The 176,699-nt window shown below is 63.5% G+C and carries 168 protein-coding genes and 2 pseudogenes (1 of these 170 cut by a window edge); 85 read left to right on the forward strand and 85 right to left on the reverse strand.

What is annotated here, in order from left to right; genetic code table 11:
* Window positions 1-617: the 5' portion of a pirin family protein gene (locus tag PCO31010_RS09555; protein ID WP_150664030.1), read on the reverse strand. 103 nt of this gene lie to the left of the window's left edge; the window shows 617 of its 720 coding nt (coding positions 1-617); its start codon is at window positions 615-617; the stop codon falls past the left edge of the window.
* Window positions 618-996: 379 nt separating this feature from the next.
* On the opposite strand from PCO31010_RS09555, the gene PCO31010_RS09560 reads away from it, so the two are divergent.
* Together PCO31010_RS09560 and PCO31010_RS09565 are read left to right on the forward strand one after the other, a co-directional pair.
* Window positions 997-1,866, forward strand: a complete 870-nt coding sequence (locus PCO31010_RS09560) for a PhzF family phenazine biosynthesis protein (RefSeq protein WP_150664031.1) — start codon at window positions 997-999, stop codon at window positions 1,864-1,866.
* 15 nt (window positions 1,867-1,881) lie between these two features.
* Entirely contained in the window at window positions 1,882-2,466 is a 585-nt protein-coding gene (locus PCO31010_RS09565) for an IMPACT family protein (RefSeq protein ID WP_150664032.1), read from the forward strand.
* Between the two features lie 52 nt (window positions 2,467-2,518).
* On the opposite strand, the gene PCO31010_RS09570 is transcribed toward PCO31010_RS09565, so the two are convergent.
* The 7 genes from PCO31010_RS09570 to PCO31010_RS09600 form a co-directional block, all read right to left on the reverse strand.
* Window positions 2,519-2,944, reverse strand: a complete 426-nt coding sequence (locus PCO31010_RS09570) for a cupredoxin domain-containing protein (RefSeq protein ID WP_425495011.1) — start codon at window positions 2,942-2,944, stop codon at window positions 2,519-2,521.
* An 89-nt stretch (window positions 2,945-3,033) separates the two neighbouring features.
* Window positions 3,034-4,380, reverse strand: a complete 1,347-nt coding sequence (locus PCO31010_RS09575; RefSeq protein ID WP_150664033.1) for a multicopper oxidase family protein — start codon at window positions 4,378-4,380, stop codon at window positions 3,034-3,036.
* Window positions 4,377-5,993 (reverse strand): TolC family protein, encoded by a 1,617-nt coding sequence (locus PCO31010_RS09580; protein WP_246184522.1) that lies wholly within the window; start codon window positions 5,991-5,993, stop codon window positions 4,377-4,379. The genes PCO31010_RS09575 and PCO31010_RS09580 overlap by 4 nt, the downstream gene beginning before the upstream one ends.
* A complete protein-coding gene (locus tag PCO31010_RS09585; protein ID WP_150664034.1) occupies window positions 5,990-6,550 on the reverse strand; it encodes a hypothetical protein in 561 nt (186 codons plus the stop codon). The genes PCO31010_RS09580 and PCO31010_RS09585 overlap by 4 nt, the downstream gene beginning before the upstream one ends.
* 324 nt (window positions 6,551-6,874) lie before the next feature.
* Window positions 6,875-7,477, reverse strand: coding sequence for a hypothetical protein (locus PCO31010_RS09590; protein ID WP_150664035.1), 603 nt, complete (start codon window positions 7,475-7,477; stop codon window positions 6,875-6,877).
* A gap of 1 nt (window position 7,478) precedes the next feature.
* On the reverse strand, window positions 7,479-7,883 hold the full coding sequence (locus tag PCO31010_RS09595; RefSeq protein WP_039395094.1) for a hypothetical protein: 405 nt from the start codon (window positions 7,881-7,883) through the stop codon (window positions 7,479-7,481).
* Window positions 7,884-8,079: 196 nt separating this feature from the next.
* Entirely contained in the window at window positions 8,080-8,481 is a 402-nt protein-coding gene (locus PCO31010_RS09600; RefSeq protein WP_039395097.1) for a hypothetical protein, read from the reverse strand.
* Between the two features lie 565 nt (window positions 8,482-9,046).
* On the opposite strand from PCO31010_RS09600, the gene PCO31010_RS09605 reads away from it, so the two are divergent.
* The 4 genes from PCO31010_RS09605 (at window position 9,047) to PCO31010_RS09620 (ending at window position 12,828) form a co-directional block, all read left to right on the forward strand.
* Complete coding sequence (locus PCO31010_RS09605; protein WP_150664036.1) at window positions 9,047-9,565, forward strand: hypothetical protein; 519 nt, start codon at window positions 9,047-9,049, stop codon at window positions 9,563-9,565.
* A 352-nt stretch (window positions 9,566-9,917) separates the two neighbouring features.
* Window positions 9,918-10,193, forward strand: a complete 276-nt coding sequence (locus PCO31010_RS09610) for a hypothetical protein (RefSeq protein ID WP_039395103.1) — start codon at window positions 9,918-9,920, stop codon at window positions 10,191-10,193.
* 488 nt (window positions 10,194-10,681) lie between these two features.
* Window positions 10,682-11,731, forward strand: coding sequence for a porin (locus PCO31010_RS09615; protein ID WP_150660987.1), 1,050 nt, complete (start codon window positions 10,682-10,684; stop codon window positions 11,729-11,731).
* A 248-nt stretch (window positions 11,732-11,979) separates the two neighbouring features.
* Window positions 11,980-12,828, forward strand: coding sequence for a 3-hydroxybutyryl-CoA dehydrogenase (locus PCO31010_RS09620; protein WP_150664037.1), 849 nt, complete (start codon window positions 11,980-11,982; stop codon window positions 12,826-12,828).
* Between the two features lie 57 nt (window positions 12,829-12,885).
* On the opposite strand, the gene PCO31010_RS09625 is transcribed toward PCO31010_RS09620, so the two are convergent.
* The 14 genes from PCO31010_RS09625 to PCO31010_RS09690 all read right to left on the reverse strand — a co-directional run bounded on the left by PCO31010_RS09625 (window position 12,886) and on the right by PCO31010_RS09690 (window position 30,878).
* The gene (locus tag PCO31010_RS09625; RefSeq protein ID WP_150664038.1) at window positions 12,886-15,111 is read right to left on the reverse strand and encodes a hypothetical protein; all 2,226 of its coding nucleotides are present in this window, start codon (window positions 15,109-15,111) and stop codon (window positions 12,886-12,888) included.
* 40 nt (window positions 15,112-15,151) lie between these two features.
* The gene (locus tag PCO31010_RS09630; protein WP_150664039.1) at window positions 15,152-17,194 is read right to left on the reverse strand and encodes a hypothetical protein; all 2,043 of its coding nucleotides are present in this window, start codon (window positions 17,192-17,194) and stop codon (window positions 15,152-15,154) included.
* Between the two features lie 93 nt (window positions 17,195-17,287).
* On the reverse strand, window positions 17,288-18,868 hold the full coding sequence (locus PCO31010_RS09635; RefSeq protein WP_150664040.1) for a hypothetical protein: 1,581 nt from the start codon (window positions 18,866-18,868) through the stop codon (window positions 17,288-17,290).
* Window positions 18,869-19,505: 637 nt separating this feature from the next.
* Window positions 19,506-21,647 (reverse strand): hypothetical protein, encoded by a 2,142-nt coding sequence (locus tag PCO31010_RS09640; protein ID WP_150664041.1) that lies wholly within the window; start codon window positions 21,645-21,647, stop codon window positions 19,506-19,508.
* A gap of 213 nt (window positions 21,648-21,860) precedes the next feature.
* The gene (locus tag PCO31010_RS09645; RefSeq protein WP_150664042.1) at window positions 21,861-23,885 is read right to left on the reverse strand and encodes a hypothetical protein; all 2,025 of its coding nucleotides are present in this window, start codon (window positions 23,883-23,885) and stop codon (window positions 21,861-21,863) included.
* A gap of 218 nt (window positions 23,886-24,103) precedes the next feature.
* A complete protein-coding gene (locus PCO31010_RS09650; RefSeq protein ID WP_150664043.1) occupies window positions 24,104-25,051 on the reverse strand; it encodes an NAD(P)H-dependent flavin oxidoreductase in 948 nt (315 codons plus the stop codon).
* 381 nt (window positions 25,052-25,432) lie between these two features.
* A complete protein-coding gene (locus PCO31010_RS09655; RefSeq protein ID WP_150664044.1) occupies window positions 25,433-26,356 on the reverse strand; it encodes an MBL fold metallo-hydrolase in 924 nt (307 codons plus the stop codon).
* A 50-nt stretch (window positions 26,357-26,406) separates the two neighbouring features.
* Complete coding sequence (locus PCO31010_RS09660; protein WP_150664045.1) at window positions 26,407-26,838, reverse strand: MaoC family dehydratase; 432 nt, start codon at window positions 26,836-26,838, stop codon at window positions 26,407-26,409.
* 68 nt (window positions 26,839-26,906) lie between these two features.
* A complete protein-coding gene (locus tag PCO31010_RS09665; protein WP_150664046.1) occupies window positions 26,907-27,149 on the reverse strand; it encodes a DUF1289 domain-containing protein in 243 nt (80 codons plus the stop codon).
* Between the two features lie 31 nt (window positions 27,150-27,180).
* Complete coding sequence (locus PCO31010_RS09670; RefSeq protein WP_150575266.1) at window positions 27,181-27,618, reverse strand: thioesterase family protein; 438 nt, start codon at window positions 27,616-27,618, stop codon at window positions 27,181-27,183.
* 51 nt (window positions 27,619-27,669) lie between these two features.
* On the reverse strand, window positions 27,670-28,188 hold the full coding sequence (locus PCO31010_RS09675) for a YbaK/EbsC family protein (RefSeq protein ID WP_150664047.1): 519 nt from the start codon (window positions 28,186-28,188) through the stop codon (window positions 27,670-27,672).
* Between the two features lie 42 nt (window positions 28,189-28,230).
* Window positions 28,231-29,166 carry a hydroxymethylglutaryl-CoA lyase gene (locus PCO31010_RS09680; RefSeq protein ID WP_150664048.1) on the reverse strand — a complete coding sequence of 312 codons (936 nt, stop codon included), beginning with the start codon at window positions 29,164-29,166 and terminating at the stop codon, window positions 28,231-28,233.
* A gap of 88 nt (window positions 29,167-29,254) precedes the next feature.
* On the reverse strand, window positions 29,255-30,199 hold the full coding sequence (locus PCO31010_RS09685) for a 2-hydroxyacid dehydrogenase (RefSeq protein WP_150664049.1): 945 nt from the start codon (window positions 30,197-30,199) through the stop codon (window positions 29,255-29,257).
* 127 nt (window positions 30,200-30,326) lie between these two features.
* Window positions 30,327-30,878, reverse strand: coding sequence for a YaeQ family protein (locus PCO31010_RS09690; RefSeq protein WP_150664050.1), 552 nt, complete (start codon window positions 30,876-30,878; stop codon window positions 30,327-30,329).
* A gap of 168 nt (window positions 30,879-31,046) precedes the next feature.
* On the opposite strand from PCO31010_RS09690, the gene PCO31010_RS09695 reads away from it, so the two are divergent.
* Window positions 31,047-31,883, forward strand: a complete 837-nt coding sequence (locus tag PCO31010_RS09695; RefSeq protein ID WP_150664051.1) for an alpha/beta fold hydrolase — start codon at window positions 31,047-31,049, stop codon at window positions 31,881-31,883.
* Between the two features lie 97 nt (window positions 31,884-31,980).
* On the opposite strand, the gene PCO31010_RS09700 is transcribed toward PCO31010_RS09695, so the two are convergent.
* The 3 genes from PCO31010_RS09700 to PCO31010_RS09710 form a co-directional block, all read right to left on the reverse strand.
* Window positions 31,981-32,364 (reverse strand): helix-turn-helix domain-containing protein, encoded by a 384-nt coding sequence (locus PCO31010_RS09700; RefSeq protein ID WP_150664052.1) that lies wholly within the window; start codon window positions 32,362-32,364, stop codon window positions 31,981-31,983.
* A gap of 606 nt (window positions 32,365-32,970) precedes the next feature.
* The gene (locus PCO31010_RS27075; RefSeq protein WP_281357724.1) at window positions 32,971-33,708 is read right to left on the reverse strand and encodes a helix-turn-helix domain-containing protein; all 738 of its coding nucleotides are present in this window, start codon (window positions 33,706-33,708) and stop codon (window positions 32,971-32,973) included.
* A 128-nt stretch (window positions 33,709-33,836) separates the two neighbouring features.
* The gene (locus PCO31010_RS09710; protein ID WP_150664053.1) at window positions 33,837-34,760 is read right to left on the reverse strand and encodes a DMT family transporter; all 924 of its coding nucleotides are present in this window, start codon (window positions 34,758-34,760) and stop codon (window positions 33,837-33,839) included.
* Window positions 34,761-35,115: 355 nt separating this feature from the next.
* On the opposite strand from PCO31010_RS09710, the gene PCO31010_RS09715 reads away from it, so the two are divergent.
* The gene (locus PCO31010_RS09715; RefSeq protein ID WP_150664054.1) at window positions 35,116-36,384 is read left to right on the forward strand and encodes a diguanylate cyclase; all 1,269 of its coding nucleotides are present in this window, start codon (window positions 35,116-35,118) and stop codon (window positions 36,382-36,384) included.
* A gap of 18 nt (window positions 36,385-36,402) precedes the next feature.
* Here the strand turns inward: PCO31010_RS09715 and PCO31010_RS09720 are convergent, their stop codons facing one another.
* The 4 genes from PCO31010_RS09720 to PCO31010_RS09740 all read right to left on the reverse strand — a co-directional run bounded on the left by PCO31010_RS09720 (window position 36,403) and on the right by PCO31010_RS09740 (window position 40,407).
* Window positions 36,403-36,648, reverse strand: coding sequence for a hypothetical protein (locus PCO31010_RS09720; protein WP_150575275.1), 246 nt, complete (start codon window positions 36,646-36,648; stop codon window positions 36,403-36,405).
* Window positions 36,649-37,348: 700 nt separating this feature from the next.
* Window positions 37,349-37,534 carry a hypothetical protein gene (locus tag PCO31010_RS09730; protein WP_150664055.1) on the reverse strand — a complete coding sequence of 62 codons (186 nt, stop codon included), beginning with the start codon at window positions 37,532-37,534 and terminating at the stop codon, window positions 37,349-37,351.
* 306 nt (window positions 37,535-37,840) lie between these two features.
* A complete protein-coding gene (locus PCO31010_RS09735; protein ID WP_150664217.1) occupies window positions 37,841-39,055 on the reverse strand; it encodes a porin in 1,215 nt (404 codons plus the stop codon).
* 221 nt (window positions 39,056-39,276) lie between these two features.
* On the reverse strand, window positions 39,277-40,407 hold the full coding sequence (locus PCO31010_RS09740; protein ID WP_343039141.1) for an NAD(P)-dependent oxidoreductase: 1,131 nt from the start codon (window positions 40,405-40,407) through the stop codon (window positions 39,277-39,279).
* Between PCO31010_RS09740 and PCO31010_RS09745 the strand changes: the two genes are divergently transcribed.
* Complete coding sequence (locus PCO31010_RS09745) at window positions 40,406-41,209, forward strand: AraC family transcriptional regulator (protein WP_150664056.1); 804 nt, start codon at window positions 40,406-40,408, stop codon at window positions 41,207-41,209. The genes PCO31010_RS09740 and PCO31010_RS09745 overlap by 2 nt on opposite strands.
* Window positions 41,210-41,265: 56 nt before the next feature.
* On the opposite strand, the gene PCO31010_RS09750 is transcribed toward PCO31010_RS09745, so the two are convergent.
* From PCO31010_RS09750 to PCO31010_RS09825, 16 genes and pseudogenes are all read right to left on the reverse strand, one after another.
* Window positions 41,266-43,287, reverse strand: coding sequence for an acetyl/propionyl/methylcrotonyl-CoA carboxylase subunit alpha (locus PCO31010_RS09750; RefSeq protein WP_150664057.1), 2,022 nt, complete (start codon window positions 43,285-43,287; stop codon window positions 41,266-41,268).
* A gap of 199 nt (window positions 43,288-43,486) precedes the next feature.
* A pseudogene (bioB, locus tag PCO31010_RS09755) lies at window positions 43,487-44,476 on the reverse strand (biotin synthase BioB); the annotation flags it as partial.
* Window positions 44,477-44,612: 136 nt separating this feature from the next.
* A complete protein-coding gene (gene bioD, locus PCO31010_RS09760) occupies window positions 44,613-45,416 on the reverse strand; it encodes a dethiobiotin synthase (protein WP_246184525.1) in 804 nt (267 codons plus the stop codon).
* Window positions 45,409-46,617: an 8-amino-7-oxononanoate synthase gene (gene bioF, locus PCO31010_RS09765; protein WP_150664058.1), complete on the reverse strand. Its 1,209-nt coding sequence runs from the start codon at window positions 46,615-46,617 to the stop codon at window positions 45,409-45,411. Before bioF ends, bioD begins: the two co-directional genes overlap by 8 nt.
* Window positions 46,614-47,984, reverse strand: coding sequence for an adenosylmethionine--8-amino-7-oxononanoate transaminase (gene bioA / locus PCO31010_RS09770; RefSeq protein WP_150664059.1), 1,371 nt, complete (start codon window positions 47,982-47,984; stop codon window positions 46,614-46,616). The genes bioF and bioA overlap by 4 nt, the downstream gene beginning before the upstream one ends.
* A 319-nt stretch (window positions 47,985-48,303) precedes the next feature.
* Entirely contained in the window at window positions 48,304-49,095 is a 792-nt protein-coding gene (locus PCO31010_RS09775) for an enoyl-CoA hydratase/isomerase family protein (RefSeq protein ID WP_150664060.1), read from the reverse strand.
* A 72-nt stretch (window positions 49,096-49,167) separates the two neighbouring features.
* Entirely contained in the window at window positions 49,168-50,775 is a 1,608-nt protein-coding gene (locus PCO31010_RS09780) for a carboxyl transferase domain-containing protein (RefSeq protein WP_150575285.1), read from the reverse strand.
* A gap of 86 nt (window positions 50,776-50,861) precedes the next feature.
* Complete coding sequence (locus PCO31010_RS09785; RefSeq protein WP_150664061.1) at window positions 50,862-51,269, reverse strand: YchJ family protein; 408 nt, start codon at window positions 51,267-51,269, stop codon at window positions 50,862-50,864.
* A gap of 29 nt (window positions 51,270-51,298) precedes the next feature.
* A complete protein-coding gene (locus PCO31010_RS09790) occupies window positions 51,299-51,904 on the reverse strand; it encodes a 2-hydroxychromene-2-carboxylate isomerase (RefSeq protein WP_150664062.1) in 606 nt (201 codons plus the stop codon).
* A 113-nt stretch (window positions 51,905-52,017) separates the two neighbouring features.
* Complete coding sequence (locus PCO31010_RS09795) at window positions 52,018-52,695, reverse strand: SDR family oxidoreductase (RefSeq protein WP_150664063.1); 678 nt, start codon at window positions 52,693-52,695, stop codon at window positions 52,018-52,020.
* A gap of 85 nt (window positions 52,696-52,780) precedes the next feature.
* Window positions 52,781-53,965, reverse strand: a complete 1,185-nt coding sequence (locus PCO31010_RS09800; protein WP_246184526.1) for an acetyl-CoA C-acetyltransferase — start codon at window positions 53,963-53,965, stop codon at window positions 52,781-52,783.
* Between the two features lie 141 nt (window positions 53,966-54,106).
* Window positions 54,107-54,787 carry a carbonate dehydratase gene (gene can, locus PCO31010_RS09805; RefSeq protein ID WP_150664065.1) on the reverse strand — a complete coding sequence of 227 codons (681 nt, stop codon included), beginning with the start codon at window positions 54,785-54,787 and terminating at the stop codon, window positions 54,107-54,109.
* Between the two features lie 63 nt (window positions 54,788-54,850).
* A complete protein-coding gene (gene aceK / locus PCO31010_RS09810; RefSeq protein ID WP_150664066.1) occupies window positions 54,851-56,671 on the reverse strand; it encodes a bifunctional isocitrate dehydrogenase kinase/phosphatase in 1,821 nt (606 codons plus the stop codon).
* A gap of 94 nt (window positions 56,672-56,765) precedes the next feature.
* Window positions 56,766-57,947, reverse strand: a complete 1,182-nt coding sequence (locus PCO31010_RS09815; RefSeq protein WP_039395188.1) for an isovaleryl-CoA dehydrogenase — start codon at window positions 57,945-57,947, stop codon at window positions 56,766-56,768.
* 101 nt (window positions 57,948-58,048) lie between these two features.
* Window positions 58,049-58,507 carry a PaaI family thioesterase gene (locus tag PCO31010_RS09820; RefSeq protein WP_246184527.1) on the reverse strand — a complete coding sequence of 153 codons (459 nt, stop codon included), beginning with the start codon at window positions 58,505-58,507 and terminating at the stop codon, window positions 58,049-58,051.
* A gap of 283 nt (window positions 58,508-58,790) precedes the next feature.
* Window positions 58,791-59,225, reverse strand: a complete 435-nt coding sequence (locus PCO31010_RS09825) for a MerR family transcriptional regulator (RefSeq protein WP_150664220.1) — start codon at window positions 59,223-59,225, stop codon at window positions 58,791-58,793.
* A gap of 154 nt (window positions 59,226-59,379) precedes the next feature.
* Here PCO31010_RS09825 and PCO31010_RS09830 point away from each other — a divergent pair, with 154 nt between their 5' ends.
* Window positions 59,380-60,462 (forward strand): MBL fold metallo-hydrolase, encoded by a 1,083-nt coding sequence (locus PCO31010_RS09830; protein ID WP_150664068.1) that lies wholly within the window; start codon window positions 59,380-59,382, stop codon window positions 60,460-60,462.
* A gap of 118 nt (window positions 60,463-60,580) precedes the next feature.
* Here PCO31010_RS09830 and PCO31010_RS09835 read toward each other — a convergent pair whose 3' ends face one another.
* The 6 genes from PCO31010_RS09835 to argS form a co-directional block, all read right to left on the reverse strand.
* Complete coding sequence (locus PCO31010_RS09835; protein WP_150664069.1) at window positions 60,581-61,900, reverse strand: MFS transporter; 1,320 nt, start codon at window positions 61,898-61,900, stop codon at window positions 60,581-60,583.
* A 244-nt stretch (window positions 61,901-62,144) separates the two neighbouring features.
* The gene (locus PCO31010_RS09840) at window positions 62,145-62,624 is read right to left on the reverse strand and encodes a hypothetical protein (protein ID WP_150664070.1); all 480 of its coding nucleotides are present in this window, start codon (window positions 62,622-62,624) and stop codon (window positions 62,145-62,147) included.
* A gap of 90 nt (window positions 62,625-62,714) precedes the next feature.
* Complete coding sequence (locus PCO31010_RS09845; RefSeq protein WP_150664071.1) at window positions 62,715-63,536, reverse strand: SDR family oxidoreductase; 822 nt, start codon at window positions 63,534-63,536, stop codon at window positions 62,715-62,717.
* 55 nt (window positions 63,537-63,591) lie between these two features.
* Window positions 63,592-64,290, reverse strand: a complete 699-nt coding sequence (locus PCO31010_RS09850) for a thiol:disulfide interchange protein DsbA/DsbL (protein WP_150664072.1) — start codon at window positions 64,288-64,290, stop codon at window positions 63,592-63,594.
* A 279-nt stretch (window positions 64,291-64,569) separates the two neighbouring features.
* A complete protein-coding gene (locus PCO31010_RS09855) occupies window positions 64,570-65,253 on the reverse strand; it encodes an SPOR domain-containing protein (RefSeq protein ID WP_150664073.1) in 684 nt (227 codons plus the stop codon).
* 60 nt (window positions 65,254-65,313) lie between these two features.
* Complete coding sequence (gene argS / locus PCO31010_RS09860; RefSeq protein ID WP_150664074.1) at window positions 65,314-67,077, reverse strand: arginine--tRNA ligase; 1,764 nt, start codon at window positions 67,075-67,077, stop codon at window positions 65,314-65,316.
* A gap of 232 nt (window positions 67,078-67,309) precedes the next feature.
* Here argS and PCO31010_RS09865 point away from each other — a divergent pair, with 232 nt between their 5' ends.
* Complete coding sequence (locus PCO31010_RS09865) at window positions 67,310-67,636, forward strand: DUF1840 domain-containing protein (protein WP_150664075.1); 327 nt, start codon at window positions 67,310-67,312, stop codon at window positions 67,634-67,636.
* A 222-nt stretch (window positions 67,637-67,858) separates the two neighbouring features.
* On the opposite strand, the gene PCO31010_RS09870 is transcribed toward PCO31010_RS09865, so the two are convergent.
* From PCO31010_RS09870 to PCO31010_RS09885, 4 genes are all read right to left on the reverse strand, one after another.
* Entirely contained in the window at window positions 67,859-68,185 is a 327-nt protein-coding gene (locus PCO31010_RS09870; RefSeq protein WP_150664076.1) for a hypothetical protein, read from the reverse strand.
* Between the two features lie 198 nt (window positions 68,186-68,383).
* Complete coding sequence (locus PCO31010_RS09875; protein ID WP_150664221.1) at window positions 68,384-69,094, reverse strand: MgtC/SapB family protein; 711 nt, start codon at window positions 69,092-69,094, stop codon at window positions 68,384-68,386.
* 249 nt (window positions 69,095-69,343) lie between these two features.
* Window positions 69,344-72,049, reverse strand: a complete 2,706-nt coding sequence (metH, locus tag PCO31010_RS09880; protein ID WP_150575808.1) for a methionine synthase — start codon at window positions 72,047-72,049, stop codon at window positions 69,344-69,346.
* Between the two features lie 54 nt (window positions 72,050-72,103).
* Window positions 72,104-73,204 carry a homocysteine S-methyltransferase family protein gene (locus PCO31010_RS09885; RefSeq protein WP_150664077.1) on the reverse strand — a complete coding sequence of 367 codons (1,101 nt, stop codon included), beginning with the start codon at window positions 73,202-73,204 and terminating at the stop codon, window positions 72,104-72,106.
* 144 nt (window positions 73,205-73,348) lie between these two features.
* On the opposite strand from PCO31010_RS09885, the gene PCO31010_RS09890 reads away from it, so the two are divergent.
* Window positions 73,349-73,741 carry a rhodanese-like domain-containing protein gene (locus PCO31010_RS09890; protein WP_150575302.1) on the forward strand — a complete coding sequence of 131 codons (393 nt, stop codon included), beginning with the start codon at window positions 73,349-73,351 and terminating at the stop codon, window positions 73,739-73,741.
* 143 nt (window positions 73,742-73,884) lie between these two features.
* Here PCO31010_RS09890 and PCO31010_RS09895 read toward each other — a convergent pair whose 3' ends face one another.
* From PCO31010_RS09895 to PCO31010_RS09910, 4 genes are all read right to left on the reverse strand, one after another.
* Complete coding sequence (locus tag PCO31010_RS09895) at window positions 73,885-74,142, reverse strand: BTH_I0359 family protein (RefSeq protein ID WP_039395232.1); 258 nt, start codon at window positions 74,140-74,142, stop codon at window positions 73,885-73,887.
* A 196-nt stretch (window positions 74,143-74,338) separates the two neighbouring features.
* Window positions 74,339-75,133, reverse strand: a complete 795-nt coding sequence (gene pcaD / locus PCO31010_RS09900; protein WP_150664078.1) for a 3-oxoadipate enol-lactonase — start codon at window positions 75,131-75,133, stop codon at window positions 74,339-74,341.
* Between the two features lie 231 nt (window positions 75,134-75,364).
* Entirely contained in the window at window positions 75,365-76,450 is a 1,086-nt protein-coding gene (locus PCO31010_RS09905) for a DUF3108 domain-containing protein (RefSeq protein WP_174984550.1), read from the reverse strand.
* 177 nt (window positions 76,451-76,627) lie between these two features.
* Entirely contained in the window at window positions 76,628-77,494 is an 867-nt protein-coding gene (locus tag PCO31010_RS09910; protein ID WP_150664080.1) for an IclR family transcriptional regulator, read from the reverse strand.
* 187 nt (window positions 77,495-77,681) lie between these two features.
* Here PCO31010_RS09910 and PCO31010_RS09915 point away from each other — a divergent pair, with 187 nt between their 5' ends.
* The 6 genes from PCO31010_RS09915 to PCO31010_RS09940 all read left to right on the forward strand — a co-directional run bounded on the left by PCO31010_RS09915 (window position 77,682) and on the right by PCO31010_RS09940 (window position 84,449).
* Window positions 77,682-78,668 carry a fumarylacetoacetate hydrolase family protein gene (locus tag PCO31010_RS09915; protein WP_150664081.1) on the forward strand — a complete coding sequence of 329 codons (987 nt, stop codon included), beginning with the start codon at window positions 77,682-77,684 and terminating at the stop codon, window positions 78,666-78,668.
* Between the two features lie 292 nt (window positions 78,669-78,960).
* Window positions 78,961-80,112, forward strand: coding sequence for an ABC transporter substrate-binding protein (locus tag PCO31010_RS09920; RefSeq protein WP_150664082.1), 1,152 nt, complete (start codon window positions 78,961-78,963; stop codon window positions 80,110-80,112).
* A 146-nt stretch (window positions 80,113-80,258) separates the two neighbouring features.
* Window positions 80,259-81,080: an enoyl-CoA hydratase/isomerase family protein gene (locus PCO31010_RS09925; RefSeq protein ID WP_150664083.1), complete on the forward strand. Its 822-nt coding sequence runs from the start codon at window positions 80,259-80,261 to the stop codon at window positions 81,078-81,080.
* Window positions 81,081-81,167: 87 nt separating this feature from the next.
* Window positions 81,168-82,145: a PhaM family polyhydroxyalkanoate granule multifunctional regulatory protein gene (locus PCO31010_RS09930; protein ID WP_150664084.1), complete on the forward strand. Its 978-nt coding sequence runs from the start codon at window positions 81,168-81,170 to the stop codon at window positions 82,143-82,145.
* A 79-nt stretch (window positions 82,146-82,224) separates the two neighbouring features.
* Window positions 82,225-83,511, forward strand: a complete 1,287-nt coding sequence (locus PCO31010_RS09935; RefSeq protein WP_150664085.1) for a patatin-like phospholipase family protein — start codon at window positions 82,225-82,227, stop codon at window positions 83,509-83,511.
* Between the two features lie 71 nt (window positions 83,512-83,582).
* A complete protein-coding gene (locus PCO31010_RS09940) occupies window positions 83,583-84,449 on the forward strand; it encodes an AraC family transcriptional regulator (protein WP_150664086.1) in 867 nt (288 codons plus the stop codon).
* A 16-nt stretch (window positions 84,450-84,465) separates the two neighbouring features.
* Here PCO31010_RS09940 and PCO31010_RS09945 read toward each other — a convergent pair whose 3' ends face one another.
* From PCO31010_RS09945 to PCO31010_RS09955, 3 genes are all read right to left on the reverse strand, one after another.
* A complete protein-coding gene (locus PCO31010_RS09945; protein ID WP_150664087.1) occupies window positions 84,466-85,053 on the reverse strand; it encodes a LysE family translocator in 588 nt (195 codons plus the stop codon).
* Between the two features lie 129 nt (window positions 85,054-85,182).
* Window positions 85,183-85,620 carry a nuclear transport factor 2 family protein gene (locus tag PCO31010_RS09950; RefSeq protein ID WP_150664088.1) on the reverse strand — a complete coding sequence of 146 codons (438 nt, stop codon included), beginning with the start codon at window positions 85,618-85,620 and terminating at the stop codon, window positions 85,183-85,185.
* A 24-nt stretch (window positions 85,621-85,644) separates the two neighbouring features.
* Window positions 85,645-86,241: a chalcone isomerase family protein gene (locus PCO31010_RS09955; protein ID WP_150664089.1), complete on the reverse strand. Its 597-nt coding sequence runs from the start codon at window positions 86,239-86,241 to the stop codon at window positions 85,645-85,647.
* A 712-nt stretch (window positions 86,242-86,953) separates the two neighbouring features.
* Between PCO31010_RS09955 and PCO31010_RS09960 the strand changes: the two genes are divergently transcribed.
* The 3 genes from PCO31010_RS09960 to PCO31010_RS09970 all read left to right on the forward strand — a co-directional run bounded on the left by PCO31010_RS09960 (window position 86,954) and on the right by PCO31010_RS09970 (window position 89,610).
* Window positions 86,954-87,823 (forward strand): ferritin family protein, encoded by an 870-nt coding sequence (locus PCO31010_RS09960; RefSeq protein ID WP_174984604.1) that lies wholly within the window; start codon window positions 86,954-86,956, stop codon window positions 87,821-87,823.
* 279 nt (window positions 87,824-88,102) lie between these two features.
* Entirely contained in the window at window positions 88,103-88,606 is a 504-nt protein-coding gene (gene rfaE2, locus PCO31010_RS09965; RefSeq protein ID WP_150664090.1) for a D-glycero-beta-D-manno-heptose 1-phosphate adenylyltransferase, read from the forward strand.
* On the forward strand, window positions 88,603-89,610 hold the full coding sequence (locus tag PCO31010_RS09970; RefSeq protein WP_150664091.1) for an asparaginase: 1,008 nt from the start codon (window positions 88,603-88,605) through the stop codon (window positions 89,608-89,610). Before rfaE2 ends, PCO31010_RS09970 begins: the two co-directional genes overlap by 4 nt.
* 124 nt (window positions 89,611-89,734) lie before the next feature.
* On the opposite strand, the gene PCO31010_RS09975 is transcribed toward PCO31010_RS09970, so the two are convergent.
* Genes PCO31010_RS09975 through PCO31010_RS09985 form a run of 3 tightly spaced genes read right to left on the reverse strand, consistent with a single transcriptional unit; the run spans window position 89,735 to window position 92,719 of the window.
* The gene (locus PCO31010_RS09975) at window positions 89,735-90,616 is read right to left on the reverse strand and encodes an SPOR domain-containing protein (protein WP_174984553.1); all 882 of its coding nucleotides are present in this window, start codon (window positions 90,614-90,616) and stop codon (window positions 89,735-89,737) included.
* The gene (locus PCO31010_RS09980) at window positions 90,588-91,703 is read right to left on the reverse strand and encodes a type III pantothenate kinase (RefSeq protein ID WP_150664093.1); all 1,116 of its coding nucleotides are present in this window, start codon (window positions 91,701-91,703) and stop codon (window positions 90,588-90,590) included. The genes PCO31010_RS09975 and PCO31010_RS09980 overlap by 29 nt, the downstream gene beginning before the upstream one ends.
* Complete coding sequence (locus PCO31010_RS09985) at window positions 91,703-92,719, reverse strand: biotin--[acetyl-CoA-carboxylase] ligase (RefSeq protein ID WP_174984556.1); 1,017 nt, start codon at window positions 92,717-92,719, stop codon at window positions 91,703-91,705. Before PCO31010_RS09985 ends, PCO31010_RS09980 begins: the two co-directional genes overlap by 1 nt.
* A 239-nt stretch (window positions 92,720-92,958) precedes the next feature.
* Between PCO31010_RS09985 and PCO31010_RS09990 the strand changes: the two genes are divergently transcribed.
* The 11 genes from PCO31010_RS09990 to PCO31010_RS10040 all read left to right on the forward strand — a co-directional run bounded on the left by PCO31010_RS09990 (window position 92,959) and on the right by PCO31010_RS10040 (window position 103,595).
* On the forward strand, window positions 92,959-94,080 hold the full coding sequence (locus PCO31010_RS09990; protein ID WP_373275355.1) for an MlaE family ABC transporter permease: 1,122 nt from the start codon (window positions 92,959-92,961) through the stop codon (window positions 94,078-94,080).
* Entirely contained in the window at window positions 94,080-95,015 is a 936-nt protein-coding gene (locus PCO31010_RS09995) for an ABC transporter ATP-binding protein (protein ID WP_246184529.1), read from the forward strand. Before PCO31010_RS09990 ends, PCO31010_RS09995 begins: the two co-directional genes overlap by 1 nt.
* Window positions 95,005-95,970, forward strand: coding sequence for an MlaD family protein (locus PCO31010_RS10000; RefSeq protein ID WP_150664095.1), 966 nt, complete (start codon window positions 95,005-95,007; stop codon window positions 95,968-95,970). The genes PCO31010_RS09995 and PCO31010_RS10000 overlap by 11 nt, the downstream gene beginning before the upstream one ends.
* Window positions 95,967-96,821, forward strand: a complete 855-nt coding sequence (locus PCO31010_RS10005) for an ABC-type transport auxiliary lipoprotein family protein (protein ID WP_150664096.1) — start codon at window positions 95,967-95,969, stop codon at window positions 96,819-96,821. The genes PCO31010_RS10000 and PCO31010_RS10005 overlap by 4 nt, the downstream gene beginning before the upstream one ends.
* Before the next feature lie 15 nt (window positions 96,822-96,836).
* A complete protein-coding gene (locus tag PCO31010_RS10010) occupies window positions 96,837-98,009 on the forward strand; it encodes a VanZ family protein (protein ID WP_150664097.1) in 1,173 nt (390 codons plus the stop codon).
* 274 nt (window positions 98,010-98,283) lie between these two features.
* The gene (locus PCO31010_RS10015; protein WP_150664098.1) at window positions 98,284-99,825 is read left to right on the forward strand and encodes an MFS transporter; all 1,542 of its coding nucleotides are present in this window, start codon (window positions 98,284-98,286) and stop codon (window positions 99,823-99,825) included.
* Window positions 99,826-99,981: 156 nt separating this feature from the next.
* Window positions 99,982-100,314 carry a (2Fe-2S) ferredoxin domain-containing protein gene (locus PCO31010_RS10020; RefSeq protein ID WP_039395291.1) on the forward strand — a complete coding sequence of 111 codons (333 nt, stop codon included), beginning with the start codon at window positions 99,982-99,984 and terminating at the stop codon, window positions 100,312-100,314.
* A gap of 63 nt (window positions 100,315-100,377) precedes the next feature.
* Complete coding sequence (locus tag PCO31010_RS10025) at window positions 100,378-101,016, forward strand: alpha/beta hydrolase (protein ID WP_150664099.1); 639 nt, start codon at window positions 100,378-100,380, stop codon at window positions 101,014-101,016.
* Window positions 101,017-101,144: 128 nt separating this feature from the next.
* Window positions 101,145-102,461: a D-alanyl-D-alanine carboxypeptidase family protein gene (locus tag PCO31010_RS10030; protein ID WP_425495010.1), complete on the forward strand. Its 1,317-nt coding sequence runs from the start codon at window positions 101,145-101,147 to the stop codon at window positions 102,459-102,461.
* Between the two features lie 19 nt (window positions 102,462-102,480).
* Complete coding sequence (locus PCO31010_RS10035; protein ID WP_150664101.1) at window positions 102,481-103,329, forward strand: D-amino acid aminotransferase; 849 nt, start codon at window positions 102,481-102,483, stop codon at window positions 103,327-103,329.
* Entirely contained in the window at window positions 103,326-103,595 is a 270-nt protein-coding gene (locus tag PCO31010_RS10040) for an HP0495 family protein (protein WP_150575326.1), read from the forward strand. The genes PCO31010_RS10035 and PCO31010_RS10040 overlap by 4 nt, the downstream gene beginning before the upstream one ends.
* A 71-nt stretch (window positions 103,596-103,666) precedes the next feature.
* On the opposite strand, the gene PCO31010_RS10045 is transcribed toward PCO31010_RS10040, so the two are convergent.
* Window positions 103,667-104,707, reverse strand: coding sequence for a transcriptional regulator GcvA (locus PCO31010_RS10045; RefSeq protein WP_150664102.1), 1,041 nt, complete (start codon window positions 104,705-104,707; stop codon window positions 103,667-103,669).
* Window positions 104,708-104,807: 100 nt separating this feature from the next.
* On the opposite strand from PCO31010_RS10045, the gene PCO31010_RS10050 reads away from it, so the two are divergent.
* The 12 genes from PCO31010_RS10050 (at window position 104,808) to PCO31010_RS10105 (ending at window position 118,137) form a co-directional block, all read left to right on the forward strand.
* Entirely contained in the window at window positions 104,808-105,140 is a 333-nt protein-coding gene (locus PCO31010_RS10050) for a DUF2917 domain-containing protein (RefSeq protein ID WP_150664103.1), read from the forward strand.
* Between the two features lie 205 nt (window positions 105,141-105,345).
* A complete protein-coding gene (locus tag PCO31010_RS10055) occupies window positions 105,346-106,281 on the forward strand; it encodes a DMT family transporter (RefSeq protein WP_150664104.1) in 936 nt (311 codons plus the stop codon).
* 109 nt (window positions 106,282-106,390) lie between these two features.
* Window positions 106,391-107,104, forward strand: a complete 714-nt coding sequence (gene lipB / locus PCO31010_RS10060; protein WP_150664105.1) for a lipoyl(octanoyl) transferase LipB — start codon at window positions 106,391-106,393, stop codon at window positions 107,102-107,104.
* A gap of 24 nt (window positions 107,105-107,128) precedes the next feature.
* A complete protein-coding gene (gene lipA, locus PCO31010_RS10065; RefSeq protein ID WP_039402093.1) occupies window positions 107,129-108,136 on the forward strand; it encodes a lipoyl synthase in 1,008 nt (335 codons plus the stop codon).
* A 409-nt stretch (window positions 108,137-108,545) separates the two neighbouring features.
* Entirely contained in the window at window positions 108,546-109,430 is an 885-nt protein-coding gene (locus PCO31010_RS10070) for an N-formylglutamate amidohydrolase (RefSeq protein ID WP_150664106.1), read from the forward strand.
* 1 nt (window position 109,431) lies between these two features.
* On the forward strand, window positions 109,432-110,211 hold the full coding sequence (locus tag PCO31010_RS10075; protein WP_046290609.1) for an IclR family transcriptional regulator: 780 nt from the start codon (window positions 109,432-109,434) through the stop codon (window positions 110,209-110,211).
* A gap of 420 nt (window positions 110,212-110,631) precedes the next feature.
* The gene (locus PCO31010_RS10080; RefSeq protein WP_150664107.1) at window positions 110,632-111,600 is read left to right on the forward strand and encodes an ABC transporter substrate-binding protein; all 969 of its coding nucleotides are present in this window, start codon (window positions 110,632-110,634) and stop codon (window positions 111,598-111,600) included.
* Window positions 111,601-111,614: 14 nt separating this feature from the next.
* Complete coding sequence (locus PCO31010_RS10085) at window positions 111,615-112,451, forward strand: ABC transporter permease (RefSeq protein WP_052252453.1); 837 nt, start codon at window positions 111,615-111,617, stop codon at window positions 112,449-112,451.
* Between the two features lie 10 nt (window positions 112,452-112,461).
* Complete coding sequence (locus PCO31010_RS10090) at window positions 112,462-113,256, forward strand: ABC transporter ATP-binding protein (RefSeq protein ID WP_150664108.1); 795 nt, start codon at window positions 112,462-112,464, stop codon at window positions 113,254-113,256.
* A gap of 44 nt (window positions 113,257-113,300) precedes the next feature.
* Window positions 113,301-114,587 (forward strand): dicarboxylate/amino acid:cation symporter, encoded by a 1,287-nt coding sequence (locus tag PCO31010_RS10095; RefSeq protein ID WP_150664109.1) that lies wholly within the window; start codon window positions 113,301-113,303, stop codon window positions 114,585-114,587.
* A gap of 191 nt (window positions 114,588-114,778) precedes the next feature.
* On the forward strand, window positions 114,779-116,788 hold the full coding sequence (locus PCO31010_RS10100) for a sensor histidine kinase (RefSeq protein ID WP_150664110.1): 2,010 nt from the start codon (window positions 114,779-114,781) through the stop codon (window positions 116,786-116,788).
* On the forward strand, window positions 116,788-118,137 hold the full coding sequence (locus PCO31010_RS10105) for a sigma-54-dependent transcriptional regulator (RefSeq protein ID WP_150664224.1): 1,350 nt from the start codon (window positions 116,788-116,790) through the stop codon (window positions 118,135-118,137). The genes PCO31010_RS10100 and PCO31010_RS10105 overlap by 1 nt, the downstream gene beginning before the upstream one ends.
* Window positions 118,138-118,210: 73 nt before the next feature.
* On the opposite strand, the gene PCO31010_RS10110 is transcribed toward PCO31010_RS10105, so the two are convergent.
* From PCO31010_RS10110 to PCO31010_RS26945, 3 genes are all read right to left on the reverse strand, one after another.
* On the reverse strand, window positions 118,211-118,921 hold the full coding sequence (locus tag PCO31010_RS10110; RefSeq protein ID WP_246184530.1) for a carbonic anhydrase: 711 nt from the start codon (window positions 118,919-118,921) through the stop codon (window positions 118,211-118,213).
* 346 nt (window positions 118,922-119,267) lie between these two features.
* A complete protein-coding gene (locus PCO31010_RS10115) occupies window positions 119,268-119,792 on the reverse strand; it encodes a TlpA disulfide reductase family protein (protein ID WP_150664112.1) in 525 nt (174 codons plus the stop codon).
* Between the two features lie 98 nt (window positions 119,793-119,890).
* The gene (locus PCO31010_RS26945) at window positions 119,891-120,550 is read right to left on the reverse strand and encodes a thioredoxin domain-containing protein (RefSeq protein WP_246184531.1); all 660 of its coding nucleotides are present in this window, start codon (window positions 120,548-120,550) and stop codon (window positions 119,891-119,893) included.
* A gap of 170 nt (window positions 120,551-120,720) precedes the next feature.
* On the opposite strand from PCO31010_RS26945, the gene PCO31010_RS10125 reads away from it, so the two are divergent.
* A complete protein-coding gene (locus PCO31010_RS10125) occupies window positions 120,721-121,269 on the forward strand; it encodes a hypothetical protein (RefSeq protein ID WP_150664113.1) in 549 nt (182 codons plus the stop codon).
* 142 nt (window positions 121,270-121,411) lie between these two features.
* On the opposite strand, the gene PCO31010_RS10130 is transcribed toward PCO31010_RS10125, so the two are convergent.
* Both PCO31010_RS10130 and PCO31010_RS10135 read right to left on the reverse strand, forming a co-directional pair.
* Entirely contained in the window at window positions 121,412-123,013 is a 1,602-nt protein-coding gene (locus tag PCO31010_RS10130; RefSeq protein ID WP_150664114.1) for a YifB family Mg chelatase-like AAA ATPase, read from the reverse strand.
* Between the two features lie 304 nt (window positions 123,014-123,317).
* Window positions 123,318-123,566, reverse strand: a complete 249-nt coding sequence (locus tag PCO31010_RS10135; RefSeq protein WP_150664115.1) for an accessory factor UbiK family protein — start codon at window positions 123,564-123,566, stop codon at window positions 123,318-123,320.
* A 395-nt stretch (window positions 123,567-123,961) separates the two neighbouring features.
* On the opposite strand from PCO31010_RS10135, the gene PCO31010_RS10140 reads away from it, so the two are divergent.
* From PCO31010_RS10140 to ptsP, 9 genes are all read left to right on the forward strand, one after another.
* Window positions 123,962-124,807, forward strand: coding sequence for a TorF family putative porin (locus tag PCO31010_RS10140; RefSeq protein WP_150664116.1), 846 nt, complete (start codon window positions 123,962-123,964; stop codon window positions 124,805-124,807).
* A gap of 13 nt (window positions 124,808-124,820) precedes the next feature.
* The gene (locus PCO31010_RS10145) at window positions 124,821-125,159 is read left to right on the forward strand and encodes a P-II family nitrogen regulator (RefSeq protein WP_010804740.1); all 339 of its coding nucleotides are present in this window, start codon (window positions 124,821-124,823) and stop codon (window positions 125,157-125,159) included.
* 25 nt (window positions 125,160-125,184) lie between these two features.
* Window positions 125,185-126,711: an ammonium transporter gene (gene amt, locus PCO31010_RS10150; RefSeq protein WP_150664117.1), complete on the forward strand. Its 1,527-nt coding sequence runs from the start codon at window positions 125,185-125,187 to the stop codon at window positions 126,709-126,711.
* 489 nt (window positions 126,712-127,200) lie between these two features.
* A complete protein-coding gene (gshA, locus tag PCO31010_RS10155) occupies window positions 127,201-128,490 on the forward strand; it encodes a glutamate--cysteine ligase (protein ID WP_150664118.1) in 1,290 nt (429 codons plus the stop codon).
* A 512-nt stretch (window positions 128,491-129,002) separates the two neighbouring features.
* Entirely contained in the window at window positions 129,003-130,259 is a 1,257-nt protein-coding gene (locus PCO31010_RS10160; protein ID WP_150664119.1) for a helix-turn-helix transcriptional regulator, read from the forward strand.
* A gap of 59 nt (window positions 130,260-130,318) precedes the next feature.
* On the forward strand, window positions 130,319-131,257 hold the full coding sequence (gene gshB / locus PCO31010_RS10165) for a glutathione synthase (RefSeq protein ID WP_150664120.1): 939 nt from the start codon (window positions 130,319-130,321) through the stop codon (window positions 131,255-131,257).
* 234 nt (window positions 131,258-131,491) lie between these two features.
* Window positions 131,492-131,905 carry a PTS sugar transporter subunit IIA gene (locus PCO31010_RS10170; RefSeq protein WP_046290624.1) on the forward strand — a complete coding sequence of 138 codons (414 nt, stop codon included), beginning with the start codon at window positions 131,492-131,494 and terminating at the stop codon, window positions 131,903-131,905.
* A gap of 3 nt (window positions 131,906-131,908) precedes the next feature.
* Window positions 131,909-132,178 carry an HPr family phosphocarrier protein gene (locus tag PCO31010_RS10175; RefSeq protein ID WP_046290625.1) on the forward strand — a complete coding sequence of 90 codons (270 nt, stop codon included), beginning with the start codon at window positions 131,909-131,911 and terminating at the stop codon, window positions 132,176-132,178.
* A gap of 160 nt (window positions 132,179-132,338) precedes the next feature.
* The gene (ptsP, locus tag PCO31010_RS10180) at window positions 132,339-134,075 is read left to right on the forward strand and encodes a phosphoenolpyruvate--protein phosphotransferase (RefSeq protein WP_150664121.1); all 1,737 of its coding nucleotides are present in this window, start codon (window positions 132,339-132,341) and stop codon (window positions 134,073-134,075) included.
* A gap of 142 nt (window positions 134,076-134,217) precedes the next feature.
* Here ptsP and PCO31010_RS10185 read toward each other — a convergent pair whose 3' ends face one another.
* The 3 genes from PCO31010_RS10185 to gpmA form a co-directional block, all read right to left on the reverse strand.
* Window positions 134,218-134,970 carry a HesA/MoeB/ThiF family protein gene (locus tag PCO31010_RS10185; RefSeq protein ID WP_150664122.1) on the reverse strand — a complete coding sequence of 251 codons (753 nt, stop codon included), beginning with the start codon at window positions 134,968-134,970 and terminating at the stop codon, window positions 134,218-134,220.
* A 70-nt stretch (window positions 134,971-135,040) separates the two neighbouring features.
* Entirely contained in the window at window positions 135,041-136,597 is a 1,557-nt protein-coding gene (locus tag PCO31010_RS10190) for a S41 family peptidase (RefSeq protein WP_150664123.1), read from the reverse strand.
* Window positions 136,598-137,091: 494 nt separating this feature from the next.
* On the reverse strand, window positions 137,092-137,838 hold the full coding sequence (gene gpmA, locus PCO31010_RS10195) for a 2,3-diphosphoglycerate-dependent phosphoglycerate mutase (RefSeq protein WP_039395373.1): 747 nt from the start codon (window positions 137,836-137,838) through the stop codon (window positions 137,092-137,094).
* A gap of 232 nt (window positions 137,839-138,070) precedes the next feature.
* On the opposite strand from gpmA, the gene PCO31010_RS10200 reads away from it, so the two are divergent.
* From PCO31010_RS10200 to PCO31010_RS10220, 5 genes are all read left to right on the forward strand, one after another.
* Window positions 138,071-138,478, forward strand: coding sequence for a rhodanese-like domain-containing protein (locus PCO31010_RS10200; protein WP_039395376.1), 408 nt, complete (start codon window positions 138,071-138,073; stop codon window positions 138,476-138,478).
* A gap of 16 nt (window positions 138,479-138,494) precedes the next feature.
* A complete protein-coding gene (gene grxC, locus PCO31010_RS10205; RefSeq protein ID WP_039395378.1) occupies window positions 138,495-138,755 on the forward strand; it encodes a glutaredoxin 3 in 261 nt (86 codons plus the stop codon).
* Between the two features lie 65 nt (window positions 138,756-138,820).
* Entirely contained in the window at window positions 138,821-139,327 is a 507-nt protein-coding gene (gene secB / locus PCO31010_RS10210; RefSeq protein WP_039395381.1) for a protein-export chaperone SecB, read from the forward strand.
* A gap of 63 nt (window positions 139,328-139,390) precedes the next feature.
* On the forward strand, window positions 139,391-140,410 hold the full coding sequence (locus tag PCO31010_RS10215) for an NAD(P)H-dependent glycerol-3-phosphate dehydrogenase (RefSeq protein ID WP_150664124.1): 1,020 nt from the start codon (window positions 139,391-139,393) through the stop codon (window positions 140,408-140,410).
* A 123-nt stretch (window positions 140,411-140,533) separates the two neighbouring features.
* Window positions 140,534-141,082, forward strand: a complete 549-nt coding sequence (locus PCO31010_RS10220; RefSeq protein ID WP_150664125.1) for an O-acetyl-ADP-ribose deacetylase — start codon at window positions 140,534-140,536, stop codon at window positions 141,080-141,082.
* Here the strand turns inward: PCO31010_RS10220 and trmL are convergent.
* The gene (trmL, locus tag PCO31010_RS10225; RefSeq protein ID WP_150664126.1) at window positions 141,064-141,534 is read right to left on the reverse strand and encodes a tRNA (uridine(34)/cytosine(34)/5-carboxymethylaminomethyluridine(34)-2'-O)-methyltransferase TrmL; all 471 of its coding nucleotides are present in this window, start codon (window positions 141,532-141,534) and stop codon (window positions 141,064-141,066) included. The genes PCO31010_RS10220 and trmL overlap by 19 nt on opposite strands.
* A gap of 9 nt (window positions 141,535-141,543) precedes the next feature.
* Window positions 141,544-142,188, reverse strand: coding sequence for a ComF family protein (locus tag PCO31010_RS10230; protein ID WP_174984559.1), 645 nt, complete (start codon window positions 142,186-142,188; stop codon window positions 141,544-141,546).
* Window positions 142,189-142,528: 340 nt separating this feature from the next.
* Here PCO31010_RS10230 and PCO31010_RS10235 point away from each other — a divergent pair, with 340 nt between their 5' ends.
* The 9 genes from PCO31010_RS10235 to PCO31010_RS10275 all read left to right on the forward strand — a co-directional run bounded on the left by PCO31010_RS10235 (window position 142,529) and on the right by PCO31010_RS10275 (window position 152,396).
* Window positions 142,529-143,449, forward strand: a complete 921-nt coding sequence (locus tag PCO31010_RS10235; RefSeq protein ID WP_150664128.1) for a methyltransferase domain-containing protein — start codon at window positions 142,529-142,531, stop codon at window positions 143,447-143,449.
* 270 nt (window positions 143,450-143,719) lie between these two features.
* Window positions 143,720-144,850, forward strand: a complete 1,131-nt coding sequence (sbnA, locus tag PCO31010_RS10240) for a 2,3-diaminopropionate biosynthesis protein SbnA (RefSeq protein WP_150664129.1) — start codon at window positions 143,720-143,722, stop codon at window positions 144,848-144,850.
* The gene (gene sbnB, locus PCO31010_RS10245) at window positions 144,847-145,881 is read left to right on the forward strand and encodes a 2,3-diaminopropionate biosynthesis protein SbnB (RefSeq protein WP_150664130.1); all 1,035 of its coding nucleotides are present in this window, start codon (window positions 144,847-144,849) and stop codon (window positions 145,879-145,881) included. The genes sbnA and sbnB overlap by 4 nt, the downstream gene beginning before the upstream one ends.
* Window positions 145,878-147,359: an adenylosuccinate synthetase gene (locus PCO31010_RS10250; protein WP_150664131.1), complete on the forward strand. Its 1,482-nt coding sequence runs from the start codon at window positions 145,878-145,880 to the stop codon at window positions 147,357-147,359. The genes sbnB and PCO31010_RS10250 overlap by 4 nt, the downstream gene beginning before the upstream one ends.
* Window positions 147,349-148,311 (forward strand): diiron oxygenase, encoded by a 963-nt coding sequence (locus PCO31010_RS10255; protein WP_150664132.1) that lies wholly within the window; start codon window positions 147,349-147,351, stop codon window positions 148,309-148,311. The genes PCO31010_RS10250 and PCO31010_RS10255 overlap by 11 nt, the downstream gene beginning before the upstream one ends.
* A 136-nt stretch (window positions 148,312-148,447) precedes the next feature.
* On the forward strand, window positions 148,448-149,461 hold the full coding sequence (locus PCO31010_RS10260) for an ornithine carbamoyltransferase (protein WP_150664133.1): 1,014 nt from the start codon (window positions 148,448-148,450) through the stop codon (window positions 149,459-149,461).
* Window positions 149,461-150,729 carry a threonine synthase gene (locus PCO31010_RS10265; RefSeq protein ID WP_150664134.1) on the forward strand — a complete coding sequence of 423 codons (1,269 nt, stop codon included), beginning with the start codon at window positions 149,461-149,463 and terminating at the stop codon, window positions 150,727-150,729. The genes PCO31010_RS10260 and PCO31010_RS10265 overlap by 1 nt, the downstream gene beginning before the upstream one ends.
* A complete protein-coding gene (locus tag PCO31010_RS10270) occupies window positions 150,726-151,694 on the forward strand; it encodes an FAD-dependent oxidoreductase (RefSeq protein WP_174984562.1) in 969 nt (322 codons plus the stop codon). The genes PCO31010_RS10265 and PCO31010_RS10270 overlap by 4 nt, the downstream gene beginning before the upstream one ends.
* A 57-nt stretch (window positions 151,695-151,751) precedes the next feature.
* The gene (locus tag PCO31010_RS10275) at window positions 151,752-152,396 is read left to right on the forward strand and encodes a flavin reductase family protein (RefSeq protein WP_150664136.1); all 645 of its coding nucleotides are present in this window, start codon (window positions 151,752-151,754) and stop codon (window positions 152,394-152,396) included.
* Here the strand turns inward: PCO31010_RS10275 and PCO31010_RS10280 are convergent.
* Entirely contained in the window at window positions 152,347-153,261 is a 915-nt protein-coding gene (locus PCO31010_RS10280; protein ID WP_174984565.1) for an autoinducer binding domain-containing protein, read from the reverse strand. The genes PCO31010_RS10275 and PCO31010_RS10280 overlap by 50 nt on opposite strands.
* Before the next feature lie 637 nt (window positions 153,262-153,898).
* On the opposite strand from PCO31010_RS10280, the gene PCO31010_RS10285 reads away from it, so the two are divergent.
* The 7 genes and pseudogenes from PCO31010_RS10285 (at window position 153,899) to PCO31010_RS10310 (ending at window position 159,131) form a co-directional block, all read left to right on the forward strand.
* Entirely contained in the window at window positions 153,899-154,378 is a 480-nt protein-coding gene (locus PCO31010_RS10285; protein ID WP_150664138.1) for a DUF2244 domain-containing protein, read from the forward strand.
* Window positions 154,379-154,421: 43 nt separating this feature from the next.
* Window positions 154,422-155,648 (forward strand): annotated as a pseudogene (gene coxB, locus PCO31010_RS10290) (cytochrome c oxidase subunit II); the annotation flags it as partial.
* 37 nt (window positions 155,649-155,685) lie between these two features.
* The gene (gene ctaD / locus PCO31010_RS10295; protein ID WP_150664139.1) at window positions 155,686-157,278 is read left to right on the forward strand and encodes a cytochrome c oxidase subunit I; all 1,593 of its coding nucleotides are present in this window, start codon (window positions 155,686-155,688) and stop codon (window positions 157,276-157,278) included.
* Window positions 157,279-157,280: 2 nt separating this feature from the next.
* Window positions 157,281-157,400, forward strand: a complete 120-nt coding sequence (locus tag PCO31010_RS26770) for a cytochrome oxidase small assembly protein (RefSeq protein WP_211279338.1) — start codon at window positions 157,281-157,283, stop codon at window positions 157,398-157,400.
* The gene (locus tag PCO31010_RS10300) at window positions 157,400-158,017 is read left to right on the forward strand and encodes a cytochrome c oxidase assembly protein (protein ID WP_150664140.1); all 618 of its coding nucleotides are present in this window, start codon (window positions 157,400-157,402) and stop codon (window positions 158,015-158,017) included. The genes PCO31010_RS26770 and PCO31010_RS10300 overlap by 1 nt, the downstream gene beginning before the upstream one ends.
* Window positions 158,010-158,231 carry a DUF2970 domain-containing protein gene (locus PCO31010_RS10305; protein ID WP_150661054.1) on the forward strand — a complete coding sequence of 74 codons (222 nt, stop codon included), beginning with the start codon at window positions 158,010-158,012 and terminating at the stop codon, window positions 158,229-158,231. Before PCO31010_RS10300 ends, PCO31010_RS10305 begins: the two co-directional genes overlap by 8 nt.
* 39 nt (window positions 158,232-158,270) lie before the next feature.
* Complete coding sequence (locus PCO31010_RS10310; protein ID WP_150664141.1) at window positions 158,271-159,131, forward strand: cytochrome c oxidase subunit 3; 861 nt, start codon at window positions 158,271-158,273, stop codon at window positions 159,129-159,131.
* Between the two features lie 205 nt (window positions 159,132-159,336).
* Here the strand turns inward: PCO31010_RS10310 and PCO31010_RS10315 are convergent, their stop codons facing one another.
* The gene (locus tag PCO31010_RS10315) at window positions 159,337-159,540 is read right to left on the reverse strand and encodes a twin transmembrane helix small protein (RefSeq protein WP_039395424.1); all 204 of its coding nucleotides are present in this window, start codon (window positions 159,538-159,540) and stop codon (window positions 159,337-159,339) included.
* A 144-nt stretch (window positions 159,541-159,684) separates the two neighbouring features.
* Here PCO31010_RS10315 and PCO31010_RS10320 point away from each other — a divergent pair, with 144 nt between their 5' ends.
* The 5 genes from PCO31010_RS10320 to PCO31010_RS10340 all read left to right on the forward strand — a co-directional run bounded on the left by PCO31010_RS10320 (window position 159,685) and on the right by PCO31010_RS10340 (window position 164,002).
* Complete coding sequence (locus tag PCO31010_RS10320) at window positions 159,685-160,410, forward strand: SURF1 family protein (protein WP_150664227.1); 726 nt, start codon at window positions 159,685-159,687, stop codon at window positions 160,408-160,410.
* An 18-nt stretch (window positions 160,411-160,428) separates the two neighbouring features.
* Window positions 160,429-161,061: an SCO family protein gene (locus PCO31010_RS10325; protein WP_150664142.1), complete on the forward strand. Its 633-nt coding sequence runs from the start codon at window positions 160,429-160,431 to the stop codon at window positions 161,059-161,061.
* 94 nt (window positions 161,062-161,155) lie between these two features.
* On the forward strand, window positions 161,156-162,346 hold the full coding sequence (locus PCO31010_RS10330) for a COX15/CtaA family protein (protein WP_150664143.1): 1,191 nt from the start codon (window positions 161,156-161,158) through the stop codon (window positions 162,344-162,346).
* 19 nt (window positions 162,347-162,365) lie between these two features.
* A complete protein-coding gene (cyoE, locus tag PCO31010_RS10335; protein WP_150661057.1) occupies window positions 162,366-163,271 on the forward strand; it encodes a heme o synthase in 906 nt (301 codons plus the stop codon).
* A 125-nt stretch (window positions 163,272-163,396) separates the two neighbouring features.
* Complete coding sequence (locus PCO31010_RS10340) at window positions 163,397-164,002, forward strand: SCO family protein (RefSeq protein WP_150664144.1); 606 nt, start codon at window positions 163,397-163,399, stop codon at window positions 164,000-164,002.
* 114 nt (window positions 164,003-164,116) lie between these two features.
* Here PCO31010_RS10340 and cydX read toward each other — a convergent pair whose 3' ends face one another.
* From cydX to rpoH, 5 genes are all read right to left on the reverse strand, one after another.
* Window positions 164,117-164,233, reverse strand: coding sequence for a cytochrome bd-I oxidase subunit CydX (gene cydX / locus PCO31010_RS10345; RefSeq protein WP_042114280.1), 117 nt, complete (start codon window positions 164,231-164,233; stop codon window positions 164,117-164,119).
* A gap of 15 nt (window positions 164,234-164,248) precedes the next feature.
* Window positions 164,249-165,385, reverse strand: a complete 1,137-nt coding sequence (gene cydB / locus PCO31010_RS10350; RefSeq protein ID WP_150664228.1) for a cytochrome d ubiquinol oxidase subunit II — start codon at window positions 165,383-165,385, stop codon at window positions 164,249-164,251.
* A gap of 26 nt (window positions 165,386-165,411) precedes the next feature.
* Window positions 165,412-167,016: a cytochrome ubiquinol oxidase subunit I gene (locus PCO31010_RS10355; protein WP_150664145.1), complete on the reverse strand. Its 1,605-nt coding sequence runs from the start codon at window positions 167,014-167,016 to the stop codon at window positions 165,412-165,414.
* Entirely contained in the window at window positions 167,006-167,308 is a 303-nt protein-coding gene (cydP, locus tag PCO31010_RS10360; protein WP_150664146.1) for a cytochrome oxidase putative small subunit CydP, read from the reverse strand. The genes PCO31010_RS10355 and cydP overlap by 11 nt, the downstream gene beginning before the upstream one ends.
* A gap of 449 nt (window positions 167,309-167,757) precedes the next feature.
* On the reverse strand, window positions 167,758-168,696 hold the full coding sequence (rpoH, locus tag PCO31010_RS10365; protein WP_150664147.1) for an RNA polymerase sigma factor RpoH: 939 nt from the start codon (window positions 168,694-168,696) through the stop codon (window positions 167,758-167,760).
* Window positions 168,697-168,919: 223 nt separating this feature from the next.
* On the opposite strand from rpoH, the gene PCO31010_RS10370 reads away from it, so the two are divergent.
* Complete coding sequence (locus PCO31010_RS10370; protein ID WP_039395446.1) at window positions 168,920-169,309, forward strand: nuclear transport factor 2 family protein; 390 nt, start codon at window positions 168,920-168,922, stop codon at window positions 169,307-169,309.
* A 151-nt stretch (window positions 169,310-169,460) separates the two neighbouring features.
* On the opposite strand, the gene ybiB is transcribed toward PCO31010_RS10370, so the two are convergent.
* Window positions 169,461-170,429: a DNA-binding protein YbiB gene (gene ybiB / locus PCO31010_RS10375; protein WP_150664148.1), complete on the reverse strand. Its 969-nt coding sequence runs from the start codon at window positions 170,427-170,429 to the stop codon at window positions 169,461-169,463.
* A 222-nt stretch (window positions 170,430-170,651) separates the two neighbouring features.
* Here ybiB and maiA point away from each other — a divergent pair, with 222 nt between their 5' ends.
* Together maiA and PCO31010_RS10385 are read left to right on the forward strand one after the other, a co-directional pair.
* Entirely contained in the window at window positions 170,652-171,305 is a 654-nt protein-coding gene (gene maiA / locus PCO31010_RS10380; protein WP_150664149.1) for a maleylacetoacetate isomerase, read from the forward strand.
* Between the two features lie 7 nt (window positions 171,306-171,312).
* Entirely contained in the window at window positions 171,313-171,939 is a 627-nt protein-coding gene (locus tag PCO31010_RS10385; RefSeq protein ID WP_150664150.1) for a LysE/ArgO family amino acid transporter, read from the forward strand.
* A gap of 91 nt (window positions 171,940-172,030) precedes the next feature.
* Here PCO31010_RS10385 and ftsY read toward each other — a convergent pair whose 3' ends face one another.
* Window positions 172,031-173,299, reverse strand: coding sequence for a signal recognition particle-docking protein FtsY (gene ftsY / locus PCO31010_RS10390; protein ID WP_217426154.1), 1,269 nt, complete (start codon window positions 173,297-173,299; stop codon window positions 172,031-172,033).
* A gap of 396 nt (window positions 173,300-173,695) precedes the next feature.
* On the opposite strand from ftsY, the gene PCO31010_RS10395 reads away from it, so the two are divergent.
* On the forward strand, window positions 173,696-175,114 hold the full coding sequence (locus PCO31010_RS10395; RefSeq protein ID WP_150664152.1) for a M16 family metallopeptidase: 1,419 nt from the start codon (window positions 173,696-173,698) through the stop codon (window positions 175,112-175,114).
* A 14-nt stretch (window positions 175,115-175,128) separates the two neighbouring features.
* Complete coding sequence (locus PCO31010_RS10400; RefSeq protein ID WP_150664153.1) at window positions 175,129-176,568, forward strand: M16 family metallopeptidase; 1,440 nt, start codon at window positions 175,129-175,131, stop codon at window positions 176,566-176,568.
* Window positions 176,569-176,699 lie beyond the last annotated feature (131 nt).

Raw genomic sequence — 176,699 nt, forward strand, 5'->3', positions numbered from 1 at the left:
TCCCCTTCACCCAGCGCCACACCGTTCACGCTCACACTACCGCGTGCAACGTGCACATAGGCGTAGCGGTTCGGCGCGAGTGTCAGCGTGGCCGATTCGTCACCGTCGAACAGCCCGGCATACACGCGCGCATCCTGATGGATGTGCAGCGAGTTGTCGCTGCCGTCCGGCGAGATGATCTTGCGCAGCTGGCCGCGCTTTTCTTCTGCCGTAAAGCGTTGTTGCTGATACTCCGGCGCGATGCCCGTCTGGTTCGGCACGATCCAGATTTGCAGGAAGTGCACCGAATCGGTCTTCGAGTGGTTGAACTCGCTGTGCGCCACGCCACGTCCTGCGCTCATCAATTGCACGTCGCCCGGCTCGATCACGGAGCCCGTGCCCATGGTGTCCTTGTGTTCGAGCGCGCCTTCGAGCACGTACGAAAAGATCTCCATGTCGCGGTGCGGGTGCTTGCCGAAGCCCTGTGCCGGCGCCACGCGGTCGTCGTTGATCACCAGCAGGTCTGAGAAGCCGACTTGCTTCGGATCGTAGTAATTAGCGAACGAGAACGTGTGGTGCGAGTTCAGCCAGCCATGGTTGGCAACGCCTCGGTCTGCAGCTTTTCTGATGTCCAGCATGATGGGCTCCTGTCACTTCTTCGTTAAGTTGGGAGGCTGTGTTGGCCTCGATGAATGACATTTTAGAGTCCCCAACGAGAACCACAATCCGTCTGATTTGAGAATTATTGTCTCGTTATGGTTGTCAATAGAGGGCGACCGATCCGGCGAGTTTTCCGCCCGGACATCGGACGATTCCGAACGCAGGGGGTACAAAACACCGAAAGTGGGCGTGAGCGCCGCGCGGGACGCGCGTGCTGTGGCGCGATGTGCGAGACTACGAGCCTTCTTTCGAAAGGCCAGACGACCGGCCGTCCGGCGGCGGCCCGCGCTCACGAAGCATGGGCGACCGTGCCAATGTTCGATTCCGTCACGATCCACCTCTTACTGGAGCATCGCCATGAGTCGCAGTTACGCATTCCGTATCGTCAATGTCTTCGCCGAATCCACGTTCGGCGGTAATCCGCTGTGCGTGTTCGAAGACGCCCGGGGCATGAGCGACGACGAGATGCGATTGCTGGCGCGTCAGTTCAACCTGTCCGAGACGACGTTCATTCTTCCCTCGGAGACGGCCGACGCTCATGTGCGCATCTTTACTCCCGGCTACGAAATGCGTTTCGCGGGCCATCCGACGCTAGGGACCGCGCACGTGCTGCGTTCGCTGCGCAGCCTGGGCGATAACGTCACGCTTCAGTTCGCCGCCGGTCTTGTGCCCGTGCAGGCGCAGGGCGACCACTGGACGTTGACCGCACCGTCGTCGGGCGAGCCGAAGATCCAAAAGGCCACCGAAGCGGATTCGGATATCGCAGCGCTCGTGCGACTGAGCCGTGACGATCTGGCGCAATCGCCGCAGTGGGTCGATACGGGGGCTGATCAGTTGCTGATCCCGGTGCACGATGCCGACGCGGTTGCACGTGCCCAGCCCGACAGCGCCAAGCTGGAGCGCTGGCCGCTCTCGAGCCTTGAGCGCAAGACCGGATACGTGTTCTCCATCGACGACCGCCAAGGCAACGAGTTGCAGGTCACGGCGCGTTACTTCTTCACCACGCAGGGTGGCGGTGTCAGCGAAGATCCGGGCACGGGGTCGGCATGCGCCAATCTGGGCGGCTGGCTGATCGGGCAAGGCTATCCGTTGCCTGTGCGTGCGCGCGTGTCGCAGGGCGATGCCATCGAGCGTGCGTGTCGTCTGACGCTCGAAGTCACGGCGGACCGCGAGATTCGCGTGGGCGGCAACGTGATCGAAATCGCGCGTGGCGAGGTCACGCTGTAAGGGGAATATCGTCGTATGTACGCTTTGGCAGCACCGGTCGAGACCGAGCTGGAAATTAGAAAGAGCCGGTTTATAGGCATCGTTATGCCTGTGGCATCGCGCGAAGCGGCCATGCGTGAACTGGATGCGCTGCGGGTGCGTTTTCCGAACGCCACGCATTACTGCTGGGTGCTGTTGTGCGAGGGAGCGTCGGGATTCGATGACGACGGCGAGCCGGGAGGCACCGCCGCCAAGCCGATGTACAACGTCCTCATGCACAAGGGATTGGCGAACGTGTTCGCGGTCGTGGTGCGCTACTACGGCGGGATCAAGCTGGGCGCGGGTGGGCTCACGCGCGCGTACGGACAAGCGGTGAGCGAAGCGCTGAAGCTCGCAACGCTCACCGCCGTAGAGCCGACGATCGAACCTCGTTACCGCTGTTCGTTTGCCCATGAGGCGATGTTGCGCCGGTTGGCGGAACGTCACGCTGCCGAGGTGCTCGACGCCGCTTACGACGACGCCGTCACCTTGCGCCTGCGGCTCAAAGTGCGCGACGTCGAAGCGTTCGAGGCCGACGCCACCGAAGCGCTCAGCGGCGGCCTTGTGCGAAGCGACGACTAACGAGACACCTCGTCATCGCCCATCGTCGCTTGCCGTCGCTTCTCATCGGGCACTAGCGCACGTTCACAACCCCTCGCATGCCTGCTTCGAAGTGCCCCGGCTCGAGGCACGCGAAATCTACCGTTCCGGCTTGCGTGAAGTGCCACACCAGCGTCTTGCGCTGACCGGGCTCGACCGTCACTGCATTCGCCTCGGCGTGGGTCATGCCCGGCATCTGCTGCATCATCTTTGCGTGCTCAGCGAGCGACGCCGCCGTGCCCAGCGTCAGTTCGTGACGGATCTTGCCGTTGTTCGTGACGACGAAGCGCACCGTGTCGCCACGCTTCACGGTCAGCGTGGCCGGTGAGAAGCGCATGGTGTCGCGCATGTCGACGTCGACCGTGCGCGTGGCTTGCGCATCGTTGCCAGGCTCGCCGATCGCAGCCGCCTCGCTGCTGTGGCCGTGCTGCATATGCATGGCGTGCGGGTCGTCGGCCATCGCGGGCAGACTGAGCACAAGCGTGGCGGCGCCAAGGACGAGAGGGGCGGCGACCGAGCGGGTGAACATCGATGTGAAGTGCGGACGAATCATGATTTGACTCCGGTTTTGCCTGCGCTTGCGGGCGGGCGATGGGTAGAGGGTAACGCTGAAGTGCTGCCTTGCCACGGACTTGCGACGGTACCGCGCGGCGCGCGATACCAGCCTGGATCGCGATAGCTGTCGCACGGCAGGTCTTGCCGCACTTTGAGCGTGGTGAACATGCCGCCCATTTCGATGGGGCCGTAAGGGCCGGTGCCCGTCATCATCGGTAGCGTGTTTTCGGGAATCGGCATTTCCATACCGTTCATCGATGCGCCGGTTTCGCCCATCGCCATGTAGTCGGGAATGATGCGGGTGATCTTTTTGGCGATCTCACGCTGATTCACGCCGAGCATGGTCGGCACGTCGTGACCCATCGGGTTCATCGTGTGGTGCGACTTGTGACAGTGGAAGGCCCAGTCGCCGGGTTCGGTGGCGTCGAACTCGATGGCGCGCATCTGGCCGACGGCCACGTCGGTGGTGACTTCCGGCCATTGCGCAGTGGGGGGCACCCAGCCGCCGTCGGTGCCTGTGACCTTGAACTCGTGTCCGTGCAGATGAATCGGGTGATTCGTCATCGTGAGGTTGCCGATGCGAATACGCACCCGATCGCCCTGACGCGCCACCAGCGGATCGATGCCCGGAAACGCACGGCTGTTCCACGTCCAGAGATTGAAGTCCGTCATCTCGTTCACGCGCGGCGTGCGCGTGCCCGGGTCGATGGCGTAGGCGTTGATGAGGAACACGTAGTCGCGATCCACTGGCATGAACGACGGGTCTTTCGGATGCGTGACCCAGAAGCCCATGAGGCCCATGGCCATCTGCATCATTTCGTCGGCGTGCGGGTGGTACATGAACGTGCCGGGACGCTTCGCTTCGAACTCGTAGACGTACGTCTGGCCCGGCGCGATGGCGCGCTGATTGAGGCCCGCTACGCCATCCATGCCGTTGGGCAGACGCTGGCCGTGCCAGTGCACGCTCGTGGCCTCCGGCAGCCTGTTCGTCACGTAAAGGCGAACGCGGTCACCTTCGACGACCTCGATGGTCGGCCCCGGACTCTGGCCGTTGTAACCCCACAGGTTGGCCTGCATGCCGGGGGCGATTTCACGCACCACGGGTTCGGCGACCAGGTGGAATTCCTTGACGCCGTTGCGCATGCGCCAGGGGAGCGTCCAGCCGTTGAGCGTGACGACGGGGCGGTAGGGGCGTCCGTTGGGCGGAGCGAGCGGTTTGGCGGTGCTGGCGTCGCTGCGGGTGGCGGCGTCCGGCAGCGCTGCGAGGCTGGTGCGTTCGACGGCCGCCGCGCCCACGACGGCGAGGCTGGCGTCACGCAGGAATCGTCGGCGCGAAGTCATGCGCCACCTCCGTGTTGGTGAGACGGGTGAGATGAAGCAGGCTGCGCGGGGGCAGGCGGTGTGGTGGGCGTTGATGGCACGGCTGACGAGGGCGATGCGATCGGTGCGACCGGTGCGACCGGTGCGGCAGCTTCCGCTGACGAGCGCGATGGCGACGATTCGGGCATGCCGCCGCCGAGACTCTCGCGAAACGCTGCATCGGCCAGCCAGTAATCGGACGTTGCGTCGATGTAGCCAAGGACGGTATCGCGTTGCTCGCGTGCGTCCGTCAGCAAGTCGAAGACGCTGGCGAGCATGCCGTTGTAGCGCAGCAGCCATTCGTCGGACACGCGCTGACGCATCGGCAAAATGGTCGTGCGGTAATGCTCGGCGATGTCCCACGCAGCGAGCGTCTGCGCGCGACGTGTGCGAACTTCCGCGCGCGCGGCAACGGCCGTGTCGGCCAGATGGTCGACGCTTTGGCGATACCGCGCTTCGGCCCCGGCAATGCGTGTCGAACCCCAGTCGAATAGCGGCACTTCCAGCGAGATCTCGTAGCCGCGCTCGCTGGGTGAACCGGTGGCGCTGTTGTTGCGATACGCCGTGTCCAGCACGTTGACGAAGCGCGTGACGCGGGTCAGGCCGAGATCGCTCGCAGTGGCATCGAGCGCAGCGCGTGCGGCGCGCACGTCGGCACGTTCGCGGATCGCCTGCGCTTCGGCGTCGGGCCATGCAGGGCGGTTCGCGGGCAAGGTGGGCAGACGTTGCGGCAACGTGAAGCTCAGTTGCTGGCCCCAGAGGCCCATTTGCCGCGCGAGCTGTTCGCGTGCCGTGTTCGCCTGTTCGCGGGCGCGTGCGAGACGCGCGGCTGTATCGGCATAGACGAGGTTCTCCTGCGTGCGCCGCATGGCGCTGAAGTTACCCGCACGCGCCATGCCGTCGGCGAGTTCGCTGGCAGCCTGTGTGGCGAGGCTCGTCTGCTCAAGGATCTGCACGCGTTCCTGTGCGGCAACGGCGTCGATCCATGCGCGGCGTGTGAGCGTCGCCTGCTCGACGATGGCTTGCGTCACCTGCGCCTGCACCTGCGCGAACCGACGCGCTTCGACGCGCGAAGCGAGCGGCATCGTGAGGACACGGACGAAGTCGATGCCCCACGTGCGCTCGATGCTGACGTCTCCACCGCCCTGCACGCGCTGAAACGAGAAGCGGGGATTGGGCAGACGTCCCGCCTGAACGAGTGAGGCTTCGGCAATGCCGAGTTCGGCGTATGTGGCTTGCAGGCCGCGATGGTTCAGTAGCGTGAGCTGGACGGCGGTGTCGATGTCGAGCGGGCGCGCCAGCAAGTCGTCGCGTCGTTTGGCGAGCGCTTGTGCAGTGGCGTCGTCGCGCGCCCAGACGGCCGATTTGCCGAGGCGCTGTTGCGTGGCGTCGGCGACCGGTGTGAAACCGCCGTCGTCGCTGAATGTTGCGCAACCGGACAGCACCAGTGTGGCAATCGCGACGACGACCAGCGGCGTCCGACGGGGCCGATGTGCCGTTCGTGCGACGCGATGATGCGGCCGGGATGCTGTGGCGTCGCGCGTAAGAGACGTGGAAGCCGTCGCTGTCATGAGCGACAAATGAGCGCTTGTCATTGCAGCCCTCCCTGTCCGCCGTGACCGCCATGGCGGCCATGATCGGCGTGCGGATCGACGGGCACGCCGGGAGGCGACGTCATGGGCATGGTGTGCCCCATGCCTTCGTGGCCCGACGGTGTTGGCGTAGCGGTGGGAGCGGACGTCATGGGCATCGTATGTCCCATGTTTTCGTGGCCCGGTGCCACGGGGGCGGACGAAGGAGCCATCGGCATGGCATGCCCCATCGCTTCGTGGCCTGTCGTGGCGGGTGGACTCATGGCATGCCCGCTATGGCTCGCCATGTCATGACCCGAACCGGACATCCCGGGCATGCCCGACACGCTGGCGTTCACCATGCGCCAGTCGCTTGTCGCGACGGATAGCGCGGGCCGGGCGAAGTCGCTCAGCACGGCGGCGGGTAATGGTCCGGCAGGGGCGTCGGCAGACGCGGGATCGTCGGAGACGACCATTGTTGTCGCCGGTTCAGCGGCGACGGCGGGTAGCGAACTCACGCCCCACAGCGATAGCGCGACGGGTACACACAAGGTGTGCCGTCGAATGGAAAGAAACATCATCGAAAGACTCGTCGATCTGGCGATGCCGGGCGTGGAGACACGCGCCTCGGAAGGCAGCGCGTACGGCACGGCACCGCATGTTCATCGGGCAGACGGACTTACGACGCGCGTGACGAATGTGACGCAAGCGGCAGTCGCCTCAATAGCAGCGACCGCAACGGACACATCGACGGCAACTGGCAGATCAGGCGTAGTCATGCCAGTCACGAGGCGGTTTGTAAATCAGTCTGACGGAGAGCGGAGACGGCGGCATCCGACGGGAGCGCACGGGCGTCAGAGGGCGTCAGATAACGCTGCCGCGACGCGTGTCGCAATGCGAAGCCGTCAGATGGCGAGGGCTTTCGGAGGACGTTCGAGGACGGCGACGATGGCGCTGGCGGCCGACGTGCGAAGGAACGGAATGGCGGCGGACGGCTGTGCGTCCGGTAGGCGCAGCACGACGCTTTGCGGCAGGGCGGTGCAGACGACGCACGCCGCGCAGGCCGAGCAACTGGCGTGTTGACTGTGCGATTTCTGCGAGGTCTGTGATGACGCATGCGTCGCGTCACCCGTGTCGCTGGTCGCGCCTGTCGCCGCGCTTTCGTCGCTGTGATGATGCATGCCGGACATGTCGTCACCGGACATCATGGCGTGATGCATCGCCATGATTGCCATGGCGTCGACCGTCGCAACGGCCGGGCTCTGCATCGAAGCCGCGGGCGATCCCGGTGCACAATGCGTACGCAGTGCGGCCATAGCCTGTAGCGGCATGGTCACGCACAACAGCAACAGCACGAGGAGTTTGCGCCAGCGATTCATGCTGCGAAGTCTAGCATCGCCCGCGCGTCGCTCGCAAATCGACGTGTGGCGCACCATCGTGCACATCGACGTCCGCCGACTGCCACGCAGGCTTCCACCAACGTCGACGCCACCTGCTACGCCGTCCATCTCAATGCTCGAATAGATGGAACGTCTCGAAGTGCGTGCGCCGTCTCGAGAGCGCGACGAGGTTGACGACGCATACCAGCGCGACGAGCACGAACAACGGTGCGGAGACCTCGATGGTGTCGCGCGCGAGCAGCGAGACGAGCGTGAGCGCGACCATAAGCGTCAGCAGCACACGATGGAGCCACGCCGCGAGTTTCAAGTGCCGCTCGGACTGTGCGACGAGCACGACCAGCGAGACGTAAAACGGGGCCGCAATGACGGCGAGCACGCAGAGGGCGAGCAGCACGCCCAGCACGCTGGTCAGCAGTTCGTGCCCGTCGGCGGCGCTCGATTGCACGCCCACAACGGTTGCCGCCGCCAGGTAGAGCAGCATCAGTCCATCCAGAACGATCGCGAGTCGGTTCATGACATCTCTCCGGCGTAAAGAGTGCGGAGGTACAGAGGTGCGCAGGCTTAGCGCCCCGCGCAGTCAAATCGTCTGAGTCATATAAGAAAGCGGGCCGAGATCCCGCCGGTGTCATGAATCGGTCACCGGCGGCAGGCCAGACTAGCCGCGAGTCACGATATTCCTGTGACAGCGGCCGACGACGCGAGTGCCGTCGTCAGCGTGGCGGCGCAGGCGTGGCGGAGGGGCGAGGTCGACCGTCCGTTTGCAGCGCCTCGGGGAGCATCAGACCCAGCCAGATGGCCGCAGCGTCGACTTCGGCCGGATCCGACGCCACCTGAACGCGGTAGATCGCGACGTTGCCGCAATCGTCCCCGCAAAACAGATCGCGCTCCAGATCGGCGATGACGTCGAGCCGCTGCTGAACGCGGTAAAAGCCGAGCGGCGTGAGATCCTGCACCAGCGCAGCAAGCGTTTCGGGATAGAGAAACAGGCGCGACGGCCAATGGCCGTGACGATGGCGAAATTTACCGAGCGCACCCAGCACGTGCGCGAGCGTGCCACCGTGACCGCGAACGAAGTCGATCAGGTGCGGCGTGCCGTAACCATTGGTGTACACAAACGCTCCGTTGACTTCCCGAAGGTGAGTGCCCGGTAAATATTGGTCTTGTGATTCGATAGTTGCAGACCGGCACGCGCGGCGAAATCCGCACTTTCGCTTAATCCTTCGGCATGAGGGTCGGCGCAGAGGCGTCAGCACAAATGGAAACCGGCGGGCTAAGCCGCCGGTTGAGGCCCCATCGGGGCATCGCCAGCCGCGTGTACCGGCGCGGCATGGTATGGGCCAAGGAGACTTGGCACCGAGGGGCATTGCCGTCATGCATCGGACCACCATCGGTCCCCGGCCGTGCCTATGCAGTTTGACTGCGCTTTGAGTATAGGTCGCGAGCGTCGCTCGCCAATCGGCTTTTTGGATGAGCGCGCCCTCAACCCACAATGCGAACTATCAGGCACTTCCGGACTCGAAATGGCGCACGATTTCCCTTGTGACCGTGGTTTCGTCCGCGCACACTTTGCGTTCTAATGTCACCATTCCAGGCGATATCGAAAGTGGTCCGCGCCCGCACGACCCGGTCACCCCCGGTCATCGCTGACGCGCCGTACCCCAGTCAAACATTCCAATAATGGCAACGAAATCTTTTCAACGATGGGCTTTGCTGGCATGCCTGTGTACTGCACAGTCGGCGTTTGCCGCCGACCAGTGCGAAGGCATTCTGATGCTGGCCAAGAGCGCACAAACCGGCTTTGAAGACGTCTCCGGTCCGCTGGTGGCGAAGAACGAGCGTGGCGAGAGCTATCAGGCGACGTATTCGGTGCCCGGCGGCGATTGCAAGGTGTTCCGTGCGACCGGACTCGCCCCGACCTACGAGTGCATCTGGGATTACCAGAAGATCACGCCGATGGATTTGCGCAATCAGGCGCAGAAGTTCGCGACCGACATGGCGCGCTGCACGCGCGGCGTGACGACGATGCGCACGACCACGACGAACCCGGCCGGGCTGCCCGCCGAATGGCAGAGCGCGAGCCGGAAGTACGCGCGTCCGGTCAATTTCACCATCACTGCGCAGGATCTCGTCACGCCGCGCGGCGACCGCATGCGTGAGATTTCGTTGTCGGTGGAAAAGCAGGTCGGCGACAAGTGATCCGACGCGCCGTCGTCTGGCGCGTCAGACCGCTTCAAGACGAGTGCGTAGCGGCAAGATGTGGTGACACGGCGTGCGCTTTGAGGTCGTGCGGCGCAACCGCCGTCGCCCGCGCAGGCATGCTGGGCATGGGTTTGTGCTGATTCATTCGGCAAGTCCGAATCGCATTCGTCGCCCGGTTACAAACGGTTGCAGACCGCATCGCGTATTAACATCTTTTCAGTCGACGCTCATTCGACTGTCCCGGTAAAGTCATTCATGAGGTGTATGGCGCATTGGCAATCCGCCGATGCGGGGCGCACCTCGTGCAACCGGCCCCACCGTAGCGGCCGGGAGATGTGGCTGAACCCAAATGAGTGCGCGACTTCGCTGTTGTTTCCTGTTACTGCTGGTGTGTGCCTACCCTGCCTGGGCCGATGGCGGGCGTGGGCGCGAAATGCTGGACGTGAACAAGGCGTCGTTGCGCGAAGACATCAGCCGTTTCAACGCGGACCGTGGCCGTGGACAGGCGGCTTACCCGAACTGGGCGTCGCCCGCCGAACCCCGTGAGCGTCAGTACACACCGCAAGGCGAACCTCGCGGCCAGCGCGGCAATGAAGGCGGCGGACGCCGAGGACGCGGCTTCTAAGGCGACTGCACCACGCGCACCTGCGCACCCGATGAGTGCACCCCCGACGCCTTGCCAGTTCCACCGCTCAATCCTGTAGTACCCCTCCGTAGCCATCCCCGATCTGCACCGAATGTTGCACATGTGCAACATTGGATACGTTCCTCCCTCCCCAAAGACATCCGTCAGTCGCACTTGAGCGACGTCCATGATTCGCGCATCACACGGCGAATGTGAGCGGTTGCTAACCCCGAAATATACGCCTTATATCGATCCCGTTATACCGGGATTAATTGTGGCGCGGATGGTCGTCTGAATTTTGTCTCCCCACCATTTCCCAGCCACTTCGTGTGGTGCATTTTTCCTTGCCGTTCCGGTCTTTCTGCGCACGGCGGGGCTGTGCGAGAATCACGGCCGTTTATCAGGGAGGCGCTTCTCGAAAGGGCGCCAGCAGGGTCCCGTGCAGGGCGGGAGCAGGCACACAAAATACATAAACCAAGGAGAAGTCAATGAAGCGCAGTATGGCCAAGGGCATGGGTGGGGCACTCGTTCTGGGCGCGTGCATGGGGGCGGTGAGCGCACCGGCACTCGCACAATCGAACGTCACGCTTTACGGTCAGGTCGACGCCTGGGTGGGCGCGGTCAAGAACCCGGGCGGCGACCGGGCATGGACGCAGGGCGGCGGCGGTATGTCCACGTCGTACTGGGGCATGAAGGGTAACGAAGACCTCGGCGGCGGCCTGAAGGCTGTCTTCGTGCTAGAAGACTTCTTCCGTCCGCAGAACGGTCAGTACGGCCGCTTCCAGGGCGACTCGATGTTCTCGCGCAACGCCTACGTCGGCTTGCAGTCGGACACGGCCGGAACCGTCACGATCGGTCGTCTGACCACGTCGTACTTCGTCTCGACGATTCTGTTCAACCCGTTCGTCGATTCGTACACCTTCAGCCCGATGGTGTTCCACACCTTCATCGGCCAGGCCGGTCAGGGCGTCGTGGGCGACTCCGGCTGGAGCAACGCCGTGATGTACACCACGCCGAACTTCAAGGGGCTGACGGGCGCTGTCTCGTACGCCTTCGGTAACAAGGCAGGTGAAACCGGTCAGAACAAGTGGAGCGCCTCCGCGCTGTACTTCAACGGGCCGTTCGCGGCGACCGTCGCTTACCAGCAGGTCAAGTTCGACTCCGTGCCGGACGACATGGCCGGTATCACGGGCTTCCGCAGCCAGCAGGCGCTGCAACTGGGCGCGACGTACGACCTGCAAGTCGTGAAGTTCTTCGGCCAGTACCAGTACATCCGCAACAACATCACCGGCGGCGGTGTGTCGGAGAACGGCGGCCAGCTCGGCGTGTCGGTGCCGTTGGGCAACGGAAAGGTGCTCGCCTCGTACGCGTACACGAAGAGCTCGGGCGCGAGCAACGTCAACCGCAAGACGTGGGCGCTGGGCTACGACTACAACCTGTCCAAGCGTACCGATATCTACGCCGCGTACATGAACGACAAGGTCAGCACGATGTCGGGCGGCGACACCTTCGGCGGTGGCGTTCGCATGAAGTTCTGATGCCACGGCGTGCGCGCATCGCATGCACGTGACGGTGGAATCGGCGAAGGGGCGAAGGGGCAGACCGTGGGGTCTGCCCCTTTTTCTTTGGGTGACGACGACGTACAGGAAGCACCCCGTCAATCGCATCGGCCATTCCGCACAGCGGTTTCATGTGTCACCGATTCGACGTGTCCGCGCTATGATTTGTGCACCGCGCAAGACGGTATTCCCCGCCACCTTTCAAGCACAAACGGAGCAGAGACGACATGACGATTCAACACGTAGGCATCATTGGCGCTGGCACGATGGGTAACGGCATCGCACAGGCCTGTGCGGTGGCCGGACTGCCGGTGACGATGGTCGACATCAGCGACGCGGCCGTGCAAAAGGGCGTAGCGACGATTGCCGGTAGCCTCGAGCGCCTCATCAAGAAAGACAAGCTCACCGCTGCCGACAAGGACGCCGCCCTCGCGCGCATTACGACGTCCACCGATTACGCCGCGCTGGGCACGGCCGACATCGTGATCGAAGCGGCCACCGAGAACTTCGACCTGAAGGTGAAGATTCTCAAGCAGCTTGAAGGGGCGGTGAAGGACGGGGCGATCCTCGCGTCCAATACGTCGTCGATCTCGATCACGAAGCTGGCGGCCGTGGTCGCCAATCCCGACCGGTTCATCGGCATGCACTTCTTCAATCCGGTGCCGCTCATGGCCCTCGTGGAGCTCATTCGTGGACTGCAAACGAGCGACGAGACGCATGCGCGCGTCGACGCGCTGGCGCGACAGTTGGGCAAGTCCCCGATCACGGTGAAGAATGCGCCGGGCTTCGTCGTCAACCGGATTCTGGTGCCGATGATCAACGAAGCGTTCTTTGTGCTCGCGGAGAATCTCGCGTCGCCGGAGGAAATCGACGAAGGCATGAAGCTGGGTTGCAATCATCCGATCGGCCCGCTCGCATTGGCCGACATGATCGGCCTGGACGTCTGCCTGTCGGTGATGAACGTCTACTTCGAGGAGTTCGCGGACTCCAAGTATCGTCCGTGCCCGCTGCTCAAGGAGATGGTTGCGGCCGGTTATTTGGGACGCAAGACGGGACGGGGCGTCTACACGTACTGAGTGACTTGAATCCGGCGCGTGCAACGCGCGCCGGAGGTGGCGAGCGACGGGCGGCGCTCATGCGCCGTGCGCTTCCTCGTGCCCGTTCGCAAGCGGCAAGTTAGGGGCGTCGAGAGACGTCAGCCCGCTTGACGAACCCGGTGTCCCTGACGATCCCCCCGTACTTGACGTTCTCGATACCGATCCGGCACTTCCCTGGCTGGCCAGACTTCCTCGTCGGCTTACCCCGGTGCGGCGCGGTCCGAGCGGGCGCGTGAGCGAGACGCGGTAGGCCTCGCCCGGCCGGTGCCCGACGTCGACAAGGGCCTCGTCGAGCACGCGCCGCGTTTCCTGCGGGTTTTTCGACATGGCAAAGCCGACAGCCTTCACCCGGCTCCAGGGATCGAGCAAAAGCGTCGTGTCGTGCGCATTCATGATGAGTCCGGCGAAATTGTCGCCGGAGATGCCGTCGGCACCGGGCCCCTCGTATTCGACCGGTGTTGCAATTTCCAGGGCATCGATTAATTCTTCGGATTCCGTATAAAGTACGAGCGCGTGAGGCGAGCGCCCCTTCGGATGAATGGTGATCATGCGGATGCAGTCGCCGTGAACGCCGTTTTCGATCAGGAAGTGAAAAAGAATCTCCGCGTTCTCCTGACAAAACGCTTCCGTGCCCAGATTCAGACGGTAATGACTTGCGGTGATGACCGCGGCGAGTCGTTGCTGTTCGTAGAGAGGCGTGTCGGGCGGAATGTGTCCGAGGGCGGTGCGGATCGCCTCCCGATTCGGGATGATCGAGTAGTCGCGATATTGCCGGAGGTCCGGCCGGTTGGAGCGCATCAGCTTCAAGCGTGACACATCGTTGTAGGCCGAGAGAATGGCGTTTTGCGCGTCGTCGTTACGCAGATGACTGAGTACCGCGTCGACTTCGTGCCGATTCAGGGCGATGCTGTCGGGCGTTGTGATACGGCTGTTTCCGCAACCGCCACCGCACAGTCGCAGTGCCTCATGCGCGACCCACAGATCCAGATGTGGGTCGTACGTGACCGGCACCTGCGCCTTCGCGCGGCGCGGCGCGTCCACGAGCCAATGGTCGGTGTTCGATGCCTGACTCGCGAGGTAGAAGCCGTTCTGGCCGCGCAGGTATTGTTGACCGTCGATGGTCACCAATCGCGTAGCGTGACCGGGCGGGAGGCGGTGTGCAGGAATGTGTTGCGCATATCCCTGCAAATACGTTTGCTCACCGGCGATGAACAAGTCGGGCGTCCCGTTAGACACATCGCCGAGCGAAACCTCCTGCGAGGGGGCGTCGACGCTGGCAGGGTCGAGCATGCGCTCCAGATCGTTCGCAGCCGCCTTCTTCTCGACATCCTTCAAGGCTTTCTCGGGAGACTCCATGTGGACTGCGGGCGACGGCGCGCCAGGCTTTTCCACCGTCGCTTGCGCGGCCTTCTTGCCCGCCGTACTCAGCCTCGCCGGTCGCAGGGCACTGCCGAGCGGACGCGCCAGCACGCGCGGATCGGCGCTCTGCACAATGGAAATGATCCGATCTGCGGTGATGGGTTTGCCGTCGATACCATCGGCCACGGCATCCGCCACCTCCGAGGGAAGGCGCAACATCGCGACTTCGGGAATCAGGCCCGTGGCCACATCCACGAGATGAGCGCGCTGCTGAATCTCTTCGCGCATCTGTTGGCCGACCGGGTTGCCCGTCAGTAGGGAATACATGTCCGCGACCGAATCGCCGAAGTGCCGGAACGGGGCGCTGCCGGTGCCGATCGATCTGAGCACGTCCTGTGGCGAATACTGATCTTTGAGCGTCATCGGCGCATCGACCGGCTCGACGCGAACGGCCGCGCCGACGTCGCTTGGCATAGGCTGCGCCTGATCTGGCAGCGACTGTGGCGCGCCGCCGGGCGCATTGCCTTCCGCGTCATCATTTCCGTGGCAGGGACGCGGGACTTTCGGCACGAAGGCGGAGACCGGACCGACGGATGCGACGGGCGCTATCAGATTGGCGACGAGCATGAGCGCGAAAGCGGCGGGCCAGACGGTCGGCGTGGCCGAGCCTGCGGCTTTACGCCGCGCGCGACCTTGCAGCAGTGGCGAATGTGTTTGCGATGTGTACGAAGCATCTGATTGCGTCGCGAGCCGTGCGTGAGTGAACGCGGTACTAAAGTGTCGTTTCGTTTGCACATTCACACCGCCGTCGGCGCGCGCCGACGCCTTGCGGTGCTGCACGGCGTGCGAAAGCGAATAGGCGGGTGCACTGGAGGTGGCACGACGATACGAGGCGTAAGGCATAGCAACGTCTCCGAAGAAAATGGATGAAGCGGGCGATGCGTCAGTCGGCTTGCGATACAGGTTCGGACGATTCACTTCCGGGTGGTTCGATATCCCACTGTGCGGACGCGCGACGCTGTCCCGCCGCAGGCCGGACCGAGGCGCTCAGTCGAGGGCTTGAGGACGACAGCAGCGAGCTGCGCGAGGTACCCGAACTCGCCCCGGAACTACCGGGACTCCCCAGACTGGACTGACTGCCGGGCGAGCTTCGACGTGAGGCAAGCGGCCGGGTGAGCGATACCGTGTATGGACTACCGGTGCGATGGCCGATGTCCGCGAAAGCGACGTCCAGAATGTCGACGACGTCCTGTGGCTCGTTGGCCCACACAAATGAGATGGCCTTGTTGCGGCTCCACGGATCGAGCAGCAGGGTCGTGTCGCGCGTCATGTAGGCGGCCCACGCAAACTGTCCCGACGAGAGGCCGTCCAGACGCAGACTCTCGCGAAGGCGCGGCGTCGACGCGTCGAGCATGTCGATGAAGCGGTGCGACTCCGTGAAGAGCACCATCACGTGTGGCGAACGATTCTTCGGCTGCACGGTGATCATGCGAAGCTGGTCGCTGCTCACGCCGTCCTGAAGCAGGAAGTGATAGAGAATTTCGGCGTTTTCCTGACAGAACGCCTCGGCGAACGGATGAGAGTAGTAGTACCGTGCCGTGGCTTCGGCGACGAGACCTTGCTGTTTGACGAGCGGCAGTTGCGGGTCGATGTCGCGCATCGCCACGCGTAGCGCGGCACGGTGATCGATGATCGAGTTGTCCCGCAGCATGCGCAGATCGGGACGATTGGAGCGCACCAAATGCAGGCGGCTCAGATCGGCGAAGGCGTTATGAATGGCTTCCTGTGCACCTTCATCGGTCACATGCATGGTGGCCGAGAAGATGCTGTCGAAACTCGTGGCGATGCTGTCGGGGCTGATCGGGCGGCTCGGCCCGCACCCACCGCCGCACACGCGCAGCGGCTCGTGCGCCCGCCATTGATCGGTCACGGGATCGTAAGTCACGGGCACCTGCGCGCGCGTTTGACGAGGCGCGTCGATGAGCCAGTGATCGCCGCTGAGGCCCTGCGATATGCGGTAGTAACCCGCCTCTCCGCGCAGGTAGCGATGGCCACCGACGAGGGCTAGACGTGTCGCTTTGTCGGTGGGCAACTCGGCCTGCGTGAACGTTTGCTCGTAGCCGTCGAGATGGTCGAACTCGCCCCGGATAGCGAAGCGGCTCGTCGGCTTTTCTGCGGCCAGATTGTCCTGCAAGTCGACGACCCCGATGCGTTCGTCTTTCGGGGCTAGCCACAGCGGGGACTTCGGCGGACGGCGGACGCCCGACTTTGCGGCAAGTCTCGGCGGCGCGGGCTCGGGCGCGGCAGGTGAGCCACTGCCGCGCGGGGACGCGAACTGCGTGAGTCCGATGATCCGGTCGATGGTTGGCGGCTTGCCGTCGATGCTGTCCACGGCCATATCCGAGACCTCCGCCGGTAGTCGCAACATCTGGACTTCGGGAATGAGGCCGGAGGTGATGTCGATGGCCGTCCCCCACGCTTTGACCGTCTCACGCGTCTCGTGCGGGATATCGCGGCCGGTCATGAGCGAATAAACGTCGGTCATCGACTCGCCGGTGCTCGCGAACGGCGTCCGCGCGGCAGCGACTGCCCGGAGGACATCGACTGGCGTGTACTCGGATTTGACCTGGACTTGTGGCAAGGGCTCGGCGACAACCTCGCCGGGTATTGACGCGGCCTGGGCGTCGTGATGCCCGTCCGGTGTCAACGCGGGCTCGAAGCGATCGCGATATCCTCGCGGCAGCGATGCGGTGGCGTAAGCACCGTAGTTCGTCACCAGAAGAATCGCAAAGGCGACGGTCCACGGCGCGCTGTGGGACGAGCGCGACGGTGCGTGCGGTTCGATAGCGTTGTCGAAAGCTCGCGCGGTGCGCGCGCGACGAAATGCACGGGGGAAGCCGGCGGCATCGCATTTACGCATCACGGTGTGCGATGGGCCATAGCATGGTGTCGTGCGCACGGCGCGACGATGGGTTGTCAAAGACACGGCGAGATCTCCGAAGGACGTGCTGCGTTAGTGACATTCTCGGTATCGACGATCAGCGCGCTACAGGGCGCTCCCCGTTCCCGTAGTACGAACTTAGGCGATCAAGCCGCCGACCGAACTCCCGGACCCGCCGGACGAGCCACCGCTGCCCGCACTGCCAAGACTGCTCGCGCTGCCTCGGCGTTGCCCCAGAGGACGGGTAATGGAGACCCAGTACAGGCTGCCCGGTCGATGTCCGATCTCGGCGAAGGCGCCGTCGAGTGTGTCGACCATCGCGACGGCATGTGTGGCAAGAGCGAACGATGTGGCGCGCGAGCGGCTCCACGGATCGAGCAGCACAGTGGAATCGCGGGCTTCATAGGCTTCGCGGGCGAAGAGCATGTCGATCAGGCCGTCCGGTCCCACGTTGAGTGGCGGGTGCGGCGTCGCTTCTTCGAGCAGTCCGATCAGGCGCTCCGACTCCGTGTAAAGCACCAGCACGTGCGGCGGCCGGTTCTTGGGTTTCACTGTAATGATGCGAAGGTTTTCGAGCGGAACGCCGTTCACCCGCAAGAAGTGAAAAAGGATCTCTGCGTTTTCCTGACAGAACGCCTCGGCGTACGGGTTCCAGTGATAGTGCATTGCGGTGATCAGGGCCGCTTCTTCTTGTTGTCTGGCCAGCGGAAGGTTGCGTTTAATTCGCTTCATCGACGAGCGCAATGCCGTCCGGTGATTGACGATGGAGTTGTCGCGTCCCGCTTGAAGATCGGGACGATTGCTGCGAGACAGGTGCAGGGCGGCGAGATCGTCGTATGCGAAGACGATCGCGTCGCGTATGTCCTCGTTGCGCAGATGCGCGACGGCGTCCCGGACTTTCTCCCGGTCGAGTGAGATGCTGTCGGGGGTGGCCTCCCGACTAGGCCCGCAGCCGCCGCCGCAAAGCCGTAGCGGCGCTTCTGCGTGCCAGCGCCCGGTGGCTGCGTCGAAATGCACCGGCACGAGCGCAGCACGGCCGCTGCCGCGTGGTGCCGAGACAAGCCAGTGGTCGAGGCTCCGGCCACGGGTCGCACGGTAGTAGCCGGTCGCGCCTCGAAGGTGGAGGTACCCGTCGATCGTGACGATTCGACGTTGCTGATCGCTCGGCAGTTTGTCGGGCGCCAGAGACCGCGCATAGCCGTCCAGATGCGTGTCCTCGCCTTCGATGCGCCATTCCTGAGGTGAGTACGGCTGGTGGTGAGCCGGGGTGTCGTCGGGGGAATTCGCGGCGAGCTGCATGTCCTCTTCCAGGGCGGCCGTAATGCGATCTCTCTCTGCGTCGATCTGCGCTTCGTTTCGGCGGCGCGCGATGGCTTCCGCCCGGGCGACCGCCGCGCGGCGTGATTCATCGGCGTGCGCTTTGCCTTTCGACGTTTGACGCCATTTGGCTTCAATTGCGGAAAAATCCGGTGGCTTGCGCATGACGCCCCGGCTCGCCAGATTGCGAGAGTCGGACGCCTGAATCATGCTAATCAACCGATCCGGGGCTACCGGGCGCCTCTCCATCTGATCGGCGGCAATGCCGGCCGCATCGCCCGGGATTCGCGATATCCCGACATCCGGCACCAATCCGGTCGCAAGATCGAGTGCTTCGGTCCATTGACTGATTGACTTGCGCGTATCGATACGGACCTCCTCGCCAGTGACGAGCGTGTACATCTGAAGTAGCGATTCACCTGTGTTTCGGAAGGGCTCGCTTGACGCTGCAACGGCGTACAGGAATTCCGACAAGGTGTAGTTCGACTTGATAGCGGGCGTCTGTACAGGCTGAACGGCCACGACATCCGGCGCTCGGCAATGCATCGGTGCGTCACCCGTATGGCCCCCGACGCAAACCTGGAGCGAACCGCCTTGCGTGCCAGGTCCCTCTGGTGCCGATTCGCGCATCGCGCCCCAGGGGACGGCGCTCCTTGCCGGTGCCGTCAGATTGGCGACGAAGAGGAGGGCGAATGCTGCGGGCCATGCGCCTCTGGCCACCGGGGCTGCCGACGCAGCCGGGGCAGAGTGAGGGGGGGCCCTGCGCGATATCCGAGTGCGGTCTGCACGACCGGTGTCGAGGGCGCGGGCCGTATGAGCATGGCGGAATGTTCTGGCGAGCGGGTTGCCGGACGCACCCCGCGTTCGCGAAGAGAACTCCGAAGCACGCAATCCGTAGCGAGGCACGGACCCGATGACATGGCAATGTGATGGATAAAGCATGGCAACGTCTCCGAAGGTGCGTCCAGTCACGACGCGCGATGAGCATGAATGGGGAAATCGAACAGTGCGCGTCGCGTGATGACGCAGACATTCACGTTCAGCGTTCCGGCACGCCTGCCGCCGGCGCCTCGTCCGGCGACGATGGCGTGTCCGGTGGTATCAGCATGTTGAGGATGCTGTTGCTCTCACTGCCAAAACTCATCGGGCTGTTGCCGCTACTGCCGCTGCTGCCACTGGCGGCGCTGGCCGCGCTACGCGGCCGCGAGCCTTGGTGCGATCCCGTCAGAGGGCGCGTGATCGAGACGGTGAAGGGATGACCTTCGCCGTGCCCCATCGTGGCGAGGACTTCATCCAGTTGGCGCTGAATGTCGAGGTCGCTGTCCGATTCGATGAACCCCGTGGCTTTGGCTCGACCCCAGGGGTCGAGAATGAGTGTGGAGTCGCGTGTAAGAAGGATCGCGCGCGCAAACACGCGTCTGCCGATGCCATCCGGACGGCCATAGATCGCCGGTTGCGGGGTGGCCAGATGCAGCATGTCGATGAGCGCCTCCTCTTCCGTGTAGAGCACGACGACGTGCGAGGCGCGGTTCATCGGATTGAGCGTGATCATGCGAATCCTCTCTTCGGGCACACCGCTTTCGATCAGCAGATGGAAGAGTATCTCGGCGTTCTCCTGACAGAAAGCCTCGGCGTGTGGATTGTCGGAGTAATACATTGCGGTGGCCGCCGCCGTCTCCCGCTGCTGTTGCAGCAACGGCGCTTCGCGGTCGATGTTGCGCATCGCTTTGCGCAGTGCGGCGCGGTGTCCGACGATCGAATAGTCGCGTGTCGCGCGCAGGTCGGCACGGTTGCCGCGCAACAGTTGTAGGCTGCTCAGACTGCCAAAGGCGGTGTGAATGGCGTCTTGTGTGTCGATTTCGGGCAGATGCGAGATCGCCGCTGCGATGGTCATCCATTCGTCCACGATGCTGTCGGACCCGGGTATGTTCTTGCTTTGCCCGCACCCGCCGCCGCATAGCCGCAATGGGGCATCGGCGCGCCACTCGCGGGTCTCGGGGTTGAGCGTCACCGGCACCTGAGCCTTGTCGTGACGCGGGGCATCGACGAACCAGACGTTTTCGTGCGCTCCCTTCGTCACGCGGTAATAGCCGTTGTCACCCGAGAGATAGTGGTGCCCGTCGATCAACGTCACGCGTCTGGCGTCGCCGGGCGGCAGGCGATCTGCGGAGATGGTCTGCTCGTAGCCGACCAGATACTCACGTTCGCCTGCAATCGTCGGGGATGAGGCCGGTGCTTCGATAGGTGCCGCCGACAAAGTGTCCGCTTCGCGTCTGAGACCGTCGACATCCAGCGCCTGCGCATCTGATGGGGGCGGACGACGAATGACCTGAGCCTGGCCTTGACCGGCATGCGGCTTCGGTTCAATGGGTAGGTGAAGCGTCTCGGCGTCCGAGGCCGCCACGCGAGGCGCCGCGACTTCCGTCTGTTGGCTGCCTTGCCACGCGCGCGGATCGAGCACTCGCGTCAACATCACCATGTCCTCCCCAACGGGCGGCTTGCCTTCGATCTGCTGGGCCGCGACATACGAAACGTCGCCGGGTATGCGGCTCAGGCGCACCTGGGGAATCAGGCTCGTGGACAAGTCCAGCACCTTGCCGCCGCGCTTGACGGACTTGCGTGTTTCGCGCGCAATCGATTCGTCGGCGAAGACCTCGTATGCGTCGCCCAACGAAGCGCCGAATTCCTCGAACGGCGCGCGCGATGCGGCGATGATCCTCAGCAAGTCCAGCAACGTGTAGTCGGTCTTGAGGTATGTGCGCTCGACGAGACGGATGTCGACGTCGTCAGGCGTGGACGTACCGTTCGCCGACGCTTCGGTCTGCGGCGCGAGTGCCTGGCCTGATCCAGGTTGCGAAAGAAAGTAGTTGTCGTCATTCGTATCGGCGACGAGATGTCGACGCGGAATGGCGCCAGCGCCCGGTGACACAAGATTTGCCACGAACAACACGGCGAATGCGGCCGGCCAGATGCCGGGCGCACGCTGCGCCGCGCTCGACGCGCAGGTCGTTTGTGGGACATCGTGAGTGTGATGGGCGGTACGATGTGCATATCGCGCCCGACGGAATGTGACATGAAAGCTGTCGGACACTCCGGCCGACGACGCACGATGCTGACGTGCGGGTGACAGCCCGTAGTGGGGTGTGAAGTGCCGGGGACTGTGATGCAAGGCGTGCGGCATGGCGTCCTCTCCCGAAGTAGTGGGCCACCGTTTTCGGCGCATGTGCAGCACCATGACGTTTCGGTGGCCCGGGAGATGAAGACTGCCATCGCACCGATGCGCAGGGCTTACGCATCGGTCAGAGCGTCTGTCGTTTTTGGATGCTAGTTATTTCGGATGGCGATGTAAATGATGGATACCCGCGAAGCGTTTCATCCGGTGAAAGAGACCGCTTCACGTCGCCGTCGACGCCGGATTTCCGCTACTTCCGGAACTGCTGGACCCTTTCGAACCCCGCGAGCCACGTGATTCGCTCGGGCTCGGCCGCTGTGCGCGTGCACGATCACGAGGGGCCGGATAAGGGCGCGTCAGCGAGACCCGGAAAGGCTTCCCGGGCCGGTGTCCAGTGTCGGACAACGCAATATCCAGCTCGCTCATCAGTGCCTCGATACTGTCCGCATCGACGAACGAGGAGGCTTTGACACGGCTCCACGGGTCGAGAAGAACGGTGGAGTCGCGCGTCAGGAACAGCGCCGCAGTGAAGCGCTCTCCACTGATGCCGTCGACGTAGCCCTCGACCGGTGGTTGCGGCGTCGACAGATCGAGAAGATCGATGAAATGATCCGACTCGGTATAGAGCACCATGACGTGCGCGGGCTGACTCTTGGGTTGCACCGTCATGATGCGGATGTGATGACTGGGAACGCCACGCGCGAGCAGATAGTGGAACAGAATCTCGGCGTTCTCCTGACAGAACGCTTCCGGACTGAGGTCATAGATACCGGTGTCGATATAGGTGTCGTAATGAATCGCCGTGATCTCGGCGGCTTCGCGCTGTTGCTCAAATAGCGTCGCGTACGGATCGAGACGCATCAACTGCGGCACCAGAATCTTCCGGTGGCCGACGATGGAGTTGTCGCGTAGCGACCGCAAGTCTTCACGATTGGTGCGTAGCAGATGCAGGTGACTGAGATCGTGATAGGCAAGCTGAATGGAGTCCCGCACGTCGCGGTCGGGAATGTGGCGAATCGCATCGGCGATCTGGTTCTGACTCATCGCAACGCTGTCGGGCGTCGACTCCCGGCTCGGACCGCAACCGCCGCCGCATAGCCGCAGCGGTGGTTGTACCTGCCATCGCCCGGTCTGCGGATCGTACGTCACGGGCACCTGAGCGCGGGTGCCGCGTGGCGCGTCGACCAGCCACTGATTCGCACGCGGTGAATTGGTCAGACGATAGAACCCGGCCTCTCCGCCGAGATAGTGGCGAGCATCGACGACGAACAACTGTGGATGTGACGTGTCTGGGTGCGCCCCGGGCGGGAGCGCCTGTTCGTACCCCTGGAGATGATCGCGCTCGCCTTCGATGCGGGGTTCGTCAAGTCTCTCCGAGACACTGGCGTCAGCAGGCGCAGCCGCAACGACGTCGCCTTCGGCGCTGCCTGCGACATCGAGAACCTCGTGAGCCGACGCGGGACGCTCAGCGACCAACACTTCCGAAGCCACGAGACCTGCCGAGGAATCACCCGTGCGTGTCGGCAATGACGCACCTAGCGTGCGTGGATCGCTCATCTGGATCAAGGAAGCGATGCGTTCGGCATTCGTAGGTTTGCCCTCGGCCGCATCGGCCGCCGCTTCCGCTAGATGGCCGCCGAGACGCGCGCTTTGCACCGACGGAATCAACGCAGTCACCATGTCGATAAACGCGCCGACGTCCTTCACCGTCTCCAGCGTTTCCCGGTCCAGTTCTTCGCCAGCGACGAGGACATGCATCTCGTTGATCGCCTTCCCCAGATTCTGGAACGGTGAGCTCGATGCGCCGAACGCGCGCATCAACTGCGGCAAGGAGTAGTCGGACTGGATGGCGGCGTGTTGGACGGGCGCGCGTTGCACATCGTCCAGGGTGCCTGCGGCGACATCGGAGATATGGAGCGCAGCATCACCGCCGATGTCCTCTGCGGGGCGGCGATCGTTACGCGAGAAGGGAAGTCGCGGCCCCGCCAATGTGTGGGGCACGAGATTGGCGACGACGGCCAGTGCGAATATCGTCTGCCATTGGCCGACGGACGACGCTCGCCCCGATGCGCTGCGGCACGGACCGGTCGCCGCTGCGACGTGCGTACGCGGCGAGGCGCGCGTCCCGCGAAAATGACGCGGAAACTCATGTCCACCGTAGCGGCTGCTCTGGCGACGGTTGGCGGTAGGGGAAAGTCTGTAGCAGGGCGCGGAACCGATCGCGCGATGGTGTGGCATATGCGACATGGGATGGCCTCCTTAAACCACATAAGGGCACAAAAGGCGGGCCGTGCATGTATTGCCGAAGACAGTGTCATGCGCCAGCCCGGGTGGAGGAGCTTGCCACTGGCAGGCGCGCGGATGCTTGCGTTTCGTTGGGTCGCGCTGTCGATTCTGCGAATTTGCGAGGGGATGCCGATGTTGTCATACGGCGCGAGACGAAAGCCGCCTCGCGCCGCGATACATCAGCCTGCCAGACGCTTGCGCGTGTCGTCGTACTCCTGCTTCAGGCGCGCAACGATGTCCGCCGCCGGACGCACATCGTCCATCAACCCCACGCCCTGACCCGCACCCCAGATATCCTTCCACGCTTTCGCCTTGGAGAAGTTCATCGCGGTCTTGTCGGCGGTGGGCAGGTTCTCGGGATCGAGACCCGCATTCAGAATGCTCTGGCGGATGTAGTTGCCCGACACGCCGGTGAAGAGGTTCGTGTAGACAATGTCGTTGGCGCTGGCGTCGACGATGGCTTGCTTGTAGGTGTCGCTCGCGTTCGCCTCGGTGGACGCGATGAAGCGCGTGCCGATGTAGGCGAGGTCCGCGCCCATCGCCTGCGCAGCGAGAATCGACCCGCCGTTGGCAATCGAGCCGGAGAGCACGATGGGGCCGTCGAAGATCTTGCGCACTTCGCCCACGAGCGCGAACGGCGAGAGCATGCCTGCATGACCGCCCGCGCCGGCGGCCACGAGAATCAGACCATCCACACCGGCTTCGAGCGCCTTGTTGGCATGACGCAGATTGATGACGTCGTGCAGCACGATGCCACCGTAGCTGTGCACGGCGTCGAGCACTTCCTTGGGCGGTGCGCGCAGGCTCGTGATGAAGATCGGCACGCGATGCTCGACACACACGCGCACGTCATGCTCAAGCCGTTGATTCGACTGATGCACGATCTGGTTGACGGCGAGCGGGCCGACGACGGCGTCCGGATTCGCCGCCTTGTACGACGCAAGTTCTTCGGTGATGCGCGACAACCAGTCTTCGAGAATCTGCGGCTCGCGCGCGTTGAGCGCGGGGAACGAGCCGACGATACCGGCCTTGCATTGCGCGAGCACCAGTTCCGGGTAGCTCACGATGAACATCGGCGACGCCACGACAGGCAACGCCAGGTTTTGCAGAATCTTGGGAAGGGCCATGAAGTCTCCTGAGGCAGGACGTTCGGTGTGCGCTCGCCGGTACGTGAGAGTCGGGTCGCGGCATGGCTGTCACGGCAATTTCGCGAACGATCGTTCGATTATAGGGGGATTCGGACGTCGCCCGGTGAGCGGTCACTCGAAGAAAGCTTCGGTTCCGATGCGCTGATTGCCGCCGTATCAGGGAAAGTCCTCTTGGGTCGATGCCCTGTGCTGACTACGATATAGACGCGTGCCCGGGGGACACCGGTAGCCGGTGTCGCAGGACGAGCGCCGCGTTAGCGACCGCAGCGCTCGTCCGGCACGTCACGTCCTCAAACGCCGCTTGCCGTCACTGGCGAGCGGCGTTATTTTTTTGCCACCGAAAAGGGGGCGTGCACCCGCTCACACGGCGTGCAACGTGTCCGTCTCGGCGTCGTAGCGCAGCGCACCGGCTTTGACCAGTTCCGCGACGAGCGTGTCGAGTAACGCAGGCCACCCGGAAGGCGGAGCGAGCATCGCTGCCGCATTACGCCAGGCGCGCGCCGTGTCGAGCGTCGCTTTGAGCATTGCGCCCGTCATCTGTCCTTGCGCCATCAACTTGAACACGATCAGCACCTTCAGCGCGTTGCGGGCATTGCGGGCGGGATCGCTTTGCAGATAGTCGAGTCGTCCGCGCGCGGCGGCGAGCGCACCGTCGATGTCGTCGAACGGCTTGCCATGTCCGGGAATCACCAGCGAGACGTCGAACTGCTCGATGAGGTCGAGCACGGCGGCCTGCTCGGTGAATCCCGACTCGCCGTCGAGTTCCGGGAAGATCACGCCGAAGCCGCGCTCCCAGAGCGCGTCGCCGGAGATGAGAATGCCGTCGGCGGCGTTGTAGAGCATCAGCGCGTGCGGATCGTGTCCCGGCGCGCCGAGTACCAGCCATTCGTGCTCGCCGAGCGCGATGGTGTCGCCGGGCGAGAGCGTGTCGTCGAACGTAAAGCGTGCGCATTGCTGGCCGGTCGCGTCGAACGACAGGCGGTGCTCGTCCCAGTGACGCACGGGATCGGCCTCGGCGGCGGGCACCCACGTGCGGCAGCCGTAGCGGGCCTGCAACGCCGCATTGCCGCCACAGTGGTCGGAATGCAGGTGCGTGTTGATGAGGCGGGCGAGGGTTCGGCCTTCGGGCAGCGCGTGCGCCACGAGGGCCAGCGTTTGCTCCGAGTGACTGACGTAGCCGCTGTCGACGAGCGCGGGCTCGTCGCCGAGGAACAGCACATTGTTCGATGAGAGCCAGCCGCGCTCGAACACGCGCAACCCGGCGGGCAGGGTAAGCGAGGTCATTGGGCGTATCTCGTTAGGCGTTGGAGATGTTCTTTAGCTTGCGCCAGCGATCAGGCGGGCTTGGCGCAGACGAGGATCTTGGCTGTCGCCGCAATCACCGTCTCGCCGTGCTGATTCACGGCCTCACCGTCGAGCGACACGATGTCGCCTGCCAGCTTCTCTTTCCACAGACTGTCGGTGACCGTCCAGCGCACGGTGATGTCGTCGCCCGCATGCACGGCGCGGCGAAGCTTCATGTCGAACTCCAGACCGAGCGGTTGCGCCGTCTTCGAGTAGTGCGTAGCGAGGAGTGCTGCGAGATACGACATCTGCTGCGTACCCGACGAGATCAGTCCCCCGAAACGCGGATCGGCTGCGGCGTACTCGGCGTCGAGATGCAGCGGATTGAAATCGTGCGCAAGCGTGGAGAATTCGCGGATCGAATCCGGCGAGAAGTGGTGGCTGGCGGAGAACGTCTCGCCGACGGCAACGATTTTTCCCATGAGTAATGACGATAGTTGGGCAGAAATTGCGTGAGTGGCGTGAGTGGCGGTGCGTATCGCGAAATGGGCTAGGCGTCGCCCGCGCCCGGCTTGCTCACGACCACGCGACGATGCATCTCGGGCGGCGCTTCATGCTCCGCGCGGCGTGCGGGCAGCAGCGACCAGACGAGGCGTTTGGCGTCGTCCGCCATCGTTGACCATGCGGCGATCTCGTCGAGGGTGCGCCAACAGCCCGAGCACCAGCCCGTCGCAGGATTCATGCGGCAGATGTTGGTGCAGGGCGACGGGACAGGAGAGTCGAACGAGGTCATGAGCGTGCGTCGGGCGCGTGAGGTATCGGTTTCAGATGGGCAGGCCGAGCTTGGCCGCTTTCTCGCGCAATTTGCCGTGAAAGCGTTCCTGATCGACGATCACGCGCTCATGCGTGCCTGAACTGACCTTGTCGAGACCGTCCCAGGCGGCGACTTCGAAGCGCAGCGTGCGCCCGTCGACGTCGATCAGCTTGCCCCGGATGCGCAACGTGTCACCCGCAGGCGTCGCCGCCAGATGCGTGAAGGAGACGAGCGTGCCGAGCGATTGCTCGCGCGGCCAGTCCAGATACGGACGGATCGCCTGGAGACACGCGCACTCGAGAATGCCCGCGAGATAGCCCGTGGCCAGCACCGCAGGCATGTCGCGGCAGAGTTCGACATCGTCGTAGAGTTCGGGGACCACGGCCTTCTTCGGCACGCGATACGTCCACTCGAATGTCAGGCCCGGCACAAGTTCTGGGCTCGGCATGGCAGGTCTCCTTGTTCTTGTGAGCGGTGACGGGGCGTCGACCGTGCGTCGTCAGCTACGCAGCGCGACGTCGACGACCGGTGCGCCCGTCATTGCCACCAATTGCTGCGGCGTGAGGTTGAACACGGCGTGCGGGTGCCCGGCGGCGGCCCACAGGCTCGCGAGCTTCAGCAGGTCTTCGTCGATCAGCGTGACGGGGGAGACGACGTGCCCGATCGGGCTCACGCCGCCAATCGAGTAACCGGTCTTTTCCTTGACGAAGCGGGCGTCGGCGCGGGCCAGTTCGCCCACCTGCGCGGCGACCTTCTTCTCATCCACGCGGTTGATGCCGCTGGCAATGACGAGCACCGGCGTGTCGTCGGCCGCGCGACGGAAGATGATCGACTTGGCGATCTGTGCGACTTCGCAGCCCAGGCCTGCGGCCGCTTCCGCCGAGGTCTTGCCGGTGGCGGGCAGCAGCACGATCGGCTGGTCGTGGCCCATGCCCGCGAGCAGCCGTGCGACGTGGCGCGCACCTTCGGGCAGTTGATGTTCGTCGGCGGATTCGGGGATCTGTGGCGAGTCGCTCATGGTCGGGTCGGTCGGGTCCGTGGGGCGCTTCAGGGGGCCGCGTTAATTAGTCGAGGCAGCGGCGTCTTTCAGCTTCGCGAGCATTGCGCGGCCCACGCGCGAGGCGTTCGGGCGGCCGATGGCTTGCGAAATGAAGTCGCCCGTGTGCACGACCGCTTCGAGATCGATGCCTGTTTCGATGCCCAGCCCTTGCAGCAGATACAGCACGTCTTCCGTCGCCACGTTGCCGGTCGCACCCTTGGCGTACGGACAGCCGCCGAGACCGGCGACGGACGAATGGAAGATCGAGATGCCCGAAAGCAGCGCGGCGTAGATGTTAGCCGTCGCCTGACCGTAGGTGTCGTGGAAGTGTCCCGACAGACGCTCGATGGGGAACACCTTCGCGCAGGCGTCCATGACTTCGCGCGTGCGGGTGGGCGTACCGACCCCGATGGTGTCGGCAATGTCGATCTCGTCGCAACCGAGTGCGGCAAGTCGCTTGACGACGTCCACCACGCTCGCGACCGGCACTTCACCCTGATACGGGCAGCCGAGTGCGCACGAGATGCTGCCGCGCAGACGCAGACCTGCCTCTTTGGCGGCGCGGGCGACCGGCTCGAATCGCGTGATGCTCTCTTCGATGGAGCAGTTGATGTTGCGTTGCGAGAAGGCTTCGCTCGCGGCGGCGAAGATCACCACTTCGTCCGCCTTCGCGGCGACCGCGCCTTCGAAGCCGCGCATGTTCGGGGTGAGCACCGAATAGATCGTGCCCGGACGACGCGTGATGCCAGCCATGACTTCGGCCCCATCGGCCATCTGCGGCACCCACTTCGGCGACACGAACGACGTCGCCTCGATGTTGGCGAAGCCCGCGGCCGAGAGACGGTCGATCAGCGCGATCTTGATATCCGTAGCGACGGGCTGCTTTTCGTTTTGCAGGCCGTCGCGCGGGCCGACTTCGACCACTTTCACACGTTGCGGCAGATGAGATGCGGACATGGGGATCGGTCTCCTCTAATTCGTCTGGTGGGATCGGCCGCGACGCGCCCGGCGGCGGCTCAGTCGTTTTGTTGGTTCGCTCGTTCGCTCAATAGCCGCGCGTTAGGTCGACGATGCCGGTAATGGCTTCGCCGCGTGACATCGCGGCAATCTTTCCTGCGATCTGCGCGACCGTCTCGTCACGTAGCGTCAGCGCCGAGATGTGCGGCGTGACGGTGACCTTCGGGGCGCGCCAGAACGGATGCTCGGCCGGTAACGGCTCGGTGCGGAACACGTCGAGCGTGGCACCGGCGATCTGGCCGCTGTCGAGGGCGGCCAGCAGGTCGTCGTCGACCAGATGTGCGCCGCGTGCCACGTTGATCAGGTACGCGCCCTGCGCGAGCTTCGCAAACAGGTCGGCGTTCAGCGCGTCTACCGTTTGCGGCGTGAGCGGCAGCAGGTTGACGAGAATGCGTGCGCCCGACACGCAGGCGTCGAACCCTGCATCGCCGTGATAGAGAGTGATGCCCGTGTCGTCCTGACGCTCGCTACGGCTCCACGCGCGCACCGGAAACCCGAACGTCTTCAGCGCTTTGGCCACGTGCGCGCCGAGCGTGCCGTAACCCAGTACCGCGACGGGGAAGTCGGCGAGCCGGTTCGGCTTCTGGAATTTCCACTGGCGTTCGGTTTGCTGGGTCTGGAAGTCGTCGAGGCGGCGGAAGTACCGCAGTGCGGCGGCGCTGACGTATTGCGCCATCTGGTCGGCCATGCCCGCATCTTCGAGGCGCACGAGCGGAACGCCCGGCGGCAGACGGTGCGCGCTCTCGCCGTGCGCACCGAGCACGCCATCGACGCCCGCCCCCATATTGAAGATCGCCTTCAGGCGCTCACGAGGTTGCAGGACTTCGGCGTTCGGCTTCCACAGCACGATGTAGTCGGCGGGGGCCGTGTCGCCCGGCTGCCAGCCACGGATGTTGGCCTGCGGCAGATGCTCGGCGAGGCCGGTTTCATAGGCGGCAGTCTTGCCGTCCGGAGAGAAGATCAGGATGTCCATGAGGTGCGCGGCAGGCGTGGGTGGACGCGTGCCGTCGCAACAGCTGCGTTCACTCGATTTACGTTAACGTCAAGTGTAACGCAGCTTCGGCTCGCCCATGTATTGGGGCGAGGCCTGAGCCAGAGGCTCAGTCGCGGGCGGCCGCGCGCAGGGTTTCGAGCTTGACCGCGAAATTGTGGTTGTCGTCCGCGACCCAGACTTCGCCGTCCTGAATCGTGCATTGCAGGCGCATCGTGCGCGAGGCCAGCGCCGTCAGGGCTTCGGCGGATTCGTCGTCGAGCATCCGCACGGTGAGGTTCGACAGACGGTTGATCTCCTTCTCGGTCGCCTGCCACCACACGGCGGCGGGCTTGCCGCCGTAGGCGATCACGTCGACATGCTCGGCACGGCCTGCTGCTTTGACCAGACGACGGGCATCCGGCTGGCCGACATCGATCCAGCGAACGATATCGCCGCCGAAATCGTGCTCCCAGAGGTCCGGCTCGTCGGCCGTGGAAATGCCCTTGCCGAACGAGAGGCGCTCGCCCGCATACAACATGAATGCGAGCACGCGCACCATCATGCGCTCGTCGGTTTCCGACGGATGACGGGCAATCGTGAGGTTGTGGGATGCGTAGTAGTGACGGTCGAGGTCGGTGATTTGCACCTCGGCCTTATAGATAGTGGCTTTGAGCGCCATGCAGGGAAACCGCAGGATTGAAGAAAGTCGCAAGCATACACCAGGCGGTGTGGCGTTCTGTGTGAGGCCCCGTCACGTCCGTCACGTCCGTTACGCCCGTGGCGCACCGCAGCAAAGGGTTTGCAAGCTCGGTATACTGGCGCCTTCGTCTTACCTGATGTATCCCCCATGCCGGTTCCTGCACCGCAAACGATCGACGTCAACGGCTACCCGATGGCCTACGTCGAAACCCCCGCCCCCGCCGACGCTGTCGGCGCGCCGCTAGTGCTGGTTCACGGATCGCTTTGCGACTACCGATACTTCAAACCGAATATGGCCCCGCTGGGGCAGCGTCGGCGCGTCATTTCGGTCAGCCTGCGTCACTATTTTCCCGAAGCCTGGAATGGCCACGACGGTGAGTTCTCCGGTGAGCAACACGCCGAAGACCTCGCGGCCTTCATTACGGCGCTCGGGGTCGGCCCCCTCCACGTGCTGGGCCATTCGCGCGGCGGCTATGTCGCGCTGCGCACCGCGTTGCTCGCACCCGACACCGTCCGCTCGCTGATCCTCGCCGACCCGGGCGTAGAAATCAGCGGCGGCCCGGTGCAGATTCCGCTCGACAGCGAGCGCGGCAATTTCCGTGAAGCGGCATTGAAAGCCATCGAAGCGGGCGATATCGACGGTGGTCTCGCACTCTTTATCGATACGGTGAGCGGTCCGGACACTTGGCGTCGCATGGTGCCGTGGTTCAAACAGATGGTGCGCGACAATGCGCGCACCCTGATCGGGCAGGTCGCCGAACCGCGCACGCCGCTGCCGATCGACGCCCTCGGCGCACTCCACGCGCCGGTGCTGCTGATGGGCGGCGCCGAAAGTCCCGCGCCGTATCCGGACGTGCTCAATGCGCTGGCGTATGCGATGCCCGAAGCGCGTCGCATGGTGATTCAGGACGCGTCGCACGGCATGAATCTCGCCAATCCGATCGCATTTCACCGCGCGGTCGACGCCTTCCTCGGCACCGACTGATCCGGCGAGCGCAGCGTCGGGCCTGGCGTCCTGCCCTCGCGCTGCCTCACGCGCATTGCCTGTCGTACGCGCTTTCTGCCGGTCGCGACTTCCAATTTCATTCGTCACGCAACAACCCGTGACCCAGCCGCAGGCTCAGGGTGCGGACCAGATCGGCCATCCATGCCTGATCGCGATCGGACAACTTCTGCATGGCACGATTGAGCGACGGATACGGATCGCAGGGGACCGACACGCTCGGGCCGATGTCCGCCGCCATGCCGCTCGACGCGTCGAATGCCAGCAACTCATGCGGGGGCAGTCCCAGCGTGTCGGCAAGAATACAGATGTTGCGCAGCGAGATGTTGCGTTTGCCGCGCTCGACACCACTCAGATAGGAACGTGCGAGACCGCTCTCCAGCGCAAGTTTGTCCTGCGCCCAGTTGTACTTCTTGCGCAAACCGGCGAGATGTCTGCCGAATCGAAATAAATTGGTGTCCATAAAAAAGTTTCCTTGTTCGGGACGAGAAGATTGGAACAAAAAGTCCGGCATCGGGGACGGTGCCTCGGGTGTCCCTCGTTTGTGAGGCACGAACTACCGGGAGCGTCGCGCAGATTTTTTGCGGACTTTCGGAGAAGGCACAACGAGTGCAGTCGCTCTGACGGTGACGGCGGCGCTATTTCGCGTACCGCCGTACTGCACCGACGCGCTGTGAGGTGTCGTGTCGCTCTCCCGTCAACCAGCGCCGCGCAGTGTGACACTGGTCTGACCGGTAGAAGTAGAGCGGGGATTCTGAAAGGTTCCGCGTTGGGATGTCACTCGATGATGACGAGCCGAGCCGGATATTGTGTCCAGCGTCGTGGAATTGCGGTAGGCGTCGACTCGCTGTCGCTCCTGTCGTCGTTGACGCGCACGTCGCCGCGTTCTCTTCGTTCGGTGACGACGCGGTCCGCGCAAGAGCGGCTATTTTTAATAGGTTAATCAGTCACTTTTACGAGACGAATCATCGCGCAACGCCCCCCGTGTGGCAGAGGGACTTTGCGCGATGTCCTAAGCACTAATGGCGTGGCGATGGCACACGCTTTCGACCATGCCTCGTTCGCGCACTCATTCGCGTTCTTCTCTGCTGGCAGGCCAGCGCAGTGGGTCCTCTTGCGCCACGACGTTCGTGCCCGGCGCTGTGGCCGCGCGGGGCGATCGATCCATTTCGCCGTCCTGTCGACGGTCCGGATCGCCGATGCGGTGAGAGACCTCGCTCGCCTGCGCGTCGGCATGCGTCACGTTGACTTCTGAAGACGCTTCCGAGATGGCCGGGTACCGGGTGGGCGAGGTAGAGGGGGGGTGATGGTGGACGGGAAATCCGGCGTCCAGGTCCCCACTGTCGTCGGGCGTGTCGTCGTCGAATGCACCCGCATGCGCGCCGACGGACGTCGTGCCGTGGGAAGACTGCGCGTAGGCGCTCGTGGCGGACGGCGGCGCCGCGTGACTCAGGCGTGAGCTGAGACTGCGGATGATCTCTGCGAGCCAGACCTGATCGCGGTTCTCCAGCTTGCACAGTGACCGGCTGATCTGCGGCAGCGGCGTGCGCTCGGAGGCCACCGCCACGTCTTCTGCACCGCCTGCGGCGGCCTGAGCGAAACGCAGCATTTCGGACGTTGGCACGCCCAGCGTGTCTGCCAACACGCAAATGTTGACGAGAGCGACATTGCGTCTGCCCCGTTCGATACCGCTGACATACGAGCGTGCCAGACCGCTCTCTAGGGCAAGCTTCTCCTGCGACCAGCCGCGCGCCTTACGCAAGCGGGCCAGATGGTCTCCGAACAGGGCGAGTGGATTGGTTTGCATGGCGAACTCCGTTGACGAGTCACACAGCGTAATCAATCCCCCCGCGCCCTGCGACGTTATATCGCTCTCCTCCCCATGCGTGACGGGCGGGCCTCTATAAAGAGTCGGTGACGCTAATAGCGCAAAATTTATCGGACGCTTCCCAATTCATCCGCCACAGCGGGCATCGGTTCACGCGCTTTGCGAATCGGCAGATGCCAGTTTTCGCCGAGTGCCACCCCCGCGAGAATCAGCGCGCCGCCCAGAAGGTGATAACCGGCGAGATGCTCTCCGAGACCGAAGGCTGCGATCAGGGCCGTGAAGATCGGCACCAGATTGATGACGACGGTCGCGCGACGCGGGCCGATGCGCGCAACGCCGATCATCCAGATGAACGGGGCGGCGATGGACACCGGGATCGTCGCGAAGGCCAGCTCCGGCAGGTTGTCCATCGAAATGCCTGCCTTCTCCGAGATCAGATAGAACGGCAACAGCGCGATGACCGCGAACATGATCTGCGCGTACAGCGACGGCAGCGGGGCGAGCGGCAGATGCCATTTGCGCAGCAGCACGCAGTACACGGCGTACGCGAGCATGGCGGCGACCATCATGGCGTCGCCCACACCGATGCCCTGATCGGCGAGATGCAGCAGCGAGCCGTGTCCGACGACCAGCAGCACGCCACCGATCGACATCAAGCCACCGGCCAGCGCACCGGCGGTGAGGGCGTCGCCCAGCAGCATGACCGCGAGCGTGAGGGTCGTGAGGGGCAGCAGCGCCAGAATGATCCCCATATTGGTGGCACTCGTGTAATGCGCTGCCGAATAGGCTAGGCCCTGATAGATCGCCATACCCAGCACGCCAAGGGTGGCGTATTGCGCCATATGGGGCGCAAATTGACGGCGGGCGCGCCACAACGCGGGCAACGCAAACGGCGTGAGCAGCAACGCGGCGGCGAACCAGCGCAGGAACGCAATCTCAGCAGGGAAGATGTGACCGACGGCAAGCTTGTTGACGATCACGTTGGCCGACCAGATAAGCACTGCGGTCAGCGGCAGAATGAAATTAGCCATGATGTATGCGATGTGCCGGTCGGGGGGCGACCGGCGGGTGTCTTACGAACTGAGGCAAATTGTCCGCCCTAAAGGTATCCGTCGCATAGCGAATTTCAGACAAACGATAAGGGATTTCGGACGTGACGTCCGTGGCTATATTGACCACCCTCAACGTCAGGCGCTTCGGAATCGCTCGCCGACGTTGCCGCAGGTAGAATGGCGCCATCGGGTCCTTGCGGTGACCGTAAGCCAATGTGTTCGCACGCACAAAGCGCGATGCCCGGCCCCACGGTGCGATGACATCGTGCGCGTATTTCGTAGTCCGTCGTTCTTGATTCGTGGTCCGTGGTTCGTGCAGGTTGATCGGAGCAGCATGGTGTCAGTGAGTCAGCAAGACAGCAACGCGCGCGCCGACGGCACGCTACAACACCGAAGGACGGGGACCGCCGCTTCGGCGTCTGCCGCTGCCGGTGTCGATCCCGCCGTCGCAGGCAAGGGCAAGCGTTTCGTACGACGCATCTACCGTCTGCGGACCATCGGTCTGGGCATCGGATTCTTCTGTGTCGCAGGCGTCTTCTATCGACTCGATCCCCCCACGCCGCTGTGGCTGTGGGCGCTTGTGATCTTCCACGGTTTCGTCTGGCCGCATCTGGCCTGTGTACTCGCGCTGTCGCGCCCGGTCCCTTACCGCGCCGAGCGCACGAATCTGATGATCGATGCGGCATTCGGTGGCTTCTGGGTCGCTGCAATGCAGTTCAATCTGCTGCCGAGCGTCGTCGTCCTCGCGATGATGTCGATGGATAACATCGGCGCGGGCGGCGTACGGCTTTTTCTTCAGGGGCTGCTGGCCAATGTCGTTGGCGGACTGATCGGGATCGCCTTGCTTGGCTTTGTCTGGGCCCCCGCGTCCGATACCTTCAATGTCATCACGAGTTTGCCGATGGTGATTCTGTATCCCGTCGCACTCGGCAAGGTGACGTATGACCTCGCGCAGAAGCTGTCGCAGCGCTCTCGGGAAATGGAGCATCTGTCGCGACACGATGGCCTGACGGGCCTGCTCAATCGGCGGGCGTGGGAGCAGCGGCTGGCCGACATCCACGAGCATTGCGCACACACGGAGCAACCGGCGTGTCTGGTGCTGATGGATCTGGATCACTTCAAGCGCATCAACGACACGCTTGGCCACGCAGCGGGCGACTCGGCGCTACGGCGCTTTGCCGGACTGCTGCGTCAGCGTCTGCGAGAGATCGACGCGGTCGGGCGATATGGTGGGGAAGAGTTCGGTGCCGTGCTGGTCAACACCGGCGAAGTCGCGGGACGCGATCTGATGCATCGGCTGCTCGCCGATTTGCGCGCCCGTGTGGCGCAGGCAGAAGCGCAAATGCGACAGGACGAAGCGCTTCGCGTGTCGCTCACGGAGTGCACGGTGAGTATCGGGCTGGTGCCTTTTTCGAGCGCTTTCGACACCCCGCAGGCATGGCTTCAGCAAGCCGATCGTGCGTTGTATCGGGCTAAACGTCAGGGGCGCGACGGGATGGTGGTGCTTGAAGCCGGTGCCTTCGGTATGTCCGGCGCAGGGGCTGCGCCGAATCGCGAAGACGCTACCGGCGGTACAGATGCAGCAGGCGCCAAAGACGTATAGCGCCTGATGCTTACCGGCTCAACGCGTGCACAGGCGTGCAAACGCGCCACGCAGCGCCGCAGGCAGACCAGCGGCGAAATTGAACGGACGGGCCAGTGCGGCCAGACCCTCGCCATTGAGTACTCGCGCGCCTTCCAGATGCGTGGCCAGCACGCAGAAATCTTCACGGCGCATGCCCACACGCTGACACGCGTGATCGAGTTGCTTCAGGTCGTTCGGATGCAGACTGATGGTGAGGGTAATGCGCTCTGGGTCGGTGTTCATGACTTTCAATTTTCTCTTTTTCGATACATCGGGCATGACGCACGGGTAGGCGCATGCCAAACGCCCACGCGATAACGCGGGCGAGCCGGATCCGACTGCGTGGGATCGGGCCTGTAGGGCGCACATGGCGGACACGTCGGGCGAACGAAACGTCGTCAGGGTAAAGACGATTTCGGTCCGCCGATGCACGCGATGTCTGATCGTGGCGTCGGGTTGTTTTAAGTAACGCGTGGGCAATACGAGGCTGTGGGCGCGTAATCCGCCGCCTGAGTGCTGCGCGGGCGGCGGTACGGCACTAACGCGTGAGAGCGATGCCTCGTAACAACAGGGAGGGCTGACTCTCCATCCGGCCATCGCACAAGCGCCGGAATACAGCATGAGTACTGCGGGACTGCGAATTGCAACTGCGGTATTGCTTTGATGTTGCTTAGATATTGCTTAGATATTGCAGGGTACTGCGGTGATGCGAGACCTTCTGAACTACAGGACTGCGATTGATGCGTGTACAGCGATGCAGACTTCAAACGACCAATACTGCGACTTGCTGAACTGCTACTGCGGATAAAGCGGAACTACGAGTAATACAAGACTTCCGAACTGCTACTGCTACTGCTACTGCTACTGCTACTGCTACTGCTACTGCTACTGCTACTGCTACTGCTACTGCTACTGCTACCACCTGCTGCAAGACGACGCTGAGTTATGCGGCGTCCTTAAACTGAATACGGGGGCACGGCGTGATACGGTGGCTGCGGCGGTAGCGCAACACGCGGTCCATATGCGCTGCCGAGGCGTTGCGCACTGCACGGCGGTGCAACTGCTTCACACGTGCTGCCGACACCGAAACGGCCAATGCCGCGACAACCAACCAACTGACGAAAACCACAACACTTCTCCCCGTTGAGTGCAGCGCCGAGACGATCCGGGATGAACCAGTACGCATCGAATTCGAAGGGAAATCAAAAAGCGTGGTGAGCGCCGGTCGCTAACTTCAATGGAGTGAATTCTAAATAGATTCCCGAATAGGGTAAACCCTTAAAATCGTAAATAGTGTATTTTTTTAGACTCATTAATCCAATATTCCAAACGGTCGTTTGAATGTGGATGCCATTGAATCCGGGGAGAAAACGGCTCAAACCCGCATGCCTTCACGGGTTCGAGCCGATTGGCCGATTTGGCCGGAGACGGACGATCAGAAGCTGTGCTTCAGCCCCATGCCCAGCAGTAACTGCGTGCGGGCACCGGCGTCGATCCCATAGGAGCCGACCGAGGCCGTCGCTTCCACGGCCTGTCCCTGATTCAGCGTTTTGCCGACCGCTTGCTGATAGCCGCCAATCACATAAGTGGACGTGCGCTTGGACAACGCATAGGTGACGCCCGCGTTGAACTGGTTGTAATGCGCACCGAGGGTGCCGTCGGCGCGCATGCGCGTGTAGCTGTAGCCGATACCGGTGTTGATGGCTGGCGTAAGCGCATAGGTGGCGAACGCATTCACGCTGTCGAACTTCGCAGTGCCGGTGAACAGCGACATGGCGTCGCTCGCGTACTGCGCGTTCGAGAACGTCACGCCGAGAATCGCCGGACCGATCGCGTACTTACCGCCCACCCGTGCAATGCTCACCTTGCTTGCCGTGCGGAAGCCGGCGTTGATCGGCGAGTTGAACAGCGACCCCGCGCTGCTCGTCCATTCGCGATATGGCCAGTCACCGTTGGTGAGCGGGTTGCCGCGGTTGCTGCCGCCATCTGCGAAGAAGTAGCCGGCCGCGAGAGCGACCGGGCCATTGCTGTAGGCTCCCGCGAGGCCGTATGAGCGTCCTGCGCCTGTCTTCCCTGCGACGTTGCCGGTCGCATACATCCCTTCGAATTGCAGACCACCGAAATTCGGCGTGGCGTAACGGATCGAGTTGTTGATGCGTGCGCCGTTGTCGTAGTTGTCTACGTCGCCCGGCGTGGCGAAGAAGCCGCCGAAGTAGCCGTCTGCGGTCAGGCCCTGCACGAGATTGACGACCGGATCGTACTGACGGCCGATCGTCACTTCGCCCCATTCGCTGCTGCGCAGACCGACGATGGCTTTGCGCCCAAACGCGAGACCGCCGTTGCCCATCGATCCGTTGACAGCGTTGAAACCGCTTTCGATCTGGAACAACGCCGAGAGGCCGTTCCCCAGCGATTCCGTGCCGCGCAGGCCCCAGCGGCTGCCGCCGATGATGTTGCTCGTGATGCCGGTGAACGACTCAGGGCCGTTGGCGACCGCCGTGTGATTGGCGTGCACGATACCGGAGTCGATCGTGCCGTAGAGCGTCACATTGCTTTGTGCGCTGACGCCGCACGGCAGTGCGAGCAACGCGAGCGTCGCGGCGAGCGCGAGGGTGCGCAGGCCGGTGTTCAGGTGTGGACGTTGGTTCATGATGTCGAGCGCGTTGGCGCGCATGGTTGAAATCGACATCGAGAATATTGGCGAACACCTATTCGGATTCCTTATGAAAATTCCGAAACCCCGGAGATCCGCATGGCAGCGACCATCGTCCGAGGCCGCTGCCAGATTTTCTAGGAACCCTCCTTAGGCGCCTCGTGCAAACACCGCGATAAGCGTGCTGACGAAGCTCCCCGCTGGACGCGTAGCTGACGTCAGGATCCGTCGTTACCTTCCTCGCTGCCTTCACCCTGACCTCGCGGCAAACCCGCACGCCGCAAGGCGACACGTGAAAGCGCGGCCCAGTCGAGTTGTCCTTCATCGTGCGCGAGGCTGTCGAGGTGGTTGTCGCGCAGCACGCTCGCGAACGGCATGGGAACGTTCGCGGCTTCACCTGCGAGCAACGCCAGGCGCACGTCCTTCGCGCCGAGCGCGAGCTTGAAGCCCGCGGGTTCGAACACCTGCTTCGAAATCGCCCCGCCGTATCCGGTGTAGGCGGGCGTGTTGAAAACCGTCGACGTCACCATCTCGAGGAAGTCGCTGCCTGCAACCCCGTGACCTTGTGCGAGCGCGGCTGCCTCGCTCATCGACTCGATGGCGCTGGCGATCATGAAGTTCGACGCGAGCTTCACGACGTTCGCCTGCTCGGGCGTGTCACCGAATCGCCAGGTGCGCTGACCGAGAACATCGAACAGCGGCTGCACCGTATCGATGACCGACGCCTCGCCCGCCACCAGCACGTTGAGCTTTCCGGCCTCGGCCACATTCACGCGTCCCAACACCGGTGCGGCCAGATACCGCAGACCTAGCGTTTCGCACTGCGCGTGCATCTCGCGGGCGAAGTCGAGCGAGACCGTGGCCATGTTCACCACGATGGCACCGCGCGTGAGGGCATGAAGCGCACCACCGTCGCATAGCACCGTGCGCGAGGTGTCGTCGTCGGCCAGCATGGCGATCAGCACGTCGACACCGAGCGCGGCCTGCGCGGGGCTCGCCGTCGGCGTGGCGCCCTCAGCGGCGAGGGCGTCCACGGGGGCGCGCGAACGGTTCCACACGCGCAGCGCGTAGCCTGCCTTCAATAGATTGCGCGCCATCGGGGCGCCCATCGTGCCGAGTCCGAGAAATCCGATATTCATACTTTCTCCTGATGTAAAGGAATGTGTTGCAGCGCGTGGCGCTAAGGGCCACCGGCCGGTCGAGTCCATCGAGCACCCGCACGGGTGACGCGCGTCAGCTAGCAGCATGACACCGGAAGCGAGTTTTCGCAGAGGAGACCGGCGAACGGTAAGATGGACGCCATCGACCCGCACAGGCAGGCTGCCCCTCAACGTCTGCGCCCTCACCATGACCGTTCGCTACAACTGGCCGACCTTCAAGACGCTGCCTTACCCGGTCTACTTCCGTTACGACGAGTTCGACGCGCAGACCGCCTGGGTGCCGCATCGCCATGACTGGGGGACGTTCAGCTACGTGGCGAACGGCGTCATGCAGATCGAGATCGAGGGCGCGCGTTTTCTCTCGCCGCCGCAATACGCCGTGTGGGTGCCACCCAAGGCGACGCACGCGAGCTTCAACGCGAACGCCGTGATCTACCGATCCGTGTACATCGACGCCTCGCTCGCGAGTGCCCTCCCGACGAAGGCGGCGACGTTGCGCATTAGCGGCTTGCTGCGCGCGATCCTGCTGGACTTCGCGGAGCGCGGCGTCGCGTGCCCGCAGACCGATGCCGACCGACGGCTTGCACAGGTGCTCATCGACCAGATCGCGCTGGCCCCGGCGGAGCCGCGCTTCTTGCCGCAGGCGAGGTCGCCCTCGCTGGTGCGTGTGCTGGATGCGTTACAGAGCGAGCCTGCCGATAACCGCACACTCGCCGCGTGGGCGAAGACGATGTCGATGACGGAGCGCACGCTGGCGCGTCACTGTCTGACGGAGCTGGGGATGACGCTGGGGCAATGGCGGCAGCGCATGCGCTTTCTGCGGGCCATCGAGGGGTTGGAGGCGGGGCGGACGGTGAAGTCGATCGCGTTCGATCTGGGCTACGCCACACCGTCGGCGTTCATCGAGATGTTCACGCGCCAGTCGGGACTGACGCCGGAGCAATTCCGGCGTCAGACGATCCTCAGCGCGTCCGCGCACGATTCGGCATGATTTCAGCGTGATACCTGGCCTTCGTGTGCGAGATGGTCCTTACGACGCGATAAAACTCACCGCTTGAACGCCAGCAACTGCGCGCCTTCCGGCACCTGATCGCCCACGGCGTACAGCACTTCTTCGATCTCGCCGTCGGCCGGTGCGCTGATGGTGTGTTCCATCTTCATCGCTTCCATCACGAGCAGCGGCGCGCCTTTCTCGACCTTCGTACCGACGGCCGCCAGCACGGCGATGACCTTGCCCGGCATCGGTGCGGTCAGACGGCCTTCGCCGCCTTCCTGCGCGCCTGCCTGTGCGAGCGGATCGTGCCAGCGCAGCGTCCACGACTGACCGTCGGCGAAGACGTGAGCCGTCTCGTGTTCGAAGTCGACGTGGCCCTGCACGCGGCGCTCGCCGAGCGTCACGCGGTACACGCCCGCGTCGTGGGCATAGCGGTACGGGTAGGTCTGTCCGTCGACCGTCAGCGTGCTGGCCTGCGCACCGCTCGTGAGCACGACGTCAAGGCGCGTCTCGCCATGATCGAACGAGAGCGTGCGCTGATAGTCGCCGTTCAGCCGCCAGCCCGTCGCGAGTTGCCACGGCGAATGACGGTCGATGCTGTCCTGATACTTACGGAAGCCGACGACCGTCTCGCGTGCGAGTTGTGCCGCAACAGCCAGCGCGAGCGTCGTGGCGGGCACTGGCGCTGCGGCCGGGAACAGCGTGTCGCGATGGCGTTCGATGAGGCCCGTGTCGAGATCGGCCCCGGCGAACGGTTCGCTCGCCACGAGACGTCCGAGGAATGCGATGTTCGTCTGCACGCCGACCACACGGTACTGGCCCAGCGCACGACGCATGCGTGCGAGCGCTTCGTCGCGGTCCTGTCCCCACACGATCAGCTTGGCGATCATCGGGTCGTAGAACGGGGAGATGGTATCGCCCTCGCGCACACCCGAGTCGATACGCACACCCGCCGGGGACGTTGTGCCACCGATTTCGAACTGCACCGCTGCGGGCGGACGCAGCGTCGAGAGCGTGCCCGTCGACGGCAGGAAGTTGTTATCCGGATTTTCAGCGTAAATACGCGCTTCGAGCGCATGGCCGTGAATGCGCAGCTCGTCCTGCTTGCGGGGCAGCACTTCGCCTGCGGCCACACGCAGTTGCCATTCGACCAGATCGAGGCCGGTGATCATTTCGGTGACGGGGTGTTCGACCTGAAGACGCGTATTCATCTCCATGAAGTAGAACGAGCCGTCCTGATTGGCGATGAACTCGACGGTGCCCGCACCGACGTAGCCCACGGCGCGCGCGGCATTGCACGCCGCTTCGCCCATCGCACGGCGACGTGCTTCGGGCATGCCCGGCGCGGGCGCTTCTTCCAGCACCTTCTGGTGGCGACGTTGCACCGAGCAGTCGCGCTCGAACAGATAGACGCAGTTGCCGTGGGTGTCGGCAAACACCTGAATTTCGATGTGACGCGGACGCGTCAGATACTTCTCAACGAGCACGCGTTCGTCGCCGAAGCTACTCGCGGCTTCGCGCTGGCAAGAAGCGAGCGCGGCGCGGAATTCTTCGCTGCGCTCGACCACGCGCATGCCTTTGCCGCCACCACCAGCGCTGGCCTTGAGCAGCACCGGGTAGCCGATCTCGTCGGCGCGTGCGTGGAGGAAGGCGGCGTCCTGGTTGTCGCCGTGATAGCCCGGCACGAGCGGCACGGCCGCGCCTTCCATCAGCGTCTTGGCGGCGCTCTTGCTGCCCATTGCGTGGATGGCGCCGACCGGCGGGCCGATGAAGACGATGCCGGCCTCATGGCAGGCAGCGGCGAACGCTTCGTTCTCGGACAGGAAGCCGTAGCCCGGGTGGATGGCCTGAGCACCGGTGGCCTTGGCGGCTGCGATGATGGCGTCGATGCGCAGGTAGCTCTCGCGAGCGGCCGCACCGCCTACGTGCACCGCTTCGTCGCACACGGCGACATGCTTGGCGTGCGCATCGGCGTCGGAATAGACAGCGACCGTGCGGATGCCCAGCCGTGCGGCCGTGGCAGCCACTCGGCAGGCGATTTCGCCGCGGTTGGCGATGAGGATTTTGTCGAACATGTTGCCTCCGGAAAATGATCGATTTGGGCGGCGTTGGTGACTAACGTCTCCGCTTGTGACGGAGGGGCAGCGCACTGACACCATTCTCTTTGCTATTCAGCTCTGCCGCCACAACGGATGGAGCGGATCGTCTGTTGCGATCTGGTCGTTGTGGTGGCACTTATCCTTCAACACCTGCGCGGCGACCGCGTTGCTCCGCTTAGTGGGTCGCGCAGGGCTTCAATGCGTCGCACTCGCTCGCGTCGCCCGCATTCTCCGCACCGAGCTTCTCTTCGGTCGACGTGCGCATGCCGAGGCGTGCGAGCAGCGCGCGGTCGGCTTCGGCTTGCGGGTTCTGCGTGACGAGCAGCTTCTCGCCGTAGAACATCGAGTTCGCCCCGGCGAGGAAGCACAGCGATTGCAGTGAGTCGTCCATCATTTCGCGCCCAGCCGACAGACGCACCATCGCGCGCGGCATCGTGATACGTGCCACGGCGATCATGCGCACGAAGTCGAACGGATCGACGCTCTCGTTGTTCTCCAGCGGCGTGCCCTCGACCTTCATCAGGTTGTTGATGGGCACCGACTCCGGATACGGCGACATGTTCGCGAGTTGCGCGATCAGACCGGCGCGCTCACGGCGCGTCTCGCCCAGACCGACGATGCCGCCGCAGCACACCTTGAGACCGGCGTCGCGCACGCGGGCGAGCGTGTCGAGACGGTCCTGATACGTGCGCGTCGTGATGATCTGACCGTAGAACTCGGGCGACGTATCGAGGTTGTGGTTGTAGTAGTCGAGACCTGCGTCGCGCAGTTGCTGCGCCTGACCGTCGCGCAGCATGCCGAGCGTCACGCACGTCTCCAGACCCAGCGCCTTCACGCTGCGGACCATCTCGCCCACGGCGTCGACCTGATGCGGCTTCGGGCTGCGCCACGCAGCGCCCATACAGAAGCGCGTAGCACCGGCTTCCTTGGCGCGTTGTGCCGCGGCGACCACTTCCTCGACTGGCATTAGCTTCTCGGCTTCCACGCCGGTGTCGTAGCGCGCCGACTGCGGGCAGTACGAGCAGTCTTCCGGGCAACCGCCGGTCTTGATCGAGAGCAGCGTCGAGAGCTGGACGGCATTGGCGTCGAAATGCTCGCGGTGCACTTGCTGCGCGCGGAAGATCAGGTCGTTGAACGGCAGGGCGAACAGCGCTTCGATGTCGGCGACGGTCCAGGGCGTGTCGTTACGGCGCAGGGCTTCGTCGTGGCCGTGGGCGGCGGTGTGGGCGTGAACTTGCATGGTGAGATTCCTTGAATTCTGTGTGTTCGGTGTTGGCGCGATGTCGGTGTGTGGATCGCGCTCAGGGAGCGGTATGTGGGCGAGGGCCGGACGATGTCTGCGCAGTGCGATGCAATGCGGTATCGACCAGCGGCGCAATGTCGAGATAGCCGGAGGCGGTCGCCGCGTCGGGGTGCGGCAGATGTGGCACGCGCCCCAGTAACGGCGCACCCAGTCGCGCGGCAATCGCCTCGACGTTGGCATCCACATGACGCATGTCCGGATCGACGTGGTTCGCGACCCATCCGGCAATCGTGAGTCCGCGCGACGTAATCGCCTCGGCGGTGAGCAGCGCATGGCTGATGCAGCCCAGACGCAGGCCGACGACGAGGATGACCGGCAGGCCGAGCTGACGCGCCAGATCGGCGGTGTCGGGCGCGCTGGCGTCGGGGCCGAGCGGCACGCGGAAACCGCCGACGCCTTCGACGATCACGAGGTCCGCGCGCGCGGCAACCCGCGCATAACCTGCCCGGATCACGCTGCAATCGAGGTCGATGCCCTCAGCGGCGGCCGCGATGTGCGGTGCGGTCGCGTCCTTGAGCACGTACGGGCAGTACCAGTCGTCGGGCAGCTTCAGATTGCTCGCGTCGTGCAACTGCTCCACGTCTTCATTGACGAAGCGACCGTTGTGTTCCGACGCGCCTGCGGCCACCGACTTGAGCCCGGCGCACACCAGCCCGCGACGCGCGGCGGCATGCAGCAACGCCGACGAGACGAGCGTCTTGCCGATCTCGGTATCGGTGCCGGTGACGAAGAACGCGTGACGCGCGGGCGTTGCACGCTCGGTCGGGGCATCGGCGGCGGTGATGAGGTTGCGTTCAGCCATGCGCGTGCTCCGTCCAGTCGTTGTCGAGTCGATTGATGGCGCGGGTCAGGCGCGTGACGTCCTCGGCCGTATGCGCGGCGCTGAGCGTGAGGCGCAGGCGCGACGTGCCAGGCGCTACCGTCGGCGGGCGAATCGCGGGGACCCACAATCCGGCCTCGGCCAGCCCGGCCTGCGCATGCAGTGCAGCCGCGTTCTCGCCGAGGATGATCGGCTGCACGCCCGTCGGCGAGACCATGTGATGCCAGTGCTTCAGCGTGAGCGAATCGCGCAGTTGCGCAATGCGCGCCTGCAACGTCGCGCGACGCTCGCGACCTTCGTCACCCGCGATGATTGCGAGACTCGTGAGCAAAGCATGCGCCTGCGAGGGCGCTGCCGCCGTCGTGAAGATGTACGGACGGGCGCGATTGATCAGCCACTCGATCACGCTGCGATGGGCCGCGACGAACGCGCCGCCGACACCGGCGGCCTTGCCGAGCGTGCCGATGATCACCAGATTCGGCGAGCGCATGTCGAAGTGTTCGAACACGCCGCGTCCGTTCTCACCGACCACGCCGAAGCCGTGCGCATCGTCCACGATGAGCCACGCGTTATGACGCTCGGCGAGCGCGAGCAACTGCGGCAGCGGCGCGATGTCTCCGTCCATTGAGAAGACACCGTCGGTGACGATCAGCTTCGTCTCGGCGGTACTGGCTTCGAGCAGGGCGGCGAGGGCGTCGACGTCGCCGTGCGGATAGACGTGCGTCTTCGCGCGCGAGAGTCGTGCGCCGTCGATCAGTGAGGCGTGGTTGAGCGCTTCGGAGAAGATTTCCGAGTCCTTGTTGGCGAGTGCGGAGATCGTCGCCAGATTGGCCATGTAGCCGGTGCAGAAATACAGCGCGCGACCGTCGACCAGATGCGGCGACATGAAGTCGGCGAGGGCGTCTTCGAGTTCCGCGTGCGCCTGCGAATGGCCGCTGATGAGGTGCGAAGCACCGCTGCCAGCGCCGTAACGTTGCGCACCTTCGATGAGCGCTTCGACGACCTTCGGGTGTGCGGCCAGCCCGAGATAGTCGTTGCTCGCGAAGGCGAGGACGTCGCGCCCGTCAGCACTCAAATGCGGCTGGCACGGCGTGCTCACCACGCGATGACGGCGACGCAGGTGCTGACGGTCGATCTCGGCGAGTCCGGCGTCGAGGCGGTCGAGCAGGGGATGGGTCGTCATGCGGCCACCTCCTGTTGCATCGTTGCGTCGAAAGCAGCGAGCGTTTGCGTCGCCAGCCAGTCGGCGGTGCCGTCGTCGAGCACGTACGGCGGCATCAGGTAGACCGTCGCGCCGATCGGACGCAGCAGCACGCCGCGCGCGCGAGCTTCGGTGTAGAAGCGCTTCGCGAAGGCACCCGCCGCGCCGGGGGCATCCGGCAATACGGCGTCGAACGCCCAGATCATGCCGCGATGACGGAAATGCTTCGCGCGCGGATCGTCGGCCAGCGGTGCGAGGGCTTGCGTCAGACGCGCAGCGCGCACGGCATTGCTAGCGAGGACGTCGTCGTCCGCGAAGATGTCGAGCGTGGCCAGCGCGGCACGGCACGCGAGCGGATTGCCGGTGTACGAGTGCGAGTGCAGGAAGCCACGCGCGGTGTCGTCGTCGTAGAAGGCGTCGTAGATCGCGTCGCGCGAGAGCACGAGCGAGAGCGGCAGATAGCCGCCGCTGATGCCCTTGGAGAGCGTGAGCAGATCGGGCCAGATACCGGCCTGCTCGCTCGCGAAGAACGTGCCGGTGCGGCCACAACCGACGGCGATTTCGTCCGCAATCATGTGTGCGCCGTGCTTGTCGCACAGCGCGCGTACGAGGCGCAGGTATTCGGGGTCGTGCATCGCCATGCCTGCGGCGCACTGCACCAGCGGCTCGACGATGACGGCGGCGATGCGTCCTTCACGTTGCGTGAGCAGCGTGTCGAGTTCGGCAGCGGCGCGGCGGGCGACGTCGATGGCCGTCTCGCCATCGCACGCCTGACGCGCATCGGGCGATGCCACGACGTGCGCATGCCGCAGCAGCGGATCGTAGGCGTCACGGAACAGGGCGACGTCGGTGACGGCCAGCGCGCCGAGCGTTTCGCCGTGATAGCCGTTGCGCACGCAGACGAATTCGCGCTTGTCGCTGTGGCCCTGATTGCGCCACGCGTGAAAGCTCATCTTCAGCGCGATCTCGACGGCCGACGCACCGTCCGACGCGAAGAACGCATGACCGAGCACGCCGCCGGTCAATGCCGACAGACGTTCGGACAAGGACACGACGGGCTCATGCGTGAAGCCCGCGAGCATCGCATGTTCGAGGCGGCCCAACTGATCGATCAGCGCCGCGTTGATGCGCGGGTTCGCGTGGCCGAACAGATTGACCCACCACGAACTGATGGCATCGAGGTAGCGTTCGCCGCCGGTGTCGACGAGCCAGGGCCCTTCGCCGTGAGACAGCGCGACGAGGGGCAGCTTTGCCTGTTGCTTCATCTGCGTGCAGGGGTGCCAGACCTGTCGCAGACTGCGCGCGGCGAGATCGCCGGGACCGTTGGGGGGGCGCGGGGAGGCGTCCATCTTTGACTCCTTGGAGGGCCATGACGGGCGAGAAGCCGGGCAAGATGCCCGATGCTCGTCGTCCGTCTGGCTGGCCGGTGCGGGGCATTGCGCGCTGCGCTGCTGCACGTGGCCGGAGGTGGGGGATGGGCGCATGGTAGGCAAAGCGATTTGGCAGGGCAATAGGCGGATTTGGTGCGAAAACTCGCTGTTTTGCGAGCCGTAAAGAGACGTTATCGACAATTTCGTAAAACCCGCCGATAACGTTCAGGCATCTCCGCCGTCACCCCTCCCAAAAAAATTTTGTAACCGTCGAAATGGATGATTTTCGTGCGTTCGCTCAGGAGGCGTCGCGCCATGACGGCGAACGCTTCTCCAGGAACGAACGCACCCCTTCGCGACCCTCGTCGGAGGCGCGGATCTTCGCGATGCGCTCGGCCGTGTCGGCGATGGCCGCCTCGTCGATGGCGCGCCCGGCGAAGTCCTGCACAAGGCGCTTGCACTCCTTCACCGCGTTCGGGCTGTTGTCGACAAGCGCCTTCGCCAGCGCGCCGATGGTGCTGTCGAGCGCATCGGCGGCAACGACCTCGTGCACCAGGCCGAGACGCTGCGCCGTGGCGGCCGTGAAGCGTTCCGCCGTCACGAAATAGCGACGCGACGCCTGCTCGCCCAGCGCGCGAATCACATACGGGCCGATGGTGGCAGGAATCAGGCCGAGCTTGGCTTCGGACAGGCAGAAGTGCGCCGTGTCGACGGCGACCACAATGTCCGCCACGGCCGCGAGTCCGACACCGCCCGCGTACGTATCGCCCTGCACGCGCGCGATCACCGGCTTCGGGCAGCGGTAGATCGTGTTGAGCATGACGGCGAGCGTCATGGCGTCGGCGCGGTTCTCGGTGTCCGAGTAACCGGCCATCTTCTTCATCCAGTTCAGATCGGCGCCGGCGCAGAACGCGACGCCTTCAGCGGCGAGCACGATGGCGCGCACGTCGTCGTTCGTCGCCAGCGCGCGAAACGTGCCGGTCAGTTCTTCGATGACGGTTTCGTTGAACGCGTTGCGCACGTCCGGACGGTTGAGCGTAACGGTGGCGACGTGGGCGTCGACACTGAACTTGAGCGTTGCGAGTTGCATGACGGAATTCCTCGATGGACCGGTGTGGGCGATGACGCTCGATTACATGCGATTACATGCGATTACATGCGATCACATACGGAACAGGCCGAAGCGCGTTTCCGGAATCGGCGCATTGAGCGCAGCCGACAGGCCGAGACCGAGCACCGTGCGCGTGTCGGCCGGATCGATCACACCGTCGTCCCACAGGCGCGCGCTCGCGTAGAACGGATGCCCCTGACGTTCGTACTGATCGCGGATCGGCTGCTTGAAGGCGTCTTCTTCCTCGGCGCTCCACTGACCGCCCTTGCCCTCGATGCCATCGCGCTTGACCGTGGCGAGCACCGACGCGGCCTGCTCGCCGCCCATCACGGAGATGCGCGCGTTCGGCCACATCCACAGGAAACGCGGCGAGTAGGCGCGACCGCACATGCCGTAGTTACCCGCGCCGAACGAGCCGCCGATGATGACGGTGAACTTCGGCACGTTTGCGGTGGCGACGGCCGTCACCATCTTCGCGCCGTGCTTGGCGATGCCTTCGTTTTCGTACTTGCGCCCGACCATGAAGCCCGTGATGTTCTGCAAGAAGATCAGCGGGATCTTGCGCTGGCAGCACAGTTCGATGAAGTGCGCGCCCTTTTGCGCGGACTCCGAGAACAGAATGCCGTTGTTCGCCACGATGCCGACCGGATAGCCCCACAGATGCGCGAAGCCGCACACCAGCGTGGTGCCGTAGCGCGCCTTGAATTCATCGAATTCGGAGCCGTCGACGAGACGCGCGATCACTTCGCGCACGTCGAACGGCTTCTTCGTGTCGGCGGGAATCACGCCATACAGTTCACGCGCGTCGTACTTCGGTTCGACCGGCGTCTTGGTGGCGACGGTCGCAGGCTTGCGACGATTGAGGTTCGCGGCGATGCTGCGCGCGATGGACAGCGCGTGTGCGTCGTTCTGCGCGAAGTGGTCGGCGACACCCGACAGACGCGTGTGGACATCCGCACCGCCGAGATCTTCTGCGCTCACTTCTTCGCCGGTGGCAGCTTTCACCAGGGGCGGGCCGCCGAGGAAAATCGTGCCCTGTTCCTTGACGATGATCGACTCGTCGCTCATGGCGGGCACATACGCGCCACCTGCCGTGCACGAGCCCATCACCACGGCGATCTGCGGAATGCCTTGCGCCGACATTTGCGCCTGGTTGTAGAAGATGCGGCCGAAGTGATCGCGATCGGGGAAGACGTCGTCCTGATTCGGCAGGTTCGCGCCGCCCGAGTCGACCAGATAGATGCACGGCAGATGGTTCTGCTCGGCGATCTCCTGCGCGCGCAGGTGCTTCTTGACCGTCATCGGGTAGTACGTGCCGCCCTTGACCGTGGCGTCGTTGCACACGATCACGCATTCCTGGCCGGACACGCGGCCGATGCCCGTGATGATCCCCGCGCCCGGTGCGTCGTCGTGATACATGCCGGTCGCGGCGAGTTGCGAGAGTTCGAGAAAGGGGGAACCCGGATCGAGCAGTTGTTGCACGCGATCGCGCGGCAGCAGCTTGCCACGACCGGTGTGCTTCTTGCGCGCAGCCTCACCGCCGCCACCGGCCAGTTGCGCGATACGGGCGCGCAGTTCGTCGACCACGGTCTGCATGGCGGACGCGTTGCGTGCAAAGTCTTCGCCGCGCGGGTTGAGTTTGCTTTCGAGAATCGGCATGTGACGAAATCCGGTGGAGTGTGAGTTTTAGTTGAGTGCTTGTGCTTGGCGACGTGGCGAGCGATGTGCTGAATGACGTCGCGAGATCAGTCGAACAGGTCGCCGTCGATGTAGCGCCAGCGGCCGTCGTCGGTGCGCTCGAAGCGACTGCGTTCGTGCAGCCGGTGAGCGCGTCCGCCGACCTTGTAACGGGCGACGAATTCGACTTCGGCGTGGTGCTCGTCTCGTTGCAGATGCGCCTTGACCTGAAGGCCGAGCCACTGCGGGGCGTCGCCAAAATCGAGCGTCGCGGGACGCGTGCGTGCCGCCCACGTATCGAGCAGATACGGTGCGTTCTGACGCACGAACGCCGTGTAGCGCGAGCGCATCAGCGCTTCGGCCGTGGGCGGAATCTCGCCGTGTTCGAGATAACGTGCGCAGCAATCCTCGAACGCGAGGCCGCCGCACGGGCAGCCTTCACGGTCCTTGTTTTGCGGCGATTGGGGGCTTGCCATCGTATGTCGTGCCTTGTGGTGTTTCAGTGTCAGATCTTGCCGTGCTTCAGACAGGCCTCTACCTGTGCGAAACGGTCGAAACCCCAGAACGGTTCGCCGTCCACGATCACGAACGGCGAGCCGAACACGCCGCGCGCCATCGCCAGATCGATCTCGGCTTTGAGATGGTCCTTGGCGGCGGGCGAGTGCATGCCGGTGTCGAGGGCTGCGCCATCGATACCCAGCGCTTCGCCGAGCCGTACCAGTTCCGCCGGGTCGCCGATGTTCACGTCGTCGACATAGAGCGCGCGAAAGATCGACTTCGCGAACTCCGCCGACAAGTCGCCGCCGCGATGGTCCTGTACCCACAACACGGCGCGCTCGGCGGCTTGCGTGGGGATCGGGAAATGCGTCGGCCGCTTGTAGTCGATGCCGTGAAAACGCGCGGTGCGCGCCACGTCGTTCTTCAGATACTCCGTCTTGATCGGATGCTGCACCGGTGCGCCCGTGCCGTTCACCTTGTAGACGATGTCGAGCAGGATCGGATGCCACGCGACGCCACGCCCGTTGCGCGAAGCGATGTCGTCGATGCAGGTGCTCGCAAAATACCCATACGGGGATGCGAAGTCGAAATAAAAGTCGATGGCGGACGTCATGTTGGCTCCGTTTCCGAGTGACGTTTCTGGCCCGCGAATCAAAAGATACGGCGGTGTGGCAACAGCGTTTTATGGGTGCTACCGGTGATGCAAGTGCTACGGTACTGCGTGGCTTACCAAGGGAACGGCGTGCCGTCGTAGTTGTAAAAGCCGCCGTTGTGCGTCGCGCGTTCGCCTGGGGCGCGAGCCAGCACGCGACGCATGCCGGACACGCTCGTCTCGACATCGATGTCGGCGTTCTCGCCGCCCATGTCGGTGCGCACCCAGCCCGGGTGCATGGCGACGCACGTCGCGCGCTGGGCTTCGAGCGACACCGCTTTGACGACCGAATTCACGGCGGCTTTACTCGCGCGATACAGCCAGCTACCGTTCGACTCCATCAATTCGACACTGCCCATGCGGCTCGACAGAAAGCCGAAGCTGCCGCCCGCCGCTTCCACGAAAGGCAGCACGAGCGGCGCGACCTGCATCGCGCCGAGGACGTTGGTGTGGAACACGCGGTCGAACTCGTCCTTCGTGATCGGTGCGAGACCGGTCGTGCGTTCGGAGTTCACGCCTGCGTTGTAGACCGCCACGTCGAGTTCCACGCCGTCGAGTTGCCACGACAGGCCGGACAGCGACTCCACGCGCGTGACGTCGAGTTTCAGGGCTTCGGCATCGAGCTCGCGCAGCGCGGCCAGACCGTCTTCGTTGCGTGCGGTGGCGAACACGCGCCAGCCGTCTTCGCGATACTGCCGTACGAATTCCATGCCGATGCCGCGTGAGGCACCGATGATGAGCGCTGTTTTCATGACGTCGATATGTCCCCGTAGAAACGGTGAACCGGCGTTGGACGCCGGTGTGAGTTCAGACGCGTGAGCCGGTCGAACGCGTCGGTCAGACGAGCTCGATGGCCATCGCGGTTGCTTCGCCGCCGCCGATACACAGGCTCGCTACGCCGCGCTTGCCACCGGTCTTGCGCAGTGCGCCGATCAGTGTGACGAGAATACGTGCGCCGGACGCGCCGATCGGGTGGCCGAGCGCACACGCGCCGCCGTGAATGTTGACCTTGTCGTGCGGCAGATCGAATTCATGCATCGCGGCCATTGCGACGACGGCGAACGCTTCGTTGATCTCGAACAGATCGACGTCGGCCGTCGACCAGCCGGTCTTCTCGAACAGCTTGCGCATCGCACCGACCGGGGCGGTCGTGAACAGGCCCGGTTGTTGTGCGAAGGTGCTGTGACCGGCGATGCGGGCGAGCGGCGCGAGGCCGAGGCGCTTGGCCGTCGATTCGCGCATGAGCACGAGCGCGGCAGCGCCGTCGGAGATCGACGACGAGTTGGCGGCCGTGACCGTGCCGTCCTTGCGGAAGGCGGCCTTGAGCGTCGGAATCTTTTCGGGATTGGCCTTGAATGGCTGCTCGTCCTGCTCGACGACGGTGTCGCCCTTGCGGCCCGGCACCGTCACAGCAGTGATTTCCCACGCAAACGAGCCGTCTTTCGTGGCGTTCTGCGCGCGCTCGAGGGAGGCGATGGCGAAGGCGTCTTGCGCTTCGCGGGTGAAGGCGTAACGGTCGGCGCACTCTTCGGCGAAGGTGCCCATCAGGCGACCTTTGTCGTAAGCGTCTTCCAGACCGTCGAAGAACATGTGGTCGATGACCTGACCGTGACCCATGCGCATACCGGCGCGCGCTTTGGGCAGGAGATAGGGGGCGTTGCTCATGCTTTCCATGCCACCGGCGACGATGACGTCGGCACTACCGGCGACGAGCATGTCGTGGGCGAACATCGCGGCACGCATGCCGGAGCCGCACATCTTGTTGACGGTGGTCGCACCGGCTGCGAGGGGCAGCCCGGCGCCGAGCGTGGCCTGACGCGCAGGCGCTTGCCCCTGACCGGCGGGCAGCACGCAGCCCATGACGACTTCGTCGACCTGCTCCGGCTTCAGGCCAGCGCGTTCGACAGCCGCGCGAATGGCGGCGGCACCGAGTTGCGGCGCGGCGACATCGCCGAATACGCCTTGCAGGCCACCCATCGGCGTGCGGGCAGCGGAAACGATGACGATCGGGTCTTGTTGCATGGCAATCTCCATAAAAGGGGTTGCGTGGCTGACGCTGCGTCCTTGCGGATCGGTGCGTCAGCCCCGAATATCCAATGCTTCAATCTTCCGTCGTCCACGCGCCCGCTTGCGCGCCTGACTGGCCTGGGTTCGCCTAAGCGATCAGGCGCGTGGATGACGTAATTCGGCCATCGCTTCCACGCAGCGATCATAGATACGCGGCAGGGATTCGAGGCTATTCACCGACATGCGCAGGTCGCGCACCAGACCGTCGCGCAGGCCGTACACCCAGCCGTGCACGGTGACCGGTTGGTTGCGGGCCCAGGCGTCGCGCAGGACGGTGGTGTGACAAATATTCACGACCTGTTCGATGGCGTTCAACTCGCACAGGCGATCGTGACGGGCGTCGCGCGAGGGCAGCGCGTCGATCTGGTCGACGTGGCGCTCGTAGACGTCGCGCACGTGGCGCAGCCAGTTATCGACGAGGCCCATCTTCGCGCCGTCGAGTGCTGCGCCCACACCGCCGCAGCCGTAGTGGCCGACGACCATGATGTGACGCACTTTCAGCACTTCGACAGCGAACTGCAAAACCGACAGGCAGTTCAGGTCGCTGTGGACCACCACGTTCGCAATATTGCGGTGGACGAACACTTCGCCCGGTGCCAGTCCGGTGATCTGGTTCGCGGGCACGCGCGAATCCGAGCAGCCGATCCAGAGGTATTCTGGCGTCTGTATCTTGGACAGCCGCTCGAAAAACGCGGGATCTTCCGCGTTCACGCTGGCAACCCAGGCGCGGTTGTTATCGAGCAGATGGATGAGAGGTTGGTCTTTGTCTTCGGTCATGATCGTGTCATCCGGCGGGCATGTCGTGAGCTGGGAGGCGTCAATGGCGAGGAAGTCCGGCGCTCAGGCGGCTGCCGCGCGAGGCGGAGCGGCCGAAGCACCTGAATCCGTGATGCCGCGGGCGGCACCGTAGCGATTGACGAAACGCAGCGAGACATCGTACGGATAGAAGTCGTGCATCTGTCCGGCTCGCACCCGATCCTGAAAGCCTTGCCACAGGCCGGGGTCGAAGAAATCCGGATGATGCTGGCTCAGATAGTGCCGCACGCGCGCGTCTCCCGTCAGAAACGTCTCAAACGTCTGCGGAAACACGTCGTGCGGGCCTACACGGTACCAGACTTCCCCTGACATCGCCTCTTCTTCGTTACGTGGTTCCGGCACTCGACGGATGTGGCAATCCGTCAGATATTCCAGTTCGTCGTAATCGTAGAAGACCACCCGGCCGTGACGCGTCACACCGAAATTCTTGTACAGCATGTCGCCCGGAAACACGTTCGCCGCCATCAGCTCCTTGATCGCGTTGCCGTATTCGCGCATGGCGTGGTCCACCTGGTCGTCCGAGGCGGATTGCAGCCACAGATTGAGCGGCGTCATGCGACGCTCGATGTAGCAGTGGCGGATCACCAGCGCGTCGCCGTCGAATTCGAGCAGCGAGGGCACTTCGGTACGGAGCTGGGCGAGCAGGGCATCGTCGAAGCGCGAGAGCGGGAAGGCGACGCTGGAGAACTCCAGTGTGTCGGCCATCCGGCCCACGCGATCGTGCTGCTTGACCATCAGATACTTCGCTTTCACTTGTTCGCGTGTCGTCTCCTTGGGCGGCGCGAAGCGCTCGCGAATCAGCTTGAAGACGTACGGATACGAGGGCAGCGTAAACACCAGCATCACCAGTCCGGGAATGCCCGGTGCGCTCACGAACTTGTCGCTCGAATGCTTCAGGTGATGCAGAAAATCGCGATAGAACAGATTCTTGCCGTGCTTCTGCAAGCCGACCGACGTATAGATCTCGGCCTTCGGCTTTCCCGGCATGATCGTGCGCAAAAACTGCACGTAGGCCGACGGCACCTCCATGTCGACCATGAAGTACGCGTGCGAGAAGCTGAACATCACACGCAGTTGCTCGCCGCGCAGCAAAGCGGCGTCGAGCGCCAGCTTGCCGTGGGCGTCGTGCATGATCGGGACGGCGAAGGGCGTCGTGGTGTCGCCGTTCACGATGCGTCCTACGATATAGGCCGCCTTGTTGCGGAAGAACAGCGACGCCAGCACGTGAATCTGAAAATTCGGCGCAGCGTCGAATGTGCCGAACGCCTCTTCGATGGCGCGCATCACATAGCCCACGTCGCGCGACAGATCGGCGAACGGGCGCTTAAGCTGGAAATTCGTGACGATGCGCGCGAGCGTGGCGGCCATGCCGTCCTGCGCGGGATAGTAGACGCGGTACGTCGGCTTCGCGGCGGGCGCGTCGTTCTCGATGTACTCCGTCGCCACGGCGGGGCGCACGAAGATGAAGCGGTTATTGAAGTACGAGCGGTGCAGGATCTTGCAGCACACCGAGTTGAAAAACGTCTCGGCCAGTTCGGGCTGACGATGCTCCGTGAGCAAGCCGATGTAATGCAGCTTCACTTGCTGCCAGACATCGTCGTCTAGCGACTGTGCGTCGAACTCGTCTTCCAGCGTCACGATGCATTCGCGCACGCGCTCGTCGTAATAGGCGATGCGGTCGCGCTGGAGCTTCTGGATGCCCATGAAGTCACCGGCTTCGAAACATGCCTGCGCCGCGACACACACCTCGCGGAAGATGCGGTAATGCTTGTCGAAGCCGTCCAGCATCGTGCGGGCGACGTCGAAAGCAAACTGCGACGACAGGAGTTTCGGGAAGTGATTCATACCGGTCGGGACAGGCGCAGGGCGAGGCTTGTGAAGATTGTAGCGCCGCTGCCTGCGTCTGAATGTCCGTCTCTTCTGTGGGCTTTCCTTGTGGTTACATCGTCTCGGAGAACAATTCGCGGCCGATCAGCATGCGGCGGATCTCCGACGTGCCTGCGCCGATCTCGTACAGCTTGGCGTCGCGCCACAGACGACCGACCGGATACTCGTTGATATAGCCGTTGCCGCCGAGAATCTGGATCGCTTCACCGGCCATCCACGTCGCCTTTTCGGCCGTGTAGAGAATCACCCCGGCGCAATCCTTGCGTACCTGACGCACGTGATCGCTGCCCAGCGATTCCAGCTGACGGCCCACGGCGTACAGATACGCGCGGCTTGCCTGAAGGATCGTGTACATATCGGCGACTTTGCCCTGAATCAGCTGGAATTCGCCGATGGACTGACCGAACTGCTTGCGGTCGTGGATGTACGGCACGACCACGTCCATGGCGGCCTGCATGATGCCGATAGGACCGCCTGCGAGCACGGCGCGCTCATAGTCCAGACCGCTCATGAGCACCTTCACGCCGCCGCCGACCTGACCCAGTACGTTTTCTTCCGGCACTTCCACGTTCTCGAACACCAGTTCGCCCGTGTGCGAGCCGCGCATGCCGAGCTTGTCGAGCTTTTGCGCGACCGAGAAGCCCTTCATGCCTTTCTCGACGATGAACGCCGTCATACCGCGTGCACCGGCTTCGATGTCCGTCTTACCGTAGACCACCAGCGTGTCGCAGTCCGGGCCGTTCGTGATCCACATCTTCGTGCCGTTGAGCACATAGCGGTCGCCGCGCTTCTCGGCGCGCAGCTTCATGCTGACGACGTCCGAGCCAGCGTTCGGCTCGCTCATCGCGAGGGCGCCTACGTGTTCGCCCGACACCAGCTTCGGCAGGTACTTCGCCTTTTGCGCGGCCGTGCCGTTGCGGTGAATCTGGTTCACGCACAGATTCGAGTGTGCGCCGTACGACAGGCCGATCGAGGCGGACGCGCGCGAGATTTCTTCCATCGCGATCATGTGGGCCAGATAGCCCATGTTCGCGCCGCCGTACTCTTCGGAGACTGTCATGCCGAGCACGCCGAGGTCGCCCATCTTGCGCCAGAGATCCATCGGGAACTGGTCGGTGCGATCCACTTCGGCGGCGCGCGGGGCGATCTCCTTCGATGCGAAGTTCGCGACCGATTCGCGCAGCATGTCCAGGTCTTCGCCGAGCATGAAATTGAGGCCGGGCAACGTCGTCATGACACAGTCTCCAGAGGTGGCGCGTGGCGGTTGGCCCGCGCGTATGTTCGATGGTGCTTGAAGGTGCTTGAAGATGCTTGGTAAGCGGTGTGAAGCGTTCGTCAGGCGGACGGATTAGGTGCCAGCACGAAAAGCGTTTGTTGCATGAGGGCGCAGAGCGTCCATTTACCGTTATCGATGGCGAACAGTTCGGCGGTGGCGACGATGAGCGTGCGTCCGGATTTGACGACCTGACCGCGTCCGACCAGTGTATCGCCCTTGCCGGGCGCGAGAATGTTCAGTTTGTATTCGGCGGTGACCAGTTCCTGATCGGGCGAGATGCGTGTGTAGCCTGCGTAACCGCCTGCCGAATCGGCGATGGCACCGATGACACCGCCGTGGAAATAGCCGAGCTGCTGATTCACCTTGTCGGAGAACGGCAGCGAAATCTCGCAAAAACCGTCGGAGATATGCGTGAGTTGTGCGCCCCAGTGGGTCATGACGCCTTGTTTGTCGAAGCTGGCGCGGATTTTCGCGTCGACGGCGGGGTCGACGGGGGCGGCATGAACAGCATGAGACAAGGGGACGTTGTGCATGATCGTCGGGGTGCAAGCGGCTGAAAAACCAGATTCGCAGATACTACTTAACGTTTACGTAAACGTAAAGTAAGGACTTTCCTGAGTCCGGAAAATGAGCTGGGATCTCAGCCAAACGGGCGGTGTGGGGAAATGGATGGGCGGGGATCGGTGCTGCCCTGACGCAGTGACTTTCAGGTGGAACGGAGTCAGGGTAGTGCCGATTCCCGCGGCCCTGGGGGTGAGACAGGGCTGGGGGAGGTTGGAGCGGGATGTGGTGAAAAAAAAGTCAGTGAGAAGCCGCAGCAGCCTTAACCCGTCGAGCAGAAGGCGGCACAGTTTCGCCAGCGGCCTCGAGCAAAGCGAGGCATTGCGCTTCGTGCTGGGAGACTTCGTCGAGTGTGGCGTGGAGGTCTTCGAGTTGCTGCTCCAGCACCTGACGGTGTTGGGAGAGCGTGTCGAGAAACACCTTGAGCTGCGGCACGGTGTCCTTGGGCGACTCATAGAGATCGAGAATCGTCTTGATCTCGGAGAGTGTGAGGCCGAGGCGTTTGCCGCGCAGCGTGAGCTTCAGGCGCGTGCGGTCCTGTCCGGTGTAGACGCGGTGACGTCCGCCGGGGCCTTCACGGGCGGGCGTAAGCAGACCCTGATCCTCATAAAAGCGGATCGCGCGGGGCGTGATGTCGAACTCGCGGGCGAGGTCGGTGATCGTGTATGTGAGCATCGGATCGGCAGGGGATCGGATTGGCAAGTTTAAGCGGGTGCTTACCATTGCAGATAGAATTGCCGTTTACGTTAGCGTCAACTTGCATCGTATGCAATCGGTGATGGCGTCAACCTGACAACAAGAGAACAAGCCCATCTGGAGCGTGGCCCCCGTGAATGCCCTTGAACAGCAACTGAACTATCCCCTTGGCGAATTCCTGCCCGATGGCGGCACTGTGCATGAAGTCGTGCCGGGCGTCTTCTGGGTGCGCATGCCGCTGCCGTTCGTGCTCGATCACATCAACCTGTGGTTGTTGCGCGATGAAGTCGATGGGGTGAGGGGCTGGACGGTCGTCGATTGCGGGATCACGCATCCGCAGATCAAGGCGTACTGGGAGCAGGTGTTCGACAGCGCGCTCGGCGGCGAGCCGGTGCTGCGGGTTGTCGTCACGCACTGCCACCCGGACCACCTCGGCCTCGCGCACTGGATTTGCAAGGGCGGCGACAAACAGCGCTGGCAAGCGCGGCTCGCCATGTCGCTCGGCGACTACGCGTGGGGACGTCTCATGTCCGAGGGCGATAACAACAATGCCGCCAACGCCGGTGGTGAGTTCGCCGTCGCGCACTTCATCGCACATGGTCTCGCCGACGAAGCCATGATCGACCAGATTCGCAATCGCAAGTCGTACTTCAGCGACCTCGTGCCCGAAGTGCCGTCGCGCTACTTCCGTCTTAAGGATGGCGACACGCTGCGCATCGGCGGCAGCGACTGGCGTCTGATTGCGGGCTACGGTCACTCGCCCGAGCATATGGCGCTGTACTCCGAGCAGCACAACGTGCTCATCTCCGGCGATATGGTGCTGCCGCGTATTTCGACCAACGTCAGCGTCTTCGACATTGAGCCGGAAGCCAACTCGCTGCAACTGTTCCTCGACTCACTGGGCGTTTATTTGGATTTGCCTGCCGACTGCCTCGTGCTGCCGTCGCACGGCCGACCGTTCACGGGCTTGCACACGCGCATCGGTCAGCTTCGCGATCACCATGCGGCGCGCTTGCAGGAAGTGCGCGATGCGTGTGCGAAGTCGCCGCAAAGCGCGGGCGATATCGTGCCCATCATGTTCCATCGCAAGCTCGACGCGCATCAGACCACGTTCGCAATGGGTGAAGCACTGGCGCACTTGCATATGCTGTGGCGCTCGGGCGAACTCAAGCGTGAGCGTGATGCCAGGGGCGTCTGGCGCTTCTCGCCTGTGTAAGGATCACGTAGTCCTGAGCGGCTGACGCAAGCGTGTTGCTCAGAAGACAAAAAAACGCCCCGGAGACGGAAGTCCCCGGGGCGTTTTGCATTGCGTGGCGAGCGTGTCGCCAAAGCACTCAGGCGTGCTGCGTCGAGGCTTGCATATTGCGTCCCTCACGACCGAGCAGACCGTACGTCACGAGACTGATCGCGACGGTCATCAGAATGTAGTACGCCGGGGCGAGCGGATTCTGCGTGACCTTGATCAGGTACGTGATCCAGAACGGCGCGAGGCCGCCGAAGAGCATCACCGAAACGTTGTACAGAATCGAGACGCCCGTCGAGCGAACGCCGACCGGGAATACTTCTGTGACGGCGGTCGGGAATGCGCCCCACACGAAGCCCATGCACACCGCCGGGAGAATCTGCGCGAGCAGCAGATTGCCCATCGACGGCGAACCGTGCAGACGCGTGAACATCCAGAACGACGTCAGACCGTAGAGCAGCACGAACAACAGAATCAGCGGCTTGCGGCCGACACGATCCGAAATCCATCCCGTGAGCGGGCAGAGCGCGGCGATCAGCATCGCGGAGATGAACGTCGACAGGCTGGCAGAACCTTGCGTCAGGCCGAGTTGCTTGACGGCGTAAATCGGCGTGTAGATGAGCGTGACGTAGAACGACGTCGTGGCCGCCACCGTCAGACCGAAACCGGCGATCAGCGAGCGATAGTGCTTCGAGAATACGTCGGCGAGCGGCGTGCGACGCGTCGGTTCGCGCGTCGCGGCGTAGGCCAGAAACTCCGGCGACTCCGTCATGCGGCGTCGAATGTAGAAGCCCACCGGCCCGATCAGAATCCCGAACAGGAACGGCAGACGCCAGCCCCACGATTCGAGCGCTTCTTTCGACAGTCCCGTCGTGAGTACGTAAGCGCACAACCCAGCGAGCGCTACGGCCAGCGCCTGCGAGCACATCTGGAAACTGCCGTAGAAGCCGCGCAGATTCGGCGGCGAGAACTCGATGAGCATGGCCGTCGAGCCACCGAATTCGCCGCCCGCCGAGAAGCCCTGAATCACGCGGGCCAGCAAGATCAGCAACGGCGCCGCGAAGCCGATGGTCGCGTACGTCGGCGCAATGCCGATCAGACCCGTACCGAGCGCCATGAGCAGCACCATGACCGACAGCGCCGACTTGCGACCCGCACGGTCGGCATACAGACCGAAGGCCAGCCCGCCGATGGGGCGGAAGAAGAACGCGACGCCAAGCGACGCCACGCTCGCGAGCAGCGACGTCGTATCGTTATCTGCAGGGAAGAAGAGTTTCGCGATGACCACCGCGAAGAGACCGTAAACCGTGAAGTCGAACCACTCGAACGCGTTGCCCAGGGTAGAACCGATCACCGCTTTGCGTCGCAACGCCGGATCGATGACCGGCGTACCGGCGGGGGTTGTCTGCATGTGCCTCTCCTGCTTGGTTGGGAGTGCCGCAGTCGGATCGGTATGGACCGGCGCATCGCCGTCTGCACACGCGTCCGCTCTATGGCGGCGAATCCGGTTTAACGTCGTGTATACCTCTGTTCAAGTTACACGAGCACTCTAACGCAGGTTTGGAATGCACCACAACGGGTCAAAATTACGACCGAATCTTGCGTGAGACGGCGCATTTTACGCATGGAATGCGATAGCTGAGGTCAGCGGGGTGTCAGCGATTCCCCCTACTGCCTTTCCATCGATAGTCGCGCTGACCGACCCAGCCCCAGGTGCCCGTGGACGGATCGAACGCGTAGCCTTCCCGATACTCGCTCGTATAGCAGCCACCCTTCTCGAGATAGCAGCGCTCGCGCAGGAAGTGCGCCGCGTCGCGCGACGAACGGGGTTGCGCTGGCACGATGACGACCGGTGCAGGCTGCACGATGACGGGCGCGGGTCGAACGATGGCAGGGGCGGGCGTGACGAGGACGGGCGCAGGTTGAACCAAGGCGGGAGCGGGTGCCACGATGACCGGCGCAGGGTGAACGATGGCCGGTGCCGGGCCGACGATGACGGGTGCAGGCCGGACGTATGAGGATGGCGGTCCGAAGACCTGCCAGTTGCCCGGATCTGCGGCAGCGCAACCCGTCAGGATCGCTGCGGCCGTGAGTCCGGCAAGACGCAATGTGATGCGAGAGAGGACGACATTCATTGGGGCACCGCGTGTTAAGAAGGCGGGGCACTCTAACGCGCGAGGTCATGCATTTCCCCGTTTCGTCCTGCATTTTGGGGGATGTCCGAGTCAGCTGTCCCGGTCTTTTGCCGCCTCGCGTGCCTGTCGTTGCGCCATCGTCGGCTTGCGCGGGGCGCGGGCGAACAGCATGTCGTAAAGCCAGCGCGGCAGGCATCGCATGCCAAAGGCCGCAACGCCCATCTGCCAAGGCAGCACAGCGAAGCGCTTGCCGCGTGCAATGGCCGCTGCCGCCTTGCGCGCGAACTTGTCCGCGTCCATCAGGAACGGCATCGGGAACGGATTGCCGTCGGTCATCGCTGTGCGGATGTAGCCCGGCGCAATCGTCACGACTGCCACCTTGTCCGCGCGCAGTTCGACGCGCAGGCTTTCGAGATACGTCATCGCCGCCGCCTTGGAGGCGCTGTACGCGCCGTGCCCCGGAAGACCGCGCACACCGGCCACGCTGCCGATGCCCACGAGCGTGCCGCGCTTGCGCTGACGCATCGGACCCACGAAGGGACTGAACGTCGCGACCATCGCCATCCAGTTGGTGTCCATGACGGAGGCGAAGTGCGGCAGATCCGCAGGGTCTTCCGTGTTCACGCCGTGGCTGATGCCCGCGTTGGCGATCACGATGTCCGGCACGCCGTGGCGCGCCATGAAGTCGCCCGCTGCCGCGCGCAGTGCGAGGGCGTCGCGCACGTCGAGCGCGTAGCAATGCACGGCATGCGGATGCGGCAACGTGGCGGCGAGATCGGTGAGCTTGTCGCCACGGCGTCCGACGAGCCCGAGAATCGCCCCCTGCGCCGCGTAGTGACGCGCGAGCGCCTGCCCCAGCCCGCTGGACGCGCCGGTGATGAAAACCTTCGGTGATGTCGTATGTGCTGCCATTGTCGCCATAGAACGCAAAAGCCCGGCCGGGGCCGGGCTTCAGGAGCCGCGAAGCTTACATCTTCTTCGCGCGGATCTGATTGATGATCGAGTCGGCCGTCTTGAGCGCCGCGTCGAACGTCTGCTGTTCGGTCGTCGCCGGTTTGCCCTGCTTTTGCAGTGCGTCGCCCGACGTCGCCGGGGAGACGAGGTACTTGCCCTGGATCGCGATCGTCGGCACGCCGTCGATCTTGTAGTCCTGCCAGGTCTTGTTGGCAATTTCCACCGGAGATTCCTTGCGTGCCATCGCCGGCTTGCCGGCAGCGTCATAAGCGTTGCCGTATGCGACCTTGTCGACGCCGAGCGTTGCGAGGAAGTCTGCTTGCGAGTCCTTGGTCAGCAGGTAGTTGTGCTTGACGTGGATTTCGTTGAAGACCTTCGGCGTGAGTTCTGCATCCTTACCCATGGCCACGAGCGCGAGGTACATGCGCGTATGCGGCTCGAAACGGCTCTGGAAGGCGACCGGCACGCGCTTGAACACGACGTCCTTGCCCTGCGCCTTGACCCACTTCTCCAGCGACGGCTCCAGCGCATTGCAATGCGGGCAGCCATACCAGAAGAACTCGGTCACTTCGATCTTGCCCGGACCCGCCGTCAGCGGTTGCTGGGAAATCGTCAGATAGTCGGTCCCCGCGACCGGTGCTTCAGGCGACGCCGAGGCGACACCCGAGAGGAAACCGAAAGAAATCAGAACGGCACCAAGAAGTTTTTTCATGATCTTTGTATAGGAGTGAGTCCAACACGCCGGTTTGTCCATCATCGGTGAGCGGCGCGCCAGCAAAACCATATCCCGGATTCAGCCAAATTAGCTAGTGCGTATGACCGGCGATGTCTCGCCGGGTTCAACGTCTCGTCAGCGTGGATATCGCCGGGCCCCCAATGATGCGGGCTTTTGCGAATCCTTGCCGGGCGGCGCTGAGCGAATGCTCAGGCAGTGCCCATGCGATGCGGCAGAAACAAAAGGCGTTGCCTTGTGGGGCAACGCCTTTCGCGTTCATTGCTTCGTGAAGCGGATCACTGCCGTGTCGTACCCGCCGTCCTGCAGGCGTTGACGCACGTGATTCATTTCGTCGAGCTTGCCGTACGGGCCGAGGCGCACACGATAGAGCGTGAGGCCGTTGGCGTCGCGCTGCGTGACCTTTGCCTCGAAGCCTGAGAGGGCCAGCTTGGCGCGCAGTTGCTCGGCGTCCGTTTGCGATTTGAACGCGCCGACTTGCAGGTAGTAACCCGTGCTGGCGTTATCCGTGGCGCTCGCGGGCGGCGTGGTCGGCGGAGCGACCGGCACCGTCGACTTGCCGTTGAGAATGTCGGCAGGCGAGGGCTTCGCCGGCGCGGTCGGGGCCGTCGGTGCAGAGGCGGTCGGCGGCGTCACTGGTGTTACCGGATTGCCCGGCACGAGCGGCGACGTTTCGGCTGCCGAAGGCGCTTCCGGCGCGGTGGAACCCGATGCGGCGCCCGGCAGCGGGGTGCGCGGCTGCAGCGACTTGTTCGGGTCCGGCGCCTGCGAGGCCGGCGAGTTCTCGGCCGGACGCGGCGGCGTCTTTTCGACGAACGGGGTTGGCGTCTTCGTAATGTAGAGCGCGACGACGACGGCAACGGCCAGCCCAACGATCAGGCCGAGCACGATGCCCAGAAAAGTACCGCCCCGCTGGCGGGGTGGTCGACGTGTGTTTGCCATCGAGTCGATTCCGTCCTTACAGAGTTCCGATGCGTTTGCCGTTCGGAGTGGTTGGATAACTTACATCTTGGCCGGGGCCGACACGCCCAGCACGGCAAGCCCGTTGCGCAGCACCTGACGCGTCGCCGCGAGCAGCGCGAGACGCGCATGCTTCACGGTCTCGTCGTCGACCAGCACGCGATCCGAGTTGTAGAAGGAGTGGAACGCGCCGGCCAGATCCCGCAGATAGAAGGCCACGGCGTGCGGCGCAAGTTCCTCGGCGGCACGCGTGAGCATGTCCGGGTACTCGGCGAGCAGTTGCAGCAGCGCGAGCGCGCGTTCGCTGTCGAGCGGCGCGAGATCGGTATTCGCCAGCGACGCCTCGTCACCCGCCCACTGCGTGAGGATCGAGCAGATGCGCGCGTGGGCATATTGCACGTAATACACCGGGTTCTCGTCGTTCTGCTTGAGCGCGAGATCCACGTCGAACACGAATTCCGTGTCTGCTTTGCGCGAAATTAGGAAGAAACGCACGGCGTCGCGGCCACGGCGCAGGGCATCTTCACGCTCGGCGGGGTCCGTCACCGGCGTTTCTGCCGTAATGCCGCCCGACCATTCGATCAGATCGCGCACCGTCACGTAGCTGCCTGCACGCTTGGAGATCTTCACCTCTTCGCCATTGCGCATGACGGTGACCATCTTGTGCAGCACGTAGTCGGGGTAGCCCTTCGGAATGCCGATGCCCAGTGCCTGCAGACCGGCGCGCACGCGCGCGATGGTGCCGTGGTGGTCCGAGCCTTGCACGTTGATGACCTGATGGAAGCCACGGTCCCACTTGCGGGTGTGATACGCGACGTCCGGCACGAAGTACGTGTAGGTGCCGTCGGACTTGCGCATCACGCGGTCCTTGTCGTCGCCGTAATCGGTCGTGCGCAGCCACAGCGCGCCTTCCTGTTCGTACGTCACGCCTGCATCGATGAGCGCCTGCACCGTGCGCTCGACGCTGCCGTCGGCGTACAGGGACGATTCGAGGTAGTACTGATCGAAGATGACACCGAACGTTTGCAGATCGATGTCCTGCTCGCGACGCAGATAGGCTACGGCGAAGGCGCGGATCGAGTCGATGTCTTCGACGCTGCCGCTGCCCGTGACGGGCGCGCCGTCGGAGGCCTGCACCGTCTTGCCCGCGAGGAAGTCCTGCGCGATGTCGCCGATGTAGTCGCCGTTGTAAGCCGATTCCGGCCATTCGGCGTCGCCCGGCTTGAAGCCACGGGCGCGTGCCTGCACGGAAGTCGCGAGCGTCTGGATCTGCACGCCGGCGTCGTTGTAGTAGAACTCGCGGTGCACCGGGCGGCCTTGTGTGCCGAGCAGTGCCGAGATCGTGTCGCCGAGCGCGGCCTGACGGCCGTGGCCGACGTGCAGCGGGCCGGTCGGGTTGGCCGAGACGAACTCGACGAGCACCGGAGCGGCTTCGTTGCTCGCGGCGCGACGACCAAAGGCAGCGCCTTCGGTCAGGATAGCGCGCGCGACCGATTGCTTGGCGGCGTTGGCCAGACGCAGGTTGATGAAGCCGGGACCGGCGATTTCGACGGCGTCGACGAGGCCTTTGGCGCGGGTGTCGGCGAGGATGGCGTCGGCAATCTTCTGGGCCAGTTCGCGCGGATTGGCGCGCAACGGCTTGGCGAGCTGCATGGCCACGTTACAGGCCAGATCGCCGTGGGCGGCCACTTTGGGGCGTTCGAGCAGGATGACGGGCGCGGCAGGCGCGGTGCCGTCCGCAGGCATCAAACCGGCGACGACGTCGCCGATCAGCGCGACGAGAGCATTCTTTTGTGCGGGTAGCATTGGCGGGTGTTTCGGGTGCGTCCGGACGCGTCCGGACAGGCAATTGAATCGTCAGCACCGGATTTTAACAGGTGTATGATGAAGTCACGGTGCCCGCCGGTACCCCTCATTGCGTAACAGGCTCACTCAGGCCACACTCAGGTGCCACGCAAGCGCCACACGACCCTCAGGCAGACGACGGGCCGTGGAGGTTCGGGGCGGCGGTGGTGATAACTCGAAAAGGGAGCCAACCATGCTGGTAACGTTTAAGGCGCACTCATCGCAGAGGATCGACATGCTCGAGAATCTCGCGCAATGGCTGCTGGGTATCGTCGGCAAGAAGCTCGGCGAGCGCGGTGCGATCGGATCGGACGAAACAGGCGAAGCCATCGCCAAGCTGGAAGCCGCGATTGCCGCGGACAAAGCCGTCGCCGACAAGGAAAACGAGGGCAAGAAGTCCGACGATCGTGACGATGACAATCGTCTGCGCCTCTCGCAGCGCGCCTACCCGCTGCTGAACATGCTCAAGGAAGCGCAAGCTGAGAACTGCGCCGTGATGTGGGAAGTGAGCGCTAGATAGTCGTCTGGCGTCGCAGGCGGCATCGCCTGCGACGGCTACAAAAAAAGCAGGCCGCGAATCGCGGGCCTGCTTTTTTTATGTGCTTCGAGACATGATCGGACCGGGCCGCCCCCGGGCGAGGGGTTTGAATCAGGCCGCGAGGGCCTGAGCAGTGGCGGCGCGGGTGCCGGTCCGAGGGAGGCGACGCCTGAAGCTACGACGTCGGTCCCGCTGGATACTCGCTTACTGGGCCTTGCCCGGAGCGTTATCCGGCGCGTTGGTCGCACCGTTGCCGGTGTTACCGTTACTCGGCGTCTTCTTGGTGCTGTGACGCGGCTTTTGGGCCTTCGAATTCGGGTGCGGATCCGACGGCGTCATCGTTTGCGCGCCCGGCGTCGGGGCCGACTGCCGCGCATTCGGGTTCGCCTGGCTAGGCATCGTGGCCGACGGGTCCGTCGTCGTGCCGCCGCCAGGACCGGCAGCGCCACCGCCCGCAGAGCCTTGAGCGAAACTCAGTGCCGAAGCACCGGCGAGGGTCAGGGCAGCAACCGAAATAATCAGCTTCTTCATCAGATGGACTCCTTTGCTTTGCGTTGCACTGGGTAGGAACGTCTTTCGTGCAGGCATCACTTGCGTTAGTGAGATTCCAGTCTAAGAAGCTGCGACGTGCGGTGCTGTAAGGGTTTGTAATTGAATGTAATTCGGCTTTTTCCTAGGCCATTTCCCACGCATATGCGCGGGAGACGTCCCATCGTATTCGCCTATTGATTAGTCATCCGAACGGCTTGACCAGAACACCTGATTCACGCCGGGCAGCGTTTCGAGATGATCGGTGAGGGCGTCGAGTTCGCCCGCCTTGACGGCCGTCGGCAACAGCAGTGCTTCGATTTCGACTTCCGCTTCGCCGAACGGATGGATGTCGAGCGCGCGCACCGGATAGTTCGACGCTTCGAGCCACGCTTCCACCTTGTCGAGCACTTCACGCTGCGTAGTGCGGGCGCAGATGACGGACAACGCATAGGTGGCTTCCGAGGTCGCCTCGTTGATCGGCGCGCGGTTGATACGGTTCACGACCGGGCGCAGCAGCGTGTTGGCGGCCAGCACGAAGAACGCCACGACGACCGCTTCGACGATCAGACTTGCCCCGGCGGCGGCCCCTACGGCGGCCGAGCCCCATAGCGTGGCGGCGGTGTTCAGGCCGCGTACCGACGCGCCGTCTTTCATGATCGCGCCCGCGCCGAGGAAGCCGACGCCCGACACCACATACGCAATCACACGCGTATCGCCCGGCATGAGCCGCATCGACAGATCGACGAAGGCGGCCGCACCGACCGCCACAAGCACGTTGGTACGCAAACCCGCCGTTCGCTGGCGCACTTGCCGTTCCACGCCGATGATCGTGCCGAGGATAAACGCGACGGCGAGCGAGATAAGCGTGTTGAGCAGCGGGAGGAGATGGAAATTCTGGATGCTGTGCAGTGCTTGCATGGAACGTCTCGACTTGAGGCGGCTGACATGGGCGGGTGCAACGGGCCAGGCGGGCATGTTGCGCCGCCGCATTATGGCATTGGGTTCTGACGGACGGAAGTCATCCCGCCGGAATGGCGTTCAGGTATCACATGGCGAAACATGGGCCACACCGGGAAGGTGGGGCAGATGGGGCGGCGGTGCGCGGGACCGGCCATCGGACGTCACGTTCGACGATGGCCGGTCTTGATGACAGTGTTGTTACGACAGTTGCGGTGCCAGCAGACGTCGTGCCGTCGCTTCGTCCACGCCGGTGCGTTCCATGAAGTCTTCGACCTGATCGGGGCTGATCTTGCCGACGCTGAAGTAAGTGCTGTCCGGATGCGAGAGGTAGAAGCCCGACACGCTCGCCGCAGGCAGCATGGCGAGGGATTCCGTCACGCTCATGCCGATTTCATGCGCTTGCAGATAGTGGAACATCGGCCCCTTGACCGAGTGCTCGGGGCAGGCCGGGTAGCCCGGTGCGGGGCGGATGCCGACGTACTGTTCCTTGATGAGCGCATCGTTGTCGAGCTGTTCGTCGCTCACGTAGCCCCAGAAGTCGCGGCGCACGCGTGCGTGCATGCATTCGGCGAACGCTTCGGCCAGCCGGTCGGCCAGCGCCTTGAGCATGATCGCGCTGTAGTCGTCGTGCGTGGCAAGGAAGCCCGCTTCTTTAGCATCGACACCCAGCCCTGCCGTCACGGCAAACACACCGATGTAGTCAGCCACACCGCTGTCCTTGGGGGCGACGAAGTCGGCCAGCGAGCGGTTCGGACGACGCACGCCGTCCACCACCGGGCGCTCGGTTTGCTGGCGCAGGTTGTGCCACGTGAATGCCACTTCCGAGCGCGACTCGTCCGTGTAGATCTCGATGTCGTCGTCGTTCACGACGTTCGCGGGCAGCATCGCGATCACACCGTTGGCCGTCAGCCAGCGGCCCTTGATCAGGCGATCGAGCATCTCTTTACCGTCGGCGAACACGCGTGTTGCCGACTCGCCGACAATCTCGTCCTTGAGAATCGCAGGGTACGGACCGGCGAGGTCCCACGTCTGGAAGAACGGACCCCAGTCGATGAATTCGGCCAGCTCGGCCAGATCGTAATTCTTGAATACGCGCCGACCGATGAACTTCGGCTTGGGCGGCACGTAGCTCGACCAGTCGATCTTGTACTTGTTCTCGCGCGCGGTCGCGAGCGACACCATCGGCGTGGCCTTGCGGTTCGCATGCTGCTGACGCACGCGTTCGTAATCCGTCTTCACGTCTGCGAGATAGCGCTCGGCGGCTTCGTCGGAGAGCAGGTTCGACGCCACGGAGACGGAGCGCGACGCGTCCGGCACGTAGATCACCGGGCCTTCGTAGTTCGGTGCGATCTTCACGGCCGTGTGCACGCGCGAGGTCGTGGCACCGCCGATGAGCAGCGGAATGTTGCGCAGGCGGAAGTAATCGTCGCGCTGCATTTCTGCGGCGACGTAAGCCATCTCTTCGAGACTCGGCGTGATCAGGCCCGACAGACCGATGATGTCCGCTCCTTCTTCCTTCGCCTTGGCGAGGATTTCGGCGCACGGCACCATCACACCCATGTTGACGACTTCGAAGTTATTGCACTGAAGCACCACGGTGACGATGTTCTTGCCGATATCGTGCACGTCGCCCTTGACCGTGGCGATCACGATCTTGCCCTTGGAGCGGACGTCTTCGCCGGCGGCGGCCATGCGCGCCTTCTCTTCTTCGATGAACGGCACCAGATGCGCCACGGCCTGCTTCATCACGCGGGCGCTCTTCACCACCTGCGGCAGGAACATCTTGCCCGCGCCGAACAGATCGCCCACGACGTTCATGCCGTCCATGAGCGGGCCTTCGATCACCTGAATCGGACGGCCGCCCGCGTCGGCGATCTTCTGACGTACTTCCTCGGTGTCTTCGACGATGAATGTCGTAATGCCGTGCACCAGCGCGTGGGCGAGGCGTGCCTCGACCGGCTGATTGCGCCATTCCAGATTCTCTTCGCGCTTGGCCGCGCCGCCCTTGAAGCGGTCGGCGATTTCCAGCAGCCGCTCGGTGCTGTCGTCGCGACGGTTGAGCACCACGTCTTCCACGCGCTCGCGTAGTTCGGGGTCGAGGTTCTCGTACACGCCGAGCTGACCGGCGTTGACGATGCCCATGTCCATGCCCGCCTGAATCGCGTGGTACAGGAACACGGTGTGGATGGCCTCACGCACGAGGTCGTTGCCACGGAACGAGAACGAGACGTTCGACACGCCGCCGCTGATCTTCGCGCCGGGCAGGTGCTCCTTGATCCAGCGCGTGGCGTTGATGAAGTCGACCGCGTAGTTGTTGTGTTCCTCGATGCCGGTGGCCACCGCGAAGATGTTCGGGTCGAAGATGATGTCTTCGGGCGGGAAGCCCACTTCGTCGACCAGCACGCGATAGCTGCGCTGACAGATTTCCGTTTTGCGAGCGTAAGTGTCGGCCTGACCTTGTTCGTCGAACGCCATCACGACGGCGGCTGCGCCATATCGGCGAATGCGCTTCGCGTGGTGCACGAACGCTTCGTGGCCTTCCTTGAGCGAGATCGAGTTGACGATGGCCTTGCCCTGCACGCACTTCAGACCCGCTTCGATCACTTCCCACTTCGAAGAGTCGATCATGATCGGCACGCGTGCGATATCCGGCTCGGACGCGATCAGGTTCATGAAGCGAACCATCGCGGCCTTGGAGTCGAGCATGGCCTCGTCCATGTTGATATCGATGACCTGCGCGCCGTTTTCGACCTGCTGACGGGCGACCGCGAGCGCTTCGTCGAACTGGCCGTTCAGGATCATGCGCGCGAACGCTTTCGAACCGGTGACGTTGGTGCGCTCACCGACGTTCACGAAAAGCGTGCCCTCGCCGATGTTGAAAGGCTCAAGGCCGGACAGGCGCATCGGCGGGACCGGCGCATTGAGAGACGTTTGGCTCATGGGGCAATCCGTTCTGTATTAGATGTTCGCGTCGGCGTCGATGGCGCTGCTTGCGTCGTTGCGATACTGCGAGGGCCAGCGGCGCGGCTTGACGTCCGACAGCGCCTTCGCGATCTCGGCGATGTGCTCCGGCGTCGTGCCGCAGCAGCCGCCTGCCAGATTCACCAGACCCGCCTGCGCGAACTCCCGCAGCAGGCCGGACGTCACATCGGGCGTCTCGTCGAAGCCCGTGTCGCTCATCGGGTTGGGCAGACCGGCGTTCGGGTAGACCGACACGTACGTGTTGCACAGCTTGGCCAGCTCGGCGATGTACGGACGCATGAGCGTCGCGCCGAGCGCACAGTTCAGGCCGAACGTGAGCGGGCGCGCGTGACGCAACGAATTCCAGAACGCCTCGACCGTCTGGCCGGACAGAATGCGCCCGGAGGCGTCCGTCACGGTGCCGGAGATCATGATCGGCAGAATCTCGCCGGTGTCCTCGAACAGTTCGTCGATGGCGAAGAGCGCGGCCTTGGCATTGAGCGTGTCGAAGATGGTTTCGACGAGGAACAGATCCACGCCGCCTTCCATCAGCGACTTCGCCTGTGCGTAGTACGCGTCGCGCAGCTGATCGAAGTCGACGTTGCGCGCGCCGGGGTCGTTCACGTCCGGGCTGATGCTCGCGGTCTTGGGCGTCGGGCCGATGGCGCCGGCGGCGAAGCGCGGCTTGTCCGGTGTGCTGTACGCCGCGCAGGCTTCACGCGCGAGACGCGCCGACTCGCGGTTCATCTCGTCGGCCAGGCCTTCCATGTGGTAGTCGCCCTGCGCGATCGTCGTTGCCCCGAAGGTGTTCGTCTCGAGGATGTCGGCACCGGCGGCCAGATACTTGCCGTGGATTTCGCTGATGACGTCCGGGCGCGTGAGCGAGAGCAACTCGTTGTTGCCCTTCACGTCGTGGGCGAAGTCGGCAAAACGCTCGCCACGGTACTGCGCTTCGTTCAGCTTGTACTGCTGAATCATCGTCCCCATCGCGCCGTCCAGGATCAGGATGCGCTTCTCAAGCAGTGCGGGCAGCGCCTGACCGCGCGTGTATTGCAGTGCCGATCGTGCGATCGAGGCGGGTGGGGTTGCGGTGGTCATGACGGACGTCGCCCTGGAGTGGCCGGAAAACCTATAATTGTAATGGTTTTCGTGCGTATCGCCTCGCGCTGCCGCCGGATGGGCGGGGCCGTCGGACGATTCGCTATTTTTCCGCCAACTTCTTGCCAGTGTTTGCACAACGACATGGAATTCTTGCTCCCGAGCGCCGCACACAAGTTCCTGCAAGCCAACGCCAACGCGCTGTTCGTCGATTGCCGCAGTGAAATCGAGCATCTGTTCGTGGGGCACCCGGTGGGGGCGATCCACGTGGCCTGGAACGACGGCCCGGACTGGGAAGTCAATCCGCACTTCGTGCAGAGCGTGCGCAAGCTGGCGGGCGCAGGCGGTGAGCGCCCCGTGCTGCTGATCTGCCGTAGCGGCAATCGCAGCACGGCGGCCGGCGAGGCGCTGGAGGCGGCCGGTTTCCTGAACGTCTACGGGGTGTTGCACGGCTTCGAGGGCGATCTGGACGCCTCGCATCACCGAAACGCCGTGAACGGCTGGCGGTTCGACGGTCTGCCGTGGCAGCAGTGCTGAGCGGGACGTCGCGATGAGGTCGTGGCCGTCACCCGTCTTTCCGCCGGACCGCCAAACCCTGACATCGCGTCAGGTTCCCGCACCATGAAAAAACCCTCGCCTTGGCGAGGGTTTTTCGTGGGTACTACCGAATGGAGTCGGTATCAGTGGAGCACAACCGGGTTCGTCATGAAGGTGTCGAACTGCCCGAGGAATTCGTCGACTTCGTCCTCCGACGGTTCGCTGGCGATCAACTTCTGCACTTCTTCACGGAATTGCCGGGCAAGCGAGCCGTCGAGGAAAATCTCGCGGCCGGCGGATTTGTCCACGATTTCATAGCCGCCGGCGGACAGCGAGTGATTGCCGTTATCCGCGGCAAACTCAACGACACAGTAGTTCGGGCTGTTGTAAATCATGAGCATGGCAACTCTCCTGGTGTTCCTGCATGGTCCTGAGTAACCCACATAGGGGCGACGCGGCGCGATTTCAAGAGGCAACGCCCCATGATTCGCTTATCGGCACACCGGCTGACGAATTCAATGGTTTTGGCCCTCCTTTTGTAAAGGTCACGCTACAAGTCCTGCAAGTACCCCCTGCAAGTCGTTCTTTTTGCAGGGTTCAGACGTTAGATGCGGCCCCGAGCAAAAACGTTGCAAGGGCATTCGTTACGAACTGTTTCTGCTCGACGATCGACAGATGGGCGGCGTCCGGCACGATCTCCAGCTGCGCGCCTGGAATGCCGCTGGCGATCCGGCGCGCCACGGCGGGCGGCGTCGACGGGTCGTTTTCCCCGACCAGCACCAGTGTCGGCACGTCGATCTCGGACAGGCGTGCGCGCACGTCGAACGCCGCGAGCGCCTCACAGGACGCCGCGAAGCCCTCCGGGGAGGCTTGCGCGACGAGGGCGCGGATGCGCTCGGCCTGCGCGGGGTGATGCTTGCGAAAGTGCGCGCCCAGCCAGCGTTCCAGCGTACCGGCCGCAAGATCCTTCATGCCGTGCGCGCGAGCCGTCGCCGCGCGCTCCAGAAATACCTTGGCATCTGCCTCGTCGTAACCGGCCGTGGTATCGATCAGCGTCAGGCTGGCGATGCGCTCGGGCGCGTCCAGCGCCACTTGCTGCGCCACCGCGCCGCCCATAGAGATGCCGACGAAATGCGTCGAGGGGATCTCCAGCGAATTGAGCAGGGCGGTTGCATCGGCGGCCAGTTGTTCAATGGAGTACGGGCCGTGCGTAATATCGCTGCGGCCGTGGCCACGGCTGTCGTATCGGAGTACTCGGAAGTGGGCCGTCAGTTCGGGGACGAGGTCGTCCCAGACGGTGAGATCTGCACCCAAAGGGTGCGCCAGCGTGAGCCACGGACCGTGGCCGTCCACCGCGTAATGAATCGATGCTCCGTTGGCACTGACTTTCATGGGCGGCCCCCTGGGTTCGTCGATGCGTTGCGAGGTGATGTCGATGGGCGTCGATGCACTGGGATGACTCTGATTATGTCAGGAACATCGGGATTTTGCAGACCGTTTCGTCGTAGTTGGGCAACACTTCGCTGCCCACCCGCATGCCGCCTGCATCACTCAAAATTCTAAGGAATTTTGCGTCGATTTTCGGGACGGAAAACCCTGTGTCACGAGGGGTTTAGTCCTTCATTACGGGGCCGATTTCTCCGTGAAGATCAGCTCGAACTCGTTGCCGGACGGTTCCGTCTGCTTTACGCGCACCGGCAGCCAATCGAGCGATGGCGCGAGCCAGATATCCACGCGCCGCTCGTCGCCCGCCTTGCGCGGCAGACGCGTGAAATGGCGCGTCTCGACGTAGCCGTTGGGTGTGGCCATCGTCTCGCTGCCGACGTACTGCACCGGCCACACCTCGCTACTGTCGGTGTCGACCACGGTGAACTCGTGCGTCACCCCGACCTGGGTATAGCGTTCGGGATTGCCCCGCGCGTAGCTCGCCAACTGCATCATCACGCTGAACCGGTCCTGGGCGCCGGGTGCAAGCGGCACCGACTGCCCCGAGCGGGAGAAGTGGAGTGTGGGCGTGGCGTCACGATGGAAATCGGTGATGTATTCCGCGCGCCGCCCGCGTTTTTCCACATAACGGGACGGCGCGATGCCGTTCGCGTCGTAGCCGCCTTCGCTGATGAACTCGAACGTGCCGAAGAAGATGATCGGCACGGCCACCCGTAGCGCGTAATGCCCGTTCTCGTTGATCCAGTGGAGCTGACCCGTCTGGTTGCGCACGCCGTTCATGAGCGCGTCGTAGGTCAGCGTGACGGAGGGCGGCGGATCGAACTTGTCGCCATTCGCGGCGGCGGCCGTGAGCGGCACGCTGGGTGCGGCTGCGGCGTCCGAAGCCTTTGCGCCGGGCGTATCGCCTTCGCCCGCCACGGTCTCCGACGCCGCCATCGGCCCGGGCGTATCCGTCGCAACCGGTGCGGCGAGCGTGTCGGGCGGCGCAGGGGCATGCGGACGTGGCTTGGCGACCGGCTTGGGTTTGGGTGGCGGCGGTGCTGGCGGTTCAGGTGGCGCGACCGGCTTGAGCGGAATCAGCGTGATCGGAATGCTGGGGATCGGCGTGTCGTCGAGCATCGTGCGATGGACGGCGACCCAAAACGCGATGAGCACGTGTGCGACGAACACCGCCGTGAGCACGGCGGCCCACAGACCCCAACGTCTGCCCGGTCGCTTAGCGCCCGACGGCCGCGCAAGCGTCTGCCCGGCGACGTCAGTCATGCCCGGGGTCGCCGAGGAATCGGTGACCGCAGGCATGTCGGGTGTCGCTTGAGGCGGCGTACCAGTGGGCGGCAAAGACACGAGATGGAATCGATCGGGACGTCAGAAGCTCAGGATCTCATATTGCGATGAACTGAGTTCGACAGTCCCTGCTGTCTGCCGTTCATCCCTCAACTCTCAGCGCTTTCCCCCGGGCGCCTGCGCGTGTCCGAGGTCGGCGGACAGATTCTGCGCGAGCGTGCGCAAGGCCGTGTCGATGGGGCCGCCCCAGCGCGCGTCGAAGCGACTCTCGGGGCCGAGCGCCATGAGACCCATCACGAGTTGTCCCGTCGCGTCGAACACCGGCATGCAGAACGCATTGACGGATGGCAGCACCGTGCCTTCGACGCGCGCCGCCCGATGCGCGCGCACGTCGTCGAGTACCGCTTCGTATTCCGCGCGCGTCGCGGGCAGATGATGACGCGACGCATGTTGCAAATCAGCGAGTGCGGCGTCGATGAGCGGCGCGGTCTGACGCTCGGGGAGATAGGCGGCGAAGAGCCGACCGGCAGCCGATTCGAGCATGGGCATCACGTCGCCCAGACGCAGCGGCACACGCATCGGGAACGTCGATTCGAGCCAGTGCACCACGGTCGGCCCCTGATTGCCCCAGACGGCCAGTCCCACGGTCTGATCGATGGCGTCGCGCAGTTCCGACATGGCGAAGCGCGCGGCCTTGAAGGCGTCGATGCGCGCGAGGTGCGCGAGTCCCATGCGCAGCGTGAAGGGGCCGAGGTCGTAACGTCCGCTAACCGGGTCCTGAACGATGAGTCCGAGCCGTTGAAAGCTCACCAGATAGCGGTGCGCTTTGGCAGGGTTCATGCCTGCCGCGTGCGCGAGGTCGCGCAGCATCATGGCGTTCGACGCTTCGGTGAGGACTTCGATCAGACGGAAGCCCACTTCGATGGACTGAATGCCCGAGCGGGTCTTCTCCTCGTCGGGGGCTGCGCTGCCGTCCTTCTCACGCTCGATCTCGCTCTCGTTGTGTTGTTCAGGCGCTGTCATGTGTCTCTTGAATAGTTGTCATGGCCGCTCGCCGGGGCGCTGCTCGACCCGTGCCCGGTCGATGCGCTCAGGTAGAATCGTCGGCGTCAAGCGCCATTCTATCGGGCCAAAATCGCCGGGCCTCAAATTGGAATCCGCTTTATCCGAATCCGCTAAAACTCCCGTAATTGCCTGCAGACGCCATCACATGAAACTCGCTACCCGTAAGGACGGCACGCGCGACGGTCAACTGATCGTCGTCTCGCGCGACCTGTCGACCGCCTGCATCGCCGACGCCATCGCCCCCACGCTGCAACGCGTACTCGACGACTGGACGTTCTACGCGCCGCAACTGCACTCGCTCTATACCGAACTCAACCACGGCCGCGCGCGCAACACCTTCGCGTTCGATCCGGCGGATTGCATGGCGCCGTTGCCGCGCGCGTATCAGTGGGCCGACGGCTCGGCCTATGTGAATCACGTCGAGCTGGTGCGAAAGGCACGCGGCGCGGAAATGCCTCCCGAATTCTGGACCGACCCGCTGATGTATCAGGGCGGCAGCGACGACTTCATCGGGCCGACGGACGACATCGTCTGCGCCTCGGAAGACTTCGGCATCGACTTCGAAGCCGAGATCGCCGTGGTGACGTCGGACGTGCCGATGGGCGCGAGCCCGGCGCGCGCGCTCGAAGGCGTGCGTCTGCTCATGCTGGTCAACGACGTGAGCCTGCGCAACCTGATCCCGGCCGAACTCGCCAAGGGCTTCGGGTTCTTCCAGAGCAAACCGGCCAGCGCATTCTCGCCGGTCGCCATCACACCCGACGAACTAGGCGATGCCTGGCGCGACGGTCGTGTGCATCGTCCGCTGACGGTGAAGTGGAACGACAAGAAGTTCGGCGCACCGGAGTGCGGCGAAGACATGGTGTTCGACTTCGGTCAGCTGGTTGCGCACGTGTGCAAGACGCGTAACGCGCGCGCCGGGACCATCGTCGGTTCGGGCACGATATCGAACAAGGATCGCAGCCGTGGCAGCGCGTGCATTGCCGAGAAGCGCATGCTGGAGACCATCGAGAAGGGTGCGCCCGTGACCGAGTTCATGCGTTACGGCGACCGTGTGCGCATCGAGATGTTCGACACGCAGGGCAAGACGATCTTCGGGGCGATCGATCAGGCGGTCGCACCGCTGGACGAGTAATCGTAGTCCGAACGGTACGGCCAACGAGTACACCAACCGCGCGGACGGGAAAAGTAAAGATGGCTCCAAGCCATATCCGGCGTGACTTCACGGGGTATCGGACGATACGTCCATAGGGTGAACCCGGATATGGCGGGGAATTCTGCCTCCGCTATTCTTTGTCTCCTTGAGTCGGTGCGCATGCTTGGCAGGTTTGCGCACCGGCCGTTACTTTCGCCGGCGCGGCGCGAGGTGTCCGTCCCGGGATGCCCGCGTTACAAAAATCCAGCGCAGGCCAGACCAGGAGAATTCCATGCGAAACCCCGTGCGCACTGCCCTGCTGGGTGCGATGTTGCTGGCGTTGGCCGGCGGCGCTGCCGCTCAGGTCAAGATTGGTGTGAACATCTCGCTCACCGGCCCGGCGGCCTCCCTCGGCCTGCCCGCGCGCGACACTGTCGCCATGCTGCCGAGGGAAATCGGCGGACAGAAGGTCGATTGGATCGTGCTGGACGACGCGTCGGACACCACGACCGCCGTTCAGAACACCAAGAAGCTCATCTCCGAAAACCACGTCGACGCCATCATCGGCTCGTCGATCACGCCGAACACGCTGGCGATGCTCGATGTGATCGCTGCCGGCACCACGCCGACGATCTCGCTCGCCTCGTCCGCCCGCATCATCGAGCCGGTCGACGCCAAGCGTTACTGGATGTTCAAGACCCCGCAGACCGACGCGCAGATGGCCTCTGCGATTGCCGAGCATGCGAGCCGTCACGGCGTGAAGACGATGGCCTTCATCGGACAGGGCGATGCGCTGGGCGAAGCCTTCTATGAAGAAGTCGCCAAGTTCGCCGGTCTGCACAAGATCAAGATGGTCGCGAGCGAGCGCTTCGCACGCACGGATGCGAGCGTCACCGGCCAGATCCTGAAGATCACGGCGGCCAACCCGGATGCCGTCGTCGTGGGCGCCGCCGGTACCCCGGCAGCGATGCCGCCTAAGGCACTCGCCGAGCGCGGCTACAAGGGCCTCGTGTATCACAACCACGGCGTGGGCAATAACGACTTCCTGCGCGTGTGCGGCAAGGACTGCAACAACACGTACCTGCCGGCCAGCCCGGTGCTCGTGGCATCGCAACTGCCGAACGATCATCCGGCCAAGGCGGTCGCGCTCGACTACATCAAGAAGTTCGACGCCAAGTACGGCGCGGGCAAGGTGGCGGCCTTCGGTTCGTACGCCTGGGACGCGGGTATCCTGCTTGAGCGCGCGATTCCGATTGCGCTGAAGACGGCCAAGCCGGGCACGCCGGAATTCCGCAAGGCGCTGCGCGACGCGCTGGAAACGACCAAGGACGTGCACGTCTCGAACGGCATCACCAACATGAGCCCGACCGATCACCTCGGCCTCGACCAGCGCGCCCGCGTGATGGTCAAGATCGAAAACGGCAAGTGGGTGATCGCCCCGTAATCACTGCGACTTCCGAATGCGGGACGTCATGTCCGTCCTGCATCATCCTCGCATTTGACCTGTTGACCGTCGGTGGCGCTGGCATGTCCGGTGCCGCTGTTTCCCATCCCCGCCTGTGCGGGGATATTTTTTTGGAGCGGTAAGCCATGTCGCAAGACCCGTATCAACACTACCAGTCGCTGCAATTCAAGCGGCATCCGAACGGCGTGCTCGAACTCATCATGGGCGCCGGGGCGAACAAGAGCGGTCTGTCGACGGCCGACCATCGCATGCATCAGGAACTGGCCGACGTGTGGCGCGATATCGACCGCGACGCCGAGACGCGCGCCGTCGTCATTCGCGGTGAGGGCAAGGGCTTTTCCGGCGGCGGCGATCTGTCGCTCGTCGAAGACATGGCCGACGACTTCGCCGTGCGAGCGCGAGTATGGCGCGAGGCGCGCGATCTCGTCTACAACGTGATCAATTGCAGCAAGCCCATCGTCTCCGCGATGCACGGCCCGGCGGTCGGCGCGGGGCTGGTGGCGGGCTTGCTCGCCGATATCTCGATTGCCGCGAAGACGGCGCGCATCATTGACGGACACACGCGTCTGGGGGTGGCAGCGGGCGACCATGCCGCCATCGTCTGGCCGCTTTTGTGCGGCATGGCGAAAGCGAAGTACTACCTGCTGCTGTGCGAGCCGGTGACGGGCGAGGAGGCCGAGCGCATTGGACTCGTGTCGCTCGCCGTGGACGAGGCGGACCTGCTGCCGAAGGCGTTCGAAGTGGCCGACAAGCTCGCGCGCGGTTCCAGCACGGCGATTCGCTGGACGAAATACGCACTGAACAACTGGCTACGCAGCGCCGGACCGGCGTTCGACGCGTCGCTGGCGCTCGAATTCATGGGTTTCTCCGGACCGGACGTGCGCGAGGGTCTGGCGTCGCTGCGGGATCGCCGCGCACCGGACTTCGGTGGCGACGCCCCGTTTTGACACACCGCTGGCGCAAGCTCGGCGTATGATCGATAGCCATACGCCCTGTGTGCTTCACCTGCCGTCCGTGCCCGACTGGAGACTGTAATGAGCGATTCGACGAGTGCCATGCCCAACGGCTTCGACATTCTCAAGAAGATGTGGGAGGCGTTCAGTCCGCCCGCGACATTCACCTCGCCGCTGACGCAGTTGATGCAAAGCGCCGCGCCGTTGCTCGATCCCAACGAAATCGAAAATCGCATTGCCGAGATGCGTGCGGTGGAACAGTGGCTCACACTCAACCTGAACGTGCTGCGCTCGACGATTCAGGCCTTCGAAGTGCAGCGCGCCACGTACGCGACGCTGCGCGCGTTCGGCACGGGCAGCTTCGGTGCGACGGGCACGACCGACACCGGGGCCGCCGACACCGGTGCATCCCCGTTCGGACAGGCGGACGCTGCCAACCTTTGGCGTTCGCCGTTTGCCGCCTCCGAACCGGCGCAGGACGTCGAGCCGGAACCGCAGGCGAGTGCGCCCGAACCTGAACCGCAAGCCGAGCCGGGCGCTGCACGTGAAGCCGGTGCCGAGAACGAAGCCGCGTCGGCATCGCCTTTTGGGCAGGCGAGCAGCGCCTACGGCGCGCTGGACCCGTCGATGTGGTTCAACGCCATGCGCGCGCAGTTCGACCAGATTGCCGCTGCCGCGCAGGCGGCAGGCGTCTCGGCCGCGCAGATGACCGAAGCCGCAGCGGCACAAATGTCCGACGCAGCGGCCAAGGCAACGAAGGCCTCGGGAGCCACGAAGGCCGCAGCGAAGGCAGCCGACAAGACGGCGGCACCCGCAAAGCGCGCCGCGACGGGAACGAAGGCAGCACCGAAGACGGCGGCTAAACGCGCACCGGCCAGCAAGAAGACGTCCGCCAAAACGGCGACCAAATCCGCTGCGGCCAAGACGTCGGCCAAGACATCCGCTAAAACGCCGGGACGCACGTCGTCGGCAAAGGCCGAGGGCGATACCCCGACGCAAGCGTCCGCCAAGGGCCGTGCATCGGGCAGCACAGGGAAACAATCCGCCTGGAAGTGGTAGGGCGCGCGACTTCGGTCGCTTGCCCGGACGGCTGACGGCGAGGGAAAAATAACGACAGCGAAGGCAGAGGAGGCCCCCCATGATCTCAGGCGAACGTACCGGTCTCGTCCTGATGGGCGGAGGCGCACGCGCCGCGTATCAGGTCGGCGTGCTCGCGGCGATTGCCGCGATACAACGCGAGGTCCTGCCGTCGCGACGGGCGATCCCGTTTCCGATTGTCTGCGGGACGTCGGCGGGCGCGATCAATGCCGCTGCACTCGCTTCGCATGCTGACGATTTCCAGCACGGGGTCATGAAGCTCGATGCCGTCTGGCGTCAGTTTCACGCCGGTCAGGTGTTTCGCGCCGATTCGCTGGGCATGGCGGGCACCGGTGCGCGCTGGCTCGCCGCCATCTCCCTCGGCTGGGCGTTGCGCCGCTCGCCGCGCTCGCTGTTCGACTGGTCCCCCCTGGCGGATATGCTGCGCCAGGCTATTCGTCTGGACCGGTTGCCTGATGTTTTCGCCTCCGGTGCGCTCGAAGCCCTGTCGGTCACTGCGTTGTCGTACTCCTCGGGCAAACACGTCACCTTCTATCAAAGCGCCGAGCCGATTCAGGCGTGGAAGCGCTCGTTACGGCTCGCGCGCGCTGTGCCACTCACTGTCGAGCACCTGCTGGCATCGAGCGCGATCCCGTTCCTCTTTCCGGCCATCGAACTCGATCTCGACGGGCAGCCCGAGTATTTCGGCGACGGCTCGATGCGTCAGATCGCGCCGCTCAGTCCGCCGATTCACCTGGGGGCCTCGCGTGTGCTGATCATCGGAGCGTCGCACGGACAGTACGGACTCGATAGCAGCGGTGAGCGCATCAGCGGTTATCCGAGCCTCGCGCAGATCGGCGGGCAGGCGCTGGCGAGCGTGTTCATCGACGGGTTGTCGGCGGATCTGGAGCGTCTGCAACACATCAACAATGTGCTGCGATACGTGCCGGAGGCGCAACGGGAGTCGAGCGGATGGCGTCCTATTGAGACGCTGCTGATTTCGCCGAGCCAGCGTCTCGAGCCGATTGCGGCACGACATCTGAAGCAACTACCGCGCGCAGTGCGCACGATGCTGGGCGCGATCGGCGCGGATGCCGAGCGTGGTGCCGCGTTTGCGAGTTACTTGCTGTTCGAGTCGTCCTACACGCAGGAGCTGATCGCGCTCGGCGAAGCGGACGCGTACGCGCAGCGCGACGCGATTGCCGCGTGGCTCGTCGCCGAAGCCGATGGCACCAGCCCGCTCGACGACGTCGAATCCGGTGCGGTCGGCGGTGCCGCGCCACCGGCCAACTCGCCGCTGTCGATCGATCCCGACACCGTGGCGGATACCGGGAAGCCTGCGGCATGAGACGGACGGACGCCACGTCTCCCACGTCTCCAATGTCCCGCTATCATTGCCGTCTTCACTGAGCCGCGCGTATGTCGAAATCGTCCCGTTCCGCTGTCGCATGCCCCGCTGTTAAATGTCCATACCCGTCGACGTTCTGGCGCGACCCGGCGTTGCCGTTCATCGAAGCCCGCGAAGTGCTCGACGGGCGGCGCGTGTGCTACGCGTTGCACAGTCACGAGACGTTTTCCATCGGCGCGGTGACGGGCGGTCGAAGCACGTATCTGAACGGTCACGCGCGTGAGACGGTAGGGCGCGGCAGCGTCGTCGTGATGAACCCCGACGCGGTACACGCCTGCAATCCCATCGGCGACGAGGCATGGGCCTATCGCATGCTATTCGTCGACACCGCGTGGTTGGGCGATCTTCAGCGCGAGCTGGGGTTTGCGCGCGGGCAGGATTTGCATCTTTTCGACCCGATGTCGTCAACCGACCCCTCGCTGTATGACGGACTGAACCGGCTTTACGATGTTTGCACCGACGCGTCGCGTGATCGGCTGGAACGCGAGAGCGTCGTGCAGCAGTTCTTCATCGATGTGCACGAGCGGTTGAATCCTGCGCCGAAGCCGATGCGCGACGACTCGCACAAACTGCGCGACGCTGCGGATTTCATCCGCGCGCATTGCTGCGAGGCGTTGACGCTGGCGCAGATCAGCGCGGCGGCGGGCTTGTCGGCGTCGTATCTGACGCGGGCATTCCGTGCGCAGTTCGGCCTCGCGCCGCACGCGTTTCTCATGAACCAGCGCATTCAGTATGCGCGGGCGCGTTTGCGGCGCGGACACGCCATCGCCGAAGTCGCGCTCGATGCGGGCTTTGCCGATCAGGCGCATTTCCAGCGGACCTTCAAGCAGTTTCTCGCCGCGACGCCGGGACATTATCGCGAGACGCGTGTGGTCTGAGCGTCATGCCACCGCATCATCCCGCCGCGACCAGATACACCGCACTTCCCGCCAGCAGCGCGGCCATCACGCGATTGAGCCGTCGCACCCGTTTCGGATCGCGCATGCGATGGCGCAGCATCGCGCCCGCCGCCGCCCAACACCCGACCGACAACCAGCACACGACGAAGTAGATCGCGGCGAATTGCCAGATACGTGTGGGGTCGCCGCCCGTGTAAGCGCCCATGCCCGCGAGCGCGGCAAGCCACGCCTTCGGATTGAGCCACTGCATGACGGCACCGTGCGACACGGTCGGGCCGCGTTGCGTGCTTGCGTCGCCGAGTTCGCCGTCGTCGACGGCGAGCTTGTACGCCATGTACAGCAGGAAGGCCACGCCGAACCATTGGATAGCATGCAGGAGTACCGGCGCGCGTTGCAGCAGTTCGTACACGCCGAAACCCACGGCGACGAGCAGCGCGACGAAGCCGACGGTCGCCCCCGTCACGTGACGCAGACTCGGCACGAGCCCATAGCGCGCGCCCGAGCCGAGCGCTACGACGTTGACGGGGCCGGGCGTGATGGAGGCCGCCAGCGCGAACGCGGCCATCGAATAGAAAACGGTCATCGGAATCCTCATTGCGAACGAGTTCACAACATCACGTCCGCCACGTGGCGGCGTGTGTGAGGTTCCGACTGTAGGCGGGGGCTTGCGCGGTGTATTGAAGAAAACTGCTCTATGCCGGGCGGTGGCGGCTCAAAGAAACATGCGCTCACGCAGCCAACGTATCAAACGTCCCACAAAAGGGAGTTTCAGATAGACGTCTTCAGTCGCATCCCAATAGTCGCGCTGATAGGCGACGCGACCGTCGACCGCGAGCCGAAGATGCGACGCGCCATGGATGACCTGTTCGTCGTCGAGCCAGCGTTTGGCGTGAAAGTGGAGGTTCCAGACGAGTAACGCCTGATTGTGCTGGAGCAGTTGCGCCGTGATTTCGAAGCGCGGCACGTCGAGGCGCTCGAACAGATGCGTGAGGAGCGACGCGACTTCGGCGGCGCTGCGTACTTCGTGCAGCGGTGTCTTGACGTAGACGTTGGGGGTGTAGAACTCCCCCAGATTCCCGAGGCTCTGGCGGGTCAACGTCTCGAAGTAGTGGGTCAGGCGCGTGAGCGCGGCAGCGTGATCGATGTCCATAGGCACGCGTTTCCGGGCGCGGGCTCAGCGGGCGTCGCTGATCAGTTCCGCGCGAAGGTCGGGCGCGCTGGTGCGCGGGTCCAGCCAGATGGCGAAGAAGGCGCGTCCGAAGGCGTCGCCTGCGATCTGACCGATGAGCTTGCCGTCCGAGAAGAAACGTGTGCCATCACCCGGGCGGAAGACGCCGGTGAGATGCTGCCCTGCCGAGACGTCGGGCAAGATGCGCGCAAGTTCTTCGGCCCAGTGCTGGCGCTCGGCGTCGGTTCCCACTTGCAGCTTGCTCATCTCGATGAGGCTGCGTTGTACGAGCGTGTGGGACTTGAAACTTCGCGCGTAGCGCACGTCGAGCACGAGCGGATGCGTACTCCAGTTGGCGCTGAGGGGATTCGCTCCGGAGAAGAGGGCGGCGTCGTATAGATGGAATCCCATTCGCGAGAACGATCCCTGCCCGACGAGATGTGCAGACGGGATTTCCTGCGAGGCGAGTTGCCCGGCGTCGAACGCCAGAGCGCCAGGCGCTGCCGCCACTGCCATCAAAAAGCAGGCGGTGCGCAACCAGGCGGCAAAGTGGGGACGATGAACTGCGTGCGCCCGGTTTGCCCGATGTGCTTGAAGTGCCATGCTCGGCTCCCTATCGGTGAAGGGATCAAGGATTAAGTCGAGTCGGTAGGCCCATTGGCGGCGCCCGGTTCGTTCAGCCGGTGCGTCTGCCCGTCATACGTGTTGCGTAATTGCGACTGAGAACTATCCTCAAAGTGACGCGTGGCGAGCGGTGGTTGCCGGGGCGGCCTGAGGTGGTGTCGTCGCGAATTCGGAACGATTGTTTTCAGCGTAGACCATGAGCGCGGCCTGCGCAGGCCCGTGGCACAAGGACATACCCTGACGCCTCACCTGAAATCACCCTTTGGACGGCCGGGGCAGGGTAAGCATCGACTGCGTGCAACCGTCTATCAGGAGGTGCGCTGGGAATTCTCTCGTTCCCTCAGCTTAGGAGGTTTGCGTGACAATTTGACAAGCGTCAAAATTACGACGCATTACCGTCACGCGAGTGTCAGACGTCACGGTAATGAAGGGGAATTATGTTATGATTCAAGAGTTTGCCCATATTTTAGTAGGGTCGCTCTAAGCCATTTTGCCAGGATGCGGCCAGAGAACAGGCGTGAAATCGCCGTCCTTCTGCGACGGCAGGGTTCAAGACGTGGAACCGGACGGCGGGGGCCGACCGAGACCCGCTCACCGTTTTGTCTGTCGAAATTCGGCGTAAACTTTCACAATACTATCTTGAGTCCTGGTGTAAGGTCTCGCGACCTTGGGGGTAATTGAAATGACCGAAATGCTGTATCCCGAACTGTACAAGTCGCTGGAGGCAGTGCGTTGGAACATGGAGAAGGACATTCCGTGGGACAAATTCGACGCCAGCCAACTCACCGACGATCAGGCGCGCACCATCAAGATGAATGCCATCACGGAATGGGCCGCACTGCCGGCTACCGAGATGTTCCTGCGCGACAACCGTGACGACAGCGATTTCTCCGCCTTCATGAGCGTGTGGTTCTTCGAAGAGCAGAAGCATTCGCTGGTGCTCATGGAGTACCTGCGCCGCTTCCGCCCGGAACTCGTGCCGACCGAAGCTGAACTGCACGCTGTGCGTTTCCCGTTCGACCCGGCACCGCCGCTCGAGACGCTGATGCTGCACTTCTGCGGCGAAATCCGCCTGAACCACTGGTATCGCCGTGCTGCCGAATGGCACACCGAGCCGGTCATCAAGCACATCTACGAAGTCATTTCGCGCGACGAAGCGCGTCATGGCGGCGCTTACCTGCGCTACATGAAGAAGGCCATGACGACCTTCGGCGACAACGCACGTGCTGCGTTCGCGAAGATCGGCGTGTTGATGGCTGCGGCGCGTCGCACGGAAAAGCCGCTGCACCCGACCAATCTGCACGTGAACAAGGAACTGTTCCCGAACGATACGGTGCAGTCGCGTCTGCCGGAGCCGGAGTGGCTCGAACACTGGCTCGACGAGCAAATCAAGTTCGACGACAGCTGGGAAAAGAAGGTTGTCGAGCGCATTCTGCACAACATGTCGCTGCTGTTCGAGCGCACGTTCGCGACGGCGCAAGACCTGAACCGTTACCGCAAGGAAATCACCGTCCGCCTCGCGGCCGTGACCGCACCGGCACCGGTCGCGGCGTCTGCATAAGCTGCTTAGCAGACGAACTTCGCTGTATCGGTATCAACAAGAAAGGGGCTTCGGCCCCTTTTTTGTTGCGTTGGCGGTTCGTGGCTCGGCGTATTGCCAGGCTGCGCCCATCGAACGAACCCCGACCTCGACGCCTGCGCCGTCCCGTATACAGCGACGGTGTTGCTGCGCATGAGGCGGTGTACCAACAAGGCGTTCGACATCAACGACGCCGGCCCGGTCGCTCGTGGGACAATAGCGGCCATCTTCGCGAATGCGCGTCCACTTCGAGCGAGCGTCATGTCAACTCCCCAAGTCATTCCTCCGGCCGATTTCGAGGCCAAGATCCTCTCGCGCGAAGCGCTTGCCGCGCTGGCGCCGACGCTGCCGCGCCCGCTGGTGTTCACCAACGGCGTATTCGACATTCTGCATCGCGGTCATGTGACCTATCTGGCGCAAGCACGCGCGCTCGGCGGATGTCTGATCGTCGGCGTGAATACCGACGCGTCTGTGCGCACGCTCGGCAAGGGCGACGATCGCCCTATCAACAATGAGAACGATCGTGCTGCCTTGCTCGCGGCGTTGCAAAGCGTCGATTACGTGGTGACGTTCGGTGAAACGACGCCCGAAGCGCTGATTGCCGCAGTGCGCCCCGACATTCTGGTAAAGGGCGGCGACTACGACATGGACAAGCTGCCGGAGTCTGCACTGGTGCGCGGCTGGGGCGGCAAGGCAGTGGCCATTGCGTTCGAACATCAGCGCTCGACGACGTCGCTGCTCAAGAAAGTGCGGGCCCAATCATGAGTCTCGCGCCTCTCGTTGAAGTCACGCGCGGTGCGAACGGTGTCGACACCGTCGAGTGCATTCATTACGGTTCGGTGGCTGTCGTCGACGCGCAGGGGCGCTTGCGCTATGCCGCAGGCGATCCGTCGTTCCTCACGTTCTCGCGCTCTACGCTCAAGCCGTTTCAGGCGCTGCCCTTCGTGGAAGGCGACGGCGTGGCGCACTTCGGTTTGACGCAAGCTGAGCTTGCGCTGCTGTGCGCGAGCCATTCCGGTGAGTCGTTTCACGTCGACGGCGTGAAAAGCCTGTTGAGCAAAGCCGGGTGCGACGAACACCACTTGCAGTGCGGATGCCACGTGCCGACGTTCTATTCCGCGACAGGCAAGCGCGCACCGGCCGATCTGAAGCCGACGCCGTTGCACCACAACTGCTCGGGCAAACACGCGGGCTTCCTCGCGTACTGCGCGCAACACGGCTTGCCGCTCGACACCTATCTCGATCCTTCGCACCCGTTGCAGCAGCGCATTCGCGCACGTGTGGGCGACGTTGTCGGCGTTTCGGGCGATGCGCTGCCGCTGGGCATCGACGGTTGCTCCGCGCCGAACTACGCGTTGCCGCTCGACAAACTGGCGGCGGCCTACGCGCGTCTCGCGGCAAGTGACGACGCGGCGCTCTCGACGCTGTTTGACGCGATGACGCAGCAGCCGGAGATGGTGTCGGGGACTGCACGCAACGACCTGGCCTTCATGCGCATGGCACCCGGTGACTGGGTGGCGAAAATCGGCGCGGACGGTGTGCAGACCATCGGCGTTCGCTCCGCTGGCCTGGGCATTGCCATCAAGGTGGTCGACGGCAACATGCGTGCGCTCTACACCGCAGCGGTAGCCGTTCTCAAAGCGCTGGGCCTCGTCGATGCCCCGGAAACCACCGGTCTTGCCCCGTGGGTGTCGCCTGTCGTCAAGAACGCACGCGGTACGCAAACCGGCGTTGTGCGCCCGGTCGTTGACTTGAAGCGGGTGAGTTGACTCTGACAAGTTGACGAATGGCGGGCGGGACGATGCGTCTGCGCGGCGTGCGGGACGTTTCGCCACTGCGCGTACTCACATCCGCCATTTTCCGCGAGTGACCGTCGATTCGCGCGCAGGCCTGCTAATGAACCCCGGCGGGTGGACTTCCCGCCGGTGCCGGGCATGCTTTCACCAGTTGCGCCGACCATTGCTGCGTGACGACGCCACGCACCTGCGTTGCCGCGTTCGCATTAATACCGGCAATGCGATAGATGATCCGGCTCTTGGCATTCGGCCTTTCGCTCAATTGCGGCGTCAGGCCTTTCTTTTGCGCGGTCGCCATCAGACGCGTCGCACGATCCTTGTCGTTGAACAGCCCGAGCGAGACGACGATATTCGAACCCTCGTCGTTGAGCAGGAAGTATTCGGTCACACCTGCCGAGCGCAATTGCGCCACCTGTTTGTCTGCGGCGGCCTTGTTCGGTACTGGATCGAGATGCACCCAGTAACGTTTGTCGACGGCGACCGACTGAATGTCGCCCTGACCGGCGGGCAACGCGGCGAGCAGCAGACCGCGCGCCTGTTGTGCGTCGTTTGCGGCAAACGGGCCGATATCTAGGCAGGAAGACGTCGCGGCGGCTGCGGCCGCCTGCGCCGCGCTGGCATCGCTCGCGACGACGCTTGGCGTAGCCGCCGCCACCGCCTGAGTTGCTGCCGATGCGGCTGCCGATGATGCGGCGGTGTCGGGAGACGCGGCACTTCCGCTTGCGTTGCCCGGTGCTTCTGCCGCAGCAGACGACGCACGTACCGGCGTCCCGCCGCTGATGTCCGCGCCCGTCAGCCGGATGTGCGTAGGGTCGAGTTGCGTCTTGACGCGGGCCGGTTCGCGGCCGGTTTCCGGCAACACGTCACGCCATTTCAGCCAGCCCAGTTGCACGGCCGCAAATGCTGCGTTTGCCGCGAGAAACATGACGAGCAACAACGCGCGCAACATCTCAAACGCCTCCTCGTGCTTGTCCGGCATCGTGTGAAGCGTCTGCCGGGGTATGGGGCTCGGTGGCTTTTGCCGCCGACGATTCAGCCGCATGTAACGCGACTTCATAGAGTCCTGCTGGCACAAGCTGATCGTGCTCGGTAAAGGGCAGTGCGAGCGTTTGTGCGAGCGCATGACGCGCACCGCCGGAAAGCACGCAGCGCACGGGCGCGCCGAGCTGTGCTTCGAGCTGTGCGTAGCTGCGTTCGACGAGACCGGCCTGAGCGGCAGCGCATCCGCGAAGAATGGCCTCGGTCGTGCTACGCGCGAATGCCTGGCCACCCGAAGGCATCATGGCGTCGAGTGTGGGCAACTGCGCGGTGCCCTGCGCGAGCGATTGCAGCATCAGGGCCGGGCCCGGGGCGATCAGCCCGCCGAGATAGTCGCCGTCGCCGCGCAACGCTTCAATGGTCGTGGCGGTACCCAGTGTCACGATCAGGAGGTGTTCGCCCGGCCATGCCGCATGCGCGCCAATCAGGCTGGCCCAGCGGTCGCTGCCGAGCTGTGAAGGCGTGTGATAGCCGTTGCGCACGCCTGCCCGCGCGTCGCTCGCGCGCAGCACCTGAAGCCAGTCGGACGACGCCATGCCCCACAACGTCTGCAACGTCATGCGGACGGCTTGCTCGGCAGCATCGCCCGCGACATTGGTGAGCCACACGCCGGCGGGTGCCGGGCAGATGAATCCGTCGTGTTGCCCGCCCTGCCCGATGGCGAGCGGCGCAGCGTTGGGCGCGAAGTGTCGACCGCCGGTTTGGCTCCCGTTGCCGTCGGGATCTGACGTCGCAGAGGTATCCGCTGCCAATGCCGACCAGCCTGCACGAATTTGTGTCGCTAGCGTGCGCCACTCGGCGTGATCCACCGCGCCGCTGGCGAGGAAGGACGGCGAGGCAGCACGCCAGTGTGCGGGTCGCACGGCCGGTGCCAATGCCCACTTGATGCGGCTGTTCCCGGCATCGACCAACAGCCAGGGGGCGGCACTGCCATAGACGCCGCCGTTCGATGCGGCAGGCATGCCGTCCGCGCCCTGCATGCTTGCGGGTGTCGGTGATGCTGATGACGCTTTACGGGGCGCGGACATCAGCGGCCTCCCTGCGTTCCGGGAAGCGTCGCTGCGGTAGACGGGTCGAGCAAACGTACCGAGACTTCTCCGCTGGCGATCGTGCGCTCGCCTTCGGTCGTCGCGACACGCAGGCAGCCCTGTGAATCGACGCCGAGTGCGACGCCGTGCAACACGTCGCGTCCGTGTTCGATCACACGAATCGACGACCCACTGTAGGCATGCATCGCTTCCCAGTCTTCGCGGAACGCGTCGAAGCGCTGCGCGTCGAAACGCGCAAGCATGGCCGCAAGCCGCTGAACCAGGGCGACGAGGACCGACGACATATCCGGATCCACGAGGACCGACTCGAGCGCAGCGGGCGGCGTGGCAGGGACCGCTGGCGTGGCGGTGCTGGGCGTGGCCGTCGCCGCGCTCTGAACAGCTGCGCTGTCGATGCGCGTCGCCACATCGCCCGCATGACGAAGATTGACGCCAATGCCGATGACGACGCCGATGCGCCCCGGCCCTGCCGGGACCGTCTCGATCAAAATGCCCGCGAGCTTGCCGCCGCGCAGCAGGACGTCGTTGGGCCATTTGAGGCCGAGCGCCTGCGGAGCGGATACCGGTAGATCCGACAATCCTTCCACGACCGCGACGCCGGTTGCCAGCGACAATCCGGCCAGTTGTGCCGGACCGCCGGTCATGACGTACGCCAGTGAGAACGTCAGGCTGTCGCCCGGCAAGCTCTGCCATGCGCGCCCGCGTTGGCCGCGACCGGCGGTCTGCTGCATGGCGGCGCGCACGACCGGCGCACACGTTGCGTCTTCACGAAGGCGCGCGAGCAGGTCTAGATTGGTGGAGCCCGTGGTGTCGACGACTTCGATCTGCCAGTCGCGGCAAACCGCCGTCAGACGCGAGCGAATGCGCTCACCGTCGAGCCGACGCGCGGCGGTGTCGTGGGCGGACGTTGCCCCCGCGCTGGCGCGGCTTTCCGGCGAACCGGGAGCCATGGCGTCGAGCGGAGCGGGGGGCGAAGAAGGTGCGGCGTTATTCATGGCTGCTATTGTAGCGGCGAGGTTGGCGCCGCGCCGGTCTGTCCTGCGTCGACGGCCGTATTTCGGCATCATCCGATGCGCGCGTCGGACAATTCCGGCAGGTTTTCAGCCGCCACCGGGTTGCCATCGTATGGCCGCGCCTGTACCGTACAATGACCGCGTTTTGCCGCGCATTTTGCTGGATCCATGCCGGATCCACGCTGGATTCCGGCGAGTTTGTTGTCAGGAGATCCTCAGTTTTGAACCTCGATGCCGTACCCACTCTCGAGCTGACCACCTCGGCACAAGGCCCGGTGGTCATGCTGCGTGGCCTGTGGACGGCGTTGGCGCTTTCGCAGCGCAAGAAGACGCTCATCGGGCTGGTGCGTGCGTTGCCTCACGGCGAGCTGGCGTGGGACCTCACTTGTGTGGAGCGGCTCGATCACGTGGGTGCGCAGGCGCTGTGGCGCTACTGGCAACGCAAGTACCCTCAGCGTATCGCGCTGACCGCCACACAGCGTGCGCTGTTCGATCACCTCGCCGAATTCGACCGCACGCGTCAGAGTGCGGTGCCCAAGCGCCGCGTCGATCCCGTCAGCCAACTGGGCTATTCGCTGTTCACGTTAGGTGAGCATTTGCGCGACGGCATCTCGATGTTCGGCCGATTCGTGATCGACCTCGGCCGTGTCGTTCGCCATCCGTCGCGCGCGCCATGGCTGGAAATGTCCGCGAACATCTACAGTGCCGGGGCGAAGGCGCTCGGCATTACGGCGTTGGTCGCGTTCCTGATCGGCATCGTTCTGTCCTATCTTTCTGCCCAACAACTGAAGTTGTATGGGGCAAGTACGTTTATCGTGAACATTCTCGGCCTGTCGGTGATCCGGGAACTGGGGCCGGTGCTTTCCGCGATTCTCGTCGCGGGGCGCTCAGGATCGGCGATCACGGCGCAACTGGGTGTGATGCGCGTGACCGAAGAGCTGGATGCCATGCGCGTGATGGATATCCCGCACGGTTTGCGACTCGTGCTGCCAAAGGTCATCGCGTTGGCCATCGCCATGCCGTTGCTCGTGATGTGGACGAACATCGTCGCGCTGCTCGGCGGCGCCATCGCAGCGAAGTACGAACTCGGCATCGGACTGCATTATTTCTTCACGACGCTACCCAACGCGGTTCGTATCGCGAACTTGTGGATCGGTCTGGGCAAGGGCGTGGTCTTCGGCATGCTGATTGCGCTGGTGGCGTGTCACTTCGGCATGCGCGTCAAACCCAACACACAGAGCCTTGGCGAGGGCACGACACAATCGGTCGTCACGTCGATCACCGTGGTGATTCTGGCGGATGCCGTCTTCGCCATCCTCTTCCGCAACGTGGGGATCGGCTGATGAGCGAACCTATCGTGCGCGATCCTGCCAACACCGCTGCGGTCTCGTCGCCGCTGGCCCAGAGCGATGTGCTGTTCGGTGCGTCGGCCAGTTGCCCACCGGTGTCGTCGACGTTGCCGGGCGAAGCCGAGCCGGTCATCGAAGTTCGCGATCTCACGAAACGCTACGGCACGCACACGATTCACGAACATCTGGATCTCACGGTGCGTCAAAGCGAGATCATTGCGCTGGTCGGCGGGTCGGGGTCGGGCAAGACCACCCTGATTCGGCAGATCATCGGCCTTGAAGGTCCGACCAGCGGCCATATCAGTATCTTCGGGCACGACATCACGATGATCGACCGGCGCACGGCGCATCTGCTGCGTCGTCGCTCGGGCATGTTGTTTCAGCGCGGCGCGCTGTTCTCCGCGATGACGGTGTTCGACAACATCGCGCAACCGCTGCGCGAGCTGCATACGCTTTCGGAGGATTTGATTCGCGATGTGGTGATGTACAAGCTGGAGATGGTCGGGTTGTCGGGGCGCATGGCCAATCGCATGCCGTCGGAATTGTCGGGCGGCATGATCAAACGTGTCGGCATTGCGCGCGCCATCGCACTGGAGCCGGAGCTGCTGTTCCTCGACGAACCGACGGCCGGGCTCGACCCGCAGGCGTCGGACGAGTTCGTGGACATGGTTCGCGGCCTGCATCGCTCGCTCGGCCTGACGGTCGTGATGGTCACCCACGATCTCGACACGGTAATGATGCTGGCGACCCGAGTGGCAGTGCTGGCTGATCGCAAGGTACTCGTGAACGCGCCGGTCGAAGACGTGGTGCGTGTCGATCACCCGTTCATTCACAGCTTCTTCCTCGGTGAGCGCGGCAGACGCGCGTTGCTGGCTTTGCCTGCGGCACGGCGCGCCAAGATTTCGGAGTTACTCGACGATGGAAAATAAATCGCACGCTTTCATGGCGGGCCTCTTCACACTGGTATTGCTCGCCACCGTCGCCGCTTCGGTGTACTGGTTCAATCGCGACAACCGCGTCCGTGTGCCCTACGACCTGGTCTCGCGCACGAACGTGACGGGCCTCAATCCGGAGTCGGCCGTGCGTTATCGCGGTCTGGGCGTCGGCAAAGTCGAGTCGATCAAGTTCGATCCCCGCACGCCGGGTCAGATCCTGATTCGCATTCTCGTGAATGAAGGCACGCCGATGACCAAGTCGACGTTCGCCACGCTGAGTTATCAGGGCGTGACTGGGCTGGCCTTCGTGCAACTCGATGACGATGGCCACGACCGCACCCTGCTGTCGTCATCCGAGACACAGGTCGCGCAATTGCGTTTGCGTCCGAGCTTCGTCGACGAGCTTCAGCGACGTGGCAACAACCTCGTGCACCAGCTTGAGGAAGCGACGTCGTCGGTCAACAAGTTGCTCGATCCCGAGAATCGGCAGGCGATCGTCGATTCGATCAATAGCGTGAAGACCGCCGCCCAGAGCGTGAACCGTGTGGCGACGCAACTCGAGCCGGTCACCAAGCAACTGCCGGAAACGGTGCGCGAACTGAATGGAACGCTCGCTGGCGCGCATCGTCTGACGAACCAGCTGACGGATCCGCAGGGGCCGCTGGTGCGTAATCTGGATAGCGTGGGGCGGGCGGCGGATCAGGCTGCGTCGAGCCTCGCAGCGTTCCAGGGCACGATGCAGACGTTCGAAGGTTCGTTGCAACAGGAAGCGCTGCCGCGTCTGAATCGTCTGTCGGACGATCTGCGCTTCACGTCGCAGGCGGTGGGGCAAGCCGCAGAGACGATCAACCGCAATCCGCGCGCATTGCTCTTCGGCACGTCGCCGCCGCCGCCGGGGCCGGGCGAAACCGGTTTCGCGTGGCCGAGTGGGGCCGGGGCAGGTCAATGATGCGCGACACCGTCACGCAAGGGGATATCGAGATGAATAACGGTAAGGGCGGCTTCGTCACATGGCTGTTCGGTCTTGGGGCCGCGCTGGGGACTGTGGTGCTGGTCGCCGGATGCGCCGCACCGACACCGTCGGGTGCATTGGCGCGCTTCGATCTGGGTCCACCGACGATTCCTGCGTCGGCCGTGGCCGGCGCGAATGGTGCGAATGGTGCAGCCGGTGCAGCCGGTGCTAACGCCCCCGCCTCCGACGTCGCGGCTGCCGGTGCGCAGCAACTGTCGCCCCTCAAGGTCGTGGTCAACGCACCGAGCTGGCTCGACTCGGACATGATTTATTACCGCTTGCCCGCCAGCGAGGGCGATCAGGCGCGCGTGTATGCGAACAGTCGCTGGCTTGCGTCGCCCGCACGGCTCTTTGGTGATCGTCTGCGAGCGGCGCTGTCCGTCGACCGTGTGGTGCTCGCCGCGGGCGACCCGGCGGCGGCCCCCGCGCTGCGTGTCGAGCTTGAAGAGTTCGCGCAGTACTTCGACAGCACGTCGGCCAGTCATGGCGTGGTGCAGGTCCGTGCGACGTTGTTCGACGGGCCGAAGCTGCTCGCGCAGACGACGTTGCGCTCCCAAGCCCCCGCCGCCACGGCGGATGCTGCCGGTGGCGCGCGTGCGCTGGCTACCGCGAGCGATGCGGTGCAGAAGCAGTTGATCCAGTGGCTCGCCGGACGTGTACCGGCACCTTCGGCAACAACACGTGCGCCTGCGCAGTCGCGTGCGTTGCCCGCCGCTTCTTCCGCCGCTTCTTCCGCAACTTCTTCCACAGCCTCGTCGTCGGTGAGCGCTTCGGCGCCGTCGCGATAGCGGGTCGTCTCGCCGATGCCCGAGCACGAAGTCAAACCCTGGCAACGACGCGCTTCTCCGCTTACGCGTCAGGCGCTGCTGTGCCTGATTCTGCTGATGGCCTACGCCAGCCTCTACCCGTTTGAGTTTCAGCGGGCGGCGGTCGGGCCGTTCGACTACCTGTTCGCACCGCTGCCCCGCTGGATGACGATGTTCGATGTCGTCACCAACGTGCTGGGCTACATCCCGCTGGGTGTGCTGACCGTGTGGGCGTTGCACCCGGCATGGCGCGGCACGCGCGCGGTGATCGCGGCGTTCGTGCTGGGCACGCTGTTCTCGTGCGGCATGGAGGCGTTGCAGACGTATCTGCCCACGCGCGTAGCGTCGAATGTCGATCTCGCGACGAATGCGCTGGGCGCGCTCATTGGCGGTGCGATGGCCGTACCGCTCACCAGCCCGTTGCTCGATCGCGGATGGCTCCGTCATTTGCGCTTCGCGTGGTTCGAGCGTCATGCGAGCCTGCTGCTCGTGTTGCTGGCGCTGTGGCCGTGGGCGCAGGCGTACCCGCAGCAGTTTCTCTTTGGCGACGGCGACCTTGTCCGGCAAATCTGGCTCTGGCAGGACCCGGATGTCACCGATCTGGTCTTGGACTGGGTGCCGAAGCTCGGGGAATTGCAGGACTATCTGTCGGCGCTGGATGCCGTCGCAAGCCACGCCCTGTGGGAGACGGTCGTGACCGCGAGCGGCACGATTCTCGCGGGGTTGCTCGCGACGCTGGCCATGCGTCGCACAGCGCCGCGTGTGCCGCTGCTGTGCGCGATGTTCATCAGCGCTTTCGCGATCAAGGCCATTGCGGCCGCGTGGCAGTTCTCGCCCGCACAGGCGTTCGACTGGGTGACGGCAGGCGCGATTTACGGATTGGTCGTCGGCGCGCTCGTGCTGAGCGTCGCCGGGCGCGGACCGCGTTTTCTGCGGGGCGCCGTTGCGCTCGCGGCGCTGGTCGTCCTGCTCGTCTTCGTCAATCTTCTGCCTGCGAATCCCTATTACGAGGCGGCGCTTCAGTCGTGGCGTCAGGGGCAGTACGTGCACTTCAACGTGCTGGCGCGCTGGCTCGCGTGGACATGGCCGTATCTCGTGCTGATCTACCTACTCGCGATGTTCGACCCGAGCCATCGCGGTCCGGCGCGTCGCGGCGGCAAGCCGGACTGACGCCGACGAGCGCCCGGAAATTCGGCATTTTTTGCGGGCGCATCGATGCGCCCGCCTGAAGGGTGAAATGTCCGTCAATGCCCGTCCGATAAGCGTTTCCGGTCGATTTCCCAGCGCCATTGTTTCCAAATTGGAAATAGCGTATTGGCCGTCTGCCCATTGGTGAGGCCGCCCTCGACTCCTAAACTCTCATGTAAGGCGTACTGACACTGGCGCGCCACGACCGCCCGGCATCTACAGGCAGATCCCGGGCGGTTTTCATTGGGGAGCGAAGATGAGTACCTGGGGATTGGTGTTTGCGCACAAGACACGGCAGCGCGTGCTGATGGCCGTGATCGCGGCGGCCACCGGCATCGAGATGCTGGAGAACGGCATGTTCGTGTTCGCGTCGTCGCATATCGCGGGCGGCGTCGGTGCGGCCCCGGAAGAGTACGCCTTTGTCTCAACGCTTTACGCCGTCGCTGGCATTCTCGTCATTCTCAAACAACGCTGGCTCGCGTCGCGTCTGGGTTATCGCGGTTTTCTGACCGGTGCGCTCACGCTCATGGCGTTCGGCGCGTGGATGTGCGGCATGGCGCACAACCCGGTGGAGCTTGCCGTGGCGCGCTTCGTGCTCGGACTGGGCGCAGGGTCGCTGTTCACGGCGAGCCGCATTCTGATTAACCTGTGTTTTGCGCCCGAATTGCGGCTGCGGGCGTTGTTGTTCTTCACTTACGGCTTCTTCGGCGCGCAGATTTCCGCGCCCTTGCTCGCGAGCTATCTCGTCGATCATTTCATGTGGTCGTCGGTATTTCTTGTCATGGTGCCGATTGCGCTGGCCGGGGCACTGGCGTCGTGGCTCGTCATTCCGGATTTTCGCGAACGTCTGCGCGACGAAGGCGAATTCGAAATGCGCGGCATCGTGTTCTTCGCGGCGGGTGTGCTGTTCGTCGAAGTCATGATGCAGCGCTCGCGCTTCGACTTCTTCTCCAGCCCGCTGCATCTGCTCGAACTCTGTCTGGTCGGGGCAATCTGCGCCATCGGCTACATGTGGCATCAGTATTCGCATCACAAGCCGCTGATCGACTTTCGCGTGCTCGTGCGCAACCCCGTGTATGTGCTCGGGCTGGGCGGGTATGCGGTGTACTACTTCTTTTCGTATTCGACGTCTTACTTGTTCCCTATCTACATGCAACAGGGGCTGAACTGGAGCGTCGAGCACACGGGGTATCTGCAAGCGGTGGCGTCGGTGACGAGTCTCGTCGTGGCCGTGATTTACACGATGGCGCGTCCGAAGTTCGTGAAACTCAAACCGTTCGTGCTGCTCGGCTATCTGTGCCTGCTCGGCTACGCATTCCTGCTGTCGCAGAGCTATCAGGGCGTGTCGAGTCAGTGGCTGATTCTGCCGATGGTGCTGAGCGGTCTCGGCGGTGTGTTCGCGATGATTCCGATTGCCGAGCTGACGTTTCGCGGCATGGACGAGTACGTCTTCCAGCATGGCTATCAGACGAAGAACATCGTGCGTCAATTGGTGAGTTCGATGTCGGTGTCCGTCATGGCCGTGCTGATGCAGGACCGTCAGGCCGTCTTCATGCATCAACTGACGCCCGCGATGACGCCGCTGAACCCCGCCTACAATGCGGCCGTCTCGCAGGCGCAGCAGACGTTCGGCGCGAGTGTCGATGCGACGACGGCGGCGCATATGGCGTCTGCGTGGGTGGGCAATCTCGCGTCGCAACAGGCGCTGGTGCTCTCGTGTGTGAACGTGTTCTTCGGCTTCGCGTGTCTGGCTGCCTTCTGCGCCTTGTTCATGGCGGTACAGCGGCGTCTTCGCTGATCTGTGTCCAGGTGTCCCGGAATCTGCATTTCCTCGTCTCTTCGGTGCGGAGCGCTGAGTGCGCCCGCCGGGGCCGCCCGCAAGCCTTAAGCAGGTCGGTTAGAATGCCCGCAACACGTCGTTACGTTGCCAATTCCCCCACATAAAAGCACCGACATGGCCACCACCCAGTCGCAGTACTACAAGCATCACGTGTTCTTCTGTCTCAACCAGCGCGAAGCGGGCGCCGACCGTCCGTCGTGCGCGAACTGCAATGCGCAGTCGATGCAGGAATACGCCAAGAAGAAGGTCAAGCAACTCGGTCTGGCCGGTCCCGGTCAGGTGCGTGTGAACAAGGCCGGATGCCTGGACCGCTGCGAGCTGGGGCCGGTCGTCGTGATCTATCCCGAAGGGACCTGGTACACGTACATCGACGAGACCGATATCGACGAAATCGTCGAGAAGCACCTGGCGCAAGGCGAGATCGTCGAGCGCCTGTTGATCGACTGATCGACTGACCAGCCGCATTGTCGATGCATGCGTGCGGCTTCGCACTCCAGACCTACTTCGCTCATGAACGCTCAGACTGAACGCTTCACCATCGACGGCCCGGTCGGCGCCATCGAAATCGCTATCGACCGCCCGGCCGGTGGGCCGGAAAATCTGCGCGGCATCACCCTCGTCGCGCACCCGCATCCGTTGTTCGGCGGCTCGCTCGACAATAAGGTGGCGCAGACGCTCGCGCGTGCTTTCGTCCAGCTCGGTTACGCCGTGGTGCGTCCGAACTTCCGTGGCGTGGGCAAGAGCGAAGGCGAGCATGACAAAGGCATCGGCGAGCGCGACGACCTGATGGCCGTCATCGCCTGGATGCGTCAGCAACCGGGTTGGGAAACGGTGCCGCTCGCACTCGCTGGTTTCTCTTTCGGCACGTTCGTGCTCTCGCACGTGGCCAAAGCGCTCGAAGCCGCAGGTACGCCTGCCCAACGTCTGGTGTTCGTCGGCACGGCCGCGAGCAACTGGGACGTAGCGACCGTGCCCGCCGACACGCTCGTCATCCACGGCGAGAAGGACGACACGGTGCCGTTGCAATCGGTGCTGGACTGGGCGCGTCCGCAAACCTTGCCCGTCGTGGTAATCCCCGGCGGCGAACACTTTTTCCACGGCCTGTTACCGCTGCTGAAACAGATCGTGGTGGATGCGTGGCGTCATTGATACATCTGGCCCGAATTTCGGGCCGTTTCGTCTGACAGCGACCCGCTTCGCTGGGGACGTCGGATGGCGACGGGTATAATTCGCCTCTGAACCTTGTCGTGCCGTGACGGGTCTATTTCCCGAACGGCATGGCTCCGGCGCTCCGGTGCCGCCGTCTTCTTCGCCGTGCCGCGCTCGCCAAAGCGTGGGTTGCACGGTGCCTTCAAGCGCAGATGCCTCTGAGTTTTGCTTCGCTCACTTCGTTTTTCTCATCGCCAATGAAATTCAACGCTTCGCTGTCCCGTGCCGCCGCCGCCGCGGCGATTGTCGCTTATGGCTCGCTCGCTACGCTTCCCGCCCGCGCTCAACAGATCCCGCCGCCGCCGATGTCGGCCAAGGCGTGGACCATTGTCGACGTCACCAGCGGTCAGGTGCTCGCCGCCGGTGACCCGGATGCCCGCGTGGAGCCGGCTTCGCTCACGAAGATCATGACGACGTATCTGGTCTTCGAAGCCCTTCGCGACAAGCGCATCTCGATGGATCAGACCGTCATTCCGGGCGACTCGGTTCGCAAGGTGGGTCGCGACGAATCGCGCATGTTCATCGAAGCCGGCAAGCCGGTCTCGGTGCGCGATCTGGTCTCGGGCATGATCATCCAGTCGGGCAACGACGCCTCCATCGCGCTGGCCGAACTCGTCGGCGGCTCGCAGCCGGGCTTCGTCGAGCTGATGAACCGCGCCGCGCAGCGCATGGGCCTGAAGAACACCCATTACACGAACGTCGACGGTCTGACCGACCCGCAGCACTACACGACGGTCGCTGACATCGCCACGCTGTCGACGCACATGATTCAGGACTTCCCCGAGTACTACAAGATTTACTCGGAGAAGAGCTTCACGTACAACAACATCCGACAGCCGAACCGTAACCGTCTGCTGTCGCTCGACCCGACGGTCGATGGCCTGAAGACCGGCCACACCAAGGAAGCGGGCTACTGCCTCGTGTCGACGGCATCGCGTCCGTTGCCGGGCGCAGCGGGCGTGAACCGTCGCGTGTTGTCGGTGGTCGTGGGCGAGCCGACCGAACGCGCGCGCGTTCAGGACAGCCTCTCGGCGCTGAACTACGGTTATCAGAACTTCGACACACTGCGCGTGTACGGCGCGAATCAGGTCGTGGCCACCCCCAAGGTCTGGAAGGGTAAGGACAGCGAACTGAAGATCGGCGTGAAGAAGGACACCTTCATTACCGTGCCCAAGGGCATGGCCGACAAGATCAAGCCGCAACTCGAACTGCGTGAGCCGCTGATCGCACCGATCGCCAACGGCGCGCAGGTCGGCACCGTCAAGGTCATGGCCGATGGCAAGCAACTGGCCGAATTCCCGGTCGTGGCGCTGGCCGACGTGGCGCAGGCCAGCTTCATCGGCCGTGCATGGGACGCCCTGCGTCTGATGTTCGTGAAGAAGTAACCGGGAAGCCATTCGCATCATGAACAACCCCACCGTCTGGCTCAACGGCGAACTGATTGCGCTTGCCGACGCGAAGATTTCCGTCCTCGACCGAGGTTTCCTCTTCGGGGACGGAATCTACGAAGTCGTGCCGGTCTATCACGGCAAGCCGTTCCGTCTTGCGCAGCATCTCGACCGCCTGGAGCGCAGTCTCGCGGAAATCCGCATCGCGAACCCGTACACGCGTGCCGAATGGGAAGCGCTGTTCGCGCGTCTGTCGGCCACGTGTGCGGCCGATCCGCACAGCGTCTACGTGCAGGTCACGCGCGGTGTCGCGCCGCGTCAGCACACGTTCCCGAAGGACATCACGCCGACCGTGTTCGGCATCGCCACGCCGCTTACGCTGCCGAGCCGCGAGAAGGTGGAGCAGGGCGTCGGCGCGGTCACGCATGAAGACCGTCGCTGGCTGAACTGCCACATCAAGTCGACGTCGCTGCTGGGCAACGTGCTGATGGCGCAATACGCGGCCGATCACGATGTGCAGGAAACGATCCAGTTCCGCGACGGGTTGCTGACGGAAGCGTCGTCGAGCAACGTGTGGGTGATCAAGCACGGTGTAATGGCCGCGCCGCAGCGCGATAATCGGATTCTCGAAGGCATTCGCTACGGCGCGCTCGAATCGTTCGCGCAGGAATGCGGGATCGCGTTCGAGGAGCGTGCGGTGAGCGAAGCGGAAGTGCGCGACGCCGACGAACTGCTGATCACGTCTGCCACGAAGGAAGTGCTGGCTGTCGTCACGCTCGACGGCAAGCCGGTGGGCGACGGCAAGCCGGGCCCCGTCTTCCGCGCGCTTTATGCGGCGTATCAACGCGCCAAGGAGGCACTATGACGGAAGAGAAGAAGAGCCTGATCGAGTTTCCGTGCGACTTTCCCATCAAGGTGATGGGACATGCGCAGGACGGCTTCGCGCAGGCCATCGCGGAGCTGCTGCGCGAGTTCGATGCGCAGTTCGACGCGGCTACGATGGAAATGCGTCCGTCCAGCACGGGCAAGTATCTCGGTCTGACCGTCACGGTGCGCGCGCATTCGCAGGCGCACCTCGACGACATCTACCGCAAGCTGACGTCCCATCCGATGGTGAAGGTGGTGCTGTAAGCGACGTAGTACCGACGCGTGCCCGAGCTTGCCTCAGGCGCGCGTCTTCCGACTTCCGATCCCCGGATCGATCAGGCGTGCGTCGGTGCCCCGTCGTCGGGCAGCTTCGCAGGGTCGAGACCCAGTTGCGCATCGGTCGCCATCTCCCCGGCCGTCGCGGCCATCCCGGCCGCCAGCGCAGCACGGCTCGGCTTCGTCGGACGCTGCCGCGTGTCCTTCACCAGCTCGAACGCCGCCACTTCCTCCAGAAACCACGTCCTGAACGCCTGCACGCGTTTCGTCTCCAGCACGGCTAGCGGACACACGAAGAAGTAATCCCATTCGCACGGCGTATCGACGTCGGACAGCCGCACGAGGCGTCCCGCCATGATGTCGCCGACCGCGAGCGAGCGACGCACCAGCGCCACCCCCTGACCGACGATGGCGGCCTGCGAGAGCATGCCGGAATCCTCGTACATCATCCCTTGCATCGGCTCGGGGATATCGAAACCTGCGGACGCGAACCACGGGGCCCACGGCTCATCTTGCGAGCGCAGCAGCGTGCTTTGGCGAAATTCGTCGGCGGTCTGCGGCAGCTTGCCGTCGTTATAGGATGGACTGCACGCGGGGAAGAAGACGTCGTCGAGCACCTTCTCGATGTGCAGCCCCGGCCAGTTACCCTTGCCCATACGAAGGGCGATGTCGACGTCGTCGCGCTCGAAATCGGTCAACTGCGCGCTGCATCGCAACTCCACTTCCAGTTCCGGATGCCGGTCGATGAAGCGGCCGATGCGCGGGGTCAGCCAGCGACTGGCGAACGACGGCATGGTGGTGAGCACCAGGCGCCGCTCGCTGCGCGTGCCCGCTTGCAGCTTGCGCGTGGCCTGCGCAATGTCGGTGAGGGCGGCCCGGATCGACGCAGCGTACTGACGCCCCGCAGGCGTGATGCTGATGCGCTTGCCGTTGCGGGCGAACAGGATGGTGCCCAGCTCCTGCTCCAACGCGCGAATCTGATGGCTGATTGCGCCGTGTGTGACGAACAACTCTTCCGCCGCACGGGAAAAGCTCTCCAGGCGGGCAGCCGCCTCGAAGGCGCGCAAGGCGCTAAGGTTGGGAAGTCTCCGAAGGTCCATGTGAGTTCTATTCGCAAGGCCGTGAAAATATGTCGTTTGATACGGCGCCTGCCAGTCCCTATGATTCAGTCATTGTCTCGCACTGAGTGGGGGTCGTAAAATGCAAAACAATTTGACAAAGGTTCAGTACTTCTACGGTCTTCGCCCGGGCGAAGTGATCACGCTCGATCTGCACCATGAGCATACGCTCGTCGCACGTGGCTCGTCGGTCTGGGTGACGCGTGCCGGCGATCCGCGCGATTACTGGCTCGCGCCGGGGCAGCGCCTGGCCGTTGAGCCGGGACGCCGCTACTGGGTGTCTGCGGATACGCCCGCCGAGGCTCAACTGGAGCGCGAAGTCTCGCGTCGCTTTCCGGTGATGCGCCTGCTTCGCAAGTGGCTGGCGGGCCGTCGTGCGGCGCGTGAAGCGAATTCCTGCACCTGCGCCGCCTGATATCACTGGCAATCCGATCGATGTGCCGGGCTTCGGCCCGTGAAACCCACGCGCTCCAAGGCGATAGTCGCCGGACGAGCGCGTGTTTCGTTTGGGCCATCGAAGTCCGACCCTCGGTGCTGTTAATCGAATTCACAACAAGACGCGCAATAATCGAATCAAAAGCACAGCGATAACGCGTCGAAACAAGAGAAGTCGTCCCCCGATGAGCCAAGCTTCGCCCCCTGCACCGATGCCGTCCTCCGCCACACCGAACCCGCAAGCCGACGAACGCCTCGGGCGTTTGCTGATGATCGCCGCGATGGTGATCTCCGGCACGATCGGTTACTTCGTGCTGATGTCGGGCCAGCCCGCGCTCAATGTGGTGTTCTTTCGCTGCCTGATCGGCGCGCTCAGCCTGTGCGGCTGGTGTGCGCTTCGCGGTTACTGGCGCGGCTTGCGCATGACACGCTGGCAAGTGGTGAACGTGACCCTTGGGGCGATTACGCTCGTCTCGAACTGGTATTTCCTGTTCACGGCTTACCGGCTGACCTCGGTCGGCATTACGACCGTCGTCTACAACGTCCAGCCGTTCCTGCTGGTGCTCGCCAGTGTGATCGTCACGCGCGAGCGGCCGTCGCTGGCCACGCTGGGCTGTCTGGGTGTGGCGTTCGCCGGGCTGGTGATCCTGGCCGAGCCGGGGGGCGTGCATGGCGCGGGTTATCTGATTGGCGTGGCGAGTGCGCTGGCGGCTGCGTCGCTTTACGCCGCGACCACGCTTTTCACCAAGAAGCTGGCCGGGACGATTCGTCCCGAGATCATCGCTGCGCTGCACATGGTCATCGGGGCGGTCGTTTTCGTCTGGATGGCGGACTTCCAGCATTTGCCGTCTGCACCGCGTGAGGTCGGCGCCATCGTCACGCTGGGCCTTTTCCACACGACGTTCATGTATTTGTTGCTCTACGGGGCGTTTCAGAAGGCGTCGACGTCGAGCCTGGCTGTATTCGGCTTCGTCTACCCCGTGGTCGCCGTGGCGGTGGACTTTCTGGCGTTCGGCATCGTGCTGCACCCGACGCAGTGGCTGGGCGGCGTGATGATTCTGCTCGCGGCCGGGTGGTATGCCCGAGGTCTGGGCGCGGCACCTGCCCGAAAGGCGGCCTGAGGCTGCGGCGCTGACGCCGGTGACCGTTGCGGCCGGGCAACACCGGGCGCCGCGTCCTGCCGGACATGGCTTCGAGCAAGACTGGCGTGGTTTCGCTAAAATTGCGTCCATGACCTCCCCGATCGAAGTTTGCTGGCGCGGCACAGAAGACTACGCCACCTCGTTCGACGCCATGCGCGCGTACACCGATGCGCGTGGCTCGCACGGCCCCGACCAGCTCTGGATCGTCCAGCATCCGCCCGTCTACACGCTCGGACTCGCTGGCGATCCCGCTCACCTGCTCGTTGCCAACACTGGTATCCCGCTCGTCAAAGTCGACCGCGGCGGCCAGATTACGTATCACGGCCCCGGTCAGGTGGTGATCTATCTGCTCGTGGACCTGCGACGCCGCAAGCTCGGCGTACGCGAAATGGTGCGTCTGATCGAGCAGGCGGTGATCGACACCCTTGGGGCGTATAATCTCGACGTTGAGCGCCATGCCGGCGCGCCGGGGATCTATGTGAGCCCGGGCGACGGCACTGTGGCGCATGCCGGCGCGAAAATCGCTGCGCTCGGGTTGAAAATCCGCAATGGCTGTAGTTATCACGGCGTTTCGCTGAACGTCGCGATGGATCTGCGTCCGTTCGACTGGATCAATCCGTGCGGTTACGCCGGTTTGCAAACCGTAGACATGGCCACGCTTGGCGTGGCTCCCCGCTGGGATGAAGTGGCCGCGCGACTGGCGCAGCAACTCGGTCATCACCTCGAACAGCACCCCGCGACGACAGTTGCCGCGCCGCAGGCCGATACGAATTCGGCCGCCAGCGCAGACGCCGCCGCCTGATTGGACGCCTGGAAAGCCCCCATCATGACCACCGTGACTCAGAACGACAGCACGAACAAAGAAGTTCGCACGATCGACGGCGATTACGACGCCACCGCGAAGCAGAAGTCGCAAGCCAAGACGGCGCGCATTCCGATCAAGATCGTGCCGATCGAGCGCCTGAAGAAGCCGGACTGGATTCGCGTGAAGGCGGCCACTCATACCTCCCGTTTCTACGAGATCAAGCAGATCCTGCGCGAGCACAATCTGCACACGGTCTGTGAAGAGGCGAGCTGCCCGAACATCGGCGAGTGCTTCGGTAAAGGCACGGCTACGTTCATGATCATGGGCGACAAGTGCACGCGCCGTTGCCCGTTCTGCGACGTCGGCCACGGTCGCCCGGACCCGCTGGACGTCGACGAGCCGCTGAACCTCGCGAAGACCATCGCCGCGATGCGTCTGAAGTACGTCGTGATCACCAGCGTGGACCGTGACGACCTGCGCGACGGCGGTGCCCAGCACTTCGTCGATTGCATCCGCCACGTGCGTGAGCTGTCGCCGTCGACCCGCATCGAAATCCTGACGCCGGACTTCCGTGCGCGTCTGGACCGCGCTCTGGGCATTCTCAATGCCGCACCGCCCGATGTGATGAACCACAACCTCGAAACGGTGCCGCGTCTGTATAAGGAAGCGCGCCCCGGCTCGGACTACCAGCACTCGCTCACGCTCCTCAAGGAGTTCAAGGCGCAGCATCCGGACGTCTCGACGAAGTCGGGCCTGATGGTCGGTCTGGGCGAGACGGACGAAGAAATTCTTCAGGTGATGCGCGACATGCGCGCACACAACGTCGACATGCTTACGATCGGTCAGTACCTGCAACCGTCGGAGCACCACCTGCCGGTGCGCCGTTACGTGACGCCCGACACGTTCAAGATGTTCGAGGAAGAAGCGTACAAGATGGGCTTTACCCACGCGGCCGTGGGCGCGATGGTGCGTTCGAGCTATCACGCCGACGTGCAGGCGCACGAAGCAGGTGTGGCCGACGCCATCTGAGCGGAGTCCTTCCGGCACCCGTCCGGACGAAAGCATCACGAAAGCGGATCGTCGAAAGACGGTCCGTTTTTTTTCGTCCGTTGTTAGCCCGACCCCCATACTCAATTACGGGACGTCACAAGTCGCGCCCGGTTTAATAGCCGATACGCACCACGGGCATCCCCGGATGCCGACTAACGCGTTCGAATGCCTACGATACGCACCGCCATTTGCAACGATCGTCGCCGAACGGCCAGCGTTACCCCCTCCCGCCAGCTTCATCTCCCTCGAAATATGTTGTAACAACCGTCACCTTGTGGCGCCGGGTGCGTTGTTCCAGAATATTGAAACTTTGTTTTGCTTGGCAAAACACTGCGCACGTCATGGTTATTGGGCGAGCGGATGTTCCGGATGCACGCCAGGAGGCAGCATGTCCCGTCAGGTCACTGAGGGCCGATTTTTCGTTGAAGCACCGCAAGGTGGCGCAGTGCGCCACGGGGGGCACTTGCCTCTGGTGATCGACGCGCCTCACAGCGGCCATGTGCTCCCGCCGGACTTCGACACCATCGCCCCGACCGCCGCGATCCTCGCTTGCGGCGACGCCTATGTCGACGAACTCTGGTCCGTCGCGACGCATCATGGCGCCACGCTCGTCGCAGCGCTTTTCCCGCGCGCCTATATCGATCCGAATCGCGCCGAGCACGACATCGACCCCGAATTGCTGGCGAGCCTGTGGCCGCACGATGCGCGTCCGCAAGGCTATAGCGAGCGTGGCGTCGGTCTGCTGCACCGGTTTGCTGCTCCCAACGTACCGCTCTACGACCGCCGCCTGACGGTGGCCGAAGTCGAGCGACGGATTCACGACTACTACGTGCCGTATCGCCACGCGCTGCGCGATGCACTCGATTCTGCGTGGCAGCGTCACGGCGTGGTCTGGCATCTGGACTGCCATTCGATGCGCTCGCGCGGCGGCGCACTCGATCCCGATGCCGGTATGGCGCGCCCCGACGTACTGGTGAGCGACGGCGACGGCACCACCGCAGACCCCGCGTTTTCGCGCTGGGTGATGGCCGAATTCACGCGTCTGGGATTGCGCACCGCATACAACGTGCCGTACCGAGGTGGCGATCTGGTGCGTCATTTCGGACGCCCCGCCGAGCGACGTCACAGCGTGCAGATCGAACTGAATCAGGCGCTTTATCTGAACGAATCTAGCGGCGAGAAGCATGACGGCTTTTCGACGCTGCAATCGCAACTTGGCCAATTTGCGGCGGCGCTTGCCGCCTATGCCGAACAACATAGCGAGGAAGTTTGAGATGGACTACACAGTCGCTTCGGTCGACACGGCGCTTTCGCTGCTGTCGCTGGTCGGGGAGTGCCCCGGCCTGGGTGTGACGGAACTGGCGCAGCGCGCCGGCCTGAACAAGTCGCGGGCGTTTCGTCTGCTGGCGACGCTCGAACAGCACCGCTGGGTGGTTCGCGAGGGCAGTCCGGTGACCTACGTGCTGGGTGCGCAGGCATTGGTACTCGGCGTGGCAGGCCATGAACAGGTCAACCTCGTGAAGGTCGCCCATCGTCACCTGCAAGCACTCAACCGTGCGCTCAACGAGAACATCCAGTTGCGCGTGCGCGACGGTCTCGAATCGCTGTGCGTTGCCCGCGTGGAATCGACGCACGAACTGCGCGTGCATGGCGTGGTCGGCAACCGTCGCCCGTTGTACGTCGGCGCGTCGGGCCGCGTGCTGCTGGCTTTTGCGTCGGACGACGTCCGTGCGCAAGTGCTGGGTCGTCCCCGCAAGCGCTTCACGGCGGGTACGCTGATCGAGCGCGACGAACTGGCGGCCGAACTGCTGAACGTGCGTCGTCAGGATTGCGCGGTGAGCTTTGGTGAACTCGCGCCGGAAGCCGTCTCGGTCGCGGTGCCGGTGCGCGACGCGTCGGGTGAGGTGATTGCCTCGCTGTCGGCCTCGGGCCCGTCGTCGCGCATGACGCGTGCGTTGCTACCCGATATCTCGTCGCGTCTGTCGGCCTGTGCCGCAGAGATCTCGGCCGCACTGGGCTATCACACGCCGGTCCCGGAAGCGCTTTCCGCCTAAGTGCGCTGAGCGCAACCTGCGGGGCGAGCAACCGATGACGGTTGCGCAACCCCGCCGGAATCAGAACCTCCCATCGAAGGCCCTGCCGCCACAGGCAGGCGCTTTCAAGGGAGGTTTGTCTATTTCAACGGTCCGTTGTGACGCATCGAGCCTCGGACTCACCCGGCCTTAACGCGTGATAACGCGTGAAATCTCCCAATTCCCCGAGATTTTCCGGAAAACCAGAAACAATCTGTGCTTGCTTTCCGATTTTCCGTATAAGCGATCATCGGGTTTTCCACAGCTTCCCACAATAAAATCAAGCACTTGCATCGCTAGCATAAGTATTGCTTTCTATCGCGCGTGCTGCCGTCGTTTCCGAATTCCCATGGGAATTCCGGAAACCCAGAGCAAGCCGTTCTAATAAAGAGAGGAGACCTTATGTTCAAGCAATGCCTTGCCGCCGCTGCGCTGTGTGCAGCTTCGCTACACGCTTTTGCCGACGATCTGGTGCGTCTGGGGAACCTGAAGTTCGCCCACTACGGCGCCGTGTCGTACATGAAAGTGATTGGACCGAAGTACGGCCTGAAGATCGAGGAACGGATGTTCGCCAAGGGCGTGGACATCATGCCGGCCATCGTGGCCGGTCAGATCGACGTGTCGGCAAGCGCGCTTGATGCCGCTATCGCAGGTCGCGCTCAGGGCGCACCGATCTACGCGGTGGCCGGTTTCGCCAAGGGCGGCGTGCGTCTCGTGGCGAAGAAGGGACTGCCGGTCACCAAGGTGGCCGATCTCAAGGGCAAGAAGGTGGGCGTGGCCCGTGGCGGTGCTCAGGAAATGATTCTGTACGCAGAACTGGCGAAGGCCGGTCTGACGTGGTCGGATCAGCCGGGCAAGGACGTGCAGATCATGTTCATGGCCTTCGCCGATCTGAATCAGGCACTGGCCGCTGGCAGCATCGACGCGATGTGCCAGTCGGAGCCGCAAGCCTCGCAAGCCATCAACAAGGGCTTCGGCGTGGAAATGCTCAAGCCGTACGACACGCCCATCGGCGAGCCGGTGCGTGCGCTCGTGATCACCGAGAAGCTCTATAAGGAAAAGCCGGACGTTGCCCAACGTCTGATGTACGCGTTCGTCGAAGCGACCGATTACTTCATCAAAAACCCGAAGGCGGCCGAGAAGTACGTTCGCGAGGACATGTTCAAGAACCAGATCACGGAGCAGGACTTCACGGACGCCATCGGCAACTCGCCGTATAGCTACGACCTGAGCCTCTCGCACGTGCAACTCACGACCGACCTGATGAAGAAGTACGGCGTGGGCAAGTTGCAGGATCCGGTGCCGCAGGCGGGAGACTGGGTCAAGCTCGACCTCCTCGCCAAGGCGAAAGCCAAGCTGAACATTAAGTAAGGCGAGGCGAAAGGATGTCCGCAGTGCTCCCCCATTCGGGTGCTTCACGCGCCGCGCGTATGCTGCGCGGCGTGCTGATCCCTGTCGCGGTCGTGGTGATCTGGCAGATCGTCACCGGCCTCGGCTGGATCAACCCGATCATTCTCCCGTCGCCGCTCGCTGTTGTGACCAAGTGGTGGCAATACCTCAAACCTACCGTGGCGATGGCCGAAGGCTTCGGCGCGTGGCTCGAATCGAGCGAACTGCTCATGGACGCCACGCATAGCCTTTACCGCGTGATCATGGGCTTCATCGTGGGCGCAGGCATTGCGCTGCCGCTCGGTCTGCTCATGGGCACGAGCACGCGCGTCTACGGCCTGTTCAACCCGCTGGTGCAAGTGGTGCGTCCGATTCCCCCGATCGCGTACATTCCGCTGGCCATTCTCTGGTTCGGTCTGGGCAATCCCCCCGCGTTCTTCCTGATCGCACTGGGCGCGTTCTTCCCGGTGCTGATGAACACGATTGCCGGTGTGCGTCACGTCGACGGCATCTATCTGCGTGCCGCGCGCAATCTAGGCGCGGGTCAGCTCACGATCTTCCGTCGCGTGATTCTGCCTGCGGCCACGCCCTACATCCTGTCGGGCGTGCGTATCGGTATCGGCACGGCGTTCATCGTTGTGATCGTGGCCGAGATGATCGCCGTGAACAACGGTCTGGGCTATCGCATTCTGGAAGCGCGCGAGTACATGTGGTCGGACAAGATCATCGCCGGGATGCTGACCATCGGTCTGCTCGGTCTGGTGATCGACCTCGGCATGGATCGTCTCAACAACCACCTGCTCAAGTGGCACCGTGGTCTGGAAACCAAGTGAGGCGACTGACATGCTGATTCAAATCGATCACGTCAACAAACAGTTCCCGATTCCCGGCGGCGTCGTCGACGCGCTCAAGGACATCGACCTGAACATCAACGCAGGCGAGTTCGTCTGCCTGCTCGGCCCGTCGGGTTGCGGCAAGTCGACGTTGCTCAACGCACTCGCCGGCTTCGTGCAACCGACGTCGGGTGCGATTCGCATCAACGGGCGTGCCGACGCCGCCGCCGAGCCGGGCCCGGATCGCGGCATGGTGTTCCAGGAGTACGCACTGTTCCCGTGGATGACCGTGGCGCAGAACGTGGCGTTCGGTCTCGAAATCAAGGGCATGAAGCGCGCCGAGATCAACGAGCGCGTGAACCTGCTGCTCGGCAAGCTCAACCTGCGCGAGTTTCGCGACCGCTATCCGCGCGATCTCTCGGGCGGCATGCGTCAGCGCGTGGCGATTGCCCGCGTACTCGCGCTCGACAGCCCGATCATGCTTATGGACGAGCCGTTCGGCGCGCTCGACGCCCTCACGCGTCGCACGTTGCAGGACGAGTTGCTGCGCATTTGGGAGGAATTCAGGAAGACGATCATTTTCGTCACACACAGTATCGAGGAGTCGATCTATCTGGCCGACCGGGTCGTCGTCATGACGTACCGGCCGGGCACGGTCAAGCGGGACGTGGTCATCGAACTACCCCGTCCGCGCGACACGGCAGGCAGCGAATTCAATGAATTGAAGAAGGAGCTGGCCCAGATGGTGATGGAGGAGCAAATGCGCTTTGCGCAAAGCGAGATTCGCGGCGTCACCGCGGATTAATAAGAAGGGCGGTGGCTTGCCCCGCCGCCTGAAGAGGAAACAACATGCAAACCCAGACCAAAAAACCCTTTTACCGCATCCTGTACGTGCAGGTGCTGTTTGCCATTGTCGTCGGCATTCTGCTCGGGCACTTCCGGCCCGATCTGGCCGTCGAGATGAAGCCGCTCGGTGACGCGTTCATCAAGCTCATCAAGATGATCATCGGTCCGGTGATCTTCTGTACGGTTGTGACCGGTATCGCCGGTATGGAAGACATGAAGAAGGTCGGCCGCGTTGGCGGCAAGGCGCTGATCTACTTCGAAGTCGTCTCGACGCTCGCACTCGTGATCGGCCTGGTCGCCACGCACGTGCTCAAGCCGGGCGCTGGCTTCAATGTCGACATCAGCACGCTCGATCCGAAGGCAATCGCGGGCTACGCCGCGAAGGCTGCACACGGCGACACGTTCACCGACTTCCTGCTGCACCTGATTCCGAACACGATCACCGACGCGTTCGCCAAGGGTGAAATCCTTCAGATCCTCGTGATCGCAATCCTGTTCGGCGCAGCGCTGGGCATGATCGGTGAGCGTGGTCGCGTGGTGACGGGCTGGATCGACAGCGTGTCGGGCGTGCTCTTCCGTGTTGTGCACATCATCACCAAGGTCGCTCCGCTGGGCGCTTTCGGTGCGATGGCCTTCACCATCGGCAAGTACGGTATCGCCTCGCTGGTGCCGCTCGCCAAGCTGATGGGTACGTTCTACCTGACGTCGTTCCTGTTCGTGATCGTCGTGCTGGGTCTGATCGCCAAGTTCACCGGCTTCTCGATCTTCCGCTTCCTCGCGTACATCAAGGAAGAACTGCTGATCGTGCTGGGTACGAGCTCGTCGGAAGCTGCGCTGCCGCACCTGATGGAAAAGATGGAAAAGGCCGGTTGCTCGAAGTCGGTGGTGGGTCTCGTGATCCCGACCGGTTACTCGTTCAACCTTGACGGCACGAACATCTACATGACGATGGCCGTGCTGTTCATCGCACAAGCGACGAACATCGACCTGACCTGGGGCCAACAGCTCACGCTGCTCGCCGTGGCGATGCTGACGTCGAAGGGTGCTTCGGGCGTGACCGGCGCAGGCTTCATCACGCTGGCCGCAACGCTGGCTGTGATCCCGACGATTCCGGTCGCCGGGATGGTGCTGATTCTCGGTATCGACCGCTTCATGAGCGAATGCCGTGCGCTGACGAACATTTGCGGCAACGGTGTCGCGACGATCGTCGTGTCGGCCTGGGAAAAGGAACTGGACCGCAAGAAGCTGGCCGAAGCCATGTCGGGCAAGCAAGGTCCGGAACTGGCCTGACGGCCGGCGGCAGGGGCGGGCGGTGCTGCGCGTGATGTGTTTCGCGCGACACTGCCGACCGGTTCGCCGGCTCCCTGCCAACCTGTATCGACCGTACGTTCGCCACCGGGCGGCGCGGCACAGGCACAATAGCGCCTGAGCTTCGCCGCCCGGTGGTCCTTTGAGCATCTCACGCAACACCTTGTGCCCCAATGGCCACCCCGCACGACAACACGATCCGCGCCCGCCACGCCCACGGCAGTCACGCACCCCAAGGTGCCGCTGCGCCCGTGAGCCATAAGGACGGGAAGGACGCAGTGGGCAATCGGCGCGACGAAGTCCCCATCGATCTCGAGAGGACCGTCCCGATGCGCCGTTGGTCATGGATCGTCGTCATGTTGCTGGCGAGTGTCCTGTTTTGCTGGTTGACGTACGCCCTGAGCTGGCAGCGGGGTGTGGCCGACCTGCGCGTGAATGCCGGCGCGCGCGTCGAGCGTTACGCAGGCAGCCTGCGTAGTACCGTCGACCGCTACGAATTTCTTCCGTATCTGCTCTCGCTGCACCCGTACGTGCACGACCTGTTGCTCAATCCGAAAGACAAGGCCGTCGTGCAGCGGGCCAACGATTATCTGTTCGACGTCAATCAACGCGCCAAGGCATCGGCCGCGTACGTGATCGACGCGAACGGTCTGGCACTCGCCGCGAGCAACTGGCGAGAGAAGGCCACGTTCGTCGGACAGGAGTACCGCTTTCGTCCGTATTTCATCGACGCTATCAAAGGTGCTTTCGGCCGCTTTTACGGTGTGGGGACGACCTCCGGTGAGCCAGGGTATTTCGTCTCACAGCCGATTCTCGTCGATGGTCAGATCCACGGCGTGGTCGTGGTAAAGCTGAACCTGGAGTGGTTCCAGCGCGCGGGGGCAGATGCCTCCGAGCCCGTTGTCGTGGCCGACGACCACGGCGTGATTTTCCTGTCGTCCGAGCCGCGCTGGCAATATCGTTCGCTCACGCCGCTCGCCCCGGCCGTGAAGGCCGCGCTCGACAGCACGCGCCAGTATTACAACCAGAACGTCACGCCGCTCGCATGGAGCGAGGACGAACGGCTCGATGCCGACGGCGAGGTCGTGACGGTGCACGACGGCAGAGGCGTGGGCAAGAACCGGCGCTTTCTCGCCGTGCAGCGCAAGCTGGGCGAGCCCGACTGGACGCTCATGTACTTCGCGCCGCTCGATCAGGTGATCGCCAATGCACGGATCGCGGCGGTAGCCGCGGCGTGTCTGGCGGCGTTTACTTGTTTGCTGGGCGTGGCGTGGAATCAGCGACGTCAGCGTGTGCGCGACATGCTCAAGAGCCGCGAACTGTTGCAGTCCGCCTATGCCGAACTGGGCGAGCGTGTCGCCGAGCGCACGGCCGATCTGCAATCCGCCAACGAGCGTTTGCAAACGGAAGTGCAGGAGCGCTCGCGCACCGAACACGAATTGCGCGAGGCACAGAGCGAACTCGTGCAGGCATCGAAACTCGTGGCGCTGGGGCAGATGGCCGCCGGTATCACGCATGAACTCAACCAGCCGCTCTCGGCGCTGCGCAGTTTCTCGGACAATACGCGCGTGCTGATCGAGCGCCGTGAGTACGACGCCGCGCAGGAGAACCTCGAAGCCATCGCGTCGCTCACCGACCGTATGGGCAAGATCACCGGGCAGTTGCGTCTCTTTGCGGGGCGCGCGCGGCGTGGTGACATGGAAGCTTCGGTGCAACGAGCGCTGGACAATACGCTGATGCTGCTGCGCGTACGTCTGGCCGGTATTCAGGTGACGACCACCTTCGCGCGCGGCCTGGACGATGTGCAGGTGGCGTGCGAGGGCTTGCGCCTTGAGCAGGTGTTGATCAATCTGGTCGGTAACGCCATCGACGCCGTGGTGGGGGCAGCTCACCCGCAAGCCTCGCCGTCGATATGGATCGACGTGGACGCGGACGACCTGTGGGCGCGCATTTATGTGCGCGACAACGGGCCGGGCATTTCGGAGGCACATATGCCGCGTCTGTTCGAGCCGTTTTTCAGTACCAAGGAGGGCGGTCAGGGCATGGGGCTCGGACTCGCAATTTCGTCATCCATCGCACAAGAGAACGGCGGCCAGTTGGTCGCCCGCAACGTTCCGGGCGGTGGGGCTGAATTTCTCGTGACGCTGCGCCGCGTGCAACGCACCGGCGCGACAATCGCATGATGTACAAGAACCTCCAGATCCTATTTGTCGAAGACGACGAACTCGTGCGGCGTGCCACGCTGCAAAGCCTGCAACTCGCCGGGCTCGATGCCTTCGGACTTGCCTCGGCAGAGGCGGCGCGAGAGCGCATCACGCCGGACTTCGCCGGTATTGTCGTGTCGGACATTCGTCTGATCGGCATGAGCGGGCTCGAATTGCTCGCGCATCTGCGTCAGCACGCGCCGGAAGTGCCGGTCATTCTCGTCACAGGTCATGGCGATATTTCGATGGCGGTGCAAGCCATTCGCGACGGCGCTTACGACTTCATCGAGAAACCCTTCGCGCCGGACCGTCTGATCGAGTCGGCCAAGCGTGCGCTGGAAACGCGCAAGCTCATGCTGGAGAATCAGGCGCTGCGTCGTGAGTTGGCGGAGCAGGGCGGACGCGCCTCGCGCATCATCGGACGTAGCCCGTCGATGGAGACGTTGCGCACGTTGATCGCCAACGTCGCCATGACGGATGCCCCGGTGCTCATCAACGGCGACACCGGCACCGGCAAGGAGCTGGTCGCGCGTAGTCTGCACGAGTTGTCGCGTCGCCGCGATGCACCGTTCGTCGCGCTGAACTGCGGCGCATTGCCCGAGGCGATCTTCGAGAGCGAGATGTTCGGTCACGAGGTCGGCGCGTTTACCGGCGCGGCGAAACGTCGTATCGGCAAGCTGGAACATGCGTCGGGCGGCACGTTGTTTCTCGACGAGATCGAGAGCATGCCCGCCGCGTTGCAGGTGAAGTTGCTGCGCGTGTTGCAGGATGGCGTGCTGGAGCGCCTCGGATCGAACCAATCGATTCGTGTGGACTGCCGCGTGGTGGCGGCCGCCAAGGGCGACATGGAAGCGCTCGTGCGCGAGGGGACGTTCCGTCGCGACCTTTACTACCGTTTGAACGTGGTGACGCTTGCGCTGCCACCGCTGCGCGAGCGTCGTGAAGACATCCTGCCGCTGTTCGAACATTTCATGCTCGATGCGGCCGTGCGTTACGGACGCCCCGCGCCGGTGGTGTCGGACCGGATGCGTCAGGAGTTGCTGCAGTCGGACTGGCCGGGCAACGTGCGCGAGTTGCGCAACGCGGCCGACCGTCTGGTGCTGGGTGTGGCGAGCGCGCCCGAAGGGGAGTCGCTCGCACCGCTGCCGCTCAAGGAGCAGGTGGAACGGTTCGAGCGGGCCGTGCTTCAGGAGGCGCTGGAACACAGCAAGGGCAACGTGGCAGCGACGGCCGAGGCGTTACATGTGCCGAAGGCAACGCTGTACGAAAAACTCAAGCGCTACGGCTTGCATACGCGCGGGCACGGCGAGGGGGGAGACGGGCGCTGAGTCGTTGTTGGCGCGTTTCAGTTCCCGTATCCCCGGCATCCCAGGTATCCCCCCTATCGACGTCGCAGTGAGGTCAAATCAGGTCGACCTTTCCGCTACCGAGGCGGTACACGCCGCCTATGATCTTTAGCGCGCCTTTCGCCTCCGCATCTCGCAAGATGGTCGACGCGGCACGCAGCGCGCTCACGTTATCCGACACGTTTTGCGAGACGGCTGCTGCCAGTCGGTCGGGTGCCTTATCGACTTTGCGCACCGTCGGCAGCATTTGTTCAACGATAGCCTGGATGCTGCCCGGATAGGTCGTCCCTTTGGTGTGCGCGCTGAGTGCGGCATCGACGGCGCCACATTTGTCATGCCCCAGCACGACGATGAGCGGCACCTTGAGCACAGCGACGGCGTATTCGAGACTACCGGTCACGTCGGTGCTGACGATATTGCCCGCGACGCGCGTGGTGAACAGGTCGCCGCGCACGCTATCGAATGCGTACTCCGGCGCGACGCGCGAGTCTGCGCAACTCAGCAGCGCTGCATAAGGGTTTTGTCCTTCCGTGAGCGCTTTACGCTCGGACGCGAAATCATGACGACGCATGAGCCCGGCGACATATCGCGCGTTGCCCTCTTTTAGTCGGGCGATGGCGTCGTCCGGTGAGACGATGTTATGCGGTTTGGGGGGCGTCTTGGCAGCCCAAGCGGAGGTCGAGATGCTGCTCGTCAATCCTGTGATCGTGGCGGCCAATGCACTCGAACCGCGAAGGAAAAGACGTCGCGTCGAAGGTTGCGCCACCGGGGATTTCGTCTCGCACATCTTGCACCGTCCTAAAAGCAGGTATTGGGGGGAGATGCATTTTTGCATGCGTCTTGTCCGGTGAATTGCCACCGGTTGTGCGACGTTTTGAGTGCATCGCCGGGACAAGATGTACCGGCAAGTGTTTGAGACTTTGCGTCCGTCCCGACGCGCTGAGAAATTTGGGAAGTTGCTTGCGTATTTCGTCCCAGTCTTCTGCTTTTGTGCAATGACGGGCGAACAATGCATGTGCTGCCGGAAAACAAAAAGCGCCCTATACGACTATAGGGCGCTTTTTTGTCTTCAGAGAATCGCGCGGGTGGTGTCCCGCAATCAAGCCGATGATTTAGGCTTGTTTTGCGAGTGCGGTCTCGATGAGTTTGTTGAGTTCCGCATACTCGGGCTCGCCGACGTATTGCTTGAGCACCTTGCCGTTGCGATCCACGACGAACGTCGTCGGCGTGAGCTGGACGTTGCCGTATTGTTTGGCGACGCTGCCGTCGGAGTCCATTGCGACCTTGAACGGCAACTGACGCGACTGCGCGTAGTTCATCACGTACATCGGCGGGTCATAGCTCATGGCCACTGCGACAAACTCGAGCCCCTGGCCTTTGTACTTCTCGTACGTCTTCACCATCGTCGGCATTTCCTTCATGCACGTGACGCAGCTCGTCGCCCAGAAGTTGACCAGATAAACCTTGCCCTTGAGTTGTTCGGTGCCGAGCTTCTGACCCGAGAGCAGCGTGAACGTCGCTTCGGGCGCACGCTTCTGACCGGCGAACGTGAAGTACGCGGCGATCGCCACGGCGGCGATAACCACGACGGCGAGGATCTTGCCGATGGGAGACTTGCGGGAGGTCGTAGCGCTCATGACACAGCCGTGTGGGTAGTGGAGTTCGTTGGGGGGGCAGAGATACGCCGTTTTGACGTCGATCCGCCCTCGAATTGCCACCGATTCTACTCTGAATCTCAGCGCGTCGTGGCGCCGCTGCCCGGGTGCAGACGGGTGCGTCCGCGTTCGATGGCGTCGTCGAGATACGCGCCGTAGAAGTCCGGCAGACCTGCGCCGATCAACGGGTCTGCGACGGGGCGTCCGCTGGTATCGAGGAACAAAACCGTCGGCGACACCTTGACGCCATGGGCACGCGCCCACGCAACGCCGGTGGTCGTCGTGCCATCGAAATTGCGCACGGGTGTCGTGCTGTCCATGCCGATTTCGCGCACTTCATATTTGCCGCTGCGCACGAGCGGGGCCAACTCACGTTGACGGATCGGGCCGCAATAGACGCAGTCCCGCAACGACACGAGCACGATCAGCGGCGCGTCGAGCGAGGCCGCGCGACGCGCGTGCGCCGCGAAGTCGGTAGCCAGCGGCACGGCCGCCTGCTGTTTGGCCGCTGTCTTGTTGTCGAGCGGTTTTGCCGCCGCGCCCTCATGCGGATAGGTGACGCCGGTTGCCTGTGCGAGAACCAACGTCGAGGCGGGGGACGTCGGGTGTCCTACAGACGGGTTGACGCCGTCGTTAGCGCTTGGCGTGCCTGGTGACGCGAAAGCGGTGACCGTCGCGATGATCGGCAGTGTGATCACAGCGCTGGCGATCAGGGACTTCAGCGCCCGTGCGCGTCCCATCGCCCGCGGTAAAGCAGCCGGGGCCGTTGGGGCGGACGAGGTAAGGGACTCGGGAGCGCAGGCGTGTGTCATGCCGCAGATGATACCGGGAACCGCGCCGTGCCGTTTTTCCCTGCTGCACCGCATGGCGGATAATGGCGGCTCCCCTTTCTCCAACCTCACTGACGTCTATGAACCGCGTTGTCCGTGTCTGCGCTCTGCTTGCCGTGACCGTCGCGACCCTCGTGATGGCCGCGTGCTCCCCTCGCTACGATTGGCGTGAGGTCCACGACAAGGATGGCGCGTACGCCGTGACCTATCCCGCCAAGCCGACGCAAGACGAGCGCGAGGTGAAGTTCGCCTCCGGGCCGCTGCCGATGCGCATGCAGGCCGCGCGCGTCGACGCTGCGCTCTTCGCGGTGGGTGTGGTCACGCTTCCCAGCGATGACGCCACGCTGCGCCAGACCGTCGTCGACGAACTGCAACACGGCTTGCTTGCCAATGTGAACGAGCGGCAGGTGTCGCCCTCGCAAGTGATGGTGCGTCAGGCGGGCGATGCGCCGTCGCTTCCCGGCATGGCGGTCTCTGCGCAGGGCATGGCGAGCGACAAAGCGGAACGCTACGTCTCTGCCCGTTTCGTCGGACGTGGCAACCACGTCTATCAGGTTGTCGTCATGGGAACGAAGGCACCCGGCAAGGAACAAGTCGACCAGTTTCTGGACTCTTTCACGCTGGAGTGAGTCGAGGCGTACAAGTCCTCGTCACGGCGACGCGAGTTACGAGCGAGGAACAGATCGCCCCGTTTCCTGATTCGTTCGTGTTTGTGCTGGGCACCTCCTGCTATTCCTCCGTCTGCGCTTGGCTGCGAGTGGGTATCGTCGTTCACCCCGGTGCCTCTCGATATTGCACCGCCTCGGCGATGTGAAACGCATCGATCGCGTCGCACCCGGCGAGGTCCGCGATGGTGCGCGCCACGCGCAACACCCGGTGGTAAGTGCGTGCCGACCAGTGATGTTGCGTCACCGCGCGGTGCAGAACCTCCTGCGCTCCCGGTTGCAATGGACATTGCGCTTCAAGCGCTCGATTCGACAGACCGCAGTTCAACTGACCCTGACGCGCCAGCTGGCGCGTCTGCGCTTGCCTCACGCGCATCGCCACGACTTCGCTGTGCTCGCCGGTGGCCGGGGCGGCGAACGTCTCCGCGCTAAGCGCGGGTACTTCCACATGCAGGTCGATGCGATCGAGCAGTGGGCCCGACAGGCGATTGCGGTAACGGGCCACCGCGTCGCTCGTGCATCGGCAGTTGCTCGACGGGTGCCCCAGATCCCCGCATGGACACGGGTTCATCGCCGCCACGAGTTGAAAGGCTGCGGGAAACGTGGCGTGTCCCCCTGCGCGAGAAATCGTGACGTGCCCCAGTTCCAGCGGTTCGCGCAGCACTTCCAGGACACGACGCTGAAACTCCGGCAATTCGTCGAGGAACAACACGCCGCGATGCGCCAGACTGATCTCTCCCGGACGCGGCGTGCTACCGCCACCTACAAGCGCCGCTGCCGATGCCGTGTGATGCGGTGCCCGAAAGGGACGTCGTCCCCAATGCCGCATGTCGAAGCCCTGTGCGCTCAGGCTCGCGAGCGTTGCCGCCTCCACGGCCTGCGATTTGGTCAGCGGCGGCAACAGTCCGGAGAGCCGCGTAGCCAGCATCGATTTACCTGTACCGGGTGGCCCATAAAGCAAAAGATGATGGCCGCCCGCAGCCGCGACTTCCAACGCTCGTTTGGCATGCTCCTGTCCCTTGATATCGATCATGTCGGCGATTTCGCGCTCCGGGGGCGCTGCGCCGTGCACGTCCGCGCGCGCAACGTTGCGCATTCCTGAGCGCTTACCGCCGCTGTCGAAGGCTGTCGTGTCATCGGTCGCGTCGGGCGATGCCGTCACGACGGCACGTGGGAGCGGTATCGCGACATCCGGCTCCGCGAGGTGGGCACAGACGTCGAGCAATGCGCGCGCGCCATAGACCGTGGCGTCTTCCACGAGCGCTGCTTCCTGCGCGCTCCCGGCAGGAAGCACCAGCGCGCGTGACGATGGCTCCGACGCCATCGCGCTCGCCATCGCCAGCCCGCCGCGAATGGGGCGCAACTCGCCAGTCAGCGACAACTCCCCCGCGAACTCGTGCGTGCGTAGCCCAGCCTCCGGCAACTGACCGCTCGCCGCCAGAATGCCGAGCGCAATCGGCAAATCGAAGCAACCTGAGGCCTTGGGCAGATCGGCGGGGGCCAGATTGATGGTGATGCGTCGCGCGGGGAATTCGAATCGGCTGTTCTGCAAGGCGGAGCGCACCCGCTCGCGGCTTTCCTTCACTTCGGTATCGGGCAGCCCGACCAGCGACAGGCCCGGCAAGCCGTTTGCCAGATGGACCTCGACCGTCACCGGTCGCGCCGACATTCCCGTGATCGCACGGCTACTCACCACTGCCAATGACATGACATCCCCCCCGAAAGCGCAGATCGCGCCGATTTCAGATTGCAACGCGTCAGACGTGTTGCCTCGATGTCGTCGATGGTCGGCCTTTAGCGCGGTAATGCGCAATGCTATATCCGCGCAAATGCGCGACTGCGGAACGTTTTGGGGAGGGAGGCGATGGGTACCCGGAATTGCCCGTCAGTCAGCTAAGACAATTCCGATAGTGATTTGCGAATGTGTGAGATTCGCGAGGACGGGGCGGGCAACGCGCGTACGAGCGAGCGTCCCCATGTAACAAGGGGCGCTTTCGCGCCCCTTTGGATCGTCAGTCTTGCGCTTCGCTGCGCAGGCTTTCGAGCTCGGCCACGCGCTTTTCCAGCGCTTCGAGCTTTTCGCGTGTGCGAGCGAGCACTTGCGCCTGCACGTCGAATTCCTCGCGCGTCACCAGATCGAGTTTGGTGAAGCCCTGACCCAGCAGGCTTTTGACGTTGCGCTCGATATCCTTGGCGGGCGATTGCTTGAGCATCTCGCTCACCTTGGCTTGCATGTCTTGCAGGATCTCGTTCGGTTTCATAAGCCTTCCTCTCGTCGTTTCTCTGCACCGATGTGGTGCTTGCACCGTCAACGTGCTTCGTCGTGCCAGCCAGACCGGTGCAACGTGGTGCATTCCGGCGCGGCCTCTCAATGTTGGCGCAACTCTAACACCGTTTTTTGCGCCCAGCCACTCAAGCGGCCCGGCCAGCCGCGCCCGCGTGCCCTTTTGACACGATTTACCGCGCTTTGTTGTTCCTGGCTGTCGTTTGCACGCCTCACGTCCCCCCGAATTTTGCCAATTTTTTATCCCGAAATTCGTATCTTGCGCGTCGCAGCATACGCGGTCGAAGGACCTGGCACGGGAGTTGCTCTACCCAGTTCAGAACCTGCCGCACGCTGTACTAAGACGTGGAACGTCAACTTAAGGGGAAAGTGATGAGAAAAGTGTCAACTGCGATGGCTGGCTTTGTGTTCCTTGGTGCAATGACGGCGTCTGCCGGCGCATTTGCGCAAGCGGCCGCCGAAGGCGCCGCACCGGCAGCAGCACCCGCAGCACCACCGGCCGACGCAGCTGCGGCTGCCGCCGAACCGCTGACGATTACCGCCAACGTCGGTCTGTTCTCGGATTACCGCTTCCGCGGCATTTCGCAAACGGCCAAGCGTCCGGCGATTCAGGGCGGTTTCGATATCGCGCACGAGTCCGGTCTGTACGCCGGTGTGTGGGCGTCGAACATCAGCTGGATTTCGGATGGTAATCCCGCCGTCAGCGCACCCATCGAGATGGATTTCTATGGTGGCTGGAAGAAAGAAATCATTCCCGACTGGACCATCGATGTCGGTGGTTTGCAGTACTACTACCCGGGCACTTATCCGTCCGGCCAGTTTTACGCACGCCCGCATACGTTCGAGCTGTATGCCGCGGTGGGCTGGAAAACCGTAACGCTGAAGTATTCGCACTCGATGACCCGTCTGTTCGGTCTTACGAGCCCTGACGGTCAGGACACGACCAACAGCGGCTATCTCGACCTGACGGGCACCTACGATATCGGCTTCTGGGGTCTCTCGGCCGTCGGACACGTGGGTCATCAGTGGGTGCACAACTTCAGCGCCGCAAGTTACACCGACTGGAAGATCGGCCTGTCCAAGGACCTGGGCAAGAACTTCAGCGTGTCGGTCTCCTACATCGATACGAACGCCGACGAGAAGTACTACACCGCCGCGAATTCCGGCAAAGTGCTTTCCAAGGCGACGGTCGTCGTAGGGTTGTCGAAGACATTCTAAGGAGCGACTCATCATGAAGCTGATTACCGCAATTGTGAAACCCTTCAAGCTCGACGAGGTGCGTGAAGCCCTCTCGAACATCGGCGTGGCAGGGATTACGGTGACCGAAGTCAAAGGCTTCGGCCGCCAGAAGGGCCATACCGAACTGTATCGGGGCGCAGAGTATGTCGTCGATTTTCTGCCGAAGGTGAAGATCGAGGCGGTAATCGGCGACGCCTTGCTCGATCAGGCGATCGACGCCATCGAGCAGGCGGCCCGTACCGGCAAGATCGGCGACGGCAAGATTTTCGTGTCCAACGTCGAGCACGTGGTCCGTATCCGTACTGGAGAGACCGGCGAAGACGCGCTGTAAAGGTCCCACATAAGAGACAACAATCATGAAAAAACTACTTGCCAAACTCCTGCTCGCCGCCGCCTTCACGGGTGTCGTGGGCCTCGGCGCCAGCGCCGCACTGGCCCAGGACGCTTCGGCGCCTGTCGCCGCTTCGGAATCCGCTGCACCCGCACCCGCCGCGGCTGCCGCAACGCCAGCGGCCGCACCCGCACCTGCTGCACAAGCCGCTGCGCCGGCCGCTCCTGCGGCTGCGCCCGTGCCGCCAAACAAGGGCGACACGGCCTGGTTGCTGACCTGTACCGCGTTCGTGATTCTCATGACGCTGCCCGGTCTGGGCCTGTTTTACGGCGGTCTGGTCCGCTCGAAGAACATGCTTTCAGTGCTGATGCAGTGTTTCATCATCTTCTCGCTGGTAGTCGTCCTCTGGGCGATCTACGGCTATAGCATCGCGTTCACCGAAGGCGGGGCGTTCTTCGGCGGCTTCGATCGCTTGTTCCTCAAGGGAATGACGCCGGACTCGGTGGCGGCCACGTTCAGTAAGGGCGTGAATGTGCCGGAGTATGCGTACATGGCGTTCCAGGCTGCGTTCGCCGCGATTACCTGCGCGCTGATCGTCGGTGCTTTCGCTGAACGCGCCAAGTTCTCGGCCGTGCTGTTGTTCACCGTCATCTGGTTCACGTTCTCGTACCTGCCGATGGCGCACATGGTCTGGTTCTGGGCCGGTCCGGATGCCTACATCGACGCGGCAGCGGCTGACGCGGCCAATGCCCACGCTGGCTGGCTGTTCCAGAAGGGCGCGCTCGACTACGCTGGTGGCACGGTGGTGCACATCAACGCGGCTATCGCAGGGCTTGTGGGTTCGTACATGGTTGGCAAGCGCGTCGGTTTCGGAAAGGAAGCCTTCAAGCCGCACTCGCTCACGATGACGATGATCGGCGCGTCGCTGCTCTGGTTCGGCTGGTTCGGCTTTAACGCCGGTTCGGGTCTGGAAGCGAACGGCGGTGCCGCACTCGCCTTCGTCAACACTTTGCTCGCCACCGCTGCTGCCACGCTGTCCTGGACGGCAGGTGAATGGATCGGCAAGGGCAAGCCGTCGATGCTGGGTGGTGCGTCGGGTGCCGTGGCCGGTCTGGTGGCGGTGACGCCGGCAGCGGGCTTCGTCGGTCCGATGGGCTCCATCGTGCTCGGTTTGATCGCCGGTCTCGTATGCCTTTGGGGTGTGAACGGTCTGAAGCGCCTGCTCAAGGCCGACGATGCGCTCGACGTGTTCGGCGTGCATGGCGTGGGCGGCATGCTCGGCGCGATTCTGACGGGCGTGTTCGCCGCGCCGTCGCTCGGCGGCACGGGGATCTACGACTACGTTGCCAACAAGGTCGCACCGGATTACTCGATTGCGGGGCAGGTCTGGATTCAGTTCCAGGGCGTGCTGACCACGCTCGTGTGGTCGGGGGTCGTCGCCTTCATCGCCTTCAAGATTGCCGACATCGTGCTGGGTCTGCGTGTGCCGGAAGACGAAGAGCGTGAAGGTCTGGATATCACCTCGCACGGCGAATCGGCTTATCACAACTGAAGCAACAACTGATGCAACAACTCAGGCCGCTGAATTCGCCTGAGTGACATCTGTCTCATCGCACCGTTTAGCCCCGGCTTTCGTCCGGGGAAAGCCCGGGAGCGTCGGCGAGTCGGCAAGGACTCGCCGACAACGGCCAGACGGCCCGTCCCGGGTGACGCGAGAGGAGTTGCCGGAAGCCGGTCGGACAGCCGGCCCCGGCATTGCGCGGGCACCCAGGCGGTGCCCGTTTTTTTCGGCCCGCCTCCGGAAATCGTCCCCGCGCTTGTGATTCTCGGTTTTGCCCCCATGTCTTCTCACCGCGGCATCGCGCCGCGCTCCCCATAAACGTTGTCGACGCGTGCTCGTACGCCGGAAATCGTCGCCTGATCGACGGTGTTCCTGCGTGATCGGCCCCGCGTCCCGGTGCCCCTTCCCGGGGCATGGCGAAGGGCGGGGGCGCTGAGCGTATGCTCTACAATCGATATTCCATCTGGATATGAGAGAAGCATGGTTCCGCATCTCGTCACGGCCCTGAAAGGCCCCTTGCTCGACCTGGAAAAGAAGATCCTCGATGCGACGCCCGCCATCGAGCGCTGGTTCCGGCTTGAGTGGCAGGAACATACGCCGCCGTTCTACTGTTCGGTCGACCTGCGAAATGCCGGCTTCAAGCTCGCTCCCGTCGACACCAATCTCTTCCCCGGTGGCTTCAATAATCTGGCACCCGAAGTGTTGCCGCTCGCTGTGCAGGCCGCGATGGCCGCCATCGAGAAGATTTGCCCCGATGCGAAGAACCTGCTCCTGATCCCCGAACGCCATACGCGGAACTCGTTCTATTTGCAGAACATCGCGCGGCTATCGACGATCATGCGTCACGCCGGACTGAATGTGCGTCTGGGTAGTGTGTCGGACGACATCACCGAGCCAACGACCATCGAGTTGCCGGACGGGCAGCACGTCGTGATCGAACCGCTGGAGCGTACGCCGCGCCGTCTGGGGCTCAAGAACTTCGATCCCTGCTCAATTCTGCTCAATAACGATTTGTCGGCGGGCATTCCGCCGATTCTCGAAAATCTGCACGAGCAGTATCTGCTGCCGCCGCTGCACGCCGGTTGGGCGGTGCGTCGCAAGAGCCAGCACTTTTCGGCCTACGACGATATCGTCAAGAAATTCGCCAAAATGATCGACGTCGATCAATGGATGCTCAATCCGTACTTCGCGAAGTGCGAGGGCGTCGATTTCGACGAAGGCGTCGGTGTGGAGAAGCTTGCCGATACCGTCGACGCCGTGCTCAAGAAGATCAACAAGAAGTATCGCGAGTACGGGATCACCGAGAAGCCGTTCGTCGTCATCAAGGCCGATGCCGGGACGTATGGCATGGGCGTGATGATGGTGCACGACGCCGCCGAGCTCAAAAACCTGAATCGCCGTGATCGCTCGAAGATGAGCGTGGTGAAGGAGGGGCTCGAAGTGCACGACTTCATCGTGCAGGAAGGTGTCTACACGTTCGAGCGCATCAACGAGGCGGTCGCGGAGCCGGTCGTCTACATGATCGATCGCTACGTGGTGGGCGGCTTCTACCGTGTCCATACCGGGCGCGGCACCGACGAAAACCTCAACGCCCCCGGCATGCACTTCGTGCCGCTTGCGTTCGAGCATACGGCGCTGCCGGATGTCCACGCGAAGCCGGGGGCAGCACCGCCCAATCGCTTCTATATGTACGGTGTGGTGGCGCGTCTCGCGCTGCTGGCGGCGTCGGTCGAACTGGAGCGTACCGATCCGGATCCCGAAACGTACTGATCGATCCCGACGGGTGTCGCGCAATGCGGCACGTTGCGCGGCGAGTGACAACTTGCCGCGCGCTATCGGTTTCGGCGGGCTTCGGCGTCGCTTTGAGAAGTTTCTGAATTTGGCGTGAGACGACGTCCGCTTGACGATGGTCTCAGACGCCTCTCGTCCTGAGAGGCGAAAAGAAAAAGACGCCCGGCTGGCCCCCCGACTAGCCGGGCGTCACATTTACCGGTCGCCTCATGCAACGACCGGAAATCGGGGCTTCCCTGGGCGGTCCACCCCGCAAACTGGCTCCCTGCGCATCCCCTTCACCTCCTGGATCGGTGTACTGTGCCGATCCGTCCCGGTTCGCGTCAGCAATGGAGCGATGATGCGGCCGTTTGACGCAACAAACATCCCCCGAATGGGGGATGTCCGTCTGTGTTCACGTGGAATAGGAAATTTCCCCGGAATCAACTTTGATTGGGAGTCGCATGGGAGTGCAGGGGGACTTGCGCGCGTGCCTTCGCCAAATACATCAATTGCCAGTCCACACACTCGGCTACCTGCCGCTGTGGCTGGAGACGCTGCGCGTGTGGCTCTCGGCCGACAGCGTTGTCGCGCTCTGGTGCCATGCGCACGACGGTGCGAGTCCGGTGAGCGATCCATCAGGTGCCGCACAGGTTACGTGTGGGTACGCCCCGCACGCACCGTTATCGGCGTGTGAGCGGTTGGCATCGTGCGGTTGGGCGATGCCGTCTGCGGCCGAGTTGCGACGGTCGTCGATTCAGTCGCCGCACCACGGTGGCGTGCTGTTCGGGCACGCGCGCAAGCGTTCCGGTGCGGCGAGACGTTCGTCGTTGCCGAGCCATCTTCACCGCCCGCCGGAGCTTGATGCTTGTTTGGCCGATGGTGATGTGCTCGACGCCTATCTGCTACCCACGAGTCGCGTGGCCGACGAACGCCTGCAACAGACGCCTTCCCACGGGGGCGAAGGGGCCAGTCCGACAGGGCAGACGCCTCCCCTCGGCGCGTTGCGGTTACTCGTGTCGCGCAGCCGGACGCGACAGGCGTTCAGCGCGCGAGACGTCGCCGCGTTCGAGGCGGTGGCCGCCGAGTTTGCCAAAGCTCCGGCACGTCCGCATTTCCCACCGCTTCCGCCGCTCTCATCTCTCGCGAGCGCGATGCATGCCGTCGAGGGGCAGGCGATGCCGGAGGGGGCGGGGACTGTCTGTGCCGACGTATCGGGCACGCTCGTGTGGCACCGGCGTGAGCCCGAGTGGGCCGATCCGGGCGCGTTGGCACTTATGCGACGCGTCTGGCAACTGGTGCCGGGGCGTGCATGGCCCGATGCCTGTGTGGTCGTGCGGGCTTGCCAGCGGCTGGCCGACGAATTGACGCTGCATCCCTGCGGTATGTCCGGTGCGGTCGTCCCGGGGGCGCAAATCGGTACGACGTTGTCGGTGCCGGGCGGCACGTTGCACCTGCACGCCACTTATCTCTGCGGCATGGGCGGGCGCGCCACGGAGCGCGTACGCATCTCCCTGCATCTCGCCGTGCCCCCCGTCATTCGCCTGCTGGCGCGGTTGTGGGATACGGCGCTGACGCCCGTGCAGCGGGAGATCGCGATGCGCTTGCTGGCGGGGCAGTCTCGCACGCAGACGCGCGAAGCTTGCGCGATAGGCGTGCAGACGCTCAAGACGCATCTGTCGCTCATGCGGGCAAGGCTGGATCCGGTGCGCGACGCGTCGCTGCTCCTGGGACTGCGCAGCGGCAAAACGACGCCTCGGCTAGAATAGACGCCTGTCGCCGCAGCTTGCGGTGTGTGCATCCGAACCCCCAAGACTCCCTCCGATCGATGCAGATTCTCTTTATCGCCGACCCGCTCGACCAGTTCAAGATTTATAAGGACACCACGTTCTCGATGATGCGCGAGGGCGCACGTCGCGGGCACCGCATTTTTGCGTGCGAGCCGCACGAGATGGCATGGCAAGGCGCTACGGTCGATGCGCGCGTGAAGGAGATTCGTCTGACGGGTGACGCCGACGCCTGGTACGAAGTCGTCGACATTCGCGTGGCGGCGCTTACCGAGTTCGACGCGGTGATCATGCGCAAGGACCCGCCGTTCGACATGGAGTACATCAACTCCACGTGGTTGCTTGAGATTGCCGAGCGCGCTGGCGCTCGTGTGTTCAACAAGCCGAGCGCGATTCGAGATCATTCCGAAAAGCTGGCGATTGCCGAATTCGGCCAGTTTGTCGCACCGACGCTGGTCACGCGCGACGCTACACGTCTGCGCGCGTTTCACGCCGAACATGGCGACGTCATCTACAAGCCACTCGACGGTATGGGTGGCACGGGCGTGTTCCGTATCGGTCCGGACGAGCGCAACCTCGGCTCGGTCATCGAAATGCTCGGCGAGAACGGCGCACGTTCAGTGATGGCGCAGCGTTTCATTCCCGACATCAAGCTGGGTGACAAGCGCGTGCTGGTGATTGGCGGCAAGGTGGTGCCGCATTCGCTCGCCCGGATTCCGCAAGGCACCGAAGTGCGCGGCAACCTCGCGGCCGGTGGCCTGGGCGAGGCGCGCGATCTGACGGCACGCGATCGCGAGATCGCCGAGACGCTGGCGCCGGTCCTCTGGCAACGCGGCTTGCTGCTCGTGGGTCTCGACGTTATCGGTGACTACCTTACGGAAGTGAACGTCACGAGCCCGACGTGCTTCCAGGAAATCACCGATCAGACCGGTTTCGACGTGCCGAAGATGTTCATCGACGCGCTGGAACTGGCGGTCTGAGACGTCCGGATCGTGGCAGCGCGCGGCGACGCATGGGATTGCCGCACGGAACTCGCGTTATTTGGGCCGGCCCTGCGGAGAACCCGCTTGGGGCGGTCCCTAACCCAATGAAATTTCAGGGTTAATTCGGGATTTTGGCGCGCCTGCTAAAATAAGAATCCCAAAATCGACAGGTTCGCGTTCGTCGTTGTGTTTGTATCCCGAACACCCGCGGCGCCCGGCGTGCCTAGCATCATGGCTGGAATTCTGATCATTGCCCACGCACCGCTGGCTTCGGCCCTTCGCGAGTGCGTTTCGCACATCTACGGTGGTTGTCCGTCGCGCATCGGCGCGATCGACGTGGTCCCCGACCAGGACACGGCGGCGCTCGTAGACGTCGCAAAAGAGCGCCTCGCGCAATTGCGCGAAGAGAACGGCGTGCTGGTCCTCACCGATTTGTTTGGCGCGACGCCGTCGAATGTGGCGGCACAACTGGTGGGTCCGAAAGTGCGCGTGCTCGCGGGGGTCAACCTGTCGATGCTCATCAAAGCGGTGTGCTACCGCTCGGTGCCGCTCGATACGCTGGCGGAGAAGGTGCTTTCGGGCGGATCTAAAGGTATTCTGGAAGTCGGCGCGGGTGCGCCGGCCACACACACTACGTCACACTGAAACATGCTTCGACAAGAAACGACGATCGTAAATAAATTGGGCTTGCACGCCCGGGCATCCGCAAAACTGACGCAACTGGCGGCGAAATTTCAGAGTGAGGTCTGGCTGACCCGGAACGGTCGGCGTATCAACGCGAAGAGCATCATGGGCGTCATGATGCTGGCAGCCGGCATCGGCTCGACGGTGGAAGTCGAGACCGAAGGCTCGGATGAGGCTCAGGCCATGAAGGAAATCCTCGACCTCATCGCGAACAAGTTCGGCGAAGGGGAATAAGGCCTTGCGGAAGTGATGTGGCGTCGGCAGGCGCGCCGCATCTTGCAGCACACCGGCATCTTGCGGGCCGTGCTGTCGCCGCACCGCCGCTCGCTGTCCCGAGGGCAGTAATACACATAGAATTCGGTCGAATCACCGCCTCTGAACTGGGGAGACTTCCTTGTCTTTCACCCTGCACGGCATTCCCGTTTCCCGCGGCATCGCGATCGGACGCGCTTATTTGCTCGCGCCCGCCACGCTCGATGTCCCGCACTACCTGCTCGATCCCAGCCAGATCGATGACGAAGTCGCGCGCTTCCAAAGTGCTCAGGCGACTGTCCAGCAGGAACTCGACACCCTCAAGGAAGAACTGCCCGACGATGCGCCCGGCGAGATGGGCGCGTTTCTCGATGTTCACTCCCTGATTCTGAACGACACGCTGCTGGTCGACGCCGTCGTCAAACTCATTCGCGAGCGTCGCTACAACGCGGAGTGGGCGCTGACGACGCAACTCGAAGTGCTCGTTGCACGCTTCGAGGACATTGAAGACGAGTATCTGCGCGAGCGTCGCGCCGACATCGAACAGGTCACGGAGCGTGTGCTCAAGGCCCTTGCGGGTGCACCCGGCATTCGCCATGCTGTGGCCGAGACGCCACGCGACGACATGATCGTCGTGGCCCGCGACATCGCCCCGGCGGACATGCTGCAATTCAAGTCGCAGACGTTCAAGGGGTTTGTCACGGATCTCGGCGGCAAGACGTCGCATACCGCCATCGTTGCCCGAAGTCTCGGCATTCCGGCGGCGGTCGGCGTGGCGCAGGCGAGTCTGCTCGTCAAGCAGGACGACGTCATCATCATCGACGGCGATCACGGCATCGTCATCGTTGACCCGGCGCCGATCGTGCTCGAAGAGTACAGCTACCGGCAAAGCGAGCGTGCGCTGGAAGAGCGTCGCTTGCAGCGCCTGAAGCACTCCCCGGCACAAACCATCGACGGCACGCCCATCGAGCTGTTCGCCAACATCGAATTGCCGGAAGACGCCAAGACGGCCGTCGATGCGGGCGCGGTCGGTGTGGGCCTGTTCCGCACCGAGTTCCTCTTCATGAACGAGGAGGAAGCGCCGGAGGAAGAGGCGCAGTTCGAGGCGTACAAGCGCGCGGTGGAGGCGATGCACGGTCTGCCCCTCACGATCCGGACCATCGACGTAGGGGCCGACAAGCCGCTCGACAGCCACGAGACGTACGAAACCGCGCCGAACCCGGCGTTGGGACTGCGCGCGATTCGCTGGAGTCTGTCGGAGCCGCGTATGTTCCTCACGCAACTGCGCGCGATTCTGCGGGCATCGGCGTTCGGCAAGGTGCAGATTCTGTTCCCGATGCTGGCCCACGCGCAGGAAATCGATCAGACGCTCGAACTCGTGCGTGAAGCGAAAGCGCAACTCGACGCCGCCGGTCTGCTCTACGACCCGAACGTGAAGCTCGGCGCGATGATCGAGGTGCCCGCCGCCGCCCTCACCGTGCCCATGTTCCTGAAGCGGCTCGACTTCCTGTCCATCGGCACGAACGACCTGATTCAGTACACGCTGGCGATCGACCGCGCCGACAATGCCGTCGCGCATCTGTACGACCCGCTGCATCCGGCGGTGCTGCGTCTCATCGCCATGACGATTCGTGAAGCACACGCTTTCGGCGTGCCGGTCGCCGTGTGCGGCGAAATGGCGGGGGATCCGACGGCGACGCGTCTATTGCTCGGCATGGGGTTGCGCGAGTTTTCGATGCACCCGAGTCAGTTGCTTCAGGTCAAGCAGGAGATTCTGCGTGCGCATTTGCCGGATCTGGAGCGGCCGGTGCAGGAGCTGCTCGCCGCGACCGAACCTGAAGAAATGCAGGCCGCACTGGCGAGACTTGCGGTGGCCTGATCGGCCGACGTGCGTCGCACAACGCAAAAGCGGACGCTCCCGTGAGGAAGCGTCCGCTTTTTCTTTCTCGCTGATCGATGGCGAGGCGCGTGGCCGAAATTTAGGACGACGCCGGGCGCGTCCTCAGCCATTCCCCAAGCAATCAGTGCCGCTGCCCGCAGACTTTACATTCCGGATTGCGGGCGCAATGCATGGTGTGCCAACTCATCTTGCGACCGTCGAGCATCTGAAGACGGCCCACGAGCGGCGTGCCGATGCCAGTGATCAGCTTGATCGCCTCGGCGGCCTGCATGCTCCCGATGATGCCGACGAGCGGTGCGAGCACGCCCATCGTGGCGCAGGCTTGCTCGGGGAACGGCTCGTCCGCCGGGAAAATGCACTCATAGCAGGGCGACGCGTCGTTGCGCACGTCGAACACGCTGATCTGTCCGTCGAAGCGCAGCGCTGCGCCCGAGACCAACGGCACACCGGCAGCGACGCAGGCGCGATTGACCGCGTGACGTGTCGCGAAGTTGTCTGAGCCGTCGAGCACGACGGTGGCACCGCGTGCGATTGTCGTCAGACGGGCTTCGTCCACGCGCTCGTTGATGACGTCGACGACCACACCCGGATTGATGCGCGCGATGCGCTCGCGACCGGATTCAACCTTCGGCTGTCCGACGCTCTGCGTATCGTGAAGAATCTGGCGTTGCAGATTGGTGAGATCGACGGTGTCGTCGTCGATCAGCGTGATGTGTCCGACGCCTGACGCTGCGAGATAGAGCGCAGCGGGCGAGCCGAGACCGCCCGCACCGACGATGACCGCGTGCGCGGCAAGCAGACGCTCCTGGCCCTCGATGCCGAGTTCGTCGAGCAAGATATGGCGGGAGTAACGCAGCAACTGATCGTCGTTCATCGCAAAACGGAAAGGGATAAAAAAACCGTGCCGGCTTTCGCGGGCACGGTTTGTAGTGTAAAGCCGTTGCTTATTTCTTGTCCGCAGGCTTGGCCGGCACGACGGTGTCCGTCTTCGGATCCGTCTTGGCACCGGCAGCCGGTGCTGCGGCCTTCGAAGCGTCCTTCGGCAGCGGGCCGGCGTTGGCTTCGAGGCGCGACTTGGTGCGCTGGACCGGTTCGCCCTTGATCTGGTGAACGGCCTGCTGGAGCATGAAGTCGTCGGCACTGCCCAGATCCGGCAGACGTTCTTCGCGTTCCTTCTTGCGCTCGTCCGGCGTCTTCTTCGCGTTCTCTTCTTCGAGGCGGCGCAGTTCTTCCAGACGGCGGGCTTCGCGTGCGTCGATTTCCTTCTGCTCGTCAGGCGTTTGCGTGTTGTGCAGGTGGTTCTGGTAATCGATTTCGCGCGTAACCAGCACGTCGTCCGGATCGCCCTTCGGATTCTGGTCGACCGGCACGTCCGGCTTGATACCGATGGACTGGATCGAGCGGCCGCTCGGCGTGTAGTAGTAAGCCGTGGTCAGACGCAGTGCCGTGTCCGGGCCCATCTGACGTACGGTCTGGACCGAGCCCTTGCCGAACGTCGTCTTGCCCATGATGATGGCGCGCTTCGAATCTTGCAGGGCGCCGGCCACGATTTCCGAGGCGGACGCCGAGTAAGCGTTCACCAGCACGACCATCGGCACCGTCTTCCAGATCGGGGCTTCGCCCTTGAGCGGATCGTCCGGGCTGGCCGACAGACGGTAGTTGTCGAAGGTCGCCTTGTACGTCTGCTTGGCGTCTTCGATCTGACCGTTGGTGGACACGACCACCGCGCCTTCCTTCAGGAATGCAGCGGACACGCCGACAGCCGACTGGAGAATGCCGCCACCGTTGTTACGCAGATCGAGGATCAGGCCCTTGAGCGGTTGGTCCTTGGCCAGTTCCTGGAGCTTCTTGGCCAGATCCGGCACGGTGCGTTCCTGGAAGCTGGTGATGCGCACGTAACCGATACCCGGTTCGAGCAGCTTGCCCTTGATGCTCTGGACACGAATCTCGGCACGCACGATCGAGACCGGGAACGTGCGCTCTTCCGACTTGCGGAAGATCGTCAGCGTGACCTTGCTGCCCGGGGCGCCGCGCATGCGCTTGACCGCCTGATCGAGCGTCATGCCGCGCACGGGCTTGTCGTCGATGCGGGTGATCAGGTCGCCGGGCTTCAGGCCGGCCTTGAACGCGGGGCTATCTTCGATCGGGGAGATGACCTTCACGAGGCCGTCTTCCTGCGAGATCTCGATGCCGAGACCGGCGAAGCGGCCGCGCGTCTGTTCCTGGAGTTCTTTGTATTCGTCCTTGTCGAGATACGACGAATGCGGGTCGAGGCTTGACACCATCCCCTTGATGGCAGCGGTCAGCAACTTCTTGTCGTCGACCGGCTGCACATATTCGCGCTTGATCTGGCCGAACACTTCGGCCAGCAGACGAAGCTGTTCGAGCGGCAACGGCGTGGTAGCGCTTTGGGCGGATGCCTGCGAGAACGCGAGGGTGGCAGCCGCACCGGTCGCGAGGCCCAGCACGATCAGGCCGATGTGTTTGAGGGTTTGGCGCATATAGGCGTGGAATTCCCGGAATTTTGGGGCGCACGCCAATGGGCGCGCGCACTTTGGCGAAGTATAACCGTTTGCCCGCAGGCGGGACATTGCCCATTCGACAGGGACTTTTCCTGAGTGGTTCTACGAAAAGTTCCGTTCCAGGCCATGTTGCACGGCGAATTTCGTCGAACGTCGCCCGATAGTGTGTCGCTTTCGCCGGTGGGGCGTGCCCGCGCCAAGGATCGCCTGACTGCGTGCAGACGCAAGGGATGCGCGGAATTCGTGTTACCGCGTATTACGGATGCCTACGCGCGCTTGGGGAAATGCACAGAAAAGCGTAGGGATTCCCCCGAGAGATCGGAGATTTCGGGGGTCGCGAAGGCCGGCTGCATGGTGAGTCTGAAGCGAGGGCGCGTGCGGCGAGATGGCGGGAAGATGGCGAGAATGCCAGAGAGCGGCTGCGACGTTCGCCCGAAAGAGAGCGTCGCAGCCGTCAGCACGTTGGCTGAGACTTACTTCGACTTGCCTTGCGCAGCGACGGCAGCCAGTGCACCGGCGATCTTGTCCTGATCGCCCAGATAGTAATGACGGATCGGCTTGAGATCGGCGTCCAGTTCATACACGAGCGGCGTGCCGTTCGGAATGTTCAGGCCGGCGATGTCGTCGTCCGAAATATTGTCGAGGTGCTTGATGAGGGCACGCAGCGAGTTGCCATGCGCGGCGACCAGCACTTGCTTGCCCGCACGCACGGCCGGGGCGATCGACTCGTTCCACAGCGGCAGCACGCGCGCCACCGTGTCCTTCAGGCACTCGGTGAGCGGAATCTCTTCACGCTTGAGCTTGGCGTAACGCGGATCGTTGTACGAGCTGCGTTCGTCATCCGCGGCCAGCGGCGGCGGCGGCGTGTCGTAGCTGCGACGCCACACATGGACCTGATCGTCGCCGTACTTCGCGGCCGTCTCAGCCTTGTTCAGACCGGCGAGCGCACCGTAGTGACGCTCGTTCAGACGCCAGCTGTGCACCACCGGAATCCACATCTGGTCCATTGCGTCCTGCACGTGCCAGAGCGTGCGGATGGCGCGTTTGAGCACCGAGGTGTAGGCGAGGTCGAATTTGAAACCGGCTTCGGCGAGCAGATTGCCGGCCTGGCTGGCTTCGGCGACGCCCTTTTCGGTCAGGTCGACGTCGACCCATCCCGTGAAGCGGTTTTCTTTGTTCCACGTCGATTCGCCGTGGCGGATAAGAACGAGCTTGTACATAAGCAAACTTCAGTCAGAGTAGGAAAGCGGGGGCAGCCGACGGAGGCGGGGCAGTTCGTTGCATCGGGCGGAGCCAGGCCCGGTAAGGGTTTGGCGTCACTTCGCGGTGACATTCGGGGCTTCGCAAAGGGAGCCGCCGACGCCCGGCGCAACGATTGGCAACGAGACCCGTCGGCGCAATCACGGAATATTTTATAATGATCGGATTCTTTTGATATTTTTCAGGTGGTTTGTGAAGTTCTTTGCCGATTACACCAACCTCGCGCTGATCGCCATCGCCCTCGTTTCGGGCGGCATGCTGGCCTGGCCGGTATTCAAGCGCGGCGGTCGCGGTCTGTCGACCGTGGAAGCAACCCAGCTCATCAACCGTAAGGGCGCCGTGGTGCTCGACGTGCGCACGGCTGAGGAATTTGCCGCTGGCCACCTGCCGTCTGCACGTAACGTGCCGCTCGACGACGTGGAGCAAAAGGTCGCGGGCGTCATCAAGAACAAGGCGGCTCCGGTCCTGATCGTCTGCAAGAGCGGCCAACGCTCGGCGCGCGCTCAGACGCTCCTTCGCAATCTTGGTTATGCTGAGGCGTTCAGCCTTCAGGGCGGTGTTGCCGCCTGGCAGGAAGCCGGTTTGCCGGTGATCAAGTAATCAAGGAGTTGCAGTCATGCCGAAGATCGTGATGTACAGCACGCAAGTGTGCCCGTATTGCCAGATGGCGGAGCGCCTGCTGCGTCAGCGCGGTGTTCAGGAGATCGAGAAGATCCTGATCGACAAGGAACCGGCCCGTCGCGAAGAAATGATGTCGCGCACGGGGCGCCGCACCGTACCGCAAATTTACATCGACGAGCGTCATATTGGCGGTTACGACGATCTGTCGGCACTCGATCGTGCCGGTGGTCTCGTTCCGCTCTTGCAAGCTGCCTGATACCGCCTGCAAAATAGTCGCCCAGCCGCGTTATTGCGCGGCTGTCTCAATTCCAAGGAAACGAAATGTCCGACCAGAATCAGCCGTTTTTCAGCATCCAGCGCGCCTACCTGAAAGATCTGTCGCTCGAGCAGCCGAATTCGCCCGCGATCTTCCTCGAGCAGGAGATGCCGACCGTTGAAGTGCAGTTGGACGTCGCCGCCGAGCGCCTGGCCGAGGAAATCTTCGAAGTCGCCGTGATCGCCACGGTGACGGCCAAGATCAAGGACAAGGTGGCCTTCCTGGTCGAAGGTAAGCAAGCCGGGATTTTCGAAATCCGCAACGTGCCGGTCGAACAGCTCGATCCGCTCATCGGCATCGCCTGCCCGACGATCGTCTACCCGTACCTGCGCGCCAATGTGGCCGACACCATCAGCCGCGCTGGTTTCCAGCCGATCCATCTGGCTGAAGTGAACTTCCAGGCGCTGTACGAGCAACGTCTGGCACAACTGGCCGAGCAGCAAGCGGCCAACGGCGAGACGCCGGCCCCGGGCATCGTGATGCCTGACGGCTCGTCCGCCCAGACCCACTAAGCGCTTGCGCTGCTTCGACGCCGTGGCCAGTACGCTAACCGGCCGCAGCGTCGAGATTTCCACATGAAGATTGCCGTATTCGGTGCAGGTGCCTGGGGCACCGCGATGGCGAGTCACATGGCAACACGCCATGACGTCGTCTTGTGGGCGCGCGACGCCGCGCTTGTGACGCAACTGGCCGCTACGCACGAGAATTCCGCTTACCTCCCCGGTTCCCCCTTATCTCCCCGTCTGCGTTTCGAAAGCGATTTCGAGACGGCGATGGCGCATGGCGCGGGCGATCACGCCTTGTGCGTTGCGGCCGTCCCCGTCGCCGGGTTGCGGGCGCTGGCTGGCCATATGGCCAAGGCCGCGAATGCGCCGAAAAACCTCATCTGGCTGTGCAAGGGTTTCGAAGCGGATACAGGCCTGTTGCCGCACCAGATCGTGTCGGACGTTTTTCCTGCCGTCGCTGGTGGTTCGCTCTCCGGTCCCAGTTTTGCGCGAGAAGTTGCGAAGGGCTTGCCCGCCGCGCTGACGATTGCGAGTGCTGTCCCGTCCCTTTGCGAATTGACGATCAAGGCGAGCCACTTCGGCGCGTTGCGTATCTATTCGAGTGACGATCTTGTTGGTGTCGAAGTCGGCGGGGCCGTGAAAAACGTGCTCGCGATTGCGACAGGCGTGAGCGATGGGTTGGGTTTGGGGCTCAACGCACGTGCGGCTCTGATTACGCGCGGTCTGGCTGAAATGACCCGTCTGGGCGTTGCGCTGGGCGGCAAGCCCGAGACGTTCATGGGGCTGACCGGCATGGGCGACCTGATTCTGACCGCTACCGGCGATCTGTCACGTAACCGCACTGTGGGTTTGCAGCTCGCATCGGGTAAGTCGCTGGATGAGGTGTTGGCCTCGTTGGGCCATGTTGCCGAAGGCGTACGATGTGCGCGAGCGGTGCGCGATCTTGCCCGTGCGCATGGTGTCGAGATGCCGATTACGGACGCCGTTTGTGCAACGCTGTTCGAAGGGCTTCCGGCGCGTGCTGCGGTGGAGGCATTGCTACGTCGCGACGCCCGCGCAGAGCGCGAAGACGACGCCTCGCAGGACTGAGCGCAGCTTTCGCAGCACATCGAAGTTTTGCCGGACTTTCCGGTCGTTCGTCTGACCGCGAACCGACGGAAGGTCGTTCCCCTGCCACGGCTTTGGGCCGTCGGCACTCGCAACAAGGGAGAGATGCCCATGTCGCAAGTTACCCGCCCCCATCGTCACCTGCACGCTTCGCAGGGTGACATCACGCAATCCACGCTCGATGCCATCGTCAATGCCGCGAACGAATCGCTGCTGGGCGGCGGTGGCGTCGACGGTGCGATTCACCGCGCCGCAGGTCCGGAACTTCTGGATGCTTGCCGTAAGCTTCACGGTTGTCCGACCGGACAGGCGAAGCTCACGCCGGGTTTTCGTCTCAAGGCAAAGTTCGTGATTCACACCGTGGGCCCGGTGTGGCACGGCGGTGCGAATGACGAACCCGCGCAACTCGCGAGTTGCTATCGCGAAAGCTTGCGTCTGGCGGCCGAGCAAGGGTGCCGGAGCGTGGCGATCCCCGCGATCAGTTGTGGCGTTTACGGATACCCGCCGGAGCTTGCCGTGCCGCTCGCCGTCTTCACCGTGAGTGACGCGCTGCCCCATTTTCCCGGCATCGAGCACGTTGAATTCGTGTGCTTCGACGCGGCGATGTTCGCGCTGTACCGGCGCGAACTGGAAAATCAGGATCCGCCAGCGTAATCCTGCTGACGCCATGCCTCGAAAACGACGACGGCGACGGTATTCGAGAGATTGAGACTCCGGTTGCCGGGACGCATCGGCAGACGCACACGTTGCGTCATGGCGAACGTGTCGAGCAGGTCCGGGTCCAGTCCCCGCGTTTCGGAGCCGAAGACGAACCAGTCGCCCGGCGCGAACGACAACTCGCCGAAGGGGCGCGATCCGCGTGTGGTCAGCGCGAACATGTGCGCAGGGTCGGGCGCTTCGGCAGCGAGAAACGCGGCCCAATCCCGATGCACTTTCATCTCTGCGTACTCGTGATAGTCGAGCCCGGCGCGTCGCATGCGCGCGTCGTCGAGCGGAAATCCGAGCGGTTCGATCAGATGCAACCGGGCACCCGTGTTGGCGCACAGACGGATGACGTTGCCGGTGTTCGGCGGGATTTCGGGCGAGACGAGAACGACGTTGAACATGAGTGTGAGCTAATTAATTGAGTGGGCCGAGGGCGGCGTGCGCAGCACGACGGCCGCGAGGACGTGTGTGGCGCCCGCCCGCTTGAGCGCGGCGGCCGCAGCGTCGCAGGTGGCGCCGGTGGTCATCACGTCGTCGATCAGTACGACGCGGCGCCCTTCGATACGCTCGCTAGCGACAAAGACGTCACGCAGATTGCGCTGGCGCGCGTCACGCGACAACCGACGCTGCGCCGGTGTCGTTCGCTCCCGGTGAAGCATCCCGACACTGGCTGGCAGCCGTGCCCGCCGCGCCGCAACGCGCGCCAGCTCCCATGCCTGATTGAAGCCGCGTGAGGCCAATCGCGAGGGTGCCAGGGGCACGGGCACCACAAGCGGCATGGCGTCTCGATGGCGGCTTGCCGGGACGATGTCTCTCAAGGCATCGCCGAGGCGTTCGCCGAATTCCCGTGCGAGCGGCAGCGCACCGCGGTATTTCAGACGAATCATCAGCATATCGAGCGGCGGAACGTAGTCTGCGAGCGTCAGCGTGGCGTCGAACGCGGGCCGGTCTTGCAGGCATTGTCCGCAGAGGGCGGATGCTGGGGTGCGACAAATTGTCGCATCATTCGCCGTTGGTGCAACCGTTCCGTCCAGTGCCAACACCGGCGACAGCAAAGCGACCGCACATCGTGCACAGCGCGGCCTGCCGTCGGGTTGGCTCGCGTCGAATGCCGTCGCGCAGGCGTCGCAGATCTGTCTCAGCGCTCGTCGCCGACAAATCGCGCAATGATCGGGCAACGCAGTGCGCAGCAATCCGCTCGCTAGCCGAGTCGGCGTCAGGAGGAGCGAAGAGAGGATGGGCACGGCGAATATCCGGGATGAAAGGCAGAGGGCGGTGGATCGATAGCGGCGGTTTAACAGGCGCGTGGTGCGGAATGGGGCGGAGCGGCGCGGGCGTGTCCGATGCGTTCCGACAGCAGCGAGTATACTGCCGACTCGCCTTTTCGCCTGTCCCATGAAGCCTTCCGACGCTCCCCAAAACCCGTCCTCTGCGTTCTCCGCACGCTTTTTGCGCACTGCGTTCGACCGTCGCGCGCCGAACTGGCAGGACGCCGATTTCCTGATGCGGGAAGTGGCGTCGCGACTCGCGAGCCGGCTCGATTACATCAAGCTCAAACCCAAACGTGTCCTGGACGCAGGCTGCGGCACGGGCGGCGATCTGCAGAGCTTCGGCGAACGATATCCCGATGCCTACCGTGTCGGCCTCGACGCCTCGTTCGGTATGGCGAAGGCTGCTGCTGCGGCTGGCGCGACAACCGGCTGGCGGCGTCTGCTGCGTAGCGCTCCTCCGTATGGAGTGGTTCAGGCCGATTTCGCTGCGCTGCCGTTTGCGTCGCGTGCCTTCGATCTCGTGTGGTCGAACCTTGCGCTCCATTGGTACCGTGAACCACATCGCGTGATCCCCGAGTGGCACCGCGTGCTGACGACGGACGGATTGCTGATGTTCTCGGCCTACGGTCCCGACACGCTGCGTGAGTTGCGTGCTGCGTGGGCGGAAGTCGACGGCCTTCCTCACGCGCTGGAACCGACGGACATGCACGATCTGGGCGACATGATGGTGGCGAGTGGATTCGATACGCCCGTGACCGACATGGAGCGCCTGACGCTGACGTTCGAATCGCCCGATACCTTGCTGCGCGACGTTCGCCTGCTTGGGGTAAATCCGCAGCCCGAGCGTCGTCAGGGATTGACGGGGCGGGCGCGACTTGCGGCATTGCGAGCGGCGCTGGAGCGCCAGCGTGGCCCAGATGGCACGATCGCGCTGACGTTCGAGCTCGTCTACGGTCACGCCTGGAAGATCCCCGAGAAGACCGATGCCGCAGGCAATGCTGTCGTGCGTCTTCAGGATATCGGTCGCGGCGGACGTCCTCGCTAAGCGATCTTTCGTTCCCTTCGCCAGCACCGCATCGGCGGCGTTCCGCCGATGCCGAAGCCTCTCCCACGCTCTTGCATCACGCCGCGCGATAAGTCGCGCGATGCACCGCCGCAGCCTGCGTCCTACACGACTATGCAGGTGTTCCGCGTTCGTCCAGTTCGCTTAAATGATGCTTCACGGCGTGATTGATCGCAGGACCTGGAAGTCATCCCTCCCTGCGCCTCTTCACGCAAAAGCGTTGCTTGCGGGCGAATACTCGGGAGGTGGGCGGTGGACTTTCAACACGAAGCGTTATCGGTACGGCAAGACGTCGAACGTGCGCCATGCGAGCGGTCGCGTCACGCGGGCGCGTCGACGGCGCTTCGTATCGATGGCGAGTTCCTTCGCCCGACCGTCCCCGTCTTCACAACCATCGAGGGTTTGTGCGCGGCCGCCGTTCACCTGAAGCTGGAAGGGTTTAACGCCGCAGGTTCAGTCAAGCTCAAGACGGCGCTGCAACTGATCGAAGACCTTGAAATCGCCCATCCGATTCGGCCCGACACACAGATCGTGGAGTCTTCATCGGGCAATCTCGGCGTGGCGCTCGCGATGGTCTGCGCCAATCGAGGCTACCGATTCACGTGCGTGACAGACCCCAACACATCGCGGCAGGCCATCCGGGCGATGCAGGCGGTCGGTGCGCGTGTCGTGCGTGTCGACCGCCGCGACGCACAGGGAGGCTATCTCGCAACGCGCATCGCGTGGATTCGGGAGCAGGTCGCGCGCGATCCGCGGTGCATCTGGGTCAATCAGTACGCGAATCCAGCCAACTGGCGCGCGCACTTCCGGTGGACGGCGCCGGAGATTTTCTCGGCCTATCCGGACGTCGATCATCTTTTCATCGGTGCCGGCACGACCGGCACACTGATGGGCTGTCTTCACTATGTCCGTGCACATCGGTTGCGAACGCGTGTGGTCGCCGTCGACGCAGTGGGGTCCGTCACGTTCGGTGGTCCGCCTGGGCCGCGCTTTATTCCGGGGCTTGGCACGAGTTGCAAGCCACCGCTCAGTGAGCTTTCGGACTCGGAGCCGCCGGACGCCATCGTCCACGTTTGCGAATCCGACACCTTGCGCATGTGCCACACGCTGGCGCGACGAGGGCTGCTGGCTGGCGGGTCGACGGGGAGCGTGCTCCATGCCGTTCAGGCCTCGACAGCAGACATTGCTGCGAGCGATACCGTCGTTGCCATCGCGCCCGACATGGGCGACAAGTATCTCGACACGCTTTACGACGGTGACTGGGCTGCTGCGTGTTTCGGCGACACGTCGGGCATATCTGGCGTATCCGGAGCGCCCGACATATCAGACGTATCCGGCACTACCGCCGCTTCCATCGAAATCGTTGCACCCTCGCTGTCATGAACGCCCGCCCCATTCCGCAATTCCGCGTGTTCACGGGCGAGCAGATCGATACGGCCGTCCGCCACGGAAAGCGTGCCATCCTCGACACCGTCGAAGCGGCGTATCGCGCGCATCACGCGGGCCATACCGTGAATCCGGAAAGCCAGTTTCTCCGGTTTCCCGACGCACAGCGCAATCGCATCATCGCGTTGCCGGCGCACATCCGCGGACGTGGCGAAGACCGCGAGAGTGTGACCGGTATCAAATGGATTTCGAGCTTCCCGGAGAACATCGAGCGGGGCATGCCGAGGGCGTCTGCGGTGCTGATCCTTAACGATGCGGTGACGGGGTACCCGATGGCCTGCATGGAGGCGAGCATCATCAGCGCGGCACGCACGGCGGCGAGCGCCATCAGCGCGCTTCGATGTCTCGCGCACGACGACGCCGCGCGTCCTCGGCGTGTGGCGCTCATCGGGGCGGGGGTGATTGCGCGCCATGTCGCCGAGTGTTTGCCACTGGCGGAACTGAGCGTCGGCGAGGTCATGGTCCATGACCTGAACATGCGATATGCAGAGTCGCTTGCAAGTCGAATCGAAACGCAAATCGGATTGAACGCCCGCGTCGAAGCGTCGCTGGAAATCGCGATACGCGATTCGGACGTGATCGTTTTGACGACCACGGCAGTGTCTCCGCATATTGAAGATCCCGGATGGTTTGCACACTGTCCGATCGTGTTGCATCTGTCGTTGCGGGATCTCGCCCCATCGATTGTCGTGGCGTCGCACAACGTGGTTGACGACATCGACCATTGCTTGCGCGCCTCGACATCGCTTCATCTCACCGAAATCGCGACGGGCCATCGACGCTTCGTCACGACATCACTGCCCCACTTGCTGTGCGGCGGTGAGCCGCCAATGCGCGATCGGCCCATCGTGTTTTCTCCTTTCGGACTTGGCATTCTCGACATTGCCGTCGGTCGCTGGGTCTACGAGTGCCTGGCGGCCGAGCAGGCGCCCGTCCCCCGATTCTTCTTTGACTTGCACCGCGCATGACCACAGCTTCCACCGCTCTCATTAGTTCCTCATCATCGTCGGATCAACACGCTTCGCTCGCTGCCGAAGGGTTCGCGGACGTCCTCGTCGGGCTGCAATACGGCGACGAGGGTAAGGCGAAAATCATCGACGCCCTCGCACCGGGGTACGACGTGATTGCCCGCTTCAACGGCGGCGCCAATGCGGGCCACACCATCGACACGCCGCAAGGACGCATCGCGCTAAAGCAATTGCCGTCGGGTGTATTTCATCCTCATACCACGCTGTATATCGGGTCGGGTTGTGCCATCAATCCGTGGAAGCTGGCGGATGAGATCGGTCAACTGCGCGAGATGGGTATTGCCCTCGAAGGGCGGCTTCACATCAGTGCACGCGCGGCATTGGTGCAACCGCATCACATTGCGATGGATCGCCGCAATGGCGACACAATCGGCACGACTGGCAACGGTATCGGACCGTGCTACGCGGACCGCGCCTTGCGAGTTCGAAACGATATGCGCGTCAATCTGATGCTTGGCGACCTGATCGCGAACGAATCCGAGGCCGTGGCTTCGATGCGAAACATCTTTACGCGCATGGTCAACGCTGAGGGCGGCACCTCGCCGTGGATGGCCGAAATGTCAGATTTGCTAAGGGACTTGCCCAGGGCGGCAGCGACTTTACGGCGGTACATCCAGTCGGATCGTGGATGGCTCGCGAATCGTGTCAGGGCGGGCGCGAGCGTGTTGTTTGAAGGCGCACAGTCGGTGTTGCTCGACGTGGTCGAGGGAAGTCAGCCCTACGTCACATCGAGCCACACCGTGCCTGCCTACGCGTATGTGGGCGGCGATCTTTCGCCGAAGTACCACCGGCAAACGATCGGCGTGGCCAAGGCCATCATGTCGCGCGTAGGGCGCGGGCCATTTCCTTCGGAGCTTGGCGGCGAGCGTTCCGCACAGTACTGCCACGACGCGTCGCAGTCCCGCATCGGAAAAGCCGAGGAGCAGTCATGTTTCTCCGCCGACACATTGCTTCGTTCCAGCGATCCATTCGACGTGGGTACGGCGCTTCGCATGCTCACAGCGGAGTACGGAACGGGCACCGGGCGTCCGCGTCGTATCGGCATGCTCGATCTCGCTCAGTTGCGAGACGTTATCCGAACGCACGCCGTGGACTGTGTGTATCTCAACAAGGTGGACTGTCTCGCGTACTTCGCAAAGTCGACGTATCAAGGGGTGCCGATGCGAGTGCATCGCGATGTGCTGACAGCAGATGCCATGCCGGATGTGCTGATCTATCCCGGGCTGACGGCGCCATCGCTCGATCAGGCACGGGAAGGGACGCTGGACGCCGCCATGCACGGCTTTGTCGACTTCGTCGAGCGTCACATCGGGGCACCTTTGGCCGGGCTCGGGCTGGGGCCTGAGCGCGCCAGTCTCGTGCCGCTGGCGCCGCATCAAATAGCACCTGTCGCGTCATCGATGCCTCATGACGCATAAGCAGACCGGCATCGGCGCATATGGTGTCTCCGGCGGACACGGTGCGTCCGTATTCGAGCCCAAACCCTGGCGTGACGTTGCGGCAGTCACCCGCTGCGCCACGGGGTTGCCGTTTCCGCCGTTGCTGCCCGGCCATCTGTTCTTCAATGTGTCGCTCATGCCGTATGCGACGCATCCGTTGGTCTGTGCGCAAGGTCAGGCGGCGCGGCAGCGGTTGAGTGCACTGCGTCTCGGAGACTACCTGAACAAGACGGAGCGGGTCGAGTTGTTCATCGTTAACCGGGCCATTGAGCAGATGCTCGATAGGGATGACATCACGGCGGTGAGTCGCGACGATTTGCTGGCGATCTACACGGACGAAGGCTTTCACACCTGGATGATGGAGCGTTTCCGTTTGCAGATGTTGCGCGCGGCGGGGCACGTCATGGAGAAAGGGGCATCTCGGGGTGTCGCGCGGGTACTGGCGTTGTGCGAATCGGTTTCGCCAGCGCATGCGGGCATCGCAAGCATTGCCGCTGCGACCGTGACGGAGACGCTGATCACCGGAACGTTGCGTCAGGCAGGCGCGGGCGAGGAGATCTACCCGCCGGTACACACCTTGCTGTCGGAGCACGGCGCCGACGAGATGCGGCATCAGGCAGCGTTCGTTCGTTTCGCAAGCGAGTGGGTGCCTGGGCTTTCGCTCGATGAGCGGGAATACCTCGATCAACTGTTGCCGGACCTGATGATGGCATTTCTTGCGCCCGAGATCGAGACGTGGCGCGAACATCTCTGTGCCATCGGGCTCGGGGAAACCGAGGCCGATCAGGTGCTGCTCGAGAGTGTCGATCCGTTGGCGGTCGGCGTGCAGATGATGGAGGCCGCGCGGGTGCCACGCCGTCTTTTCGAACGCCTGGGACTCTCATGCGGAGAACGGTTTGCACAACTGGCGAGCCGGTGGCGACCACCTTGATGGTGTGGCGCTACAGGACTTAGGCGTGAAGTCTGCGTAACGCCCGTGAGACGGTTGAGGCAAGGTTCAGACGAGGTTGAAGAACGGCGATCAGGAGGGACATGTGACGTGTCATTGGCTTGCGCCCGATTTGACGATGAGTGCCCCGGACTACCGGGCGTTGCTGAGTGCGGCGCTGTCGTTCAAGCGTCGATATCCCCTGCATACCGAGGGGGCGCTTCGTGACAGGACGATCTACTTTCTTTTCTACAACGCATCGCTGCGCACGCGTAGCAGCTTCCAGACGGGACTGGCGAGATTGGGGGGGAACGCCATCGTCCTGGATCCGCACACGGGGATCTACACACCGGCGCTTCCTGACGCGGAGATCCCCTACACGACGGAGCGTGTGGCCGACGTCGCGCGAGTGCTGTCGTCCTATGGTGACGCGATAGCGATTCGCATGTACGGCGCTCCCGCAGGCTGGGTGTACGGTGCGGCGCACCGGCATCTCGAAGCGTTCGCCGAGTGGAGTCAGGTACCGGTCATCAACATGGAGTGCGATCGGTTTCATCCGTGTCAGGCACTCGCGGATGTGATGACGCTACGTGAACAACTGGGTGGACTCACCGGGCGCAAGCTGTGCATCAGCTGGGCTTACTCGGGAAGCTGGCACAAGCCTGTCGCGGTGCCGCAAAGCCTGTTGCTAGCCGCCGTCAAAACCGGGATGGACGTGACGCTCGCCTATCCACCGCCGTTTGCGCTCGACTCTCGGATCATGGCGGCCGCTGCGCAGTTTGCGGGGCAGACGGGGGCGCGGATTCGCGTGACGCACGATTTGCGCGATGGCGTGACCGACGCGCACGCCGTCTACGCCAAGTCGTGGTGCAGCCTCAATCACCTGCCACAGCACTCGGGAGAGGGTGTCGACGAAGCGGGGATGCACGCGGCGTTCGAACGGCATCGCGACTGGTGCGTGGACGCAGACATCATGCGGCTTGCCGCACCGAATGCTGGTTATCTCCATTGCTTGCCGGTGGACCGGGAGCAGGAGGTGTCGGATGACGTCGTAGAAAGCCCGGCATCGTGGGTGTTCCAACAAGCGGCCAACCGACTGCATGCGCAAAACGCCGTGATGGCGCACCTCTTGAATCCGGGGAGTCTGACGTGATGCCGTCGTTCTCTTATCGCTATACCTGCGTGCGCTGCGCGACCCCACAGACATGGGGGGCGATTCGCTATCGATGCCATGTGTGTGGTCAGAACTTGCGAATCCAGCGCAAGGCCGATGCGGACTCGCCGTCGGCGATGGATATCGTGACGACGTTCCGAGAAAGTGGAACGGAAGGCATGTGGCGGTACGTCGCCTTGCTACCCGTCGAAGCGCATTGGGGCAGCCGCCTGCGTGTCGGCGGAACCCCTTTGATCGATTGCGGGGACGACGGCGGTATCCACCTTCGGATCAAGGACGAAGCGCGCAATCCCAGCGGCTCGCTCAAGGACCGGGCCACCGAGCTGGTGCTGGCCGTCGCTAAACGCGCCGGGTGCAAGGGGGCGGTGACGGCCTCGACCGGCAACGCAGGGGCATCGCTTGCGTGCATCGCCGCCGCGCAGGCAATGGCGGCAACGGTCGTGGTGCCCGCCAGTACGCCCTTCGCGAAGCTTGCGCAGATTCGGGCATATGGCGCGAACGTCTGCGAGATCGGGGGCACTTATGACGACGCCTTTGAGATTGCCGAACGCATGGCAGACGACGCGCTGGTGTGTTGTCGGAACACCGGTGTGAATCCATTCACACGCGAAGGCAAGAAGACATGTGCCTACGAGATTGCCGAAGCGATGGCGTGGCATGTCCCCGACTGGGTCATCGTGCCGACGGGGGACGGCAATATTTTGTCAGGCATCGCGGCGGGATTTCTCGACCTGTTTGCACTGGGTATTACCTCGGCGATTCCGCGTCTGATGGCAGCGCAAGCCAACAGCGCCGACAGCATCGCGCGCGACTGGACGACGTACGACGAGACCGTAGCGTTGCCTGTGTCGCCCACCGCTGTTACGCCGAACACGGTGGCCGACAGTCTCTCGGTCAGTCGACCGCGAGACCACTTTGCTGCGCTGCACGCCCTCAGAGCCACGCGCGGCACCTGTGTGGTGGTGAACGACGAGTGCATTGCGGCCGCGTCGCGCACGCTCGCCCAGCGTTTCGGTCTTTGGTATGAACCGTCGACGGCGGCAGGCTACGCCGCGTTGCGAGCGGGTCTCGCCAGCGGGCGTATCCAGTCGGGGGCGGAAGTGGTGTTGCTTGGCACTGGCAGTGGATTGAAGTCACCGCAATGCTTCGATGGCGTGACCTGGCCACCGGCTTGCGGGTTGGCGGTGCCGCCGGAGGGGCATGCGCCCGGCGACCACGGTCCGTTGCATCGCGGGGCATGCCCATGAGTGCGATGTCGGGGGTGGACGTCATTGTCATAGGCGCGGGTGTGAGCGGCCTGACGACGGCAGTGGCGATGTCGCTCGCAGGTCGTCGCGTTGCCATTTTCGCAGCTGAGGGGCCATCGCAAACGACGTCGGCGTTGGCGGCAGCGATCTGGCATCCGTTCTATCAGGCCCCGGATCTCGTCTATCTCGCTCGCGCCCGGCACACGTATGCAGCCATGCATCGATTGTCGTCGGATGCGATGTCCGGGGTGAGCATGAGGCCATTGACCGAATACTTTCGACGCGACGCTGGCGTGCCCTGGTGGGCGGAATGCGCCAGCGGTCTGTGTCGGCTACCGCAGGCGCGCGTGCCATCGCGCTTCGCCTGCGCGTACCGCATGGACGTGCCCGTCGCGGTCACTGAGACCTACCTGCGTTATCTGATGAACATGTTCCTTGAACTTGGCGGGCAGTTCGTGCCACGTCGCATCGAGGATCCCGCTGCATTGCTCGAAGAGGTCGAGATCGTGGTGAATTGCTGCGGCTACGGCAGCCGCCAGTTCGGCGACGACGCCTTGTCGCTGTCGCGGGCCGTTGTGTTGCGTGCCACGCGTGACGACGCCGTGCAAGGGTGTTTCATCGATGACTCGGATCCTTTCGCGCCGACGTACATCGTGGAGCGCGACGACGACATCGTACTTGGCGGTATGGCAGAACCCGACCTGACATCGACGGTCATCGGGCAACGGCAGATCGATGACATCGTTCATCGCTGCACACGACTTTGCGAGGGCGTTGCGGCCCTGCGTGTCATCGATGCGCGCGTCGGCTTTCGTCCGGTGCGTCGTTCGCCGCGTGTTGTCCGGGACGAGCGGTACGCGCGCTTGCTGCACAACTATGGACATGGCGGGGGCGGCTTCACCTTGTCATGGGGATGTGCGAACGACATCGTTCGACTCGCGGGCGAGGTGTCGAGCGACGCGTGAGCGCCTTCACACCGCGCTTGTCACGCACGATTCAATGCAACCGTGTAAGGAGACCCGATGGAACTGGATCCGTCGACGCTGGACGAGGCGCGCATCTACAACTTCATGATGAGCACGATTCTCCCGCGTCCGATTGCGTGGGTGAGTACGGTCGATGCGCTGGGGCGATCGAACCTCGCGCCGTATGCGTACTTCATGGGCGTGTGCTGTGTGCCGATGACGGTGCTGTTCTGTCCTGTGGTGCCGCCGCGGCCGAGGCGAAAGAAGGACACGCTGCACAACATCGAGGCGGTGCCGGAGTTCGTCGTGAACGTGGCGAGTACGTCATGCATCGATGCCGTGAATCTCTCGGCCGCGCCCTTGCCACCCGGGGAGTCGGAATTCGACCTCACGGGCATGACGCCGGTGCCGTCTTCGCGTGTGCGACCTCCGCGTGTTCGGGAGGCGTCCGTTGCCTTCGAGTGCGAGGTGCGCGACATCATCGAGATCAGCGCTGCACCCGGCGGCGGATGGGTCGTGCTCGGCACGGTGCTTGCCGCGCACGTAGACGACGCGCTGCTCGATCCCGTCACCTGTCATGTCGACTTACACGCCCTCAGTCCGGTGGGGCGTCTTGGCGGTGGCTCGTTCGTGAATGCCGCTACCGATACGTTCACGTTGACACGCTACAAGACGCTTGCCGATCTTGCGTCGCGAAAGTGATCTCCTTGACCTTCGGGTGCGGCGGCAACGCAACATCGTCGAGCAGTCCGTAGTCGCTTGCCATCTTCGCGGCGCGATGGCGGCTCGATACGTCGAACTTGCGCATGGCACTGCGCAGATGGAAGACCACGCCATGTTCGGAAAGCGTGAGGATGCGACCGATTTCCCACGATGTCTTGCCGCACGCCACCCATCTCAAGCACTCGCGCTCGCGCGGCGTCAGTGCTGGCGCGCAGCGACGAGCCGCATCGCGCTGAACGATGCGCCACACGGCTTCATGCACGTGGGCTGCGAGTACGACGCCGGCATGCGACGCCCACACATGTGCGCCCGAATCGCTGACGTCATGCGTTGGCCGCGCGGAGTAGCGCGCATCGTGGCGACCCTGAGGTTGTGCGTGATGTTGTGCCGATGGGCGGGCGCAATGCGCGGTGCGTCTCGGTGACGACAGACTCAATGTGCCCGATGCCCCCGATGGCGTGAAGACCGGATACGTGATGCCGAAGCGCAACCCGGCAGCGCGCTGTTCGTGGAGCAGCTGTCGCGCCTCGGGGGACGCGTACAACCCGGCCGTCCATTCCACCGGTGTCAGTTGCCGAGCAGCGAGCGAGAGGACAGGGTCGACGGTGTCATAGCGTTGTGCGTCATAGCGTTGCTGCCACACACGGGGAAGATTGCCGAGGCGCGGTGTTGCGAAACGGCCGTCGGGCAATGCGAAGTGGCCGCGATAGCTGAAGTAGCGTTGGCCGAGCGCGCTGCAAAGCGAAGGGAGCAGCGTGTGAAGGACGTCGAAGCCGGTGGCGTCCTGCAGGGCGCTCAGGCCGTCGGCAAACGAGCGGGGAGAGAGAGGGCGCGTGGCTCGCATGGCAAAGCGATGTAGGGAACATGTTTCGCTTGTAGCATGCGTCTGATGGCAGTGCGCATCGGGCTTCGCTGCAACGTACGTGGTCCGTGCGTCGAGATGCCGCGATGGCGGCATTATGCCAACGCGACACCGGACGAAAGCTCGGGGCAAAGTCCCTTGATGACGCGGTGTCGCCATAGTATTGAGGTCGTATAGGCGGGCGCGACATAACGTCGCACGCGAAATCCGGCGCAGCGTCTACTGTTGATGGATATCGGAAGAATCCCGCATCGCAACGAAGCCGCCGATGTGAAGACGAGGCGGTGACGAGATGCTGACGTGTCGTTCGAATGTGTCGGTTGGCAGGGTATTCAGGACACCGCAACGAGTCGCCGCGTGTTGCAATGTGTCAAACGTGCGACGCATAGGGAGTATCCCGTAGTCGCTCGGCCGTTGGGATTTTCGGCTAGGGGATTAACCGGATTTCCCTTTTGCATCAATGAGTTCAGGAGGATGCTATGGCGCGCCAAATACTCGGTATCAATGTTGTCGCTTCGAGAATGCGCGTTCTATAATGCGGCAGTTTGTCGCGGCCCGGACGCAACTAGTTCCCGGCCGTCGGACATGAAAGACCCAAAATGCCCCACGGGTGACGGCGATGCTCGCAGCCTCTTCTTCCGAGACCGGAAACGGTTCGGCGATGAAGGAATGGACGCATAAGCGCAACTGCGCGATATCGCCGCGCCAGTTTGTCCTGTTCTACCTGTCGTTGGCCGCCGTCTCACTGGGTGTTGCCTTGATTGCGGCGTGGCGCGGTGGGTGGTTGGTCTTGCCGTTCACAGGCCTGGACTTGCTCGTGGTGGGCGTTGCGTTCGTCATTCATGCCCGGCATGCCACAGATTACGAGGTCATTCGGTTGTCGCCCGTGAGCCTTGTGGTCGAGCAACGTTCAGCACAGAGGTTGACGCAGTTCGAGTTCAATCCCCGCTGGGTACGCATCGACATCGAGAAGCCGCCGCGAATGCGCATCGTCTTGCGCTCGGGTAGCCGCTCGGTCACTGTCGGTGCCTATCTTGCGCCGCATCGCCGCGAAACGTTTGCGCGCGAGCTGCGCCGTTGTCTTGCCCAACAGGCCTGAGAGAGATGGAGACGATCTCGGGCGACCGCCAGGGAGGATTTGGATGGTAATTTTGGGTAAGGAAGCTATGAAAAAAACGAAACACGCCTTGGCGGCTTTCCTTGCGGGCGCCTCACTGCTCGCCGGCGCTCCGGCCATCGCGGCGGGAGTCGCGGATATGCCGGGGGGGCCGGCCGTCAACGAACTCAACTTCCAGCCGCCGGTCACGAAACTCGCGGAAGAGCTTCACAGCCTGCACACCATGATGCTGATCATCTGTCTGGTGATCTTCATTGCTGTGTTCGGCGTGATGTTCTACTCGATCATCAAGCACCGCAAATCCAAGGGCCATCAGCCTGCGAATTTCCATGAAAGCACCACGGTCGAGGTGATCTGGACGGTCGTGCCGTTCATCATCGTGATTCTGATGGCATTGCCCGCCACGAAGACCGTCGTGGCCATGAAGGACACCACCAACGCCGATATCACCATCAAGGTGACCGGCTATCAGTGGAAGTGGGGCTACGACTACCTGAAGGGCGAAGGCGAGGGCATCAAGTTTCTCTCGACGCTCACCACGCCGCGCAGCCAGATCGACGGCGCGGAGCCGAAGAGCAACACGTACTTGCAGGAAGTCGATAACCCGATGGTCGTGCCGGTCAACAAGAAGGTACGTCTGATCACCACGGCCAACGACGTCATCCACTCGTTCTACGTGCCTGCCTTCGGTATCAAGCAGGACGCCATTCCGGGCTTCGTGCGCGACACCTGGTTCAAGGCGGAGAAGGTTGGCGAGTACCGCGGCTTCTGTACCGAACTGTGCGGTAAGGAGCACGCGTTCATGCCGGTCGTGGTGAAGGTGGTCTCGGAAGACGATTACAACAAGTGGGTCGACACGCAGAAGAAGCAGATGGCGGCCTCGGCAGACGACCCGAACAAGACCTACACCGTGCAGGAACTGATGGAGCGCGGCCAGAAGGTCTACGCCTCGAATTGCGCGGTGTGCCACCAGCCGAACGGCAAGGGCGGCGGTGCGTTCCCGGCGCTCGACGGCGGCAAGATCGTGACGGGCCCGGTGGCCGATCACATCAGCATCGTGCTGCATGGCAAGAATGCGATGCCGAACTGGTCGCATCTGAACGATGTGGAGCTTGCGGCCGTCATCACGTTCGAGCGCAACTCGTGGAGCAACAAGACCGGCGACGTGATTCAGCCGGCACAGGTGCGCGAAGCACGCGGTAACAAGTCGGCGAATGCCGCCGGTGCCGCGGCCGACGCAGCGAAGAACAGTTAAGTCGTTCGACCAGTTCGAAGCAAGGAGATTGGGTATGAGTTCCATCGCTCACGATCACGTGGCGGGTCACGACGATCACGCGCACGACCATCCGCACGGATGGCGTCGCTGGCTGTTCGCGACGAATCACAAGGACATCGGCACGTTGTACATGATCTTCTCGTTCGTCATGCTGCTCTCGGGCGGCGTGATGGCGTTGATGATCCGTGCGGAATTGTTCGAACCGGGCCTGCAGTTCATTCGTCCGGAGTTCTTCAACCAGCTCACCACCATGCACGGGCTGGTGATGATTTTCGGCGCGATCATGCCGGCGTTCGTGGGATTCGCGAACTGGATGATCCCGCTGCAAATCGGCGCGTCGGACATGGCGTTCGCGCGCATGAACAACTTCAGCTTCTGGCTGCTGCCGGTGGGCGGTCTGCTGCTGATCTCGTCGTTCCTCGTGCCGGGCGGTGCGACCGCAGCAGGCTGGACGATGTACGCACCGCTGTCGGTGCAGATGGGGCCGGGTCAGGATCTGGCGATCTTCGGGGCGCACATTCTGGGCGCGTCGTCGATCATGGGCGCCATCAACATCATCGTCACGATTCTGAACATGCGCGCGCCGGGCATGACGCTGATGAAGATGCCGATGTTCGTGTGGACGTGGCTCATCACCGCCTACCTGCTCATCGCCGTGATGCCGGTGCTGGCCGGTGCGATCACGATGCTGCTCACGGACCGTCACTTCGGTACGTCGTTCTTTAACGCTGCGGGCGGCGGCGACCCGGTCATGTATCAGCACATCTTCTGGTTCTTCGGACACCCGGAGGTGTACATCATGATTCTGCCGGCGTTCGGGATCGTGTCGCAGGTGATTCCGGCGTTCTCGCGCAAGCCGCTGTTCGGCTATAGCTCGATGGTGTACGCCACGGCGTCGATCGCGATTCTGTCGTTCATGGTGTGGGCGCACCACATGTTCGTGACGGGTATGCCGGTCACCGGTCAACTGTTCTTCATGTACGCGACGATGCTGATCTCCGTGCCCACGGGCGTGAAGGTCTTCAACTGGGTCGCCACGATGTGGAAGGGCTCGCTCACGTTCGAGACGCCGATGCTCTTCTCCGTCGGCTTCCTCTTCGTGTTCACGATGGGCGGCTTCACGGGCCTGATTCTCTCGCTCGCACCGCTCGACATTCAGATGCACGGCACTTATTACGTGGTGGCGCACTTCCACTACGTGTTAGTGGCCGGCTCGCTCTTCGCGCTATTCGCCGGGTTCTATTACTGGGTGCCGAAGTGGACGGGCCATATGTACAACGAGTGGCGCGGCAAGTTCCACTTCTGGGGTTCGCTCATCACGTTCAACGTGACGTTCTTCCCGATGCACTTCCTGGGTCTGGCGGGCATGCCGCGTCGCTACGCCGATTACCCGGCACAGTTCACGGACTTCAACCAGATCGCGACCATCGGCGCATTCGGCTTCGGCCTGATGCAGGTGTACTTCCTGTTCTGGGTTGCGATTCCGACGTGGCGTGGCGGCAAGGCGGCTGAAGCCAAGCCGTGGGACGGTGCGGAAGGGCTGGAGTGGACCGTGCCGAGTCCGGCGCCGTTCCACACGTTCGAGACGCCGCCGAAGGTGCATTGAACATGGCACTCAGTCCTGAACAGCGGGCGAGAAACCTGCGCACCGGGCTGATTCTCGGCTCGGTGGTGCTGGTGTTCTTCATCGGCGTGATGATCAAGACCAAATTGTTAGGCGGTATCTGATGGCCGGCATGCGACGTCTCAACGTGCGCACCTTCAGCAAGCTCTTGCTGCTGGTCGCGGTGATGTTCGGATTCGGGTACGCGATGGTGCCGTTCTACCGCGCGTTCTGCGATCTCGTGGGCATTAACCAGTTGGGCGATCGCACGACCGAGATCAGCGCACGCAATTCGCAGGTCGACGAGAGCCGCACGATCACTGTCGAGTTCGACGCCAATGCGCAGGGGCCGCTGCGCTTCAAACCGGCGAAGAGCAGTCTGACGGTGCATCCGGGGGAAATCGCGACCATCGAATACGAAGTGGCGAATCAGCAACCGCATGAAGTCCGCGCGCAGGCGATTCCGAGCTACGCGCCCGCACAGGCGGCGAGCTACTTCAAGAAGATCGAGTGTTTCTGCTTCACGCAGCAAACGCTCAGGGCCGGAGAGGCCAAAGAGTTTCCGGTGGTGTTCGTGGTCGACACGAAGCTGCCCAAAGATGTGAATACGATCACGCTGTCCTATACTTTTTTCGATCTCGGCAAGAACGACGCCAATCAACGCGCGGACGCCCCGACGGGCGCCCAGGCTGGCGAAGTCACCGGAGGAACGTTAGGGGGAGGCAAGGGCGGGAATGGATGACCTGAAGGAGGCGACCCGGCGCAAGCTGTCTTTCTTCCAGACCATCGGTGCGGTGTTCTGGTCGTTTTTCGGTGTGCGCAAGGGGCGTGATCACGACCGCGACATGGCACAGCTCAACCCTGTGCATCTGATCGTGGCGGGGTTGATCGGGGGCATTCTGTTCGTTGTGGCGCTGGTGTTTCTGGCGAAGCTCGCCATCCGGCTCGCGACGTGATTGGTACAGACAAAGAGAACCAAGCCTGGAGAGATAAGAATGAGTGGTCAACACCAAACGGCGCCGTACTACTTCGTGCCGGCCCCCTCGCGTCACCCGGTGAGCTGCAGTATCGGCCTGCTGGTGGTGCTCGGCTCGGCCGCCGCGTGGGTCAATGGACTATCGTGGGCACCGTGGACGGCGCTGGCCGGCCTGCTGTGGGTGCTGTGGGTGCTGCGCAGCTGGTTCGGCGACTCGATCGCCGAGTCCGAGGGCGGCCTGTACAGCAAGCGCATCGACGTGTCCTATCGCTGGGGCATGAGCTGGTTCATCTTCTCCGAAGTGATGTTCTTCGCGGCATTCTTCGGCGCGCTGTTCTACGCACGTACGCTGGCCATGCCGTGGCTCGGCGACCTAGATAACAAGCTGCTGTGGCCCGACTTCAGCGCCGTGTGGCCGAACACCGGCCCGGCCGGAGTGGTCGACGCGTTCGAGACGATGGGCCCGTGGCCGATCCCGACGCTCAACACCGCACTGCTGCTGACCTCGGGCGTCACGCTCACGATCTCGCACCACGCACTGCGTGCGAACCATCGTGGCAGCGCGATCTTCTGGCTGTTCGCCACCGTCGTGCTCGGCTTCGTGTTCCTCGGCTTCCAGGCGTATGAATATCACCACGCCTACACCGAACTGAATCTCAAGCTGACCTCGGGCGTGTACGGATCGACCTTCTTCCTGCTCACGGGCTTCCACGGTTTCCACGTGATGCTGGGCGCGATCATGCTTTCCGTGATGCTGGTGCGTTTGATGAAGGGCCACTTCACGCCGGATCATCACTTCGGTTTCGAAGGCGCGGCGTGGTACTGGCACTTTGTGGACGTGGTGTGGCTGGGGCTGTACGTCGTGGTCTACTGGCTCTGACGTCGGCATCGGAACATGCTTTGGGGGACGCCGCCGGATTCCGGCGGCGTTTCCATTTGGATGCGGCCTTATGTCGCACAAACGGCGCGACACTGGCGGTGACGGCATTGCGCCACTGCCGTGAACGTCGGCAGAGGTTATTCCGGGTAAAGCAGCGTGGCAGGGATGAGGTGCGGCGATTTGCCGCAGGAGCCCGGCGCGGGACTCAGTATCGTATGCCCGTGCTGTGAATCCAGCCCATCCAGTTGGCGAACAGGATGAGCAGGAACAGCGTCACCGACAGGCCGACGCGCACCATCAGCGATTGCACGGTGCGATTCGATCGGCCCTTGTCCCGCATCATGAAAAACAATGCGGACGCCAGACTGCCGAGAATCAGGACGAAGGCGATGGCAACGATGATGCGCATGATCTGTCCGATGACGGGAATTCGTCATTATCGGGCAACGCACACGCGCTGGCACGCTGCATTGCAGTGTGGACAGCCTGCGTTGCGCAACATCGGGCGGCAGCCGGACAAGGAACGTACGTGTTGAAAACTCTCTTGCGCGGCATGCGCCCTGTGCCGGCCGTGCTGATACTGCTGGGCGTGATGCTCACCGCTGCACTCGGCGTGTGGCAGTACCAGCGCGCGCAGTTGCGTCTGGCGCGTCAGGCGCAGATCGAGCAGGCGGAGCGCGCGCCGGTCATCGCGCTCGGGGCGCAGGCCTATTCGCTGGACGATGTGAGCCATCGGCGCGTGCGCGTCACGGGCCGGTTCCTGCGTAATCGCGTGGTGTATCTCGACAACCGTCCGCGCAACGAACTGCCCGGCTTCTATGTGGTGATGGCGTTGCAAGTCGCGCCCGATCACGTGGTACTCGTCAATCGCGGATGGCTGCCGCGCGACCTGCGCGACCGCGCGTCGATCATGCCGTATGCGACGCCGGCGGGCGATATCACGGTCGAAGGCCTGGCCATGCCCGACCCGTCTCGCGCCTTTGAACTGGGGCATGGCGGCTCGGCGGCGGGGCTGTCGATTCGTCAGAATCTCGACGTGGCGGAATATGCGCGCGAGACGTCGCTGCCGCTGCAACCGTTCGTCGTCATGCAGACGAACGACACGGGCGATCACCTGCTGCGCGACTGGCCGCAACCGGCGAGCGGCGCGGATCGCAACTATGGTTATATGGCGCAGTGGTTCGGCATGTCGCTGATTCTGGCGCTGCTGGGGCTGCGTCTGGCGTATCGACGTGGCCGTCGCATGGCGACGGCGACAAACAAATTCACGCGGGCATAAGACGCGCATAAGGCGAACATGAGTGCAAATGTGAGTACGGATCGCAGTGGAAGTCCTCCCATCGACCCGGTGCAACGCCGCCGCGCGAGGCGCATGCTCGTGCTGCTCTTCGTGGTATGCGCCGCGCCTGCGGTAGCGGCGTATCTGATGTATTTCGTTTTCAAGCCGCAGGGTGGCACGTCCGCCTACGGGAAGCTGATCGAGCCGCAGCGTCCGTTGCCCGCGCTCGTCGTGCATGACGACGAAACGGGTGAGAACCTGCCGCTGTCGTCGCTCAAGGGCAAATGGCTCATGATCAGCGCCGACACGGCCACGTGTGACGAGAATTGCGTCAGCAAGTTGTTTTACATGCGGCAGATCCGCGTCCTGCAAGGCAATGAGCGCACGCGGGTGGAAACGCTGTGGCTGGTGACGGACGCCTCGAAGGTGTCGCAACAGATCGACGACGCCTATCCCGATACGCGCCGTCTGCGGGCCGATCCCGTCGCACTCGCCTCGTGGCTGCCGACGCAGGAGGGCACCGGCCTGCGCGATCACATCTATCTGGTCGACCCGCTGGGCAATCTGATGATGGCGTTCCCGAAGAACGCCGATCCGGGCAAGATCAAGAGCGACCTGTCGCGACTGCTGAAGTGGTCGGGGACGGGTTGATGGGGGGAGGGAACGTTCCTCCCACGATGAATGAAACGAATGGCCCCGGGGCGCACGTGCGCCCCGGCCATATTGAAGAACTGACGTAAAACCGATGCTTTACCTTCTGGAACTGGGCTTCATCGGCCTATGTATCGCGGTGCTGCCGCTCGGCTGGGTGCTGCTGCGCCGCGACGCGAACAAGTACCGCAAACTGGCCTGGGTGACGACCTTTCTGACGCTCGACCTGATCATGTTCGGCGGCTTTACGCGTCTGACGGATTCGGGTCTCGGATGTCCCGACTGGCCGGGGTGCTACGGCACGTCGTCGCCGTTCGCCGCGCATGCCGACATCCACGCGGCGCAGTTGATGCTGCCCAGCGGCCCGGTGACCTTCGTCAAGGCGTGGATCGAGATGATCCACCGGTATTTCGCGATGGCCGTCGGCGTGCTCATCATCACCCTGATGGTGATGGCGTGGGTGAAACGTCGCGAACTGAAGCAATCGCCGTGGCTGGCTACGTGGCTGTTGGTGCTCGTGTGCGTGCAGGGCGCGTTCGGGGCGTGGACCGTCACGATGAAGCTGCAACCGGTGATCGTCTCCATCCATTTGATGTTGGCGCTCACTCTGCTGGGGTCGCTGGCATGGCTTGCGTGCCGACAAATGCCGCTGACGAGCGTTGCGGCCGACGCCGGGGCGTTGCGCTGGCGGTGGGCGGCGCTGATCGGGCTGGCGTTGCTGGTTTTCCAGATTGCCCTTGGCGGATGGGTAAGCACCAACTACGCTGTATTGGCATGCACTGACTTCCCGACGTGTCAGGGTCAGTGGATTCCGTCGATGGACTTCCATAACGGATTCAAGCTATGGCGAGAACTGGGCAAGACGGCGGGCGGCGAGGTGATTCCGATGGATGCGCTCGTGGCGATCCATTGGGTGCACCGGACGTTTGCCGTAGTCGTGGTGCTGTATCTGGCGTGGCTGGCGAGTCGCCTGCGACGTCATGCCGCGCTCAGAAAGCTGTCGATTCTGGTATTCCTACTGGTGCTCGTGCAATTCGCGACCGGATTGTCGAACATCGTTTTCCAGTGGCCGCTGCTCAACGCCATCGCCCACAACGGCGGCGCGGCGGTCCTGCTGCTTTTGCTTGTCATGTTAAACTACCGCATTCGCGCCGCCCGCCTAGTCGCAGCGGCGCCCATTGCGGCCAGCCTGATAGATCAGGCAGACGTCCCGGCCCGCCAGAAGCCTTTCTCCGCAGCGGAGCCGGCTGCCGCACCGCTCGGCGCCCCGTCTGGCCCGGCGTAGCGCATTGCCTTCAGAGTGTATGAAAAGCACGACCCTTCCCCATCCGCCGGCTAGCCGTATCGCGCAATACTGGGCGCTGACCAAGCCCCGCGTGACGCAGCTCGCCGTCTTCTGTGCCGTGATCGGCATGTTCCTGTCCACGCGCGGCATGGTGCCGTGGCAGGTGCTGATCGGCGGCACCATCGGCATCTGGCTGCTCGCCGGATCGGCCTTTGCCGTGAACTGCCTGATCGAGCAACGCGTGGACGCGCTCATGCGTCGTACTGCGTGGCGTCCGTCGGCACGCGGCGAGATCGCACCGTGGCAGATCATCGTCTTCTCGACGATTCTGGGTGCGGCGGGCATGGTGGTGCTCTACACGTTCACGAATCCCCTGACGATGTGGCTGACGCTCGGCACGTTCGTCGGCTACGCGCTCATCTACACCATCATCCTCAAGCCCTCGACGCCGCAGAACATCGTGATCGGCGGTGCAGCTGGTGCGATGCCCCCGGCCCTCGGCTGGGCCGCTGCGACCGGCGCAGTGCCTGCCGACGCGTGGATTCTGGTGCTCATCATCTTCGTCTGGACGCCGCCGCACTTCTGGGCGCTCGCGCTATACCGCCGTCAGGATTACGTGAATTCGGGGCTGCCGATGCTGCCGATCACGCACGGTGAGAAGTACACGCGTTTGCAGATCCTGTTGTACAGCGTCGTGCTGTTTGCCGTGTCGCTGCTGCCGTTCGCACATCGCATGAGCGGCTATCTGTATCTCGTGTCGGCGGTTGTGCTCTCGGGCATCTTCCTCGGTTACGCGGTCAAGCTGTGGCGCAAGTATTCCGATGAGCTCTCGCGCTCGATGTTCCGCTATTCGATCGTCTACCTCTCGCTGCTGTTCGCGGCGCTGCTGGTCGACCATTACGTGCAGATTTACCTGCTGGGCTGAACCTCCGGGGCATTTGCCCGTCACAGGCTGAGTCACGACGACAGGCGCGTTACGGTATTCTTCGCCGGCGCGCCTGTTGTGTTTTCCGAAGGCGTTTTTTCCATACGTTCTGGGGTCATTCGTTCATGAATCTTGCTGTCATCTGGTTGCGCCGTGCGATGTTGCTGATGGGGCTGACGGTGTTTCTCGCCGCCTGCGGTCAGGAAGGTCCGACGTTCACGAGCCTCGATATCACCGGCAACAAGGAATTTGCCAAGGACTTCTCGTTGCAGGACCCGCAGGGCAAGACGCGCACGCTCGCCGATTACAAAGGCAAGGCCGTGGTGATGTTTTTCGGCTACACGCATTGCCCGGATGTTTGCCCGACCACGATGGCGGAACTCAATCAGGTGATGCAGAAGCTCGGTGCGGACGACGCCCAGCGCGTGCAGGTGCTGTTCGTGACGGTCGATCCGCAGCGCGATTCGGCCGAACTGATGGGCCAGTACGTGCCCGCGTTCAATCCCGCGTTCGTGGGGCTGCGTCCCGCGAATGACGCCGCGCTCAAGGAAGTGACCAAGTCGTTCCGCGTGGTGGTCAACAAGGTAGAAGGATCGACACCGAACAACTACACGATCGATCACACCGCTGGCATTTACGTCTTCGACCCGAACGGGCAGCTGCGTTTGTTCATGCGTCCGGACGAGCCGGTCGATGCGATGGCCAAGGACCTGAAGACGTTGCTGAGCTAAGGCTTCGATCCGTCGCAGGATCTCACTGCATAAAAAAATCGCGCCCCTGGAGGCGCGATTTTTGTTTCTACGTTCGCTACGACGCCGACCTGTGAGGGCTCAGCGTCGTCAGGCTCAACTGCCTTCCTGGCTGCGACGTTCGAGGTCGTCGTGCGCTTCGAACCACATCACGTTGATGATGCCGAACGCGAGCGCGAGGCCAAGGCCGAGAATCCAAGAGAAGTACCACATGTCGCGACTCCTTGATCAGTACATCGTGTGCGGGTTGTCGTTGACCGTCTCGATCGTCACCCGCCCACGGATCACGCGGTACACCCAGCCGGTGTAGAGCAGGATGATGGGCAGGAAGACGACCACGGCTATCAGCATGATTTGCAGCGTGAGCTGGCTCGATGTGGCATCCCAGACCGTGAGGCTGCTGCCCGGCGCAGTGGCCGACGGCATGACGAACGGGAACATCGAGAAACCGGCGGTGAGGATGATGCCTGCGATCATCAGCCCGGTGACGACGAACGTCCATGCATACGCGCGGCTCGTGGCGAGCAGGGCGGCGAGCAGCGCGCACAGACAGGCGACGACCGGGGCCGCAATCATCCACGGGTAGGTGTGATAATTCGTGAGCCACAAGCCCGGGCCGGTCGTGACCTGCTTCATCAGCGGGTTGGCCGGTGAGTCGGTCGCGCCCATCTGCGTGATGGCGAAGCCGTCGACGTGCGTGGCGACCAGCACCCCGGCCACGAGGAACAGCAGCAGCGTGCCCAGTGCGGTGAGACGCATGATGCGTCCGGCGCGCTCGGCCACGAGCGGATCGGCCTTCATGCGCAGGTGCGCTGCACCGTGCGTGACCAGCATCAGCAGGCTCACCAGTCCGCACAGCAGCGCGAACGGGTTGAGCAGGGCCCAGAACGACCCGGTGTAGGTCGAGCGCAGGGTGTTGTCGAACGAGAACGGCAGGCCGAGCAACAGGTTGCCGAAGGCTACGCCGAATACCAGCGACGGCACCGTGCTGCCGACGAACAACGCCCAGTCCCACGAGTTGCGCCAGCGTGCGCTCGGCAGCTTGTTGCGGTAGTCGAAGCCGACCGGTCGCAGGAACAGCGCGAAGAGCACGAGCAACAGCGCCCAGTACAGGCCCGAGAAGGCAGCGGCGTAGACGAGCGGCCACGCGGCGAACATCGCGCCGCCTGCCGTCACGAACCACACCTGGTTGCCCTCCCACGTGGGGGCGACGGTGTTGATGATGACGCGTCGTTCCGCGTCGGTCTTGCCAAGGAAGGGCAGCAGCGTGCCGGTGCCCATGTCGAAGCCGTCGAAGAAGGCGAAGCCGATCAGCAGAACGCCGACGAGCACCCACCAGATCAGCTTAAGTACGGTGTAATCGATCATCATGATGTGTGTCTCCCTGACGATCAGACCGAAGCCGCCGGACGGTCGCCCGCAATCGCGGCCCCGCCTGACCCTTCCGTCTCGAAGTGATAGCGGCCGGTGTGCAGCGACGACGGGCCGAGCTTGACGTACTTCACCATCAGGAACATCTCAATGATGAGCAGCGCGGTGTAGAAGATGATGAAGCCCGCGAGACTCATGTACAGATCGGTGGCAGACAGCGACGACGTGGAGAGATGCGTCGGCAGAATCCCGGCGATGGTCCACGGCTGACGCCCCATTTCGGCGACGATCCAGCCGAACTCGGCGGCGAGCCACGGCAGCGGAATCGCCCACACGCACCAGCGCAGGAACCACGCCGAGCGCGGCTTGAGCAGACGGCGTCGTGCGCACAGCCAGAACGCCCACAGGAACGTGAAGAGGAACAGGAAGCCGAGGCCGACCATGATGCGGAACGACCAGAACACGGGCGCCACCGGCGGGATCGTGTCGTTGGCCGCCATCAGAATCTGCTCGGGCGTGGCGTCGACGACGTTCGGCGTGTACTTCTTGAGCAACAAGCCGTAGCCGAGGTCGTCTTTGTACTTGTCGAACTCTGCGCGAACTGCTGGCGACGTATCGCCGCCACGCAGCTTTTCGAGCGCTGCGAAGGCGATCATGCCGCGCTTGATGTTGTCCTTATGCTCGTCGCGCAACTGTGTGAGGCCGATGACCGGCGTGTCGACCGAACGCGTGGCGATCAGACCCATCGCCCAGGGAATCTTCACCGCGTAGTCGGTGCGTTGTTCTTTCTGGTTCGGGAAGCCGAACAGCGTGAACGATGCGGGCGGCTTGGCCGTCTCCCATTCCGCTTCGATGGCCGCGAGCTTCACCTTCTGCACCTCGCCTGTGGTGTAGCCCGATTCGTCGCCCAGCACGATGACGGACAGCGTGGACGCCAGACCGAAGCCCGCTGCGACCGCGAACGAGCGCAGCGCGAACGGCACGTCGCGACGCTTGAGCAGGTACCACGCGGAGATGCCGAGCACGAACATGGCGGCGGTCACGTAACCGGCCGAGAGCGTGTGCACGAACTTCACCTGAGCGACCGGGTTGAACACCACTTCCCAGATGCTGCTCAGCTCCATGCGCATGGTCTCGTAGTTGAAGTGCGCCCCGATCGGATTGTTCATCCAGCCGTTGGCCACGAGAATCCACAGCGCCGAGAGGTTCGAGCCGAGCGCCACCGCAAAGGTCGTGGCGAGGTGGCCGATGCGCGAGAGCTTGTTCCATCCGAAGAAGAACAGGCCGACGAACGTGGCCTCGAGGAAGAAGGCCATCAACCCCTCGATGGCGAGCGGCACACCGAAGATGTCACCGACGTAATGCGAGTAGTAGGCCCAGTTGGTGCCGAACTGGAATTCGAGCGTGAGACCCGTGGTCACGCCCATCGCGAAGTTGATCAGGAAGAGCTTGCCCCAGAACTGGGTCATGTCCTTGTAGATCTGCTTGCCGGTCATCACATAGACCGATTCCATGATGACGAGCAGCCACGACAGGCCCAGTGTGAGCGGGACGAACAGGAAGTGATACAGCGCCGTTATGGCGAACTGCAAGCGCGAGAGGTCGACGACTTCGCTACTGATCATGGCGGACACCTTGATTTTTGGTGGGGGACTGCGCTTCGACGGCCTGCGGCCCGATGAGGGCGCGGGCCACGACGTCCGGCGGCAATTGCATGTGCTTGGCCATTGGAGCGTCGAAGAACGCGTGCTTCAGAATGAACAGGAGTACTACCTTGATCGCCAGAACGATCAGGATTTCGAGGGCAAAACGGGAAGGGCGGGTGCGCCAGCGCCGGATCGTCCAGGCGACGATGCCCGTGGCTGCCGGTGAGGCCGTGGCGTGAGGCTTCAGACTGCTAGGAGAGTGGGTGTCCATCCGTGACGGCTCCTGGCGTCGAAAGTCGTGTTGTTGGGAACAGCGTCGACTTTCGGCGCATTTTGCCTTATCGCTTGAAAATGTCAAACCGCAGCGCACGGGGGCGGATGACACGCAGATGACGCTGGTTCGATGCGGATCTGCCGTTGCGAGCAACGGCGGATGAGAAGCGGATTCGAGACAAGGGTCCGGCGCGGCGAACGGCCCCCGGGCCGTCCTTCGCACGCAGCATGGCTACGTACGAGCCGATTCTATCGACGGGCTCGATCGCAGACCTTGCGATGCATCAAGTCGGGAGCAGATGGCGGATGAACTTTCGAAGTCCAATAAAAAAGCCCCGCGAACCTCTCGGGGCTTCACGGGGCTTAGCTGTCGGCGAAGTTCCGTCGACTTGGGAATCGCAGTGTCATGTGGCAATTTGTCGCTGCCGTCGACACCCGATCCCGGTATTACGCGTAGGCTTGCAACGCGCCTTTCATCTTCTTCATGGCGGCCACTTCGATCTGACGGATACGCTCGGCGGACACGCCGAACTCGTCTGCCAGTTCGTGCAGCGTGGCACCACCGCTGCCGTCGTCGGCGACCGACAACCAGCGCGCTTCGATGATGCGGCGGCTGCGCGGGTCGAGACGGCCGAGTGCCGTTTGCAGACCGTCGCTCTGCAGATGGTCACGCTCGCGTGCGGCGATCACGGCGGTCGGCTCCTGATGGGAGTCGGCCAGATAGGCGATGGGGGCGAAGCTCGCGCTTTCGCCGTCGTCGCTGTGACCTTCGAGGGCGATATCGCCGCCCGACATGCGCGTTTCCATCTCGATGACGTCTTCACGCTTGACGTTCAGATCGCGTGCGACCTGATCGATCTCTTCCGGCGTGAAGGCCTGCAAGCCTTGCTTCTGGCTACGCAGATTGAAGAACAGCTTGCGTTGGGCCTTGGTCGTGGCGACCTTGACCGTGCGCCAGTTCTTCAGCACGTATTCGTGAATCTCGGCCTTGATCCAGTGCATGGCGTACGACACGAGTCGGACACCCTGCGTGGGGTCGAAGCGTTTGACGGCCTTCATCAGGCCGATATTGCCTTCCTGAATCAGGTCGGCGTGCGGCAGACCGTAACCGAGGTAATTACGCGCGATCGAGACCACCAGACGCAGGTGCGAAAGCACGAGCTGGCGGGCGGCTTCGAGATCGTCGTTCTCACGCAGACGCTTGGCGAGCGACTGCTCTTCCTCGGCGGTGAGCAGGGGAATGCGATGGACAGCCTGAATGTAGCTGTCGATATTGCCCAGACTGCCCGGCAGCATCAGCGCCGACGGGGCAAGTGCAAGGGCACGCGAATTCGGCGCCGTGCCGGTGGCCGGCGTCGTCGGATGCTTGGTGGCGGCAGTACTCAAGTGGTGGACTCCTGGTTAGCCTCTGGGAAAGCATTTTAGCACTCTCTTTCGATGAGTGCTAAAGACGTTAGAACCCTTACCGGACGGGAAGTTTCCGGCTTCTTGGGGTTTTCCAGCACCCCCCGTTAAACGGGAGAAGTCACTGGCGCAAACGTGACTCGGATGGTGTAAATTGCAACCCAAGCCACGAGCGTAAAGTGATGGCGAAGGATGGGAGGTCAGCATGGCGGGAAAGCACATTGACGCGGTACGACAACTCGAATCGGCGCGCTTCGAAGCGATGATCGAAGGCGATGTCGATGAGCTGGAAAAGCTCCTCGCGGACGATTTGTTCTACGTGCATTCGAATGGCAAACGCGAGACGAAGCGCGAATTTCTCGACGCGATCAGCTCCGGCCGCCGCCGTTACCTAGACATCGACGTCGACCCGAAAGCGCAGGAACTCCGCCAGTTCGGCGACACGGTGGTCGTCACCGGCAAGCTCAAGGTCGAACTGGAAACCGCGACCGGTTCGCTCGCGTCGCAAATGACCTACACGGCAGTGCACAAGCTGCTGGCTGAAGCCTGGCTCGTCATCTCCTGGCAGGCAACCCGCATGGCGTCAGCCGACTGACCCGCCCGGTACTCTCCGGGCGTCCTCTCCAAAACAGAATATTTGATGTGTTTCGGGATGAAATGTTCCGGAAAAATCGAATTTTTCTGTGATATTTCGATTTTGTGACGAAATTCGCGCGAGTTATCCGACGTTGCGCGCGTAATTCGTTTCAATGCGTCGATGACGCACTTAGCCCGATGGCCTGACGGATCACTTCAACCTGGCGGGCGATGGGGGCGGGCACCGGAACCTCGCCAGCGAGAACCGCCTCGATCCACCGGGCAGTGGCCGGGGCGTCGGCCGCAGGAAGCGACGGCGGTACGCCGGTAGCGCCTTCCTCGGCTTCCTGCCATGAGCGGTATGCCCCATCCGAAAACCCATCGATTGCCGCCTGACGGCGGGCGTCCGCGACCGGTTCGCCTTCCGTTCCACGCGCTAGCAGCACGCCCGGGGCGGCGCTATTGGTCGCATCGGCAAACATCTCGCTCAGCGTCTCCCGGTACTCCGGGTGCGTGTAGTTCACGAGGCGCAGCGCAGGCCCGGCGAACGGCTGCAAAAGCTTGACGACGGTGTGCCCGGAATTTCGCACGCCGAGTGCCGCACGCATCTCCAGCAGACGTTCCAGCGCAGGCGACAACGCTGCAATCGGCAGATAGGCGACGCGGCGAGTGCGCAGCGCCTCCTCCGCCTCGGCGGCCGATTGGCTCGCGGGATGACCGAGTTCCGCGAAGATCGCCTGCGTGCCGACGCGATTCGCGCCGCTGTGATGTTGTCCGTGCACCAGCACCGGGATGCCGTCGCGCGCGAGCAGCAGCGCCAGCAACGGTGTGAGGTTCGGCTGTTTGCGTGCGCCGTTATAGCTCGGCAGCAGCACCGGCGGCGGGGCGTCGGCCGGGGCGACGAGCGGGGTGAACGTGGCGTGCGCGGCGTCGAGCATGGCGCGCAGTTCGACGGGCGTTTCGCCCTTGATGCGGTACGCGATCAATACGCCGCCCAGCTCGGCGGGCGAAACCCGGTCGGCGAGGATGGCGTCGAACAGCGTGCGGGTTTCGTCCGCGCTCAGCGCGCGAGCGCCTTTCGCCCCGCGGGCGATGATCTTGAGCAGCGGGGCGCAGGCAAAGGGGGCGGCAGAGGTCATGACGCGGTTATCCGGGGTGTGCACGCGGTATGGGGCTTCAATCTACGTTCGTGGGCGAGTCGTCATCCATCATACGCAATCAGGTGTCATCGGGGCCAGCGCTTGCAGTACCATCTCGTGTTCGGGCGCGCTTGCGGACCCCTCGGATTCTCACGATCCCCCGGTTGCCGCGTCGTCCCCCAATTTCCGCTTTTCCGAATCTCCGCTTTCGAGGTCAGCCCCATGTCCACGCTCACGCTGTACAGCTATTTCCGCAGTTCTGCGGCCTATCGGGTGCGTATCGCCCTGAACCTCAAGGGACTCGACTACGACATCGTGCCGGTGCATCTGGTGCGCGACGGTGGCGAACATCTCAAGCCCGCCTACCGTGCGCTCAACGTCAATGCGCTGGTGCCGACGTTCGTCGACGGCGACGTGAACATTCATCAGTCGCTCGCCATCATCGAGTATCTGGAAGACGTGCATCCGACGCCCGCGCTGCTGCCGTCCGACCCGGCCACGCGCGCTCAGGTCCGTGCACTGGCGCTGGACATCGCGGCCGACATCCACCCGATCGACAACCTGCGCGTGCTGCGTTTCCTCAAGCACGACATGGGCGTGACGGAAGAGCAGAAGAACGCGTGGTACGTGCACTGGATCGTGGAAGGGTTCAAGGCGCTTGAAGCGCGTCTCGCGGCGCAGACGTCGCCGGGCAAGTTCGTCGTTGGCGATACGCCGACGCTGGCGGATTGCTGCCTCGTGCCGCAAATCTACAACGCTAATCGCTTCAAGGTCGACATGACGCAATTCCCGCGCATCTCTGCCATCCACGCGCATTGCCAGACGCTCGAAGCCTTCCAGCGCGCTGCACCTGAAGCGCAACCGGACGCCGAGTAAGTCCCCGATGATCGATCCGGCTTTCTGGCGGGGCATGGCGCTTGGCGCCAGCCTCATCATGGCAATCGGCGCGCAGAATGCGTTCGTCTTGCGTCAGGGGATTTTGCGACGTCACGTGGGCATCGTCGTGACGGTCTGTGCGATTTGCGACATGACGCTGATCGCGGCGGGCGTGGCGGGTATGGGGGGCCTGATTGCCGCCTATCCGCGCTTCATCACGATCGTGACGTGGGGTGGCGCGGCGTTCCTGTTCCTCTACGGTCTGCGGGCGTGGCGTGCGGCGTTTCGCGGTGCGGGGGCGTTGCAGGCCGACGGCAGTCGCGCGGCGACGCAGGAGATGTCGTGGCAACGCGCCATCGGCCTCGTGCTGATGCTTTCGCTACTCAACCCGCATGTTTATCTCGACACGGTGATTCTGCTCGGCGGCATCGGCGCACGCGAGCCGTCACCGGGCAATGTGTGGTTCGCGGGCGGCGCGATGATCGCGTCCATCCTGTGGTTCACGGCGCTCGGTTACGGCGCACGTCTGCTCGCACCGCTCTTCTCGCGCGCCCGCGCGTGGCAGATTCTCGACGGCGTGGTCGGCCTCATGATGTGGGGGCTTTGCGCTGGACTCGTCGCGCAGCAGATGTAACGTCGTACTGCAGATGAAAAACAAACGGCCCGCCACGTGAGTGTGCGGGCCGTTTGTTTTGATGCGTCGGCTTCGTGATGTTGTTCGCGGCTTACCCCAGCAGGGCGTCGGCGAATTCGCGGGCTGAGAACGGTTGCAGGTCTTCCACCTTCTCGCCCACGCCGATGAAGTACACCGGGACCGGACGCTGACGGGCGATGGCCGCCAGAATGCCGCCCTTGGCCGTGCCGTCGAGCTTGGTCACGATGAGACCGGTGAGCTGGAGGGCGTCGTCGAATGCCTTGACCTGCGTGAGCGCGTTCTGGCCGGTGTTGGCGTCGATGACGAGCAGCACCTCGTGCGGCGCGCCGTCGGCCGCTTTGCCCAGCACACGCTTGATCTTCTTGAGCTCTTCCATCAGATGCAACTGCGTGGGCAGACGGCCAGCCGTGTCCGCCATCACGATGTCGATCTTGCGCGCGCGTGCGGCGCTCACGGCGTCGAACACGACGGCTGCCGGGTCGCCGCTTTCCTGCGCGACGACTGCGACGTTGTTGCGTTCGCCCCAGATCGCCAGTTGTTCACGGGCCGCTGCGCGGAACGTATCGCCTGCTGCGAGCAGCACGGACTGTCCGTAGTGCTGGAAGTGCTTGGCGAGCTTGCCGATGCTGGTCGTCTTCCCGGCACCGTTCACGCCTGCGATCATCACGACCATCGGCGCTTCGCGGCCCAGCACGAGGCTCTGTTCGAGCGGTTGCAGCAGGTCGACCAGCAGGTCGTGCAGCGCGCGCTTGACCTGTTCGCCTTCGGTCAGACGCTCGGCCTTGACCTTCTTGCGCAGGGCGTCGATCAGATAGGTCGTGGCGTCCACGCCCGCGTCGCTCATCAGGAGGGCGTCTTCGAGCTCTTGGAACAGGTTCTCGTCCACCTTTACGCCGACGAAGATGCTCGTGATGCCTGAGCTCGTCTTCGACAGCCCGGCCTTCAGACGGGTGAGCCACGAACGCTTGGCCGCCGGTTCGGGGGCCGGGGCCGAGACGATTTCGCCGATGGCTTCGCCCTGCGCATCCTTCACGACGACAGGAGCGGGCGTGGTGACCGGTTCAACAGGTTCGACAGGTTCGACGGGCGCGCTCCGAACGGCGGGGGCAACCGGCGTCGGCTGCGGGGCAGGCGTCGGCGTAGCCGCAACCGGCGTTGGTGCCGTTGGGACATTGACCCGAGCAGGCTCGGAATGCGCCGAATTTTCGGCAGGGCTGACGGCAGGTTGAACGGGCTGGGCGGCTTGCGTCGGCGCGGCTGCGGGAGCGGACGGCGTAACCGGTGCCGGTGCAGCGGACTGGATCGGCGTCGTCGGCTGGTTTGCGGACGGTTGCGGCATAGCGGCCGGTGCAACAGGTGAGACAGGCGCAGCAGGTGCCAGCGGTGCCGACTCGCCTTGCGTCGGCGGGCTTTCCAGTTGCTGCGGTGCTGCAAACGTCTGCGGCGCTTGTTTCTGCGCAACGTCTGCGGAAGACGCTTCGGATTCGGGCGATTCGGTCGGTGCGGGGCTTGTTTCGGCGGCCTTGTTGCCGCCCGACTTGAAGCGCTTGAAGAAACTGAACATGGGGTGAGGAACTCGACGTGGGGGCGCGCTATCGGCGTGCGACTATGATTTGTCCTGCCATTCGCGCCGCACAAAACGCCCTACAATGGGCAGGTCGTTGTTTCCGACGCGGGAAATGCGACGTATTTTATCAGACGCGAATCGACGTCCATGATGGGCGAAAGGGGATCCATGACGGGAACCATGCGCTGGCGACACGCCTTGGCCGGAATGGCTCTGGCTGGTGTGATGAGCCTGGGCCACGCCGCTGACACCGGCGGCAGCAAGACGACGGATAACACTTCGGAATTCACACTCTCGAACGGTCTGCGGCTGATCGTGCGCGAGGACCACCGGGCACCGACGGTCGCACACGTGGTCTGGTATCGCGCCGGGTCGCTCGACGAGTTCAATGGCACCACCGGCGTCGCCCACGCGCTTGAGCACATGATGTTCAAGGGCACCAAGACCGTCGGCGCGGGGCAGTTCTCCCGCCAGGTCGCCGCCCTCGGCGGTCGTGAGAACGCCTTCACCAGCAAGGACTACACCGGTTACTTCGAGCAGACGGAGAAGTCGCGTCTGCCGGAAATGATGCGTCTCGAAGCCGATCGCATGGCGAATCTGACGCTCTCCGCCGACGAGTTCGCGAAAGAGATTCAGGTGGTGATGGAGGAGCGTCGTCTGCGCACGGACGACCAGCCGCGCGCACTGCTTTATGAGCAACTGATGGCGACCGCGCTCGTCGCGAATCCGTATCGTCGCCCCATCGTCGGCTGGATGGACGATCTCCAGCACATGACAGTTCAGGACACGCGCGACTGGTACGAGCGCTGGTATGCGCCGAACAATGCCGTGGTCGTGGTGAGCGGCGACGTCGATCCCGCGCAGGTCAAGACGCTTGCCGAGAAGTACTACGGCCCGATCAAGTCGCACACGCTGCCGGAACGTCGCCCGCAGAACGAACCGGCGCAGATCGGCGTGCGCCGTGTGTTCGTGAAGGCACCGGCCGAGAACCCGAACGTGATGCTCGCGTGGCGTGCGCCGCGTCTGAACGATGTCGAGAAGGATGACGACGTCTACGCATTGCAGGTGCTCTCCGCCGTGCTCGACGGTTACGGCAACGCGCGTCTGACGAGCCGTCTGGTGCGCGAGCAGCGCATTGCGAACGACGTCGGTGCGAGCTATGACGGCGTAGGTCGCGGTCCGCAGTTCTTCATCATGGACGCGACCCCTGCGCAGGGGAAGACACCGGAGCAGATCGAGAAGGCCTTGCGTGCGCAGATCGCCGACATCGCAGCACACGGTGTGACGGAGGCCGAGCTCAAGCGCGTGAAGGCGCAGGTGGTGGCATCGCAGATCTACAAGCGCGACTCGGTGTTCGGTCAGGCGATGGAAATCGGGCTGAGCGAGATGTCGGGCATTTCGTGGCGTCAGATCGATCGCATGCTTGAAAAGGTGAAGGCAGTCACGCCCGCGCAGGTGCAGGCGGTGGCGGGCAAGTACTTCGGCGATGAGTCGCTGACGGTTGCCACACTCGTGCCGCAGCCGATCGACGAGGCGACACGCAAGCGCCGCGCCCAAGGGGCGCAAGACCTGAAGAACATGCGCTGAGAGGGCCACACACGATGATGAAAATTTCCGCACTGTTGCGTGCGTTCTCCGTGCCCGCGCGAACGGGTTTCATGGCTTGCGCAGCCGCTGGCGCGCTGGCGGCCGGTCTGCCGCTCACGGCCAGCGCCGCGCTGCCGATCCAGACCTGGGTCGCGCCGTCCGGTGCCAAGGTGATGCTGGTCGAGAGCCGTTCGATCCCGATGATCGACGTGAACATCGATTTCGATGCAGGCAGCCGATACGACCCGAAGGGCAAGTCGGGGCTGGCGTTGCTGACGGCGGGGTTGCTCGACGCTGGCGCGTCGGCCGCAGGTGGGCGTCCTGCGCTGACCGAGGCGCAGATTGCCGACCGTTTCGCGGACGTGGGCGCGATGGAGGCGACGAGCGCCGGACGCGACGCCGCGACCGTCACCATCCGCACGCTGTCGTCGGCGGCCGAGCGCGATGCGGCCGTGAGTACGCTGGCGCAATTCCTCCAACATCCCACGTTCCCCGATGTCGTGCTCAAGCGCGAGACGGCGCGTCTGTCGTCCGCGATTGCTGAATCGGATACGAAGCCCGAGGCGATCGCCGAGAAGGCCTTTCGTAGCGCGATCTACGGCAGCCATCCGTATGGCGTGACGCCGACGGTGGCGAGCGTCAACGCCGTGAAGCGCGACGATCTGATGCGTTTCTATCGCGATATGTACAGCCCGAAGCGGGCGGTCGTCTCCATCGTTGGCGACATTGACCGCGCGCAGGCCGAGAAGCTTGTCGCTCAGTTGACGGACGCGATGCCTGTCGGCGTTACGCCGCCCACGATGCCGCCGGTGGCGGCGCTGCGTAGCGCCATGCAGATCGACCTGCCGCATCCGGCCGAGCAGGCACACATCGCGACGGGGCAGGCGTCGATGGCGCGCAGCGACCCTGACTACTTCCCGTTGCTCGTGGGGAACTACGTGCTGGGCGGCGGCGGTTTCGTGTCGCGTCTGACGGCGGAAGTGCGTGAGAAGCGCGGTCTGACGTATGGCGTATCGAGTGGCTTCGTGCCGCAGTTGCAGGAGGGGCCGTTCGAGATCAACTTGCAGACGCGTCGCGAGCAAGCGCCCGAAGCGCTTAAGGTCGTGCGTGAGACGCTGGCCAGGTTCGTTCAGGACGGCCCCACCGCCGAGGAAATGCAGGCTGCGAAGGACAACCTGACCAACGGTTTCCCGCTGCGTCTGGACAGCAACCGCAAACTGCTGGCAAACGTCGCGGCCATCGGCTTCTACAACCTGCCGCTCGACTACCTCGACACGTGGACCGCCAAGGTCGAGGCCGTGACGGCGGCGCAAGTGAAGGACGCGTTTGCGCGTCACGTGCAGCCGGATCGCCTCGTGACTGTCGTCGTCGGACCGAGTGATGTGTTTGGTGCCGCGAGCGCAGGAGCCACCGCGCCGAGCGCCACGCCGACAGCGGGCAAGCCTGTGAAGTGACGACAGCGTGTAGTTCGCACGTCTGATCGCGTCTGAAAAAACGGCACCGGGATTTGACGTGTCCCCGGAATATCCGAACAGGTCAAAACTAGAGGTAAAGTTGCTTCTCAGCGCCCCGAATGGGGCGAGGA

This window comes from Pandoraea commovens (assembly GCF_902459615.1).
Taxonomy (GTDB): domain Bacteria; phylum Pseudomonadota; class Gammaproteobacteria; order Burkholderiales; family Burkholderiaceae; genus Pandoraea; species Pandoraea commovens.

Coding starts and splice junctions, on each gene's coding strand:
- PCO31010_RS09905 (WP_174984550.1), bottom strand. CDS start 76,450: ATGACTGACGTCGCCGGGCAGACGCTTGCGCGGCCGTCGGGCGCTAAG.
- pcaD (WP_150664078.1), bottom strand. CDS start 75,133: ATGAAAGTCAGTGCCAACGGAGCATCGATTCATTACGCGGTGGACGGC.
- PCO31010_RS09745 (WP_150664056.1), top strand. CDS start 40,406: ATGACCGTTCGCTACAACTGGCCGACCTTCAAGACGCTGCCTTACCCG.
- PCO31010_RS09685 (WP_150664049.1), bottom strand. CDS start 30,199: ATGGACATCCTGATCTTCTCTCCGGACGGCAAGACTGCCGCCTATGAA.
- ybiB (WP_150664148.1), bottom strand. CDS start 170,429: ATGACCTCTGCCGCCCCCTTTGCCTGCGCCCCGCTGCTCAAGATCATC.
- PCO31010_RS10130 (WP_150664114.1), bottom strand. CDS start 123,013: ATGTCATTGGCAGTGGTGAGTAGCCGTGCGATCACGGGAATGTCGGCG.
- PCO31010_RS09815 (WP_039395188.1), bottom strand. CDS start 57,947: ATGACGACGTTGCCCGGCCTCAATTTCATGCTCGGCGAAGACCTGGAC.
- PCO31010_RS09935 (WP_150664085.1), top strand. CDS start 82,225: ATGATCTCAGGCGAACGTACCGGTCTCGTCCTGATGGGCGGAGGCGCA.
- bioF (WP_150664058.1), bottom strand. CDS start 46,617: ATGACGACCCATCCCCTGCTCGACCGCCTCGACGCCGGACTCGCCGAG.
- PCO31010_RS10090 (WP_150664108.1), top strand. CDS start 112,462: ATGCTGATTCAAATCGATCACGTCAACAAACAGTTCCCGATTCCCGGC.
- PCO31010_RS09870 (WP_150664076.1), bottom strand. CDS start 68,185: ATGAAGAAGCTGATTATTTCGGTTGCTGCCCTGACCCTCGCCGGTGCT.
- PCO31010_RS09735 (WP_150664217.1), bottom strand. CDS start 39,055: ATGAACCAACGTCCACACCTGAACACCGGCCTGCGCACCCTCGCGCTC.
- trmL (WP_150664126.1), bottom strand. CDS start 141,534: ATGTTCAACGTCGTTCTCGTCTCGCCCGAAATCCCGCCGAACACCGGC.
- PCO31010_RS10320 (WP_150664227.1), top strand. CDS start 159,685: ATGCGCCCTGTGCCGGCCGTGCTGATACTGCTGGGCGTGATGCTCACC.
- PCO31010_RS09955 (WP_150664089.1), bottom strand. CDS start 86,241: ATGGCACTTCAAGCACATCGGGCAAACCGGGCGCACGCAGTTCATCGT.
- PCO31010_RS10325 (WP_150664142.1), top strand. CDS start 160,429: ATGAGTGCAAATGTGAGTACGGATCGCAGTGGAAGTCCTCCCATCGAC.
- PCO31010_RS10235 (WP_150664128.1), top strand. CDS start 142,529: ATGAAGCCTTCCGACGCTCCCCAAAACCCGTCCTCTGCGTTCTCCGCA.
- PCO31010_RS09610 (WP_039395103.1), top strand. CDS start 9,918: ATGAGTGCGCGACTTCGCTGTTGTTTCCTGTTACTGCTGGTGTGTGCC.
- PCO31010_RS09740 (WP_343039141.1), bottom strand. CDS start 40,407: ATGGTGAGGGCGCAGACGTTGAGGGGCAGCCTGCCTGTGCGGGTCGAT.
- PCO31010_RS10385 (WP_150664150.1), top strand. CDS start 171,313: ATGATCGATCCGGCTTTCTGGCGGGGCATGGCGCTTGGCGCCAGCCTC.
- PCO31010_RS09970 (WP_150664091.1), top strand. CDS start 88,603: ATGAGTCTCGCGCCTCTCGTTGAAGTCACGCGCGGTGCGAACGGTGTC.
- PCO31010_RS09695 (WP_150664051.1), top strand. CDS start 31,047: ATGCCGGTTCCTGCACCGCAAACGATCGACGTCAACGGCTACCCGATG.
- PCO31010_RS10095 (WP_150664109.1), top strand. CDS start 113,301: ATGCAAACCCAGACCAAAAAACCCTTTTACCGCATCCTGTACGTGCAG.
- PCO31010_RS26945 (WP_246184531.1), bottom strand. CDS start 120,550: ATGGGACGCGCACGGGCGCTGAAGTCCCTGATCGCCAGCGCTGTGATC.
- PCO31010_RS10035 (WP_150664101.1), top strand. CDS start 102,481: ATGAACAACCCCACCGTCTGGCTCAACGGCGAACTGATTGCGCTTGCC.
- PCO31010_RS09920 (WP_150664082.1), top strand. CDS start 78,961: ATGCGAAACCCCGTGCGCACTGCCCTGCTGGGTGCGATGTTGCTGGCG.
- PCO31010_RS10250 (WP_150664131.1), top strand. CDS start 145,878: ATGACCACAGCTTCCACCGCTCTCATTAGTTCCTCATCATCGTCGGAT.
- PCO31010_RS10330 (WP_150664143.1), top strand. CDS start 161,156: ATGCTTTACCTTCTGGAACTGGGCTTCATCGGCCTATGTATCGCGGTG.
- PCO31010_RS10190 (WP_150664123.1), bottom strand. CDS start 136,597: ATGCGCCAAACCCTCAAACACATCGGCCTGATCGTGCTGGGCCTCGCG.
- PCO31010_RS10045 (WP_150664102.1), bottom strand. CDS start 104,707: ATGGACCTTCGGAGACTTCCCAACCTTAGCGCCTTGCGCGCCTTCGAG.
- PCO31010_RS10135 (WP_150664115.1), bottom strand. CDS start 123,566: ATGAAACCGAACGAGATCCTGCAAGACATGCAAGCCAAGGTGAGCGAG.
- lipA (WP_039402093.1), top strand. CDS start 107,129: ATGACCACCGTGACTCAGAACGACAGCACGAACAAAGAAGTTCGCACG.
- PCO31010_RS09715 (WP_150664054.1), top strand. CDS start 35,116: ATGGTGTCAGTGAGTCAGCAAGACAGCAACGCGCGCGCCGACGGCACG.
- PCO31010_RS09645 (WP_150664042.1), bottom strand. CDS start 23,885: ATGTCGCATATGCCACACCATCGCGCGATCGGTTCCGCGCCCTGCTAC.
- PCO31010_RS10000 (WP_150664095.1), top strand. CDS start 95,005: ATGGAAAATAAATCGCACGCTTTCATGGCGGGCCTCTTCACACTGGTA.
- PCO31010_RS10260 (WP_150664133.1), top strand. CDS start 148,448: ATGAGTGCCCCGGACTACCGGGCGTTGCTGAGTGCGGCGCTGTCGTTC.
- PCO31010_RS09595 (WP_039395094.1), bottom strand. CDS start 7,883: ATGAACCGACTCGCGATCGTTCTGGATGGACTGATGCTGCTCTACCTG.
- PCO31010_RS09825 (WP_150664220.1), bottom strand. CDS start 59,225: ATGCTCACATACACGATCACCGACCTCGCCCGCGAGTTCGACATCACG.
- PCO31010_RS10010 (WP_150664097.1), top strand. CDS start 96,837: ATGCCCGAGCACGAAGTCAAACCCTGGCAACGACGCGCTTCTCCGCTT.
- metH (WP_150575808.1), bottom strand. CDS start 72,049: ATGCGCCTGTCCGGCCTTGAGCCTTTCAACATCGGCGAGGGCACGCTT.
- PCO31010_RS10270 (WP_174984562.1), top strand. CDS start 150,726: ATGAGTGCGATGTCGGGGGTGGACGTCATTGTCATAGGCGCGGGTGTG.
- amt (WP_150664117.1), top strand. CDS start 125,185: ATGAAAAAACTACTTGCCAAACTCCTGCTCGCCGCCGCCTTCACGGGT.
- sbnB (WP_150664130.1), top strand. CDS start 144,847: ATGAACGCCCGCCCCATTCCGCAATTCCGCGTGTTCACGGGCGAGCAG.
- PCO31010_RS09690 (WP_150664050.1), bottom strand. CDS start 30,878: ATGGCGCTCAAAGCCACTATCTATAAGGCCGAGGTGCAAATCACCGAC.
- gpmA (WP_039395373.1), bottom strand. CDS start 137,838: ATGTACAAGCTCGTTCTTATCCGCCACGGCGAATCGACGTGGAACAAA.
- PCO31010_RS10355 (WP_150664145.1), bottom strand. CDS start 167,016: ATGATCAGTAGCGAAGTCGTCGACCTCTCGCGCTTGCAGTTCGCCATA.
- PCO31010_RS10255 (WP_150664132.1), top strand. CDS start 147,349: ATGACGCATAAGCAGACCGGCATCGGCGCATATGGTGTCTCCGGCGGA.
- cydP (WP_150664146.1), bottom strand. CDS start 167,308: ATGGACACCCACTCTCCTAGCAGTCTGAAGCCTCACGCCACGGCCTCA.
- PCO31010_RS09790 (WP_150664062.1), bottom strand. CDS start 51,904: ATGACGTCCGCCATCGACTTTTATTTCGACTTCGCATCCCCGTATGGG.
- PCO31010_RS09565 (WP_150664032.1), top strand. CDS start 1,882: ATGTACGCTTTGGCAGCACCGGTCGAGACCGAGCTGGAAATTAGAAAG.
- PCO31010_RS10050 (WP_150664103.1), top strand. CDS start 104,808: ATGCAAAACAATTTGACAAAGGTTCAGTACTTCTACGGTCTTCGCCCG.
- PCO31010_RS09800 (WP_246184526.1), bottom strand. CDS start 53,965: ATGCAACAAGACCCGATCGTCATCGTTTCCGCTGCCCGCACGCCGATG.
- PCO31010_RS10070 (WP_150664106.1), top strand. CDS start 108,546: ATGTCCCGTCAGGTCACTGAGGGCCGATTTTTCGTTGAAGCACCGCAA.
- PCO31010_RS10100 (WP_150664110.1), top strand. CDS start 114,779: ATGGCCACCCCGCACGACAACACGATCCGCGCCCGCCACGCCCACGGC.
- PCO31010_RS10025 (WP_150664099.1), top strand. CDS start 100,378: ATGAACGCTCAGACTGAACGCTTCACCATCGACGGCCCGGTCGGCGCC.
- PCO31010_RS09950 (WP_150664088.1), bottom strand. CDS start 85,620: ATGGACATCGATCACGCTGCCGCGCTCACGCGCCTGACCCACTACTTC.
- gshB (WP_150664120.1), top strand. CDS start 130,319: ATGCAGATTCTCTTTATCGCCGACCCGCTCGACCAGTTCAAGATTTAT.
- PCO31010_RS09605 (WP_150664036.1), top strand. CDS start 9,047: ATGGCAACGAAATCTTTTCAACGATGGGCTTTGCTGGCATGCCTGTGT.
- bioA (WP_150664059.1), bottom strand. CDS start 47,984: ATGGACGCCTCCCCGCGCCCCCCCAACGGTCCCGGCGATCTCGCCGCG.
- PCO31010_RS09620 (WP_150664037.1), top strand. CDS start 11,980: ATGACGATTCAACACGTAGGCATCATTGGCGCTGGCACGATGGGTAAC.
- cyoE (WP_150661057.1), top strand. CDS start 162,366: ATGAAAAGCACGACCCTTCCCCATCCGCCGGCTAGCCGTATCGCGCAA.
- PCO31010_RS09785 (WP_150664061.1), bottom strand. CDS start 51,269: ATGGCAAGCCCCCAATCGCCGCAAAACAAGGACCGTGAAGGCTGCCCG.
- PCO31010_RS09885 (WP_150664077.1), bottom strand. CDS start 73,204: ATGACCACCGCAACCCCACCCGCCTCGATCGCACGATCGGCACTGCAA.
- PCO31010_RS09980 (WP_150664093.1), bottom strand. CDS start 91,703: ATGTCCGCGCCCCGTAAAGCGTCATCAGCATCACCGACACCCGCAAGC.
- PCO31010_RS09570 (WP_425495011.1), bottom strand. CDS start 2,944: ATGGCCGACGACCCGCACGCCATGCATATGCAGCACGGCCACAGCAGC.
- cydX (WP_042114280.1), bottom strand. CDS start 164,233: ATGTGGTACTTCTCTTGGATTCTCGGCCTTGGCCTCGCGCTCGCGTTC.
- gshA (WP_150664118.1), top strand. CDS start 127,201: ATGGTTCCGCATCTCGTCACGGCCCTGAAAGGCCCCTTGCTCGACCTG.
- ctaD (WP_150664139.1), top strand. CDS start 155,686: ATGAGTTCCATCGCTCACGATCACGTGGCGGGTCACGACGATCACGCG.
- PCO31010_RS09675 (WP_150664047.1), bottom strand. CDS start 28,188: ATGAGCGACTCGCCACAGATCCCCGAATCCGCCGACGAACATCAACTG.
- PCO31010_RS10125 (WP_150664113.1), top strand. CDS start 120,721: ATGAACCGCGTTGTCCGTGTCTGCGCTCTGCTTGCCGTGACCGTCGCG.
- PCO31010_RS09795 (WP_150664063.1), bottom strand. CDS start 52,695: ATGAAAACAGCGCTCATCATCGGTGCCTCACGCGGCATCGGCATGGAA.
- rfaE2 (WP_150664090.1), top strand. CDS start 88,103: ATGTCAACTCCCCAAGTCATTCCTCCGGCCGATTTCGAGGCCAAGATC.
- PCO31010_RS10020 (WP_039395291.1), top strand. CDS start 99,982: ATGGCCACCACCCAGTCGCAGTACTACAAGCATCACGTGTTCTTCTGT.
- PCO31010_RS09590 (WP_150664035.1), bottom strand. CDS start 7,477: ATGGACGGCGTAGCAGGTGGCGTCGACGTTGGTGGAAGCCTGCGTGGC.
- PCO31010_RS09890 (WP_150575302.1), top strand. CDS start 73,349: ATGGAATTCTTGCTCCCGAGCGCCGCACACAAGTTCCTGCAAGCCAAC.
- PCO31010_RS09585 (WP_150664034.1), bottom strand. CDS start 6,550: ATGATGTTTCTTTCCATTCGACGGCACACCTTGTGTGTACCCGTCGCG.
- PCO31010_RS10340 (WP_150664144.1), top strand. CDS start 163,397: ATGAATCTTGCTGTCATCTGGTTGCGCCGTGCGATGTTGCTGATGGGG.
- argS (WP_150664074.1), bottom strand. CDS start 67,077: ATGCTACCCGCACAAAAGAATGCTCTCGTCGCGCTGATCGGCGACGTC.
- PCO31010_RS09635 (WP_150664040.1), bottom strand. CDS start 18,868: ATGTACACGCTCGTCACTGGCGAGGAGGTCCGTATCGATACGCGCAAG.
- lipB (WP_150664105.1), top strand. CDS start 106,391: ATGACCTCCCCGATCGAAGTTTGCTGGCGCGGCACAGAAGACTACGCC.
- PCO31010_RS10305 (WP_150661054.1), top strand. CDS start 158,010: ATGGATGACCTGAAGGAGGCGACCCGGCGCAAGCTGTCTTTCTTCCAG.
- PCO31010_RS09960 (WP_174984604.1), top strand. CDS start 86,954: ATGCTGTATCCCGAACTGTACAAGTCGCTGGAGGCAGTGCGTTGGAAC.
- PCO31010_RS09865 (WP_150664075.1), top strand. CDS start 67,310: ATGCTGGTAACGTTTAAGGCGCACTCATCGCAGAGGATCGACATGCTC.
- PCO31010_RS09895 (WP_039395232.1), bottom strand. CDS start 74,142: ATGCTCATGATTTACAACAGCCCGAACTACTGTGTCGTTGAGTTTGCC.
- can (WP_150664065.1), bottom strand. CDS start 54,787: ATGACCGAAGACAAAGACCAACCTCTCATCCATCTGCTCGATAACAAC.
- PCO31010_RS10280 (WP_174984565.1), bottom strand. CDS start 153,261: ATGCGAGCCACGCGCCCTCTCTCTCCCCGCTCGTTTGCCGACGGCCTG.
- PCO31010_RS10310 (WP_150664141.1), top strand. CDS start 158,271: ATGAGTGGTCAACACCAAACGGCGCCGTACTACTTCGTGCCGGCCCCC.
- PCO31010_RS10080 (WP_150664107.1), top strand. CDS start 110,632: ATGTTCAAGCAATGCCTTGCCGCCGCTGCGCTGTGTGCAGCTTCGCTA.
- PCO31010_RS26770 (WP_211279338.1), top strand. CDS start 157,281: ATGGCACTCAGTCCTGAACAGCGGGCGAGAAACCTGCGCACCGGGCTG.
- PCO31010_RS09575 (WP_150664033.1), bottom strand. CDS start 4,380: ATGACTTCGCGCCGACGATTCCTGCGTGACGCCAGCCTCGCCGTCGTG.
- PCO31010_RS09855 (WP_150664073.1), bottom strand. CDS start 65,253: ATGGCAAACACACGTCGACCACCCCGCCAGCGGGGCGGTACTTTTCTG.
- PCO31010_RS09615 (WP_150660987.1), top strand. CDS start 10,682: ATGAAGCGCAGTATGGCCAAGGGCATGGGTGGGGCACTCGTTCTGGGC.
- PCO31010_RS10030 (WP_425495010.1), top strand. CDS start 101,145: ATGGCTCCGGCGCTCCGGTGCCGCCGTCTTCTTCGCCGTGCCGCGCTC.
- PCO31010_RS10175 (WP_046290625.1), top strand. CDS start 131,909: ATGCTTCGACAAGAAACGACGATCGTAAATAAATTGGGCTTGCACGCC.
- PCO31010_RS10005 (WP_150664096.1), top strand. CDS start 95,967: ATGATGCGCGACACCGTCACGCAAGGGGATATCGAGATGAATAACGGT.
- PCO31010_RS09750 (WP_150664057.1), bottom strand. CDS start 43,287: ATGTTCGACAAAATCCTCATCGCCAACCGCGGCGAAATCGCCTGCCGA.
- PCO31010_RS09985 (WP_174984556.1), bottom strand. CDS start 92,719: ATGAATAACGCCGCACCTTCTTCGCCCCCCGCTCCGCTCGACGCCATG.
- PCO31010_RS10170 (WP_046290624.1), top strand. CDS start 131,492: ATGGCTGGAATTCTGATCATTGCCCACGCACCGCTGGCTTCGGCCCTT.
- PCO31010_RS10265 (WP_150664134.1), top strand. CDS start 149,461: ATGCCGTCGTTCTCTTATCGCTATACCTGCGTGCGCTGCGCGACCCCA.
- maiA (WP_150664149.1), top strand. CDS start 170,652: ATGTCCACGCTCACGCTGTACAGCTATTTCCGCAGTTCTGCGGCCTAT.
- aceK (WP_150664066.1), bottom strand. CDS start 56,671: ATGAATCACTTCCCGAAACTCCTGTCGTCGCAGTTTGCTTTCGACGTC.
- PCO31010_RS10145 (WP_010804740.1), top strand. CDS start 124,821: ATGAAGCTGATTACCGCAATTGTGAAACCCTTCAAGCTCGACGAGGTG.
- PCO31010_RS09845 (WP_150664071.1), bottom strand. CDS start 63,536: ATGGCAGCACATACGACATCACCGAAGGTTTTCATCACCGGCGCGTCC.
- PCO31010_RS09665 (WP_150664046.1), bottom strand. CDS start 27,149: ATGACCTCGTTCGACTCTCCTGTCCCGTCGCCCTGCACCAACATCTGC.
- PCO31010_RS10215 (WP_150664124.1), top strand. CDS start 139,391: ATGAAGATTGCCGTATTCGGTGCAGGTGCCTGGGGCACCGCGATGGCG.
- PCO31010_RS09625 (WP_150664038.1), bottom strand. CDS start 15,111: ATGCCTTACGCCTCGTATCGTCGTGCCACCTCCAGTGCACCCGCCTAT.
- PCO31010_RS09655 (WP_150664044.1), bottom strand. CDS start 26,356: ATGACCTCGCTTACCCTGCCCGCCGGGTTGCGCGTGTTCGAGCGCGGC.
- PCO31010_RS10015 (WP_150664098.1), top strand. CDS start 98,284: ATGAGTACCTGGGGATTGGTGTTTGCGCACAAGACACGGCAGCGCGTG.
- PCO31010_RS10300 (WP_150664140.1), top strand. CDS start 157,400: ATGGCCGGCATGCGACGTCTCAACGTGCGCACCTTCAGCAAGCTCTTG.
- PCO31010_RS10105 (WP_150664224.1), top strand. CDS start 116,788: ATGTACAAGAACCTCCAGATCCTATTTGTCGAAGACGACGAACTCGTG.
- PCO31010_RS09835 (WP_150664069.1), bottom strand. CDS start 61,900: ATGCAGACAACCCCCGCCGGTACGCCGGTCATCGATCCGGCGTTGCGA.
- PCO31010_RS09720 (WP_150575275.1), bottom strand. CDS start 36,648: ATGAACACCGACCCAGAGCGCATTACCCTCACCATCAGTCTGCATCCG.
- PCO31010_RS10140 (WP_150664116.1), top strand. CDS start 123,962: ATGAGAAAAGTGTCAACTGCGATGGCTGGCTTTGTGTTCCTTGGTGCA.
- PCO31010_RS10055 (WP_150664104.1), top strand. CDS start 105,346: ATGAGCCAAGCTTCGCCCCCTGCACCGATGCCGTCCTCCGCCACACCG.
- PCO31010_RS09975 (WP_174984553.1), bottom strand. CDS start 90,616: ATGCCGGACAAGCACGAGGAGGCGTTTGAGATGTTGCGCGCGTTGTTG.
- PCO31010_RS10275 (WP_150664136.1), top strand. CDS start 151,752: ATGGAACTGGATCCGTCGACGCTGGACGAGGCGCGCATCTACAACTTC.
- PCO31010_RS09945 (WP_150664087.1), bottom strand. CDS start 85,053: ATGACCGTTTTCTATTCGATGGCCGCGTTCGCGCTGGCGGCCTCCATC.
- PCO31010_RS09925 (WP_150664083.1), top strand. CDS start 80,259: ATGTCGCAAGACCCGTATCAACACTACCAGTCGCTGCAATTCAAGCGG.
- PCO31010_RS10315 (WP_039395424.1), bottom strand. CDS start 159,540: ATGCGCATCATCGTTGCCATCGCCTTCGTCCTGATTCTCGGCAGTCTG.
- PCO31010_RS09915 (WP_150664081.1), top strand. CDS start 77,682: ATGAAACTCGCTACCCGTAAGGACGGCACGCGCGACGGTCAACTGATC.
- PCO31010_RS10285 (WP_150664138.1), top strand. CDS start 153,899: ATGCTCGCAGCCTCTTCTTCCGAGACCGGAAACGGTTCGGCGATGAAG.
- PCO31010_RS09995 (WP_246184529.1), top strand. CDS start 94,080: ATGAGCGAACCTATCGTGCGCGATCCTGCCAACACCGCTGCGGTCTCG.
- PCO31010_RS09930 (WP_150664084.1), top strand. CDS start 81,168: ATGAGCGATTCGACGAGTGCCATGCCCAACGGCTTCGACATTCTCAAG.
- PCO31010_RS09580 (WP_246184522.1), bottom strand. CDS start 5,993: ATGACAAGCGCTCATTTGTCGCTCATGACAGCGACGGCTTCCACGTCT.
- PCO31010_RS10085 (WP_052252453.1), top strand. CDS start 111,615: ATGTCCGCAGTGCTCCCCCATTCGGGTGCTTCACGCGCCGCGCGTATG.
- PCO31010_RS09560 (WP_150664031.1), top strand. CDS start 997: ATGAGTCGCAGTTACGCATTCCGTATCGTCAATGTCTTCGCCGAATCC.
- PCO31010_RS09850 (WP_150664072.1), bottom strand. CDS start 64,290: ATGAAAAAACTTCTTGGTGCCGTTCTGATTTCTTTCGGTTTCCTCTCG.
- secB (WP_039395381.1), top strand. CDS start 138,821: ATGTCCGACCAGAATCAGCCGTTTTTCAGCATCCAGCGCGCCTACCTG.
- PCO31010_RS10040 (WP_150575326.1), top strand. CDS start 103,326: ATGACGGAAGAGAAGAAGAGCCTGATCGAGTTTCCGTGCGACTTTCCC.
- PCO31010_RS10075 (WP_046290609.1), top strand. CDS start 109,432: ATGGACTACACAGTCGCTTCGGTCGACACGGCGCTTTCGCTGCTGTCG.
- PCO31010_RS09680 (WP_150664048.1), bottom strand. CDS start 29,166: ATGTCCGCATCTCATCTGCCGCAACGTGTGAAAGTGGTCGAAGTCGGC.
- PCO31010_RS09700 (WP_150664052.1), bottom strand. CDS start 32,364: ATGGACACCAATTTATTTCGATTCGGCAGACATCTCGCCGGTTTGCGC.
- PCO31010_RS10400 (WP_150664153.1), top strand. CDS start 175,129: ATGATGAAAATTTCCGCACTGTTGCGTGCGTTCTCCGTGCCCGCGCGA.
- PCO31010_RS10370 (WP_039395446.1), top strand. CDS start 168,920: ATGGCGGGAAAGCACATTGACGCGGTACGACAACTCGAATCGGCGCGC.
- grxC (WP_039395378.1), top strand. CDS start 138,495: ATGCCGAAGATCGTGATGTACAGCACGCAAGTGTGCCCGTATTGCCAG.
- PCO31010_RS09660 (WP_150664045.1), bottom strand. CDS start 26,838: ATGGGAAAAATCGTTGCCGTCGGCGAGACGTTCTCCGCCAGCCACCAC.
- ftsY (WP_217426154.1), bottom strand. CDS start 173,299: ATGCCGCAACCGTCCGCAAACCAGCCGACGACGCCGATCCAGTCCGCT.
- PCO31010_RS10185 (WP_150664122.1), bottom strand. CDS start 134,970: ATGAACGACGATCAGTTGCTGCGTTACTCCCGCCATATCTTGCTCGAC.
- PCO31010_RS09640 (WP_150664041.1), bottom strand. CDS start 21,647: ATGCCGCACGCCTTGCATCACAGTCCCCGGCACTTCACACCCCACTAC.
- PCO31010_RS09840 (WP_150664070.1), bottom strand. CDS start 62,624: ATGAATGTCGTCCTCTCTCGCATCACATTGCGTCTTGCCGGACTCACG.
- PCO31010_RS10220 (WP_150664125.1), top strand. CDS start 140,534: ATGCCCATGTCGCAAGTTACCCGCCCCCATCGTCACCTGCACGCTTCG.
- PCO31010_RS09780 (WP_150575285.1), bottom strand. CDS start 50,775: ATGCCGATTCTCGAAAGCAAACTCAACCCGCGCGGCGAAGACTTTGCA.
- PCO31010_RS27075 (WP_281357724.1), bottom strand. CDS start 33,708: ATGCAAACCAATCCACTCGCCCTGTTCGGAGACCATCTGGCCCGCTTG.
- PCO31010_RS09650 (WP_150664043.1), bottom strand. CDS start 25,051: ATGGCCCTTCCCAAGATTCTGCAAAACCTGGCGTTGCCTGTCGTGGCG.
- PCO31010_RS10115 (WP_150664112.1), bottom strand. CDS start 119,792: ATGAGCGCTACGACCTCCCGCAAGTCTCCCATCGGCAAGATCCTCGCC.
- PCO31010_RS09910 (WP_150664080.1), bottom strand. CDS start 77,494: ATGACAGCGCCTGAACAACACAACGAGAGCGAGATCGAGCGTGAGAAG.
- PCO31010_RS10395 (WP_150664152.1), top strand. CDS start 173,696: ATGACGGGAACCATGCGCTGGCGACACGCCTTGGCCGGAATGGCTCTG.
- PCO31010_RS09710 (WP_150664053.1), bottom strand. CDS start 34,760: ATGGCTAATTTCATTCTGCCGCTGACCGCAGTGCTTATCTGGTCGGCC.
- PCO31010_RS09940 (WP_150664086.1), top strand. CDS start 83,583: ATGTCGAAATCGTCCCGTTCCGCTGTCGCATGCCCCGCTGTTAAATGT.
- PCO31010_RS09670 (WP_150575266.1), bottom strand. CDS start 27,618: ATGCCGAGCCCAGAACTTGTGCCGGGCCTGACATTCGAGTGGACGTAT.
- PCO31010_RS09775 (WP_150664060.1), bottom strand. CDS start 49,095: ATGCAACTCGCAACGCTCAAGTTCAGTGTCGACGCCCACGTCGCCACC.
- bioD (WP_246184525.1), bottom strand. CDS start 45,416: ATGGCTGAACGCAACCTCATCACCGCCGCCGATGCCCCGACCGAGCGT.